Here is a 230686-nt window from a genome sequence, read left to right on the forward strand (position 1 = left end):
CTCGAAACTCGAAACTCGAAACTCGAAACTCGAAACTCGAATGCAGGAATTAAATTAATGAAACAGTATTTAGAATTATGCCAACGCATTGTTGACGAAGGCACTTGGATAGAAAACAAACGCACGGGTAAACGTTGTTTAACGGTTATTAATGCTGAGTTAAATTATAACGTTGGTGATAACGAATTTCCTATGATCACCACGCGTAAGAGTTATTGGAAAGCCGCTATTGCCGAATTGCTTGGTTATATCCGTGGCTATGATAATGCCGCAGATTTTCGTTCTATCGGTTGTAATACATGGAACGCCAATGCCAATGATAACGATGCATGGCTGAACAATCCTCACCGTAAAGGTGAAGACGATATGGGCCGCGTTTACGGCGTACAAGGCCGTAGCTGGGCAAAACCAGATGGTGGTTTTGTTGATCAACTTAAAAAGTTAGTCGACGATCTTTCCAACGGTATTGATGACCGTGGCGAAATCTTATCGTTTTATAACCCTGGTGAATTCCACATGGGTTGCTTACGTCCGTGTATGCACACACACACGTTTTCTTTGTTAGGTGACACTTTGTACTTAACCAGTTACCAACGTTCTTGTGATGTACCACTAGGACTTAATTTTAATCAAGTTCAAGTGTTTGTTTTGTTAGCGTTAATTGCACAAATTACGGGTAACAAAGCAGGGAGAGCGTATCACAAGATAGTGAATGCTCACATTTACGAAGATCAGCTTGAGTTAATGCGTGATGAACAATTAAAACGTAAACCTTTTGCATCACCAAAGTTAATTATTAATCCAAAAATTAAGTCGTTAGAAGACTTAGAAACTTGGGTAACTATGGATGACTTTGAAATAGAAGGTTATGAATGCCACCCTCCAATAGCTTATCCATTTTCGGTTTAAGTTAACGTATTTTTGACCATTCAAAGTATAGGTTTATAGTTTATGCTTTGAATGGAAATGTTTAGTAAAACCACAAGTTACACTTGTGAACCACTTTCTTTTTATCACTCCTTTTCCATACACAGTCCTAATCACTTTCACATCGTGCAATATTTTTAATACATAATTTTTAGTACAGACTTGTGAAACTCAATGTCGTTTTTGTACATATTACAGCCATAAAATTTACATATAGATTTCACATTACTGTAAGAAAAATTCACCCTTATTGTCATATTAAAAAAACATACTGCGTCCGCTTATTAATTTAATTTAAAAAATAATAAATGGGATAACAATGTACGCTTTCACTAATAAATCAGTTTTGAGCATGGCAATTGCCATGGCTATATCAACATCTGCTTATGCAAACGATAACAATAATAAAAACGACAAAGAAAACGAAATTGAAGAAGTTACCGTGGTTGCTAAACCTACTAGTTACGCAAACAATGTAATTGATCCAGCGATGATGGAGCAACAAAGCTCTGTATCGAGTGTTTTATCGGTTATCGATAACTTACCGGGTATCAGCATAAATGAAGGTGATGCATTTGGTGGCGATGATTGGTCAACAACCATCACAATGCGTGGTTTCAGTATTGACGGTAATCAGCAACAATTGGGGATGACCGTAGATGGTGTTCCAAATGGTGGTTCTAACTACGGTGGTGGTGCTAAAGCTAATCGTTATTTAGACAGTGAAAATTTAGAAACGGTTGAAGTTGGACAAGGTACTTCTGATATCAAGTCTGCCTCTTTAGAAGCGCTAGGTGGAACCTTTAACTTTATTAGTAAAGCGCCTAGCTTTGACAAAGGTACTACGTTTGCTTATACATCGGGTAGTAATGACGCTTCACGTTATTATTTCAAACATGAAACGGGTACTATTTTTAATAACACTCAGGCTTATGTGAGCTATTCACAAACAGAAACTAGCCGTTGGGTTGGTTCTGGCAGTAATGGTGGTAAAGATAACCAGCATGGGGAAGTTAAATTTGTCAGTGACTTTGATGAGTTAACGGTAACAGGCCGTTTATCTTACGATGATGTTAGTGAAACTAACTACAACAGCGTCACCATTGAGCAATTTAACCAATCACCAGATTGGGATCAGTTAACATGGAATTGGACAGGTGTTCCACACTATGACCAAATGTTTGCAGAAGGTTGGGGCACATTACGTGAAAATACGTTAGGGTATTTAAAGTTTGAATACGCTCTTTCACCTTTATCTACGTTTACAGTGACGCCTTATTATCATAACAACTCAGGTCGTGGCGATTGGATACCTCCGTACTTAGCATCACCAGTTGATGAATTAGGAAATCCAACAACAGAGGGCGGCACTAATGCAGGTTCTTATGGTTTTACTGACACCAATGGTAATCCACTAGCGCCAAATGCTTTATGTACAGCAACGTTAAGCTGGCCATGGGACTCAGGTACAGGTCTAAACCCAGCTTGTTACCCAGACACGGCAATACCAGTTATGTCTTACCGTCATACCCACTACGAGAAAAATCGTTCGGGCGTTACAGCAAATTATCAATTAAGCATAGGCATGCACGATATCGAAGCGGGTTTATGGTACGAGCAAGCTGAACGTGATGAGTCACGTGATTGGCACAAGGTGATTAACGCCAGTGTAAATCAGCGTTTTGATGATACCCCTTACTGGACGCAGTATAAAAATACATTCAATACCGATACATTTAAATGGTATGCACAAGACTCTATGGCGCTTGGCGACTTTACGCTTAACTTAGGTGTAAAACAGTATCTTGTTGATTTAGATAAATATGATCATTACCAAGGTGCGACAACCGCTGAAGTTAATAGCGACTCAGATGTATTATTAAGTGGTGGTCTTTTATATCAGGCAACTGACTTTATTGAGTTATTTACTAGTTATAGTGAAAATTTCTCTGCTATTAAAGACGGTGTTTTTGAAGCTGACAGTTCAGACCTTTCTGCTATTAAAGCTGAAACCGCTGAAAATATTGATTTAGGTATTCGTTACCAAACAAATGCATTAAAACTTACGGCAACAGCGTACTCAATTACGTTTGATAACCGTATTACCTTTATTGCACCAGGTAGTGATGCTGGTGGTATTGATTACACTATTGGGACTAACGGTACTTACTTAAATGTAGGTGGTATTGAGTCTTCAGGTCTAGAATTATCAGCAAATTATATGGTTACTCCTGCTTGGAGTATGTATACCTCGTATACTAATAACAGCTCTGAATATAAAGGCAACGCTCCTGGCTTTACCGCTGGTGACGCAGTTATCGACTCAGTTGAAGACTTGTTTGTTATCTCTAGCGATTACTACAGCGGTGATTTCCGTCTTGGTTTATCTGCTAAGTACACAGGTGAGCGTGGTGATGTGGATAGCTACACAGTTTTAGACTTCAACACTGGCTACTCTGCTGAAGTAGAGACTGGACCATTTAAGTCTATTGATATCGCTTTTGTAGTTAATAACTTAACAGGTACAAGTTATTTAGCTGGCGGAACGGGTAACGGTTCGACTTACTTCATTGGTGCACCTCGTACGGCTGCACTGACGTTTACTGCGAACTTTTAATAAATAAGTTAATTACTTATTATTTGAATTCAAAAGCAATAAAGCCCATCGCTTAAAAATGATGGGCTTTTCTATTGGAGCTTATTATGAAGATGATCATCAAAGCAGGTTTGTTTATTACTTTACTAATTAATACTTTATTAATTAGTACGCTCGCTATTAGCAAAGAAATAACTGCGTCACAGAATCTAGTACTGGTGACGCTAGATGGCGTGCGTTGGCAGGAGGTGTTTAACGGCGCAGATAAAAATCTAATTGAGGATCCAGATTTTGTTGCTCATCCTGAGCAATTAAAAGCAGAGTTTTGGCATGATAATGCTAAAAAACGTCAACAATTACTGATGCCATTTATTACGCAAGTAATCGCAAAGCAAGGTTCGATAATTGGTAATAGAGCACAAGGCTCTAACATGTCGGTCAGTAACCCGTGGTATTTCTCTTACCCAGGTTATAGCGAAATATTAACAGGAGAAGTGGACGAAAACATAAACAGTAATGCCAAAATCCCTAATCCTAATCAGACAATCTTAGAACGTTTAGAGCTGCAACAAACTAGCTTTAAAAACAAAACGGCTTTGTTTGGCAGCTGGGATGTATTCCCATCAATTGTTAATGCTCAACGTAGTCAGATATATGTAAATGCTGGGTTTATGCCGATAGAAGAAGATTTGTTTTCGGATGCAGCCCTGTTAAATGCAATGCAGGAAGAGATCCCAAGTCCTTGGTATAATGTACGGCTAGACAGTTTTACCTACCGCTTTGCAAAAGCTTATATGTTAGCTAAAAAGCCAAAACTACTAGTGATAAGCCTTGGTGAGACGGATGATTTTGCGCATGATGGCCACTACGATCAATATTTAAAGTCAGCGAAACAAAGTGACGCATTTATTGCGGATTTATGGGAAACCATTCAAACCACACCGGGTTATAAAGATAATACAACCTTGATCATTACCACAGATCATGGACGAGGCAGTCATGCTAATGATTGGCAGCATCATAGTTCAAAACGAGCTTTGGCTAAGTTAGGACTCGACTCAAATAGCTTTCCTGAGGGAATTGTTGGTGCAGAGCATATTTGGCTGGCTGCCATAGGTCCTGCCATCACAGTCCAAGGTTTAGTAAAAACTAAGACTGAGCTGAAACAGGCGCAAATAGCGGCAACGGTTTTAAAAGCACTTGGTCAAAACCCACAACAAATTAATCCTGATATGGCTGAAGCCATTAACGAGATCTTAAAATGAACAAGGTATTAAGCACTTTTATATCTTCGACTTACCGTCAATCTGTAGCTGTTAAATTAACAGCTACATTTATACTTGCTAGTTGTATGTTGAGTACTCTTTTATTAACAACCCCAGCGCTGGCCGCTACAGCCTCGGTGCCATCTAAAATTTTATTTGGTTCTTGTGGACATCAAGATAAAGACATTCCTATTTTTGATGCAATAAACCAAGAGCAGGGCGACTTATTTATATTTTTGGGTGACAACATTTATGGCGACACCAACGATATGCAAGTATTAGCCGACAAATACCAACGTTTAGGCGCTAAACCTGGTTTTAAAACGCTTAAACAACAAACGTCTATTATTGCTATGTGGGACGATCATGACTTTGGGCAAAACGATGCAGGTAAAGAATATCCGCATAAAGAAGCATCACGACAAATCATGCTCGACTTTTGGCAAGAACCTGAAAACTCATTACGTCGTACTCGTGTAGATGGTATTTACACGTCTTATTTTTATGGGGAAGGTAAACAAAAAGTACAAGTGATCATGCCGGACTTACGCTGGAATCGCGATAAGCTTAACTCGGTTTCACAAATTGAATATTACACTAAACGTAAGCTTGCTAACCAAGGGCCATATAGCCCAACAAAAGTTAAAGGCGCATCTATGTTAGGTGATGCTCAGTGGTTGTGGCTTGAAGCTGAACTTAAAAAGCCTGCGGCCATTAAGCTAATTGCATCAAGTTTACAATTACTGCCAGATTTTACCGGTTGGGAGTCTTGGGCTAATTTTCCAGAAGACAGAAGCCGTTTATTTGCCTTAATTAAAAAACATAAAGTGAATGGCGTTATCATTATTAGTGGAGATACTCATTGGGGGGAAATTTCAAATTATAACCAAGATTTAGATTACCCATTAATTGAAATGACCAGCTCAGGTTTAACCGAAAGATGGAAAGAGGTAAGTCCAAATAAACATCGTGTAGGTAATTTTACTCATGAAGTAAATTATGGGGATTTGAGCATAGATTGGCAACAAGCCGACCCTGCTATATCTCTAAGTTTAAAAGGTATTAATGGCGAAGTCATAATGCAAGAACAGTTTAATTTATCGACGATTAGTCCATATAATCAATGACAGTTATTGAATACGTCCTATAAATATAACGGCACGATACTTGTTACGTTTTCTTTAGTGAGGGTATATAAGGCATAGGTAACTTATTTTTTGAGTTGCCTTGCATTTTTTTGTATTCATTCAGCCTTTCCCAAAGGCTGGTTTAGAAACACCTTATGCTGCGTTATTAGGTAATAACCATTATCTTTAATCAATGCTTTGTCTAAAAGCCTTTTTAATTCCAGCTGAATCCAGCACCTTCAAGTGAAACGGAGATAATATAAAGTTCAGTGGCACAGTAATTGCTTTTATTGAATTATAAATAGATAGAGTGAAAAACCTATGATCCGATTATTATTGATACCTTTGTTACTGACTTTAGTGAGTTGCGCAAGTTTTACTGAGCCAACAGCAGACAAGCAAGGGCCTGTAGATAAAGAAGCGTTGACGTTTAAGTCGCAGATGCCAGAAGGTAATTTACATTATTACGTTGAAAAGCTAGCTAGACAATTATTTGACACAACCAATATGTTTGATACTTCTCGGCCAATTATTGTCGGTACATTTTTACCTGCTGAAACATTAGTGGTTAATGATAGTGATAAATTGACGTCGTATGGCATACAAATTCAAGAGAGTTTGTCGACCTTATTAACTCAAGCCGGTTTATACGTTGTTGAATATAAAGCGTTATCAAAAATTAAAATCAGACCTAATTCTGATGTTATGTTATCAAGAGATGCGGATGAATTGGATTCACTAGTCAATGCTGATTTTATGTTAACCGGAACATACATTCAGAGAGAGAGTAGTTTGATTGTGAATGTTCGTTTAATTAACATTTCTAACAAAAAAGTAGTCGCTGCAGCAACGGATTATATTCCCATTAATAGTATGTGGAATCATTCAAAAATCTCAATGAGAAATCAGCAATTACACCGTAGCGAATACTAGGAGCAAGTCATGAATAAGTTATTAATACCATTGTTATTTTCTACTGTATTGTCTGGATGTATGACAATGGGATCACAAGAAGAAGCTAACAACTCAGCAGTCGATCCCCAATCTGTAAATAACGGATCTATTAATGGAATGAATTCTCAAGGTCAAAACTCGAATTCAGCGGTTAACTTTCAAGATAGTTACCGCAACAAATTATTATCGAACATGGGCAATGCTTACCAGCGCCGTGGTAATCGCTCTCAAAGCATTAAAGATGTGAACTATTATGTTCGTGGTTTAATGCAAGAGTTGGTCGGTAACTTACAATATGTAAATGCTTCAACGCCTGTTGCGGTTACAAACTTTGTATTTTTAGATGGTTCGTTTGAAAACTCAGATTTGGTTGGTAAACAATTGTCTGAAAGCTTTATTCATGAAGTTCATAAGTTTGGTATACCGGTTCTTGATTTTAAAACAACGGATTACATCAGAGTCTCTCAAAGTGGCGACTTTGTATTAAGCCGAGACTTCCTAGAGCTAAATAGTGATTTACCAATTCGTTATGTCGTTGCAGGAACCTTAGTAAGGCATTTAGCAGGGTATATGGTTAATGCTCGTATTGTTGGTATTGACTCAAAGGCGGTGGTCGCATCTGCGCAAGGGTTTATCCCAGCTAGCGTGATCAATTCATTAATATCTGGCAGTGTAAATGACGGCATTCCGTTAACTTCGAATTAATTGTAGGGCGTACTATGGCACTTTTAAAATTAAGACAAAGACATATATTGCAACTGCTTTTAGTCAGTACTTTAGCAGCTTGTAGTTCGACCTCTAAAATGTCAGGACGTATGCTTAACTCGAACGATACTATTTGTGTTTCTCAAAGTGGAATGGTTGTAACTTGCGGAGCAATCGTTAACAAAAATATAAGTAACTCAGGATCGAATATCGATACTGATTTGATGAACTCGCATACATTAGAAGCCAGCTCAAACAGTGTGATGCTGGGTGAATACGTTGAACAAATCGCAACTGACTTACTACAAAATATGTTGGTTCCTGTTGATGGCGCCTCTGTTGGTATTACGCCTTTTGTGGAGTTCTCAACAAGCTTGTCCTCTATAAACATGTTAGGCGCTATTTTAGCCGAAGAGTTTATATTTGAATTACAGCGTAATGGCATAATGGTTGTTGATTATAAAGTTCAAGACAGTGTAGAAGTGAAGGGCAGTGGAGACTTTATCTTCTCACGCAATAATACAAAATTAACGCTAAATGGCGTGATGAAATATGTGTTGGTTGGTACGTTAATTTACAATAAACAAGGCATTTGGGTTAACGCTCGGATTGTTGATATTGAATCTAAGAAAGTGGTTTCCTCGGCTAAAAAGCTAGTGCCGTATTTTATTTTAGACAGCATAGTGCCGTTTGATACAAACAAAGCTGTATCAGCTAACTAGGAGTAGTAAATCGTGAATAAAACAAAATTTCTTCTGGTAGCCAGTTCATTAGTATTTGTTGGCTGTAGCTCAAAACCTGTTGAGCCTACTGGTGTTAAATCAACGTCAATGTTGCCTGTTATCTCAAATGAGATGCATCTAAAGAAAACCATAATCAATGATTATAACGCTTATCAACAGGTCAATTATGACACCATTAAATCAAATAATTCGGAAGATCAATTAACCTTATTAAACTCTCAAGTTGAGTATGTTGTAATGGACTTAATCTCTAATTTAGATGAGAGATTAATTGATTCACCTATTATCATTAGACCTGTTTTATTTAATGTCGATGAAGGCTATAAGACTCGTGAAACTGAAATTTTAATAGAGTCTGGATTTGAGCTGACATTAAAACGATTTGGTTTTGACGTGTTCAACGACAGAAACCCTAGAGGTAAGCTAAACGGTAATGAATGTGTGTTAGACATTACGGTTACATCAATTAATGATAAAGTCATTTTGTTATCGACCTTGAAATACCTAGATTCAAATAAAATTAGAGCGGTTAAACAGATATATATTTCTGATTACTTTTTCAAAGATTTTGTTGATGGTATCGAAGTGCGCAATGATGTTGAAAGCGATGAAGAAAAACCAGAACTTCAACTTAATTAATTGATATAAGGTCTTGGAATTTGACGCATGTTAAGTTTCAAGGCTTTTTAATTTCCTAAATCTAGCTAATCCCTTATTACTTTATAATCTCTCCAAAACCAAAACCAAAACCAAAACCAAAACCAAAACCAAAACCCGGCAACTTGTATCTATGTGCTGGCAACTTTTAACCTATCAATTCCTGTTATTTGTTCACGGCTTAAGCTTTTATACTTGGCATAATAAGACTGACTCCCCATTTTTTTATTCAAAAACATTAACGTATATGCATTAAAAACCTACGGTGTGGTTGTATAATAAACTTTATTGGTTGGTTAATTGAGCTTTTTTGCTTTAATCTTGCTTGTTTTTTACTCGGTTGAACTATAAAGCATGATTAATCGGCTCTCAAAATGGAGAATTTTGGTATTTGTTATACCCTTAGTAGATAAGGTTAATAACATTAGAGGTGTTTCTTGATTGGTAGCGCTCCCGAGCTAAATAAGTATATGCAACGCGATGCTGCCATATTGTTATATGGTAATGCAGTTTCTGGCATTTTGGTGAGCATGTTAGCTTCTAGTTTTCTGGTATTTGCATTTCATGATCCCCTTACTGATTCATTTAAACAAATATGGTGGTTAGTAATGACCTCTTTGTTGGTGCTCAGGGGGATTGATGTTATTTGGTGGAAAATTAAATTACAAAATACCAAGTTCGACGGAAAGCGTGCGGTTAATCGGTTTATTGCTGGCGCTAACCCAACTGCGGTTCTGTGGTCGGTGTATTTAGTTTATTTGACGATCTATAACAACGGCATAGAATTGACTACGACTATTATTGTTGTTGCCTCTATGGCCGGTGGTTCTGCGACTGTGTTGGCAGCGCATAAACCTACTGCTATGTTTTATGCTTTTATATTACTGGCTCCAGGCTCAATAGGTTTGTTAGCTTCAGACGAATATGCATTGAGATTACTTGGCATATTGGGGTTTGCTTTTAGTATTGTGATGTTTATTATTTCAAAAAAATCAGCTGAGTTTACCCTTCATACCTTATATTTAAGAAATGAAAATACGGTATTGCTACATCGTATGGAAGAGAAAGTTGAACAACGTACGCGCAAAATTTACGAACTTTCAAACTTAGACCCTCTTACAGGCTTATTTAACCGTACAGCCTTCCTAAATCACTTAAAGTCGGTTATTAACCGTGCTGATAAAACGTTTGCTCTGTTATTTATAGACTTGGATGGGTTTAAAAAGATTAATGATTCAATTGGTCATCAAGCGGGTGATCAAATTTTGAGAAAAACGGCTGAACGTTTAAAACAAAGCGATCTAGATACCCAACTATTATGTCGATGGGGCGGTGATGAATTTCTTATAGCACTTGAAAATACAGGAGAAGCTGAAGCTATTGAAAAATCAGCTAAGTTAATCGCTAGGCTCAGTGAACCACATAATACGGAAAATAGTGTGTTATCTGTAGGTGCGACAATAGGTATCGCTTTATATCCAGAACATGCGGTAACAGAAGATCGCCTTATTCAATCTGCAGATATGGCCATGTACTACCAGAAGAAACAGGCTCCTTCCTCGGTCGGTGTTTTTTCTGGAGAAATGGAAAAACTCTATTTTCATGAATTAAGAATGAAGGATGGGCTGACAAAAGCAATTGAGAAACAACAGTTAAGATTGGTTTATCAGCCTTTAGTATTATCTACAAACCATAAACTTGTATCATTTGAAGCGCTTCTTCGTTGGCAGTTTGATGATGAAAATATTCCACCGGATGTATTTATTCCTATTGCTGAGCAATATGGTTTAATTCACGAAATAGGCGCTTGGGTATTAAAAAATGCCTGTAAGCAAGCAAGCGCTTGGGGTAATGATATTGGCGTATCAGTTTGTGTTAATGTCTCGGTAAGCCAATTAAAAGATGAGTGCTTTATTGCAATAGTTGATGATGCGCTGTTAAGCAGTGGTTTGTCTCCTGAGTTATTACATATAGAAATAACAGAGTCTGTTTTTGAGTCAGATACTAGTTTCTTATCGCATCAAATTAAGAGCATGCAAGCCAGAGGGATAAAAGTGTCGATTGATGACTTTGGTACTGGCTATTCTTCTTTGTCAGTAATGCAGGACTTAGCGGTAAATATAGTGAAAATTGATCGCTCATTTGTCAATAAAATGAACAGTAATGGTTATGCCATTATTTCTGCAATTATGAATATAGCTTCATCGTTAGACTTTTTGGTTGTAGCAGAAGGTGTGGAAACCGAAGAGCAGGCCAACGAACTTTCCTCGCTAGGTGTGCATTTTCTGCAAGGATATTATTTTTCTAAGCCGATGGAGGTGGCAAATATCCCAAACTTCTTAAGCAAAAAGACTGAGGTTAACGAATACTAATATGCATTATCGTTAACCTTATCCGCTATTGGAGAAGTCTAAAGATTAAGGATCTTCAGTAAACTCCAATTCAGCACTAAGGCTTTGTGAGCTGCCGCTAGCGGAACCACCTGGAAACGTTAATGTACCAGCCATATAAACAGTAATTAAACCGTCAGAGCCTGTACTGAAGTCTATATAAGTATCGGGATTTAGATTAGTCGCTTCATCACCTAAATTATTGGTGAGCCTTATTGTAGGCTCCAATATAAAACCATTAACATCTCCAACGGTAGATATTGCTTTGATTTCTATATTGGTATTTGCTGTTGCGGTAATTGTATATATACCAAGCACACCGTCGGATACACATAAGTTAGCTGGCGTAATCTCCCCAGTTATCACATCCATTTCGCAACTGCCGGAACTTGGAACCGTCTCGCCAAAGTTTATGTCTTGTACTACGGTTAATACTTCCCCAGCAGCAAAGCTAAGTTTAGGTAGTAATAAAAGTGAGATGAGTAAAGTTCGTTTAATGTTTAACAAGGAACGCTCCTTTTTTAACGCTATCAGGTAACTTATCGAGTGCATTCCTAGCATTTAGTGGTGAGGTATAATCACCTAAATACAGCTTACAATAAGAATCAGTTTCAACTATGTATAAATGGTCAAGTTTTCTAGTTATCTCTTCAAATGCAGCAGTGTCACATTTCCCGTCTTTTATCACTGCCGATAACTGTATTGAATAGGCTTCCACTTGAATTGAGTAAATGTCTTCGCCTTCTCGATAAATGACGGTAAAACCATCATCAACTAAGGTTTTAGGCATGGTACTCTTATATTCGTCAGCGGCAGCACCGGTGCGGAACTCACCAACAAAGACTTTACAATTAGTTCCTTCAATAATGTAGAACGCATCAGCAAAACCAGATTGTTTCAACTGTGCTACTCTTAATGCACAATATTCCCTGCTATCGTATGCGCCAAACTGAACCGTATAAAATTCATTATGGGCTAATTCTGATGTGTTTTTTACGTGCTCTTCTACATTGATTAATTCGAAATCTGGAACATCAACAAAGTTTGTGCCTGTTTTTATATTAATTAAGTGCTCAGCTGGCAATGAAACTAAACCTAGCTTGTCTAAATAGCCAGGTTCAATTCGTATTTTATATTTACCAGGCCACATTTTCTCTAAAGAATAGCTACTATTAAAATCACTTTTAAATGTTTTCAGCACTTTGTTGTTCATTGTAACTAATTCTAAAGGGATACTAGGAGGCACCGTTTTATCAGATAAGTTAACAATTAAGCCATCTAAATAGGAAGTGTAATTAAACGGTACGTCAAATGAAGTCACACCACCGGCATGAGTATAAAAATACACATCATCATATACAGGCGACAATAAATCTGACTTGGTTTCCCTAGTGTCATAATCGATTTTAAAAGGTCTACCTATACGAGCATTAGGTAAATAAGTGTAACCTCTTCTATTGGTAGGAAGGTCGTCCCAGTAGGTCACAGATCCAAATTTAACACCGCTTAATGCCGAGTCAAACTCATCAAAATTGCCACTTTTATTTCTATCATGATACGCAAATAAATCTAATGTTGATGATTGTGCGGTGTATTCACTTTGTAAATTCACCTCATTTTTATAATAGTCATAATCTAAATTGAACGTGATACCTATGCCGACAGTCCACTTAGTTAAACTTGAATAAGTTATATTATTGGTGAAGTTTATTTTTTTAGTTTTCCAGGCAAAACGATTTATTATTTGATATTGATCGTTTTCATACAGACTTATGTCTAATGAACCGTTCATTTGCGTTAAGGTACGCCAATTGGTATTTAAGTGTGCAGATGTAATACCTGGCTCTTGTATGTCTATTTGATTTAATAAGTAATTAAGGGAGAATCGTGACGTTACTAGAGAGCCAAAGCTTTTAGTAGCACTAAGCTCTCCTTTTATTATTTCTTTATCGGGAACGGTAATAATGTCGGTATGGGTTTTGGTGTAATCAAATTTGTTACTAATGCTAGCCCCCAAAATTGGTGTACCTACAATTAACTGATAATTTTGTATATCATTTTTTTCAGTTGTATATATATTCTCAGTTAAGCTTGATACTCCTGTAATAGTAAAATTATCAAATCGACTAAAATAGTATCCTGTAATTTTATTATTTTCTACTGTATCTGTTTTATTACTCAATGCCGTTAATCGATAACGATCCTGTTGACCGATAGCACCTACTAAATTTATATTGTAGTTATATTCATCAGTGTCATTAAAAGTAGTGCTTATATCTAATAAGGAACTTGGTAGTGATTTAGATAATGATAAAATTACTTGCTCGTCTTTATCACTTGCTATACCAGCATATTCTTGGCTTAAATAGCCTAATCCTAGACTGGTCTTATTCCCCAAACCTATATTTGATTGCATATAGAAGGTAGGAATAAACTCTGAGTTGATATCTGAACTGGAGTTGTTAAAAATAGATTTGGTTTGATCTACATAGTTGACGGTAAAATCGACATTACCTTGTTTTATTATTTGATTACCAACAATAACATCAGAGTTTCTGGTTTCAGTTTCCCCATAAGGGCCATATAATTTCAATGTAAATCTGTTAGTTCCGTAATTTACATCTATATCTTCAAATAATACTCTACCGTCTTCTGTTGCTGTTGTTATGGCTATTAACAACCCGTAGCGATAAAGCTCGACTTCCCAACCAGCTGGTACATTTTCATCTATAATTGCTTTACCGTAATAGTTATTAAAACGTTTATCTATGGTACTAAAACTAAAGCCTAAGCCACTTACCGGGATACCAAATCGGGTTAACGTATTAGATACATCACCAAATGAATAATTATTAAGTACCCCTAAAATCTTTTTATTAGGGCTTACTTGGTCACGCTTAAAATTCAATCGGCCGGCAACATCTTTACTTACTGTATTGGTATTAAGCGTTAAATTGGCTGCATGGTTTAATACGTCCCCATATAAACTTAAGTTAGTATTAAGAGTCGTATCCGAACTATTATTCGCTAAGCCTAAGGCTACCTGGCCTTTTGGCGGTGTGAACAAACGGTATTGATCGTCAACCATGAAATTATAATGGACTGTATCTGTCGGTAAGTAAGCTAACTCTTTTGACTCTCTTAATAGTCTAACTTCAATGGGGAAGGTTAAAGTTTTGTCTTTGGGGGTAATAATTAAAGATAAGATATTATAGTTTATGATTAATTCTGACTGGAGCAGTTTAGATATTAACTTAATATCAAAATAATACCCTTGTTCGGTGTTCGACCAATATGTAGGGCCTGTTATAGACGATGAAACTTGTTGCAAGTTAGTATCAATTTTTATGTCGGCAAACCCGCCATTAAATTGCCTTGTATCAGGATTATAAGTTAAGTCTATTTCCAATAACGATTCAATTAACTGCAGTGGTGCTAATATGCTGCCATCGTTAGTGCGATAAAATTCAGCACTTTGATATAACGTTTTTTCTTTTAATACGATATCAAATATCTCGTAATCTAGTTCTTGTTCATTTACTTGCACTTGCTGTGAAAAGCTTGCAGTAGAAGTAAGTAATAAAACAATAATAGTAATAAACGAAAAAAATCGAAAAAACGTTAACATATCAATTTTAGCCTTTTAAGGTTTAGTAATTTCAATTGATTTGGTTTCAGTCCCACCAAAGTCAGGGTTTTCTTCATACATAAGGGTAAATTTTGTGCTGTCAACGTTTTTGAATTTTAATGTATGTTTAATTGCTTTTGCCTGTATATAAGCTGAGACACTAGATTTTATTGCTACCTGGTTACCCGTTTCATCAAGTAACTTTAACTTACCATAAGTTGAACGCTCACCTTGTTTTAACAAAGTGAAGTTAAGCAACGTATTTTCACCTTCTGTAGTAAATGAAATATCTGAAAAATCTATAACAACAGGTACTTGTTGTTTTCTAATAATTATCGGTATACGGCTTATAAATCTCGGTTCCATTGCTGGGGCGTATTGACCATTACTTCCAGATGTTGAAGTTAATTGCTTCTTTATTGGCTTACATGCAATGGATAAGTAACTATGTAACTCATTGCTTTTTGCTTTTCTGTAACCCCTAGCGATAATTTTTAACTTTTGTGATTGTTGTGCTTTGATATTCACTCGTTTTGGCGACAATCGTACATAAGGTTTAGCACTATTTGAAGCCTGTTGGTTTCCCACTAATTCTGTCAAAGAACCATCTTCTGCGACATTATAATCTACTAACGTTATCTGACAATTTTCTGACGTATCACCACGATTAAGTAAGGTAAAATCTTGTTTATTAGTTTTATTATCAATAAAAATTCGCAAATTAGTAAAACTAACTCCAGCCTCTGCACTTAAAGAAGCCCCTAAAGATATAACTAAAGTTAAACTGATAAGAGTGTTTTTTATTAACATGGGAAAAACCTTTACTGTAATTAATGTAATCTAAATACTAACAGTATTGGAGCAAGTTTTAGGCCGTATTTTAAAAAAAGTTAATATTTTTATGAATTAACTATAGTGGTTTGTTGCGATGTTTTGGATTGGGAGGTTAGACGTTACTATTAAAAATGAAACGTATATATTATTGTGATAAATACAAAAAAACCGAGCTATTTACAGACAGCTCGGTTTTAATTTTACAGTTATTTAATAAGTTAAATAACTACTTATTAATATAGTGCAACAATATCAAAGCTAACATTTTCACCAGTGATGATGTCAGTAGGACTTATAATCGTAGATGTTCCACCTAAATAAAGTACAACAAGGCCATTCCCACCAGTGTTAACTGTTGTTGGTGTGCCAGTTGGTATTTGAACCGACGGATATGAGATGTCATTCGGTGTAGCAATACCGATCGGGTCCCATGATATAGTTGTTGCGGCTCCAGCTTGTAACTCAATGTTAATATCAACATTAACTGCTGTTGTACCACCATCAATAGTGTATACACCAGTTGTTGCTGTGGTACCAGCAGCAATAGGTTGTGTAGGGCAACCGCCACCGTTTCTTACTACATTAACATCATTTGCAGTACCTGTTTCGCCTGATGGACCGACAACGCCATTTACATCATTAAGAAATGTAGGAGTCCATACACAAGTCGAACCGGCCGTGCCAGTTAATACAGCACCTGGATCAAAATTTTCAATCGGTGAGATTATTAGAGCTGGTAATACAGCGAAAGCTACAGTAACAGGAGTTGTTGCTGCATTAGCTGACATTGATGCCGCAACTAATACAGAACCTGCTAATGCTTTTGAAATAATATTCTTTTTCATAATTAATTTCCTAAAATGTTAAAAGTTGCTAGTCATGCTAATTAAACTGTCCATATAATATACAAGTTGAATCCTTAATATAATATAAGGGTATACCTTAAATAATGACTCTACCTAGATTCATTAACTTTATCGGACAGTGTGTATAAATCTTTAATAATTTTTATGACGTAGGCTTAACATTTTGATAATAAGGATTATTTCCCTTTAATTATAATGTCGACACCATCAACAATAGGATATGAACTACGAACTATATAGTTTGGGATACTAAAAGAATGTGCGGCAACAATCTCAGATTGTTTGATATTAATTACCCTTGCATTGATATTTACTGAGTTAGGCGTGTAGTTGATCACACCAGATAAAATATACTCAGATTCTAACTTTCTAAGTTTATCTATCGTTCTAGAAAAAACAAATGCGCCTTTATCCGTTATTTGAACGTCGCTGGCGGTGTACAAATCTTCAACAAAAAAGCCAACCTCTTTTAGCGATATTAATAAAGTATCACTTAATTGATTACCCAGAGGGTTGGTATTATTTAAATTATCGTCCAGCTCAACAAATGAGGTAACTGTCATCAAACCTAATTTGTCTGGATTAACCTGTTTGGTCATTTCAAATGCTAAACGGTCTGCATAAGCTTTTAAGATTTTGCTATCGATTAAATTCACATTTGCATGTTCAGCTTCATCTTCAGTTATAAAGCCATAACCAAATTGTTTGAAGCGGCCAGCATTATGTTCGTTGTGGTAACCCGCAGCCACACAACCAACTAGTAAATGCATAACAATTAATAGTAATAATAACTTCATAGTGAAATCCGAATTTAGAATGTTGAAATTTTGATTTGATATAAGCAATAAATACGCCAGTTATAAAGTAGTTTATTACCAATATTTAACGACTGTATTGATAAGTTAAAACAAATCATTTTCTTTTGAACTGACATCTGATTATAGTGAACTCAGTTTAAACCTATCATAAAGAATAAGGATTATAATGCGAGCAACAAAATACTTACCGATTTTAATATCATCTTTAGCGGTTACTTTTACTGCGAATACCAAAGCCGTTACCGTATCCGAGCATGCGTTACGCTTAGCGCAAGAAACGATCATTGTTGACAGCCATATTGACGTGCCTTACCGAATGCATAAAAAATGGGTAGATGTAACTAAGGCAACAGAGGGAGGGGACTTTGATTACCCTAGAGCTGTTGCTGGTGGTTTAAATGCACCATTTATGTCTATTTATATTCCAGCAACTTACGAAGCTGAAGGCAAAGACTTTGGGGTTCAACTGGCTCACCAGTTAATTGATTCTGTTGAGGCAATTGCCAACCGCGCTGAGGACAAATTTGCCGTTGCGTATTCAACAGCCGATGTTTATAAGCAATTTGAACAAGGTAAGATCTCTTTACCTATGGGCATGGAAAATGGCAGCCCAATAGCCAATAGCTTTGAAAATTTAGCTATGTTCCATAAACGTGGTATTCGTTACGTTACGCTTTCTCATTCATTATCTAACCATATCTCTGATTCTTCTTACGATTTACGTCGTCAATGGCATGGCTTAAGTGACTTTGGTAAAAAGTTAATTCCAGAAATGAATCGAATTGGCATGATGATCGATATTTCTCATGTATCCGATGATGCATTTTACCAAACGTTAGAACTAACTAAAGCCCCTGTTATAGCATCGCACTCTTCTTTACGTAAATTCACTCCAGGGTTTGAGCGTAATATGGATGATGCAATGATTAAAGCTTTGGCTAAAAATGGCGGGGTTATTCAAATCAACTTTGGTTCTAGCTTTGTTTCAGCAGCTCCTAGGGAGTGGCAAGATAAATTAAAAGCTAAGTATGAAGCTGAAAATACCAAAAGAGGTGAAGAAAAAGCCAAGCGTATAGAAAAGCTGTACAAGGATAACAATCCATATCCGTTTGCTAGTTTAGATACGGTGTTGGATCACATAGATCACGTTAAAAACTTAGTTGGCATTGATCATATTGGTATTGGTTCTGACTATGATGGTGTAGGTGATTCATTGCCTCGTGACCTTAAAGATGTATCTTATTACCCGCAGTTGGTACAAGGTTTACTAGACCGAGGTTATTCAGACACTGATATTAAAAAGATATTGTCGGGCAACTTTATGCGAGTCTGGAAAGCGGTTGAGCAGTTAGCACAGTCGCAAAAATAAACTCGTTTAACCCATAATAAAACCTAACTAGCGCGTTTGTCGTATTAATAAGCTGTTAGGTTTTATTTTATCTTGAATGTAACGCACTGATTTAGTTGATTAAAGTGTATATATTTTAATTAACTATTAATAAAACAAGCTTAACCCTAAATACATTCTTAATTTAGGTATTCCCCTATACTGCTTCATTGTTTTTTTATCTATTATGCTTAAGTGCTATCAAATAACTGTGTGTCTTTTATTTTCGCGACTTTTATAGCTACACTTTTTCTAGCCCAACTTTTATAGCCTAATTCTATTTAGAATTTTTTCTAGCAACGTAATGAGAACTTAATTTATGACTTCAATTCATGATTTAGCTAAATGCATATTATTAGATGATGTAAACGACGTGTTTTATCGTAGTTTATGTTTCTCTAATTATGCTCGCACTGAATATGATGCTAAATCAGACATAGAAAAGAAGTTAGATACGGCGTTAGAACAAAGACTGGCTAGACAGCTAAATTGGAGTTCATCAATCTGTAGCTTAGATGCTGCCACTCATAAGTTCAGCCATTTATTAGAATTGATAATGAAAAATCAATTAACTGAAAGCGGCTTAGTGGCTATGTTGGATGATAATTATTGGTTAAAGTCGGCAGTTGAGATTGAACTGGGTCAAGATGTATTTACCTCTGCAATTGAACAAAGTACTTTAGTTACACATTTAGACTCTCAATACATAAACAAACGTTTAGCACATATAGCCTGGCGTTATTTTGCTTCTCAAATGAGTGACCAAAATCAGTACCTATTACAACAAGTTGTTGAACTCTCAGACTCGTTTGCTGAAAAAACCATGGAAAATGCAAGTGAGCGAAATGAATCACTTGATGAAGATATGGCTTATCATTTAACATTTATAAATTCTTACTCTTTTGTTGTATTGCTAAAGTTATTCGATAGAGCAGTACAGTCAGTTAAGCATGACGCATTAAATACCACTGCATTTGAATGTGAACAGCAAAGACTGCTAATAAACCAATACCAGCCTATGGCGATAAGCTTATTAAGCTTTATGGTTTTTGATGAGTTCTTAAAACCTAATGTGCTCGATAATTTGAATTTATCTAGCAGTACTAGCTCTAACTTAATTAATGGCGATAAGGCTTTAGATAGTAAGTCTCAAATTTTTGTGATGTCACGTGGCCAAGTTATTGTTGAACGATTAAATAAAAGTAGTGTTTTAACGGCAAAACAATTAGCTGACTTCACCGCCCAGATGGGCATTAAGTTTGAAGTGAAACAAAATGATTTAGACTTAGATAAGTCTGGCAAACTATGGGCTAAGTTATTATCCAGTATCCCAACACTAGCTTCAGCTTCAGCTGCATAATTGATTATTACTATTTCGTAAGTATTAAGTAAATTGTGTAACTAATTTTACCTGCATATATTTATTCTGTTAGTATTACGGAACTTTTTAGGTCTGTTGAGTCAAATAGACTAATCAATTTTGAGATGTAGCAGTATTTTATGAAACAAATTTTAATTACATTTATCCTTGCCCTTAGTCTTAGTGGTTGTAGTCTTTGGATTTATAAATATGACATAAACCAAGGTAACTACCTTAATCAAGAAGATGTAAACAAACTTCGAATTAGTATGACTAAAGAACAGGTTCAGTTTGTTTTGGGGACGCCTTTAGCTGAAAATCCATTTAAGTCAGACAAGTGGCATTATGTTTATACTAATAAATCTGGCAAAACTGATAAAACCACTCGTAAAGAATTGGTTGTTAGTTTTAATGGTGATTTATTAACGACAGTTAGTGGTGACTTTGAGCAACCAGAAGAGTTTAATAAATCTTTGGATGAGAACTAATAATAAATATTATCAGTTAGCATCATCAAGCATAAAAAAACCCAACTCAGTTTGGGTTTTTTTATAGAATTTTCATCTGGTGAAACGATGGAGCCAGTATCAATTATTTCTTTCTTGGATTTGGCCTACCACCAGTTACTTTATCAGCTCTACCTTCTTCAATCGCTTTTTCAGCTCGGCGTTTTCTCACTTCTTTTGGATCCGCAATCAGGGGGCGATAAATCTCTACCCTGTCACCGTCGTTTACAATATCTTGTAATTTACAGCTACGGTTCCAAATGCCAACTTTATTAACCGTTAGGTCTATTTCTGGATAGGTTTGAGCTATCTTTGAGTTCATAATAACTTGTTCAACCGTATTGCCTTTAGGTACTTCTAAAGACAGTAAGGTTTGTTGATGTGGTAAACCATAAACAAGCTCAACTTTGATATTATTACTCATAAACTTTCTTCGCTCTTTGGGTGAATGCTGAAACCATATTAGCCACTAGATTATTAAAAATACCACCGAATGCTAATTCGATCATCTTAGAGGAAAATTCAAATTCCAAATCTAGTTCTACTTTACAGGCAAATTGATCTAATTCAGTGAATTTCCAAACGCCAGTTAAGTGCTTAAACGGCCCATTAAGTAATTGCATTTTTATTTCTTTATTTGCTGTTAACTCATTTTGGGTGGTAAACCACTTACTAATACCAACCGAGCTGATCAATAACGATCCCTCTACGGTATTTTCATTTATCTGGACGCGTTTGGAATCCGCGCAGTTAGGAATGAATTGAGGGTATAACTCAATGTCATCAACTAATTTGTACATCTGTTCGCAGCTATACATAACTAACGCACTTCGTGATATGTTTGCCATAAATATATGTGTTGTCTAATTTTTTTTGTATTCTAACAAAGTAACTAGAAAAATACGTACAAAAAATGGTTATCAATCGTTATACTGATGCGGAATCTAATTAAGTAAGAATTATGGCCAAAAAAAAACCAAGTACTCCATCGAATTCGATAGCGTTAAATAAAAAAGCGCGACACGATTATATCTTAGAAAAGAAGTTTGAAGCTGGTATTCAATTACAAGGTTGGGAAATTAAAAGTATACGTGAAGGTAAAGTTAATATTACCGACACTTATGTATTTTTAAAAAATGAAGAAGTTTATTTATTAAACGCTGAAATACAACCATTAAACCAAGCGTCATCACATGTTTTATGTGAGCCTACTCGTCAGCGCAAATTATTGTTAAAGAAAAAAGAAATTGCGGAATTGATTGGTGCGGTAGAACGTAAAGGTTACACCTTAGTTGCCACAGGCATGTATTGGCAGCGTAACTGGGTGAAAGTTGCATTCCATCTTGCCAAAGGTAAACATGATCACGATAAACGTACTGATATCAAGGACCGAGATTGGTCTCGTCAGAAAGAACGTTTGATGAAACATTCAACGCGATAACTAAATTTTTTTAAAAATAGTTTGAAATAAAAGTTTAGTTTTGCAGTTCTAATACTAAAGTAACGGAATATATAAATTTTAGGACTTAATCATCGATACTATTTTTATACCGGATCCTATTTCGGAAGTTTATGATAACAATGTATTAATAAAGCAATTGATTGAATTTATTAATACATTGTCAGAAATACAATTTAATGATGGCTTGAATATGAACAGCGGCACTATTGGCGCTCATGTTCGACATGTTGTAGAGCATTATCAAAGCCTCTTACTTGATGCGGATACTATCGATTACGATAACCGTTCTCGTAACACTGCGATTGAAACTCAGCCGGCTATGGCTATCAATTCGTTAAATTCAATCATCTTTGAGTTGCAAAAACTTATCGCAGATAAAGCGGTTGATGTTTTGTGCAGTACAAACACAGCTCCTCAAACAAACCCAACTACAAGTAGCTTACGACGAGAGTTAGTGTTTGTTCATAGTCATACAACGCACCACATGGCCATTATTCGTATTTTAGCGCTTTCAATGATGTTACCTATAAGTATGAACTTTGGTAAAGCTGCGTCTACGCAGAAGTTTGAGCATAATGTGCAGTCTTAATTGGCGTAAGTTTGAATCTCATATTTCTATCGCGTTTAATCGTGATGAATCGGTTGATCGAGCAAAAGCTGAAATCCCTCATTTGTTTAACGATGGCACTGTTAATTTTTTAATGCCTAGAGATCCTGCTGGGAATGGAAGTTGGTTAGCGGTTAATCAATGCGGGTTTGTATTTTTATTGCTTAATGATTACCAAGGGCAATTAAAAAGTACAGAGCACGAGCTGATCTCAAGAGGGTTGTTAATCCGCGGGTTAGCGAGTTGCCGTTCATTACAAGAAATCACTAAGTTTGTGGCAAATATAGACTTAACTAAGTCACAACCGTTTTACCTAGTGATGATAAGCATGGAAAAACAAATTTGCTGGCATTATGACGGGATAAAAACTGAATTAGTTGCAGGTACATTACCAGAACAAATCTATTCGTCAGGGCATGCAGACGCAGAAGAAATTATTAAATTAAGAAAACAGCATGTGTCTTCTTTAAATATAGAGAATGATGATGATTTAATTAAATTACATAAGTCCCATCAGCCGCAGCCAAATAATTCAGTCGACAACTTAGCAGACAATTTAGGCGATTCAATTAATAGTTTAGAACTAGTCGATGATGAGCTGAAAGTAGGGGATTTGAAATACCCTATTTGTATGCATAGGGAAGACGCTAAGACTCAATCATTAACTCATATTATATTAATGGATCATGTAGTCAAAATGAAGTATTGGAATGGTCAGCCATGTTCGACCGACCATTTCTTTTATTCAGGTCTAACTCTGAGTTAAACCGTATTCCTCGCAAAATAGGCAGCGCTAAACACCTTAATGCTTATCCTGCACATCGATTGTAAAATAATTCAATATCATTAAAAGAAGTTGCCATAATCATATGACTATCTACAGCTAAGCCAGTTGTTGTTTCGGTTAGCGTTACTTTCCCCCCAGCTAAGCTGCTAGAGGTTCGAGTAAATGTAATCGATGCATGATCATCAGCCTCAACAGATGTGAAAGACCCTTGACACTCTACTACTTTCCAAGTGTATTCAGGTACTTCGTTAGACCAGCGCAGTTTAGCTGTAAAAGTAACTGAATCTAAGAAGGTATCAGCAGTACCAATAATGGCTAATGACGTAACTACATCACTAAAGTCTTTTGCATTAAACTCATAATTTTGTTCATCACTACAGCTAGTTAAGTTACCCGTTGAAGATATTTGCTGTTCTTCTTCATCGCTAACTGCGGTGGAACATGTGTAATCATCAACCGCGACTATAGTCAGTTCATGATCGCCTGCACGGCTAGGTGAAGCATAAGAAAGTATATATAAGCCATCTTCATAGGTTTTAACTCTGGTGAACGTATCGGCTAGTACATCAGATAATTCATCAAAGTTAGACTCAGTAAATATATTGTTTATAGAGGTGAATTTTGCTAATTCTGCGGTGTCAGTTTCAGTACCAATTGCAATGAAATAGATGTCTTTGTCTTGTGTTGATTCCAACACTTCGTCTTCAGACACTATGCTTGACGTATCATTACCATCGGTGAATACAATTAAACTACCGTAGCTAATTTGCTCTAATGAAATTTCATTCTCCCATAATTCACTGCCTGTTTTTATTGCGCCATTCAAGTTGGTTGAATTACCACCAACCTCAATTGCATCTAAAACAGTCAATAATTCGCTCACGTCTTGGCTTTGCTCTATTAGCGTAGTGACTGAGCTGTCGAAGGTGAGCAAAGAGATGTATTGATTTGTGGTTAACTTAGACTCATTTGTTACTGGGTCAACAAGAACACCTTTAATGGTGTCGATAACTTGTTGTAACTCATCATCATCCAAAGATGCACTGATATCGATAGCAAATACGGTTGTGTATTCGGCATTAAAATCTTTAACTTGTTCGATTTCTAAAAAGGACTCACTTGGAGATATAGATGAACCATCTTCTAACACATTAATAAATTGTAAAAGATTGTCATTCGTCAGGCTATCTAAGGCTAATTCTGTATAGCGGTCTACCAAATGAAAAGCAAAAGTGATCACGGAAGGGTCTTCAACATTAAATGCCAAACCATTTAAATGGTAAGCAGAAAAGTCTGTGCCATTACAATTTATTTCAATGGAATCAACATCAATATTGGATGTACCAGTATTATTAGTAATACTGCAATTTAATTCGTTAGAACTGTTAACAATTGAAACCGAGTAACTTTCTGAGTCAGTTACTCGAGTTTTTGCAGTAAACACGCCATTGTTGGTAAAGACTTCATCAGCACCATTAATGGATAAAGTAATATCACCGCTTAATCCAGAGATTGAACCACCAACACTATATGTGCCTGAGAACTCGTCGTCTGAATCGTCAGAACTACATCCTTGTAATAATGCTGCAACTAGTAATGCGGAGAGTAATTTTTGCATTTTAATACCTTGTTAATTAATAACGTTTTAATTTAAACCTAACTTCTGACGAGCTTTATAATCTTCTTCTCTACGCTTATCAAGAGCTAAACGTCTTTTAGAAATAGTGAGTATACAAGAGTCAGTAACATATGCATCGGGGTTATCTGTAATAACAATAGCGCGTTCGGTTGGACAGAAGTAACCTTTAACATCACCTTCATAATCATTGCCAATGGTTTTAGATATTCTTTCAACCAACTCTTTGAAATTAACATTCTCAACAAAATGGTTCTTGATTATATAGTCGTGTTCTAAGTCCCAAATAACCTCAACACCTTCGCTATTACCAAACACTTCTAATGCCGTTTTTAATGTTTCATTCTCTCTAAAACTTCGGCGCTTCTGTTCACCTTTCCAATTAGGGCTAACCGGTTCAACTAAAAAACGTCGATTTTCTAATTTCTGGCTAACAGATTCTGTTTTCGGAGGTAGTTGAATAGTATATTCATCTAATTGAGTTGCGCCCGGCATAAATGATTGTCTAAACGTAGAGTAAAATTTTGCCACGCCATCAGCCATTTCATGGGTTGTTTTATTTGGGTCTCGAATGATTTCTAATCCCCAATACACAATTGCAACGATAAGGGCTATTAGTGTTGCAGGCAACAATAGCTTCAGCATCAATTTTGATTTTTTTTCTGGCGGTGTATTTGTATCTGGCATAGAAATATCTCGTTTAGAAATTAATATAAAGACTTCGGGCTTTCCGGCGGTCTCGTTTTAAAGCTGCGATGTACCCACATGTATTGCTCTTGGCTTTTTAATAGGGTTTGTTGTAACGACTTACGGTTCAACAAATTTACCAAAATGAATACCAATAAATAAAGTTATATATATCTGCTAATTAATAGTACCTCAGTTACTGAGGGAATTTAATCAGAAGACGAAAAAAAACGGAGGCAAGCTCCGTTTTATTTACTTAGGCGTGAATTAATTCGCTGCTAAACCAGAATTAACCGCTTCAACATCACTACCAGTTAATGAACCAGATGATTGCTTAAGCGTTAACATAGATAGAATATAGTCATAACGAGTATTCGCTAAGTTACGTTTAGCGTTAAATAAGCTTTGCGTGCTATTAAGTACGTCAACAATGGTACGAGTACCAACTTCAAAACCAGCTTGAGTGGCTTTTAAAGCACTTTCAGCTGAAATCACAGACTGCTCTAAAGCTTTTAATGTTGATACTAAGGCAACTACGTCAGAAAATGATGTACGTACTTGTCTAACAACTGAGCGGTGAGTTGCTTCCATATCTTGGCTAGCGTAAACATAGTTAGCTTGAGCTTGTTTAACTGCAGCAGATGTAGCGCCGCCTGAATAAATTGGTACAACTAAATTTAAACCAACAGACGTCGTATTTAGCGCCGGATTGTTGTAGTCGGTGCCGTAAGACGTACCACTATCATCACTATTATTTAAACTAGCCGTTAATTTTAACGTAGGGTAATGGCCTGATTTTGCTCGTTGAATATCATATTTAGTTGCTTCAACTAATAACTCTTTAGCTTTTAACTCAAGGTTATTTTTTTCTGATTGTGTTACCCAATGCTGAATTTTTAATGGTGTTGGCATTGTTGCTTCAAAACGACTTGTATTTAAACCATCAAATTTAGCGTAATAGTTACCAGTAATTTCACGTAATGTTTCTTTTGCTATTTCAATACTGTTTTTACCACGAATTTCTTGAGCGACAGCGCTGTCAAAGTTAGCTTGGGCTTCATGAACATCAGTAATAGCGGTTAAACCAACATTAAAACGTTGTTTAGTTTGTTCTAATTGGCGTTCAATCGCTTTTTTCTCAGCCTGGATGAATTCTAAATTGTCCTGGGCTTTTAATACATTAAAGTAAGCTAAAGTTACTCGGGTAATAAGCGCTTGTTGAGAAAGATCAAATCCAGCTTGTGCTTGGAGTGCTCGTTTTTCAGAAGCATCTAAAGAATACCAAGTACCCATTTCGAAAATAGTTTGAGATAAACTTATGCCATACGATAAAGAGCTTACGTCATCATCATAAGTTGTAGGGTCACTGTAAGTTTCATAATCAGTGTTAGAGTAACCAGCTGTAAAATTAATTGATGGAAGCAAGCTAGAAAATGCAATGCTTTCAGATGCTTTAGCTACATCGTATTGTGCTTTAGCTTTTAATGTTTGAGGGTCATTCTTTACCGCATCTTTATATGCTTCTAACAAGTTTGTCGCTTGAACTTGTAAACTTAATCCCGATATTAGTAATAACAGGGAGGCCGACAAAAAAGATTTTTTCATTTTTATTCCTTAGGCTGAAGCCAAACTTGCAAAAGTCTATATAGTTTAAAATAGGTAACAATTAAAATCATTGTAACGTTTCTAATTGATTTACGTAATGTTTTACTTAGATATAAATAAGGCTAAGTGTAACAGAGTATGTATATAACACGTAATATTAGTGATATCTAATGCAGTGCTTAATGCCCCAGTATTAAATATTAATTAAAATTTATCAGCATAAAGTGAGGACTAAAGTGGCAGAAAACAAGTTTGCATCTCAATTTAATCAAGAAAATGTGGAAATTAAATCTGTAGAGCCTGTATATAATGGATTTTTCAAAATTAACCAATTTACGTTCACCCACGCTTTATTCAATGGTGGACAAAGTGAGGTTGTGAGTCGTGAGATTTTTGAAAGAGGTCATGCGGTTGCGGTTCTTCCTTATGATCCGATACAAAATAAAGTCGTGTTAATTGAGCAAATCAGGATAGGTGCATTAGCGACCAAACAGTCACCTTGGTTATTAGAAGTGGTTGCAGGTATGATTGATAAGCCTGAAGAAACAAGCGAGGTGGCAATACGAGAGGCTCAGGAAGAGGCCGGTTTGACCATAAATAAACTAATTCCGATACTAGATTATTTATCAAGTCCAGGCGGTACCACAGAGAGAGTGTATTTATACTTAGGAATAGTTGATTGTAATAATGCGGCTGGTATATTTGGCCTTGATGAAGAACAGGAAGATATTAAAGCTCATGTATTTGACTATAATGATGCTATCGATTTACTAAACAGTGGTGAATTAGATAACGCGGCAACGGTTATTTGCATGCAGTGGTTAGCGTTAAATAAATCTAAGTTAGACAAGGAATTTGAACTAGATAGAGATGAGGTTTAAAGACAAGTCTAATATAGATTTGATCACAAAATTATGAGTGTTAAATGATAAAACGTCCGCAAAAATATGTGCCTAACTTGCAAAAAATGCAAGCTGTGTGCGCCCGCAATTATGCATTGTTATTAAGATTACTGCCTATGGAGTATGCTCAAGATGCAAGTTGGGATATTAAATGCGATAAGCATCTAGAGTTCCAATTAAAGGTCATTGAAAGAAGTCGTTATACAGATACGCTCAGTATCATTCAATTAACGTCTCATTTACCTAAGTTTATGGTTAGTGAATTTGAGGTTAGAGTTTACCACGATGCTCAAATGGCTGAAGTTATTGGCTTTCAAAAGCATAAGCGATTACGCCAGAACTATCCTTACCCGAATGCCAAACTACACCATAAAGATGAAAAGTATCAGGTTAATAGCTTGTTAAAAGATTGGCTCAACTTAGTCTTCACAAAACAAAATGAACTCACCAATAAAGATGCATTAATGACGCCATCGGTATAATATAGCGCGCTGTTTAAATTATTTAAAAGTGCGTATGAAATACATTCTTTACTTACACGGGTTTCATTCTTCACCAAACTCGCAAAAAGCACTGATTTTTAAGAAATTAATTAATGAGAACTTCGATGGAATTGAAGTTTTAGCGCCTCAGTTAGCAGTCATACCTGATGATGCAGTTGGCCAACTCAACAAGATAATGAAAACTTATGGTGATGATGTTATTGGCATTGTGGGTAGTTCATTAGGTGGTTTTTTAGCAACGTATTTACATAATAAGTTTAAAAAGCCGATTGTTGTTGTTAATCCAGCGGTAAAACCTTTTGAGTTGTTGCATGAATATTTGGGCGAACAAGTACAACCTATCACGGGTGAAAAGTATTGTTTGACTGAACAGCACATGAAGCAACTTGAATCTTTATATCAACAAGAGCTTTATCAGGCTGAAAGTATCTGGCTTTTACAGCAAGAAAAAGATGAAGTTCTGGATTATAAACAAGCGATGGAACGTTATAAAAACTGTAAAATTACATTTGAATTAGGAGGTTGTCATGGCTTTGACGAGTTTGAACGATTCCCTAAAAAAATTGCCGATTTTTTTTGTAATAATTCTGCAATAAAACAGTGCAAGTTAAATTGATTTTGCCTATCACTTAAATTTTCCTTTAAGTTTTAATGCAACATCGTTAATCTCTACAACATCGCATGGAAATTATAGTAATAATTAAATTAATTTATGACCAATAAAACCTATAACGCAGAGTCAATCGAAGTACTTAATGGGCTCGAGCCAGTTCGTCGTCGTCCTGGTATGTACACAGATACAACGAGACCAAATCACTTAGCTCAAGAAGTAATAGATAATAGTGTCGACGAAGCATTAGCCGGCCATGCGTCAAATATTATTGTTATTCTTCATGAAGATAATTCAATTGAAGTACAAGATGATGGTCGTGGTATGCCTGTGGATATTCATCCAGAAGAAGGTATTCCAGGGGTAGAGCTTATCCTGACTAAACTTCATGCCGGTGGTAAATTCTCAAATGATAACTATGAATTCTCAGGTGGTTTACACGGAGTAGGTGTTTCCGTGGTAAATGCACTAACCACGAGAATGGAAATCAAGGTAAAGCGTGATGCGCAAGAATACCTAATAGCATTTGAAAACGGTGACAAAGTACAAGACTTAGAAGTTATAGGTACAGTTGGTCGTCGTAATACAGGTACAAACATACGTTTTTGGCCTGATGCCTCTTATTTTGATACTGCAAAATTCTCTAATTCAAAACTGGTACATAATTTACGAGCTAAAGCTGTTTTATGTCCAGGGTTGAGAATTAAATTTGAAAATAAACAAATTAATGAAAGTCATGAATGGCATTTTGTTGATGGTCTGAAAGATTATTTAATCGACTCAGTTAAAGGTTATGTCACATTACCAGAAGACCCATTTGTGGGTGTGTTTAAAGGTAAAATAGAAGCGGTTGAATGGGCTGTAACTTGGTTGCCAGAAGGTGGTGAACTAGTTGCTGAAAGTTATGTGAACTTGATCCCAACAGCGCAAGGTGGAACACACGTAAACGGACTGCGCCAAGGTTTATTGGAAGCGATGCGTGAGTTTTGCGAATTCAGGAATTTATTGCCACGTGGTATTAAACTGACTCCAGAAGATATTTGGGAACGTTGTTCTTATATCCTGTCTGTTAAGATGCAAGACCCTCAGTTTGCTGGTCAAACAAAAGAACGTTTATCATCACGTCAGTGTGCCAATTTTGTTTCTGGCGCGTTAAAAGACGCTTTTAGTCTTTGGTTAAATACGCATACCGATATATCTGAACAGCTTGCAGAATTGTGTATCTCAAATGCACAAAAACGATTAAAAGCAGCTAAGAAAGTTATTCGTAAAAAAGTGACTCAAGGTCCTGCATTACCGGGTAAATTAACCGACTGTAGTAGCCAAGAAAGCCAAAGAACTGAATTGTTTTTAGTGGAAGGTGACTCAGCTGGTGGCTCGGCAAAACAAGCAAGAGACCGTGAAATTCAAGCGATTATGCCACTTAGAGGTAAAATCCTTAACACTTGGGAAGTAGACTCTGGTCAAGTATTAGCATCGGAAGAAGTTCACAATATTTCAATTGCAATAGGTATGGATCCAGATTCAACCGACTTGTCGCAACTTCGTTATGGCAAGGTTTGTATTTTAGCCGATGCCGACAGCGATGGTTTGCATATTGCTACACTATTATGTGCTTTGTTCATCAAACATTACTACGCGTTAGTCGAAGCCGGGCATGTATATGTTGCTATGCCTCCGTTATATCGCATTGACGTTGGTAAAGATGTTTATTATGCACTTGATGAATCTGAAAAAGACAGTGTGTTAGATCGCATTGTGGCAGAAAAGAAAAAAGGTAAAGTGAACGTACAACGCTTTAAAGGATTGGGTGAAATGAATCCTTTGCAATTACGTGAAACGACTATGGATCCTAATACTCGCCGTTTAGTGCAGTTAACAATAGATGAACTTACTCCAACGATGGAAATGATGGATATGTTGTTAGCTAAGAAACGTTCTGGCGATAGAAAAATATGGTTGGAAAGTAAAGGTAATAAAGCAGAAGTATAACTAGGGGCTGTTTATCTTTCATTTTCTGCAACGCTGGCGGCTATTTGTTGCATCCAGCGAGGCAGAAGACTCGCAAATAGTGGTTCTATTTAAGTGTCTGATAACGAAGTTGGGGTGACAAATAGACCCAGCCCTTCGGGTTGAGGTTAAATTATCCCCACTCTTTGTTATAAACATACTTATTTAATCCATTAAACCTCGATGTTTATGCCGCGATTGGGAATCATTTACCACTCAACGTTGCGTAAAATGAAAGGTAAACAGCCCCTATAAAAACGCTTTATATTTTTACACTCATTAAATCAGAAATTCCACGATGTAGATTAAAGGAATTCTTTTAATCTTTGGAGCTTAACTTTGCGCGCAAATAGCAGGACTAAGATGCAGTCGTCAATATCGACCACAAGCCATTATAATATAAAGGTTGCATGTTTATGCGAAAAAAATAGTTGGGGTACGTTAATTCAAGAGCAGTGTTCGCGCACTGGTATCGAAGATGTTAAATTACTATACAAGGGTTTAAGCTCGCTGGAGCCTGATAATAACTACGATCTGATTATTTTAGATGAAAGTATAGATGAAAACAGATCCGGTAGTGAGGTTGTTGACGGTTTGTTGGCTGCGGGGATCATTAAACCAACAACAGGGGTTATCTTGGTCTGCCAAGACTCTAATAATCACATCCATGATTATGACAATCCTTTATTATTACTCGACTTTTTATCGACGCCGTTTAGTGAAAAAGACGTTATTGTTAAAATAATGAGTCTAGCTAAAGCCATCATATTATTTAAACCAACGTTAACTTTCATCAGTAATGGTAAGTTATCGTTTGCTTATAAAGCACTAAATACCATCCCAAAAGATAATATTTCCATAGATATAATCGAAAAGTTTCTAAAGCTAAAAATCAACTTAACATTTGAAATGGGTAACTTTACTCAGGTCGTATCGATTTGTAGTAAGCCGAATGTGAAAGGTAAACCGTGGAGCCTTTGGCCTAATTTAAAAGCAAATTATGAATTGGGTAACTGGGAATATTGTCATCAATTCTTATCAGAAGAGTCGTTTATCGGATTGCCAGCCGGTTCGATGAAGTTGTTTTGGCAATTAAGAATTTTGTTACAACAGCAAAAATTTGAAGATGCGATTGATGTGATTAACACCTATCCATCAAATGAAATGCCAGCGTCTACGGTTCGTTTAGTTTTCCTTGTTTTTACTTTCGCTCAAAGATTCAAGGAAGCTCAAGAGTTTATTGAACGAAAAATCAGATTGGCAAAACCAAATTCGCTAATTTACGCGAAACTTACTGTCTCCCTTTTCAATATATACCTATATGATTATCTGACCTCTGCGTCTAATGACAAAGCTAAGATATTAGATAAGCTAGAATTACGCTTGAATAGTTTTAGTAAAAAACTGGTGGCGAAAAAATTTAGTACTGAAGTTTCGCTAATAAATATATATTTATTAATTATTAAAGCGGGTACTAAGCCAGATTTAATTAGCAATGCAAAAAATAGATTGGAAGAGGTAAGCAAGTTAAATGACTCTCCTATTATTAAGTGTCAAATTGCTTATGCATGGTACTTAGTTGGTGAGCATAAGAAAGCGTTTGATGCCTTAGTTAGTGTCGATGCAACGTTCGATTCTATGCCTTTAGGTAGTGAACGTTTGATTTTGGGCTTAGTACAAACCCAAATCTTTTATGCTATGTATCACCCAGAGAAAAAGTTTGATGCTTATCACCGTTTCGGAGATAGACATGTGGATAAACAACGCTATAAATTAGCCTGTAAGTCATACGTAAGAGCGTTGCAACTTGAAAATAATGAACACGTGAAGGAAAAGCTACATAAAGCGATGATAGATGCTGACTTACCACATTTATCGGGTCATCAACTCATCCCAGATAACGATAGTTGATCTTTGCTTAGTACGGGTTACAAGATTATAAAAACAAATCCACCAAGTCATTGTAAAACTGAATACCTTTTGCAGTGGTTTGGTATTTCCCATCTGATATTTTAGTTAATAATGTCAGCTCTATTCCTCGGTTTATCTTATCTTCAAGAATACGGGCATCTAGTCCGGTAAGTTGCTGAAAATAATCTAGATAAAATGGTTCTTTTATTCTTAACTTATTCATAAAGTATTCAAAAGGGCGGTCGTCTATTTCAACATCCCACACTTTATTCAAATACGGTTTGGTTAAGTCCATATAACCCTTTGGGTGTTTTACTTTTTCAGTTCGGATTATGTTGTTTTCAGCGACTTGAGTAATTTTGCCATGTGCGCCACAACCAATCCCTAAGTAATCGCCAAAGCGCCAGTAATTTAAATTGTGCTTACACTGATATCCGGCTTTAGAATACGCAGATATTTCATATTGAACGAACCCAGCTTCTTTTAATAACTCATGGCCTTGTTGTTGAATATCCCAAAGGGTTTCATCTTGCGGTAACTTTGGCGGCTGAGAGTAAAACAAAGTATTTGGCTCAATGGTTAATTGATACCAAGATAAATGGGTAGGGTTTAATGCTATGGCCTGTTTTAAATCGGACATAGCGTCTTCTAAGCTTTGATCTGGCAAACCATGCATAAGGTCAATGTTAAAAGTATTAACGCTATTAGCGGCATAAGAGGCGGCTGTTTTGGCCTCATCGTCGTTATGTATTCTGCCTAGCGCTTTAAGTTTGTCTAATTGAAAACTTTGTACACCAATGGATATACGATTAACTCCAGCCTCAGCAAAGCCAGAGAACTTGTTATATTCTAACGTACCAGGATTGGCCTCTAAGGTGATTTCAATATCGTCTTCAAATTCAATACGCTGTTTTACCCCATCTAAGATATTGGCAACGGCTTGTTCTGACAATAAACTTGGCGTACCTCCACCAAAAAAGATTGAGTGTAACTTTCGTCCTTGCACATAAGTTAAGTCTTGGTCTAAATCATCTAATAAATGCGCAACGTATTCAGTTTCTGGTATTTCGCCTTTTTGCGCATGACTATTAAAGTCACAATAAGGGCATTTTTGTACACACCAAGGAATATGAATGTATAAAGATAATGGCGGTAACGCTAATGATATTGGCAAGATTAAAGACCTAACTGTTGAAATTGAGCCATTAATTGTCTTAATGCTTTACCACGGTGACTTAATGAATGTTTTTGATCTGGATTTAATTGAGCTGCGGCAAGGTTTAACTGTGGTTGAAAGAAGACTGGGTCGTAGCCAAATCCGTTCTCACCTTGTCTTTCTGTGCTTATTACGCCATCCCAACTGCCTTGGCAGATAATTGGTGTAGGGTCATCGGCATGGCGCATAAATACCAGTACGCAAACAAAACGAGCTTGGCGTTTACTTTCTTCAATTCCATCCAACTGTGTTAATAGTTTATCTATATTGGTTCCGTCTGTTGCACCTTCGCCGGCAAAGCGAGAAGAGTAAATACCTGGTGCGCCATTTAATGCAGCAACTTCTAATCCTGAGTCGTCCGCTATACAAGGTAAGCCAGTTACCTTAGAGGCATGACGTGCTTTGATAATGGCATTTTCGACAAAGGTAGTGCCAGTTTCTGGAACTTCTTCAACGTTAAATTCGCTTTGCGGAACCACGTTTAAACCCAAAGGCGCTAACATTTCTTTAAGTTCGTTAACTTTACCTTTGTTACCAGAAGCGAGAAGTATGTCTTTCATTATACAGTCCAAAATAGATAGGAATTAAACTGGCGGAATGATAAAGCAGAAAGTCTTAACTTAAAAGGTCTGACTGGGCAACTGGGGAAATCTTTTTGGTCGGCGAGGTTTGTGCAGTCAAGATGAATTTTAGACATAAAAAAAGGCGCATAAAGATGCACCTTTTTTAATACCGTTCTAGTTATGCAAAGTTAGCGTTTGCAAATTCCCAGTTAACTAAAGACCAGAAACCACCAAGGTATTCAGGACGTACGTTACGGTAATCAATATAATAAGCATGTTCCCAAAGATCGACAGTCATAAGCGGTGTAACACCAGCTTCTGTGATTGGAGTACCTGCATTAGAAGTATTAACTATGTCTAAAGAACCGTCAGCTAGTTTAACTAACCAAGTCCAGCTTGAACCAAAGTTGTTCACTGCTTTGTCGTTAAATGCCGCTTGGAATTCAGCAAATGAACCCCATTTTGCATTAATTGCATCAGCAACTGCACCAGTCGCTTCGCCGCCGCCATTAGGGCTCAAAGAGTTCCAGTAGAATGTGTGGTTCCAAATTTGTGCTGCATTGTTAAATACACCACCTTCAGAAGTCTTAATGATCTCTTCTAAAGTTTTACCTTCGAATTCAGTACCACCAATAAGGCCATTAAGTTTTACAACGTAAGTGTTGTGATGTTTACCGTGGTGGAAGTCTAATGTCTCAGATGAAATATGAGGTTCTAAAGCGTCTTTTGCATAAGGTAACGCTGGTAATTCAAATGCCATGATGGTCGTCTCCGTTGGTTTTATATAAGCATAGCTGATAAGATTATAAAACTTGACTATATTACTCAAGTATTAGTTTTACTATATCGCTCAGTTTATTTATAGTTACGCCTTAAATGAGGCTGTTAATCTTTCTTTCAAGGCTAAGTCTTGAAATATTTAACTAGAGCGCATATTTAGACTAAATCTTTTAATGAATTTGAATGCTGCATATTTAAATTCTCTGTATACGCTAGACCAAGAAATGGTATCAAAAATAGTACGTTCTAGGTTAGCTTAATTCATCGCCATACTACCGAGGTTGACATGGAAACCATAGACAAAATTAAACAACAAATCGCTGAAAACTCAATTCTTTTATACATGAAAGGCAGCCCTAAATTACCTTCTTGTGGTTTCTCTTCACAAGCGTCTCAAGCATTAATGCAATGTGGTCAAGAATTCGCTTATGTTGATATTTTACAAAACCCTGATATCCGTGCTGAATTACCAGCTTACGCTGAATGGCCAACATTCCCACAATTGTGGATTGGCGGTGAGTTAGTTGGTGGTTGTGACATCATAATGGAAATGTTCCAAAAAGGTGAGTTACAAGCTTTAATTAATGAAGAAGTAGAGAAGTCTGCATAATTCAGATTGCTACTTTAATTAAATAAAACCAGCTTTTGCTGGTTTTTTTATGACTAATATTTGTCTAATTCTATTTGGATAAGTAAATGGCTTGAACTTTGCATTTAAGCTATGAAAATCCATATTTAATGCACTTTAATTATAAGTATTAGGTTTATGTTAAAAGTCTATTTTAAAAATAAATTCATCCAGAAAGGTCACCTAACTGTTTGTATTTGTTTAATTATATCGTTGGCTATGAGCGCTTGTAGCGACTCATCAAGTGGCTCTGACTCTGCGGCAAACCTTGCCAGTGTTAATGCGGGTGAGGATCAAGTTGTACTAGAAGGCCAGCCAATAACATTAGATGCCACCGTTTACCCTGAGGGGGGAACGGTTGTTTGGGTGCAAATACAAGGTACATTCATTGATGGATTTCCTACAGAAGATGAGTTGCTTGTTGAAATTACGGCTCCAACTTCTCCAACGTCGGAAGATGTTGATTTGGTATTTAAAGCCGAATATACCTCGTTAGATGGTCAGGTGGTTTATGATGAAATTACAATTCAAGTAACAAATGTGGATTATAACCCTATTGCGATTGTTCAGTTTGAAGAAGGCTTAACACCAGCATTTGATACTTATGAAATAGTCACGCTTTCTGGCAGTAACAGTTATGATCAAGATGGCGAAATTCGCCAGTATCAATGGACGCAAATCGACGAGAATGATGAATTAACTTTTATTTCGGATACCGATGAAGTTGAGTTAAAGCTCAAAGCTCCTTTTGTGACTGAACTAACTAACTTTACTTTACAGCTTACCGTAACAGACAACTCAGGGTTACAAGGTAGTAACACGCTAATTGTGCCAGTTGCAGCGTCAAGTAGCGTTATTGCCGCTAATGCAGGCTCGGATCAAATAGTGGATGAGTTTACTCTTGTTACCTTAGATGCATCAGATAGTGCATCGGCGGTTTCAGATGTAACTTGCAGTTGGCAACAATCCCATGGAATTAGCACGACTATTAGCAATGCTGAAAGTTGTATCGCGACTTTTACTGCGCCAGATGTCGATGCAGAAGAAGAACTGATTTTTTCAGTAGAAGTAACAGATTCTCAAGGTGAGCAAGTTTCAAGTGAAGTATTGATAACGGTTAATCCGGTAAATTTAGGGTATTTACATGATACTGGTATTACAGGTTGTTTCAGTAATAGTAAAAAAATAGCCTGTAATGACCCAGATTTCCCAGAGCAAGATGCTGACTCAGGTCGAGATGAAATTAGTACTTTATTAGATAAAATTGGCGATGGACCACGTTCTTTTGATTTTACTAAATTTGATGAAAACGGCGATGAATTATCTAACTCAGCGGTTGTATTTAGTTGCGTTCGCGATAACTTCACTGGTTTGATTTGGGAAGTTAAAGAGGCTCCTAGCATTCCTGAATTTGAGAATTTAAGGGGGGCTGAAAATTATTACAGTATGGACTCAAAGCTTGCTGCATCATCGTCATGCCCTTCAACAAGCAACTGTGGTCAAGAAGAGTTTATAACAAATGTTAATGATGCATTTTTCTGTGGAGGAGCCAACTGGCGATTACCAACGTATTTAGAGCTATTAAATGTGCTCGATTATAATGACGTGAATAGTGAAGATTTATTAGTTTCAGAATTTTTCACTAACACTCCAAATAAAACGGTACTAGGCCACAAATTTTACTGGGTATCTAACGCTAGTGCTGAGGGCGAAACCGATGAAGCGTATTTTGTACTAGATTTAGCAACTGGCGATGATTCGGCACTACATATGTCAAAACCTGCCTATGTTATTTTAGTCAGAAGCGTTGGAGAAGAAGATTAGAGATGATAGTTAAATTAAACAAAAAATTAACAATAATAACTGCCTTTTTAATGATCTTGTCAACACAAGCATTTGCAGTTCAGCAATGTGATGGCAGCTCAGTGACCACAGATGATGAAGATTTTGTTATATCGGAAGATGAGCCCAGTATTGTAACCCATTCAACTACAGGGCTATCTTGGTCTAGATGTCTGGTTGGTCAGGTTTGGAACAACGATGATGAGACATGTGACGGCACAGGAAAACAATTAACCTGGCAAGAGGCTCTTCAGCTATCTACTAGCTATGAATTAGAACAAAAAACTGGGTGGCGTGTGCCAAATATAAAAGAGCTTGCCTCTATTGTTGAACGTAACTGTGTCTCACCATCAGCTAATTTGACTATTTTTGATAATACACCAGCGCAAAGTTTTTGGTCTTCATCGCCTAATACAGCCGCTGGGCAAAGTAATGAAGCCTGGGCTGTCACATTTAGTAATGGCCGACTTGATAGTAAATTGAAACAACAAGATTTCTACGTACGTATGGTTAAATACGCTGAATAGCATTGATCATTAATGGCTTTACCTGCAAAATTAAACGCATTGGAATTCATTCTCTGTAATTGGAATTGACACTTTGCGTTTTCACCTTATTATTCTTGCTTTTTTGGCCTCTATTGGTTCACAACAAGCTAAAGCGGCTGAGTGCCCAATTCAACTGAAAATGGGCTTGCTCATATCTCCTGATCATATCCGCGTGTTAAAAAAAGGTCGTACCCAATTTCAAATAAATAACAATGAACAGTTATTTATTCGTGGTGACGAAATAGAGTTAACACCTGAACAAACCGCTTTAGTCAAAGAGTTCAGTTTGGGACTACGAAAAGAGCTGCCTGAGATTGTCGATATTGCGATGGACAGTATGGAACTTGGCTTTGGTGCATTAAATAAGGTAATAAAAGGCATTGCTGGTACGGACGCGGCGCAGGGAATTGAAGAGCACTTTGCGGTCTTACAACGAAGTTTAATGGGCCGCTTTGCTCGTAGCGGTGATAACTTTTATTTAGCTCCTCAAGGCCTAAATGAACTTAATGATTTCTTTGAAGGTGAACTTTCAAATCAAGTGAAAAGTATTGTTACCAACTCCTTAAGTATTATGTTGGATGCCATGGATGAAGCGTTTAAAAAAAGTGACACTGAAATTGAAGGGAAAACGGTGGGTTTGGGAATTCGAGTTGATTTAATCAGCGCCGAAGTTGAACGCTCGTTAAAATATAATGCAGATAGGTTAGAACAAAAAGCGGATGCCTTTTGTCAGCGCTTTGAAACGTTAGACGCTATTGAAGCTAGATTACAAACGCAATTACCTCGTCTTAGAAATTATGACATTTTAAGTAATGAAACCAATATAAATGAGTCGCATTAGTCCAGAACAAGCAGGGGGGGGGGTCATCCGTTTACCAAGTAATAAAATTATTTGTTAAAAACAGACCATGTCTTGTGTTAATCTCCAAAATATTCCGCTTAGCGTAAATTACCATGAGTTAAATGATAGGAAGTCATGCGAAATCCATATATATATTTTATAACTGCCGTTACTTTGCAGTTCACCAGCTTTGCTATATCAGCCCAAGAACGTTTTGAATTACAAACAAAGACTATTTTTTCAGAGATAGTTAACGACTATAAAACCTTCTACCAAACCGACCGTATGTTAAGAGCTGCAACCGTATTTTCATTAGGTGGTATTATTGCCAATACAAGCTTAGATCCTGAAATTCAAGAATGGCATCAATCTAAAATAAAATCTGACTTTTCCGATGATGTTTCTGGTGTGGCAAAACTGTTTGGCGAAAAAACCATAATGTTACCAGTCACATTAGCTGCAACTGCAATGCAAATGTCATCAACCCACAATGTATTTGGCGAGTGGGGGCAACTTACATTACGTTCTTATATTGTAGGCTCTCCAGCAGTTGGTGTGATGCAGTATGTAACTGGTGGCTCTAGACCTAGAGATGGACGTGAAGCTGATTGGCGACCATTTAATGATGATAACGGGGTTAGCGGACACTCTTATGTAGGAGCGGTGCCTTTTTTAGTTCTAGCTAAAATGAAACAATTAAGCCCAATGCAAAAAAACATGGCCTTATTTGCTTCTGGTTTGTCTGCCTGGTCACGAGTAAATGATGATGCACATTATTTTTCACAAGCATTACTCGGTTGGTACATGGCCTGGGAAGCCGTGGATGCGGTATCGTCTAATGGTGTTAAAGAAAACTGGCTACAAGTAAGCCCGTATACATTTGGTGATGGTGTTGGTGTATCTGTATCAATGTCTTGGTAAAAAATGCACCTGTACACCCGATATGTACAAGTCATAGCTCTCTTTGTGCTACGAGTAAAATAAGTTTAATAGTTGGATTTAGTCGATGTTGGAAGTAAAAAAAATTTGGTTGTATATACAAAAAAACACTCTGCTTAGTCTGAAGCAAAGTACATCCACGTTATTTCATTTTGTATTTTATAGCTTTGCTTTTACTTATTTATTGATAAGTGCCTTCGTATTAAGCTCAGATGCACCGTTAACTTTTAGCGGTATAATTTACGCGTTAACAATCCCCGTCTATTACTATTTGATTTTTGTCGTTTTAACTGTCGTTTTGATACCTATCTTATGGAGTAAAAAGCTAGTTGCTTTGATTTTGCTGCCTAAGTTCTTAATGGATATGATGCTAATTGCTGATTATTTTATTTTTGATATTTACCGTTTTCATATCGATATGTTGTTTATCAATATGTTGCTGCATGACTTTAAAGGTATCGGTATATCTATCTGGCTAGTTTTACTGTCTCTAGTGGTATATTCAATAATCTTTTTAATTAACTTTGTTATTTATAAGAACATTAAACGCTTACCTAAATTACGACTTAAGTGGGTTAATTTAGCCGTGTTTTTGGTTTTTATCATTGGGCAGGGAATTCATATAGTCGGTTATGAATATAAAACGCCTAGCGTAATTCGTTATACGCCATACTTACCTTATTATGCACCATTAACCTCTAGCTCTTTGATGGATAAATTAAAAGCAAAATATCCGAGTGTTTTTCCACAGCAAGATAACAGTGTCAGTGATGGAATTAATTCTATTCTGTCGTCAAGTTCAACCGGTGGTTTATTAAACTACCCAATTAATCCACTGACATGCCCTACACCAGAATTAGACGCCGCATCGCAAGTTAAAAACCTGAAACAAAAGCAAAGCCAACCGAACAAACCAAATGTTTTAATATTTGTAATGGAGAGCTGGCGACAAGATGTTATGGATAAAGATGTAAGTCCTCACATCTTTAACTTAGCTCAGCAGGCAAGCCAATTTAATAATCATTACAGTGGTGGTAGCGTAACGGTAAATGGCTTATTTAGCTTACTGTATGGCCTACATCCAACTTACCGTGATTACATGACGTCGACACCTTATCAAAATCAAAGTTTATTGACTAAAACCCTTGCTCAGCAAGGTTATGATATTGACGTATATACCTCTTCCAACTTAGACCGATTTGCTTTGAAGGCAATGTTCTTCGGTAAAATAAACGATGAGCATTATGTGAACCCATTGAATGAGCAAGTGTATATCAATGATAAGGTTGCCGTTGATGCCTTAATTAAAGACTTAAAAACACCAACCACTAAACCTTGGTTTAAGTTTGTCTTTTTAAGTGCCACTCATCATAACTACCAATATCCAAAGAAACATAAGATATTCACACCTGTTGAGTCTAATCCAGAGGCATTTTTGTTTGATAAACACATGGATGGCAAACCATTATTTAACGACTATAAAAATTCAGTTCATTATTTAGATAGCCTATTTGGTGACGTTTGGTCTGTCATGAAGCAAACCAATATGGTTCAAGATACTTTGACCATAGTGACATCAGATCATGGTGAAGAATTTAACGATGACAATAAAGGTTACTGGGGTCATGGTAGCAATTTCACCAAATACCAAACCGCGGTACCATTAATTGTGAAGAAACCACAGCAGAGTGAACCTGAAAGGGTGACTGAATTAACTGGGCATATTGATATAGTTCCAACTATTTTACAAACCACCATTAACTGTCAAAACCCAACGACTGACTACAGCTCAGGTTTTAACTTATTTGATTTGCCAGAGCAGCGTGAAGGTTTGATTATTAGTAGTTATAAAGATAAAGCTTATTTAATTGATGAACAGATTTATGCCACTGGATTGAATATTCAAAGTTACTCAGTTGAAGATATAAATAAAGAAAATGAGCATTTTAATTATAAAAAGTTAAGCCAGTTAAAAGAGCAAGAATCGAGTTTATTAAATCATTAATAAAGCACGGTTATCGTATTAGTGCTTAAAACCTTACAAATTCTAACCAGTTGAACCGACTATTAACCTATGGGGTCTTGCATCATAGGGCTGATGACGGTATAAACACTGGGTTTGATATAAATCAAAAACGGCCCAGAGAGGCTGTTTAAAAAAATAATAACTATAATCGTTAGGAACATTTATGAATAAACCAGAATATACTGGAACGTGGTTTGGGCAGCCAGGCGGATTGCTTACTTTATTTGCAACCGAAATGTGGGAGCGAATGAGCTACTACGGCATGAGAATGATGTTGGTTCTTTTCATGACTGCATCCCTACAAGACGGTGGTTTAGCCATCACAGTTGCATCTGCTGCTGCTATCTATGGGCTTTACACTGGTGCTGTATATTTTATGGGCTTACCAGGCGGTTGGATTGCTGACCGTTTAATTGGTGGTCAAAAATCAATATGGTACGGCGGCATTATCATTATGTGTGGTCATATCATCTTGGCAATACCAAGTGATACCACGTTTTTCATTGGTCTTATTTTTGTTGTGCTAGGGACTGGTTTATTAAAACCGAATATGAGTTCATTAGTTGGTCAGCTTTATGCTGATAATGACGACCGTCGTGATGCTGGTTTTGCTATCTATTACATGGGTATCAATCTTGGTTCTCTAATTGGTTACGGTATTTGTGGCTCCTTAATGGAAAGTGAGAGTTTTGGTTGGCATTGGGCATTTGGTGCAGCTGCTGTTGGTATGGCACTAGGTTTATTTATTTATAAAAAGACAACACCTCGCTTAAATGGTGTAGGTGCAGAGCCTTCACATCCTATGTCTGATAAAGGCAAAAAAATTAGCTGGATGGTTATTGTTGCTGCTTTAGTCGCATTAGCTGGTGTGACTGCGATGACTTTTGCAGGTTCAATCGTGATTAACCCAGTATCACTTGCTGAATATACAGCCATTGTTTTTACTCTTGTTTTTGTTGTGTATTTTGGCGGCATTTTCTTTTTTGGCAACTTAAATGAAAATGAGAAAAAAGGCATGGGGGCTTTACTGTTAGTTTGTGTAGCTTCAGCTTGTTTCTGGTCTGGTTTTGAGCAGGCTGGTTCTTCGATGAATTTATTTGCGCGTGATTATACTGACCGTATTGTGGGTTCGTTTGAAATTCCAACCGGTTGGTTCCAGTCGTTGAATTCATTTTTCATCATTGCATTATCACCATTTTTTGCCGCATTATGGATTAACTTATCTAAGAAAATGATCAGTCCTTCTTACGGTATAAAAACTGCCGTTGGTTTGATTATTATGGCAACAGGCTTTTTAGTTATGTTTGCGGCATCACAATACGCGGTAGCTGGATTAAAAGTTGCGCCTTATTGGTTAGTTGCTACTTACTTTCTACATACTGTTGGTGAGTTATGTTTAAGCCCAGTCGCGTTAAGTGCAGTAAGTAAATTATCGCCTAAACGTTTCTCAGGTCAGCTAATGGGTGTGTTTGTATTAACGTACTCAATTGGTAACATAATATCTGGTTTATTAGCTGGTAACTATGATCCTAATAACGTAGAACAAATTCCGTCATTGTATTTACAGATAAGCTTATTTAGTATTGGCATCGGTATTGTGATTGTTTTACTTAGCTTTAAAACTAAAGCGTGGGAAAAAGCAGCGGAAGCTAAATAGCTTCTACCTGATCATTAAAGCCCTTTTATTAGGGCTTTTTTGTATATGTGTGAATTCAAATTTAAATATGGTTAATTAATGACACAACAAACAGAAATTTTAGGCTATTCCAAAGGGCTCTTTTTATTGGCTAACACCGATATGTGGGAACGCTTTAGTTATTATGGAATGCGAGCGTTATTAGTATTGTATTTAGTAGCAGCTACCTCCAACAGTGGTATGGGTTGGACGACCACAGCTGCATTGAATTTATATGGTACGTTTACTATGTTGATTTATATAACGCCGCTGTTTGGTACTTGGCTTGCTGATAATATCTTAGGTCAACGTAAGGCGATTATTTACGGTGGTTTTTTATTAACCTTTGGTTATTTCACATTAGCTATTCCTGCTGAATACTTAAATGGTTTTGAAACTCAATTCTTATACATAGGTTTATTTTTAATATTAGCTGGCAACATGTTGTTTAAAGCTAATATGACAGGTTTAGTATCTGGTTTATTTAGTAAAGATGATGAGCGACGAGTCGGTGGGTTTACCATTTTCTATATGGGGATAAATCTAGGTGCTTTTATCTCACCTTTAATTATTGGTTCCATTGGTGAAAAAATCAATTGGCATTACGGCTTTGCTATTGCAGGCATTGGTATGTTGATTGGTCTTACGATGCAAATTGTTTATGCAAAATTGTACTTAGGTGATTTAGGTTTAGAGCCATCAGCCAAAGTCGCAAGGAAAAAGAAAGTATCTACAGATATATCGCCACTAACCAAAGAAGAAAAAGATAGAAGCAAAGTCATCGTATTAATGAGTGTATTCTCTATTATTTTTTGGGTTGGTTTTGCTCAAGCTGGTGGCTTGTTTAACATATACGCCTCAGAATTTACCGACAGAAGCTTTATTGGTTTTGAAGTTCCAGCGACTTGGTTTCAAGCGCTAAATGGTTTATTTCTTATTTTACTCGCGCCTTATGTTGCAAATACTTGGCTTAAATTAGGTAACAAAGAGCCTGGCTCACCGGTTAAATTTGCTATTGCTATGGTATTACTATCACTAGGCTTTTTTGTCATGGTATTGGCTACGTTTACCCAAGGTGGTGACGAAACCGTAAAAGTAAGTATGTTGTTTTTAGTATTTGCTTATTTGTGTCACACCTTAGCTGAGCTTTGTTTGTCACCTATTAGCATGTCTATGATTGGTAAACATGCACCAGCCAAACTATGTGGTTTGTTGATGGTTGTTTGGTTATTTTGTACAGCGTTAGGTAATAAACTAGCGGGGGTTATTGGCTCTATGGTTGGTAACGGCGGACAACAAATAGAAAATGCTTTAGTTATTTTTGGCTCAATCGGCATCGCAGGCTTAGTGACTGCCCTCATTGTTTTTCTATTATCTAACAAATTAATAAAATGGATGCATGGTGCTAACGAGCCGGGCGCTGATGAAGAGCAACGATTAGAACAAGAAGTATCTGTGGTTGCGACTCATGAAGGCATGTAGTTCTGAGGTAAAGAGCCCAGAGGCAAACAACTCAGAGGTAAATAAGCATGCTGTTTAATACAAGTAAGCTTCCTGTGTTTTCAGGTTTGAATTATACCCAACGTATGTTGGCGCTAGAAATGGCAAAAGAGAAGTTACCATTACCTAAAAAAGCGGTATTACATACGATTAAATTTTTGCTTATTGCTCCAGTATTTTTTTTGATTGCTAACGATCAAAGCTGGTCAGTCTTAGCCTGGATATTTTTATTGTTTTTACTTTATCCGTTAGTGACAAAGCCACTTTCAATTTACTTCGTACGTTCATACTTAAGTGAATGTGTGGAGCAAATCAAACAAAGTGATGATAAAACTAGCTAGGTAACAAATAGTTAAATGACTAAATAGTCACTGTAGAATAAAAGTGACAGGCAAAATAAAAGGGCCGTTGCTTATTTCTTGATTATTATTTTAATCAAAAAATAAGCAACGGCCCTTTTTATATGTGAAGCTAAATCAGAGTATAATAAACAGTCGTTTAAATTACTGTTTAATACCTTCAATCAATAGTTCTAATTCGATTTTTCCAACCCAACCCGCTTTAAAGTCGTAATCAGAAACATCAATTGTTGTTGTGCCAGCAAAACCTGCGCGATAACCACCCCACGGATCTTTACCTTCGCCAATTTTAGTTGCATCGATAGTGATGCTATTTGTTACACCATGCAGTGTAAAGTCACCAACAACTTCAACTTTATCTCCGCCTTTGTCAGTTACTTTAGTACTAACGAATTTAGCGGTTGGGAATTCTTCAACGGCTAGGAAGTCGCCGCCTCTTAAGTGCTTGTCACGTTCCGCATGGTTACTATCAATACTAGTTGCATCAATATTTACTGTTATTTTAGTTGCCGCAACGTCTTTTGCATCGTAGCTAAATTTACCGTCAAACTTGTTAAAACGACCGGTTAAAAAACTATAACCTAAGTGGTTTGCTTTAAAGTTAATAAATGCGTGAGCACCTTTTACATCTAATACGTAATCAGCTGCGCTAGCAACTTGGCTTGCTGTTAATGCTAATAAACCAACTAAGGTTAATGATAATTTTTTCATGTTATTTCTCTTTTATTTATGTTGATATTTATAATATGTTTCTAAGTTATATATAATTTTATTTAAATTTTGTAATACGTTTTATCGTTTCATCTTTATCAATGAAGTGATGTTTTAATGCAGCTAGTACATGTAACACCACCATAGCCATAATGGTATAAGCCGCTATTTCGTGTACTTCGCCTGCTAAGTCTTCTTGATTGGCAAAAAGCTCACCCATTGAAGGGACTGTAAATAGGTTAAACAGTTCAATCCCTCTGCCATCAGCAGTCGAGATTAAGTAACCACTGAACATAATCAACAAGAGTAACCCATAAAGTGCCAAATGCGCGAGTTTTGCTAATTTATGTTCAACTTTCTTACCTCCAAGATCTTTTGGCGTTTTGTTACTCAGCTTCCAAATAATCCGTATTAAGGTAAGTGAAAATAAGGTTAAGCCAAATGCTTTATGGTAATAGGGAGCCTCTCTATACCACTCGCTATAATAGTTTAAATCTACCATCCAAAAGCCAAGCGCAAATAAGCTAAAAACCATCACTGCGCTAATCCAATGGATATAAGTGCTAATCAATCCAAATTGTTCATCTGTATTCTTAAGCATAATTAATTATCTCTTTAAGTAACTGAACCAATAATACATTCTATTAAGCGAAATTAAATGCCAAATAATTCGTCTTATCTTTCTATTAAATAGAAAGGTATTAAATTATCCAATTGTTGAATGAATATCAATACTCAACAATATAAATATTATAAATCAGTTGGTTACTATATCTTTTTTTATAGGAAATGAAATTAAATCAGTTGAAACTCGTTCAAATTAAGTTGAGTGTATAAATTACCTAAGATTTGGAAATAGTCTTTGTAATCAATATGCATAAGAGGTCGGTGTATGCTACATACTTCTAATTATTAAACGCTTTTGTAGTAAAACAAACAATGTATTTATTAACACAATTTAACTTACCAATTTAGAAAGAGGCTCTATGACAAATTCAATTAAACTCACCGCAGGCGATGCTTTTCCATTAACGCAAGCGACACTTTTGGATGGCACGGTTGTTAACTTAGGTAAAGCGCACGGTGATGCTGATTGGCAGATGGTTGTGGTGTATAGAGGTAAACACTGTCCTTTGTGCGTACGATACCTAAATTTATTAGAAGAGCACCAAGAAGCATTGAAAGCTATTGGCGTAAGCGTTTCTGCTGTTTCAGGTGACTCAAAAGTACAACTTGAAGAGACAATGGAAAAGTTAACCATCACTTACCCAATTGCTTATGGTTTAACAGAACAACAAATGAAAGCGTTAGGTTTATATATTTCAGCACCGCGTTCTGAACAAGAAACGGATCATAACTTTGCCGAACCTGGATTGTTTGTGATTAACGCGGAAGGTCTTTTACAAGCGGTTAATATATCTAACACGCCATTTTTACGCCCAGAGCTAGATGTTGTGGTAAGAGGTTTAGGTTTTGTTCGTGGTCAAGATGACTATCCAATTCGTGGGACGGTTAGTTATTAACTGAACTTTTTTATCCACAATTATATTCAGTAATAAAACTCCATTGAACAAGGTTCTGTAGAGGTTACTGACTTGCTGAGAATCCCTCACTCGGGGGATTGGAGTTCCGAGTGGATAATGTAGTAACGTTTTATTACTTATACACTTGTAAGCTAAGTCAGATTATCTGTTAAATGACCGCTTAATAACGTTTGATAAATAAACGTGAAATCACCTAAAACCTCAATTTAAACATGTAATTAAGTTTATAATTCAGAATAGAGTAACGGTAAAAGTAATAATTCATTTTTAGTTTACAAGTTTAACTAACTTCATTTAAAGTGGAGGGGAATGTAGTTAAATTTAAACAGGACGAGAGAATGAAACTAACGAAGATAGCACTAACTTTATTACTCAGTACAGGCTTAACAGCCTGTGGTGGCGGTAATGAAAAAAGCAATTCAACGCATACTATTCCAGGTGTAACGTTTGTAGAGTCACTACAAGCGAACCCTGATGAAATCAATATCCCTTATAAAAAATACAAATTAGATAATGGCCTGACTGTTATTGTGCATGAAGATCACTCGGATCCTTTAGTGCATGTCGATGTTACTTACCATGTCGGCTCTGCACGTGAAGAGTTAGGAAAGTCAGGCTTTGCTCATTTCTTTGAACATATGATGTTTCAAGGCTCAGAAAATGTTGCGGATGAAGAGCATTTCAAAATAATTTCAGAAGCGGGTGGTACTTTAAATGGTACAACTAATTCAGATCGCACCAATTATTTTGAAACAGTTCCAGTTAACCAATTAGAAAAAATGTTATGGCTAGAAGCCGATAGAATGGGCTTTTTACTTGATGCTGTAACACAAGAAAAGTTCGAAGTTCAGCGTGAAACTGTTAAAAATGAACGTGGACAACGAATAGATAATCGCCCTTATGGACGTATGAGCGAGAGAGTGTCTCAGGCTTTATATCCAGACGGTCATCCTTATTCATGGCCAGTTATTGGTTTTATGGATGATTTAAATCGTGTAAATGTTAACGACCTTAAAGCCTTCTTTTTAAAATGGTACGGTCCTAATAATGCAACGCTTACTATTGGCGGCGACATCAGTGCTGAAGATGTATTGCCTTTAGTTACAAAATACTTTGCACCTATCCCAGTTGGACCAGAAGTCCCTACAGTGCAAAAAATGCCAGTGAAGCTTACACAGGACCGCTATATTTCAATGGAAGATAAAGTTCATTTACCGCTATTAAGTATGAACTTTCCAACGACGTATGCGCGTTCAGAAGACGAAGCCCCTCTGGATGTATTAGCTGAAATAATAGGCGGAGGTAACAACTCGCTATTGTATAAAAACTTAGTTAAGACGCAACTTGCTGTTCAAGCCAGTATGAATCACCCTTGTAGTGAACTTGCTTGTTCTGTAAGTATTTATGCATTACCTAACCCAACATCAGGCAAAACACTTGCAGATATGGAGAAGGTAGTACGTAACTCATTTGAAGAGTTTGAAAAACGCGGTGTAAAACAAGATGATTTGGATAAGATAAAAGCTAAAATTGAATCACGTTCAATCTTTGGTCTGCAAAGCGTTGCGGGCAAAGTATCACAACTTGCGGCGTCTGAAACCTTCACTGGTAACCCTAACTACATCAAAACAGATATTGCTCGATACAATGCAGTAACTAAAGAAGATGTAATGCGTGTATTTAATCAATACATTAAAGGTAAATCTGCCGTTATCATGAGTGTAGTACCAGAAGGGCAAGCTAAACTAATTGCCGCAGCTGATAATTTTACTCCTAAAACACACGACTTTGGTGGTCCGTCAACAACGTCGGCAGATGACTTAGTCGCGCGTAGAGCCGTAGATACTTTTGATAGAAGTGTTCAGCCTAAAGCAGGTGTTAATCCAGCCGTGGAAGTTCCTACATTATGGAAAAGTAACACTAAAAATGGCATAACTCTGTTAGGCACACAAAGCACAGAAACACCAACGACGGCTATTTTCATCAAAGTACCAGGTGGCTTATATCATGAGTCTGCTGAGAAAGTAGGTTTGTCTTCTTTTACTGCGACATTATTAGGTGAGTCAACAGAAAATTACACAACCGAAGAAATGAGCAATGCGATCGAGAAGCTGGGTAGTAATATCAATATTTACTCAGATAAAACACATACTAATATCTATGTTTCAACGCTTACCAAAAACCTTGATGCAACACTTGATCTCGTAAAAGAAAAACTGTTTAAACCAGCATTTAATAAAGATGATTTTGAGCGTAATAAGCAACAAAGCATACAAAATATTCAACACTCAATGAAAGATGCGGGTTATTTAGCATCAAATGGCTACAACAAGTTACTTTATGGTAATAACATTGCTGGCTTACCAAGTGGCGGGAATGTTCAAAGTGTATCAGCGATTACATTAGATGATGTTAAAGGGTTTTATAAAACCAACTTTAAACCTCAAGGAACTGAAATTATAATTGTTTCAGACTTAGATAAATCAAAAGTAGAGTCTAAGGTGACTGTAACTTTTGCTGATTGGGAAGGTCAAGCACCAAAATTTGCGGTTGACTTTACTGAGCCAAAAGTTGAAACCAATGTTATCTATTTAGTTGATAAACCGGCGGCACCTCAATCTGAGATCAGAATTGGTCGTCGCGATATGGTTGAAGATATTACCGGTGAGTTTTTTAAAGCCAATTTAATGAACTTTGCTTTAGGTGGTACATTTAACAGCCGTATTAATTTAAACCTACGAGAAGACAAAGGCTATACGTACGGAGCTCGTTCACGCTTCTGGGGTGATAAAACATCAGGTGGTTTTACAGCTTCTGCTGCGGTAAGAGCTGATGCTACCGCTGCATCTTTAACAGAGTTCACCAATGAACTAATGAGCTATTCAGAGCAAGGTATCACTGATGAAGAGCTTATGTTTATGCGAAAAGCAATCAACCAAAAAGATGCGCTGAAATATGAAACGCCGAATGCAAAACTTGGCTTTTTAGCACAAATTTTAGAGTATGATTTATCGCCTAGTTTTGTTGATGAACGCAATAAAATTGTGAGCACTATTAGCAAAGAAGAAATTAATAAATTAGCTAAAAAACACTTAAACACTAAAGAGATGGTCTATTTAGTGGTAGGTGATGCTCAGACTCTTCGCCCTGAACTTGAAAAGCTTGGAATGAAGGTTGTTGATTATAAGTTGTAATTAACTACAGTGTTAAAACTAAAAAAAGCAGCTTTTAAGCTGCTTTTTTATTGTCTTAATTAAATGGCCGTTAAGTAGGATTAGAACTAATTTATGAATTTTAGAGAAAACTCTAGAGAAACAGAAATAGAAATAGAAATACTCTAATGAGAAGTGACCAAAACAGATTTATACAATAGGCTTAGTTTTGTTAAATTTAATCATTCTTATCTTTAAACTCACATAAATCCTCAATAATACACGCACCGCATTTAGGTTTTCTGGCAACGCAGATATATCGGCCGTGCAGTATTAACCAGTGGTGAACGTCTACTTTGAATTCGGCAGGGATGACTTTTAGCAGCTTTTCTTCTACGTCTTTTACGTTTTTACCGGGCGCGAGTTTGGTGCGGTTGGATACTCGGTCTATATGTGTGTCTACAGCGATGGTAGGCCAGCCGAATGCGGTATTTAATACAACGTTAGCGGTTTTTCTACCAACGCCTGGTAGCGCTTCTAAGGCGGCTCTATCTTCTGGTACCACAGAGTTATGTAACTCAATTAGCATTTTGCAGGTTTTAATGGTGTTTTCGGCTTTGGTGTTAAACAAACCAATGGTTTTAATATAGGTTTTTAAACCATCTACACCTAAAGCTAAGATAGCTTCTGGTGTATTTGCCACAGGGTAAAGTTTGACGGTTGCTTTGTTAACGCTGACATCTGTAGCTTGTGCCGATAATAAAACAGCGATCAACAATTCAAATGGGCTTGAGAATTCCAACTCGGTTGTCGGGTTTGGGTTGTTATCTCTCAGTCGAGTTAATATTTCTAAACGTTTTGCTTTATTCATCGTAGATTTTTAATCTCTCACCACTTACTCTTTCGAAACTCGAAACTCGAAACTCGAAACTCGAAACTCGAAATTAATTAACCGTTGTTACTCTGGCGCGTTCTACTTTGTTGGCTTTTTTATTTTTTTGATTATCAAGTTGTTTGTTATCAAGATAGTTTTTGCCAGCAATAATAAACCCCATACCGATAAAGGCACCTGGAGGTAAAATAGCCAGTAGGAACTGTTGATCAAACTGAAATATTTGTAACTCTATATCATTAGCCCATTCACCAAATAATAGATGGGCACCGTAGAATAAAGTACCTTGACCAAGGATCTCTCTTACACCACCTAATATTAATAAAATGAACATAAAACCAAGTCCCATCATAAAGCCATCAAAAGCCGCATTTATTGGCGGGTTCTTAGATGCAAACGCTTCAGCTCTGCCAATAATGGCGCAGTTGGTAACTATTAATGGAATGAATATGCCTAAAGATAAATACAAACCATAAGTGTAAGCGTTCATTAACAGCTCTACTATGGTAACAAAAGAGGCAATGATCATAATAAATACAGGGATGCGTATTTCTTTGGTCACCCAATCTTTAACTAGCGATATGGTTAAGTTAGACACAATTAACACTAACATTGTCGCGATACCTAATCCCAACGCATTAATAAATGTATTAGTTACCGCAAGTAACGGACATAAACCTAACAGCTGCACTAGGGCAGGGTTGTTTTTCCATAAACCTTCTTTTGCGATTGTAGACCAATCAACTAACGTAAATGGATTCGGTTTTTTCTCGGTCACTTCACTACTAACATCTTCGTTGGCGTTATGATCGTCAGCAACAATATCTTCTGAGGTAGTTGTATTAGTCATTAGGTACCTCTTTTTTCGGTGTTTCTGACTCATCTACAGCGTCTTTTTCTGAGTCTTCGTCTGATTCTTTATCCGATGCTTTATCTGAGCTTGCACTTGGGGTCTCATCCGAAGATTCTGCTGGTTTGGTAACTGGCTCTTCGTCTTTAGTTTCTACTTTATCCGCTTCTGCTTTGGCTGGTTTAGCTTCATCAGTTGAACTGTCTTCAGCTTTAGGTTTAGCCGCTTCAACTTCAGGCTTAGCAATTTCAACTTTAGCTGCTTTGTCTTCATCTTTAGCGTCTTCAGTTGCTGCTTTTGGCTTAGTGTCAGCAGGCTTAGCAGTGTCACTTGTGCTTTCAGGTTTATTTTCTGTATTAGAGCTTTCAGCTTCAGCTTTAACAGCATCAGGTTTCGCAACATCAGTTTCAGCATCTTCTGCTTTGCTGTCAGCACCAGTGTTTTCTGGAGTAGTAACTTCTGTAGCGGTTGCACCCTCAATTTCTGGCTTAGTGGCTTCAGTGCTAGTGTTTTCTGGAGTCGTACCTTCAGTTTTGCTTTCTGTCTTGCTCTCAGTTTCACCGCTATTAGTAACTGGCGTATCTGTTACTGCTTCAGGAGTAACGATTTCAGGTGCCGTATTTTCAGCTTCTTTAGCTTCAGTTGTCGCTTCCTCTGGAGTTGTCTGTTCAGATGCAGCCTCTTCTGGAATTAGGGCACTGTCTTGCGTTTCTATTTCAGGCTCTATTAGTATTTCTGGTTCGTTAACCGGCTCTACTGGAATTGGTGCAGGCTCACACTGATTTTCTTGAGTAAACAAACTGTTAAAGTTTAGCGTAACGTAAAGAATGGAGTGGCGTAATTGATTGACGACTGCTCTTGGTGTAATTGTGGCGCCGGTAAACTGATCAACATAGCCACTGTCTTTTTTAACAAACCAGTTTTTATCTTGTTCAGAAGTCACGTTCATATTATTAAATGACAATACCCAGTCAGACTTCTCAAGATCAATTTTATCGCCAAGTCCTGGTGTTTCTTGATGTTTTAAAGCTCGTACACCTTGGACTTTACCTTTTTGGTCAACCGCCACCATCATTTTGATTAATCCGTTATAACCTTTAAGCGTTTGAGTTTGGAACACTAACGCGTAAGGCTTATCTTGCATGGTTGCACGATAAATCACATGCTGTTGTTCATCGCCAAAGATATTGTAATCAGTTAAACGGAAGCAGTTTTCAAGTGGATTATTATCAAATTTAGTCGGGACGAGTACTTGGTTAAGTTTATTTAACAAATCTTGTTGGGCTTGTTTTTCTATTACTGGCGCAGTTAATACGTAGGTAATTGAAACCAGCAAAGTACACACAGCAGCAAATGCAGATAACAGCAGTGCATTTTTTTTAGAGGTAAAAATAAGTAAATTCTTGCTCATATTTATCCCTTGGCCTTATGGCCGTAAACTGTCGGTCTCGTGTAATAGTCTATCAATGGCACGGTTAAGTTTGCTAATAGTACAGCAAAGGCAACCCCATCAGGATAACCACCCCATTCACGGATCATAAATATCAACATGCCAATAATTGCACCGTAGATTAAACGACCTCTAACGGTAGTAGACGCAGAAATAGGGTCAGTTGCTATAAAAAATGCCGCAAACATAGTGGCACCAGAAAATAAGGTGATCATAGGTGTTAATGATAAATCAGGCGTAATAGAGTAACTAATTAAGCTTAGGGTAAATAAACTAGCAATGACAGCGAGAGGAATATGCCAGCGAATAATACCTTGTTTGAGTAATAATAAACCGCCAACTAAATAGCCTAGGTTTACCCATTCCCAGCCCGTACCACCATATTCACCGTAAATAGGAGATTTGATGATCTCTGATGCGGTTAAGCCTAAATCTATTTGAGTCTTAAAGTGATCAAGTGGCGTTGCCATGGTAATTCCATCAACGGCTATACGTAATTGATTTACGCTGTAACCATCAAGTGTGAAGCCTGTAAATATAGACGATACACAATCTAAAAAGCTAATGTCGTAAGTCATAACTTGCTGCACTGGTAACCAATTTGTCATCGCGACAGGGAAGGAAATAAGTAAAACGACGTAGCCCGCCATAGCAGGGTTAAACAGGTTAAAACCAAGTCCGCCATATAATTGCTTAACGATTATGATGGCAAAAGATACGCCGATAACGCTTATCCACCAAGGTGCTAACGGTGGGATGCTCAGAGCAATTAATAACCCGGTTAAGATGGCAGAACCGTCAGATAATGTTCTTCTTACTGGCTTCTCTCTTAAACTTAACACTAGCGCTTCTGAGGCTAAAGCAATCAATATACATAACAAAGCTTGTACTACAACGCCCCAACCAAAAATGAAAGTTTGAGCTGCAATACCTGGAATACATGCATAACAAACCATGCGCATAACTTGGTTTGTGGTTAATCCAACTTTACCGTGTGGGGAACTAACAAAAAGATTAGATATAGATTTCATTATTTTTGCTCACTTTGGTCTTTATCTTGTGTTAGCTTTTTAGCTTTTGCTTTAGCAATGGTCGCTGCTATCTTGTCTTTTTTAATCTGCTCAGCAGATTTATCTTCGACGGTTTCGGCCGACTTTGTTTGACTAGGCTCTGTTGTTACGGCTTCAGACTCTGCGGCTTGAGCTAACTTTTTTGCTTTTGCTCTAGCTACTGTGGCGGCAATTTTATCTTTTTTAATCTGCTCGGCAGATTTAGCTTCAACCGTCTCTGTTGTTTCAACAATATTGTCTTTAGGTTCAGTGTTAGCTGTTGTTACTGTTGCGGGGGTTACTTCAGATTTAGATTCAGCTTGAGCTTGAGCTTGTTTCTTTGCTTTAGCGCGAGCAATAGCCGCTGCTACTTTATCTTGTGTGTCTGTTGTTTTAACGTCAGAACTTACTGCTTCACTTTCACCAGCGGATGCTTTTTTCGCTTTAGCACGTGCTAACGCTGCGGCAATTTTATCTTTAGCTCCGCCATCACTTTCTAACGCTTTTTTACGTTTATCCGCTGATTCTTTATGTTTTAATAATCTAGCTTGTTTATCACGCTCAAGTCTAAGTTGACGAGTTTCAAAGCGCTCTTTAGCTTTGTCAGATTTAATCTTGTCTTCTTTTTCTTGTTTAATCTCAACTTTACTAGAACGATAATATTGAACCAGTGGGATTTGGCTTGGACAAACGTATGCACACACACCACATTCAATACAATCGGCTAAGTTATACTCTTCTAGCTTTTCGTGATCTTTAGCTTTGCTATACCACAACATTTGCTGCGGCAATAAGTTAACCGGGCAGGCGTCAGCGCATAAGCTACAACGAATACAAGCTTGCTCAACACCAAATGAAGGCAAGTTATACTCACTTGGCGCTAGAATACAGTTTGTGCTTTTTACTACAGGCATCATGATATCCATGATATTAAAGCCCATCATAGGCCCGCCCATAATCAATCTTTGGTCTTCTTCTGCGACTAAACCACAATGACTTAATAAGTCTGAAATTGGCGCGCCTAATCTGACCCATAAATTTTGCGGACGAGAAATAGACTCGCCAGTAACCGTCACAACTCTGCTTATTAACGCTTTACCGTCGATAACGGCTTCTTTTATCGCAAAACAAGTACCTATGTTTTGCATCACAATACCGATATCTGCTGGTATTGAATTACTTGGTACTTGTTGTCCGGTAATAATTTCAATTAATTGTTTTTCACCACCAGACGGGTATTTGGTCGGTATAACTTTTACATCAATATTTTCTTGATCTGTGACTGCCAGTTTAATTGCTTCAACGGCTTCCGGTTTATTATCTTCAATCGCGATAACCACTAACTCTGGTTGCACCATATGTTGCAGTATATTAATGCCTTGGATGATGTCGGCGGCAAAAGAGCGCATTAATACGTCGTCTGCGGTTATATAAGGTTCGCATTCAACGCCATTGATAATAAGCAGTTTAATGTCTTTATGTGGGTTTGATTTTACATAAGTAGGGAAGGCGGCTCCGCCTAATCCGGCAACACCCATAGATTGTAAGTGCGTTGTTAAAGCTGAAATTTCAGCCTTGTGCCAGTCTTTAATCGGTTTGCTTTTAATTGCAGTGTCTTTATTGTCCGACTCTATGACAACTGTGATCTCAGGTTTTCCTGAAGGATGAGCGGATACATGTGGAATAATTTCTTTAACGACACCTGATGTTGGTGCATGAACCGGAAGACTTAGGCCTTCAATGGCATTTGTTAAAGGTTGTCCTGCTAATACAAGATCTCCAACATTAACCAGCAAGGCGCCTTCATTACCAATATGTTGTTTTATTGGCACGTAATAACAAGGGGAGAGTGGGGCCAAATCAATAGGTGCTGTATTAGACAGTGATTTACGCTCAGGAGGATGTATGCCGCCAGGAATATCCCACAACTTTCCACTTTTCACTTGTTCAATTAAACTTAATTCTGAATGCAAAATAAAACCTGAAATTAATTAATGTTTTTAACTGAGATAGCCAATGTATCCCACTTCCAATTTGTGTCGGTTAGCGGAACCATATCTATACAATCAACTGGGCAAGGTTCAACACACAAGTCACAGCCCGTACATTCATCAATGATCACGGTGTGCATCACTTTAGATGCTCCCATGATTGCATCAACAGGGCAGGCTTGAATACATTTGGTACAACCAATACATTCATCTTCTCTAATAAATGCGACTTTTTTTACATCTTCTTCGCCATGAGCTGAGTCTAACGGTTTCGCATCTACACCCATTAGATCGGCAAGTTGCTTGATGGTTGACTCACCACCTGGTGGACATTTATTAATGTCATCACCATTAGCAATTGCTTGAGCGTATGGTTTACAACCTGGGTATCCACATTGACCACATTGAGTTTGCGGTAATATGCTATCAATTTGCTCTACAAGCGGATCTGCTTTTACTTTAAATTTAACGGATGCAAAACCTAAAATAGCACCAAATACAACAGTTAAAGCGATCAGTGCGCCAAGCGCGAACAATAATATGTACATTTAAACGTTCACCAAACCTGCAAATCCCATAAAGGCTAACGACATTAATCCTGCTGTGATCATAGCAATCGCTGAGCCTTTAAACGGACGAGGTACATCAGCAACCGCTAGACGTTCTCGCATCGAGGCAAATAAGATTAAAACTAAGGAGAAACCAACGGCAGCACCAAAACCATAAACAATAGACTCTAAAAAGTTATGTTCGGCATTTACGTTTAGTAAAGCCACACCTAAAACTGCACAGTTTGTGGTGATTAATGGCAGAAATATGCCTAATAAACGGTATAGTTTTGGACTGGTTTTTTGTACTACCATTTCAGTAAATTGCACAACAACGGCAATCACTAAAATAAAGGCAATAGTACGTAAGAATTCGATACCTAGGGGCTGAAGGATATAGGTGTTTAATAAATAGCTAGACATGGAGGCCAACGTTAATACAAACGTTGTAGCCATAGACATGCCAATAGCGGTCTCGATCTTACTCGATACCCCCATAAATGGACATAAACCTAAAAATTTTACGAGTACAAAGTTATTAACCAGTACCGTACTTACTAATAAAAGAAAATATTCAGTCATTAAATGCAATTAAAATTTATTTTTTTGTATTATCCAGTTTTCCAACGAGATTAACAACACATGATTTATATGGTTATTCTAGTTATGGACAAAATTTCATAATTTACAAAGAGGTACTTGTTACAACAGCTCCTAATAGATAGGGCTATAGAAGAGTAGGGGATATTATAAGTACGAGAAAATAGTTTGAAAATTGTGTAAAAAGCGAGAGGGTGAATACGGCCACTATATTCTAGCGACCAATTAGCTTATTTATAACTAGGCTGCTTTATACAGCCTTAGTGTCTTCTGCTTCAGCTTCTACCTGTGCATTAGCCTGGGCCACTAACGTAGTTGCATCGGTAGTTTCATCATAAAATAAAGTAGCAATACTTAGTTCTGACGATACATTTTCTTCTAAAAAGGACTCTTTAAATTGCTCTGTAATTTGTAATATTAATTGTTCAGACTGCTCAGCTGAATAATTAGGTAAAATTAAACCAAAATCAAAGCCATTTAATTTAAACGCTTGCAGATTAGTATCTTTAGTTAATTGCTCTGAGATGGCAAAACCAATCAATTGTATGTATCGGTCACCCGCTGGGTAACCCAAATTAAAGTTTAAGTGTTGTAATTGTGTGGCACGAATTAATAAAAAATGCCCTGTGTGTAAACCTTGTTTCTCTTTTATCAGACTTTCAAAGTGTTCAATGAACTCAGGTCCGCCAGGTAAGCCTGTTAATTTATCAAGCTTATTACCGTTAGCTGCATTGGCTTGCTCGGCTTGTATTGGTAATGTTTTGGTAGAGTTATTTACTTTAATTAACATATTAATGCCAAGAATTAGACCTGGAGCAAAAAACATAAAATACAGTAAATGAGTAAAAGGGCGGAGGAATTGATCATAAGATGAATGAAATTCAATATGCAGCTCTTCGTTTGACGTAATAAGTGAAGCCGGCTCTGTATAGATAGATAAGCTTTTTAATATAGGCGTGATCAAAGGTGCATTATATTCTGGTTCAATATAGCGATAAAGTACATTGCCGCTATCGTCAGTGATAGTTAAAAACTCTAATTCAACTGCGCCCCTTAGTTGCTTGGATAATAATTTAGCATTATCACCTAAGTTGCTATAGGTAAACTGTTCAACTAATTGGATTTGATTGTGTTGTTTGTTATGTATCAAGTTAGACGCTGTTATTAAAACAACACCAGATAATAGAATACCTAAAAAGATACTTAATGATAAAAATGTAAATATACGTAAGCGTTTTGATTTCATACTAAATAACAAACACCATTTATAGTTGTTGATAAAACTTAAACTAAGTTAATCAAATATAGAAGGGGACATTCGAGTGACTATAAAAGCAGATTTATATCTGGATTGAAAGCGTTCTTTGTAAGAATAGACCGAAAATGAATTTTATGAGCTTTGATGGCTCCCCCTCCTCAACTCAAAAGTGGACCTGTGCAAGTTAAAAAGTACGGTTCGGCGCTCTAGGCTCTAGCGAATAGAAATAATATAAAATAGGGTAGGTGACACAGATATTTACTTTTGGAGTTTAGAGCTAGAATTTTAGAGCTTGGAGTTTAGAACTTGGATTTTTGATGGCTCCCCCTCCCCGACACAAAAGTGGACCTGTGCAAGTTAAAAAGTACAGTTCGGCGCTCTAGCTAATAGAAATAATGTAAATTAGGGTAGGTGACACAGATATTTACTTTTGGAGTTTAGAGCTAGAATTTTAGAACTTGGATTTTTGATGGCTCCCCCTCCCCAACTCAAAAGTGGACCTGTGCAAGTTAAAAAGTACAGTTCGGCGCTCTAGGCTCTAGGCTCTAGCGAATAGCAATAATATAAAATAGGGTAGGTGACACAGATATTTACTTTTGGAGTTTAGAGCTAGAAGTTTGGATTTTTGATGGCTCCCCCTCCCCGACTCGAACGGGGGACCTGCGGATTAACAGTCCGTCGCTCTAACCAGCTGAGCTAAGGGGGAATTATATCAAAAATGTACTGTAGAAAATTGGCTCCCCCTCCCCGACTCGAACGGGGGACCTGCGGATTAACAGTCCGTCGCTCTAACCAGCTGAGCTAAGGGGGAACTATATTCTTGCACTTTGTTATCAAACGTTAAATTGGCTCCCCCTCCCCGACTCGAACGGGGGACCTGCGGATTAACAGTCCGTCGCTCTAACCAGCTGAGCTAAGGGGGAACATATCGTCGTCTGACAACGGGGCGCAATCTTAATTATCGAGTCGGTAACTGTCAACCTATTTTATGCCTTATATTGTACATTTAGGTCTATTTGGCTAGTTCCTAATCAATATTCAATAAAGAACAAATATATATTGCTGTTTTGTGAGAAGTTTGGTTCAAAATTCATGTCCATTTTGGGGCGAAATTTTACAATTCGCTAGGACAATGGTCTGTGGCATTTTATCCACCGAATCTGTGGATAAGTCTGTGTGTGACTTTGTTATATATTGCTACAGGCCACTAGAATCGCGTGTCAATACGGTAAATGTTAAATTCTTCAATTATTTTATAATTCCTTTTATATCAATAACTTGCACTGTTTAAGTGGCGTGTTAATGCACTTTGGTACGAAAAATAATCATAAGCATAGGTTAAAAAAAATTAGCTGTGTACAACGACAGTGCTAATTGGTTGTTTTTCGTTTTAAAACCGCTTAATTATTGATTAATAGTGAATTTATGACAAGTTTGTAATAAAAGGTAAATTAAATAGAAACTTAAGGTGAACAAAAGTGTGAGTTTCATTAGAATAGACTTTTATTTTTTGAGTTTATTTTTATATCTATGTCCTCTTCTGAAAATTTGTTAACAGCACCTATAGGTCCAGTCCTTAAAAAAATGACCAAACAGGTCTTGTTCGGCATGATGATGTTAATGTCATTTAATCTTGTTGATACCTATTTTATCGGATTATTAGGTACGGACTCATTAGCCGCCATTAGTTTTACCTTTCCTGTTACCTTTACCATTATTAGTTTATCCATAGGTTTAGGTATTGGTACCTCAGCGGTTATAGCTAAAGCCAGAGGTGCTAATTTATTAGAGCAGGCCAAAGATGATGGATTAGGGGCATTAATACTGTCGTTTGTCTTAGTCGCGGCCTTAGCCTTTTGTATGTACTCATTCACCGATGAAATTTTTACCTTGTTAGGTGCTAAGGCTGATTTATTACCGTTAATTCATGAGTATATGGATATTTGGTATATAGGTGCCGTATTTTTAATGTCGCCTATGGTGGGGAATTCTATATTAAGAGCGTCGGGAGATGCTAAGACTCCAAGTATTATTATGGCGGTTAGTGGCTTAATTAATGCTATTTTAGATCCTTTACTAATATTTGGTCTCGGGCCATTTCCTGAACTGGGGATGCAAGGTGCTGCAATATCCAGTGTGATTGCTTGGGGGGTTGGATTTTTTGTCGTTATATATGTACTGGCGGTAAAACGTAAATTGATATGGATCCGCTGGATACCATTCACTCAGTTTGTTGCGGTAAGTCGTCGTATATTAAAAATTGGTTTGCCAGCAGCCGGAGCAAATATGCTAACGCCAATAGCAATGGCAGTATTAACGGCTATGATAGCGGTTCATGGTAATGCCGCTGTTGCTGGTTTTGGTGTGGGGACTCGATTAGAGTCTATTGCCAGTATGGTGGTATTAGCGTTATCTATGACCTTACCTCCTTTTATAAGTCAAAACTTTGGGGCCGGTCAGTGGGATAGAGTAGAACAAGCCTATAAGTCTGTGATTAAGTTTGTTCTATTGTGGCAGTTAGCGGTGTACTTATTATTAGCTGCTGTGGCAGGTTATATTGCAATGGCGTTTGGTAAGAATGATCCAGAAGTAATGAATGTTATTAAATTATTCATTTGGACCTTACCGTTAAGTTACGGTTTTCAGGGCATTATTATATTGTCTAATTCATCGCTAAATGCACTGCATAAGCCTATGAAAGCATTATTATTGTCCGTTATTCGTTTGTTTGTATTTTATGTGCCGTTTGCTTATTTAGGTTCGGTTTATTTTGGATTAATTGGTTTATTTATTGGCGCATTAATTGGTAATGTTTTTACTGCATTAATCGCTTATAGGTGGTTTTTAAAAGCATTACCACAATCGGTAGTTGTAGAGGCAAAAGTGTAATTCATGGAAAAAATAAATAAACCGTTTGATTTACATAGTAAATTTGAGCCAAGTGGCGATCAGCCCACAGCAATAAAGCAGTTAGTAGAAGGACTAGACAGTGGTTTAGCCTACCAAACATTATTAGGTGCTACAGGTACAGGTAAAACCTTTACCATGGCGAATATAATAAGCCAAGTAGACCGACCAACCTTGATCATGGCTCACAACAAGACGTTAGCCGCTCAGCTTTATGGTGAAATGAAAGAGTTTTTCCCAAACAATGCGGTTGAATACTTTGTTTCTTATTATGATTATTATCAGCCAGAAGCCTATGTAGCCTCTACGGATACTTTCATAGAAAAAGATGCATCTATTAATGAACATATCGAACAAATGCGTCTTTCTGCCACAAAATCCTTAATGGAACGACGTGACGTTATTATTATTGCGTCTGTATCTGCTATTTATGGTTTGGGTGATCCTGAGTCATATATGAAGATGTTATTGCATCTACGAGTTGGCGATATTGTCGATCATAAACAAATTTTATTACGCTTAGCTGAATTACAATACACTCGTAACGATATTGAATTTCAGCGTGGCTGTTATCGAGTGCGTGGCGATGTTATTGATATATTTCCAGCTGACTCAGACAAATATGCGATTCGAGTTGAATTGTTTGATGAAGAAATTGAGCAATTAACCAGTTTTGATCCATTAACGGGAGCACTTGAGCGTAAAATTACTCGTGCCACTGTCTTTCCAAAAACACACTATGTAACTCCGCGCGAAAAAATAATGGCGGCAATTGACCACATTAAAGTGGAATTAAAAGAGCGTAGAGCACAATTAAAAGATTTAAATAAACTGGTAGAGGAACAGCGTTTAAGCCAACGTACTCTATTTGATATGGAGATGATGCGTGAACTTGGCTATTGCTCGGGTATCGAAAACTACTCTCGTTATCTATCAGACCGTGACCCTGGCGCGCCACCGCCAACCTTAATCGACTATTTCCCATCGGATGGGTTATTGATCATTGATGAATCACACGTTACGGTTTCACAAATTGGTGCCATGTATAAGGGCGACCGTTCGCGTAAAGAAAACTTAGTTGAATATGGTTTTAGGCTACCGTCAGCACTGGATAACAGACCGTTACGTTTCCCTGAGTTTGAACAACTTGCGCCACAAACTATTTACGTTTCTGCTACACCTGGTAATTATGAAATAGAAAAATGTGGAGACGACATTGCCCATCAAGTTATTCGTCCAACCGGGTTATTAGACCCAATTATTGAAGTTCGTCCGATTGAAACTCAAGTTGATGACTTGATGTCAGAAATTCATTTACGGGTTGAGAAAAACGAACGGGTATTAGCCACTACATTAACCAAACGTATGGCTGAAGACTTAGCTGATTATCTGGCTGATCACGGCATTAAAGTAAGATACCTGCATTCCGACATCGACACGGTTGAACGGATTGAGATCATTCGTGACTTACGAGCAGGCAAGTTTGATGTGTTGGTTGGTATTAACTTACTCCGTGAAGGTTTAGATATGCCGGAAGTTTCTTTGGTCGCGATTCTAGATGCTGACAAAGAAGGCTTTTTACGCTCAGAACGTGCGTTAATTCAAACCATAGGTCGTGCGGCCCGTAATATTAACGGTCGAGCGATTTTATATGGCAACCGCATAACTAAGTCGATGAAAAAAGCCATTGATGTAACTAATGAACGCCGTGAAATACAGCATGCTTATAATGTGAAACATGGCATTACGCCACGTGGAGTAGTAAAAAGTATTACCGATATTATGGATGTTGGCGGTGAGAATAAAGCACTTAATGCCGCACAAAAAATCTTAATTAAAGAAGGATTAGCAGAGTACCGTGCTAAATCGCCAGCTGAAATTGCTAAAGAAATAAAAGTGATAGAAGGGCAGATGATGGAACATGCTAAAAACTTAGAGTTTGAAAAAGCCGGTGAGTTAAGAGATAAGGTGATGCAACTGCAACAGCAAATCATTAAGAACTCTTAATACTTTTCATTACGGGAGTTTATAATTACAGAATATAACAACTGAGTTCATATATACCCTGTTTCGATTTTTAATTGACAGGGTATGTAAGCCGCTATTAAACCCACCTTGTCGTTATCCTTTCAATGTAAGTTTAAAATAATGCTTTCATTACATTAAAAGCACAGTATAAATAAAATTCCCTGATAGTTATTTAACCGTTTTTTCAAAACAACGTCTTCTTAACCCCTTATAATTAAAGGACTGGTGGCTAATCCGATCAGTTTGTTTATTGAGACAAATACATATTAACATTATACATTGTGCCGAGATCACGTTTTAAGAGGAAATATTTTACGTGATTATGAGATGACTTCTTCAAAGAAAGAGCATCACAACAGGGTTTTATGGATGAATATTCATAAGTATAAAATGAGACTATGTATGCAAAAAAATAAAAATTCACACAATATAATTAAATCAGTAATGCTGGGGTTGGTAATAACACTGTCTAGCTTTGCACAAGCAGCCGGTGAGGAATATTTAAATTTCGGTTTACATTGGGTTAACGTCGATAATAATGGCAATGAAACTCAAGAGAAAGGTGTCGATCACAATGGCAATATTATTCTTGATGATGCGGATTACTATGACTCATCAAAACCGACTGTAATTTATTTTCATGGTTGGAAAAGCGGCATGGCTGAAGATGGCTATCGCGTAGAAGATTTTTACTTTGATGATGTTGATGCTAATACCGCACAAGCTTGGAAAGACCAAGGCTGGAATGTAGGTATTTATCACTGGGGCCAATTTGCAGATGAGAGCGAATTAAAAGACGCTGAAGCTAAAATTTGGAGCGTTCAAGGTGATAAAGGAATGCGTTATCGTTTAGACGACGGAAGTTATAGTACTGAACAAGCACCTGATCAATCAATAGGACAACTTGCGTTTGAACATATTACAACTGTGTTGGATGATAATACGTCTGGTAATATCCGTCTTGTAGGACACTCTTTAGGTAATCAGCTTGCCGTCGTTGTTGCAAAAAAAATCAATGATAGTGTAAATGATGGGTCTGTATCAGCTTCTTTGATGCCTGGTCGAGTTGATTTACTTGACCCATTCTGGTCGCAAGGTGATAAAAGTTATTTAAGTGGTGATTGGACTGGAAAGCGAGTTCGTACTTACATTGAAGATATGATCTCTAAGCAAAATACAGCTGTTACTTGGTATAAAACATCTGCCATTTTTGATTTATGGATTGGCGACCAAAACACAGATTTAGAAAAGCATGTTGCTTTAATTAATAATCGTTTTTGGTATTTAAGTTCAGTTGCTATTGCTGATAAGCATGTTCATGCTCGTAAATGGTATTTCATGTCTATGGCGTATGACGCACCAGAAGAGGTAACTATTAATTGGTGGGGCAAACGTTCAGAAACCGGTTATGATGCTGCGAGTGCGACCTCTTCTGACAATCATATAAGAACAATGATGAATGATGACGAACAATGGGACCAGGTTGAAGGGCGCTACACTGCAGACCCTTCAGATGACCAGTTTGAAGTTAAAGATTATTAATCCCAAATAATAATAAAAACAAAAAAAGAGGCGAAAGCCTCTTTTTTATTTAAGTACTATTATTCAATCTTGATCAGAGATCAGATTCCCAAAGAATAACGTGTCCTTTTAATTCTTCAATGCGTTCTGCAAACTGTTTATGCAACACATGACGTTTGATTTTTAACGTCGGTGTTAATACATCGTTTTCAGGTGTCCAAGGTTCAGACACGACCACTACAGCACCAACTCTTTCATGGGACTCTAAATGGTTATTCACTGATAGTAGGTTTTCTTTTAAAGACGCAGCCACTTGTTCTCTAGGTAGTGATGATGCACCTTCAGAAAGCTGAACTAAGGCAACAGGCGCGGCCATACCAGAACCTAATACACATAACATCTCAATGTGAGGGTCTTGAGCTAACATCTTCTCAATAGGCACAGGAGAGACAAACTTTCCTTTTGCAGTTTTAAAGTTGTCTTTTACTCGACCTATTATAGTAATGGCACCGGTTTCAGGGTCTATTTGGGCTAAATCGCCGGTTTTGAAAAATCCATCTTCGGTAAACGATTCTTTAGTCGCTTCTTCATTTTTATAATAGCCATCAAACAAGCCACCACTTTTAAATAGCATTTCGCCTTCGTCTGTGGTTTTTATTTCACAACCTGGTAATGCACGACCAATCGTTCCAATAAGTTTTTCTTCAAACGGAAAACAACCAACTGCGTAAATACAGTTTTCTGTCATGCCCCATGCTTCACAGACATTCAAACCTATTTTGTGATACCAATGCAGGATTGAAGGTGAGATAGGTGCAGAGCCACAGGCAAGTAATCTTGCATCTTGTAAGCCTAAACCTTTTTGGATCTTACGTTTAATAAGACTAGATACTAAAGGAACTGATAACAAAAAGTTAAGTTTGCTGTTACCAATTTTATCAATAATGTTTTTCTGGAATAAACTCCACAAACGCGGAACTGAGAAGAAGGCTGTAGGATTTGCATATTTTAAATCTTCGACAAAAAACTCAAGTGACTCAGTGAAGTATAATGTTGTATTAGCGTGATAAGCCACACCTTCAACAAAACAGCGTTCGGTAATATGTGCAAGCGGTAAATAAGACAACATTCTGTCTTTATCAGTCATTTCTAACAAGCTAACAATTTCAGAGTTTGCCCAGTTAAATGCACGATAGCTAATAACCGCGCCTTTAGGGTTACCTGTGCTACCTGAGGTGTAAATAATAGAAATTGTTTCATCTAAGTCAGGCGCGTGTATTGGTAACGCTTGATCGTCAGCAACTAAAGTTTGCAGCTTACGCCAGTCGTACTGACAAGGCATGGTTTCGTAACCCATAGATAAACGAACAACGTCGCCTTTAACGCCTACGTCTGCATCTTGCCATTTATCTAACTTACCAATAAATGCCGCTTTCGCTTCTGAATGTTCTAACACATATTGAATTGTGTCAGGATTAGCAGAAGGGTAAATAGGTACACTTATCATACCTGCGCGCATAATCGCTAAGTCAGCAATTAACCATTCGGCACAATTTTTTGAAAGAATGGCTATTTTATCGCCCTTGGTAAAACCAAGGTGATGTAATGAAGCTGCTATGCTTTCTACTTTATTTTTAACTTCAGACCAAGTATGTGTTTGCACAACTCGATTAACTGGTTGATGTAAAAATACTTTATTTGGCGTTGTTTCAGCCCAATGATCTAACCACTGTAATGGAGTGAACTGGCTTTTATCCATTGATTCCGCCTTTTATATTTATTATTAATTAGTCTGTTGATTGAGATTTTGTATTTAGTATCAATTAGCTTGTTAATTGATACTTTTATTTTTTAGCCTAACGCATTATGAATAAAAAAAATCATTTAGGCTAGGGGCTATTGACCTTTCATTTTCTGCAACGCTGGCGACTATTTGTTGCATCCAGCGAGGCAGAAGACTCGAGAATAGTGGTTCTATTTAAGTGTCTGGCTAAAATTAACAAGAACGAAGTTGGGGTGACAAATAGCCCCAACCCTTCATTTAAGCTTATTTATTTACTTTTAGCTACAAAAAAGCAGAGATGTCATCTCTGCTTTTTGTTATTTAACTTATGAGTAATAAGGATTACATGACTCGCATGCCCGGCTGAGCGCCGTCGTGTGGTTCTAAAATCCAAAGTTCTTTTCCACCAGGACCAGCGGCTAAGATCATGCCTTCAGACATACCAAAGCGCATTTTTCTTGGTTTTAGGTTAGCAACCACAACGGTTAATTTACCTTCTAACTCTTCTGGCGTGTAAGCCGCTTTTATACCTGACAATATTTGACGAGTTTCACCGCCAATATCCAGTTGGAATTTAAGCAGCTTTTCAGCACCTTCAACGTGTTCTGCTTTTATGATTTTAGCAATACGCAAATCAATTTTAGCAAAATCATCAAATTCAATTTCTGCTGCAATTGGATCATCTGCTAATGGGCCTGTTACAACTGGTTTTGTTGCAACCAAATTGTCTTTAGAGTCATCAACCATTTTAGCTACTTTGTCCATGTCTACACGTTGCATTAACGCTTTAAATTTATTGATTTCATGACCGGTTAAGTTGTTATCAACCGAATCCCAAGTTAACTCAGAATTTAAGAAGCTTTCTACTTCTGCAGCCATGTTTGGTAATACTGGTTTTAAATAAACCATTAATATACGGAATAAGTTAATACCCATAGAACAAACATCATGTGTTTGTTGCTGTAGTGCATCATCTTTAACCGTTACCCAAGGGGCTTTGTCATCAATATATTTATTGGCTTTATCAGCAAGCGCCATGATCTCACGAATTGCTTTGGCAAATTCACGGTTTTCATAACATGTTGTAATACTTTCTTTGGCTTGTTGGAATTCAGCGAGTAACTCTGGGTTATCTACATTGTCAGACAATTTGCTGTCGTAACGTTTTTTAACAAAACCGGCACAACGACTGGCAATGTTAACCACTTTACCAATTAGGTCTGAATTTACTTTTTGACCAAAATCATCAAGGTTTAAGTCTAGGTCGGTAATGCCGCTGTTTAACTTAGACGCAAAGTAATAACGTAAATACTCAGGGTTTAAATGATCTAAGAAGGTTCTCGCTTTGATAAATGTGCCACGAGATTTCGACATTTTTTCGCCGTTAACCGTTACAAAACCATGAGCAAAAACATTAGTCGGCTTTCTGAAATTAGCACCTTCTAACATTGCAGGCCAAAATAGGCTGTGGAAGTAGATAATGTCTTTACCAATAAAGTGATAAAGCTCAGTATCTGAACCTTCTTGCCAAAATTCGTCAAAGTTAACGCCGTTTTTACTACATAAGTTTTTGAAACTTGCCATGTAGCCAATAGGTGCGTCTAACCAAACATAAAAATACTTACCTGGCGCATTTGGTATTTCAAAACCAAAGTATGGTGCATCACGACTGATGTCCCATTGTTGTAAACCTTGCTCAAACCATTCTTCTAGCTTGTTGGCCATTTCTGTTTGAATGCTGCCACTGCGTAACCATTGTTTTAACATAGGTTCAAACTTAGGCAGGTCAAAGAAGTAATGCTCTGAGTCTTTCATTACCGGAGTTGCGCCCGAGATTACTGATTTAGGGTTAACGAGATCAGTTGGTGTATAGGTTGCGCCACATTTATCACAGTTATCGCCATTTTGGTCGGCGGTACCGCATTTAGGGCAAGTACCTTTGACGAAACGATCCGGTAAAAACATTTGTTTTTCAGGGTCAAATAACTGACTGATTGAGCGTTTAGCAATAAAGCCAGCGTCATTGAGTTTGTTATAAATCAACGCTGATAATTCTTTGTTTTCATCACAATGTGTACTGTGATAGTTATCAAACTCAATTAAAAAATCATCAAAATCTTGTTTGTGTTCAATGCCAGTCTTAGCAACCATTTCTTCTGGAGTTATGCCTTGCTCTTGAGCTTTAAGCATAATGGGTGTGCCATGTGCGTCATCAGCACAAACGTAATAACATTCGTGACCTTGAGACTTTTGAAAACGCGACCAAATATCGGTTTGAATATATTCAAGTAAGTGACCTAAATGTATCGGACCATTGGCATATGGAAGGGCGCTGGTAATTAAAATTCTGCGATTTGCTTGGTTTGTTGGCATAACTATGAAAAAACCTTTATAAACAAGTTGTTAGATGTACCGATTGTATTAATGAATGACTAATTCATTAATACAATTGGTATTTACATAACGAGTTGGTGTGTTACTTAGTGAACAATTCATCAAAACGCTAGAGTTTAGGCGAGTGATGTTACATAATTTACCGCATATTTGCACCCATCAAGATATAAAGATTAAGCCAATCATGAAATTTACCAATATATTTTCCAAGTCAAAAAGCAAGGCAAAGGCTAAGTTAGGGTCAAACACGGATAAAAACGAATTGAACAGCAGCATTAAAAATAAAGGCCAAGACCAAAACAGTCAAAAACAACAATTACGAAAAGCGTTAAATGATTTATCCCATCCGGTTTTCCCAAATGGAATTTACGGGCAAATAGCCATCGACTTGCAAGGGGATGGTTTTGAAGTGGAATTACCTATTGTATTGGGTAAGTTTGCGCCTGAAATAATCAATTTGTTGCAACAACAGACTGAACTGGCAACACCTATCAAGTTCACTTACAAACCAACAGTGACAAGCAAAGACAAAATTAAAAATATTAAGTTAGTTGTTGCGGTTGCATCAGGTAAAGGTGGGGTTGGTAAGTCAACGGTTACGGCAAATTTAGCGGCTTGTTTAGCACTACAAGGTATAAAGGTTGGTGTGTTAGATGCCGATATTTATGGGCCTTCAGTGCCAATTATGTTTGGTTTAGCGGGCCAGTCTATTACCTCTAAAGACGGTAAAACGATGGAACCGTTTGAGCGTTTTGGGGTTTCGTTAAACTCCATTGGCTTTGTGGTACCAGAAGATAAAGCCACAGTTTGGCGTGGACCAATGGCTTCTAAAGCGTTAATGCAGGTTATTAATGAAACGAACTGGCCAAAGCTCGATATATTGTTAGTGGATATGCCGCCGGGTACTGGCGATATACAATTAACTATGTCAGAAAATATTAAATGTGACGGTGCGTTAATTGTAACAACACCACAAAATGTCGCGTTAGCGGATGCTGAAAAAGGCATAAACATGTTCAATAAAGTTAATACTCCAATATTAGGCTTAGTTGAAAATATGAGTCAATTTGTCTGTGATGGATGTGGTAAAACACATTACCTATTTGGACAAGATGGTGGCCGTAGTTGCGCTGACAAACATAAAGTTTCGTTATTGGCTCAATTACCTTTATTACCAGCGGTAAGGGAAGGGGCAGATAAAGGTACGCCGTATGTACTGAATAAAAATCTAGCCAGCGAAAATGCGGCGTTGGAGTATCACCAATTAGCATTTTCACTTATGATGCAAATATCAAAACAAACTGAGTCGGTAATTACCCTCGGTTAGTTAGCACTTCTGTTAGTTAGAATAGGGAGTTGTCGGTGATAGCTTTCAATGAATACAATACTTAACCTAAATTAGGATAGACAATGCGTCTTTGCGACACCGATATTATTAAATGCCTTAATGATAATAAAATTGCCATATCACCTCGCCCATCTGATGATGCTATTTCTGGCGTCACGGTTGACTTAACCTTAGGTAATAAATTTAGAGTGTTTCAAGAACATTCTGCGCCATATATTGATTTAAGCGGGCCAAAACACGAAACTGAAATCGCGTTAGAGTCGATTATGAGTGATGAAATTATAATCGATGCCGACAAAGCTTTCTTTTTACATCCTGGTGAACTGGCTCTGGCGATGACTCATGAGTCAATAACTTTACCGAGTGATTTGGTTGGTTGGCTAGATGGACGTTCATCTTTAGCACGTTTAGGTTTGATGGTTCATGTTACTGCACATAGAATTGATCCTGGTTGGTCAGGCAACATTGTATTAGAGTTCTATAACAGTGGAAAATTACCTTTAGCATTAAAACCGCAGATGAAAATAGGCGCGCTTAGTTTTGAAACTATGTCCGCTCCTGCAGCTAAACCTTATACTTCAAGAGTTGATGCTAAATATAAAAACCAGGCTGGTGCCGATGGAAGCCGCATTAATCAAGACGGTTAATACCGATTTTATTAATACTTATGCTACGAATTGGTAGTAGATAAGAGGCTTAGTGAGATAATCATTAGGCCTTTTTTATTAGTCACTTTTAACATAAAGAATTGATTGGAATACAAATACTTATTGTAATGTATTTGTTTTTACTTACACTAAATAATTGCACTCGTTTTTTTACTGAACCAAACGGAGTTGGCTATCAAAATGTCTTTAAGCGGAAATAAAGTAATTCAAACTTTAGTGGTGCTCGTTGCGATAATAATTGCAATGTTTGCGATTGAAATACACAGTGAAAAAGTTGACGATGTAGATGGCTTTGCTAATTCAAGCCAACCACTTAAAGATAGGTTTAGAATAAACTATATAGATGATAGCGAAAATCAGTTGTCATTATCTCAAATTGTAAAACTCCCCTCTGGCATGTATGCCGACTCAAATCAGACGTTACATTCTCCTGAGTCACTCATCTTTAGTGTTTGGTATAAAATTACGTTAAAGCACGACAGCGATGTTTTATCCGAACCTTTTAACGTAACGGTGGATAACCCCACACTCGATACCATCACATTTTACCTAATGGATGGTGATAGAATGCTGCAAACTAAGAAGATCGGAGACACAGTTTACTTAAAAAATAACTTTCTTCATGTTATCCCACAAACAAACATACATCACGGTATGCAGCATAACCAAGTGTTATACATCCACATAGAAACCAACGGTGCTAGTGGTACTCCCATTATTATTGAACCAATAGATAAATCTCAGTTGAGAAGCAGTGCTCAATTGATGTTACTTGGATGTTTTATTGGTGTTGTGCTGATCATGATCATCTATAACTTTGTTATGTTCAGAGGTATAGGCGACCCATCATATTTTAATTATATTGGCTATATTGCTTTTGCAGGGTTAGCAATTGGTTTAATTAATGGCTTTGCGTTTTATGTTTTCCCATTTGAAGCCGCCAAGTGGATGAACAAACACTTAATGCTCACCCACTTTACCGGCCTAACATTTGCCTTAACATTTGCTATTTCATTTTTACGTTTTGATAAAATAAAACCTTGGTTTGTTAACTTAGGTATGGTCGCGTCAAAAGTCATCTTAGTGTTTGCTCTCAGCGGTTTGTATTTTACGGAGGCAACGTTAACGCCTTTCTATTTTGCAGCTGTGCTATTTGTTTATATTTACGTACTTAGTTTAATGGCGATGGTTCTTAACGCTCGTTTAATGTGGGTACGTTATTACTTATTGTCTTGGTTACCATTGTTTTTAGGTGTTGGTATCGGGATAGCTGCTTTTAATGGTGGTGTTAGTTATAGCTTTTTAACTAGAAACGCCGCTTTATTAGGCGTGCTGGCAGAGATTTCTATTATGGCAATTGCTTTAATGGATAGATTTAGAGCCAATGAGGTCGATAAAGAGTACCGGATAAATCATGACTCAGTAACCGGGTTACCAAATAAAACCGCGTTAGAGTCAGCGTTGCAAAAATTAATTAATGGTAAAAAATCATTTACCTTAGTTTTATTTGAAATTCCAGAAGCGAATAATCTAATTCCAAGTTTAGGTAAGGAAATTTCGGATGAATTTTTCATTCAGCTATTTAATAACGTGGAAGATTATGCCGATGGCCTGACGTCTGTTTATGAGTTTGAGAATAATCTTGAAAATGAAACGTTTCATTTAGCACGTGTGGGAGATGCTTGTTTTACATTAGTGTTTGTCGGTGACTTATCGGATGACGCTTTATCGTATAACTTTTTAGCCATTCAAGAAGCGGTTTCCACCTTTATTTCAGTCAACCGTGCTGCTATTTCAGTATCTTGCCATGCAGGCGTTGTCAGTTACCCACATGACACTTTAGATAAAGAAAACTTGCTCACTTTGGCATTCCAAGCTTTATTAGGCTCGAAGAAAAATCAACATGGTTGGGCAAGGTATGAGCAGCAGAAGACGGAGAATATCAAAAAACGTTTTGAACTGGCTGCTGAACTGCAAACCGCGATAGATTCAGATGATCTTGAGTTGTTTCATCAACCACAAATAAATATTGAGACCGGTGCAGTGTTCGGCTCTGAGTTATTACTCAGGTGGAACCATAATGAATTAGGTTATGTTTCGCCTGAACGAATTGTTAGTATCGCCGAAGAAACGGGTACTATTAATCACTTAACCGAATGGGTGATCACTCAAGGGTTAAGTCAGCACGCAAAACTCTATAAGTTAGGTTTTGAACATACAATATCCATTAATATTTCCAGTAAAGATTTAACCGATAATGGCCTTGTGGCTCATGTCTTAACCACGGTCGCTGAGAATTTGATACCTCCTGAGTCTGTCGTTTTTGAATTAACGGAGTCGGCGACACTTGATGAACCTGATGCAGCTAAGGCATTGATCACTGAGTTACATCAGCAAGGATTTAAAATTGTTATTGATGATTTTGGAACTGGATATTCAAGTTTGGACTATTTAAGTCAATTACCTTTTTACGCATTGAAAATAGATAGACGTTTTATGAATTTAGATAAATCGCCTAGCAATAGAACCATTACTGAGATGGCGATTATGTTAGGGCGTCGTTTAGGTGTTTCGGTTGTTGCTGAAGGCGTTGAAACTCAAGACGCTGCTGATATATTAAAAACGCTTTCATGTTCTTTAGTACAAGGCTATTTGTACGCCAAACCTATGGCGTTTATTGATTATATGAGATGGTTACAAAAAAAACCTTAGTATCCTATTTCTAAGGGACCTAGGGCGAAATGTAGATGGTATTCATCAATATATAAAACCTAAACTATTGATACTTATTACGTTTGAGCTAGTAGTGATTGCACTATTCTACTGGCTTTTTATAAAGCCAAATGGTATTTTTATCACCCTGTCGGTATGTAGCGCAGCTTGGTAGCGCACTGTCATGGGGGGGCAGGGGTCGAGAGTTCGAATCTCTCCATACCGACCAATCTGAGCTTTATAATGTGATTTTAGGCTTTAAATTAAGGAGTTAGATGTGTTGACAAGGAAGTATGCAGCTGTATTGTTTTTTGCATGTATTTTATCTGTATTGTTTTTATCTGGCTGTGCCAGTACCACAACAAACTCATCTGTCGCTCTTAATCCGCCAATTAGTATGATGTTAAGTCCGCAATATAGAAGTTGTATTGCTAATACTCCTAGCTATTTATTAACGTCTGAAGGTATTGGTCTAACAGAACAAGCCGCTGCAACATCCGCTAGAGCTAGTTTAGTCCAGCAAATAAAAGTTGATGTGAAGGTAGATGACAATTTGCAGTTAAGTAAGTCAGATACCCTTACAACTAATTATCAATTAAATGCCAGTACTCAATCTGCCATCCTGCTTACAAATTCAATCGTCTTATGTAAAGAATTTAATTCTAATCAAGTAAGAGTTTTTGTTGGTTACGACAATCGAAATTTAGACATGAAGCTACAGTCAGTTTTGACAAAGCGGAAAGTTGAATTTCTCTCTCAGTTGAGAGGATCAAGATTATTAATTCATTCAAATGTATTTAAACATCTTGATAGCTCAAAAAATAATAAAAATGACAATCGTCAATTAATAGTTTCTCTTAGTCGAAAAAATGATATTTGGTATTTTAATATTGGAAATGACGTAATTGCATTAACGCCAGAAGAATTGATCAAACTAACGTCATTTGAAAACGTTGGTGAAATATCATTAATAGCTAGAAGTGGACAGATTTATAAAGATAATCGATTAAAAAATGGTGATGTATTTAAGATTAAATATATTGAATCATTAAGTGATAACTCATATTTTTCAATGTTTATCCAGGCCGAAGATGGTTCAGTTTCATTATTATATGAAAACCTTAAATTTCATAATGGTGCGATTGAACTTCCTGAAATCCAAGCATGCATGAGTTATGACGATGACGGTGGTTGCCAATCGCTGTCTGGCATCTCCAAAGATAAACTAATCGCCATTACATCGAATTCACGTATTGATACGTTGCAAATAGAACAAATGCAACATTCGTACAATCAAAATCAAGCCGTTAATCGCTATCAACTTCCTGAGTTGATAGCGTCCTTAAGTGAAGTGGAAAATGTAAATATTACTTCGGCTTTTGTATTTGTAACCCCTTACAATAATTAGAGAAACATATGAATAAATTAATTACTATTTTTACAGGGCTATTGTTGAGCTCTAACGTCTTAGCTAATGAATGTGTATATCTAGAAAATGCATCAGCTGTTGAGCAATATGAAGCTTGCCCTTTAAGTAAAACAGCGGCACTTAATGGTGTTGTTGAATTGATCGCTGAAGGGGATTATGGAAAAGCAAAAGTTTTCCTTACTAAATTACGTAAAGAACATCCTTCGTATAAAGAAGTTGTCGAATTACTAAGCGCGGTAAACAGTATTGTGAAAAATAAAGACAATACGATGGAGTTGGTATCCGTTTTAGCTAAAGTGAAAATGCAATCATTGTTTCAAAGCGTTAAATTAGAACCTTTCAATTACATACTTCCACAGAAAAAAACACTTGAAAAGCGTGAACTACAACGTGGCGAATTTGAAAAAACAGTTACTTTTGAAAATAGAAAAAAAGAAGCTGAGTTAGAAAGACGTAATGAAATAGCTCAGATAAATAACGAATATGAAAAACAAGTCGCTAAATACAATACCGAGTTAAACCAATATAAACAAAAAGCAGATAGAATAATTGAACAGCATAAAGCTGAGGTTAGAAAACACAGCGATAATATACTAATGAATGCATTTTCCCTTGTGATGGGAAAACCTGATGTTGAGCTGCAATCGTATAACCCAGATGATGAAATTTATTATGCTAACCTAACGTTTTCTAACCGAGATGATCATCAGCGTATTGCTTTACATAATATCCCTCCAAAACAAGCACAGGCATTTAAGTCGAATTTTTCCAATAACAAGTCAGTTGATGTAGATATAAAAGAAGAGTTGGGTTACTTAACCATAGCTAACGTTAAAGTTGGAATCGAAACGCTAACGGGTAATCAAGATTTTAACTTTAATTATACAGATCAATTTTATGTCGCTGACACCAAAGCTATCATAATTGATGATGGTGATGCTTTGCTTTCCATGTCTCAATTACAAGAATTAGATATAAATGAATTAACCAGTGCAAGCGAGTCTGAATTAGAAGCCTTACTTAGATCATCACGTAATGCACAAATTGCCTTTAATAACCAAGCTGCAAATTTATCCCAATATGCGATTAACTTAATTTCAAAGATTTCAACAAAAAAGGTACTGAATACACCTAATGCTGTAGCTGTGATTATTGGTAATAGAGATTACAAAGCGTCTAGTCGAGATATTGAAAATGTTGAGTTTGCTATAAACGACGCGACATTAATTAAAGCTTTTGTAAAATCTAGATTGGGCATAGCTGAAAAAGATATTATCTATCAAGAAAATACAACACAGTCTGATCTAAACTCAATTTTTGGCTCAAAAGAATTTGCTGAAGGCAAGTTAGCTAATTACGTCAATGATAAAAATACTAAGGTATTTGTATTTTATTCAGGCCACGGCACTTTAGGGTTGCATGATAAATATTCTTATTTAGTCCCAGTTGGAGCAAACCCTAATAATATCGAATTATCTGGTTACAAATTAGAAACTATGTACGCCAACTTAAGTAAGTTACCAACCGATGATATTACCGTTGTTATAGACGCTTGTTTCTCAGGGCAATCAAATAATACCTCTTTAATAAAAAATGCTTCAGCGGTATTTGGAAAACCTAAAGATAAAGTGGAAGGTAAGTATAACTTTAATATTTTAAGTGCGACTTCATCACAACAAATAGCATCTTGGGACGTCACAAATAAGTTAGGTATTTTCACTAAACATTTTGTTGAAGGTGTAACGGGCGGGGCGGATAAAAATGGTGATAAAAAAGTCACGTTAGCCGAGCTGAAAAAACATCTTAGTTTTTCTGTATCTAAAGAAGCTCGTAGAGAATACGACGGCAGAAAACAAACACCACAAGTAATCGGTCGTGATGACAAAGTTCTTTCTGTTTTATAAACAATATATAAAACAGAAAATTTCAATCGATATTCATTTAGCCATTTAAGTAGTAAATAAAATGATAAATAAAATTTCTCTAAAGCTAGTTTTACCAGTTATGTTACCGATGGCTTTGTTATTCACCTCAGTGAGCGCTTTAGCGAACACAACTCCCGCTTTGAATTATACCGGAGAAAAGGTAATAGAGCAGGTAATAATAGATTCCTCTATTAGTTATTTTGATGCTTTTGTTACAGCTGATGTTAATGGCGATGGTAATTTAGATATATTAACTCTTTCTGATGACATCGTAAGTTGGTACGAAAACGGAAGTGACTGGGAAAAAACGGTTATTATAAGTGATGAGGGACGTGTTGTTGAAAATCTTGCGGTTGGTGATCTGGATGGTGATGGCGACGTTGATATAATAACAACGGCTTCTAATTTTAAGGCCGTATACCTGTATAAAAACGGTTATGATTGGGAGTCTGAACTAATAATTGATGATATATATAATTTAAAAACGCTCAATCTTGCGGATATGGACGGTGATGGTGATTTAGATATAGTTGTAACTGCAGAGGTTAGTGATGATGACCCATACACTTATGAGTATTACAATGTAATAATTTGGTATGAAAATGGTAACCAATGGACTGAGAATATTATTGAGTCTGATGGGTATGAACCTTTAGATGTACTGTTGGCTGATATGGATAATGATGGTGATTTAGATCTAGTTCATTCAACTGATTATTTCTCTAATGGTGTTTATTGGTATGAAAATGGTAACGCATGGAGTAAGCATATCGTTACGTCTTCTGTTCAAGACAAACAAATAATAGCTCTAGATACTGGTGATATTGATAATGATGGTGATTTAGATGTGATTTTGGGCCTTGTCGATGGAGTATATTGGTTCGAAAATGGCAATGCATGGGCTAAAAGTCCAATTGCAATAGATCTAGATAGCTTAGCGAGTTTGGCTGTTGGTGATATAAATGGTGATAATAAAGCAGATGTATTTGGTGCTCATTATTTATATGGAAATTCAAGTAATACTGGGGCCATAAGTTTATATGAAAGCTCAGATTGGTCAGAAACGGTTGTAGCAAATCGCAATGGAATAAGAGGCAAGGATGTCATCGCTACAGATGTAGATAGTGATGGCGATGTTGATTTATTATCAGTTAACTATAAGACTTATTATTACTCTGATCTAACGTTATATAAATTTACAGGTTATGACAGTACGATCCCTGTTTACGTTGATGTTTTAGAAGGGACAACTGATATAACTTTACCTTTAATTGGGTATGATGCTGATGGTGATGCTTTAACTTATTCAGTAAGCGGTGATGATTCAGCATTTTTTAAAGTGAACCAAACTGGAGTTGTAAGTTTTATTTCTGCCCCTGATTATCATTCTTTTTCTGACTCAAATAAAGATAATGTTTTTGAGTTATTACTTGTAGTTAGTGATGGTAAAACATCAAGCTCTAAAGAAATTAAACTTGAAGTTAAATTAGGGCAAGACAGCGATATCGATGGTATTACAGATGCCCAAGAATTACTTGATGGTACAGACCTTTATGATTATGACTCAAAAATTGACACTGATGGTGACGGGGTTCCAGATCGACTTGAGATTTATTATGGCGGCAATATTAATACGCCGGATGCGCTTGATAGTGATAATGACGGAGTCATTGATTATATAGAACGTTTTTATGGCGAGGATGATGCACCAGTTTGGTTGGTCAAAACGGCCAATGGTAATCATTGGGAAGAAAAGACTATAGACTCTCCAGATGACACTTATTCCAGATCAAATCATAATGCGATCGCCGTTGCTGATGTTACAGGTGATGGTGTTAAAGATGTTTTATCTGATGCGTATGAGCGGATAACTATACTCAATGGAGCCAATGACTTCGCTACTTCTGTCGTTGATGCTGATATGAAGGATGTAAATTTCATTACTAGTGCCGATCTAACTAATGATGGAACTTATAATCCAGACATCATTATAACTGAAGAGTATAGCTATTCTTATAGCTCTACTTACAATCATATTTATTGGTATGAGCATGGAACATGGATAAAGAGACCGATTTCTACTTCAGGTGATGTTTATGGTGATCTTAAGTTACAAGATATGGATGGCGATGGTGACTTGGATATTATTGCTTTAACCAAGACTCAAATTGTTTGGTACGAAAATGGAAATACTTGGTTGAAGCATAGTATCATCGATATTGATTTTGAAGTATCTCGATTTGAAGTGGTTGATTTCGACTATGATGGTGACATAGATATTGTTGCTACGGTTGAAGAAGAAAATAATATTGTCTGGTTTGAAAATAGTACAGCGTGGCAAACTAACCTTATAAGTGATTCAATCGAGAATGCAGAAGGATTAGCGGTCAAAGATATTGATGACGATGGTTCTTTAGATATTGTTGTAACATCTAACGATAATTCATTTACGTTGCTTCAAAATATAAATGGCTGGCAGCAAACAACATTATATTCTTTATATGAATCAGATAGTACGACAGATGTTGTAATTGCTGATATGAATAATGATGGTCTATACGATATTATAGGCTCAAGTTCAGGATCTTTAGTTTGGTTTGATGCTGCGGATGATTGGTCTAGAGTCATTATTAATGAAAACACTAATAAGAAAAGAATTATAGTTGCAGATTTAACTGGTGATAATAATAACGATGTTATTGGAAGCGGTACAAGTGAGTTAACTATCAATGTCAATTCAAATATAGCTACACGATATAGATTCGACGTGCCTGATTTAAGTCCTGAAATAAAAATTCCGTTTGTTGCATTTGATATAGATGGACAGAACTTGAGCTACTCTCTTGATGGTGATGATGCTATCCATTTTAATGTAGATAGTGATGGTAATCTTTCTTTTGCATCTCAATTATCTATTGGTACTCCCGTTGACTTTGATGGTGATAATATATTTAATTTTTATATTATAGCCAGTGATGGTTCGAACAAATCTACTGTTTATCTATCGCTAACATTAATCGAGTCGGTCGACACAGACGGTGACGGTATCTTGGACTCTTATGATATAGATGATGACAATGACTTAGTACCAGATGTTGTTGAAATTGAAGAAGGGACTGACCCGCTAGATGCAAACTCATTTTTAGATGAAGATAGAAATGGCGTGCCAGATTTTGTACAAAGAAGTAGTGCGTTATATATTAATTATCAATTCCCACTAGGCCTTACAATCGATGAAGGCGGTTTTGCCGCAGTTGATTTATCAAATGTAACAAGTATTAATGGCCTTGTGTCTATAGATGTTGGCGAAGTACAAGGATTAAATTATAAATTCAGAGATAATGTGCTTTATATTTATGCTGATTACGTTAGTTCAAATCAAACTCTTAATATAGATATCACCTTATCTGATGGTGTGGAAGTCGTAAAACATGTGTTTCCTGTATATGTAATTAATAATCCAACTGACAGTTTGAAAATAGAGCTTATAAGAGAAGCTAAAGCGATAGATGATGGTATTAGGCTACAAGTGGCTGCAAAGAATACTTCTACATATTTAGATTTCAAATGGTATGTCGATGGAGTACTTTTAACATCAGAGAATAGCCAAATATTCACACTGAAAGAACATCACTTTAAAGAAGAGAATGTTGTAGTAAAAGTTGAAGCTTCTGAAGATGGATTTATATCTTCTTATACAGATGGTATAGAATTAAATAGGACTTCATTTTTAGCCGAGCTTGCACAAGCACAAACAGAGCAACTTGAGCCTGAGCTTACAACAAAAAATGTTGCTGGTAGCACAGGTATATTTTCATTGGTATCTGCTATTTCTTTATTATTTTTACGTAGAATAAGAGTGAACGTAGTTAACCCAAGAAAGGTCTTTAGTAAGTCAAAGTTGATTTTAATTATTTTAATGATGCTAGGTATGACAGCGTGCTCTGCTACTACAGATACACAACATCAATTATCACCCCAATTGTCCACGCAAACTCAAACTGTCAATATATCCTTGGACGAAAGTGATCCTCTATATATTGCTAAACAGGAGTATGAAACTGAAAAAGAGCAAGCTAAGCTTGAAAAGCTCAGACGTAAAATAGAGTCAGAAGTGAAAGAACGAAATGAACGAGTTCACATATCGACAATAGGTTTTTAAAGGAAAAGACATGAAGTATATATATCTTTTATTTTTATTTGTGAGCTTTGCTAATTTAGCGGAAAATAATCTAAGTTATAGAGCTAAGTTTACGGTTCTAGAAGTAGATACGGAACTTAACTACCAAGGCCTGACAGATTTATATGTTGGTGATTTTTTAGTGTCTAACACTAATACTAAACCACAAAAAATAACACTGAATGAATCACTATCCGTTTTTGAATTAGGGATGTCATATAATTGGAAATATTTAATTTTAAGCGCTGATTATTCATTTAATATTGCCGGTGATAAGAGACAGAATGGCGAGAATAGTGTATTTGAAAACCCTGTTGATGAATACATATTTGGTGAGGATGCTTTTACTACAAATTCTACATTGCTAGTTCAGGACGTTGATTATCAGTCAGGACAAGCTTCAATTGGTTTTAGTAATGGTAATATGAATGTTTTTGCGGGATATAAAGTAGATACCAAAATAACAACAATGAATGTCAACTCTACGATTGAATTTTTTCAAGCTGTGGGTGGTGAACCTGAGATTCTTACATTAGATAATGTATTAAAAGGACCTTTTGCAGGGGTATCTCTTTTGTATGATATTACAGATAATAGTTACATAGCAGTAAAGCTAGCTGTGACCCAATATGAAAGTGGTCATCTTATGTTATCAAACGATAGCGCTCGCTTTAATGAACCATTAACTGGTAAGGCATTATCTTTCTCTACAAAATGGACTGGTAAACGCTTCTTTGTTGGTTTCCAAAGTAAGTTTTATAAGTCAGACTCAAGTGATGAACTTTCAGTTGAAAGATCTGAAATTGGCTTAGATTTAGGCGTTTACTTTTTATAACCTCCCAGACCAGAATTAAATGGTTTAAACAGGAATATTACTTATAATTCTGTTTAAACCAATCACCTATATCAGTTCAATAACTATTCTATTTTGAAATTGAGCATTTGTATTATCTAAATATTAAACGTGAGAGATAACGTTTAATTTCCATAAAGTTACTAAAAATATTTTCACTTAATTAACTTTAAAATAACCGTTAAAAACACACCCCGCTATATTCGTGGCTTTCACGAATTTTGTCATCGTTACGTAATAAAACTGTCAAGCTAATGTCTTTTTACAGTCACTGTTTTGTCATTTTAAGTCCTTAACCTACACCTCGATAATTAAATTCAATCAAAAACTATAAATGTACTTGGAGTATGTAATGGAACTTAAAGACTTATTCAAACTTTCAGCAGTAACACTAGCATTAACTATGACGGTAGCTTGTAGTGATGACGACGACAAAGTTGAAGATGTTGTTGTTGAAGATACTGTTGAATTAACTCAAATAGAAATTGATCAAGAAACATTAGAAGCTGAGTATTTAGCAGCGAATGGCGTTGCAGCCGATATAGAAATTTTAACAGGTACGCTTACAGCGGACATGACGTTAACAGCAGATAAAATATATGCATTACGCGGTCCTGTTGTTGTCGGTAACGATAATGAAGATAACACCGTGTTGACTATCGACCCAAGTGTTACCATTTTTGGTGAAACTGGCGGCGATTACTTAGTGATTAGCCGTGGTTCTAAAATTGAAGCAAATGGTACTGCTGCAGACCCAATTACTATGACATCAAAATCTGATGTACTTGGTGAAACTGTTGCAGCGGGTCAATGGGGTGGTGTAGTTCTTTTAGGTAATGCTAGTTCAAATAAATGTACTGCAGATGCTGAATGTGCACTTCAAGTTGAAGGTGCTTTTGAAGGTGCGGTATTTGGTGGAACGGACGATGAAGATAACTCAGGTACAATAAACTACCTTGTTGTTAAATATGCTGGATTTGAAATTGCCCCAGATAATGAATTAAATGGTGTTACTTTTGGTGGTGTTGGTTCAGGTACTGAAGTAGATTACCTACAAGTTCATTCAAATGCAGATGATGGAGTTGAGTTCTTTGGTGGAACGGTTAATCTTAAACATTTAGTGTTAACAAATAACTTAGATGACTCAGTAGATTGGGATAATGGTTACCGTGGTAGCATGCAATATGTTCTTGTAAAACATGATGCAACTGGTGAAGCAAATCGTGGTATTGAAGCAGATAACGATGGTTCAACGCCTGGTAAAACACCTATGTCTAACCCAACAATAGCTAATATGACAATTATTGGTGGTTCGTACAAATCTGATGATAAAGACTCTGAAGGTATTTACTTACGCGAAGGTACACAAGGTTCGTTTTATAACGTAGTTGTAACTAACGCTGTTGGTGAGTGTCTAGAAGTTGAAGGTAATTCTGTATCACAAGGTCATTTAGAAGATGGGGGTATTAACTTCCATAGTTCAGTAATCGCATGTGATGAAAACTTTAAAGATGGATCGTATGCTAAAGATGATAAGGGTGATGTAATAGGGTCTCCAACTCATACTCTTGTTGATTTAACAGCATGGTGGACGGCTAGTACAACTAATGAGTTAAATTCTACAGCTGCTGATATGTCTGCAGTATTAAATGGAATATTCACAACCGATACTACAACGCCTACAACACCAGCTGATGCATTCTTTGATGTAACTGACTTCATTGGTGCAGTAGATGCTGATGATGATTGGACAGCTGATTGGACTGTTGGTTTAGAAGACTAATAGTAAATCTTTGCAGTCGATGTACTGCTAAGTTTTAATTAAGTGTTAAAACTAAAAAAACCAGCTAGTTGTAGCTGGTTTTTTTATGCTTGTAATTTAGCATTGAGTTAAATCGTTATATCAACAGTGGTTATATAAAGTTAATAGAAAAGGGGGACATAAAACAAACATAGTTTAGACATCCGTGTGTCATTTAAAGTATTTACACTAATAACATATTAAGTTGCTTGTTAACTTTAATATGTGTTTTTTGTAACCCTGTTGTATTCGACCGCAAATTTAATTTGCGGTTTTTTTTTGCTTATTTAACCATTAGATATAGTGTAAAGGTGAGTCTGTTGAGTAACCAATGCATTAAGAAATAAATTAGAAAAACGGATGTGTGACATCTTTTAGACATAAAAACTGGCTACTCTATTCAGGTATTAAATCTTATAGACATTAATACAATAAATATGTTTTTCATGTGAACATGTTCATTCGCCGTAAATTTTATTTACGGCTTTTTTTTATTTTATTTTTATCAATTTCATTATTAGAGTAATAAGTTTGCTTAAAATTTAGCAGAAAAATCCTTGTCATAAAGTTGTAATGATTGGTTAATGAAACTGTCACATATGACTCCTAATATGTCATCAAAATTATTAATAGATTACTGATGACTCAGGAGTAACCAATGAGCCAATCGTCACCAACATTTACTTTATCAGCAATGACACTAGCTATCGTGTCTTCATTAACGCCAATGTCTTCTTATGCAGTAGAAGATGAAAAATCGTCAGAGACAGAAGATTATATTGAAGAAGTGGTAGCCACAGGTACACGCCTAAAGGGTAGCGCTGCCGCTGTTATTGAAGAGCGACGTAATCAAGCATTTGTTGCTGACATTATGGGCGCTGAGCAAATATCACGTTCTGGTGATGGTGATGCCGCGGCAGCATTACGCCGTGTAACTGGTTTAACCTTAGTTGACGGTAAATTTATTTATGTACGTGGATTAGGTGAGCGTTACTCATCAACTCAGTTGAATGGTGCTGCGGTACCAAGTCCAGACCCTACACGTTCTGTTATACCGTTAGATTTATTTCCAGCTGAAATAATAGAAGGCTTGTCGGTTCAAAAGTCATTTTCACCTTCAATGCCAGCTGCATTTGGTGGTGGTAATGTTGATATTCGTTTAAAGAGTATTCCTGATAGTAGAGTCTTTAACTTTAGTGCCAAACTCGGTGGTAATACTAACAATTTTGATCAGGGTCTAACTACAACAGGTAGTGACACCGACTGGCTGGGACAAGATGATGGCAGTCGAGATGCTCCAGCATCTATTACACAATATTGGGCTGGTATTGGAGAGTCATCAAAGTCACTCGACTATTTATCAGGTTCTCAAAGCTTGGAAGGTTTAGTCGATCTTAATCGTGATTTGACACCGAAAACAGCAAGTATAAACCCGAACGTTGGTTTTGATCTTGCCTTCGGTGACGTGTTTGATTACGGCAATGTCGAGTATGGCTTTTTGACTACACTTGCTTATGATAATGCTTGGCAAGTTGCTGAAGAATATCAGATGGATCAATGGAGTAGTATTGATACAGATGAAGGACGGAAATACACCTTTATACGTGGCTATGACGATATATTAAGCACCAGTCATACAGTTAAAACATCATATATGATCAACTTAGGCGCTAACTATAATAAAGCTCATGAATTAAGCCTAAACTATATAGTATTAAATGATACCGAAGACAAAGCTAAAGACAAATTTGGTATTTCAAATAATGTCTCACCATCAGAAAATAACGCTATTTTGAATGTGAAAGAAACAAGTTATGAAGAGCGGTCATTAACCGCATTACAAGTTAGTGGTCAACATACTTTTACTGACTTGAATCTGCTTGGTTTTGACTGGATTTACTCTGACTCCGAATCAAATCGTTATGCCCCAAGTGGTTTATCAACAAACTACATTATTGCAGATAGAAATAACGATGGTATTTATGACAGTGAAACTGAGTCATCTTTACGCTTGGGTAGTACAGCAGCTCGTTTTAATTTCCAAGACCTAGTTGATGATGTTGAGCATTTCTCATTTAACGCTTCTTTACCAATTTATCTATCTAATTTAGAAATGGAATTTAAAGTCGGAGCTAGTTTTGTAGATAAAACTCGTGAAGCTGATAATCGCCGATTTGATCTTGATACTCGTGCTTTAGCTACAGGTTTTGATTTAACGGGTAATGATATTAATCAAATACTATCTGATGATAAGTTAACTGGGGTAGCTTTATCTCGCTCAGTATTAAATGATACAACGATTGATGGCGATTTATATACAGCGGCACAAAGCATAGACGCTTACTACGCGGAAGCTGATTTCTTTATCAATAATAGATACCGTATCTCAGGGGGCGTTCGTTTTGAGGACTTTAGTCAAACAGCATTACCATATGACCCATTTACAGGTGAAGTGGATTTAACGAAAGATCAAACAAGTATTAGTGATTTAACCTTCACTGACGACGGTATTTATCCAGCATTAGCGTTAACTTATATCTTAAATGATGAAATGCAATTCAGAGCTAGTTTTGGTCAAACGGTTGTACGTCCAGATTTAAGGGAAATTTCTGCTGCAACTTATATCGATCCATTAACAGAATATCCAGTATCAGGTACGCCAGGCTTAAAAACGACAGATATGACCAATATAGACCTTCGTTGGGAATGGTATATGCCAGCAGGCAACAATATATCAGTAGGACTATTCACTAAGTCATTAGATAACCCAATTGAAGCTGTTCAGTCACCAGCTCAAGACGGTCCAGCCCTTATCCGCATGGCTAATGGCGAAGACGGATATGTTAAAGGTATTGAGTTCGAATTTTTGCAAGATTTAAATATCTTAAAAGGTGTATTAGGATCATTTGGCGAGAATTCATTTATATCTGGTAATGTCACATTGAGCGACTCAGAAATCACCCTAGATAGACAGAATATTGTAGACCAAACAGGGGTCTCAACTTCAATAACGAACTTAGAGCGTCGCCTAACTGGCCATTCTGAATACGTTGTTAACATGCAATTGGGTTACGACTCGTCAAACGGTGAGCACTTAGCTACTGTTGTTTATAACGTATTTGGTGAGCGAGTTATCGTTGCCGGCATTGAAGGTTTTGAGGATGCAATGGAACAACCATTTCACTCTTTAGACGTTAACTATACTTACTTTCCTACATTTTCTAGTCAGGTTAAATTCAAGCTGACAAATATATTGGATGAAAAGAAAGAGATCACTTTTGATGATGAACTACTGCGCTCTAGCACCAAAGGTGTTGGCTTTAGCGTGAGTTATAAAGTTGAATTTTAACTTATAACAAAGACAAAGGTTGGGCTCTTATTGCCCAACCGATGTCATATTAACGTCATTAATTATTAACACTATTGTCACCGCTTTATCATGTTTGAGTTATTAAATTTAACTATTACAAACTGATAAGCGATAAATCTATGCAAGTTGGAACAACACACATGAGAGCTAACGTAAATCCGCCACAAGTATCAGAGATACCATTAAAGTCATTTTGTGATGAGGCCGATTTGAATGCAATTAAAGTGCATTTAACTCAGCTGCTGCATAGACCATCAATTACGCCAAATGATGCGGGTTGCCAACAATACTTAAAACGTTTTTTTAAAAATTTAGGTATGACAGTCGATGACTTTGAAGTTGAAGGCGTTAGTAACTTAATTGCAAAAATAGGTAACGGTTCTACACGCATTGCATTTTGTGGTCATACCGACGTTGTGCCCGCACTAAATACAGACTTATGGCACAGTGAGCCGTTTTCTTTGTCAGAGCGAGACGACAGATTATATGGTCGTGGAATTGCCGACATGAAAGGGGCGATAGCCTCTATGCTAACGGCGTTTGAACAAGCGCTACCTAACTTAGATTTAGAAAAATTTAGTTTTTACTTTCTTATCACTAGTGATGAGGAAGGGGATGCTGAATACGGCACCAAAGAAATTATCTCTCGCTTAGCTCAAAGACAAGAGTTACCGCATTACTGCATAGTTGGTGAGCCAGCTAGTCTTGACCAGTCTGGCGATGTATTAAAAATAGGCCGTCGAGGTTCTATTTCGGCAGAAATAACCATTATTGGTAAACACAGTCATGTTGCCTTTCCGCAAAATGCCAAAAATGCATCACATACTGCGGTTGTGATGGGAAAATGGTTAACTCAACAATCTTGGGATCAAGGCAGTGATGATTTCCCAGGTAGCCATTTAGAGATCACTAGCATTCAAACTTGCGACTCTGGCGATAATGTAATTCCAGGTGAATGCAGTTTAAAGTTTAATGTTCGTTACTCTCATAAAGAGACAGAAGCAAACATCAAGCAACGTATTGTTAACGGATTAGTGCAACTAAAACAGTTAGCTAATGACATATCAATTCGCTGGTATCGTTCGTGTGAGCCTTATTACACGTCGGGCGAAACGGCAAACAGTATGAACGACTCAGTGCAGTCCAATATTGAACCTATTCATAGTGAAATAGTAACTGAAGAGCCTTTAACCGCAGAAACATCATTGCCGATAGACATTGATTTAGTTGCTGAGGTTGAACAAGCCATTTTTGATGTGACAAAACGTTTCCCTCGTTTATCAACCGCTGGTGGTACATCAGGCGGACGATTTATTGCAAAAAATGGTTGTCAGGTTATTGAGCTTGGTTTACCAAGTCATACAATTCATCAAGTTAATGAATACGTTACAGAAAAAGATATTCTTGATTTAACTAATCAATACACACAAGTGTTATATCGAGTGGCTGGAAAATAGTAGCTGCTTGATTTTTCATGTCATAATTTTGTCATAAAGTGGTCACAGTCTTTAAATAGACTCTGCACAAATTTTGATGAAATTAAGATTAGTGCACAATGAGAATATCAAGTTTAGTTAAAGTGACATCAGTGGGTATATTAGCCGCCGTCGTACTGATGACACTTTCCACCATTTGGGCTAATGTAAAACTCACTGACTCCGATCTTGTTTACGCAAAATACCGCGCTATTTATCACGCAATTACGGTAAAGCTTTATCGAGATGTGCAAAGTTACTTGGTCACAGGTAATGCAGTAAAGTTAAGCGATGCAGAGAGCCAGGTCGATAGTATTTTACTTGCTCTATCAGCGGCCAATATCGATAAAAGCCTAACCTCAAAATTGACTCTGCAGTTACAAGTATTAAAAACTAAAATGTCTGGAAAATACCGAGCATTAGGTAAATTAAGCGGCAATGAACAAGCGTTATTAGAAAATGCAGAGCGAAATATTCTGGACACTATCGACAGCTTAGTTGCTTATGCACAAGAAGGGGCGCAGAACAACGAAGTCGCGGCAAAACAATACTTAGGTTTATCTGCAAAACTTTTATATCGTGTGTATGACTTAACAAGCACTCGTCAAAGTTTTATTCATTCTCAAAACCCAACCACTAAACAAAACTTAATAGTGAACTTAAATGAAACTAAGCAGTTAGCGGCAAACTTAGCATCACTCCCTTTATTAAATATTTTTGAACAAACAGATGATGATGACTTTTTTGGCAGCGATGATTTATTTGAGGATGAAGATGAAGATCAAACCGACAAAGGGGAAGATTTAATATCTGAGTTACAGAGTTTGTTAAACCGTTATCCAAAGGAGTTAGACAATACTTCAGCAATTATTTTACAGCGTACGTCTTCACTCGGCGAAATTAAAACCGACATTGATGAGCTTGAACTATTAGCAAATGATGTGGAAATAGCGGTGTTTGCCAGCCGAGATCAAACATATTCACAGGTCGCCATGATCATTGCATCTATGTTGGTGTTGTTCTTAATTGGCTCAGCGATGAATTATCTCGTCATGTATAAACTGGTGTTAACGCCATTACGTTATTTACGTGATGCGTTTAATAACCTAGTTACACAAGGTTCTATTGAGCGTATAGATGACAAATCAACCACAGAATTTGGAGAGATAGCCCGTTTTTTCAATCAATTATTAGACAATGCTGAAGCTGATAACGCTCAAAAGTCTAAGCAAATGAATATCGTATCTCAGGCATTAAACTCCCTTGGCAGTGAAACTCAGCAAATTTCTGATGCGACTATTAATACTCAGCAACAAGTTCAGCAATCACAAGAGGTATTGGCTAATTTGTCGCAAATAAATCAACAGTTAAATATGTTAGCAGGCGAAGTACAGGAAAACGCAAACCAAACCCTACAAGCTATGGTCTCTGGTCGTGAAGGTGCCAACCAAATGCAGCAAGCTAACCTAGCAACTGTGAGTAAAATAAATTTAAGTAATAGCACACTGGATGAGTTGGTTGTCAGTGTTGATAAAGTGCAGCAAGTCATGGATGTATTAAAGTCGATAGCTGATCAGACAAATCTACTGGCACTTAATGCAGCTATTGAATCCGCCCGAGCAGGCGATCACGGACGAGGGTTTGCCGTTGTTGCCGATGAAGTAAGAAAGCTGGCAATAAAAACGCAAGACTCTTTACTCGACACTAGCCAAATATTAGAGCAATTAAATAACTATAGCCGTTTGTTGCAAACTAATATTGGTGAAATATCGTTGGCGGCTGAGGAACAAACAAGTTTAGCGGCTAACTTAATCGAGACCACTAACTTAGTTGAGCAGAAGGCAGTTAAGTCATCGGACGTTTCATTACAAACCATGAGTTGTGCCAAAGAACAGCAAAGTGATTTTGAAACCTTTTCAGCATTAATGCAACAGGTTGATCGTACCGTAGAAGAGGCTCACCAGCAGGCTAACTCGGTGCAAGGTTCTGTTGCGCAACAAGGGCAATTAATCTCGCAAACCTTTAGTATAAAGTAACCATTCACTCATTAATTTGGCTCGGAATAAGTCAAATTAATGCATTTATTACATTGTCATTAAACTGACATTTAACCGAAACGGTATTGTCACATTCATCCACTACTATTCCCTCATTAACTTATGGGGTGAACTAATGAAAACTATTTCTAAAACCGGACTTTCTAACAACGGGCTTTCCAAAAAAGCACTATCTAGCGCAGTTGCACTAGTACTTATGAGCGCAAGCTCTCTTCCTGTACACGCAGCAGCAATTCAACAAGTGATTTCAGCAAGCTCAGAAATTACGACTTCAGCGTCACAATCACAGAAAAAAATAGACAAAATTGCAGAGCAAGTACAAGAAAAACTTATGCAGTTTAGAGCTATCGAAAAAGAGACTGCTGGCTTGGACGTATATAACGGCCAAATCCAAAAACAAATTAATAGCCAAATCGACGAGATGGCTCAGTTGAATAAAGACATCGACCAAGTATCAGTTATTGAGCGTCAAATTACGCCTTTAATGTTACGCATGATTGATGGCTTAGAAAGTTTTGTTGAGTTAGATGTGCCGTTTTTACCAACGGAACGCCAGGCGCGTTTAACGTCGTTAAAAACCATGATGGATAAAGCGGATATTGCGGTTTCTGAAAAATTCAGACGCGTAATGGAAGCGTATCAAGTTGAAGTAGATTACGGTCGCAGCATCGAAGCTTATTCTGGTTTATTAGAGTTAGATGGACAAGAACGCGACGTTGACTTTTTACGTATCGGACGCGTAGCACTTATGTATTTAAGTCGTGATGGTTCGTTAATTGGTCGTTGGAACAACGAACAAAAAGCATTTGAGAAACTAAGCCCAGATTATCGTATGCATATTTCTAAAGGTTTACGCATGGCGAAGAAACAATTGGCACCAGACTTATTGACTATGCCAATACCGTCACCTGTTTTGGTTTCATCTAACACGACGCTTTAGTCGCTATTAAGACTCTTGGATTTAAGGTAAAGATAATGAACGCATTTATAAATAAATCACTGATAACGCGCTTAGTAAAAGTGCCAGCGGCAATGTTGTTAGTGCTAGCAACTGCAACACCAAGTTTTGCAGCTGACGAGAAAACTCCATTGGATTTAGACCAATTGTTGTCTCAATTACAAACAGGTAAAGCGCAACAGAACAAAGAAAATAAAACACGTGAACAAGCATTTTTACGTCAACGTGCAGATCAAGATAAAATACTAAATCAAGCAATTAACACGCGTGATAATGCGTTGAAGTTGTCTGAGAGGTTAGAAACTAATTTTGAAAAAAATGAATTCCAATTAGCTGATTTATCAGAAGCGTTAAACAAAAGAATGGGTTCATTAAAAGAACTGTTTGGTGTTTTACAGCAAGTGTCTGGTGATGCAAAAGGCAAAATGCAATCTTCAAATGTATCAGCTCAGTTTCCTGGTCGTGATGTGTTTTTTGAAGAGTTAGCACAAAGCATGGGCGGCAGCTCTAAATTAGCTTCTATCGAACAAATCGAAACCGTGTGGTTTGAGTTACAACGTGAAATGACTGAGCAAGGTAAAGTTGTTCGTTTTAATACCGATGTGGTTGAAGCCAGTGGTAATAAAGTAAACAAAGAAGTTGTTCGTGTTGGTGCATTTGCATTGGTATCTGGTGGTCAGTATTTAGAACTTAATCCTACTACAGGTACGTTGGCTGAACTCGTTCGTCAACCAGCATCTCGTTTTAACGACAGCGCTGAAGATTTACAAGCATCAACAGACTCAATAGTTCCATTTGCTTTAGACCCAACAGGCGGTTCAATCTTAAGCCTATTAGTGCAAGCGCCTAGCATTGAAGAGCGTATTGACCAAGGTGGTACGGTTGGTTACATCATTATCGCGGTTGGTTTAGTTGCATTTTTAATTGCCTTTGAACGCTTTGTTTCACTAGCGCGTATAAACCACAGAGTGAAACGCCAATTAAAAGAAACTGAAGCGAATATAGACAATCCTCTAGGTCGTGTATTGAAAGTAAATCAACAATTCCCTGATGTTGCTTATGAAACCCTTGAGCTTAAATTAAGTGAGTCAATTCTTCGTGAAATGCCACTTATCACTAAAAACCTAACGCTGATTAAGATTGTATCAGTCATTGCACCATTACTTGGTCTATTAGGTACGGTAACCGGCATGATCAATACGTTCCAAGCAATAACACTATTTGGTACTGGTGACCCTAAATTGATGGCTGGTGGTATTTCAACCGCATTGATGACAACGGTTCTAGGTCTAGTTGTTGCGATTCCAACGGTTGTACTTTCAAGCATGTTGAACACTCGTAGTAAAAACATCATGTTGATATTACAAGAGCAAAGCGCAGGTATTATCGCTGAACGCTCTGAACAGCAGTTGGAACGCCGTCAAAATATGAAAGTTGCTAGTAAAAATAATCAAGTAGCGTAAGGGGAATATCATGGTTTTATTCACTGAAACCATAGAGGCTATTCGTGAGTTCATGGACACCGGTGGTGTTGTTCTCACGGCCATTGCCATTATGATTTTCTTAATGTGGCTGTTGATATTAGAGCGTATTTTATACGCGCTAAACGGCCACAAAAACGTAAAAGCAGCACTGATAAAAAGTTGGCAGAGCAGGGCAGAAAGAATGTCCTGGAATGCTGAGCAAATTCGCCAAGCATTTGTAGCAAGAGCTCAAATGCAGTTAAACAAAAACTTAACCTTGATCACAACCTTAGTTGCACTATGTCCTCTTATGGGATTGTTAGGCACGGTAACCGGCATGATTGAAGTATTTGATGTTATGGCAATAAGTGGTAGCGGAAATGCTCGTTCGATGGCCAGTGGCGTTTCTAAAGCGACAATACCGACAATGGCTGGAATGGTTGGAGCCTTGTCAGGTGTATTTGCTAACTCTTGGTTACAACGTAAGTCAAAACGTGAAATTGAATTATTAGAAGATGAGTTAGTGTTAGACATTCAACACTAGTTTCATATCTTAACCGTAATTGAGCACAGATAAGAAAGAAAAGAGAAAATATTATGAGAGCGCCTTTAGCTAGTTTGTTACAAGAAGAAGAGCAAGAAGAGATAAATTTAACGCCTATGTTGGACGTTGTTTTTATCATGTTGATATTTTTCATCGTAACCGCGTCATTTGTAAAAGAAGCGGGTATTGATGTAAATCGCCCAGAAGCTGCAACGGCCGTTAAAAAAGAACGAGCCAGTATCTTAATTGCTATTTCTGACAAAGGTGAGATTTGGATCAATAAGCGTCGAGTAGATGTACGAGCTGTACAAGCTAACGTAGAACGTTTAAAAGCGGAAAACCCTCAAGGTTCAGTTGTTATTCAAGCCGATAAAAAATCGACCACAGAAACCTTAATTAAGGTTATGGATGCTTCTCGGGCTGCTGGTGTGTTTGATGTATCAATTGCTGCCGACGACGGTAACTAAAAAGGCGAATTATTGTGAACTTAGCTGAACAAAAATACCCAATGATACAAAGATATATTATCGCGTTGGCTTTAGCGGCAACGGTTACTCTTGCTTTGTTATATGGCATGCAAGCGTTAATAAAAAACAGTGATAGTGTTTTTACCGACCCAGCCAAAGGCAACGTCTTGGATTTCATCCGATTAAAACAAGATGAAACGGTACAGAAAAAAGAACGTAAACCGAAAAAGCCACCGAAACCACAAACGCCACCACCGCAAATGACTCAACCTCAATTGTCATCGGATACGGCTGTGGCTAATAGTGCGGGTTTTGATTTTAGTGCCAACGTTAATGCCAATACAGCTATTGGTAATGGTTTAGCGCTAGATGCGAGTGACGGTGAATATTTACCAATTGTTAAGGTTGCACCTGTTTATCCTCGTCGAGCTTTACAGCGTGGTATTGAAGGTTATGTGATTGTTGAATTTATGGTTGATAAAACCGGTGCGGTTAAAAATCCAGTTGTTATTGAAGCAAATCCAGAAGGGTTGTTTGATAGGGCGGCTACGGATGCGGCACTTAAATTTAAATACAAACCTCGGGTGGTTAACGGTACTGCAACAGAAGTGACTGGTGTACAAAACCGTATAACTTTTGAAATGGCTAAATAATAACGGCTGCGTTTCAAGTTAAGAAATTTGGATTTAATTATGAAAACATTGTTTATACGTACCACATTAGCTTGTGCTATTACCTTAGCATCTAGTGTGCTAGATATATTGCCAGTAATTGAGATTGCATCAGCGCATGCTGCAGAAACAGGCAAGTCAGAAAAAACACGTAAACGCACACCTGCTTTAGGTGCAAGAGTTTATAGCCAGTTAGCGAGAGCACAAGAAGTTGCCGATGCGGGTGATATTAAAGCCGGCTTGGAAATTTTAGATCAGGTGAAGTCTAAGTCATCCAGTTTAAACAGTTATGAACGCGCTATGTTGCATAACTTTTATGGCTTTATTTATTACAATGATGGCCAAACAGACCTAGCTATAAAATCTTTTGAGCAAGTAGTAGAACAAGATCCTATCCCAGAGTCATTGGAGAAAAGTACCTTATTTTCATTAGCTCAATTGTCTATGGCAAATGGTAATTATGGAAAAACCATTACGTTTTTAGATAAGTGGGACTTAGTTCATCAAGGGACGTCACCAATAAATAACAATGTACTAAGAGCACAAGCATCATACCAATCAAAAGATTATAAAAGTGCAGCTAAATATATAGAAAGTGCGATTGCTCAAGCGGCCGACGAAGAAAAAGCCGCAGAAGAGAACTGGTATGTTTTACAACGTGCTGTTTATTTTGAGTTAAAAGATAATCAAAAAGTCACTGAAATCTTAGAACAAATGGTTCGTTTGTTTAATAAACCTGAATATTGGCTGCAATTAGCGGGTATGTACGGTGAGCTAGAACAAGAAGATAAACAGTTGGCGGTAATGGAAGCTGCTTATCAGCAAGGATTTGTAACACAAAAGTCTGAGTTGATGACCTTGTCGCAAATTTATTACTTTAATGGCCTACCGTATAAAGCGGCGAGTGTATTAAGTAAAGGTATAGAGCAAAACTTGATTGAAAAAAATGCCAAGAACTTGAAGTTTTTAGCACAATCTTGGCAAGGTGCTAAAGAAGCGGATAAAGCTGTTGAAGTACTTAATCAATTAGCCAGTATTACCGAGGATGGGAATGCTGACTTAAATATTGCTGAGATTTATTTACAAAAAGGTAAATCAAAACTGGTTGTGCAGCATGCAATAAAAGCAATCGCTAAAGGTAAATTAACTAACGCAGGTAACGCGTATTTAGCGCTAGGAATGGCTAATGTTAACCTTAAACAGTTTGATGATGCGCTAGAAGCGTTTAAGTCTGCTAAAGAGATTAAAAGCTCACAGCGTATGGCAACACAATGGTTGAAGTTTGTTGAACAAGAACAAAGAAGTGCTGAACAATTAGCGGCATTAAAATAAAACCAACATCAACACTCAGATATATTAGTTAACGTTAAGTTTATTCTTCTGTATACAAATCAAAAAGACAGAATAAACTTAGCTTTAGCTAACTCAAAGCTAACTCAAAGCTAACTCAAAGCTAACTCAAAGCTAACTCAAAGCTAACTCAAAGCTAACTCAAAGCTAACTCAAAGCTAACTCATTCAATAAACTAAATCTTAAAGCTATCCATTGAGCGTTGTAATAAATCACCATTACTTTCTATGTCAGAGAAAATACGTTTCATATTGTCAATTTCTGCCAGCTCATCGTTAGCGGCTTCATTAACTTTGGTGGTATTACTGGCTATTTCAGCAGTTGTAATTGATTGTTGTTCGGCTGCTGTGGCAACTTGAGTTGTTTGTGCTTCAACTTCACGGCTCATGGTTTGCAGCTCATTGGCAATTTGGGTTGCTTCATGGGTTACAGCCATTGAATCTTGTGCTGTTTGTACATTATCGCTAATCGCACTCATTACTTCTTGTGTTGCGGTTTGTAGGCCAACTAGCAAGGTTGAAATCTCAGTTGAATACGCTTGGCTACCTTTAGCTAAGTTACGAACTTCATCGGCTACTACCGCGAATCCTCGCCCTTGTTCTCCGGCTCTAGCAGCCTCAATTGCCGCATTTAACGCGAGTAAGTTAGTTTGATCAGAGATGGAGTTAATATTCACTAATATTTCTGATATCGCATTAACTTGTTGCTCCATGTAACTCGCTTTATCAGAGATTGAATTCATGTTGTCACTAAGTTGAGAAATAGCCGTTTGAGTTTTATTACTTACATCAGCAGTTTGCTGTGCTCTTTTTAACAATTGATCACTTGAGTTTAATGTCTCTGTCGCCGACTTAGCTATTTCTGAGCTCGTTGCGGCCATCTCTTCAACTGCCGTAGCGATACTCTGAGCTAATCCTTGGGTATTTAGAGCACTGTTGTGAACTTCTACACTTGCAGTATTTAAGTCATTACCCAAACGTGTATTCGTACTAATTGAAACCGACAAGCCAAGTAACAAATCTTTAAATGAGGTAATAGTAGCGTGGATCGCATTTGAAATATTACCTAGCTCATCGGAAGAATTGAGGCGTGAATCTAAGGTTAAGTCACTATTTCTAGACATGGCATTTAGCACTGTGGTCAAAGTATCTAATTCATGTTTAAGGCGTTTTATTAACGAAAGGTTAATACCCATTAACGCAAGCAGCGCCGACACAACTAATATTGAAATGACAATTAGGTTGAACATAGCATCGTCAGCTAATTTTTGAGCATGATGATGCGCGGTGACCCACTCTTTGTCTAATAACTTTTTAAACTCGCCAATTTGAACACTTGCAAGTGAAAACCATTCACTTGGTGGTACAAACTGACTTTTATCCAATACATCAGACGATTGTAAAATTCTACTATGTATATTTTTTATTTTTTGAGTGACCGTTGACGACATAATATTGTTAAATTGCTCAACTAAACTAGGGAGTTCACTGTTCTCAATGTAGATTTCGAGTAATTTCATATCCTCGATATAAGATGTTATTTCGGCTTTTTCAGATAGTGACAATTCACCTTTGGATAATATTCCATTTATTAATCCTCGAGCTTGACCTGCACGTTCTTTAAACCTGGCAATGTTTAAAATAACATTGTTGTCTTCTTTTAATATTTGGTCAAAAACTTCAGCCTGTAAAAATTGGATGGTATCAAGAGCCACTTTATTGAGAGAACTGTAATATTGGAATGCTTGAGGTGCATTTTGTTTATTAACTTTTTGACGAGTATCATTTTTTTTCTTTAAAAAATCAGTTAATAAGTGAGTGTATTTTTTTACATTTAGATGTTTGCCCCAATCTTTATCGATGGCTTTTTGCATTATGACTACGGCATTATCAGAAGACTGTCTTTGTGTATCTAGCTTAGATTTATCACTAATGGATTTTGAATTTAAATAACCTGCGGTTAATCCTCTTTCAACAGCATGGTTATGAGCAACTTTTTCAATTGAGTCCATTAATTCAGAAATTTGTTTATCAAGGTTATGACGTTGATAATTCGCTGATATATTACTTATAACCCAAATCATTAAAAATAATAGCGTTGATACACCAATTAATAAGCTAATAATTGATGATTGCATGATAGTAAGTGTCTTCCGTTTACTCGGCATTAATGTGCTCCCTAAAGCTTTTCGATATAACATTATCGACAATATGCAGAAAAATTTTAATATAATTAAACTAACTTAGGCTAAATGTAGTCAGTAACTGAAAATATGCTCTTTTTTCTAAGTCTTTTTAATTACTTAACTCAGATTAACTAAAATAAAATAATAATTGAGGTTATAGCTAGATTAACTGCTCTCTAGCCAGGATAGAACTTTACTTCTAAAGTTAATTCCATCTAATGGTTTTATAATGAAGTCATTCATTCCAGATTGAAGGCAAGCGTCTTTATCACCAGACATAGCACCTGCGGTCATCGCAATAATACTTATTTTACTATTTTCATAACCTGCTTTTCCTTGTCGTATAGCTTCAGTAGCTGCAAATCCATCCATGATTGGCATTTGGCAATCCATTAAAATTAAATCAAAGGAAGTAGATGTGTTATTCAATATATCTAATGCTTCTTGCCCATTACTGGCTGTTGTAATTTCAACAGGAAGTGCCTCCAATAAGCCAGCTGCAACTATCTGATTAATTTCATTGTCATCAACCACCAATATTGAATACTTATTTGGTTGGTCTATTTTCTTAACTGTATTTTCTGCTAGCTTATTGGCTGTGCCTGTATTAAATATTGAGTCGATTATATTTAATAGTTGGTATGGTAAAAGTGGGGTATTGACAAAGAATCCACCTTTATAAATATCAGGGGCAATTAATTCTGATTTTAAGTCTTCTAAAATTATCAGCTGACAATGACTATTTGCATCGCAGAGTTTGTGCCATTTTTCTGCAGAGTTATTAAGCATATGGCTGTCTATAAATAATAAGTCAGGCTCTCTTGTGTTACTAATGTGTTGCTCAGCTTGTTGATTATTAAATAAATAGACTTCAGCTTGCCAACGGCGGAGTTGTTTTAATAGAGGTGCATACTGTTGGCTTTGTTCACTGATCAGTATGATCTTTTTACCTAGTAATTTAGGGCTTAGCAGTGGTGATATTTGATGTTTTATCAATTTGGATTGGATTGAAAATGTAAATGTACTGCCTTTATTGAGAACACTTGTAACATGAATTCTACCACCGAGTAGCTTAACTAATTTTTTGGAAATTGATAAACCTAAACCCGTACCACCGTATTGTTTATCTGTGTTGGCAGAAGCTTGAGTAAAAGGTTGGAATAACTTTTCTTGTTCTTCAGCTGTCATACCAAGACCCGTATCTTGCACTGTGATAACACAGTCGACACGTTCTGGGTTGGTATCATTTATTGTGGTTTTGGCAGTGACTAAAATAGTCCCTTTGTTGGTAAACTTAATGGCATTACCTATCAAATTTACCAGCACTTGTTGGAACCGATAATCATCACTGACCAGTAGTTCATGTTCTATATTGGTCCAATCAAACAGTAAATCTATGTTCTTTTCCATGCAGCGTATCGACATAGTTTCAATGACTGAACTTATTGTTTGGGTTAGGTTAAACTCGTCCAATTCAATATCTAGTTTTCCAGCTTCAATTTTTGATAAATTTAATAAGTCATTTATTAGTACGGATAAATTGGAAATACTACTTTTTGCTAACTTAATATAATTAGTTTGCTTGTCGGTTAAAGGATCTTTATTGATCAACTCTAACATGCCTGAAATCCCATTTAGCGGAGTACGGATCTCATGGCTAATATTAGCGACAAATGCACTTTTAGATTGGCTGGCATCAACGGCTTTTTTGGCTAACAGCTCTAATTCTTGAGTTCGTTGATGTACTTCTTTTTCTAAAGACTCATTATGATTTATGATTTTTTGCTGGTTAACTTTTGACTCCGTGATATCACGAATGAGTGCAGCAACAGATGCTGGTGTATCTGATTTATGATGAATGACAGGGGATAAGTTAACCGATAAAAAGACTGGATTGTCTTTATCGCTATCATTTGTTACTTCATAGGTGACCGGTTGCGTTTTATTTATAATGTTGGAGAGTAGGGCTTCATCTAACAAAAAATCTTTTTTGGTTACGCCTATTATTTCATTAATGTTTTTAGAGTGTGCAAGTTCATCATTGAGGCCAAAAAGATAAGTTGCAGACTCATTCCAACTTAGTATTTTACCTGTTACGTCTAAACCAATAATTGCATCTGAAGAGCCAGAAATAATAGCCTCATAACGAGATTGATGATCGTACAAAGACAATATTTTGTTCAAGTATTTTTGATAGTAAAAAGTGACAAGAGTAACAATAGTGAATAAGGTGATTAATATAAGGATCACAAATTTGCTCTGTTGATCCCATATTTGTCCAAGTCTATTTTCCGACAGCCCACCTATGATATTTAAACTACGAAAGTCTCTAAGAGATAATCGTAATTCTGAGCCGTACATATAATATTTTTGTTGATCAAAGGTTAGTTGATTGATTTTATTATCATTAGGGAGGAGTGCTTGGTTGGTCAATTTGGACCAAATAGCATCAGGTTTATTTAAGTCAAAACCAAAGGTTAATGCCTCTCTGTCTGCGCTAATAAAGTAACCTTGGGTGTTCAATAAATAAAAGTTAAAATCGGACTGTGAAAAGGTATCTTTCATTTGTGTCAGTAAGCTTGTGGCATCTATGTTCAATATTATAAAACCAAAGAACTGATAATCCTGGTCGAAAATGGTATGAGCAACTCGATACGTTGGCCAAAGAGGGTTTTCTAAAACACCGTACTCTCGGTTTAATGATATATCTGAAATATAATCTTCATCAATGTGCAAAGGCTTAATTGCTTTGTAATAGTCGCTCTCTTGTTTACTTTGCAGTAAGGCATCAGGCACAACAATAATTTTATTATCGCGGCGTTCAACTCTAATTAACTCTCGCCCTTGATTTAGTTTTGATATGTATCGTATTTGCCTGATATCTGGATTGTTGACAATAAACGCTGAAAAAATAACTTCTAATCGCCTTTTCCATTGTTCGGTTGTTGTGCCATCAAACGGATCAATATTATTGTTATTTAATGCTCTGGTAATGCCTTTGATGGGTGGTGTGGAGTGCAAAAATGCAATATTACTTTTATTTTGGGCAAAACTTTTATTCATTAACGACACTGACGAATTTGTTGTGGCGGTTAACTTATCTAACCATTCTGTTTTTATTTGTTCTTTAGCATAGTGGCTATATATAACGTAAATCACCAGACAAATTAATGCGAATCCGCCAATAGAGAATAAAAGTAACTTGTTATTCTGAGTGAGTGCGTCGTCGATATCTTTAGTCATGATTATGTCTCATTAGGATTCTTGGTTGCCGACTCCAAAAAAGTCATAAATTCTTTTTTACGTAAAGGTTTACTATACAAATAACCTTGCCCTATACCGCAACCTAATTCCATTAACGCTTGGGCTTGTTCTTCTGTTTCAACCCCCTCAGCAATTAAGGTTAAAGATAAAGATTGTCCTAGTAAAATAATGGTTTTAACAATTTCATAGTCATGTGTATTGTTGAGCATGTCGATAACAAACGACATATCAATTTTCATTATGTCTACATTGAATTTTTTTAAATAAGATAAACTAGAGTAACCAGTACCAAAGTCATCAATAGAGATATTAATACCCAAGCCTTTTAATACTGAGAGCTTAGTTTGAGTTTCATTAATGTCGCCCATTAAAGCCGTTTCTGTAATTTCTAATTCTAAATAATGTGGCGGTAATTGAGTTTGATTTAAGACCTCAATAATTATTGCCTCTAAGTCTGGATCGGCAAACTGAGCCGCTGCGACGTTAACCGAGACAGATATTGGCATTCCTTCTTTCAACCATTTTGCTGCCTGGGTACAAGCCTTTAACAGTACCTGATTACCCAATGGCACAATTAAGCCAGAATCTTCTGCTATTGGAATAAACTCAACAGGTGAAATTAGCTGATTATTTTCATCCACCATACGGACCAATGCTTCAGCGCCCACTATATTCTTAGTTTTAAGGTTAAACTTAGGTTGGTAGACCACAATTAATTCATCATTTTCAATTGCATGGCGTAATTTGAGTTCAAGAGCATGGCGCTGCAATAAACTTTCTTCCAAATCTCCAGAGAAGAAACAGAAACGGTTACGTCCTTCTTGTTTGGCGCTATACATAGCAACGTCCGCATGACGAATTAATTCTTCTGCATCTTTTGCATCATCAGGATAAACACTCACGCCAACACTCGCGGATACATTATAAGGTTTGTCGTCTAGCATGAAAGGTTGGTGCATCGCCGTGACTAAATCTGACGCTAAGCTTAACGCTGCTTCAACGGACTGTATTTCATTCATTAAAATAACAAATTCATCGCCGCCTAATCTTGCTAGTGTAAATGCAGCGGGAAGCAATTGTTGGATCCGTCTTGCCATCTTACATATCAGCTGATCGCCAAGTAGATGGCCAATTGAATCATTTAAATATTTAAAGTTGTCGATATCTAGTAATAAGGTTGCAACTTTATGGTTTTGTCGTGCTGCGGTTTGAATTGCGACGGTTAATCTATCTTGCAGTAAAATTCTATTAGGTAAATCAGTTAATTGATCATAGTTAGCCAAATGACTCATTTTCATCGCTAATGCCATGGCTTCACTAACATCATGGAAAACCATAATAGCGCCTATAATCTCACCTTTTTCATCTCTGATTGGCGCAGCCGAATCTTCAACCGCATAAACTTGATGGGAATGTGATAATAATTCGCTATTTAACGCCATCGCGACCGTTCGTTGTTCACTTAATGCGAGATAAAGCGGGTTTAATAAAGGCTTTTTAGTATCTGCGTCCCGAAGCAACATGACGTCTTCGATTTTTTCTGGTGGCGTGTCTTTAAATCGCCACCCGGTCATTCGTTCTGCAATTGGGTTGATAAAGGTAATGTAACCTTGTGTATCGGTTGCAATAACGGCATCACCAATAGATTGTAATGTGACTCGTAGCCTTTCTTTTTCTGAATGCAGGGCTTGTTTCGCTTTTTTTGCATCGGTTATATCAACAAAAGTGACTAAAGAGCCAACTAAGACGCCTTCATTAAAGGTGGCGGATTGGAAAACACGAAAATGTTGATCTTGTTTATTACTCTGTACAGATACTGTGAACTCAATTGAATTTTTATGTTTAATTTCCGAGTGAGATAATAACCTATGGTAAACCTCTCTAGGCAAGGATTGAGTAACATGCTTGTTATGGCTTGTCTCATTAAAGCCGTCAAACCACTTCCCGGTTAAGTCATTGGAAAAAATATTATTCCAATTTTCATCCCAATAAGTAATTAACACAGGAACTGACTCAACAAGCTGAGTCATTTCTTGTTTGGCTTGTTGTAGGACTCTCGATTGGTTTCTGAGTTTTAATTGATTCATAACCCTTAAACGACAAATTTTAGGGTCAAAAGGTTTATTAATAAAATCAATCGCGCCTTTTTCTAGTGCGAGTTGTTCAGCTTCAGGTTGTTCATTACCGGTTATAAATATAACGGGAATATCTGAGGTCAGAGGATTGTCTTTTAGTATGGTACAGACTTCCCAGCCATCCATTCCGGGCATAGAAATGTCTAATAAGATAAGGTCTGGTTTTAATTCTTCACATAATGCCAGTCCTTCAGGACCATTGGTTGCAAAGTGAATACTTGCTAAGTCAGATAATGAGCTTTGTAAAAATAGAATATTTTGTATCGCGTCATCAATAATTAATACTTTTTGCGGCTGAGAATCTAATGATGTTATAAACATAAATTCTCACTTTTAATATAGGATATTAAATTAAACATCATTACACCCTCCTTGAGTAATACGCATTAAGCAAAATGAAGAAACTATTTCTATCAATAATTATTTTTATTAAGCATAGCCTATTATTTTTAATTGACTATGCTTAATAAAAATAATTTATTTAAATCAAGGGACTAATTAGATATGGAACGTGGAGATATAAAACGGGTAAATATATTAAATAACCCAATACTTATTCGATTTTTAGTTGCTTCTCTTATTATATTTGGCTGTGGTTTATATGTGGCATTGTGGGCTAAAGGCTCTGTAAAAAATAAAAATGACATTAAGTTAAATACGTTAATATCAAAAAAATTAAATGAAATCTCCAATGATATAGTTCTTGGTGTTGGTAAATATGAATATGGGTTACAAGGGCTAAGGGCTGCAGTCAACAGCGTCCAGTTAGATAAGTTTACCTACCGCCATAATTTGGATTACTCTCAAAGTAGACAATATGATATCGAGTTTCCTGGCTCTCGAGGTTTTGGCGTTATTAAAAAAGTAAACAAAAACGATCTAAATTCATTTTTAAAATATGCTGAAAAGGATAGGTCTGGTCCATTTGTATTAAAACAGCTAAATAATCCACAAGACACATTATTCATCATTCAATATATCGAACCGGAAATTAATAACCAACAAGCCGTTGGTTTAGATATCGGCTCAGAGCAAAATAGACGTTCAGCTGCGATTAAAGCGGCAGTTTCAAATACAACACAATTAACCGGGCCAATAACTTTGGTTCAGGCGAATAATAAACAAAATTATGGATTTTTATTATTATTACCTATCAAAAACTCAGTCAATGCGAGCCAAAGTTCAAATGCAAGTATAGATGGTTGGGTGTATGCGCCACTACTAATACATGAAATATTGGATGCAGTATCTGAGCTAAATATTAACTTTCGTATTGATATTTCTGACCTTTATTTAGATCAAGAGATTAACTTTTATAACTCTGACATGGACGCAGATGTTGATAGCGGTACTCGTTTAACCAACATTATTGATATTTATGGACGAAAATGGCAGATAGCGGTTTCTCCAACAGTGCCTTATGTTGAGTCTTTGGCGCTAACAAGCCCTGCAAATGTGTTTTACCAAATCCTTATATTGTCGATTTTATTATCAGTGTTGGTGTTATTTATAGGGCGTAATGTATCAAGACGATTAGATTCCCTGACTCGAAAACTCAGTTATGCGGCTGTAGTAAAAAACACCACAGAAGCGATTGTCGCGGTTGATAAAGACTTTTTGATTCTACATTGGAACACTTCAGCTGAAAGTTTATTTAGCACTTATATTGAGAACCTGGAGCGAAAAAGAGAACCTCTGATTAATTGGTTAAAACCTTATATAACCAAAGACACGTTAGTTAGCTATTTCAAACAAGTCAGTCGTGGCGAAACGATATTAAATAAATCCTTTGAATATAAAACAGACGATGTAACAACGGCTAAACAACTACAAGTTAGCTTCATTCCTTTAATGCAAAATAACGAGTTTTTTGGGGCAACGGTAAGCATCATAGATGTGACTAAACTTGTCCAACTACAGAATGAATTAGAAAATAAAAATGAGCTGTTAGAGCAACAGGTAGTAGAAAAATCAGGCGAAATACAGCGTAAAGCATTATTTCAAACGAGCGTGTTAAATAGTAGCCGTACAGCAATTATTGCTACCGATGTTAATGGCATTATTACTTTATTAAATCAAAGTGCATTAGCCTTGTTGCAATTAGAGGCGTCTACAACGTTAGATAAAACAAACATAACTGAGTTACTTCATTCAAGTCTTTCTGATCACAACAAAAGTATTAAATTTACCGACTGGATTAAAAAGCAGCTAGAGCGTCAGTCTTCTACATTAGTTACGTTTAGTCCTAAAAATGTTGAGTTTGATATTCCGGTTAACTTAACCTCATCTATCATTTTGAATGAACATGGCAATGAAACGGGTTATGTATTTCTAGCCGAAGATATACGTGAAACGTTATCTTTAAAACGACACGTGTCCTTGATTAACAGCGCCTTGGATAACTCTCAAGATGTTTTATTGTGGTTAGACTCAAAAGGTGTTGTTCTGCACTTAAATGAGTTTGCTAATATTCAATTGGGTCATAACACTCGTTCTTTACATGAACAGTCGATAAACCAGATTATGCTATTTGATGACAATGAATCTTGGGATTCAGTTAAATACGATATTAATGATAATAATCGAATTACCTTAGAGCGTTACTATCAACATAGTAATGGCGAAACCATTCCCATGCTTATCTCTTGTTGTAAGTTAGAAATAGACAACGAAATAGTTTATTACCTGGCTGCAAAGAACATCTCTATGCGGTTAAAAGAAGAGACTAAGTTGAAACTGGCTCTATCCAAAGTGGATGCAGCCAGTAAATCAAAAACTACATTTATCTCACAAATGAGTCATGAGCTTAGAACGCCGCTGAATATTACTAGTGGCATGCTGCAAATGTTGGAACTTACTGTGTTGAATGACATTCAGCGCACGAGTGTTGATGGCGCAAAGCAATCCATGAAACATCTGACTTATATAATCGACGACATTATGGACTTAAGTGATGCTGAAAGAGGCTTGTTAAAACTCGACTACAGCGAATTCATCCTTGATGATGTACTAAATGATGTTGGTTTTCAGTTGTCAGCTATGTTGGCGGATAAGCCAGTTGAAGTACACTTTGATATGGACCCAGATGTTCCAATTATGCTGATGGGGGATGTTAAAAAGTTAAGGAAAATCATACTAAGTATTGCTTCCAATGCCGTTAAATTTACACTAAGCGGTGAAGTCGTCATTAATATTAATGCACAAAGAGCGGCTGGCAAAGACGTCACTTTACTTGTTGCTATATCAGACACAGGTATTGGTATTGAAACTGGGCAACTATCGCAAATATTTGAACTGTTTTCTCAATCAGATAACTCGAGTTCTCGTCAATATGGCGGCTTAGGTGTTGGATTAACCATAGCTCATCAATTTGTGCAGTTAATGGGCGGTGATTTAACCGTCGAAAGTGAAATAAATGTCGGTTCTACGTTTAGTTTCCAACTTCCGCTGGTGGAGGTAGAGGCTAGTAGTAAGCTTGTTCCTGCTGAGCTTGCTAAACCGTTAAATATACTGCTGGTCGATGATAATCAAACAGCGTTAAATATATTAGGTAACACGATTAAATTACTTGGTTGGCAAGTTTGTGTCGCCTCCAATGCAGAAGATGCATTTACATTATTTCAACAAGCGATAAAAGATGAACATAGGTTTGATCTTGTATTACTCGACTGGAAAATGCCGAAAACGGATGGTTGGCAGCTTGCTGAAAAAATCAGAAGTATTACACCGATTGAAGAGGTGCCTTTAGTTATAATGGTTTCAGCTACTAGTCGTCAGAAACTTGCCGAAAAAGCGTCAGAGTCTAAGTCTGCACTGAACGGCTTTATTACTAAACCTGTCACTAGGACAATGTTAGTTGACGCTATTTCTGATGCGGTAAGTGCATCTCAACAAAAGCAAATACCACAAGAGATTAAAGTAAAAGGCAAGCCACTAGATGGTAAGTCGATTCTAGTCGTTGAAGACAATCCGACGAATCAATTGATTGCTAAAACATTATTAAAAAGCCAAGGGGCTGAGGTTGTGGTTGCCGAGGGCGGATTAGTTGCTCTTAAGGAGTTAGAACAAAGCTCTTTTGACTTTGTCTTAATGGATATTCAAATGCCAGATTTAGATGGTTACGAGACAACGCGTCGTATTCGAGCGAATGAAAAGTACTTGTCTCTGCCTATCTATGCAATGACGGCAAATGTATCAGACTCAGATAAAGAGTTGTGTTACCAAGCTGGTATGGATGGACATATAGGTAAGCCGTTCCAATTAAACTATGTGGTTGAGCAAATATTAAAAGAGACATCAGGCAGTAGTGCGTTAAAAAGTGCATCTAGCGGTAATAAAAAGTTACATCAGTCTTTAACTGATGACGTAATTCAGTATTGTGAGAATAAACAAATTGATATAAAAACGAGCTTAGCTAGATTTAACTATTTAACCGACTTATATAAACGCTCGTTAGAGTTGTTTGTTGACGACTTAAAAGTTGACCTTGTTACCTTAAGTGCAAAGTCATCTGAGCCATTAGGGCAAGACACTCATATTTTATTCCACACCATGAAAAGCTCGGCTGCGAGCCTTGGTTTTAAAGATTTATATAATATAGCAAAAACGATTGAACAGCAGATTGACGATAATGCTCTAGAGTCAGATGCTTCATTATCCCAGACTCAGCTTAGCTCTGTGGTGAAATTAATGGAGCAAGCGGTTAATGATATTGAAGGATTATTAAATATATTATTAATTGAACCGTTGGAAATTAGTGTTGTTGAGGGTACAGTAGATTTAAAAGAGGGTTTTAATGTTCTGTATCAAGATGTTGCTCAGTTTAATATGAAAGCAATCGACTCATATAAAAATATAGCATCGTCGCTAAATTCGTTATCAAGTTCGTTGTGTGATGAGTTAGTGCAGAACTTAAATAAATTACAATTTACAGAGGCAAAAGTGCAATTAGACGCGCTTAGAAAACTAATAGTGGAAGACTAAATATGGTCAATGTATTAGATAACAATGCTGAGTTAAACTTAAGTCATTCAAAAATATTAATAGTGGACGACCAACCTATTAATATTCAATTGATATATAACATTTTATCTAGCGACTATTCTATTCTGGCTGCAACCAATGGCGACCAAGCTATTGAGGTTTGCCAGAATGATCCCCCAGATCTGGTTTTACTCGACGTTGTTATGCCTAATATGTCTGGTATAGAAACCTGCGTTATTTTAAAACAGAGATTATCCACCGCTGAGATCCCGATTATATTTATTACGTCTTGTGATGAACAAGATGAAGAAAATGATTGCTGGGAAAGTGGGGGCGTTGATTTTATTAGTAAACCCATTAACCCAATCACCCTTAAAAATCGAGTTAAAGCGCACTTATCGCTTAAATATCAAAGAGATATTCTTAATAGTTTAGTTTATAAGGATGACTTGACGACGATTTTTAATCGCCGTTATTTTGATGAACATATTGTTAAAGTAGAAAAAAGTGCGAATAGAGAAAAAGTTGATGCCGCTGTTATTCTGATTGATATCGACCATTTTAAACAGTTCAATAAAATCTATGGCCATATTCGCGGTGATATTACGTTAAAAGAAGTCGCGGATAGTATTCAAGACGCTTTAATGCGACCAAGTGATTTTGTTGCTTATATGGGCTGCGCTCTTTTTGCCGTAGTGTTACCTAACACAACACCTCAAGGCGCGATTGAAGTGGCGATTAGAATTAGAAGAGCGGTATTTGCTTGTAAAATTGCCCACCCAGATTCTAAATATAAATTTATCACTGTAAGCCTAGGCGTATCTACCGTTTTCTTAGCGCAAGATAAGATGGTGCCATTACTTGAAGATGCTGAGCAGTATTTACAGCAAGCAAAGGAAGTAGGCCGCAATATTTGTAAGTATCCTAAGTTAGGCTAACCAGGGTTAGCCTTTCCTATATTACGGTAATCACCTTGCTCGCTCATTTTATCAATTTAATGACTAAAACAGCCCCGACCCATTCGGTAATAGATTTTATGAGATAGTTAGTGGATAAATCACATCTTCGATTTTTATATTTGACTAACTTTCTTTATACTCCCTCCATTAAATCGTTACGCATTCTTTTATTGGATTATCACACATGTCTACAGACTCTATTTCTCAGCGCATTAGCGAACTTGTTACTACATTAAGTGACTACAACTACCAATATTACGTGTTAGACACTCCTACGGTTCCAGACGCTGAATACGACCGTTTATTTCGTGAGTTACAAGCATTAGAAGCGCAATACCCAGATTTGTTAAATCCACAATCACCAACTCAGAAAGTTGGTGGTGCCGCACTAGATAAGTTTGAACAAGTCAGTCATGAAGTGCCTATGTTGTCGTTAGACAATGCCATGGTGGAAGATGAGTTTGTTGCGTTTCATAAACGTATCAACGACCGTTTAAAAACCGATCAAATATTTGAATTTTGCTGTGAGCCTAAACTAGATGGCTTAGCTGTGAGCATTTTATACGAAGACGGAAAGCTGGTACGCGCGGCCACGCGTGGTGATGGCGCGGTTGGTGAAAATATTACTGAAAACGTAAAAACCATTAAAAGCATTCCATTGTCATTGATTGGCAGCAGCGATAACGGCAATTATCCACAACGTGTAGAAATACGTGGTGAAGTCTTTTTATCATTAGATGGTTTTCATGCGTTTAACCAAAAAGCCAAAGAAAATGGCACTAAACCTATGGTTAATCCTCGTAATGGAGCCGCGGGTAGTTTACGTCAATTAGACTCAAAAATTAGCGCAGCAAGACCTTTGGCTTTTTATGCTTATGGTTTGGGCGTGGTATCTGACGAGTTTGAATTAGCCGACACCCATTGTGAACGTTTACAACAAGTTAAATCCTTTGGTCTACCAGTTTGTCCTGAAATTACCGTGGCGAAAGGTATTGAAGGCGTTCTCGACTTTTATAAAAACATAAGCGAAAAGCGTGCATCATTAAATTATGAAATTGATGGCACGGTATTAAAAGTAAATGATATCGACTTACAAGCTGAATTAGGTTTTGTTGCTCGTGCGCCAAGATGGGCAATTGCGTATAAATTCCCAGCCCAAGAAGAATTAACGGTATTAAACGATGTTGAATTTCAAGTTGGCAGAACCGGCGCTATAACGCCTGTTGCTAAAGTTCAGCCTGTTTTTGTTGGTGGCGTTACGGTTTCCAATGCTACCTTGCATAATGCTGAAGAGATTGAACGTTTAGGTATTATGATTGGCGACACCGTTATCATTCGACGCGCGGGTGATGTTATCCCGCAGATAGTCTCGGTTGTATTAGATAAACGTCCTGATGATGCTAGAGTCATCCAATTTCCAACATCTTGTCCTGTATGTGATTCTAAAGTAGAAAAGCTAGAAGGTGAGGCTGTCACTCGTTGTACTGCAGGTTTATTTTGCGGCGCACAACGTAAACAAGCCATTAAACATTTTGCCTCGCGTAAAGCATTCGATGTTGATGGTTTAGGAGATAAAATTGTTGATCAGTTAGTGGATGAGAATTTAATTCAATCACCTGCCGATTTATTTGTGTTAACCCAAGAACAAATCTCAAGTTTGGAGCGTATGGGGCCTAAATCAGCACAAAATTTAGTAACTGCATTAGAAGATTCAAAAGCCACTACATTATCTAAATTCTTATACTCTTTAGGGATAAGAGAAGTGGGAGAGGCTACAGCATTAAACTTAGCCAATCACTTTCAAACGCTTGAGAATATCCAACAAGCTGACTTTGACAGTTTAATTACGGTTTCCGATGTTGGTGCGATTGTGGCAAATCATTTGTTGTCATTTTTTAAAGAATCACACAATATAGATGTTATAAATCAATTAGTTGATAATGGTATAAATTGGCCGTTTATCGAAAAGAAAGCCGAATCAGAGCAACCATTGTTAGGGCTTACTTACGTGTTAACAGGTTCATTAAATGAGATGGGGCGCATAGAAGCTAAAAATGCATTGGTGTCTTTGGGCGCTAAAGTAGCCGGAAGTGTATCCGCTAAAACTGACTTTTTAGTGGCTGGAGAAAAGTCAGGTTCTAAATTAACTAAAGCGCAAGACTTAGGTGTGCCTGTGTTAACCGAGCAAGATATGCTGGAATTATTCAAAAAATATGGAGTTAACGTTTAATGTATTATATTTACGATGTATTGGTAGAAGTTGGTGGTGTAATTCGTCCGTATAGTGATGACATAGCTTTGGCTTTAGTCGCTTCTTTATTGGTTATTGCAGGCGCTGATATTAATAATTACATCAAGAACCTTATAAAATCTGCACACTTTTTGGTGCGTATGAGTATTTTTATTGCTGTATGTACATTTGGCTATGGTGCGTTAACGGTACTGTTAACTAATATAATCACAACGCAATTGGCGGCATTGCCTGCTATGTATTTACCATTAGCTGTTATCGCATGTTTTGCAGCATTAGGTATTTACGCAGAACGTAAACGTCAGCTCTAGTCGTTAAAGCCTACTTTGTCAAAATATGGTCAAAGCGTCAATTTTCAGGCGTTTTTGCTTTTTAAGACTTGCAACTCAGATCTGTAACGTTACAATTGGTTGATAATACAAAATAAATAGTTAGATATTAACCATGACACAAAAGCCATCATCCGTACAAACTATCCTAATTTTGGATGAAAACGAACGCCGTGCTAATTTAATGGCAGGGCTTTTAATTTTTATTGGCGAACAATGTGAAGTGGTTTCAGAGTCTCAGTTTGCCAGTAAATGTATTCCAGAAGATGTGGTGACCTGTTGTGTATTAGGTGCATTATCCAGTGGCGAACATGAAGCACTTGTTAAGTCTCAACCGGGTGTCCCATTTCTGTTATTGGGCGACACACTCAAATATCTATTTGAACAAAAAAATGTATTAGGCATTTTAAGTGAACCTTTCCTTTATCCTGTTATCACTCAACAAATTCGTGACTGCCAAGAATACAAACGATTAATGCCTAGAGCGCCAAATGCGACTCAAGGTAATAAATTCGAAGGTTTGATTGGTAATACCGAACCTATGAACGAAATCCGTTTTTTAATAAACCAAGTTGCAGATAAAGAAGCCAACGTATTAATCCTTGGTGAGTCAGGAACGGGTAAAGAAGTTATCGCAAGAAACGTTCATTTGTTATCTAACCGAGTTGGCGGGCCATTTGTGCCAGTTAACTGTGGTGCTATCCCTGCAGAATTATTAGAAAGTGAATTGTTTGGCCATGAAAAAGGGGCTTTCACTGGAGCAATATCGTCGAGAAAAGGACGGTTTGAATTAGCTCAAGGCGGCACGTTATTTTTAGATGAAATTGGCGATATGCCGCTACAAATGCAAGTTAAATTACTGCGTGTATTACAAGAGCGAACCTATGAAAGGGTTGGTGGTACTAAGGCAATTAAGGCTGACGTACGAGTTGTAGCTGCCACGCACCGCGACTTGGAAGACATGATAGAGGAAGGTAAATTCCGTGAGGATTTATTCTATCGTTTAAATGTATTTCCTATCGAGTCGCCTTCTTTGTGTCAAAGAAGTGATGACCTAGAGTTGTTGGTACAAGAGTTTACAACTCGTTTTGAAGCCGAGCATAAAGCGAGATTCAATTTAACCGACAGAGCACTGGATTCATTAAAACAGCATAAATGGCCTGGCAATGTTCGTGAACTTGGAAACTTAGTCGAACGATTGTTGATCATGTTTCCTAATCAAATGGTTGATGTGCACGACCTACCACAAAGATATTGCTACACAGACGACTCACCATTTATCCCAGAATATCCTGATGAAATTATGGAACGCCAAGCGCTCATTGATATGTTTGCCGATCATGATGATGAAGATGACGATGGCTCTGAAGATTTCACTATGTCGGTGACGACCGTTGCCGATCCTACATCAATGATTTTGCCAACAGAAGGCATAGATTTAAAAGAGTTTTTGTCAGAATTAGAAGTGAATTTAATTGAGCAAGCACTGCAATGTACCGATTATGTGGTTGCTAGAGCTGCTGAACAATTGAACTTAAGACGCACAACCTTAGTTGAAAATGAGAAAGTACGATTTAAATAAAGATGAATAAAATCTAATTTGTTGATTCTAGTTACATTTTTTTTAATTTGAACTATGCTAATAAAAAACTTATGCCATTTGGCATAAAACTTGGGTATTATCACAATATATCCTTATATCTTAACAATTGGAGTAACTGTGATTAGTCGTAAATTAACTGAAAATGATGATGTTATTTCAACGGATATAAAGCATTTAAATGACACGAAAGAAATTGTTCATTCAGTTTCTTATCGTGAGATAAATCAAACTAAAAACTGTCAAGACATCAAAGCAAATTGGATGTTGTTGACCCAGTCTTCATATATGTGTAATTAATTATCACTTCAGTATTTGGCCAATATAAATAATCATGCCAGAAAAAGATTATAAACTTGTCGTTGTACAAGGTGTTAAAGGTGGTGTAGGTAATACCGCAGTAACGGCTAATTTAGCGGTCGCCTTGAGAAAAGTTGGTTTCAACGTTCTGGTATTCGACTTCTGTAAAAGTAACGATCTTCGATTACATTTTGGCATGGGGTTAGATAGAACTGACGGATTACATAAAGGTTTACTAAATGAGGAACCTTGGACTAATTTTGCCTTTGAAGATAGAAATCGTACTACCTTTTTCCCTTTTGGTCATATAGAGCAAGTTGATATACTTCGACTTATTTTTCTGTCCCCCAATTATTTAACTGATATCCTTGATGAAATCGACTTTGAGTCACAAGAAACTATTGTGTTGGTTGATTATCCCTCTTACAACTCGTTAAAAGACACTAAGTGTTTGTCAGGGTATGACCTTAAAATTAATGTAGGTACTTGTGAAGTATCTAGCTATTCTAAATTTTCAGCATCAATAAAATCATTTACTGAGTCAGATATATTTATGTTTAATAGGTATAACCCAGAACGTAAAATTGAATCTGACATTAGAACTTTAATCTCCTCCGAGTTTGATCCGTCTAAGGTTTTAGGTGTCATATTTGAAGATGAATTTATTCACCAAGCATTGGCGCAAAACACCACTATTGTTGACCTTAATGAATATACTAAATCGTCAAAAGATTTTTATCATTTGGCAATGAAACTCAGCTCTATGCTTTTTGCATCTAGCGGAGAGTAACTTTGAATAGTATTTTACGAGTTACCTGGTCTGCTATATCAAACTATCCATTTGAACAATTAGTTAGCTTTTTGTTGCGAGTTCGAAGTGAATTAAAAAAAACACAATGCTCATTGTTTTATAAACCTTTTATTGTATGTGCTTGGTTATTAAGCTGGGCTTTATTAGGCAATAAAGTAAAAAAATACAGCTTAAGTGTTTTCTTTCAACAGGTAAGTGCAAAATATCCCCACGTTAAATTTCATCGTTTTTCTTTCACAGACGTATTAAGGTTCTTAATCCAAACGGTTTACTTACTTTTATTCTTTAGTGAAGAGCAACGAAAAAAACGCCTTATTATCCAGCACAACAATACTAAGATTAATGTCTTTAAAAGCTTTGTGAAATTCATTCGTAAGCAGATTATTGAACCTGGAAGACAATGGGTTGTATCTGCGTTTAGTTTTACTGCAGAGTCAGCTCCTAGCGAGTTCAAAAGTAAGTTGTTAAAAATAAAATGGATAAGAGTTACCTTGACGGCTCTTATGTTAGGGCTGTTCTTCTGGGCGATAGTGGTTCCTTTTGAACCGATAAACCAACTGATATTTTCATTTATTTTATGGATAATTGCTTTGTGGCTAAGGTCTACTCCTGGAAGAGTCGCGACTTTAGTTATGATGTTGCTGTCTATCTTGATGTCTAGTCGCTACATATGGTGGCGTATTACCAGTTCATTGAATATTGATGATGGTATTGGGTTTATCTTAGGACTCGGCTTGCTCGCTGCTGAAATTTACACTTGGCTGGTTTTAGTTTTGGGTTATATGCAAACGGCTTGGCCATTACGCAGACGGATTGTTCAGTTACCGCCAAATTATGACAATTGGCCATCGGTTGATTTGTTCATACCTACTTATAACGAGCCATTAAAAGTAATTATCCCAACCGTTTTTGCGGCGCAAAATATTGATTGGCCAGAAGATAAACTAAATGTCTATGTTTTGGATGATGGCAAAAGAGACAATATAAAAGAGTTTTGTGAACAGAATAAAATTAGTTATTTAACTCGTCCTGATAATTCCTTCGCTAAAGCTGGGAATCTTAATCATGCTTTAACAAAAACCGATAGTGAATTTGTTGCCATTTTTGATTGTGACCACGTTCCTGTTCGTTCATTTTTACAAATGACCATGGGCGGTTTTATTAAGAATAAAAACCTAGCTTTAGTGCAAACGCCTCATCACTTTTTCTCCCCAGATCCGTTTGAACGTAACTTAGATGTATTTAACGAAGAGCCTAATGAAGGCGAATTGTTTTATGGTCAAATTCAAGATGGTAATGACTTATGGAATGCGACTTTTTTCTGTGGCTCTTGTGCTGTATTACGCCGAGCTCCGTTAGAGGAAGTTGGCGGTATTGCGGTTGAGACAGTAACCGAAGATGCCCATACGGCATTAAAGTTACATAGGCTTGGTTATGACTCTTCATACGTTAATTTAAAACAAGCCGCAGGGTTAGCAACAGAAAGTATTTCAGCTCATATCGGCCAACGAATTCGCTGGGCTAGAGGTATGTTGCAAATTTTTAGAGTCGACAATCCTATCTTTGGTAAAGGCTTAAGCTTTATGCAACGTGTGTGTTACAGCAATGCGATGCTACACTTTTTCTATGGTTTACCTCGACTGGTATTTTTAACGGCACCATTAACGTTTTTAATTTTGCACAGCTATATTATCTATGCTCCGGTAGAAACAATATTCTTATACGTGATCCCAGCTATATTTCATGCCAATTTGACGAATAGTCGGCATCAGGGCAAGTACCGTAATACATTTTGGGCTGAACTGTATGAAGCTGTATTAGCTTGGTATATTTTCAGGCCAACATTAATGGCTTTGATCACGCCTAAAAAAGGTAAATTTAATGTTACCGAAAAAGGCGGGATGATTGAAAAAGATTATTTTGATTGGGGAATCGGGCTGCCTTACTTAATACTTATTGCTATCAACCTTTTAGGTATAGGCTTTGGTGTTTGGCGTATTGGTTTTGGCCCTGAGGCTGAAGTCAGTACTGTCTTTATGAATATCGCCTGGACTGTCTATAACCTTATGATCTTAGGTGGCGTTATGGCGATAATTACTGAGTCAAAACAAGTCAGAGTCGCGCACCGAATAGAATACAAATTACCTATGACTGTCTGCAGTAAAAGTGGTTTTATATATGAAGCCATCATGAACGATTACTCAGAAAGTGGCATAGGTATGGAGATCCAATCCGATCAGCATGTCCAGTTTAAGGTTGGTGATACCGTCACTGTGGTATTACGCAGAAATGAAATTGTCCACTCGTTTGAAACAACGGTTAAGTTTGCCTCGAAAAACATTTTGGGTGTGAAATTTAATGACGAATCATTGGACAGTTTAAGAATGCTAATTCAAATTACGTTCTCTCGTGCGGACGCTTGGGAAGTGCACCCAATGAAGCGAGATAAAGAAATAATTAGTAGTCGACTATTGAGTGTTCTGAAAATAGGTGTGAGAGGCTATGTTAGTTTATTTACCTACGTCCATAGCTATATTAAGGAACATTATCCTCAATTACATGATGTTGGTTTGTATTTTTTATCGTTTCTTCCTAAACGACCTCGGCTAACGAATAATTAGCCATTAATTTTAATTTGTAATACTTGGTTTATCATAGAGCCCTAGGTAGAATGCATGATCAAGTATATTTTATATTCTGAGAGTAACGATGGTTAACTCTTATTTTGAGGCAAAATTTCTAATGAAAATAAAACATTGTTTGTTTGTGTTTGTTTGTGGATTAATTTCGTTTAATTCCTTCTCCAGTTCTATTTTTGTTACGACAGATACGGTTGAGCTATTTGCACAGAAAAGTGAAAAATCAATAGGCAATTGGCCTAAAGATATGTTGTTTACTGCGGATGTTGATAGTGATCGATGGTTAGTGATAAATGGCTACTTTTCCTCTGTTGAATGGGTGCCAATTGACACACCGACTTATATTCAGCAATCCAATGATGTGGAATTAACCGCTGATGATGCCAAGCTAACATTAGCTGAGGTTGAAGGGTATATTGCAAGTTTAGGCGTTACTCTTGATTCATCGGATGATCAAGATGCGTTGAGTTTGCAACAATGGCTAGATAAAAACTACTTTGCGCGTTGGGCCAATAGTGTGCATAAACGCCAAATGTTATTACCTCATTTAACTGACGGTGTTGATCAGGGTAAGTCAGAGCAAAAAGAACAAATCAGTTCAACTTTCCGCTTAAGTGACTTAGTTAATAATCAACCGCTGAAATTATATGGTAATAAAAGTACCGTTGATTTTTCTTTTGGTACACGTTTAGACCGTGTAGTAGAGCAAGCCACATTAAATTTAGAGTTTATTTACTCGCCAACTATGGTGACAGGACAGTCACAAGTAAAAATATATTTAAATGATGAAGTTGCCGGTGTATTAACCGTCGATCCTAAAAAGGCGGGCAAAATAGTACAAAAGCAAATTATTCTTCCTAGTTATCGTTTTCGTGAATTTAATAACGTTAAGTTTGAATTGCTTGGTTATTACGAAACGATAGGAGGCCAATGCTTTGACCCTAGTCATTTAGGTATTTGGTTAGAGTTACTATCAACCAGCAAAATCGTTTTAGATGAACATCAACTGCCGCTAAAAAATGATCTGTCATTGCTACCAGCGCCATTTATCGATGCAAGACAAATGTCTAAACAATTAGCGACCTTTATTTTACCTGAGTCGGTTAATACCCAATTTGCCAATGCCGCTAGTAAAATGGCGGGGTGGTTAGGTGTACAAGCAGAATGGCGTGGTAACCAATTTGATGTGTTGTTAAATCAATTACCTAAATCTCACGCTATCGTGTTCGCCACCAATGAGAACAGACCATACTTTTTGAAAGACTATCCTGAAATTAATAAACCAACAGTGGTTATGGCAAATCATCCGCTTTATAAAGATTACAAATTATTATTAGTATTAGGTAAAGATGATGAGCAGTTAATGACTGCCGCAGAAGGTGTGGCAATTGGACATAACAATTTATCTGGTCAAGCCGCTCATATTAATAAAATCAATTACAGTAAAAAATTGTTACCTTATCAAGCGCCATTGTGGGTTAACAATGAACGCCCAATGAAGTTTAGTGAATTTGTAAATGATGAAAGTGAGTTAAAGCGTGAAGGTGCATATTTATCACCAATAAATGTAAACATGCATATACCTGCGGACTTATTTATTTGGGAAACTCGTGGTGTACCTGTTGATTTGAATTATCGTTATACGCCGCCAGGTGTTCCAGAACTTTCAACGTTAAACGTGAAAATTAATAATACCTTAGTGGAGTCATTTAAACTGACTCAAGCTGATGGTATTTGGGAAGGTGGTTCTAGAATTCGCATGCCATTTGCCAAAGAATTATTTAGCATGAATACAGAGCTAATGTTACCGAGTTTTCAACTTGGTATTCAAAACTTAATGGAATTTGAATTCATCTTAAAAGATGACAAATCGGCTTGTTTAAATGAACCGTCAGAGAAGTTTGTACAAATAGACTCTAACTCATCATTAGATTTTAGTGGCTTTGAACATTATGCTGAAATGCCAAATATGTCTTCGTTAGCGTACTCAGGATTACCATATACTCGTATGGCTGACTTGTCAGAAACCTTAGTGATGTTACCAAATAACTTTGCTGAAAAAGAGCTGGAGTTGATGTTAACGCTGTTTGCTCGTTTCTCTGCCATCACAGGTTACCCAGCCACTAAAGCTCAAATAGCAAAAGCGGGTGATCACGATGTTGATATGAATGATAAAGATATTATTTATATCAATTATTTAACAGAAGAAACAAAGACAGAACATAAAGGCTTAAACGCACTTATTGAAAGTAATAATCACAGATTATCGTTAACTCAAAATTTGTTTAAAAATAACAATCAAACAGAAAGACAATTTTTGGATACCGATCAGGATGAAGAATTTGTCTCAATTGAAAATGAGAATTGGGGTAATACCGCTATCATGATGGAATTTGAATCTCCAGTAACAACTGGGCGCTCTGTTTTATCTATTATGTCTTCTCGTAAAAGTGGCCTCGACCTAGTTTCTCAAGTATTCCAAGACCAACAGAAGTTGTATTTATTACGCGGCTCTACGGTTATTTTCCATGAAAATAAGATAGTTCATAATACGGTTGGCAAAAAGTATTACACCGGTGAGTTACCAGTTTGGTCATTAGTGCGTTACCACTTAGCCCAACGACCAACCTTAATGTTAATCATTGTATTATTTGCTGTATTTTTAGTTGCGATGATCGCTTGGCGAGTATTGAGATTTGTCTCTTATAAACGTGTACATGGTGATCATTAATGAAACTCACCGGCTTGTTCTTTAGCACGCTGTCTTGGCTAGCATTAAGTATTTTGCTAGTCACAAGCACTGCGGTAAAGTCGGTGGAAACTGAGGCCGACTGGCCTCTTTGGCAATTTTTTCAAGACCAATTTATTACTGAGTCAGGACGAGTGGTTGACCCTTATGACGGGGATGATATTACCACCTCAGAAGGACAGTCTTATGCGATGTTCTTTGCTTTAGTTAATAATCAACCTGAATTATTTGAACGACTACTCCAGTGGACTGAGCAGAATTTAGCTCAAGGTGATTTAGCGAATAATCTTCCAGCATGGAAGTGGGGTGAAAATGCCTTCGGTATTGGTAATATATTTGATAAGAATTCTGCATCCGACTCAGATTTATGGATTTTATATACACTTCTAGAAGCGAGTCGCTTATGGAATAAGCCAGAATATGGACGACTAGCCGAGCAATTAGCCAATACTATTTTGCAAGGTGAAGTAGCGCTTGTTCCTGAGTTAGGTTACTTCTTATTACCGGCTTCAACCGGTTTTATTAATAAAAACACCAGCATTACACTTAATCCAAGTTATGTGCCCATGCAATTAATGGATTATTTTTATACTCATTTATCTGATGATAGATGGCGTAGCTTGCAACAAACCTCCTTGCTATTAACAATGGAGAGCTCGTTAAGAGGTTTTTCTCCAGATTGGGTCGATTACAACATCGACAAGAAACAATTTGAAAATGCGACGGTTGGTAGCTACAACGCAATACGTGTGTATTTATGGGCGGGAATGCTCTCGCCAGATAGTGATCACTGGCCAATATTAAAACTTCACTTTGCTAAGTCGGTTCAGTTTGTTAATAAGTTAAAGGCGGTGCCTGAGTCAATTAATACTAGTATGTTAGCTTATAACAATCTGGGTAATATTGGTTTTGATATTAGCTTTTTACCTTTAATTACTCGCTTACAATATACTGAACTTGAACAGGTTATGCTGACTAAAATTGAGAATTCAGATTTGTTAACATCCGATAGCTATTATCAAAGTGTATTAGCCTTGTATGGATTAGGTTGGACTGAAAAAAGATTCGAATTTTCAGCTAATGGCCAATTGATTGTAAGTTGGAAAAATGAAAAGTAACTGGACTCATTGGTTCGCCAGCTTAATTTTTTGTAGTGCATTAATCATCACTTTTCCCGTTAAAAGTAATGAACAGGGTATCGTCTACTTACTAGAACAACTGTCATTTCAAATGGGACAGCGTGATTTATTTCAGGCCGAACAAACCTTAATCAAAATAAGTAAAGTCGCCCCAGAAAATTTAGTTTATTTACAAGAAAATATTCGCTTTTTAGCTGAGTCTCAGCGATTCTCACAAGCGCGTATTAAATTATTAAAAATTAAACCTAGAATATCAGAGCGAAATCACAGTGCTTTGTTACAGCTTATTGATATTTATCAGAACAAGCGTAAAGACTTATCCGATGCTCGGCTGTTAAATACACGCCAATTATATCAACAGTCGTTAAATAAATATGACCAGTTATTTGACAAACAAGACCCGCATTATTCCTTGGCATTAGAGTACTGGGATATTTTAACTGAGGTTAGCCCTGATTTAGAACCTACGGTTTTGTATAAGCTTCAACGTCTGAATCAGCAATATCCTGCTAATCCGCGTATAAAATTAGCTTACTTTAAATACTCATTACGCGCGGGTAAAAACAAAAATAACATCTATGACGAGTTATATTTATTAACCTTTAATACGGTATGGCAGTTTGAAGCTAAACGCCTGTGGCAATACGGTTTAATGAATACCGATGTAACACATAATAACCAACAAAATTTTAAGACGTATATTGAAAGATTTCCAGATGATAATAGAGTGGGGTACCACTTTAGAGATGGCAATGCCGCATTAGAGCAGCATAGAATTTCAATGCGAGATCCCGCTTATAGAGCGAAAGTAAAACTACCAAAAATGTTAGAGGACGATGCACCATTAAGTGAGATTGCATTGACTCTTGCTACTGCAAAAACCAAATACGCCGATGATCAAGACGTTATCATTGCAGAGGGGCGTTTTCTATTTAGAAAAAACGATTATGTGGGCGCTAAAGCTGCCTTTAATCGCTGCATCGAATTGTTTGAGCCAACACCGTCGGTCTGTTTATCGTTAATAATAACCACCGATTATTGGGCGTTGATTGAACAAACTGAAACCTATTTAGACTCACAGCAGTTTGACCAAGCAGGTAAGACATTAACTAAGTTATACCAATTTAAAGATGAAAGTAATTATCACATTTTACTCGACGGTAATCGTCAAGTTGGTTTAGGTAATTATGTTAAAGCGGAACAGTTATACCAGTCTTTACTTGCAGTAGAGCCGTTAAGTAGTCAGTTTTTAGTAACTATGATGGAGTTTAAGCTTAACTATAAAGGAAAGTTAAATATGGACACTTGGGTGTCTAATTTAACGTTACAGCAAAAAGATATAATTTTGCCTGAATATAATTCGTTATTAGTTTCACGGATTCGTGACAAGGCTGATGCTGAGCTTGAACAAGGTAATGAGCAAGAAGCTGAGTCTTTATTAAAGTCAGCATTACGTATCGTTCAAATGCATCCCTGGGCAAGTTATGACCTCGCTAAGTTATATATACAACAAGGGGAAGTAGATAAAGCGTTGAGCCTATACAAACCTATATCTAGTAAAGTTGAGGTGAAGTATTCATACAGTTTGATTTTAGCTAGTGTCGACATGTATTACAGTGCGTTAAACGTGCTTCAAAGTATTCCATCAAAGTCCCGAACTAATAACATAAAACAAGATATACAAGACTATAAATTTGAATTGGCAATGGAGAAAGTTGATAGGAGCTTACAGCAAGATAGACTGGCACTATTGACCTCAGCATCAAGCCGATTTAATTCCAATGTGGTTTATATCAGCCGAATCCAGCAGCAAATGTTGAAGTATGGTTTTTTACAGCAAAGTGCTTTATTGGCGAAGTTATTATTAGATTCAAATCAAAAGTCGGACTCACTCAACCGAATTAATGTGTTATTGCAGCTAGCTCAGGTGCAGTTGCTCGCTAAGCAACCGGACAAAGCCGTCAATAATGTTGCCTTGATTTATAAAGAAAGTGGCCGTTCATTTACTAATGAATTAGCGTTGTCGGATTTAACTCTAGAATTACTTGAGGACAATCAACTACCACAAGTTATTCAAAGCCAATTTATCATTATGTTGGATCAACACCTTGTACAACATGATGATGAAGTGGCGGTTTGGAAAAATGATTTACGTTTTGCCGAGTTAACTTCAGATGTGGTCAGAATGTGGCACGCGTTAGATAAATTGATAGAGTTAGAACCTACTGAATCTTACCGTTTTTATCAGTTGTTTAGCTTATTTGAAGAGAATAAACGCCAGTTAAATGTTTCCAATGGCGAGTTTAAATATGAGTACTTAGTGCCATTTATTCAATCGTTCCCATTTGATCCCGTCGGTTATGATGTTGCATTTAGGTTGTATAACCAATTACCTGAATTAGGCGAAAACTCAGGCAGTTTGATGAAGAAAGGTTATTACTCGGCATTGATGGCTGATATTAGTGATTCATCGGATTTTGATACTAGAGTGTTGTCCTCTGTTGATGATTTAGTGCAAAAAACAAATTCTAGTAATTTAAACGCTAACCAAAAACAAAAAATGAATGAATATCTTCAGCTAATGAATTCAGATGGCAATGTTACTTCTATAAACGTTGGTCAAGGTTCTTGGTTGGTTAATCGTTTTCAGTCGGCATTGACTCAAAGAAGCCTGAAAGAAAATAGACGTTTGGAGTTAGGCGTTAAAAAATATGATAAATCTGGCAGTGCTGGTACATCAGAATATGATTTATCTGTTTTAAGCTTAACGTACGCTGCGCCGATGGATAATGCATGGCTCGGTAGCGGTGAATGGTACGTGAAAGTTGAGCCGACGATCATTAAAGCTGGAACGTTAGATACCAATGACTCCGCAACTGATACGTTTGGTTTTAATAAATTGTGTGATAGTCGTTGTGATGACTTGTTATTAAAACAAGAAGAAGTAGGAACTTCCATCGCGATTGGCTTTGAAAACTCATCGGTATCGGCTGATATAGGTACAAAACCAATTGGCTTTAAATTATTTGATTGGGTTGGTGGCGCTGCATACAGTAATAGTCTGTGGAATATTGGTTGGACTCTTGGTGTTAGTAAACGCTCTGTAACTAGTTCATTATTGAGTTTTGCTGGTAGTGAAGACCCTTACACTTCCACCACTTGGGGCGGTACAAGTTTATACAATTTAGGTTTGTCGTTAAGTTACGATCAGGGCGCTGGTTGGGGTATTTGGGCGTTAACGGACGCGGGTAAAATATCAGGCAAACAAGTCAAAGACAATGAAAGAACAAGAGCAATGGGCGGCATCTATTGGGATTGGTTTGAGCGCGATTGGTTAACTGCAAGTGTCGGGTTAAACTTATTTACTTGGCAATATGAAAAAGACTTAAGCGAATTTACTTTTGGGCAGTCTGGTTATTATAGCCCGCAAGAGTATAAGTCTGCCTCATTGCCGTTAAATTTTTATGGGCGTTTAGGTGACTTCACTTATCAAGTGGACCTGTCAGTATCTAAGTCAGAATCTGCTGACGATGATAGTATTTATTATCCACAGCATGCAAATTATCAGCAAGTGTTAGAGCAAATAAGTAATGACAACTTTTTAGGTGGCAAAAGTACGGGTGAAGGATTCTCGGCTGAAGCCATGATTGAATATAAACTCACTAATCATTGGACCTTAGGTACAAATATTACTATCCAAAAGTCAGAGTACTTTTCACCGAACAGTCTTTATTTTTATGTGAAATATTACTTTGAACCTAACTTACAACCAGCAAATCGCCGACCTAACCCTGTCAGCATTTATATGGATTATTAACATGAAGAATATACGGTGGAAACCATTAACAATATTAGTACTCATGTTACCAATTATTCACTCTTGCACCTTTGACAATGAGGCTGGCGACGTAAGTATCCCAGATACACTTACTGACTTTTCGACAACGAACATAACTATCGGTCCAGATTGTGATGCGAGTACGGGTTCTCAAACCATAAGCTTTGCACACCTTGCCGACTTACATGCAAACTTTGCAATGAAAGAAAGAAAATTTGAGAAGTTAAAATACTTTTATCAACAACTCAAAGAGCAAAATCCGTATACCATATTTACTAATGCCGGTGATGATTACGAAAAAGGCTCAGTGACGGAAGTACTATCGTCTGGAAAGTCAGTAAAAGAAGCCATTTTTGCGATGGAATTTGATGTGCGTACCATAGGCAATCATGACTTTGCTTGGGGCACGGCTGAGCTATTAGAATACGTCCAAGACCCTCACGCTAAAGTCCTAGCGTCAAACACAAAGTATATTGCTGATGATGGCGCAACGTTCGCTGCTTATGACTTTGTGCAGGCACAAGTTGGTTGTGTCAATGTAGGTTTTTTTGGCATGGTTTCATTACCATGGAATGAGTTGGATGAAACTTACGACGGTCAATTCTTACCTGAATTAACCAATGACTTTTCTTATCGTGATATTAGCAAAGAGATTATTTTAAACTTTCGCTCTCAAGTCGATATATTAGTATTAGTTAGTCACCTTGGAGTTGTTGAAGATGGCTTTTTAGCCGACTCTATTTTAGGTATAGATCTTATTTTAGGTGGGCATAGCCACACTGGGATAGTTGAAAAAACAGTTGGCGATACGTTATTGATCCAGCCTGAGTTTTTTGCAGACGGTATTAGCCAAATCGATATTGATTTTGATTTAGTAACGCAGACAATCACTAGCATTTCTCATCAAGATCACAATACCAGTGACATGGAAGATTACGATCTTGAGCTTGCTCAAACGTTAGATACTATTGCTGATAAATACGCCAAAGAAAGACACGATATTATCGCTTATGCAGAATTTGATGCAGACAATACATCGTTAGCTAATGTATCGTTAGATGCTATTTATGACGTCATGCGAGCGGATAACGAAACATCAGTAGATATTGTATTGCTAAACCCTAATCTAGTTTGGACGGCATGGGACGCAGGCGGGTTAAGTAAGCAGGACTTTTATAATGCCTACAATGTTGAGCGTCAAAAATCAGACACGCCAGGATTTAATTCTATTTATAGAACCAGTATTACCGGCGCAAATATAAAGAAAATGGTCACTCAACAACCTTTGTGGTTATACAAAGGAGTAACAGAGTTAGACGATGAAACGGCATACACGGTAGCTTTAAATAAAGGCCCAGCGATAAATATCCCTGCATTTTTCACTGACGATATTGAATACGTATCTGAACCTGAATTTTTTGATGAGAATTGGCAAGTATTAAGCGATTATGGCGTTAGGCGTACGGCAGCCTGTGTTTATATCGACAATGATAATACCGTAATAGATTGCATTAAAACTGAGCATGTATTGTTTGACTTTAATTCATCAAGTAATCCGTTAGAGGCGAGTGAAGGTGTAGGTGAAATGACAGCTTATCCATCCTCAAGTTACTCAATAGCAAGCGATGACATTAATACGCCTGCTGCTTATTCAATTGCTGCAGCTAATGACAGTAGTGGGAATGTATTTAACTTTGATGTTTTTACTGAAGACCAAGGCGTTAAATTAAGTCATATTTTAGAACCTAACGGCTATTTAAGCTCAGACAATAAATTATCTTTTTACACACTCGTTTTTGATTTATATGTACCGAGTAGTGAGAATGAATGGTTAGCTATTTTGCAAACTAACTTATTAAATACTGACGATGCTGATTTATTTGTGCATAAAGAAGGGACGGAGTTAGAGATTGGCAGCACTCGTTATTTTAGTGGAATATTATTTAACACCTGGCAACGTATTGCTGTGGTTGTTAATAGTAATGCAGTTGAAGGTAAGACAAACTTGTATATCGACGGCGCTTTAGTTGGCACAATAACCCATGCTGATGAACGATGGGCAATAGAATCAAGCTTTTTAATGTTTGCGGATAACACACCGGAAACAAGCAGTGGATTCATTGATAATATTTTACTAGTCAACAAACCGCTATCCGATGCGGAAGTACAACTGCTTGGCAGCGCAAAGCAAATTATGTCTACCTCCGGTTTACCTATTGGGTTAAATGAATAAATTTATGACGTCTAAATTAAATATCACAGGCTTACCGCCACTTATTAATACTTTAGAGCACGGTAAGCTGTACTGTATTACAGTGCAATCTGCTCGTTGGTTTGACACCTTAATGAGCCATGTTGTTAGTAAACGCAATACACTATTGTCTTTTCGTGATATCGAGGACGATTACCCAAGAGTTGCGGATCGTTTTAAAGATAAAAAAATTGATATTATTACGATTGAGCAAAAGCGATTACAAAAACTGTCGAAAAAACTCACCCGTTTTCTTATCGAATTGTCACAGTTACAAATAAAAGACGGGGCACTTTATATAGATTTGTCAGACTTGTTATTAAGTGAACAGGCTAAAAATGAACAGCTGGTTATTGAGCTTAAACGTTTTGCTAGTCGTCAGAACTTAGCGATTGTTTTACTTTTTAATGAAGGTGATAAAGACTCGGATGTTGAGCAATTTTTATCGCATCAACGTACTGACTTTTACGGAATTATGAAGTTCTCGGGCGGAGTAGAGCCAAGCTCGTTACAAATAGATATCTGGTATATAGATACGGGCTGTGTGGTAAACCAAAACTACCGTGTGCAAAATTTAAATGGCCAATTGGCGTTATCCATTTCTGATAATGTAGATTTAGCGGTTTCCCAATTTCAACAAGCCGATGTCATTGTAGATCAGCACTACAAAGAGCTAGGTCCAAAATTAAATAAATCTTGGACAATTGCTAAAAACCATGATGATTTATTCCGTTTAATAAAAGAGAATCCATCTGCCACTGTCTTAATGCACGCGCTTAAATCCACATCATTAAAAGAATTGGCACAACAAATTTATAAACTGCGACAATTGGCCGGGCAAAACTTAAAAGTTATTATTTTAGAAGTAAATATTAATCTACGCATGACGGAACAAAGTATTCTGCGTTGCTTAGGTGCTAACTTAATTTTACCCAGTAAAATCCACATTAATACACTCACTAATATTATTAGCTCCACAGCAAACTTAGTTTTTGTTGGGGATTTAACCGCTGATTTTTACTCTGTTTATGATGAAGAATCTATGCCGACAAAGTTAGGGTATTTGACCCCTAATGGTTTTACCAACGAATTACAAAAATTGACGGCCAGTAGTGTTAAATATGGCATATCTAGTACTTTAGTTATTTTAGAGATCCCGTCAGGTATTGCAGCCATGGACACCATTAAGTATGCTCAGTTTAACCGAAACGGTGATATATTTACCGTTGTAGATAATGCTATTTATGTTTACTTATATGGCTGTAGAGATGCGGATGTAGACTCTACATTGACCTTTATATTAGGTGCAGAGCCTTTACTTATATTTAGATCGGCACAGCGTTATGTAAAATCTGATGCAATTAAATTACAAACCATTCATCTAAGTGAATACATTCAACGAAATCCGGTGGTTGATTATCTCGATAGAATTACTGAATTTGCTGAACACCGAGAGAAAATGGAAAATATGCGCGCCGATACTATGGACGCATTTGAAATTAATATAGCGATTCCCGCTCAGCTAAAGTTGAAAAATAATGAGCTTTGATAATTTTATAACGATAATTACAGGCATACTGCTTGTTGGTATTATTTTAGGTATTTTCTTGCGTAATCTTTGGCAAAAGTTAATAAGAAGCAGATTATATTATTTAGTAACGCCAAAGCTTATTAAGCAATATGTTGAAGAGAAAAAATAGATATGACCACACCGATTTCTGAACAAAATAAAACATCACCTGTCGCATTTGCCGACTTAGGCGCTTGGAATTTATATTTTTTATTAAAACTTTATCTATTTTATAGCGGGTCTATAGGTTTCCACTTTTTGGAAAATATTGCTTTCTTGCTGTTTTTAATTGCCCCTTTTCGCCATAAGTTTTTATATCAAATTAGACAAGTTATTGTCATCCCAGTTGGTATTGCGCTTTTATATTACGATAGCCGATTACCTAGCTTTGAGAAAACACTAGGTCAGTTAATGAACCTTGCTGATTTTGATATGAGCTACTTAATGGAATTACTAATGCGGTTTGTTAACTTCAAGTTAATTGCCTTGTTAGTTGTAGCTGTATTTAGTTATACCTATTTAAAAAATTGGATTAAGTTCACAAGCATCACTGTCGGTTTGTTTATGTACTTTATTATTCTGCAGTATTATCCAACCGAGTCGGCAACCGCGACGAAAGTTGTTGATAATAATATGCCTATGACGAAAAACAGTCAGACATATAACAATCCAGATGAGCAGTTAAGCCAATTTTATCACCGAGAGTCACAGCGAAAAGTCGACTTTAATGGTGTTGAACTAAACCAACCATTTGAGTTGTTGTTCTTACATGTTTGCTCGTTGTCGTGGGATGACTTGAAAGAAACCGGGTTAGATACGCATGTTTTGTTTGATAAATTTGATGTGATCTTTCAGCAGTTTAATAGCGCGACATCTTACAGTGGCCCAGCTGCTATTCGTATGCTTCGTGCTAGTTGCGGTCAAAAACCTCATTCACAGTTATATTCTGCTGCCGATAGTCAGTGTTATTTATTTAACAACTTAGCTAAGCTTGGTTTTGGTCATAAACTACTAATGAATCACGATGGCAAGTTCGCTAACTTTGAGAAGAACATTAGACAAGATGGCGGCTGGAATGTACCAAATGATTTAAGTGTTACGACACCGCTTATTCAAAAGTCGTTTGACGGTTCACCTATTTACTCAGACCGTTATTTATTTGATCAGTGGTTATCAAATATAGGGTCAACGCCAAATGCAACATTATACAACACGGTAAGTTTGCATGACGGTAATAAAATCATTGGCAATCAATCAAGGTTGAACAGTTTAGAAAGTTTCCATCCACGACTGTTAAGTTTATTAAATGACATCAATTATCTTTTTGAAAAGATAGAGCAGTCTGGCAGGAAAGTCATGGTTGTGTTAGTTCCAGAGCACGGTGCTGGAATTAAAGGTGATAACCTACAATTACCAGGGATGAGAGAGTTTCCTAGTTACAACGTTACACACGTGCCTGTCGGCGTTAGATTATTTGGTGCGACTAAACGCCAGGCTCAAACACTAAATGTAAACTCACCATCAAGTTATTTGGCGATATCTCAACTAGTAGAACAAGTTGTTGAGAAAGATATGTTTGGTGAGCCAACGGCCACTTTAGCTGAGATTGTTAATGCATTGCCTGAAACTGATTTTGTGTCCGAAAATGACAGTGCAACCGTAATACAATTCAAAGGAAGTTATCGAATGAAGATTGATAAAGAAGATTGGATTGAATACGGCAACGATAATTAAGGTTATCGTGGTTCTGGAACAACTCTGTAATTGATAAAATGAGTAACAAAAAATAACGGGCGGTTGCCCGTTATTTTGTGTATGGGGTATAGGGTGGGGGTTGTTATTTTTATCCTCGATACTCGATACTCGATACTCGATACTCGGCACGTTACGTTACCTTTTTGCAACAGCCAAAAAGGCGTCGACTTTTTGTTTTATGTTATTGCTGATTCATCGAATTTAACTGAACTCTGAGGTTTCGCCCCTCGGCGACCATACCTTTTTTCAACAGCCAAAAAAGGTAGGCGAAAAAGACCGCTTCCAAACAAAATCCAATACTTCATTAAATAGTTATTTTTGTTTACAAAAACAGACTGAAAAGTCGTCCCTGACAAACAGTCCTTTCTCAGCATCCATGCTTCGAATTTTATAAAAAATAATATTTAACAAAGTGATTTTGTGATGGAGAGTTAAAAGCAAAAGCAAAAGCAAAAGCAAAAGAACTGCAACTGTGTTTAATAAGATTTTAATATGAATTATGTAAATGGCTCGTTTTCCCCAAACAAAATAGCGATTGTTTATATTTAAATCACCTGCTAAGTTATTGCTCTTATACTAATTATAAGAAATAAAAAGTTTATAAGCGTGATAAATTCGCCTGAGGATAACTTCCTTAAACAGGAATTCGCGCTAATAAGTTGTTAAATTTTAGGGAAGAACATGTACCATTTCCTCGAAGAAGAGAAAGGCAAAGATTGGCTAGATGAATGGGCCTCTATTACAGGGGATTTTGATCAAATCAAAGCCTATACCGATTTAGGTGATGTTTTTTTAGTAAATTCTCAAACTAATGAGATAGGTCTTCTAATGACAATGGCAAATAACTTTCATGAAATGGGGTTTACAGACTGGAATGAGTTCCAAGAAGTTGTAATGAGCAATCCAAATTTTCAAGAAGATGTCGTTCAAAAAAGCTTTATTTATAAAGTTAAAGAGCATTGCGGAGAATTGGGAGATTATGAAGTGTATATTCCTACGCCATATCCTTGTCTTGGCGGTTCTGGTGAGCCTGAGACTCACAAAAAAGGCGATCTATGGGTTTATCTTGCAATATCGTCACAAACATTCGCAAAGATTTAACAAGGCTCAGCAAGCCGACCTGCGGCGGTTTTGCGCGGCGTTAGGCTTACAAGGAATCGTAGTCAATGTTCGATAAAGGTTATCAATTGCTAGTCCAAGAAGGTCACTTAACTATGTCTAGTTTGTTAGGTGGTCTCAACTCGATACGAAACGCAAATATTGATGATGTACATCGAGGGCTATTTTATTCTGGTCTATTTGAGTTAGCCACAGGCTTTGAAAGGCTAATGAAAATAACTATATTTTTAGAGCATAAAATAAATAACCAATTAAAAAACCCTACCAATGACCAACTAAAAAGTTTTGGACATAATATACAAGAGTTACATTCTAATTGTATAAAATTTGCTAAGGGTCATGGATTGAAAACTGTGTCGCCCACTAGTGAGATTCAAGACGTTATTTTAGAGGTTTTATCTAGTTTTGCTAAAGGTTCTAGGTACTACAATCTTGATCAATTAACTTCAGGTAATAAGAATAAAGATCCTATAGAGCAGTGGTTGTCAGTCATTCAATTTCATATATGGGGTCTTAGAAGTGACGTTATTAAAAAATTAGAAACTGAAGCTATTCAAGTTGCAAATGTTGATAATTGGCAACAAAACATTAATGGTGAGTGGATAACAGAATGTGAATTTTATTATCTACTTAAAGCCACAGAAAAATCTAGTTATCATGTGGTTTGGTCAATTGTCAGTATTTTGAAACCATTCTATTATCTATTAAAAGCTCAGACCCATAAGCTTCACAAAATGGAAGATTGCTCATCTACATCCATACCATATATGTATGAATTTTTCCCATTTGTACTTGCAAGTAAAAAAGCCGTATTACGGAAAAAAAATTGGGTTTGGGGTAAGTGAACATAACAAATATGAACTTTCCCCCATCAAATAAGCAATAACATATTTATTATCTGCCGTTAGGTAGTTAATTTGTATCGTCAATCAGCAAAGCTATTTCTTCCATTTTTCCATTCTCCATTCTTATATTTTTCCATCCGGGTACTGACATTATGAATAGAATCATGTCGTTTAGAGTGCGTTTGTTTCTTTATATTTTGCTCATCAAACCTCATAAAAAACCCAAACAAAAGCCATAAAAATCCGCTGTTGAATTTACTGCTAATTACCTTGTAATTCGTCGTTTTTTGCATCAGGTGGAAATCAAGATGTCAAAATTTTGTTACTCCAGTTATTAGTTGTTTTTACTGTGTAACTATATGAAAAGTAACAATTAAAAAGTTGGCATGAAGATTGTCTTAATATATTCGTATTAGACCAAAAAGAGACCGTATTATGTCAGCAAGTATTAGCGCAGTTATCTCAGATAAATCGTTAGTCAATTCTCAACTGAAATTGGCATCGTTTGCTCCGATGATGGAACTAGGTTTTAGCAATAAAAACAAAAGTTCGTTTGGAGCAATTAATCATGCTTATCGTAAAAAGAATACCAGTGATGGTTATGGCCAATCTAATGAATTAACGTTATTACGTAATCGTAATCAAGAGTTAAGCCATTTGGTTGACGTTTTACCTAATGGTGTTGTTGTACTGGATAATAAAGGGCAAGTCTCGCAAGCAAATAAAGTCGCTATCGAATTATTAGGCGTTCCACTTGAGGGCGAAAAATGGCGCTCCATTATCACTCGCTCATTTAAACCAAGAAGTGATGATGGCCATGAAGTATCTTTATACGATGGACGTAGAGTTAAATTAGAAATCATGCCACTTCAGTCTGGTCAGCTGATAGTTATGACGGATTTAACTGAAACTCGTAAGTTACAAGACAGAATTAGTCATCTACAACGCGTATCGGCATTAGGTCGTATGGTTGCAAGTTTGGCACACCAAATTAGAACACCTCTTTCAGCGGCCATGTTATACGCCGCAAATTTAGCTAATTCAAAATTAACCGCTGACAAACGTAAAAACTTTGCCGGTAAGTTGTCATCTCGTTTAGTTGATTTAGAAAAGCAAGTTAACGACATGTTGATGTTTGCCAAAAGTGGCGAAAATCAAGTGCTTGAACAAGTATCCTTACAACAATTATTAACCGCGGTTTATCAGAGTTCAGAAGCCTTTGTGCTCCAAAGTGGTAAATTCAGTGTTGAGTTACCTGAGCCAGATATTTGTATTTTGGCCAATAAAACCAGTTTAGCCAGTGCCATTACTAATCTTGTTCATAATGCAGTGCAAGTGATAGGCAAGGGCGTTGACGTTCATTTAGCCGCAAGACGTATTAGCCATTTACCTAATGAAGTTTGTATATCGGTTGAAGATAACGGACCTGGCATTAAGCCAGAGCAAATGACAAAAATATTTGAACCCTTTTTCACCACACGTTCTCAAGGTACAGGTCTTGGTTTATCCGTAGTAAAAACGGTCGCACAAGCACATCAAGGGCGAGTTGAAGTGATAAATAAAAAAGAGGGTGGTGCAATATTTAATTTGTACCTTCCTATCAAACTAACCAGTGAAGTAGAAGACAATAATAGCGTGTCAGAAACCCCAGCACAGGAGAATGCAGCATGAGCCAATCACAAATATTAGTCGTTGAAGACGACTCAGGTCTTAGAGAAGCGCTTGTTGATACTCTGTCTATTGCAGGTTATGCGGTTGTTGAAGCCGACTCAGCTGAAACTGCGTTAGTGTTATTAAAACAACACGTTATCGATATCATTATTTCTGATGTTCAAATGGGCGGATTAAGCGGACTTGATTTATTAAAGTCAGTGAGAAAACTATATCCAAATACACCATTTTTATTAATGACAGCTTATGCTGCTATTGATCATGCCGTTGAAGCCATGAAATATGGTGCCATTGATTACATGGCAAAACCATTTGCTCCAGAAGTGTTGCTAAATATGGTTGGCCGTTATGCTCCAGTGAAACAGGTTGAAAGACATAAACCTATTGTGGCGGATAAAAAGAGTAAAGAATTATTAAAAGTAGCTGCGAAAGTAGCCGTGTCAGACGCAAGCGTCATGATCACAGGCCCAAGTGGTGCAGGTAAAGAAGTGATGGCTCGTTATATTCACGATCAATCAAATAGATCTGAGCATGATTTTGTTGCCATCAACTGTGCAGCTATCCCTGAGAACATGTTAGAAGCAACCTTATTTGGTTATGAAAAAGGTGCATTCACCGGCGCTATTCAAGCGTGTCCGGGGAAATTTGAGCAAGCCCAACATGGCACCATTTTGTTAGATGAAATAACAGAAATGGATATGAACCTACAAGCTAAATTGTTACGTGTATTACAAGAACGTGAAGTTGAGCGTTTAGGTAGCCGTAAAACCATTAAGTTAGATGTTCGCGTATTAGCAACATCTAACCGGGATTTGATGACAGCAGTACGCGAGGGTAAATTCCGTGAAGATTTATACTATCGCTTAAATGTATTTCCAATTCGTTGGTTGCCTTTAGCCCAGCGAAAAGACGATATAACACCAATCGCCTTCTACTTATTAAGTCGTCATTGCGTAGAGATGGGCCGTGAAATTCCTGACTTTTCTTATGATGCTAAAATGAAGTTACACAATCACTCTTGGCCTGGTAATGTTCGTGAATTAGACAATGTAATTCAGCGTGCATTAATCTTATGTCCGGACAACAAGATTGAAATTGAACATATTTTATTAGAAGAGTTTGCGGTAGATAAAATCTCTGCAGATATTAAAGCGGATTTAATATCTGACAACGCGCCGACTATTGCGACACTTACAGAAACAAACGAGTCGCCTGACTTTAAAATGGAAATCAGAGAGCAGGAAAATCGTATTATTCTTGATGCCTTACAAGCGTGTCGAGGAAAACGAAAAGATGTTGCTGAAAAACTAGGTATTAGTCCAAGAACCCTACGTTACAAACTAGCGAAAATGCGTGACCAGGGAATTGAAGTGCCCGCTTAATTCCCGATAGCTATTTTTCATACTCAGCCCGCAAAATATTGGCCCGAAAAATATTAGCCTTAAAGTATAAAGCTCAGTGATCAATTACTTGATAACACTGAGCTTTGTCGTACCTATCAAAATGGGTAGTCAAATTATTGGCAATGATGAAATCCCGCAAAATAAAAAATAAAACCCTTTAAAAACAACAGGTTAAAAACTGGCATTATACCTGCAAAATCCTATTTAGTTTAAGGCCAAACGCGTCTTTAAAGAGGATTAATTATGAACATTCAAGCAAACAATTTATATTCAGAACTTCAAGGTATGGCTAGTCAAGTTTCAAGCTCTGCTACTAGCATACGCCCAAACATGGAAGTGAATGTCCAACAGGTCAACAACCCATCTTCAGCTCACTTTGGTGAGTTATTAAATAAAGCGATTAATAACGTTAACGACCTCCAGTCTACCGCCGGTGAATTAAAAACCGCAGTGGAAATGGGAGACCGTTCAGTTACATTAGCGGAAGCTGTTATCGCTGGGAATAAAGCGGGCATTGCATTTGAAGCTACGGTTCAAGTTAGAAATAAACTAGTTGAAGCGTACAAACAAATCATGAGTATGCCAGTTTAATTGGTCATCGAATTAACAGTTTAAAATAAAGGTATTTAACGTGGCTGACGAATTATCAACTCAAGTAGCAGATCCAAATAGCAACGACTTATCGTCGGATGTTGTTTCTCTTTCTATGGATGGCATGGATACAGTAGAAGAACAAAAATCTGGCTTCATGAGTGCATTATCAAATGCGGAAGTAATGCGCCAAGGTGCATTAGTTATTGCCTTAACCATCTGTTTAGCAATCGCCATTTTTATTATTATCTGGTCACGTGAACCTGATATGCGACCTCTTGGTAAATTTGAAACTGAAGAATTAATTGAAACACTTGATTATTTAGACTCTCAAAAAATTGAATACATATTAGAACAAAACGTGATCATGGTTGATGGTGACGAATATCAGAACATTAAATTATCACTGGCTCGTGGCGGATTAACCAATAATCCAACCACAGGCTCTGAAATATTAATGCAAGACTCAGGTTTTGGTGTTAGCCAACGTATGGAAACTGAGCGTCTGAAACATGGCCGAGAACAGCAGTTAGCCAGAACCATTGAAGAATTAAATTCGGTATCACGTGCTAGAGTATTATTGGCCATTCCGAAAGAAAATATATTTGCCAGACATTCAAAAAAACCATCAGCGACCGTTGTTATTACTCAAAAAACAGGGCGTATGTTAGCGGAAGAAGAGATTGACTCTATTGTTGATATCATCGCATCTGCAGTGCAAGGCCTTGACCCAGCTAAAGTAACAGTTACAGACCAAAATGGTCGTTTGTTAAACTCAGGTTCTCAAAATTCATTATCTGCTTTATCCAGAAAACAATTTGATATTGAGCGTCAGCGCGAAGAAGAATATAAAAACAAAATTGACTCAATTTTATCGCCTGTGGTTGGTTTAGAAAACTACACAGCACAAGTTGATGTCACTATGGATTTCACGCAAGTTCAAGAAACCCAAAAAACCTATAATCCCGACTTACCCGCAGTACGTAGTGAATTCTTAATCGAAGATAACACTACAGGCAATGGCGCAATAGGTATTCCTGGGGCGTTATCAAATCAGCCGCCACTAGAGTCTGACATTCCTGAAGATGCAACGAATGGGCGTTCTAGAACCAGTAGTGGTCGTAGCCATAAAGAACAAACGCGTAACTATGAACTTGACCAGACGATAAGCCATAAACAAAGCCAGACAGGTGTTGTTCGTCGTATCAGTGTTTCGGTAGCGGTTGACTATACAACGGCAACTGCAGCGGATGGTACCGTTCAAAAAGTACCTCGTACACAACAAGCTTTAGTGAATATGAGACGGTTATTACAAGGTGGTATTGGTTTTGATATGACCCGTGGTGATGTATTAGAAGTGGTTACCATTCCATTTAATAAACCAATGGACTTGGAAGGCACAGATATTCCTTTTTACGAGCAGGCCTGGTTCCAACCACTATTTAAATTATTAGTAGGTATGATTGTTATCATGACATTAATATTAGGACTTGTGCGTCCAATGTTAAGGAAACTAATTAACCCTGAAGATGCAGATCAGTATGAAGAAGATGCGTTAGGTGGTGTAGACTTAGGTGATGCAACATTAGATATGTTAACAACAGAATTTGATGAGTCCGATATAGGTATTGGTGCAGACGGTTCGTTAAAATTACCAGACTTACATGGTGATGAAGACTTATTAAAAGCCGTCAGAGCATTGGTTGCTAATGAACCAGAATTATCGTCTCAAGTAGTTAAAGGGTGGTTATTAGAAGATGAGTGATGTAGCAGTAGTAGAAAATAAAAAACCTGTATTCGATGTAGACAAACTCGAAGGTGTTGAGAAAGCCGCGATATTACTGTTAAGTTTATCGGAAGATGATGCAGCCCAAATATTAAAACATCTTGAACCTAAACAAGTTCAAAAAGTAGGTGTTGCTATGGCGCAGGTCGATGACTTGAGCCAAGATAAAATTGCAGCGGTTCATCGTACCTTTATCGAACAGATTCAAGACTACAGTACTATCGGTTTCCAATCTGAGAATTTCATTAAGAAAGCCTTAACAGCAGCCCTTGGTGAAGAAAAAGCAGCAACCTTACTTGACCAAATTATTTTAGGTGGTGGCGCTAAAGGCTTAGATTCGTTGAAATGGATGGACTCTAAACAAGTTGCCAACATCATACGAAACGAGCATCCACAGATTCAAACTATCGTATTAGCTTACCTAGAACCGGATCAATCCGCTGAAATTTTAGGTCAGTTCCCAGATAAAGTAAGAATCGACTTAACCATGCGTATTGCTAACTTGGAAGAAGTACAGCCAGCTGCATTACAAGAATTAAACGAAATCATGGAGAAACAGTTTGCTGGTCAAGCTGGAGCTCAAGCTGCCAAAATGGGCGGCATGAAAGCGGCTGCAGAAATCATGAACTTCTTGGATACCAATGTAGAAGGACAATTGATGGATGCTATGCGTGAGCATGATGAAGAGATGGCTCAGCAGATCCAAGACTTGATGTTTGTATTCGATAACTTAATTGATGTTGAAGACCGTGGTATTCAAGCGATATTACGTGAAGTACAACAAGACTCATTGATGAGAGCAATCAAAGGTGCAGATGATGGCCTTAAAGATAAAATCCTTAAGAATATGTCTAAACGTGCAGCAGATATGCTTGCCGATGATTTAGAAGCTATGCCTCCAATTCGTATATCTGAAGTGGAAACCGCACAAAAAGAAATTTTGGCGATTGCACGTAGATTAGCAGATGCTGGCGAAATCATGTTGGGCGGCGGTGGCGGTGACGACTTCTTATAATGGAGTCGCATTGTTACAAAATCTTAGTGGCTAAGAACAAGAGATAATATAGTGAACGATAAATTAGGCAAAAAACCAGTAACACCAGATAGAGAACTACTTGAGTTACTTGAAGAGTGGGTTGCGCCCGACGTCACAGAAAGTCAACGGTCTCGTTATACGGGTAAAACCAACTTTATGGGAATACCGTTAGACGAGCTATATAGTAAAGTTATTGCAAAAGAAGAAATTGAAGAAGAAGAGATCCCACCGCTTACCGCTGAAGAAATCCAACAAATTCGCCAGGATGCGTATGACGAAGGTTTTGAATCTGGTAAGAGTGAAGGGTATCAAGCTGGTGAAGCTCAAGGACGTGAAGAAGGCCATGAGATAGGTATTAAAAGTGGACACGAAGAAGGCTATTTAGCAGGCTTAGAACAAGGCCAGGCAGAAATTGATATCAAAGTAGCTCGTCTTACCGATTTAACTCACCAACTTTATCATCCAATTGAAAAAGTAGATGCTGCTGCTGAACAACAGCTATTAAATTTAGTGGTTATGTTAGCCGAGTCAGTTATCCGTCACGAAACCAAAAGCAATAAAGACGCTTTGTTAAGTGTAATACATGAAGCCACGGCTTCCTTGCCATTTAATACTAAATTATCTGAAATTCATATTCACCCAGATGATCTTGAGTTGCTATCTGAAATTTATACCGCAGAAGCCATGATTGAGCAGAAGTGGATAATTAAAGAAGAACCAAGTTATCAACCAGGCGACATTATTGTGATGACGCCTGATTCCTTGATCGACCGTTCGGTTAAACAACGGATAAAACAAACAATAGAACCTTTCATTGAAAAGGCGCTTTTAGATAAAGAACAAAATGATCATGTACCACAAACCACTCGTCACATTCCTCAAGATGATCTAGATAAAGCAAGTCCTGTAGCTAAAACGGCAAAGGACAATAGTAATATTTCTGCAGAGCAGGCAACTGACTCAGATAATACTGCCAATACAATTCCTGAAGATAACGCTGTAAATACACCGGTTACAAAACAACGTTCTCAAGATAGTGAAAGCTAACATGATCAATCAAATGACATTAGAGCAAAAGCTAGAAAAGTATGAAGGCTGGATTAATAATGCCAAGCCTGAAGTGTCTGGACGCTTAACTAAAGTAACCGGATTAACACTTGAAGCGGTTGGTTGCAGTGCGCCGTTAGGTGGACATTGCCGTATTCAAACCTTAAGCGGTGAAGTTGATGCCGAAGTTGTAGGTTTTGAAAACGATAAATTATTCCTTATGCCAATTGATCAAATTGGCGGCATTATGCCCGGTGGCCGTGTAACGGTTTCACATAATACTAATGAGTTACCTTTATCTCTTAAGCTATTAGGGCGAGTGATAGATCCAATGGGTGAACCTTTGGATGGTCTCGGTCCTATTGAAGCCGACGTCAATGCTCAACAAAAAAGTAAACCACTTAATCCATTAGATAGACGCCCAGTAAAAACGGCCATTGATGTTGGTGTAAAAGCAATTAATGGCATCATCAGTATCGGACAAGGTCAACGAATGGGCTTGTTCGCCGGTTCTGGTGTTGGTAAATCTGTACTCCTTGGCATGATGACCAGAGGCACAAGTGCCGACGTTATCGTGGTTGGTTTGATAGGTGAACGTGGTCGAGAAGTAAAAGAATTTATTGACGAAATATTAGGTGAAGAAGGCCGAGAAAAAGCCGTCGTGGTGGCAGCACCTGCCGACATGTCTCCAATACGTCGTTTAAAGGGCTGTGAAACGGCCACTCAAATAGCTGAGTACTTTAGAGATAAAGGACTTAACGTTTTACTGCTTATTGACTCTATTACCCGCTATGCCCAAGCTCAGCGTGAAATCGCATTGGCTGTTGGTGAGCCTCCAGCAACAAAAGGTTACCCTGCATCGGTTTTTGCTAAGTTACCAGCGCTGGTGGAACGAGCCGGTAATGGCGGCGGGAACCAAGGTTCAATTACCGCATTTTATACCGTATTGTCAGAAGGCGATGATATGCAAGACCCTATTGCAGATGCCTCTAGGGCGATTCTCGATGGTCATATCGTATTATCCCGTGACCTAGCTGACTCAGGTCACTACCCGGCCATTGACGTGGCTAAGTCCATTAGTCGTGTTATGCCGCAAGTGGTTAGCCATGAGCATATGCAAATGGCATTAATATTCAAAAAATTACTATCGGCATACGAACAGAATAAAGACTTAATTTCGATTGGAGCTTATGCGCCAGGCAGTAATCCAATTGTTGATAAAGCCATTCAAATGAAGCCTGTTATGGATGCTTATTTGCAACAGACCATGAAAGACATAACGCCATATGATATGTCACTTTCACAATTGCAGCTGTTGACTAAACAGTTGCAGTTACAGAAATAGTAGGGGAGCTGTATACCTTGAAAGTTAATAAGCAATTAGAATTATTACTTAGAATTGAGTCGGAAAAAGAGCAGCGATATGCCACCGATTTACAATCAGCACAGTCATTTTTACAAGCGGGTAAAACTAAGCTAGACCAAGTTCTGAGTTATAAACTAGGTTACTTACAAAAAATGCAATCTATGGGAAGTGATGGCGTTTTAGGCGGCAACTATCAGCACTTTCAACGCTTTATTGTGCAATTGGAAGAAGGCATAAAGAAACAAGTAGACGTGACTGAAACATCCAAACAAATATTAAAACAACGCAAAGATACTTGGTTAGAGCAGAACAAAAGAGTGAAGGCGGTTGAGACCTTAATAGAGAAGAAACGAATTATGATTCAGCAGGTTATGGATAAAGAAGAGCAGTCCATGTCAGATGAATTTGCCTCACAAAAGTTTATTCGAAACAAGATTGCTAACGCTAATCAGTATAACTAAAGAAATATTGGAACAATATTTGAATAACACTAAGCAATAATGAGTTATGTAATAACTCTGTTTCAATAAAAACCGTTTCAATATTAGGTTCGCTCTCAGCGACGGAGATAAAATGCTGCAAAATAATGTACTATTAAATCAGAGTGTTAGTGAGCCTAAGCGCGAACCTGTCGTCAATAAGTCGAGTCAAAATAATACCAACAGTAAATTTGAAGCTGCCATGTCTTACAGTCGTCAGCAGCAGTTAAAAACTGAACAGCGACAAGATGCGGCAAGAAATGATCAACTTCGTCAGCAACAACGTCGCGAACAAGAGCAAGCCAAGTCTCAATCTCAGTCAAGAACTGAATCTGACAGCAAGGTGCAAGCGTCAACTGACAATCAAGTAAACTCGCGTAGTGATACTAATAACAAGAAAAATGAATCGAGCGATGTAAATTCAAAAAATACAGTAGCGAGCAATGACACCAAGGCTACTGACGTTCAGTCAACTGAAGATAGCAATGCAACTCAGTTAGATGCTTCGTCTGGCAGTGAAACCTCGGCTTCTGAAGGCGACGATTCTGAAAACCTAAGCTCTGAAAACCTAAGCTCTGAAATTTTAGCTTCTGAAAGCTCAGCATCTAAAGATTTAGCTTCTGTAAATACGGCTTCTGAACAAACAAAAGAGATAAGCCCTTTATTGCTTAATGTTGGCGATGAGAAAATAAACACTCAAGCCAGTAGTGAAAATGAAGAGGCTGATGATATGTCGTGGTTAGATACTGTGATAAAAATCGTTGTTGATCATAAACAAAAAAATGACACCTCAGCAAATAATGATGTGTCGATTGATTTAGACGCAGAAACAACTGATGAGTCAATGGCGAGTGAAGAACTGGATAATGTTTTACAGAGTTCTGATCCAGAAGCCCTTCAAAAATTATTAGCTGAGCTTACTAGTTTAAAAGGCGAGCAAGCACAAGATGACAGTAAAGTAGAGTTTTCTAATTTATCCAGCTTACTAACGAGCGATGTGATTAATACGGATAAAGAAACTGACGCATTAAGCAGTGACAGTTTAGATTTATTAGGCAGTGAAATAGCAGACGAAGTTGTAGACGAATCAATTACGGATGAAATTGATACACAAGTTTTAGTTGCGAATACGGCCGCGGAAACCAAAAATGTATTACCACAGAGTAATGACTCAGAATTAGCAAGCTCAGACAGTGAACAAAGCCTTGTGGCAGAAGACGGTTCAGATTTAATGTCAGAGAATACACAAATATTTGCGAATTTGGCTGCTCAGCAGGAAACAAAGAATAGCGACACGATTAAGCAGCAGAGTTGGTTAGAGCAAGCGGCAAAAAATAGTAATGTACTTAACTTTGCAAACCCGACATTGCAGGGACTAATAAAAAGTAACAATACTGGTGAAACAGAGCTTAATAAATTTAGCACTGAGCTAAATATAGATGCAGATGGCTTAACCAATGCCAAAGCGGATACAGGTAAAGACGGTGAGAGTAAATTGGATTCTGAAATGAAGTCTCTGCTAGACACAAGAACCGCTGCGCTTATGTCCAGCTCAGTAGACACTAGTAGCCGATTAAATGAGTCGGCTCAAAAGCCAGACTCGGTAGAAATTAATGGCGTGCAGTTAGATAAAACGCTGCAGTTACCAAAGTTAGAGAATTTATCTCAGGCAAAAAATGAAGCTTTATTGCGTGAGAATATCTTGTTTAATAAACAAGAGATGGCTAATCATATGCAACAGCAAATCGGTATGATGCTGTCAAAAAATATGAAGTCGATTGATATACGTTTAGATCCACCTGATTTAGGTACAATGCAAATTAAGCTGACCATGAATAATGATCAGGCTTCGGTGAGCTTTGTTGTCTCTAATCAGCAAGCTAAAGATGCTTTGGATGCCAGTTTACCTCGTTTAAGAGATATGCTTGAACAACAAGGTATGGAATTAGCCGACAGCGATGTGCAGCATGGCAACGCCAAAGGTGAGTCTGAAACGGGTGACTCTGAAAACGGCGGCGCTAACGGAAATGGCACATCAGGTGAAGAGAACCAAGATGAGGCTAATTTGGTGGCTCAAGATAACTTAAACCGGGCGATAAACTCGCCTTGGAATGTCGATTATTACGCGTAGCTTTGTGTTAAATAACGCAAGTGAATGAATAGCCATGCAATTAATTCAGTTTTCGCAGGAAAATGCAGTTAATTGGGCTTAGTTATTGCTTATTGTTGTAATGGCAAATACCATTGAATTATAAGTTAATTAGGTATTACGGAGAAAGAGATGGCTGAAGATAATGATTTAACAATGGAAGATGGTCCTAGCGGCAGTAAAAAAATGATAATTATGATTGCTGCGGTTATTCTAATACTGTTAGCAGTTGCTGGATTTTTTATGTTCTCAAGCAGCAGCGATAGTGCCGATGCTGCTAACGCAGATACTGAAGTTAGCGATAGTCAAAATCAACCAGCTGAAATTGAGCCTGCTAGTACAGGTTCGGCTATGTATGTAACTATGCCAAGACCATTTACGTTTAATGTACCCGGTACAACACGTGATCGCTTAGTTCAAATAAAAGTACAACTTATGGTGCGTGGGGATAATAACCACGAACTTGCTAAACGTCATATACCATTAATCGAAGGAACGTTATTAAAAGCGTTTAGTACGGCGAATGCGGATGATTTAGCCACGGTAGCTGGAAAAGATGCAGTGAAAGCAAAAGCGATAAAAGATGTGCAAAAAGCTGTATTTGCAGTAGCTGGCTCGAAAATTATAGAGGATGTATTGTTTACTGGCTTTGTAATGCAGTAACAATATAACTAAGAGAGTAATATGACTGATCTTCTGTCTCAAGACGAAATTGATGCGCTACTTCATGGTGTGGATGATGTAGAAGAAGAGGAAAATGATGAACCGGGTGGTAAATCCAACACCTTAGATTATGATTTTTCTTCTCAAGACCGTATCGTTCGTGGACGAATGCCTACACTTGAACTTGTTAACGAGCGTTTTGCTCGTCACATGAGGATCAGTTTATTTAATATGATGCGTCGTACGGCTGAAGTATCTATTAATGGCGTACAAATGATCAAGTTTGGTGAATATATACACACCTTATTTGTTCCAACTAGTTTAAACATGGTTCGATTTCGTCCGTTAAAAGGAACGGGATTGATCACCATGGAAGCGAGATTAGTCTTTATTTTAGTGGATAACTTCTTTGGTGGCGATGGTCGATATCACGCTAAAATTGAAGGCCGCGAATTTACACCAACAGAAAGACGTATTATTCAAATGTTGTTAAAACTAATATTTGAAGATTACAAAGAAGCTTGGTCGCCAGTAATGGATGTCTCTTTTGAATATTTAGATTCGGAAGTAAATCCGGCAATGGCAAACATAGTTTCGCCAACAGAAGTAATCGTAATAAGTTCATTCCATATTGAATTGGATGGCGGTGGTGGTGATTTCCACGTAGCCTTACCATATTCGATGTTAGAACCTATCCGCGAATTACTTGACGCTGGTGTTCAAAGTGATAATGAAGATACCGATTACCGTTGGAGTAAGGCACTACGTGATGAAATCATGGATGTTCATGTTGGTTTAAGCACGCAGATGTTGGAAATGGAATTACCTTTGAGCCAAGTTATGGAATTGAAAGATGGTGATATCATTCCAATTGAAATGCCAGAGCATATAACTGTCTTTATTGAAGATTTACCGACATACCGAGCTAAGTTAGGCCGTTGTCGTGATAATATCGCAATTCAGATTGCAGAAAAAATTAAACGTCCAGAATCATCTAAGTCGGAAATGAACGTACTGACCAAAGGTGGCCGTCGTCTGGATGATGACTCAGAACTTCTCGCGTTAGAAGATGATTTAGTATTATAAGGGGTAAATGGCCATGAGTGACGAACAAGATACTATGGACGAATGGGCTGCAGCGTTAGTTGAGTCTGGTGATGATGGCGCTGGTGGTGCAGATGATGTAGTTCCAGCTGAACTTGAAGAATTACAAGATACTAGTGCGACTCTAAACGAAGATGAGTCTAGAAAATTAGAAACTATTTTAGATATCCCTGTTAATATTTCGATGGAAGTAGGGCGTAGTAAAATAAGTATTCGTAATTTACTTCAACTAAATCAAGGTTCTGTAGTAGAGTTAGACCGGGTTGCTGGTGAACCTCTTGATGTATTAGTTAATGGTACATTAATCGCACACGGTGAAGTGGTTGTGGTTAATGACAAATTTGGTATTCGATTAACGGATGTAATAAGTCAAATTGAACGTATTAAAAAATTACGCTAGTCATTTAAAGCGTTATCTATTTGTAGCATCATTAGGTCTAACGACCAATGATGCTTTTTGCTTTTCAGAAAAGCAAACTGAAGTCATTGATACTGGCACTGGACTAAACACTCAAACGGGTAGTTTAGTGTCAATGTTGATGGCCTTGTTGTTTGTGCTTTTTGTGATCTTTGTGATTGCTTGGTTTGCTAAAAAGTTTAATTTAACCCCAGCTTCATCAGAGCATTTTAAATTGGTCAGTAGCATGTCGCTCGGCGGACGTGAACGTATAGTGATCATTGATGTTCAAGGTGAACAGCATGCTATTGGGGTAACAAATCAAAGCGTTAATCACTTGTTTAAGTTAGACAATAAAATAGAAAAACCAACACAAGCATTGACAGATAACAGTTTGGTTAACAAAATAAATAAAGTATTTGGTTATACACCGCCAGCAAAAGCGACTAATAATAAAAGCTCTAACGTAAAGGATGCTAAATAGTGAAATTTATCCTTATTGGAATGGTATTGTTTCTATCTGTATTTACGCCTGATGTATTTGCTGAAGGTGGAGCTTTTTCAGCACTAACCATCACAGACAATCCTGACGGTTCAAAAGATTACAGCGTAACACTGCAAGTACTAGCTATGATGACGGCGCTGAGCTTTATTCCAGCGATTGTTATGTTGATGACGTCATTTACCCGCATTATTGTTGTATTAGCTATTCTTAGACAAGCGATGGGCTTACAACAAACACCAAATAGCCAAATCTTAATTGGTATTTCGTTGTTCTTAACGTTTTTTATTATGGCGCCTGTTTTTGATGAAATTCATCAAACGGCAGTAGAACCCTATTTAAACGAAGATATAACCTCTATCCAAGCTTATGAAATTGGTAAAATACCAATGCGTGAATTTATGTTGGCGCAAACTCGTATTACAGATTTACAAACCTTTGCTGAAATAGCGGGTTACACTGAGCTAAATTCACCGGATGAATTACCAATGTCGGTGATCATTCCATCATTTGTTACATCCGAATTAAAAACCGCATTCCAAATTGGTTTTATGTTTTTTATCCCATTTTTGATTATAGATTTAGTGGTGGCGTCGGTATTAATGGCAATGGGTATGATGATGTTGTCGCCAATGATAGTGTCACTGCCATTTAAACTTATGATGTTTGTATTAGTCGATGGTTGGTCTTTAGTTATGAGTACCTTAGCGAAAAGCTTTGGGTTAGGGACTTAGCTATGAGTCCTGAAATGTTCGTTGATATATTACGTGATGCATTATGGCTAATTATTATTTTGGTCGCTGCAATTGTGGTCCCGAGCTTAATTGTTGGTTTAATCGTTGCGGTATTCCAAGCAGCAACCTCAATCAATGAACAAACGTTAAGCTTCTTGCCACGTCTTATCGTAACTTTATTAGCCGTTATGTTTGCAGGGCACTGGATAACTGGAATGATCATGGATTTCACTATCGAGCTAGTTCAGCGTATTCCCTCAGTGATTGGTTAACAAAGGCCACTTATAATGGAAGTATTGCTGCAGCAACTCATGCAATATCAAGCAGATTTATTACTCCCCTTTACCCGTATCTCAGCCATGATGATGGTAATGGTTGGACTTGGTGCTAGGACGATACCTGGGCCAATAAAATCGGCTTATGCAGTAGCTATTACTATTATGGTCATGCCTATGTTGCCGCCATCTCCATTTACCAATTTATTTTCCTTTGAAATGGTTATTCGCGTTACACAACAAGTCATGATCGGCAGTGCTGTTGGCTTTGTTTCAGTTATATTTCTACAAATTTTTGTTATTGCAGGACAAGCTATTGCTATGCAATCAGGCTTAGGTTTTGCTTCTATGGTTGACCCAGCGAACGGCATGAGTGTTCCAGCCGTTGGTCAATTCTTCTTAGTCTTATCTACTTTATTATTTTGGTCTATTGATGGCCATATCGCTATGATCCAATTGATAGTGCAAAGTTTTACTTTATTACCAATAACCGATGAATGGATTGCCACAGGTAGTTTTTATGATTTAGCGGTATTTGGTGGCTGGATGTTTGCTGCTGCGTTAATTTTATCTATATCGCCATTAGTTGCGATGTTAGTGATTAATTTAAGCTTTGGGATCATGACGCGTGCTGCACCACAATTGAATATATTTTCGATTGGTTTTCCATTTACTATGATGTCTGGTTTAATTGTAATGTGGATCACGATGGAAAGTTTTGTTTTCCACTTTGAAAATAACTGGCAAACGTCACTCGAAATGATGTGTAAAATAATTGGTTGTTAACGGAGCATTAAATGGCTGAAGGTAGCGACGCAGAAAAAACAGAAGACCCCACCGCCAAGCGTCAAGAAGACGCCCGGAAAAAAGGTCAGATAGCTCGCTCTAAAGAACTAGGCACTACTGGTGTTCTGGTTGCTTCTGCTGCTTCGTTGTTGATGTTTGGTAGTGGTTTAGCCATCGCCCTAATGGATGACATGAGGTCTAAATTTGCACTAGACCGTGATGATATCTTTGACCCCAAAAAAATGTTTCAGGCAATGGGGGAGTCTCTTTCTGCGGTATCAATGCCAATGTTTGCCATTTTTGCATTTATTTTATTTGCGGCGTTTGTGGCGAACAGCTTATTAGGTGGTATTAATTTTAGCTGGCAGGCGATGGCACCTAAATTAAATAAAATGTCACCAGCTAAAGGCTTCAAAAGGATGTTTGGTAGCCAAGCATTAGTTGAGTTAGTTAAGTCCATCTTAAAAGTGATTGTGGTGGCCTTTGTTGCCATCATGCTAATTAAAATTTATATCAGAGACATCTTATTTTTAAGCGTTCAAGATTTACCTGGGAATACTCAAGAGGCGACTCTATTGCTCGCTTGGGTGTTTATGGGGTTATGCTGCTCTACTATTGTGATTGCGATAATAGATGTGCCATTTCAAATCTGGAACCACAGCAAACAGCTAAAAATGAGTAAACAAGAAGTTAAGGATGAGTACAAATCAACGGAAGGTAATCCAGAAATAAAAGGGCGTATTAGACAAGTCCAACACGAAATATCTCAACGCCGTATGATGAAAGATGTACCAGACGCTGACGTAGTTGTTACTAATCCAACTCATTATTCAGTTGCTATTAAATATGACATAACAAAATCATCGTCTCCTTATATTGTTGCCAAAGGAGCCGACCTGATGGCGATGCAAATTAGAAAAATTGCCAAAGAGAAAGACGTTCCAATAGTAATCACTCCGCTGTTAACGCGCTCAATCTATTACACAACTGAATTAAATCAAGAGATCCCAGAACAGTTATTTGTCGCTGTTGCTCAAGTTCTTGCCTATGTTTATCAGCTCGATCTGTATAACAAAGGCAAAGGAAGCAAACCAAAAGACTTATCACGAAACTTACCAATTCCTCCCGAGTTAAGACATTAAAGTCGATTTCACCTGAGTTTTTTGTAACCTTAGCGGACGATGTTCAGGTTATAAATTAGCCTTGTTAATACGAGTCAATTCCTTGACCAATAATTTGGCCTGATCTTTGCTCAACTACCTACTAATAAGTAAGTTAAGTGGTAGTTTTAATGGAATTGACCGGAAAGTTTAATCAAGTATTTAAAAAAGATAACCTTAAGCATTTTAGTGGTTTAGGTGCTCCTTTGTTTATTTTGGCTGCCTTGGCAATGGTTATTTTACCTTTGCCAGCACTCATGCTCGATATCTTATTCTCATTCAACATTGCACTTGCTCTGGTTATACTTTTAGTAACTGTATACACCTTAAAACCCCTCGATTTTGGTGCTTTCCCTTCTGTACTTTTAATTGCAACGGTATTACGACTTGCCCTTAATGTGGCCAGTACACGTGTTGTTCTGTTAGAAGGTCATAACGGTGGTGCTGCAGCTGGTCAAGTAATTGAAGCCTTTGGTTCAGTTGTTATCGGCGGTAACTACGCCGTTGGTCTAGTGGTATTTGCGATACTTGTTATTATCAACTTTATGGTTGTTACCAAAGGTGCTGGTCGTATATCAGAAGTTACCGCTCGTTTTACCTTGGATGCCATGCCTGGTAAACAAATGGCGATTGATGCCGATTTGAATGCTGGTTTCTTAACACCAGAACAAGCTAAAGCCCGTCGTGAAGAGATAGGTAAAGAAGCTGACTTCTATGGTTCGATGGATGGTGCGTCTAAATTTGTAAAAGGTGATGCGGTTGCGGGCATCATTATTCTGTTTATTAACATTATCGGTGGATTATTCATCGGTATGATCCAACATGATTTGCAATTTGGTGAAGCCGTTGAAATTTACACAATCTTGACGATTGGTGACGGTCTTGTTGCTCAAATACCTGGTTTATTATTATCAATAGGCACCGCGATTGTTGTTACACGACAAAATACCGACGAAGAAATGGGTACTCAGTTCCATACGCAACTTGGTGTTGAAAAAGTGTTATACGTTGCCGGTGGCGTGTTATTCACTATGGGTATTGTACCTGGTATGCCTCATTTAACTTTCTTAATCTTTGCATGTTTATTACTAGGTGGTGGTTATTTAACGGCTAAGGCAACAAAAGATCTAGCAATTAAGAAAGAAAAAGAAGCAAAAGAGGAAGCTGAAGTTGACCCAGCTGACGCATCAGAAAATAAAGATGTGAGCTGGGATGATGTATCCCATGTAGACACAATAGGTTTAGAAGTTGGTTACCGTTTAATACCTTTGGTTGATAAAAGCCAAGGCGGTGAATTACTTTCTCGCGTGAAAGGGGTTAGGCGCAAGTTAAGTCAAGAGTTTGGCTTCTTAATTCCAGCCGTCCATATACGTGATAATTTAGATTTAGATCCAAATCACTACCGCATTACTTTAATGGGGGTCACCATAGGTGAAGCCGAAATTAGACATGATCGTGACTTAGCGATTAACCCAGGACAAGTATTTGGTAAAGTTGATGGCATAGACACAATAGACCCTGCATTCGGCTTAGAATCAGTTTGGATTGAGTCTAGCTTACGAGATAAAGCTCAGTCATTAGGTTACACCGTTGTAGATGCCGCTACTGTTGTTGCAACCCATATTAGCCAACTGTTAACCAACAATGCTTCACAATTAATGGGCCATGAAGAAACTCAAAACTTATTAGATATGATAGGTAAAAACTATCCTAAATTGGTTGGTGGCCTAGTTCCTGAGATGTTGTCACTCTCTGTAGTGACCAAAGTGTTACAAAACTTATTAAACGAAGGCGTACCTGTTAGAGACATGCGTTCAATCCTACAAACCTTAGTTGAGTACGCTCCTAAGAGCCAAGATTCCGATGTTTTAACCGCTGCTTGTCGTATCGCACTTCGTCGTTTTATCGTTCAAGACGCCACTGGTTCTGCGACTGAAATCCCCGTCATTACTTTGGTTCCTGAATTGGAACAGATGTTGCAACAGTCTATGCAGTCAGCAGGAAATGATGGTGCTGGCATTGAGCCAGGGTTAGCAGAAAGATTACAAAAATCGCTATCTGACGCCCACCGAACTCAAGAGTTATCGGGTGAACCATCAATTTTACTTACGTCCGGAATGCTAAGAAGCGTGTTATCTCGATTCATTAAACACAGCATTCCAGGCATGGTTATCTTGTCTTATCAAGAAATACCAGAAGAGAAACAAATTAAAATAGTCAGTTCAGTTGGCTAATGCCAGATTCTTGACGGAGATTAAAAGTGAAAATTAAACGTTATTATGCAAAAGATATGAGAACCGCTCTTAACCAAGTTAAAGAAGAGTTGGGGCCAGATGCTGTGATCATGTCAAACAAGAAGACTGCTTCAGGTATTGAGATAGTTGCTGCTGTTGATAATGATTCAGTTAATGAGTCAGCACAACAAACAGCAAAACAAATAACTCAGCAACCAAGCCAAGCTATGTCTGCATACAGTGGCGTAATTGAAGAGACCGAAGGCGAGAAAAAAATTGCCTCATCACTTACTGAGTTGTTAAATCGACAAACTCGTACTGGTGAAAAGTCAGCTGCACCGTCAACTAAATCTGAACTTAGTAATCGTCAAAAATCTGAACGAGCAACTCAAGTATTATCTCAACAGGCTGAGTCAGAATTTGAACAATGGTTATCAAAAGCAAGAACAACCGTTGAAGAAACTGATAATCATCATCAACCGTCATTAAGTGCACCATTAGATGAGTCGGATTTAAACGACGAACATCAGGCTAGTGGTTTGCATCAAGATACTCGCAGTAACGTTGTAAAAGCAGATTTTAATACTGAATTATCTTCTCTTAAATCTGAAATGAATTCGATTAAAGAGTTATTGGAACATCAAGTTTCAGAACTTATGTGGCAAGATGTTGAAAGAAAATCACCTTTAAAAGCTATGTTGATCTCTAAGTTAAAAGATATGGGATTGTCAAAAAAGGTATCAGAGCATTTAACTCACTTTTTATCTGATGATTTAGTACAACGAGATGCTTGGCCACATATGTTGAGCTTATTAACTGAGCAGTTAGATACAACAACAAATGAAATAATTACCCGTGGTGGTGTTTATTCGCTTGTTGGACCTACAGGTGTTGGAAAAACGACTACAATTGCTAAGTTAGCCGCAAGATATGCACAAATTCATGGTGCAGATAAAGTTGGTCTTATCTCAACGGATAGCTTTAGAATTGGTGCTTTAGAGCAGTTGGCAACGTATGCGAAAATCTTAGGTTGTCCTTTAAAACAAGCTAAAAATACAGAAGAATTATCAGACGCTATTTATCAATTACGTAACAAGAAATTGATCTTAATTGATACCGCAGGCATGAGCCAACGCGATTTAAAACTGACAGAAAAGTTAAATCATTTGTTGACTAAGTCGCGAGTTAATATTAAAAATTACTTAGTGTTATCAGCAACTTCTCAAATGAGCGTTTTACAAGAGAGTGTTCAACACTTTAAAACAATCCCTCTGTCGGGTTGTATTTTTACAAAAATTGACGAATCTCTTAGTTTAGGAGAGTTAATGAGCGTTGCGATTCATAATCGATTACCAATTGGTTATTTAACAAACGGTCAACGAGTTCCTGAAGATATAAGAGTTGCAAATAGTGAGAAAATCGTGCAAAAAGCTAATCAACTCTTTGAATTAAAACAAAAAGTTAGAAAGAAACATAATAAGGTAGTGCCAAGAGCTGTTGGCATGTATGATTGATAAAACCTGTTCCGATCAGGCTAGTGGCTTGAGATATATGTCTTCAATGAAAAAAACAAAAGTAATAGCAGTAACCGGCGGTAAAGGTGGTGTGGGTAAAACAAGTGTTTCACTTAATACGGCCATTGCCATCGCTCAAACTGGAAAAAGTGTATTAGTATTAGATGCCGATTTAGGTTTAGCTAATTGTGATGTTATGTTGGGATTACGAGTCGATAAAAACTTGTCTCATGTCCTTTCAGGCGAAGCTGAACTTGATGATATTTTGGTTGAAGGACCAGGCGGCGTTAAAATAGTACCTGCTACGTCAGGCTCTATTGATATGGTTGAGTTATCACCTGCACAACATGCTGGTTTAATTCGCGCTTTTAGTGAAATGAAAACACCTGTTGATGTATTCATCGTGGATACGGCTGCTGGTATTTCAGACATGGTACTTTCCTTCTCCCGCGCCTCACAAGAGATTTTAGTCGTAGTGACTGATGAGCCTACATCCATTACAGATGCTTACGCACTTATTAAAATTCTGAACCGTGACCATGGGGTCGCAAAATTTAAGGTGGTTGCCAATATGGTACGTACTTTAAAAGAAGGTCAGAATTTATTTAAAAAGTTAACTTTAGTAACAGATCGATTTTTAGATGTGAACTTAGAATTAACTGCTATTATTCCATTTGATGAAAACTTAAGGAAAGCCGTACGACGCCAAAGAGCGATTGTCGATGCTTTCCCTCGTTCTCCGTCAGCAATAGCATTTAAAACTTTAGCAACTAAAATAGATCATTGGCCTGTGCCAGCACATGCGTCAGGAAATTTAGAGTTCTTTTTAGAGCAATTGGTCAATTAAGAGGTATGATTTGAACAGTAAAGTTGCAGCTGCCTACGAGGCCAAAGAAACCGACATTTCCGATTTATTAGGAAAGCATTCTGTATTGGTTAAACGAATAGCCCATCATTTGGCTGCTCGCTTACCAGATAGCGTTTTGGTCGATGACCTTATCCAAGCAGGAATGATAGGTTTATTAGAAGCCGCTAAAAACTTTGATGGTTCAAAAGGCGCAAGTTTTGAAACTTATGCCGGTATTCGTATTCGAGGATCAATGCTAGACGACATACGTAAAGGTGATTGGACACCTCGTTCGGTACACCGTAATGCACGTATGATTGCAGATAGAATTTCTACATTAGAATCTGATTTAGGTCGAGATGTAAAAGACACTGAAGTGGCAGAATCGTTAGACATATCTCTTGCTCAATACCATGTGATGTTAAAAGAAGCTAATGCTGGTAAAATCATTGGTATTGATGACATGGGTGTAAGCGAAGATGTTATTTCAATTAAAGAAGACTACGAAGCCGACGATACATATGTAGGTGTTGAAAGTAGTTCTTTTAAAAAATCAATTTCTTCGGCAATTAAAAATTTGCCCGAAAGAGAAGCATTGATATTATCATTGTACTATGATGATGAATTAAACTTACGCGAAATTGGGAATGTTTTGAATGTAAGTGAATCTAGAGTTAGTCAAATTCACAGCCAAGCAATGGTGAGATTACGCTCAAGATTAAAAGAATGGTTATAAAAACTTGTAACTTCCTAATTTTAATTAATAATTAATATAACTAATTTACCTCACTGGAGGATGCTTTGGATAAGAACATGAAAATTCTAGTTGTTGATGACTTTTCTACAATGAGAAGAATCATTAAGAACTTACTTCGTGACCTTGGTTTTACCAATGTACAGGAAGCTGACGACGGCAGTACCGCATTGCCGATGTTACAAAATGGACATTTTGATTTTGTAGTAACCGATTGGAATATGCCGGGAATGCAAGGTATTGATCTACTTCGTGAAATTCGAAAAGACGATAACTTAAAGCATATGCCAGTAATGATGGTAACTGCAGAAGCTAAAAAGGAACAAATTGTTGCCGCCGCCCAAGCTGGTGTTAATGGCTACATTGTAAAACCTTTTACAGCTGCTACCCTTAAAGGCAAGTTAGAAAAAATCTTCGAACGTCTAGAGTAATCTTATTTAGGAGTTAAATATGTCGAAAGAGACAACTCCGCAGATCAGTCTAGAAGAGGCTAAAGCGCTTGTTATTGCGCTTGAATCTGGTGATGACCAATCTGCCAATGAAATTCTTATGTCTGCAGCAAGCCCTGAGAATAAAGCATTATTTGCTGAAGTCGGAAAGTTAACGCGTCAATTACATGATTCATTATCTAACTTTCAACTTGATCCTAAAATAGCTAACCTTGCGAGTGATGATATTCCAGACGCAAAAGAAAGGTTAAGTTATGTCATGGATTTGACGGAGAAAGCGGCTAACAAAACAATGGATGCTGTTGATTCAAGCTTACCTTTAGCTGATAAAATTAACACTAGCTTGACTGAGCTAAAACCTGAATGGGATAAACTCATGCAGCGTGAAATTCAGTTAGGTGAATTCAAAACTCTTTGTTACAGCATAAATGACTTTATGGAAGGTGCTGGTAAAGACGCAGCACAAATCCATACTCATATGACAGAAATAATGATGGCCCAAGATTTCCAAGATTTAACCGGGCAAGTTATAAAAAGAGTTATAGAGTTAGTTAAAGATGTAGAAGATAGTTTAATACATTTACTTACTGTTTTTGGTGAGCCAAGTACTAATGTTTCGAATGAGTTAAATAATACTCATGAGAAAGACCAATCGGTCGATAACAATGGTGTTGAGGGTCCAATCATAGATGCAGAGAATCGTGAAGATGCGGTTTCAAATCAAGATGAAGTGGACGACTTGTTGTCAAGTTTAGGCTTTTAGATTAAGGGAGCGGCCGCATGGCTTTGGATGTTGATCAAGAGATATTACAAGATTTCTTAATTGAAGCAGCAGAAATATTAGAATTATTATCTGAAGAGTTAGTTGAACTGGAAAACGATCCAGAAAATGCTGACTTATTAAATTCAATTTTCCGTGGTTTCCACACCGTAAAAGGTGGAGCGGGATTTCTTGCGTTAACAAATTTGGTCGATGCCTGTCATGGTGCCGAGAATGTCTTTGATATTTTAAGGACAGGTAAACGTAAAGTAACAGCTGAATTAATGGATGTTATTTTACAATCTCTTGACACTGTCAATGAGATGTTTGCCCAAGTTCAAGCTGGTGAAGATCCAGAGCCAGCCGATCCTGAATTACTTCATGCACTTCACCGTTACTGCTCACCTGAATCTGAAGATGAAGCGTCAGCAGCAGCACCGACTAGTGCAGCTCCACCTACATCTGGTGATATCGATGGTATATCAGAAGATGAGTTTGAAGCCTTATTAGATGAGCTTCATTCTACTCCAGGTAAATCTGCACCACCTGAAAGTGCAGCACCTGCTAAACCAACAGGAACGCCTGACTTTGGTGCTGGTGATGATATTTCTGATGATGACTTTGAAGCATTGTTAGATGAACTTCACGGTAAAGGCTCATTTAAAATTGAAGGTAAAGCGGAAGAAAAGCCGTCTGAACCTGCTTCACGTCCGCCTCCAAATTTTGGTGGTGATGAAATTAGCGATGATGAATTTGAGTCTTTATTAGACGAGCTTCATGGCAAAGGTTCTTCACCAACCAAAGCAGAAAAACCAAAATCTACACCAGTTAAAAAAGAACCTGAAGCTGCGGCACCTGCTGCCAAGCCTGCTCCTGCACCTAAAAAGGCAGAACCTGCAGCACCAGCTCCAGTTAAAGCTCCACCGAAAGAAAAAGCAGTGCCTCAGGCCGAAACAACGGTACGTGTTGACACTAAACGTTTAGATGAAATCATGAATATGGTCGGCGAGTTAGTGCTTGTTCGTAACCGTCTAGTCAGTTTAGGTGTGAATTTAGGCTCTGATGAAGAAATGACTAAAGCCATTTCTAACTTAGATGTGGTGACTGGTGATTTACAAGGTGCGGTGATGAAAACCCGCATGCAACCAATCAAAAAAGTGTTTGGTCGTTTCCCTCGAGTTGTACGCGACTTGTCTCGAACGCTAAATAAAGAAATAACGTTAGAATTGGTTGGTGAAGAAACCGATTTAGATAAAAACTTAGTAGAGGCGTTAGCCGATCCATTAGTGCATTTAGTTAGGAACTCCGTTGATCATGGTATTGAGATGCCAGATGAACGTGAAAGTGCTGGCAAACCAAGAATGGGAATGGTTCGACTATCAGCTTCACAGCAAGGTGATCATATACTTTTAACCATCGAAGATGATGGTAAAGGAATGGACCCTGAAAAATTAAAACAAATAGCAATTGATAAAGGTGTATTAGACGTAGATTCAGCCGCAAGATTGTCTGATACTGAAGCCTTTAACTTAATTTTTGCTCCAGGATTTTCGACTAAAGCTGAGATTTCAGAAATATCTGGTCGAGGCGTTGGCATGGATGTAGTTAAAACTAAAATCATCCAACTAAATGGTTCTGTTGAAATCCAGTCTGAATTAGGCAAAGGCACAACATTACAAATTAAAGTGCCATTGACGTTAGCTATTTTACCTACCTTAATGGTTGTTGTTGCTGATCTTGTATTTGCACTGCCACTATCAACGGTTAATGAAATAATTCATTTAGATTTAACCAAAACTAATATTATTGATGGTCAACAGACTGTCACGGTTAGAGAAAGAGCCATTCCTTTATTTTATTTAGAAGATTGGTTAATCAAAAATCCAAAAGCAGAATCAAAACGTTCAGAAGGACATGTTGTAGTTATCCAAATAGGTACGCAACAAGTTGGTTTTGTTGTTGATTCATTGATTGGACAAGAAGAAGTGGTTATTAAACCATTAGACGCTATGTTACAAGGTACTCCTGGCATGGCTGGCGCAACAATTACATCTGATGGTGGCATTGCGTTAATCTTCGATGTTCCAAACTTACTAAATCATTACGCTCGTCGTTCTAACTTAAGGCTTAAATAATAATATCAAATGGTTATGAAAGTATTGATAGTAGACGACTCTGCATTTTTTAGACGCAGAGTCGCAGAGATATTAAATGCACATCCTGATTTACAGGTTGTGGGCGATGCTGTTAACGGGAAGGATGCGGTAGAGAAAACTAAATTATTAAGACCTGATGTCGTTACTATGGATATAGAGATGCCTGTCATGGATGGCATCACTTCAGTCCGTCATATAATGAATGAGTGTCCAACACCTATTATTATGTTTTCATCATTAACGCATGATGGGGCTAAAGCGACGTTAGATGCACTGGAAGCTGGTGCATTAGACTTTTTGCCTAAAAAGTTTGAAGACATAGCAAAAGATAAAAAAGAAGGCACTAAAGTTCTACAAGACAGAGTTTGTGCGTTGGGACGACGTTCTAGCATGATGAGACGTTCATCAGCACCAAAACCTGCATCTTTAGATACTTCGACTTCACCAAAACCAGAGACGCCAAAATCGGCAGCGGCTAGTTTATCTAGAACGTCATCTGTAAGAAATGCACAAGCTACAGAATCAAGTTCAGTAAATCGTCCAACGATTAGCCGTTCTAGTGTGGCAAGAAAGTCTTCTGGGAAAAGTTATAAATTATTGGCCATTGGTACCTCAACAGGAGGCCCAGTCGCATTACAAAAAGTATTAACAGGATTCCCTAGTAACTTTAAGTTACCTATTATACTCGTGCAGCATATGCCTGCTGCGTTTACACCTGCTTTTGCTTTAAGACTTAATTCATTATGTAAAATTTCAGTTAAAGAAGCTGAGCATGGTGATGTATTAAAACCTGGAGTAGCTTACTTAGCTCCTGGTGGTAAACAAATGTTGATAGAAGGACGTGGAGCCAACGCGACAATTAAAATACTTGAAGATGACTCTGCCAGAATGACATACAAACCAAGTGTTGATCTGTCTTTTGGTAGTGCCGCAAAAGTATATGGTGGCGATGTTTTAGGTATTATTTTAACAGGAATGGGAGCCGACGGACGTGAAGGCTCTAGAATGTTAAAACAACGTGGTGCCAAAATTTGGGCGCAGGATGAACAAAGTTGTGTTGTCTATGGTATGCCTCAAGCGGTTACTGTTGCAGGTATTTCAGAAGAAAATATAGCATTAGAAGAAATGACTTCATCTATCTTAAAAGAGTTGAATTATGGATAAGCTTGCATTATCCGGCATTATTATCGCACTAGCGGCGGTATTTGGCGGGTATGCGGTTGAAGGTGGCGGTGTTTCTGCTCTGTTTCAACTACCTGCATTTATCATTGTATTTGGCGGCACTTTAGGTGCTGTCATGTTACAAACCCCAAAAGCTGACTTCTACCATAGCATTACTCTATTTCCTCTGATTTGGAAATCTCCCACATACGACTTTAATCTGTATAAACTTAAACTTTGTAAATGGGCTGATATAGCTCGTCAAAAAGGTTTTTTAGCTTTAGAACATCAAGTGCATATTGAAAATGACCCTTTTGTCAAAAAAGCGTTAATGATGTTGATTGATGGTGTTGATAATGATGTGCTCAGAGATTCATTAGAGCTAGAAGCTCAGTTAGAAAGTGAACATAAAAATAGAGCTGCCAATGTATACGAATCGTTTGGCGGTTTTAGTCCAACCATTGGCATCATAGGTGCAGTATTAGGCTTAATCCAAGCGATGGCTAATATAGATGACCCATCGGCTTTAGGACAAGGCATAGCCACTGCATTTGTCGCTACTATTTATGGTGTAGGCAGTGCAAACCTAATATTTATCCCATTTGGTGAAAAAATAAAGGCGCACATAGATGAAGAGCTGTTATACCGAGAAATGATCATCTTAGGGATCATGAGTACCGCTAACGGTGAAAATCCACAGAATATCTCTAGAAAATTAGAAGCATATCAACGAGAGTTTGTATAAGAGTTGTTAATTTATGAGTCGATTAAGACGCGTTAGTGAACTGAATAAACATCCAAGTCAAACACGATGGATGGTTTCTTATGCCGATTATATGACGCTCATGTTTGCTTTATTCGTCGTGCTATATGCAAAGGCAATTGTTAAAGAAGACTCATTTAATGTTTTATCAGAGTCATTTGGTAAAGTGTTCCATATTAGTGGCGATAAAGGCAAAGGCACAACAGGTGATGGTTTATTAACAAATCAAACCTATCAAGCCGAGTTGCTCGATGGTAATAATTTGTTACCAGAGAAAGGACCTGAATTAACACGTGAAAATTTATCTATATCTGAATCGTTAGATAAGAAAGTTGGTAAGCCGCTACAAGCGCTTAAACATGAAATGCAAACTGCATTGCTACAACTTACTGAGAATGGCTTAGCAAAATTTGAATTAGATGATGATTGGCTTACTATTGAGTTAAACTCAGGAATGCTTTTTCCTTCAGGTAGTGCAAGCGCCAGTCCGGCAGCTTCCATTATTTTAAGTCAGATTGCTAAAGTACTTTCTAGCGGAGATAACCTAATTGAAATAAGGGGTTACACGGATAGTTTAGCAATAAATAATGAAATATTTTCGTCAAACTGGCAATTATCGGCTGCACGAGCGGCGTCAGTAACTAATTTATTAGAAAAGTTCGGTATTGCTCAGCAACGATTAGGTATTAAAGCCAACGGCTCAAATAATCCAATTGCCAGTAATGAAACGGTCGATGGTCGAGCCAAAAATAGACGAGTGGTTATTGCTTTGTCTAGGTACGCCTTTGAGTCTAACGAACTGTCAGATAACAAAGCTAAGTTACAACAAGAATTAACAGATAAAGTGACAGAAATGGCATCTGACGAAGATGAGATCCAAGTAATTAAATTACCTCATGGTGGTTTAAGGATCACAACACGAAAAGATCAGAAGCGCTTGCAAGACAACCAAAACCAGTAGGTGGATAAGTTGAAGATCTGGACAATAGCAAACCAAAAAGGCGGTGTCGGGAAAACTACAACCGTAGTTACCTTAGGTGCTATTTTGGCTTTACAGGGGCATAAGGTATTAATGCTTGATACCGACCCTCATGCATCGTTAACTTATTACTTTGGTATTGACTCTGAAGAGCTTCAGCATGGAGTTTATGACGTATTTACTCAATCAGACAGTATGACTGAAGCTGATTGGAAAAAATGTGTTTGGGAAACGCCAGTAGAAAACCTAAGTATTTTACCAGCCACAATGGCGATGGCCACATTAGATGGTGTTTTAAGTAAAAAATCAGGTATGGGCTTAATTGTTAAAAAAGCATTGGCAAAATTTGCTAGTGAGTATGATTACGTCCTGATTGATTGTCCGCCAGTATTAGGTGTGTTAATGGTCAATGCTTTGGCCGCTTGCGATAAAGTATTAATACCGGTACAAACTGAGTGTATGGCGCTAAAAGGCTTAGAACGTATGTATCGTACTATGGAGCTAATGAATACATCACAAACCAAGTCGTATGATATTTGTGTTATTCCTACTATGTATGACAAAAGAACTACGGCATCTATTGCAGCTTACCGAGAGTTACGAGAAACTTACGGCGATAAGGTATGGGAAGGTGTTATTCCTATCGATACCAAATTTAGAACGGCAAGTATGGAAAAATTACCATTGCCTGTCTATGCAAAAGGGGCGCGTGGAACCTTTGCATACTCAGAATTATTGAAAAAATTAAAATCAGAGTGATAGTTGATGTTCGCAAGTGAAAAAATAATGTTGGACTATTTAGGCCAACTATTAAATGAAGAAGATGAAGCGGACTATGCAGTTGGTTCAAGTACAGACTCGACCCAACAAAAGCAAGAATTGAATAAAGTAGAGCCAAGTTACAGTCAGCAAAAAGAAGAATTAGTTCCTATAAAAACGCATTCTCAATTAAGACCAATAACCTCTACAGTGACTAAGTTCAAAGAGTATAAAGAGGAGCCTGAGACAAGGTTGCCTGAACCAAATTCGGTTGAAAAGTTATTACAACAAGTCGACGCTAAACAAGAACTGCAAAAAAATGTTAAAGAAGATACAAAAACTGTCGATTTAGTAGTTACTGAAGTAAAAGTTGAAAGCAAAATAGAGCCCGTTATTGAAAAGCAACCAGAAGTTGCCGCTCAAGAAGTGTTTCCAGATAAACCGTTTCAAGCGTTATTTTTTGAAGTTGCCGGTCTGGTACTTGCTGTTCCATTGCAGGAATTAGGCGGTATTCATAATTTAACTGAGATAAATAGCTTATTTGGTAAACCTAAATGGTTCAAAGGCGTCATGTTAAACCGTGAGAAAAAACTAAATGTAGTTGATTCTGCATTATGGGTTATGCCTGAGAAGTTTGATGCAGAAAAAGCATCATCAATAGATTACAAATACCTAATAACCTTAGGTGATAGTGATTGGGGACTAACCGCTGAAAGGTTAGTTGAAACCGAAATGGTTCACCCTGATTCAGTAAAATGGCGTAATGGGCAAGGAAAAAGACCTTGGTTATTAGGTACTATTAAAGAAAAAATGTGTGCTTTGTTGCATGTAAGCGATTTAATTGCCATGCTTGAACAAGGTGTCAATGCTAGACAAGAATAGTAGGTTTTTAATTAGGAGTTGCTCAGATGAGTGAAGAAAGAGCCCCAGTAAATCATGTAGCCGATGGCAATGATGAAGTATTGCAATGGGTAACGTTTAAGCTAGAGGAAGAAACCTACGGTATAAACGTTATGCAAGTACAAGAAGTATTACGTTACAGCGAGATTGCTCCTGTTCCGGGTGCACCAGATTATGTATTAGGTATTATTAACCTACGTGGTAATGTTGTCACGGTTATTGATACTCGTGCACGATTCGGTTTAATGCCTGGTGATGTAAGTGATAACTCACGTATCGTTATTATCGAATCAGAAAAGCAAGTTATTGGCATAATGGTTGATAGCGTAGCGGAAGTGGTTTATTTAAAATCATCTGAAATTGATAGTGCACCAAATGTTGGTACTGAAGAAAGTGCTAAATTTATTCAAGGTGTTAGTCATCGTAGTGGTGAATTATTAATTTTAGTAGACTTAAATAAATTAATGTCTGATGATGAGTGGGATGAAATATCCGATTTATAATAATCAGATTTTATCGAATGAGGCAGCGTTAGCTGCCTTTTTTAATTAATGTAATTTATTCTATGGTTTTAACATGTACTGGCCTGCAATTAACAGCATCATAATCTTATGTCTTACCGTGATTTGTATTTTAGCATTTAACCAAATTTCACGAAGATTGGCAGATAAACAAACTAACTTAGATTTATTAAAAGTAAAGATTGATGCTCTTAATGAACAAGTGTCGGTTTATGAAAATATTACTAATAGACAGCAGCAACAAATCTCAGAGTTAAGTCGAAATTTAACAACCTGTTTTTCACCTTTGGAAAACTTAGAGAAGCGAATTGAAGAAGTTGCCAGCGTGGTTCAGCTTGTACAATCTGAGATCAATTCTGAATCTACTGAACAAAAGTTATATGGCCGTGCCAAAAAAATGATTGAGATGGGGGCTGATATAAATGAGCTTGTTGCTGAATGTGAAATACCTAGGGCAGAAGCCGAACTTTTAATATCACTGTATAAATCCCAGTAAATTAATGACATAACAAACCTCATATTTATCCGCAATACATATTCACTTAATAAACCATTAAGCTTCTCGCTTAAATACCCCCCTTTATATAGTCAGATAAAAAACTAACTACTTCCTTTGGCACGTTTAGTGCAATCCCAAAACAATAGTAATAATCATGTCGAAATATTGACAGGGGACACCAATGGACAAGTTGTTATATGTATCCATGTCTGGGGCTAAGCAAAACCTAGTTGGCATATCAATGAATGCTAATAATTTGGCTAATGCTCGCACCGTCGGATTTAGATCTGACTTCGAGCAACAACGTTCAATGCAAGCGTTCGGGGAAGGGCATCCTACTCGAGTTTTTGCAATGGAAGAGCGCCCCGGTTCAAAAATGGACAATGGTTCAATCTCTACTACTGGCCGTGATTTAGATATCGCTGTCACAGGTCATGGTTGGTTAGCGGTACAAGACGATCAAGGTGAAGAAGCTTATACCCGCGAAGGTAATTTGCAAATTAACCAGGATGGCATGCTAACAACAGCCAAAGGGACGCCTATTTTAGGCGAAGGCGGCCCAATTATAATCCCTTTACCAATAGAAAAAATTGAAATAGGACCTGACGGAACTATAACCGTGAGACCTCAAGGTGCTCCGGCTAATTTTCTAGAAGTGGTTGACCGTATCAAATTAATAGAACCACCATCAGATGGAGCCTTAACTAAAGGTAATGATGGTCTTTTCCGTTCTAAAGAAGCAATTTTATCAAATGAGCTATGTGGTTTCTGTGAAGCGTCACCAAATGTGCGAATCGTCAGTGGAGCTCTAGAAATGAGTAACGTAAATCCAGTTGATGAAATGGTGCAAATGATATCGCATCAACGTCAGTATGAACTACAAGTGAAAATGATGGCTAAGGCTGAAGAAATAGATAAAACCCAAGAACAATTATTACGAGTTGTATAAAAATTAATTAACTAGGAGGCGACTATGCATCCGGCATTGTGGATAAGTAAAACGGGTTTAGATGCCCAACAAACAGATATTGCTGTTATTTCAAATAACTTAGCGAATGCGAGTACGGTCGGTTTTAAGAAAAGCCGAGCTATATTCGAAGACCTGTTATACCAAAATATTAACCAACCTGGTGGACGTTCTTCTCAAGATACTGAGATGCCAAATGGTTTAATGCTAGGTGCTGGTACAAAAGTCGTTGCCACCCAGAAAAACTTTTCTCAAGGTAACATGACTACCACGGACAATAGCCTAGATTTCATGATCCAAGGTGACGGGTTTTTCGAAATCCAGCGTCCCGATGGCACTATTGCATACAGTCGAAACGGCCAGTTCTCTATTGATGAAAACGGACGTTTAGTGACATCAGGTGCTGGTTTCCCATTACAGCCTGAGGTCAATATCCCTGAAGATGCACAATCGGTAACCATCTCTCAAGAAGGTGAGATATCAGTTCAAATTGCAGGTCAAGGTGAAGGCGTTGTTATTGGTCAGTTAACCATTTCAGACTTTATTAATCCATCTGGTTTAGAACCTATTGGTCAAAACTTATATACCGAAACAGGTGTAAGTGGTGCGCCAAATCAGGGTAATCCAGGTGTAAATGGTTTAGGTCTTATTGTTCAGGGTGCGTTAGAAACATCTAATGTAAACGTGACTGAAGAGTTAGTTAACATGATTGAAAGCCAACGAGTTTACGAAATGAACTCCAAGGTTATTTCAACGGTTGACGAAATGCTTAGCTTTATCACTCAGCAGCTTTAATTGAGTAAGGTAATGATCATGGATAAATTTTTTCAACAATTAAATCTTAGTTCGGCTAACAAGTTTGGCCGTTTTATAACGGCCGTCTCTATGTCAGCTATTTTATCCGCTTGTGCGGTGAATCATGACGTTGAAAAAGAAGACCCGTTTTTTGCACCAATCATGCCTGAAATACCGACAGAAGATGTTGTTTCAACAGGCAGCTTATATCACACCGGTTGGTCAAATGGTTTGTATTCTGACACTAAAGCAAGACGTGTTGGAGATATTATTACCGTATTGTTAATGGAAAATACGCAAGCCTCAAAAACAGCAAAAACTGAAACGAGTAAAGAAACGGATGCTAGTTTATCGCCATTGGTTGGCTTAAACGGTTTAGCGCCGACTATCGGTGGCAATACCCTGCAACTAGGCATTGAGTCCGACGGTAGCTTTAAAGGTGATGCTAAATCAAATCAAAGCAATAGTTTAGATGGCGAAATTACGGTGCATGTTTTAAGAGTGTTACCAAACGGAAACTTGATAATCCGTGGCGAAAAGTGGTTAACACTTAATACCGGACAAGAGTTCATAAGACTTACCGGCATAGTTAGGTCTGAAGATATTGCATCAGACAACACTGTGGAATCGACACGAGTAGCGAATGCTCGTATTTCTTACAGTGGTAAAGGCTCACTAGCTGAAACTCAGGAAACAGGATGGTTATCTGGTTTCTTTATGAGTTCAATGTGGCCGTTTTAGGAATATGAAATGAAAAAAATAATATTAATTTTATGTTCAATAACACTGATTTTTTCACCAATAGCACAATCGGTTCGTATTAAAGATGTGGCTATGGTGCAAGGGATCCGCTCTAACCAATTAGTTGGTTATGGTTTAGTTGTTGGCTTGCCTGGAACGGGGGAGTCGACTCGTTATACCGAGCAAAGCTTTAAAGCCATGCTAGCAAACTTTGGCATTCAATTAGAAAGCGGTTTAAAACCGAAAATCAAGAACGTTGCTGCGGTTGTGGTACATGCTGAGTTACCCGCATTTTCCAAACCAGGGCAAACCATCGATATTACCGTGTCATCAGTAGGTAGTGCGGGAAGTTTACGTGGTGGCACTTTATTACAGACTTTCTTAAAAGGTGCTGATGGCAATGTCTACGCAATTGGACAAGGTTCATTGGTTGTCGGCGGCTTAGGTGTTGAAGGCTTAGATGGTTCTCAGGTTGTAATTAATACACCAACCGTTGGCCGAATCCCCAATGGGGCGTCGGTAGAACGAAGTGTTCCTACTCCGTTTGGTAACGGTGATTACATAACATTTAACTTAAATGAGCCAGACTTTACTTCTGCAAAAAGATTATCGGATACGATAAATAACTTGTTAGGTGCAAATACGGCAAATGCAATGGATGCTGCGTCAATAAGAGTATTAGCGCCGCGGGATATATCGCAACGAGTCTCATATTTGTCCGAACTAGAAAACCTAGAATTTCAACCAGCTGACACTTCAGCCAAGATCATAGTTAACTCTCGTACTGGCACCATAGTAATAGGTAAAAATGTACGGTTAAGGGCTGCGGCAATAACCCATGGCAACTTAACGGTAACCATTGCCGAGAATCAACAAGTTGATCAACCAGAACCATTAACTAATGGTGAAACGGTTGTCACCAATCAAACCATTATTGATGTTGCTCGAGATGACACTAGAGCGTTTGTTTTTGACCCAGGTGTGAGTTTGGATGATCTTGTCCGAGCAATCAATCAGGTTGGAGCAGCTCCAGGGGATTTAATGGCAATTTTAGAAGCTTTAAAACAAGTGGGTGCTATTGACGGTCAATTGATTGTTATTTAACACCTATAAATAGTAATAAATAACTAGAAACAAAAGGGGAATAGTTATGAATTTTGCAAACACACTGGTTACAAACGTAACAGCGAACCAAGATACTAATATGGCCGTTTTAGCCATGTTAGAAATGGATGTTAATCAAGCAGTGCAATATCATGTTTATGAAGTTGCATTTGGCGATAAGATGATATTTTGTTGTCTATCTGGTGGTGTAATTGAAGATAATCAAATTCAATTCACTCCAATTGGTTTAGGTGCTTTTGAAGCAATGACAAATATTAAAACAGAAGTTGAGTTTGAATATTTTGCTGATGAAATCAATAAATCAAATGGTAATATTTCTGATCAAATTGAAGAAATATTCACACGTGTTCCAAACAACGCTCGTGTATGTCTAATTGGAGACATTACTGGCGAATTAAAAGATGAGCTAAGCAAATATTTTAAATTGCTTCACTAATCTAGTGTGATCCCTTCTGATGAAGTTGTCTAATATAGGCAACTTTCATCAGTGGAGTTCATTTGTCACTCCTACTGCGTAATAGTTATAAATCCCATCTAAAAAATTATCTCTAATAAATTCAACATATTAAAATATTGGCTTAGTTTTTGATATATACCCATTAACGATTATTGGGAAGTCAAAAGTTTGTCAAATGAGTAAAATCGGCAATATAAATAACCATCTTGATCTAACTGGATTGCAGGAGTTAAAAGCTCAGGCGACAAAAGATCCTGAAAGTAAAGAAGCGCTAAAAAAAGCGGCGGCTCACTTTGAATCTATCTTTATTGGCATGATGTTAAAATCGATGCGTAAAGCCAATGAGGGATTTGAGCAAGACAACCCTATGAACTCAAATACCACTAAGTTCTTCCGTGATATGTATGACCAACAGCTTTCCACTGACATGGCCGTAAATGGCAGCATGGGGCTTGCTGATATTATTGTTAAACAGCTCAGCAATGACACTGATAATTATAAAGCGGCAAGCACGTTAAGAAATGATGGCGGCATGAGTCGACAAGCTTTTTATAATGACGAAAAACCTCAAGACACGGTAATCCCAAGTAATTCTATAATTAATCCAATCGCTAAACCAACAACTCAGTCAAACTCTATACTGGGTGACTTTAATAGCGTCATAGATAAAAGCTTTTCAGCTATTGGTGCCGAGAAACCAACTGCCGCCGATGCAAATCTTGCTAATTCTCAACAAAAACTACAGAAAGCCGTGGTTAACTTTGATTCACCAGACGAATTTGTTGGCTCTTTATGGCAATTTGCCAAAAAAGCGGCGGCTAAAATCGGTGTTAATCCTGCGGTTATTATTGCCCAGTCTGCACTTGAAACTGGTTGGGGACAGCACATCATTAAAGATAAAGATGGCGAGTCTAGCTTTAACCTTTTCAATGTTAAAGCACACCGAGACTGGGATGGGGAAAAAGCGGCACAGTCAACACTAGAATTTGAAAAAGGCATTGCGGTTAGAAAAACAGAACCATTTAGGGTCTATAGCAACTTCTCTGAAGCATTTGATGATTTTGTGAACTTCTTGAAGAGTAACTCTAGATACGACGAAGCATTAGATAATACCGCTAAGCCGGAACAATTTTTGCAAGAACTACAAAAAGCAGGGTATGCCACGGATCCAAATTATGCAGATAAAATCATTGGTATATTAAATAGCAGCACATTTAAAGATGTTGTTGGCAAAGTTACTCAGTCAAAAAACAATATGGTAGGGGAATAATATGTCTAGTGGGATGTTAAATTCAGGTATAACTGGATTAGCTGCTGCGCAATATCGTTTATCGATTGCCAGTAATAATATTTCCAATGTCGATACTGAGGGATACAGCCGTCAACGAGTTGAGACTGTCTCCACAGTAGGTACTGCATTTAAAACTACCTTACAAGGTAACGGTACCGCAATTTCTGCGATTGAAAGAATTTTTAATGAATACAACTTTGAAGAAGTTTTATTCAATTCATCACAATATGAATATAGTAATACCAGTCTGATTAACTCCTCAAGAATAGATAGCTTATTAGCCGATGCAGATACGGGCATAACCGTAACGTTTGCCTCCATGCTCGATGGCATTAATGGGATAGTAGAAGAGCCAACGCTAATATCGGCTCGTAACGTGTTAATTTCTCAAGCAGAAACTTTGGGTAACCGATTTAACAGTCTATACGAAGAAGTTGCTATTCAGCAGCTTGGTGGGATTAATGATCAGATTGAAACGTCTGTCGCACAAATTAATATGATCACCGAAGAACTTGCTGTTTTAAATTCGAAAATACAAGTTGAAACCGCAACCTCCCCAAATGGCTTTCTACCAAATGATTTATTAGATAAGCGCGATTTATTGCTAAAGGACTTAAGTGAAATAGTTCAAGTTAATGTTGTGGATGTAGGTGACGGTACGGTTAATGTAAGTATAGGTACAGGGGTTACTCTCGTTACTAATGATACTTCTATTCCTTTATCAACCGTACCAAATGAATACGACCCTCAATTAATAGAAATTGGAATATCTGTTAACACGGGTGTCGCAAACAAATCAATCATCACTAATAATTTAGTTGGAGGCTCACTAACTGGGTTAATTGATACTCGAGATAATGTAGTCATACCAACCATTAATGAGTTGGGGAAATTATCGATAGCAATGGCTGATGTGTTTAATAGACAGCAAAGTCTAGGCCGAGACCTAAATGGTGATGCTGGTGAGAATATATTTCTAGATATTAACGACGGTCAAGATGTATTGGAAAGAACGTTAAACTCCTCTAAGAATACAAATGTCTCTACCTTTGAAATATATATCCGTAATACCGAACAACTCTCATCTGAAGAATTTGAGATGGAATATGACGGTACTAATTTAGACGTATTTGATCAAGATGGAAATTTAGTTCAACAGTTTGATGCGACTGATATTGCCGCCATGTCTGCCGGCCAACAATTAATTGTTGGTGATACGGGTATTGCGATGGCTATTGATACAAACAATTTGACTGCGGGTGATTCATTTAAAGTTAGGCCAACGTACTTTGGTGCTAATAACATTGAAGGTATTCTTACCGACCCAGATAAAGTCGCTGTAGCTGATAATCCTTTAGCAATTACCGATGCGAACAATACTAATAACGTTAGTTTTAATTTATATGAAATAACGGGTAATTCAACTACGGTTCCAGGACCGTTACCTGATGACTCCATAAGTATTGAAATAGACGCAACGGGTACAAGTTATCAAGTTTTTGACTCTGCTGGCGCTTTAATTAGTGGTCCATTAGATATAACAGACGATCAAATTATTGATGATCCTGTCACAGGCTTTCGATTTGAACTTGAAGGCACGTTAGCAGGTGGAGAAATCTTTACTATTACTCATGCGGATAACCCAGGTATAGATGAAACTAAAGCATTTGGTCCTGGCGATAACACCAATATCTTAGCTATGTTGTCACTGCAATCTGAAAGAGTTATGGATGGCGGCACAAACAGTTTCTCAGAGTCCTATGCAGAATTAATTACGATTATTGGTGTTGAGACAAGCAGTAGACAAATCTCAACCGACTCATTTAGTACCTTATTATCTAGTTCCGAGCAACGTTTAGCTGGAGTAAGTGGTGTTAATCTCGATGAGGAAGCCGCAAGCTTAATTGAATATCAGCAATCTTACGCAGCCTCGGCCCGTATAATTACGGTAGCTAGAGAAATATTTGACACATTACTTGCAGCTGCAGGGTAAGGATAAGTAGATGACTAGAATCGCAACTGCTAACTCTTTCGCTAGAAGTTTGGCACAACTACAATTAAGACAAAGTAATTTAGACCGTGCTCAAACCGAATTAGCAACGGGTAAACAAATAATTTTACCATCAGATGATCCTACGGGTGCCAACACTATTATACGCTTAAGTAATGAACTTGAGGTTTCTAGTCGCTATATAGACTCGCAAGAGGCCGCAGAACGTTTTAATTTAACCAGTGAAACAGCGGTTGCTAGCATGACAGATGTTATTTGGAAAATTGAAGAGTTAATGCTGGAATCTATTAACGGTACCATGGATGCAAGTAGTTTAGATGCAATTGGAGAAGAGTTAGAACAACGATTGCAACAATTTGATGCGCTTGCCAATACAAAAAATGCCAATGGCGATTATGTATTTTCAGGATTCCAAACAAGTACGCAAACGTATGAAACGGATGAATTTGGTTATCGTCAATATCAAGGCGATGATGGTCAGCGAGAAGTTCTTATAGCAGCAGGTTTTCAGGTTAAAATAAATGACCCTGCTAGTTTATTCCTAGAGAATGCACCTTCTGAACACTCTACATTTATACCCACGGCTAATCCCGCTAATGTTTCAGACTCATCCATTTCTGTAGGTTTAGTTACACGCCCTGCGGAATTTGAAAACTCGACTCATTTAACGCCTTATACTGTTAACTTTATTGCAGGTGCGGGCGCAGGACAAATTCGAGTTGAAGTTTTAGATAGTGGTGGCACACCTGTGCCTATTGAGCCAAATAAAGGTGATTTTTTAGATATTACCCCTGGTGATAAAGTACAATTTAATGGTATTGAATTTTCAACACTAGATAATCCAGTACCTGTTGTTGGTGATTCATTTGAATTTGAAACATCTTCTGACACAACTGTAATGTGGGTAATGCAACAAGCTGTTGATGTTATGGCATACAACAGTACTAATTATAATGCGGCATCCAATGCCGCTAATCCTTCTACGGCAACCATTACCGGCGGTAATATCGTTAATCCTTCAGAGGAACATGAGTTTGATGATTATACGGTAAATATTTTGGCCGGTGGTCTGTATGAAGTGTACGACAGTGCTGGTTCATTGGTCGAAGGACCAAGTGATTATACGGCAGATAATGAAATTAGTTTTAGAGGTATTGAATTTGAAATCGGCGGAACGCCGGCTGCAGGTGATACTTTTCATGTAGATAGACCTGACTCTCAACTTAGAGCTGAGTTAATAGGCTCACTGTTGACAGAATTAAAAGCTGGGTTCACAAACGTAGATAGTACACGTTCATTAATGGGTGCTCGTTTAAATGCTGTGGAACTTGAAATGGATGCGCAATATCGTTTTCAAGAAATAACCACAGGTGCATTAGCAAATGTTGAAGAAATTGATGTGTATGAAGCTGTTTCTAATTTAGAAATGTCAACTACTGGGTTAACCGCTTCACAACAGAGCTTTGCTAAAGTGCAGGGTTTGTCTTTATTTAATTATATATAATCAAACATCTCTATACTAAGTAGAGTTTTGTTGTAAATACAGAACTCTACTTTCAACACTGGCGTCAATTTGCCGCCGCACCTCCCTTTATTGCCGATAAAATATACGTCCTAAAATTATAGTTTTTCATTATTACATAAGGTCATAGCACACCCCCACACTTGCGGTTGCACTCTAAACCCCTTTAAAACATTAGTTTTTATTCAAGATGTTAAGTTTTTTTAATTAGAAAAGTATTTGACTATTAAGTTGGCACGCAAGATGCAATTCGTTTACTGGAGAAAGAACTTTAGCTTTATTTGCTAAGAATGTTCTAAGGAGAAAACAATGGCACTATTTGTAAATACTAACGTTGCGTCAATTAACGGGCAACGTAACTTAATGGGCTCAACAAGCGCCCTTGAAACTTCAATGACTCGACTAGCGTCTGGTCTTAGAATTAACAGCGCAAAAGATGATGCAGCTGGTCTGCAAATTTCTAATCGACTTACATCTCAGATCAATGGTCTTGGTGTGGCTATGCGAAATGCTAATGATGGCATTTCTATGGCTCAGACTGCTGAAGGCGCGATGCAAGAATCGACAAATATCTTACAGCGTATGCGTGATTTATCTATCCAATCGGCGAATGCTACAAACTCAACGGTAGATAGAAAGTCACTGCAAGAAGAAATGACTCAACTTAATAATGAGTTAGACCGAATTGCCAATACAACGACATTCGGTGGACAAAAATTACTAGATGGTTCGTTTGGTGTTCAACAATTCCAAGTTGGCTCGCAAGCAAACGAAACTATAGCAATATCTATAAATTCAGCACAAATTGATGACTTAGGTAGTGCGCGTTACAGCATGGGTGGGACAAATCTTGCCACATCTGCTGCGACCTCTTTAGGTTCAGCTGTTGCTGCCAATAGCCACCCGCTGGCAAATGCGTCAGAGATGTTAACGATAGACGGTATCAATACCGGCCAGGTTACTCTTGCTCAAGATGACTCTGCAGCAGATATATCGTCAAAAATTAATTCGATATTTAACACTACAGGTGTTAATGCGGATGCAAAAACTGCATTACGCTTGAGTGACTTCGACCTTGCAGCTGCTGGAGATGGTATTAGTTTTAGTTTATCAAATGGCGGCACAACCGAAACCATATCATTTACGGCTACTGGTGTAGTAGAAGACGATATGCAAATTATGGTCAATAAAGTAAATGAAAATGCAGCCTCATTAGGCATAGGTGCAGTTTATGATGCCGCAACTAATGCTGTTATTTTGACATCAGAAGCGGGTGACAATATTGGCATTACTGAGTGGGCTGATTCTGGTGGTGCTGATGCAAAAATCACCATTCAAGGTCGTTCGTATGCAGATGACCAAGATGTTGGCGCTCCTGTCACTCTAGATGTGGCCGCTGGTGATTTGGAAGTTACAGTAATGGGTCAGGTACAAATGGACAGTACCATTCTGTTTAATGTTAACTCAAACACAGCGAACAGTGATTTAACTGGTTTAGTTGCAGCTAATGAACTAGCTCAAGCGGTAGAGATATCTATAGACACTATTGATATTACAACGGCTATCGGTGCACAAGATGCCATCGCTATCATTGACGGTGCATTAAGTAAAATTGATAAAAACAGAGCGTCATTGGGTGCAGTTCAAAATCGCTTGGAATCAACAGTTAATAACTTAGCTAACATTGTTGAAAATTCATCCGGTGCAAGGGCTCGTATTCGTGACACTGACTTTGCTGCAGAAACAGCAGAATTGACTCGTAATCAGATCCTTCAACAGGCTGGTACTTCAATTTTGGCTCAAGCAAATCAATTACCACAATCTGCGTTGTCGCTTCTCCAACAATAACGCAAAGGCGGAAACGCCAAAAATTAATATTGTTTTCTCAAATGAAAGCCCTGTTTATACAGGGCTTTTTTGTTATTAAACCGTAAACACGTTGCCGTGTTTGACGGAAAGTTGCCGTTGTTTAATTTACGCAATAGTAACCGAGTGAATTAATAAAAAAAACCTCTTCCAATTTAATTTACAAATCATTAACCTTTTGTTTTTAAAGGGATTAGCCTTCATATTTCTAGTTGTATCTGTTATGGCACATTACTTGTATCAGTGTTAGGTAAGCGAATTAAAGTACTGCCTGGACCTTTTAAGAGTCAGTGCTCGATTTCATGATTTTAGAAATCATACCAAACAGGAGAGTGTGATGGCGTTATTTGTAAATACTAACGTTGCGTCAATTAATGGCCAACGTAATTTAATGGGGTCTTCAAACGACCTTGCAACTTCAATGGAACGTTTGGCTTCTGGTCTTCGCATAAATAGTGCAAAAGATGATGCAGCAGGTTTGCAAATTTCCAATCGTCTAACTTCACAAATCAACGGTTTGACTGTTGCAATAAGAAATGCCAATGATGGTATTTCCATGGCACAAACCGCTGAGGGTGCATTACAAGAGTCAACTAACATACTACAACGTATGCGAGATTTATCTATTCAGGCTGCCAATGCAACCAACTCAACAATAGACCGTAATGCGATCCAAGAAGAGGTTGTTCAGTTAAAATCTGAATTAAACCGTATCGCTGACACTACAACGTTTGGTGGTTCAAAATTAATAGACGGTACATTCGGTAATCAACAATTCCAGGTTGGTGCTCAAGCTAATGAAACCATAGGTGTATCTTTCAATTCAGCGCAAACAGATGACTTAGGTGGCGCTCGATTATCACTCAATGGTACTCAAATGGGGGCAACTTCAGGAGCTCAAGCTAACGCAGCAGATTCTATTACCGGACTCGATCTAGGTACTGCATCTGAAAACTTATTAATTGACGGTGTTAATTCAGCAACCGTAGCTATTGGCCAGTCGGATAGCGCCGCAGCAATGGCCGCAAAAATAAATACCGTATTTAATACTACCGGTGTAAAAGCAGACGCTAGGACTACCACTGTATTAGAAGATTTTCAGAACTTTGATGCCGGCGACAGTATTAGTTTTGATTTTTCCAATGGCGATGAAACTAAAGCATCAACGGCAAGCACGGTAATTTCGTTTACATCAACAGGTGTAGTAACGGATGATATGCAAATATTAGTAAATAAAATTAATGAAGTGGCGTCAAAAACTGGTATAGGTGCAACGTTTAACTCTACTGGAGATACTACCGGAAGCGGACCTGCTGTAAGTTTACTTTCAGAATCTGGGACGGATATTATCATTTCAGGTTTTACAGATGATGATGGTTCAGCGTCAGGTAATGGTGCTACATTTGATGTAATAGGTAGAGATTATAATGATAATAATTTTATTCCTCCGGCTGCAACGCTCGATTCTACCAATGTTAATGCTGACTCTATCGCTGTTCGTGGTCAAATTCAATTAGATAGTACAGTTGCATTTGGTATGACGAGTGAGTTGAGTGATGCAATTCTATCGTCTGGAACCGTAGCGAGTCGTGCTGCTGAAATTTCGATAGATACGATTGATTTAACATCAGTAGAGGGCGCTCAATCTGCAATTAGTTTAATTGATGGTGCGTTAGCTAAAATAGACCGTAACCGTGCGTCATTAGGTGCGGTTCAAAACAGATTAGAGTCTACAATTAATAACTTGTCATCTGTTTCTGAAAGTACTTCTGCAGCTCGTTCAAGGATCCGAGATACGGATTTTGCGGCAGAAACTGCCGAGTTAACTCGTAATCAAATTCTACAACAAGCTGGTACAACAATACTTGCACAGGCTAACCAATTGCCACAAGCCGCATTAAGCCTACTAGGTGGCTAATAGATTAAATAAAAATAGTTAATCTATTGCTTGAGAGGTGGCAGTAAAAATCCGCCTCTCGGCAATTTTTTGTAAAAAAAGTGAAATTTAATTAAAGGAGTAAAATAAAACGCCGATACACCTAGTAACTGAAGAATAATTCAACTGCAAATTGCGGACTAGGGGAATAACATGGCTTTAACAGTAAATTCAAATCCATCATCGATAAATGCTCAAAATAAACTATCTGGCTCTTCTAGTGGTTTATCAACATCAATGCAACGTTTAGCTTCAGGCTTACGTATCAATAGTGCAAAAGATGACGCTGCTGGTCTGCAAATTTCAAATCGATTAACTTCACAAATCAATGGCTTGAACGTTGCTGTTCGAAATGCCAACGATGGTACTTCAATGGCTCAAACGGCTGAGGGTGCATTACAAGAATCAACGACTATCCTACAGCGTATGCGTGACTTGTCTGTTCAATCAGCGAATGCCACGAATACAACGGTTGATAGAAAAGCCCTAAACGAAGAAGTAACTCAGCTTAAAGCTGAATTAAACAGAATCGCAGATACAACGACATTCGGTGGCCAACAACTATTAGATGGTACGTTTGGTAACCAACAATTCCAAGTAGGTGCTGATGCAAACCAAACAATTGGTTTATCAATCAACTCAGCACAAACGGATGATTTAGGTAGTGCACGTGCTAACTTAGATGCGGGTACATTAATGGGTGTGTCTACAGCAGGGGCTGCTGATGCCACTGCCGCTGAAGCATTACTTAATACAACATTAGCTGATACCATGACTATCTCTGGTGTAAACGAAGCAACGGTTCAGTTTAGTAATGATGATAGCTCAGCTGAAATGGCGGCTAAAATCAATGCTGAATTTAACACTACAGGTGTAAAAGCCGATGCTAAAACAACAGCAATGATCACAGCGTTTGTTGGTGGTGAAGTTGATGCTGCTAACGGTACAGCGGATAACGTAAGTTTTACCTTGAGTAATGGCACATCTTCAGAAATTATTTCGTTTACCTCATCAGGTGATGCGAATGACGATATGCAAACGATGATCGCAAAGATCAATGAGAAAGCGTCTGTAACAGGTATCGGTGCATCATATAGCTCAGAAGCACTTGCTGGTACAGCGGGTATCGTATTAACTTCTGAATCGGGTGATAATATAATTATTTCTGATTTAACAGATGACGATGCATCAGCTGCTGGTACTGCCACCTCATTTAATGTAACGGGTGCTGATTATGACGGTACAGCAGATGCGACAAGTAATGCAGTAACATCTGGTGGTACTGCCGACTCGGTAGCGGTTCGTGGTTCAATTCAGCTTGATAGTACTTTATCTTTCTCGTCACAATCATCGTCGGCTGAGACTGGTATTGGTGTAGAAACACGTTCATCAGAGATAAGTATTGATACGCTTGACTTAACCTCAGCGCAAGGGTCACAAGATGCGATTGCGGTAATAGATGGCGCGTTAGCGAAGATTGACAAAAACCGTTCAGTTTTAGGTGCGACGCAAAACCGTTTGGAATCGACAGTGAACAACTTAAGTTCAATTGTTGAGAACTCATCGGCAGCGCGTTCACGAATTCGTGATACAGACTTTACGGTTGAGACAGCTGAGTTGACTAAGAATCAAATCTTACAACAAGCAGGTACATCAATTTTAGCGCAAGCTAACCAATTACCTCAAGCAGCGTTAAGCTTATTAGGTTAATAAGCGATAAATTAATAGCCTAGTAAATACTAGGTGCTATTAATACAAAGTGAATTGTTATAAATAAAACCACTGTCATTGTTAATGACGGTGGTTTTTTAGTTTAATCAGCTGTATACAGTTCCAGACTCGAGAAGTTAACAACTCAAACTTTCATTTTGTCGACTCATACCCGCAATATTAAAAAATGCCAGGTTATCCCTTACACAACTTCTTAAATATAATGTAGCGCTATATAAGTGTAGCGATTCATTTTGCAAGTTAATTGAACGTTCTCAAGCATGGTATCAATGGCGATGACATAAGTTTGCCGCTTGTGGGCAATTATTTGTAATAAAAAGCTAAATTTTATTAAAGTACGGAAATAAAGTGCCGATACATCTAGTAACTGAAGAATAATTCAACTGCAAATTGCGGACTAGGGAAATATCATGGCTTTAACAGTAAATTCAAATCCATCATCGATAAATGCTCAAAATAAACTATCTGGTTCATCGAGCGGTTTGTCGACATCAATGCAACGTTTGGCTTCAGGCTTACGTATCAATAGTGCAAAAGATGACGCTGCTGGTCTGCAAATTTCAAATCGATTAACTTCTCAAATCAATGGCTTGAACGTTGCTGTTCGAAATGCCAACGATGGTACTTCAATGGCTCAAACCGCTGAGGGTGCATTACAAGAATCAACAACTATCCTACAACGTATGCGTGATTTGTCTGTTCAATCAGCGAATGCCACGAATACAACGGTTGATAGAAAAGCCCTAAACGAAGAAGTAACTCAGCTTAAAGCTGAATTAAACAGAATCGCAGATACAACAACATTCGGTGGCCAACAACTATTAGATGGTACGTTTGGTAACCAACAATTCCAAGTAGGTGCTGATGCAAACCAAACAATTGGTTTATCAATCAACTCAGCGCAAACGGATGATTTAGGTAGTGCACGTGCTAACTTAGATGCGGGTACATTAATGGGTGTGTCTACAGCAGGGGCTGCTGATGCCACTGCCGCTGAAGCATTACTTAATACAGCTGCTGCGGATACCATGACTATCTCTGGTGTAAATGAAGCAACGGTTCAGTTTAGTGATGACGATAGTTCTGCTGAAATGGCGGCTAAAATCAATGCTGAATTTAATACAACAGGTGTAAAAGCCGACGCTAAAACCACCGCAATGATCACAGGCTTTGTTGGTGGTGAAGTTGATGCTGCTAACGGTACAGCGGATAACGTAAGCTTTACATTAAGTAACGGAACATCTTCAGAAATTATTTCGTTTACCTCATCAGGTGATGCGAATGACGATATGCAAACGATGATCGCAAAGATCAATGAGAAAGCGTCTGTAACAGGTATCGGTGCATCATATAGCTCAGAAGCACTTGCTGGTACAGCGGGTATCGTATTAACTTCTGAAGCGGGTGATAATATAATTATCTCTGATTTAACAGATGACGATGCATCTGCGGCAGGTACAGCGACAGCATTTGATGTAACGGGTGCAGATTATGACGGTACAGCTGATGCGACAAGTAATACTATAACATCAGGTGGTGCAGCTGACTCGGTAGCAGTTCGTGGTTCAATTCAGCTTGATAGTACGTTATCTTTCTCGTCACAATCATCGTCAACTGATACTGGTCTTGGTGTAGAAACACGTTCATCAGAGATAAGTATTGATACGCTTGACTTAACCTCAGCGCAAGGGTCACAAGATGCGATTGCGGTAATAGATGGCGCGTTAGCGAAGATTGATAAAAATCGTTCAGTTTTAGGTGCGACTCAAAACCGTTTGGAATCGACAGTGAACAACTTAAGTTCAATTGTTGAGAATTCATCGGCAGCGCGTTCACGAATTCGTGATACAGACTTTACCGTTGAGACAGCTGAGTTGACTAAGAATCAAATCTTACAACAAGCTGGTACATCAATCTTAGCGCAAGCTAACCAACTACCTCAAGCAGCGTTAAGCTTACTAGGTTAATAAGCGATAAATTAATAGCCTAGTAAATACTAGGTGCTATTAATACGAAGTGAATCGTTATAAATAAAACCACTGTCATTGTTAATGACGGTGGTTTTTTAGTTTAATCAGCTGTATACAGTTCCAGACTCGAGAAGTTAACAACTCAAACTTTCATTTTGTCGACTCATACCCGCAATATTAAAAAATGCCAGGTTATCTCTCACACAATCTCATAAATTATATTTAATGCTATTAACTTGTAATATTGCTATTTGGCTAAATAAATTTAAGCACTAAAAAATGGTTAGGTCACCAATTCATAGTTACAAGGACACAAGTGAGAAACAGACAATACAGAAGTGTTAAAATTTGACGTTAAGCAGTTATTTGATCCACCAGAAATTAATTTAATTTGTCTGTGTGGATAGATACAAGTACTTGTTTATTTGACATTAAATTATTGTGCATGAGTGCAAGTGACGTAATATTGCCGCTTTTTGGCAATTATTTGTAATAAAAAGCTAAATTTTATTAAAGTGCGGAAGTAAAGTGCCGATATATCTAGTAACTGAATAATAATTCAACCGCAAACTGCGGACTAGGAGAACATCATGGCTTTAACGGTAAATTCAAATCCATCGTCTATAAATGCTCAAAATAAACTATCTGGTTCATCGAGCGGTTTGTCGACATCAATGCAACGTTTGGCTTCAGGCTTACGTATCAATAGTGCAAAAGATGACGCTGCTGGTCTGCAAATTTCAAATCGATTAACTTCTCAAATCAATGGTTTGAACGTTGCGGTTCGAAATGCCAACGATGGTACTTCAATGGCTCAAACCGCTGAGGGTGCATTACAAGAATCAACGACTATCTTACAACGTATGCGTGACTTGTCTGTTCAATCAGCGAATGCCACGAATACAACGGTTGATAGAAAAGCCCTAAATGAAGAAGTAACTCAGCTTAAAGCTGAATTAAACAGAATCGCGGATACAACGACATTCGGTGGCCAACAACTATTAGATGGTACGTTTGGTAACCAACAATTCCAAGTAGGTGCTGACGCAAACCAAACAATTGGTTTATCAATCAACTCAGCACAAACGGATGATTTAGGTAGTGCACGTGCTAACTTAGATGCGGGTTCATTACTGGGGGTTGCTGGTGTAGCAGGGGCTAATTCAGACGCAGCTGTAACTGCTTTAGATACAACAGCCGCTGATACCATGACAATCTCTGGTGTAAATGAAGCAACGGTTCAGTTTAGTATCGGTGATAGTTCTGCTGAAATGGCGGCTAAAATTAATGCAGAATTTAACACTACAGGTGTAAAAGCCGACGCTAAAACAACAGCAATGATCACAGCCTTTGTTGGTGGTGAAGTTGATGTTGCCAACGGCACAGCGGATAATGTTAGCTTTACCTTAAGTAATGGCACATCATCAGAAATCATTTCGTTTACCTCATCAGGTGATGCGAATGATGATATGCAAACGATGATCGCAAAGATCAATGAAAAAGCGTCTGTAACAGGTATCGGTGCATCATATAGCTCTGAAGCGCTTACTGGTACAGCGGGCATCGTATTAACCTCTGAAGCTGGTAATGATATTATTATTTCTGATTTAACCGACGATGCGGCATCAGGTGGTGCTACAGCAACAACATTCAATGTGACGGGTGCAGATTATGATGGTACAGCTGATGCGACAAGCATTGCAGTAACATCAGGTGGTGCAACTGACTCGGTAGCGGTTCGTGGGTCAATTCAGCTTGATAGTACCTTATCTTTCTCGTCGACGTCATCGTCAGTTGAGACAGGTATTGGTGTAGAAACACGTTCATCAGAAATTAGTATTGATACGCTTGACTTAACCTCAGCGCAAGGCTCACAAGATGCGATTGCGGTAATAGATGGCGCGTTAGCGAAGATTGACAAAAACCGTTCAGTTTTAGGTGCGACTCAAAACCGTTTGGAATCGACAGTGAACAACTTAAGTTCAATTGTTGAGAACTCATCGGCAGCGCGTTCACGAATTCGTGATACAGACTTTACGGTTGAGACAGCTGAGTTGACTAAGAATCAAATCTTACAACAAGCTGGTACATCAATTTTAGCGCAAGCTAACCAATTACCTCAAGCAGCGTTAAGCCTATTAGGTTAATAAATTAGTAAGTTAATAAGGTTAAAAACCTAGTAATTGTTGAATTTGAAGCCAGGGTCATTAGTAGTGACGCTGGCTTTTTAGTTTAAAGAGTTGAATAACGTTTATTTATTTTGTAAACAGGTGATGTGTTAAATAAATTTGAACCGTAAATAGGAACATAATAAAGATACATTCATTAGCGTTTAAATGCGTTTTTTTTAAAATCAGTAAAGTATTTAATAAAAAAATATTAGCTAACCAATTGAAAAGCGGCAATAAGTTGCCGTTATGCGGCAATAAGTGTAAAAAAAGATTAAATTTTATTAAAGGGTGGCAAATGCTTGCCGATATAGCTATTGATATAAATATAATTCAACCGCAAATTGCGGACTAGGAGAACATCATGGCTTTAACGGTAAATTCAAATCCATCGTCTATAAATGCTCAAAATAAACTATCTGGTTCATCGAGTGGTTTGTCGACATCAATGCAACGTTTGGCTTCAGGCTTACGTATCAATAGTGCAAAAGATGACGCTGCTGGTCTGCAAATTTCAAATCGATTAACTTCTCAAATCAATGGTTTGAACGTTGCGGTTCGAAATGCCAACGATGGTACTTCAATGGCTCAAACCGCTGAGGGTGCATTACAAGAATCAACAACTATCCTACAACGTATGCGTGATTTGTCTGTTCAATCAGCGAATGCCACGAATACAACGGTTGATAGAAAAGCCCTAAATGAAGAAGTAACTCAGCTTAAAGCTGAATTAAACAGAATCGCGGATACAACGACATTCGGTGGCCAACAACTATTAGATGGTACGTTTGGTAACCAACAATTCCAAGTAGGTGCTGATGCAAACCAAACAATTGGTTTATCAATCAACTCAGCGCAAACGGATGATTTAGGTAGTGCTCGTGCTAACTTAGATGCGGGTTCATTACTGGGGGTTGCTGGTGCTGGGGCAGCGAATTCAGATGCAGCTGTAACTGCTTTAGACACAGCCAATGCCGATACAATGACTATCTCTGGTGTTAATGAAGCGGTTGTGCAATTTGGTATCGGTGATAGTTCTGCTGAAATGGCGGCTAAAATCAATGCTGAATTTAACACTACAGGTGTAAAAGCCGACGCTAAAACAACAGCTATAATTTCAAACTTTGCCGGTGGTGAAGTTGATGCTGCTAACGGTACAGCGGATAATATTAGTTTTAGTTTAAGTAATGGTACATCATCAGAAATTATTTCGTTTACCTCATCAGGTGATGCGAATGATGATATGCAAACGATGATCGCAAAGATCAATGAGAAAGCGTCTGTAACAGGTATCGGTGCATCATATAGCTCATCAGCCCATGACGTAAATGGTACTGGTATTATATTAACCTCTGAAGCGGGTGATGACATTATCATTGGTGACTTAACGGATGATGATGCATCTGCTGTTGGTACAGCCGTATCATTTGATGTAACGGGTGCTGATTATGATGGAACGCAAGATGCCAGTGGTGATACTACAGTAACATCAGGTGGTGCTGACTCGGTAGCGGTTCGTGGTTCAATTCAGCTTGATAGTACGTTATCTTTCTCGTCGACATCATCGTCAACTGAGACAGGTATTGGTGTAGAAACACGTTCATCAGAAATTAGTATTGATACGCTTGACTTAACCTCAGCGCAAGGCTCACAAGATGCGATTGCGGTAATAGATGGCGCGTTAGCGAAGATTGACAAAAACCGTTCAGTTTTAGGTGCGACTCAAAACCGTTTGGAATCGACAGTGAACAACTTAAGTTCAATTGTTGAGAACTCATCGGCAGCGCGTTCACGAATTCGTGATACAGACTTTACGGTTGAGACAGCTGAGTTGACTAAGAATCAAATCTTACAACAAGCTGGTACATCAATTTTAGCGCAAGCTAACCAATTACCTCAAGCAGCGTTAAGCTTATTAGGTTAATAAGTTAGTTGATTAAGGTTAATAGATTAATAGGTTCAATAGCCTAGTAAATGCTAGGTTATATTAATCGTTGAATTTGGAACCAACATCATTTTTAATGATGTTGGTTTTAAAGTTTAGGAGGGTGGTAGAATGAGTGAATTAATTTCTCCAACAGGTTTTACTAATTTAGTCGGGGCTGAATTAGTGAGCAATAAACCTGATAAGCCTCATAATAAAGATGTACAAACAAAACAAAATTCTGAAATTCAGGTTGAACAAAAACAAGTTGAAAAATCGCTTACAGAAGCTCAAGTTGAAAAGCAGTCAGCCGCTAAAGAGTTAGACGACGCAGAAGAGCAAAAAGCAATAGAGAAAGTGGCTTCAAAGTTGCAAGAGTTTGTTAATTTAATAGATAAACAGCTAGAGTTTCGTGTTGATGATGACTCTGGTCGACATGTAGTTACTGTTTCTGATAAATTAAGCGGCGATATTATTCGTCAAATTCCATCAGAAGAAGTATTAAGATTAGCTAGAAATTTATCAGATTTAGCTGATGTAGCAAATAGTTCCGGTAAAATAATCACGACAGAAGTTTAATCGTCACGTTTAATGTTTTTAATTTGAGGTAATCATAATGGCTACGCTAACATCCACAGGCATAGGTTCAGGCTTAGATGTATCATCTATAGTTTCAAGCTTAGTTGCGTCAGAACAAGACCCATATGAAGCTCGAATTACAGAAAAAGAAGAGATCGCAACCGAGAAGATCACCTCTTTAGGTAGCCTTGTCAGTGCCGCTGCAGCATTTCAAGATGCAGCAGAAGCATTAAACTCTGAAGACTTATTTAATGCCAATGCAGTATCAAATAGTGGAAGTGATTTTTCTATATCTGTCGATGCTGATGCAGTGCCTAGTAGTTATTCAATAGAGGTACAATCTTTGGCCCAAGGGCAAAAACTTGCCTCAGACGCGTATGCTGAAGATGAAACCGTAGGTGCAGGTACTCTGACTATTTCAGTCGGTAGTGCTAATATGAATCTTATATTCGATGGTACTGAAACCTTGTCTGATATGCGAGATATGATAAATGATTCTGCTGCTAACCCAGGTTTATACGCTTCAATTATAACCGATGATGCCGGCCAACATTTAATTCTTAATTCTAAAGAAGTGGGCGTTGATAATGCAATTTCAATTACCGCAGCTGATGATGACGGAGACAATACTGATGCGGCTGGTTTATCAGCATTTGTGTTTTCGACTAGTACTATAGATGACTCTGGAGCAACTGCTCAAGTAGGTGCTTTTTCTGCTTCAACTGATTTAGTAGGTGACGGCACCTTAACATTAGATGTAGATGGGACTTCATTTAATACTGTTACAGATGGTTTAACACTAGAAGAACTGCGAGATCAAATTAATACAGATGCTGGTACTGCTGGTGTAAGTATGACTGCATCTATTGTTACAGATAGTGATGGTAAGCAACAGCTACATTTAGATGCGGGTACAGGCAGTACGTTAACGGTAACCGCAGCCGATAGTGATGGTGATAATACTGACGACTCCGGTATTTCAGTATTTTCTTTTGACCCTATTACTGATGCTGCAACAAAAGGCAGTGTGGATGCTACTGTTACGTCTAATATGTCAGAAACTCAAGCTGCGACAGATGCCGTAATAGTCATTGATGGTTCATTGACAGTAACCCAAAGTAGTAATGTTTTTACAGATGCTATTGAAGGTGTGACGATTACCGCAACAACAGTAAATGACCCAGGTGAAAGCAATACAATTGTAATTTCTCAAGATACTTCCAAAGTAGGTGCAGCTCTCGCTACTTTTGCAGCGGCTTATAATACCTTTTTAGAAACAACCCTGTCACTAGGTCGAGTTAATGTCGACTCTGGTATTGTTGGCAGTTTGGTTGGTGACTCATTATTAAGAAACTTAAGCTCTCAAGTCCGTGACGTGTTAAGTAATACAATAGATTCGACTGGTGGTGTTAATAGCCTGATCAGTTTAGGTATGACAACTGGTGATGAAGGTTTGTTAGAAGTAGATGAAACGGTAATGGCACGTGTAGTCGCCGATAACTTTGATGATGTTAGAGCTTTGTTTGTTGGTGATGACAGTATTGTGGGTCAACTAACCGAAACTCTATCTGGGTATACAGGTGGCCAAGGTGTCATTCAGTCTAAAATAGACAGTTATAAAAGCTCGTTAGATAGATTATCTCTTGATAGGGAGTCATTTTCAGAGAAAATGGTAGCCTTAGAATCTCGCTTATTAACTCAGTTTAATGCAATGGATTTATTGGTTGCGAATTTAAATTCAACGGGCGCTTATTTAACAGCTCAATTAGACAACTTACCGGGTGTAGTGAGCAGTAATAATTAATGATTACTTTAGATACATTAAAACAAGACTTTAAATCTGCGCTGGAAAGCGCAGAAGCTGAAAGAATTCAACAAGTGTTAGAATCGTTTGATAAAACCTGCCGATTGTTAATTGAGCAGGAAGACGACGTAAATAATAAAAAAATTATAATTGAAGCCTGCTTACAGCTACAGAAAAACTGGGAATTACAAATAATTCAATTAAAAGCAAAAGTAAAAGGTGAATTGGCCGATATAAGAAATAACGGCAAGAAAATTAAAAAATATCTCACTTCTTATTAAGGTAATTATTTATGCGTAGTGCAATAAAAATGTATACACACATGAATGCGCAAACTCAGTTAACTGATGCTTCGCCGCATAAAGTTATCCAACTTTTAATGGCAGGTGCCATTGATAGGCTGATTAAAGTTTCAGCCATGATGGAAAACAAAAAAGGCGGTTATCACGATACATTATCAAATGCGATTGATATTATATTAGCGTTAAACTGTGCTTTGGATATGGAAAAAGGCGGAGAGATTTCAGAAAATCTCAATTCACTTTACGATTATATGCAACTTCAATTAGTACAAGCTAACATTGAAAGAAATCATAAAAAAGTAGACGAAGTGATCAGCCTAATCAAAACGGTTAAAGACGGTTGGGATCAAATATCAGATCAATAAGTCCTTTACTATTGGTATAAGTATTGTATAAAACAGGCATAAGCCTGTTTTTTTATGGATAAAATAAAAGTGAATTCAGACAAAAAGAATACGTCAATAGAAGAGTTAGAATATGCCATTGTATCTAAAAATTATGTAGATGCTGAAGAATCCCTAACACTATTAATACGTCAGTCAGTGGAGAATAAGATTGAGCTAGTTGTAGCTCCATTTGATAGAACATTGACAAAAGAGCAGAAAGAGCTTGAAAGTTATCAAGTTATTGAAAAATTAGCCGTATTAATTACTATGTGGTTTTCTGATAAGAGTTATAAACCAAGCGACAATACATATGCTTTTATTTGTTTGCAAAAAATGTTCATTAGTAATGTGTTTGCCGCGAGTTCTTATCATTCGACTGATCATATTTTAGCTAACTTAGGTTTAATGGGAAAATCGGAATATACCTCCATCGAGTTACAAATGTTGTTGTTTGTTATAACGAATGAATCATCACTAGAGATCCCTTGGGATGTGATGTTTAAACACTTACCTGAACACTCTATTTTGGCTTACTCAGGCTTAATAAGATCTATTAATGTTCAGCTTAGTGAAAGGGCTCATAATTCGATTGCAAGACTTATTGAAGCCGCCAGTTATGCTCCAGTCGTTAAATCATCAAATGTTGCTAACTTATCACCACTCATCTCAACACTTTTCAATTGTAGTAATCTTAACGGAAAAAATAAATATTTTATAAAACAGTGGGTAGTCAAGTCTTTAAATAAATACATGGAGGACAATCTAGATAAAAAATTAAAATATAAGATAAAAAACGAAGTTAGGACTGTGCCTAATAAAGACAAAGCTAAAATGGTTCTAATCCATGAGCACTATACTGAAAATCATGCAATGTATCGTTGTTGGCATAGCTCATTTAAGGCGTTTTTACATGATTTTAATGTCACAGCTATAGGTTTAAGTTCATGTGTGGATGATGTAGGAAGAAAAGATGCACATCACTTTACAGGAATAGAAGATAAGTATGACGTGGTAGGCTTCATTGAAGCAATATTAAAGGAAAAGCCGGATATCGTTGTATTTGCTTCCATTGGTATGTCAATGTTTGCACCATTTATCGCTACTCAGCGATTAGCACCAATTCAAATAGTTTGTGGTGGCCATCCATCAAGTAGTTATATGGATACAATTGATTATATGCTTTGGGAAGACTTCGTACCAAAATCTGTAATGAAAAAAATCCTTACCGAAAAATTTTTACCTTATAAATCTAATTTTACACCGGCAAGAATGGTTCCTTATTCATTAAATATTTCACCTAAAGACGATACAGTAAAAATCATTATTAATGGTGTAGTACAAAAAATAACCACGGAGCTTGTTGGAATATGTAATCGTTTGATGGAAAAGACTGATAAAAAGTTAGAGTTTCACCTGTTTATGTCTCATCCAAAACAAGACTTAGATTACTTTTCTACAATGTCTATATTACGTAGGTTTATGCCATCTTGTATTGTCCATCCATTTACCAATTATAATGATTACATGAATGTTGTTGGTAATTGTAATTTTGCACTACCCACAATTCCTTTTGGTGGATCAAATAGTAATATAGATTTAATAAGGTTAAGAGTGCCTAAATTATTTATACAGGATGAAAGCGATTTATGTGGTTTAACCGATTACCAGATCTGGAAAAGTGTTGACGTTTTGGATGGATATTGTAGTGATGTTATTGAACTAGAAAAACGAGCTTTAGAATGGATCTTAGATCCTAATTTATTAATTCCAATTAAAGAAAAGTTAGAGTGTACAGAGGTTACTAATTTAATGTTGGATTGCGAGAAGTCGGTTGAATCTGATTTTCGAATTGCAAATGCAATTAAAAGTACATTAAATTAACTTAGGAGATGAAAATGGAAAGTGAAAATTTAGATGATTATTTAATTGCCTATCAAGGGAATAATATTTATGACTTTGATAATAATATTTTATTAAATTTCTATCCCCAAAGAGTGTTATCAATGTTAAATGGGATAAAAACAGGTTCATTATTGGAGTTAGGGTTAGGGCATGGAATAACTACAAATTTATTTACTAAAGCGTTTAAACGACATGTAGTTTTAGATGGCTCCGCAGCCATTATAAATAAGTTTGTAGATGAATATCCAGAGTTCAAAGGAGAGGTTATAGAAACTTATTTTGAAAATTTTGAAACAGACGAAAAGTTCGATGTAATAATCATGGGCTTTATTTTAGAGCACGTTGATGACCCTGTTGCTATTTTAAAAAAATATAAAAAATACTTAAAAACAGAAGGTAGACTATTTATTGCTGTACCTAATGCGGAGGTATTGAATCGTAGGATTGGTATAGAAGCCGGTTTATTAGATGATATTGAATTACTTTCACCACATGATCATATTTTAGGACACAAAAGGTATTACACGGTATCTAGTTTACAAACTGATATCAAATCAGCAGGATATGAAATTTCTACCTTAGAAGGTCTATATTTAAAGCCATTAACAACAAGTCAAATGTTACAGCTAGACTTATCAGACACTATTCTTGATGCTTTATGTAAAGTCGGAAAAAACTATCCAGAGCTTTGTTGTGGGATTTTAGCTGAAGTGCAAGGTAAGTAAGGTGGATTTAACCAAAAAAAATGTCTTAATATTTCCAGCTGGCTCAGAAATAGGAATTGAGGTTTTTAACTCCCTAAAATATACTCATCATTTTGAGTTATTTGGGGCATCAGGGAAGAGTGACCACGCTAGTTACATGTATCGAGAAAGTCACTACTTTGAATCTGATTTTTACATAGACGATGTAAAGTTTGTGGAGCGTTTTAATGAATTACTCACACGTTGGAACATCCAGTTTGTGATCCCAACACATGACTCAATTAGCTATTTTTTAGCAACAGTACGCCATAAAATTAATGCTGAAATAATAACGTCTAGTGAGCAAGCTAATAAAGTAGCTCGGTTTAAAAATATTACATATGATGTATTTAAACAGTATGACTTTTGTCCTAAAGTATTTAACTTTACTCAAGAATTAGACTATCCAGTGTATTTAAAACCCACGGATTCCCAAGGTGGAAAAGGAAACTGTTTAATCCGTAATGAGATTGAGCTATCAAGCTATACAGAACTTGCAGACACTTCTGTATTATGCGAATTTTTACCTGGGAAAGAATATAGTGTCGACTGTTTTACAGACTTCAAAGGAAATTTACTTTTTTCCGGACCTAGAACAAGAAAACGTATTCACATAGGAATATCTTTTCGCTCGGAGTCTGTACCATTAACAGAGGATATTCGTAATATAGCGAATGCAATTAACTCTGAACTTAAACCTAATGGAAGTTGGTTTTTCCAGATAAAACAAGATGTTAACGGTAAGTGGAAGTTATTAGAAGTTGCTACGAGACAAGCGAGCACTATGGCAGTTTATAGAGCTAACGGGATCAATTTTGCTCTTTTATCGTTATTTAATGCTCAAGAAATTCCAACATCAATACTTAATAATAACAATGCTGTTAGTTTAGATCGTTATCTGGGCAACCGTTTTAAACTTGCTGTGGAATACACTAAGATTTATATAGATTTAGATGAGACGTTGATTGCTGATAGCATGGTTAACCCTCAAATTATGGCCTATTTATATCAAGAAAAAAATGCAGGGAAATTCATTGTCTTGATCACTAAACATAAATACAATTTAACTCAGACATTAAATGAATTAGCAATCTCAGAAAAACTATTTGATCAAATTATTCACTTACAAGACTCAGAAAATAAAGTGGATTTCATTAAACCTGACAATGCAATTTTCATCGATAATTACTTCCTTGACCGCTTAAATGTTAGTGAAAAGTTGAAAATACCTGTTTTTGATGTTGATGCTGTTGAATGCTTAATAAAATAAGAAAAATACATGTTTAACTGGAAAAGGTTAGGGAAAGTATTTGTCCCTGATAATTATGATACACCTTTGTGGATGCAGGAATTTGCACAATCTCCTAGTGCTATTTTCTATAAGGGGGTAATTCGTATTTACTTCTGTTCGCGTCCAAAACCAAATAGTGAAAAGTCATATGTTAGTTACATTGGGTATATTGATGTAACAAAAGATGATCCTACTAAAATCATAAAAATTTCACCAAAACCATTAATTGACCTGGGTGATGTGGGTACCTTTGATGAGTTTGGGACTAATCCTGTTAGTGCTATTAAATTGAATGAAAACGAAGTTAACCTTTATTATGCAGGCTGGACTCGATGTGAATCAGTACCAATTAATGGTGCAATTGGCATCGCAACATCTACCGATGGTGGTAACTCTTTTGAGCGATTAGGTGCTGGACCTGTTATCCCTTATTCATTGCAAGAGCCTTTTATGATGGGGAGCCCTAGAGTAAAGCGATTTAATGGGGTGTGGTATTTATTTTATGTTGCAGGGAAAGTTTGGACCGAGTCTGATTCAGGAAAATTAGAGCCTATATATAAAATTAGAGCAGCAAGTTCGGATGATGGTATTAATTGGAATAAATTTAACACAGATTTAATAATTGATAAAATAGGTGAACTTGAATGTCAGGCGTGTCCAGATGTGAGTTTTTTTGATGGTAAATTCCATATGTTTTTTTCATATAGGAATCATACAGAATATAAAAATTCAAAAGGTGGTTACCGGATCGGTTATGCAAGCTCTTCTAATTTATTTAATTGGGAACGGGATGATTCTATAGCCAACTTTGATGTTTCTTCTGTTCGTGATGACTGGGATTCTGAGATGGTTAGTTATCCGAATATTCTGCAGCTTGATGATAGAGTGTTGATGTTTTATCAAGGCAATCAAATGGGGCTTCGTGGTTTTGGCGTTTGTGAGTTAGTGAGAAAAAATGAAGTGGCTTAAAAAAGGTAAAATATTTTCTCCAGTAAATAATATACCGTCACATTGTATGGGCTTTGCTCAAGGTCCTCAAGCTATAGAGCTTGATGATAGAATTCGTGTTTATTTCTCGACTCGAGAATTAGATATCCATAATAAATACTTGAGTCATGTAAGTTATGTTGATTTTGATAAAACCTTTTCTTCTGTATTAAATGTTAACAAAGAAAAGATTTTGTCTTTAGGTACTTCTGGTACATTTGATGAACATGGTATTTTTCCGTTCCACCCTTATAAAATAAACAATAAAATATATGGTTATACAACAGGTTGGAACCGAAAAATGTCAGTTTCAGCTGATGCGAGTATAGGGTTAGTTGTAAGCCAAGATAATGGAGGTAGCTTTGAAAGGTTAGGTGATGGCCCTATACTTGGGGCTAGTTTACATGAACCATTTCTAATTGGAGATCCGTTTGTGTTACAACACAAAAAAGTATTCCATATGTGGTACATATATGGAGTGAAATGGCTAACTAAACCTGATACTTTAGAAAATGAACGTGTATATAAAATTACTCACGCAACATCAGCAGATGGAGTTAATTGGAAACGAGATAGTAGCCCTATTATTGACGATAAAATGTTAGAAGATGAGTGCCAAGCGATGCCGACTATTTTCCAACATAACGGTCAATTTCATATGTATTTTTGTTACCGAAGTGCGTTTGATTTTAGACGAAATAGAGATTGTGGTTATAAGATTGGGTACGCTTATTCTTATAATTTAGTCGACTGGGTTAGAGATGATAGATTATCGGGGATAGAACTATCTATACAAGGGTGGGATTCAGAAATGATGTGTTACCCCAATATTATCACAGTAAATCACAGAGTTTATATGCTCTACAACGGAAATGAGTTTGGTAAGCATGGGTTCGGTGTTGCTGAATTAATAGGATAAAAAAAACAATGTCTAACAGAGATTATAATGTAGAGAGTTCAGATAAAAAAGATGCTAAATATGCATATACATTCGATTATGATGTGCTACATAAGTATATGCATAAAGCGTTTACACCTCATTTTAAATTGCCAGGGAATATCTTAGAGCTAGGCTGTTATGAAGGTCGATTTACAGAGCGTTTGGCTAAGCACTTTAACGATATATCTTGTGTGGAAGCATCGAGTAAATCAATTGAAGTGGCTAAAATTAAAATTCCGCATGCACGGTTCTACCTAAATACTTTTGAGCAAGTCCAGTTGGATAAAAAGTATGAAAATATAGTGATGACTCATGTTCTTGAGCATGTCGATGATCCCGTGGCTATATTAAAAAGAGTTAATGATGAGTGGTTAACAGACGACGGGTATTTCTTTTTAGTTTGCCCCAATGCTAATGCACCTTCTAGACAAATTGCTGTGAAAATGGGAATTATAAGTCATAACTCAGCAGTGACCGCAGCAGAAGAAGAGCATGGACATAGAATTACATACTCACTAGATACATTAGAGAGGGATGCAACTAAAGCTGGGTTAGAGGTTGCTCACCGTAGTGGTATATTTTTCAAGGCGTTAGCGAACTTTCAATGGGATAAGTTATTACAAACGGACATTGTTTCGCCAGAGTATTTAGATGGTTGTTTTAAGTTAGGTCAACAATATCCTGATTTGTGCTCTAGTATCTTTTTATTGTGTAAAAAAGGAAAACGGTAAGTTTTTAATTAAGGTTATCTACTATGAGTAGTAGAATGTTTTTAATATTCAGAGCTCTCAATTTAGCTAAAGTAGCTCAAAGTCTTCGTTTATGATCCTCTTAACTTCTTCATGACTGTTATACATGATCACATCTAATATTGATAAGTGTGATAAAAAAGGTGTTGCGGATTGGCTGTAGCTTTTTAGTATTGGATTTATAAACGTTAGCTTAAGATCATTATTAATAAAGTCTTGTTTGTTATAAAGCTCTAGCCCGCCAATTGGGTTGATGTATTCAATAGTATTTAAAGCTTGGCATAAATTTATGACTTTATCATGAGCTTTAAGCTCTGAGTTATACTTTAGCGACGAGCTAACTACTAAGTTAGTTTGTATATTGAACCATTTTGTAAGTTCAGTAATAGAATTGAATATAAAGTCGAATAGATTGATGTGTGTACAATTGAATATATTAACGACTAATGGCCACACTGTTTCAAAATAAGGTGCATTTTGATAAGTGGATGATATTTTATTTAGTAGTTTATTTTTATCTTTTACCCAACTATTAGCAAGTTCACGTTGATTGACTGGAAGATAATCAGATGCTTTTTTTAATGGTAATGTGAACATAAACTCTTTGCCATTAAGCTGTAAACGATTCCTGTTTATCCATCCTTTTTTTGTATACTCTATATCGTCATAAATAACAAAAGTATCCACCTCATTTAAAAGTTGAAAATAACCAATATAGGGAAAAAAATAGGGCTGCATAATAGCTACTTTCATTAACGCGATATACTCCGTTTAATGACATCTGCAATATTAAAAATATGATTTTCACTCAAATTATGCATCAAAGGCAAGCACAAAATTTTACTTGAGGTGGAGTCACTAACCGGTAAAACTGAAGGTATAGAAGGTTGTAAAAAGTGGTGGTTTTTTGGAAAGAAATAACGACGACTGGAGTAACCTTGTAAAGTCAGTTTTTCATTGGCTTTTAATAAAGCCTCTTCCGTTTCAAACTTTACAGGCATATACATAGGTGGTGTATATACATCTTGTTCATTTGATTGAAAGGTAACTGAGTTAGCTAATGCTGCTTTATACTGCTCAACAGAACGCTCTCTGTTTTCAATAAGCATAGGTAAGTCATCCAAAATACATAACCCCATAGCAGCATGTAGCTCGCTCATTTTTGCATTAATACCCGCTTCTTCTACTACGCCATTTTCACCAATACCAAAATTTATTAAACGCTGTGCTCGCTCGTACTCTTCTTTGGAGTTAAATACGAGAGCGCCGCCTTCAACTGTATGAAACAATTTAGTAGCGTGGAAGCTCATACAGTGGATATCACCGTATTGTAAAACACTCTTACCTTTATACTTTGATAGCATAGATTGAGCTGAGTCATAAATAATTGGGATGTTATGCGCTTTCCCTAGCTTATCAAACGCCTCCATGTCACAAGGCATACCAAATATATTCACTGGTACAATCGCACTAATATCAGAGTCGGTTAGTCGTTGTTCAATAGAGTGAGGGTCTAGGTTCCAACTGTTACGGTCAATATCACTTAAAATAACATTCGCGTTTTGCCACTCTAATGCCGTCGTTGTGGCTGGAAAGGTAAATGGCGTTGAGATTACGTTTTTACCGGATAGATTCTTTATTTTATAAGCTAACTGCAAAGCGGCTGTGCCATTACTAACAAGTAACAAATATTTAACACCAAGGAAGTCTTTAAGTCGGTCGGTTAATTCTTTTAATATAGGACCATCGTTTGTTAGCCATTTAGCATGAAAGGCTTTTTCAACGTAATGCATATATTTATCGAGAGATGGAACATAAGGCTGGGTAACCAAGACTTTTTGCTTGGGAGGTGTTAACGGTAATTGAACTACTTTCGATTGTTGCATAGCACCTCCTTGATATAGGTGTTAAGAGTATATGAGTGAAATGCTATAACTAAAATAGTTTTCATTGTTCCGGATCACTCTGTTATTAACAGAATAATTATAGCTGGATTCTAAATGTAGCCAGTTCTTAACGTGGCCCCAAGGTAAATATAAACACACAGTCTATAACTACTTAATATAGCTACTCAATATAGCTACTCAATATAGCTAGGCAATTAATATACCAGAGTTTTAGCTGTGTATGCACATATAGAGGGGTAGTTAAATCTAATCAATTATAAGATTGCGTAAAGCCGTTTTCCAACTTACGGCCAAACATCCATTTTATGATGAACATCATTAACTAACTGTGCCAATTATTTGTCGTACCTTAGATACCAAGGCCTAATACCAAACACACCAGACACCAAGCCCAGATGCAGCAGTCCAGGTAAAACAGCTCACGTACAGATGCTCAGATATCGCAGCTGGGCGATATTGTCAGTTTTCATGGATATCCACCGAAAAGCGTAAACTTGTATTAATCACCCTTAATATCTATTCCATTAGAATCCGCGAGTGACTGTATTAAATTAATGATGGAAATTACGTGGCAATAATTGCCGCCTTAGTATCCAGGTTTTGGGGGGGAAAGTATAAAATTAAAAATACACAGATACATATTATTCAGCTTTGGTTGTGTAAGCCTTTATGGCTAAAGGGGTGAGGTAATGTAATAAATATATTCTTATGTATCAGTGGGTTATAAATAACATCTGTTTTTATGCAAAAAAAAGCTAAAGAGCGGCAAGATCTTGCCGCTATCGTCAAATGGAATACTATTTTTTGTGGTCATATAATTGTGATTATTAATACCAACACGAGTTCGTTGCAGTTAACGGGATTGTTTCGTAAGAGCAATCTTGCGTTGACTAATATCTACAGTCAACTCTCGTCTGGTTATCGTATTAATTCGGCAGCTGATGATGCAGCGGGCTTGCAGATATCCACTCGTATAACATCACAAGTCAATGGTATGAAAGTTGCTATTAGAAACGCTAATGACAGTGTTTCTATGATGCAGGTGGCAGAAGGTGCCATGCAGGAAGTGACTAACAATTTGCAAAGAATGCGCGAAATTGCACTTCAAGCTGCCAATGCCACTAACGGTGTTGTTGATAGAAAAGCACTGAATGATGAATACTTGGAACTACAAACAGAAATTAACCGGATAAATGAAACGACAACATTTGCAGGCCAACGACTATATGAAACCAATGGTACATCAATCCCTGATGAGTTCGAAAGGGAGATGGTCAGTGGCTTACAAAGTACCTGGTTAGGTGAGTCGGAACAAATAATAGAACAATACTTTGGAATTACCGGCCAGGGAGAACTCAAGTTAGACTTAGAACGTGATGTCGACGACGGCACGTTGGCTTGGGTGAGCAGTGCAACGGTAGGCGGCGTAAAAAGAGTTACCTTAACTGTCGATTTAGCTGAATTTTCTGACATCAATAGTATCCATAATGGATTGGATAAGTACGGTGATGTTAAGTTAGATGAAATTATTTTACATGAAATGGTTCACGCCACTATGGTGTCGACTATGGATGACTTTGATAATTTACCAGCCTGGTTTAAAGAAGGCTCTGCTGAAGTATTGCGCGGTGCAGACGATCAGATTGAAGGAAGTACCAGTGCTGCAGTTCTGGCTGCATTTAATAGCCAAGGTGCTGCCACAACGGTAACGGATCAGTTAGGTGCTTATGGCGGCGGTTTTGTTGCAATGCGCTATATGGAATACACATTAGGCAGTGATGGCTTAAAGGATTTAATGCAAGAATTGGCTGGTGGCGAAACATTCGATAATGCATTAAGTACAGCATCAAATGGTAGCTGGACAAGTGAAGCTGATTTTAGGGCTTCATTAACTGGAGCTGCAAACGACAGTGCTACTTATGGTAGTCGTATGGAAGAGTTCATGGCTGAAGAAATGGACTCAACCAATAAAGACAATGGCGCACTTGGCGGGAAAGATGCTAGTAATGGTTTCATTCGCGAAAATGTGATGACAGGTTACGGTAGTGGCGATCGTAGCGGGACTCGTGGTTTTACAGAAAGTATCATTTTAAATGATAACGACAGTGACCAAACCGATTTTTCAGTAACGTCAAATTGGCTTGATAGTAATCGTGGCGATGTCGCACTGCAAGATTATGAGTTAAATGTTACTAGCGCTGGAGGTCGATTACATACGTTTCAGATTGGTGCTAATGCCAATCAAACTATGCAAGTTAACTTTGGCGCAATTGGCACGACAACCTTAGGGTTAGATAATGTCGACATTGTGAATCGACCACAATTTGCCATTTTTGCACTTGATGATGCAATGAAGATTGTTGATAAACATCGTTCGCTTTTAGGTGCAACACAAAACCGGCTAGAGAGTACGGTTAATAATTTAAATAATGTAGTAGAAAATCAAAGCGCAGCTCGTTCGCGTATTCTTGATACTGATTATGCAACTAAAACTGCAGAGTTAGCTCGGTATCAAATTATGCAGCAAGCCTCTATTGCATTGTTAACTCAAGCTAACCAGTCGCAAGAGTTGGCCTTAGCTTTAATTGGCTAATGGACTTTGTTTAAAAGTCTTAGCTATAACAAATATTTTACTTAATTGTGTTATTGACTCGATTAATCTAGAATCAAAAACTTACTATTCTATGGGGTAGAGCATGAAAATTAATAGCAGCAATACAACGACATCTTTGAATACGTCTTTTTCTAAAGTTAAAGAGCAACAAGAAGAGTCTATGAAACGCCTTGTTACTGGCTTAAAAATAAACTCAGCCAAAGACGATGCCGCAGGTTTACAAATAGCGAATCGCTTGGGCAGCCAATCGTCTGGTATTCAAGTTGCCATGCGTAATGCAAGTGATGCATACAGTTTAGCTTCTGTTGCTGAAGGTGCTTTGTCAGGTATTAATGATGCCGCCATGAGAATCAATGAATTATCACTACGTGCTGCTAATGCCTCAGTAAGTGCAGCAGATAGAGATGCAATTCAACAAGAAATTCTTCAACTACAAGATCAAGTTGGTGATATTCAATCAAATACCACATTTGCTGGGCAATCAATTTTTACTCAATCGAGTAATAGCCAATTTCAAGTTGGTCCTAATGCAAATACGACGATTGGATTAAGCTTTTCGAGTTTGGATGAACAAGTAGATGCGTTAAATGCTATTGATGTTACTACGGTAGCTGGCGCGCAAGCAGCAATAACGTCAACTCAAGAGATTAACGAAAGTATCGGTTCCATGCGTGGTAATATTGGTGCATTCCAAAACCGTATTGAATCAACAATTAGTAATCTAGCTAATACATACGAGCAAACAGAAGCGGCGAAAAGCCGTATTGAAGATACTGACTTTGCTAAAGCAAGTGCTGATAATGTTCAAGCGTCTATTTTGGGACAAGTTAATACTGCAATTCAATCTCAGGCAAATGTGTCTCAAGGTATGGCGTTGAATTTACTAAATTAGCCCATATTACATCTGCATCATTTAATACAAATAATGTATTTGTTATGACCTAGTACTCCAAGTTAATAGATAACAATTAACTTGGGGGACTAGGTTTTTTTATTATGTAAATTTAAGTGGAAATGTTCAGGTGCAGTGGCAGGATTTTGATTTTGAAGGACGGCTAAAAGTCCCGTTAGGCTTTTATCTCGCTGTCGTATATCTATTACGCGGCTTTATTATTTGGGTGATTTCTCTAACTTACTCTGACGACCGCAGCTTATTAATCGGGCTAATCTATTCTAATGTTTCACTATTTAAATTAACTATTTTAACTGGCTTGCCAGCACTGTTTACGTTTTTGCTTTTTTCATTAAAAAAACAAAAAGGGAAAACTTGGTATAAAGCTATCTGGCGAGTACAAAGACGAGTTCTGATAGTTGCATTGCTGTTGGACTTGTTCATCCAGTTTTATACCGTCTCATTCCATATTACTCAGGTCCATTGGATTCAGATGGTATTATTTATATTAGGCAGTTATTTGTTTTGGTATTGGCTGCAATCGCAAAGGCTTAAACGTTTTTTCAAGCATTGGTTGTTATAAAGCGAGAAGGCTGAAAGGCGATAAGCTTAGTTAATAAAAATGAGCCAATAAAAAAGCCCTAACAGAGTAGGGCTTTAAAATAGCAAACTGAAATTATAATCCAGCGTCTGCTTTTAATGCTTCAACTTTATCTGTATTTTCCCAAGGGAACTCAGGACGACCAAAATGTCCGTATGCAGCAGTTGCACGGTAAATAGGACGTTCTAAATCTAACATTTGAATCAAACCATACGGTCTTAAATCAAAATGTCTGCGTACAAGCTCAATTAATTTTTCTTCGCTTAACTTGCTTGTACCAAAAGTTTCAATACTGATTGACGTTGGCTCAGCAACACCAATTGCATAAGATACTTGTAACTCAGCTTTATCCGCTAAACCCGCAGCAACAAGGTTTTTTGCTACATAACGTGCAGCATATGCCGCTGAACGGTCAACTTTTGATGGATCTTTACCAGAGAATGCACCGCCGCCGTGTCTTGCCATACCGCCATAAGTATCAACGATAATTTTACGACCGGTTAAACCACAATCGCCCATTGGGCCACCAATTACAAAACGACCAGTAGGATTAATAAAGAACTTAGTGTCTTTATTTAAGTAGTGAGCTGGTAATGTTGGTTTGATGATGGTTTCCATAACAGCTTCAACTAAGTCATTTTGACTTATGCTGTCACAATGTTGAGTTGATAATACAACTGCGTCGATTCCAACAGGTTTACCATTTTCGTAAGCAAAGGTAACTTGTGATTTTGCATCTGGACGTAACCAAGGCAAAGTACCGTCTTTACGTACTTGCGCTTGACGTTTAACCAAACGGTGAGAATATTCAATTGGAGCAGGCATTAATACGTCAGTTTCATTACATGCGTAACCAAACATTAAACCCTGATCACCTGCGCCTTGATCTTCTAAAGCTGCGCGGTCTACACCTTGATTAATATCAGGTGATTGTTTACCTATGGTATTTAAAATGGCACATGAGTTTGCGTCGAAGCCCATGTCAGAATGCGTGTAGCCAATTTCAGTAACCGTTTTACGAGTTAATTCTTCAATATCAACCCAAGCGGTTGTAGTGATTTCACCACCAACCATAACCATTCCGGTTTTAACGTAAGTCTCACAAGCAACGCGTGCTTTAGGGTCTTGTTCTAATATTGCATCTAGTACAGCATCAGAGATTTGATCTGCAATTTTATCTGGATGTCCTTCAGACACAGATTCAGAGGTAAATAAATGTTTAGCCATTAATAATCTCACTTTGTAAAACGAAACCTGAAATTGATTTTGAGGTTTTAAATGTCGAATAACGCAATTTTAATACATAAACCTAAAAAACACCTAGAACTTTTTGCGTCTAGACGTCTATACGTTTTCATGCTTAAAGTTCAAAGTGTTATAAATTCGTTACAGTTGTCAGATCTTGTAAGAAACAGTTACAAAATAAATGTAACTTTATTTGGAATTATTAGAGCCGATACTTTATAAATGGTCTGCAAAAATAAAAACGTAAACAGGAACTTAACGAATGACGATTATTTCTCGTATCACAACAACAAAGTTTAGTATGACTAAAGCTTTGTTGTCTTCATTGGCGCTATTAACCTTATCCGCATGCTCAAACGATCAACCAGAATCGAATGTGAATTCTAAATTAGCAAGCAGTGCAGCCGAAATTACTTATGTTCGTAACGTAGAGGGCATTGACGAATACACGCTTTCTAACGGAATGAAGGTATTATTTTACCCAGATCCAGCACAGCCAAAAACGTTAGTAAATATTACTTATCGTGTTGGTTCAATCCATGAGAATTATGGTGAAACCGGCATGGCTCATTTGTTAGAGCACATGTTATTTAAAGGCTCTACAAACTATAAAGAAATAGATAAAGAGTTTAATAAACGCGGAATGCGTGTAAATGCTTCAACTTGGTTAGACAGAACTAACTACTTTGAATTGTTTGAATCTAATGAAGAAAATCTAGCTTGGGCATTAGCGATGGAAGCAGACCGTATGGTTAACGCAACTTTCTCTAAAACTGAGTTAGATAGCGAAATGACCGTGGTACGTAACGAAATGGAGCGTGGCGAAAACAGCCCGTTTAGAATGCTAAGCGCTCGTATGAGTTCAATGGCATATTTATGGCACAACTACGCAAACTCAACTATTGGTGCGCGTTCAGATGTAGAAAACTTCCCGTTTTCAAAATTACGTAAGTTTTACGATAAACACTATCGTCCTGATAATGCAGTATTAACGATTGCAGGTCGTTTTGATAAAGACAAAACCTTAGCCATTATCGAAAGTACTTTCGGTATGTTAGCAAAACCGGCAACTGAAATTGAAAAATTATACACAGTTGAGCCGACTCAAGATGGCGAACGTATTATTAACTTACGTCGTACTGGTGAAGTTCCAGTTATCGCTGCTCAATACCATGTACCTTCAGCACTTCATGAAGACACTCCTGCTCTTCAAGTATTAGTTCAATTATTATCTGATAACGCCCGTGGTCGTATGCAGAAAATGCTAGTAGAACCTGGAGTTGCATCAGGAACTGGCGCTTACTCTTACTTAACTAAAGATCCATCTTCATTCACTATTATTGCTCAAGGTTTTAAAGGCAAAGATATTAAAGGAATGGAAACTGCATTATTAGCATTAGCTGAAGACATTAAAACCAAGAAAATATCCGACTCAGAAGTTGAGCAAGCTAAAGTTTCAATTTTAAAAGAAACTGAAGATGGTTTACGTAACGTAACGTCAGTAGGCATGGAATTATCAGAATTCATCGCTATGGGCGATTACCGTTATATATTCTTCTTCCGTGACTTAGTAGAAAAAGTAACAGTAGAAGATGTACAACGTGTTGCAGAGCAGTACTTAGTTGAGAGTAATCGTACTTTAGGTCGTTTTATTCCAACAAAAGAACCGGTAAGAGCCGAGATCACACCAGCTAAAGACATCACTGAAATCCTAGCAACGTATAAAGGACGTGAAGCCATTGAGTCTGGTGAAGTATATGATAATAACGTTGAGAACATTACCGCGCGTTTACAAGAGTTTAACTGGTCTGCTGGTACAACGTTAAGCGTTTACCCTAAGAAGTTACGTGGTGGTGAAGTTAGAATCGAGATGACATTGCCTACCGGCAACGTGGATTCACTTAAAGGCTATGAGCAAGACTTTAAACTGATGGGCGGCTTATTATACAGCGGCAATGCTAAATACTCTAAAGAACAGATAGCATCTAAACTAGATGAGTTAAAAGCGTCTGTAAATATTAGTACTAATACAGTAGGTAATATAAGCGTAAGTATTAAAGCGGTTAAACCACAGTTAGATGCAACGTTAGCGTTTGTACATGAAATGTTAGCGACGCCATTGTTTGAAGAGTCTGAAATTGATATTGACAGAAATGCATCTGTTACTGGTTTAGAGTCAAATAGAAATGAACCTGCGTCAATTGCACTTGCAACACTGAGTGAATCAATAAATGGCCACCCTAAAGGGCATCCTTTAGCATTCAAAACATTAGATCAGCAAATAGCTTCACTAAATAAAGTCACTCGTAAACGTTTACAAAAACTACATAAAGCACATATGTCAGTAGCTAATGGGCATATTGGTGTGGTTGGTGATGTTGATCCTAAAGCGTTATCTACTCAGTTAGAACAACTTTTCTCAGACCTTAAAGGTTCGGCTGATTATGTTGAAATGAAAGATGCGATGAAAGATGTTAAAGGTGTTGATAGCTGGATAGAAACGCCTGATAAAGCAAACTCAACCTTGTTTATTGGACATAGAGTTAAATTAAATAAACAAGACTCGGATTATCATGCAGCGTCAGTTGCTAACGCTATATTCGGTGGTAGTGGCTTTGCTTCTCGATTAATGCAGCGTATCCGTGTTAAAGAAGGGTACAGCTATGGCACGGGTTCAGGCTTGCAACTAGACTTTAATGAACCGTACGGCTTATTTTATATGCGTGCTATTGCAGCGCCTGAAAATATGAAAAAAGTAGTTGTGGCTTATAAAGAAGAAGTAGCAAAAGTAGTGAACGATGGTTTCACTCAAGCTGAAGTGACTGATGCAATTGCTGGTGAAATAAAAAGCTTACGTGTTTCATGGTCTAACGATGGCACAATCGCTGGTTTATTAGCTGACAATCAACAGCTTAACCGTGACTTAACATGGTACACACAGTATGTTGAAAAAATGAATGCGCTAACGTTAGATGAAGTAAATGCAGCATTTAACAAGTACATAGCAACAAAAGAACTTAATATATTTACAGCTGGGGATTTTGCCAAATCAGCTGAAAAATAAGTTTCTTTATTAAGTTAATATATTGATTTAGCTTATAAATTAAATAAAACGCGATGATATTATCATCGCGTTTTTTTGTTTATAAGGGGAATATTTATAAAGTAAGGGCACATAAGGTGTAAAGGCACATAAGATATAAAGCTACATAAGGTATAAAGGTGAGTTAATAGCCAATTGAGCTGCTGTCGCGGCAAACTTGCCGTTTGTCTTGATAAGACTTGCCCAACATCTAACAGTCTGGTTAGATGTTACAAATAATAATAATTGTATAAAGCTCTTTGAAACAAAGGCTTTGTATTAACCTCTTTGTATAAAACACTGGGAACATAATGAAAAATAAAATAACGATTGCTTTGTCATTAGCGCTAATGACAGGATTAACCGCTTGTGGTCAATCAAATGTTGATACAGAAGCCACCCGTAAAATGGAGCAAGCGCAAACTAAAAATACTGTGCTAGCAAAATGGCAGGGGCCTTTCGAAGGAGTACCTGCATTCGATACAGTAAAATTAGACGACTTAAAGCCAGCATTTGATATTGCAATCAGTAATAACCTGGCGGAAATAGACGCAGTTGTTAATAACCCGGAACCTGCAACATTCGAAAATACCATTGTAGAATTAGAACGAGCTGGTTCAGACCTAAACCGAATCTATGCATACTACGGTATTTGGCGTTCAAATAAATCGTCACCAGAGGTACGTGAAGTAGCTAAAGACTTAGGTCCAAAACTTTCTGAGTTTCGTTCAAAAGTAAATCAAAACAAAGGCTTGTTTGAACGTATTAAAGCGGTTTACGAAAGTGAAGAAATGAAAACTTTACGTAAAGACCAACAAAAAATGGTTAAAGAAAGTTATCAAGGTTTTGTTCGCAGCGGTGCATTGTTAAATGATGACGATCAAAAGCGTTATGCTGAAATTAATCTTAAGTTATCAGAAATTCACACTCAATTTGGCAATAACATTTTAGCCGATGAAGAAAACTACGTTACCTATTTAACTAAAGAACAAATTGGTGGGTTACCAGAGTCTGTTGTAACTGCAGCGAAAAATGCGGCGGTTAGTTTAGGCAAAGAAGATCAATATGCTATTACTAATACGCGTTCATCAATGGACCCGTTTTTAACTTACTCAACAGAACGTGAACTGCGTGAGCAAGTTTGGAATACTTATTACAGCCGTGGTGATAACGGCGATGAATTTGACAATAATAAAATCATTGCTGAAATTTTAAAACTACGCCATGAGCGTGTTCAGCTATTAGGCTACGACAATTATGGTCAGTGGCGTTTAGAAAACAGAATGGCTAAAAATCCAGAAAATGCATTTGCATTAATGAATGCGGTTTGGCCTGCTGCGATAGCTCGGGTAGAAGAAGAAGTGGCAGATATGCAAGCCATTGCTGACAAAGAAGGGGCTGATATTACCATTGCACCTTGGGATTATCGTTTTTACGCAGAAAAAGTTCGTAAAGCAAAATACGACTTAGACTCTGATGAAGTTAAACAATATCTACAATTAGATAACTTACGTGAAGCTATGTTTTATGTAGCGGGTGAACTATTCGATTTTAAATTCACACCAGTTGAAGATGGCAGTGTGCCAGTGTTTGATCCTGAAGTTAAAGTTTGGGAAGTCACTAAACTATCTAGCGGTAAGCATGTAGGTGTTTGGTATTTAGACCCTTATGCTCGTAAAGGTAAACGTTCTGGTGCTTGGGCTACAACATACCGTAGTTTCACTAGCTTTGATGGTGTAACAAATGTATTAGCGTCAAATAACTCAAACTTTATTAAAGGTGAAGCAGGTAAGCCAACGTTAATTTCTTGGTCTGACGCAGAAACCTTATTCCATGAATTTGGCCATGCGTTACACTTTTTAGCATCAAATGTTGAATACCCTACCCAAAATGGTGGTGTGCGCGATTACACTGAATTCCAATCTCAACTGTTAGAACGTTGGTTAACCACTGATCCTGTGATTGATAATTACCTTGTTCACAATAAAACAGGCAAACCAATTCCTGCAGATTTAGTTGCTAAAATCAAAAAAGCGGCCACGTTTAATGAAGGTTTTAAAACTACTGAATATTTAGCGTCTGCTATCATCGATTTAAAACTACATACTATGGATCCTAAAAACATAGATATCGACAAGTTTGAACGTGAAACATTAGCTGAAATGAATATGCCAAAAGAAATGGTAATGCGTCACCGTACACCACAATTTGGTCATGTCTTCTCTGGCGAAGGTTATTCAGCGGGTTATTACGGTTACATGTGGGCTGAAGTATTAACCTCTGATGCAGCAGAAGCTTTTGAAGAGTCACCTGGTGGCTACTACGACAAAGCAATGGCGAAAAAGTTAGTTGATCATTTATTTGCTCCACGTAACTCTATTGATCCAGCTGAAGCTTATAAAATGTTTAGAGGCAGAGACGCTAAGGTTGAAGCTTTAATGCGAGACCGTGGATTCCCAATCCCTAAAAAATAATTGAGTAGCTCAATTTAAAGATGAAACAGTAAAGTAAAAGAGCCGACATTTGTCGGCTTTTTTTATGGGTAAATTATAGTTACAAAATTACATTGTTTAATATAGTGAGTGAATGTTTGGACCGTATTTGCATAAGTATTACCTATGAATTTATTGTAATGATGTTTTTGCTTTTACGGCTGGAGCTCAGATTCCCCATTGTTGATATTGGAAAATATACATTTATGTGACTATAGTTTTTTGATTAAAGACAAATTCATTAAATTAAGGCAATGAATGAACTTAAAACAAAGACTCATATTATTAATATCACTCATGTCTATTTTAGTCGCTATTTTGACCAATTTAACAACTTCTTATCAAGCATTTACCAAAATGGAAAGTGATGCCATTGACCAATATAAAGAGAGCTTAACGTCAAAAAGAATACTGGTTACAACTGAAATAGAAGATTACTTTTCTATTATTCAAAAACAGATAGTTGTTATGTCGAGTAACATTTCAACCGTTGAAGCTACTTCAGCGTTTACCGATGCATTTTTTAATTACCCTATTCAGACTAATACTTCAGCGCTTCAATCATATTATGAACAAGACTTTGGTGGCGAATATAATAAACGTGTAGGTAAAAGTGCAAATGTTAATGAGGTTTATTCTGATGTCTCTGATATTGCTCGCTCATTACAAAATACTTACATAGCTGAAAATTCAAATGAACTCGGTGGGAAAGACGGATTAACCTTAGCTAATGATGGTTCTGATTACGATAGTGTTCACCAACGATATCATCCAAGTATTCGGAAATTTCTTCAAGAGTTTGGTTTTTATGATGTGTTTATTGCCGAACCTAAAAATGGTCATATTGTTTATAGTGTATTTAAAGAACTGGACTTTGCTACTAGCCTTAAAAATGGTCCGTTTAATAATACCGGAATTTCTGAGGCATATAACAAGGCATTAACTTTACCAGAGGGCGAAATATACCTAACGGATTTTGCTCCTTATCAACCTTCCTATGAAGCGCCTGCTAGTTTTATGTCTTCACCTATATATGAAAATAATGCACTAATAGGTGTTCTTATATTTCAAATGCCTCTGGATCATATTAATAGCTTAATGGTACAAAAAGAGAAATGGGAAGATGTTGGTTTTGGTAAAAGTGGTGAAATTTATTTAGTTGGTGAAGATTTAACTTTACGTAGTGAAAGCCGATTTTTTATTGAAGATAAGGCATCGTACATAGCGGCGATTAAAAAAGCCGGAATTAGTACTGCGGATATTATAGATAAAACCAATACCAGTATTTTACTGCAACCAGCTGACTCTGTAGGAGCTAAAGCAGCGATAAATGGTACAACGAACTTTGACATTATTAAGGATTATAGAGGTGTTGAGGTATTAAGTGCTTATGCACCTCTTAATATCCATGGCTTAAAATGGGCTATGTTATCGGAGATTGACTTAGAGGAAGCACTACAAGGGGTTAAGCAGCTTGAAGGTGAGATCATTACCTCAACGATTTATGTTGTACTTTTTGTGGCTGTTACTTCGGTAATTATTGCTATTTTGATTGCGAATTCAATTATAAAACCATTAAATTCTCTTGCGAGACGTTTTGCTGATCTGTCACAAGGTGATGCGGATCTAACAAGCCGTGTAAGTAAATCAGGCATCGCGGAAATTGACGAGATAAGCGCTGGATTTAATCAATTTGTCGAGCAATTACATACTGTTATTGGTGGAATTAAAGATGCGGTTAATAGAATCGCAACCAGTGGTACGGAATTAAGTGTCAACGCAGAACAGAATAATGGCGTTATAGCTGAGCAGGGAATTAAATTGCACGAAGTTAATCAGGAACTAAATGAGTTTACTGCTTCGGTAAATCAAATTACGTCTCAAGCTGAAACTGCATTTGAAACAACTGAAAATGCCAAACAGTCAGCTAAAGATAATGTGGACAGATCTAACTTGGCTTCGGAAAATATAAGACAATTGGTTGAACAAATAGACATAGCAGAAAAAACAATAGAAGAGTTGCAGTCAAATGTTCAAGATATTAGTGATGTTTTAGGCGTAATTAATTCTATTGCTGACCAAACCAACTTATTGGCCCTAAACGCAGCAATTGAGGCTGCAAGAGCAGGGGAACACGGTAGAGGTTTTGCTGTCGTTGCTGACGAAGTAAGAACGTTAGCTAAACGAACTCAAGAAAGTACCATTACAATTCAAACTCAAATTGATCATTTAACGAGTTCGACCAATAAGTCAGTCGTATCTATGGAGAAAGCCACAGTCTCAGCTCAAGGTGGTATTCAACTTGTTGAGTTAGTAAGCCAAACGTTAGTGGATTTATCAGAGATTATTCTCAGTTTAGAGAATATGAATGGTGAAATTGTGAAAGAGGGAAATAGCCAAACTCAAAACATAGCCGTTATTAACCAAAACTTGAATGAAATTTCAAATAAAACCGCTCAAATGGAACAAGGTGCTGAGAGTATAAATGGCGTAGCGCTTGAGCTCTCTTTAGTTTCTGAAGATGTTAAAATGAATACGGATAGATTTGTTATTTAATACATTTGTATACAAGTCGATATGAGAGTCACCAAGGTAAGTTATACCTTGGTGACTTTCAGAAGTAATAAGCAAATTAATTAAACAAACTATCACCAAAACTAACACCAACATCTGAACACCAAATACTAATACCATTTAAGTCATCTAATGTTTTATCGGTTGGTAGTTGAACGGTATATGTTTGGTTTACAAAACGAGTTCCAAAAATATTTTCACTTATCGCAAATCCTGCAGGTGGGTGATAATTTTCATCGACACCAGCATAAACCTGAACAATGAGACCACCGCCATCATAGTTAAAGTTTGTGATCTCAATAGTACAGTCATCCACTATGGTTGCTGTGCCACTAACACTATGGCTTAAGGTACTTAACTCACCTGTTTGGCCAACCATCGCATGGCTAGATGCACATTCTCTTAATTGTACTTCCTCGGTAGTCATATCTTCTGAAGCTTCTGAGATTTTATCCTCTGAGTCGGACATGCCATCACTGCAGGCGCTAATTAGACTAATTAACATAAAAATAGAAAAGCTTTTTAAATTCACAAAAACACTCCAAATTTGTAAAGAAATAATAAATTGGTATTAAATAAGTGACACAAAAAGTACTGAAGTAATACCAAGGAAAAACTAGCAAGATGATTAACAGACCGTAACAAGCTAGATTAAATTGCAGCATTACTTAGAATTATTGTGCAGAATTTAATAACTTCATCAAAAAATATTAGGTTATTTCATTTTTATCTTAGTTAATCACTTAGAGTAATTGCTTTCATTGGCGTTTTTAGGTCAAATAGCCCAAAGTACAATTTATTATTATAAAAATATTCAGGACACATGATGACAGCAAAACGAGACTTAGCGAACGCGATTAGAGCATTGAGTATGGATGCGGTACAAAAAGCCAACTCTGGACACCCAGGAGCTCCAATGGGCATGGCTGATATTGCCGAAGTATTATGGAATGATTTTCTAAAACATAATCCTACAAACCCGAGCTGGGCTGACCGCGATCGTTTTGTTTTATCTAATGGTCATGGATCTATGTTGATCTATTCATTACTGCATTTATCGGGCTACGACTTACCGATTGATGAGCTTAAAAACTTCCGCCAATTACATTCAAAAACTCCGGGTCACCCAGAGTATGGTTATACGCCTGGTGTTGAAACAACGACGGGGCCTTTAGGTGCTGGTCTTTCTAATGCGGTTGGTATGGCTATCGCTGAGAAAACGCTTGCGGCACAATTTAACCGTAAGGATCACGATGTAGTTGATCATTTCACTTATTGTTTTGTTGGTGACGGTTGTTTGATGGAAGGTATTTCCCATGAATCAAGTTCATTGGCGGGTACATTAAAGCTAGGTAAATTGATCACGTTTTACGATGACAACGGTATCAGTATTGATGGTGAAGTTGAAGGTTGGTTCACAGAAGATACATCTGCACGTTTTAAAGCGTATGGCTGGCATGTTGTTGAAGCAATAGACGGTCATGATGCAGCAGCGATTAAAGCGGCTATCGAAGAAGCTCAGTCAGTAACTGATAAACCTTCAATGATCATTTGTAAAACCACTATTGGTTTTGGCTCACCAAATAAACAAGGTACGCATAACTGTCATGGTGCACCTCTTGGTGATGATGAAATTAAAGCAACGCGTGAATTATTAAATTGGCCATACGCGCCATTTGAAATTCCTGCTGATGTTTATGCTGGTTGGGATGCAAAAGAAGACGGCATCGAATTAGAAACTGAATGGAATGAAACATTTGTTGCTTATAAGAATGCTCACCCAGAACTGGCTGCTGAATTTGAACGTCGTGTCATTTTAGGTGAATTACCAGAAGATTTTTCTGAAAAAGCGTATGCATACGCACTAGAGTGCCAAGATAAAGGCGAGAAAATCGCATCACGTAAAGCATCACAAAATACCATTGAAACTTTTGGCGCTATGTTGCCTGAATTACTAGGAGGCTCTGCTGACTTAGCTGGTTCAAACCTAACATTGTGGTCTGGTTCTAAAGGCATTCAAGATGATGCCGCCGGCAACTACATATTTTATGGTGTACGCGAATTTGGTATGAGCGGCATTATGAATGGTATTTCATTACACGGTGGTTTCATTAACTACGGTGCAACTTTCTTAATGTTTATGGAATACGCACGTAATGCGGTTCGTATGTCAGCACTTATGGGCATTCAGAACATATTTGTTTATACCCATGATTCAATCGGTCAAGGTGAAGATGGTCCAACACACCAACCAATAGAACAAATTGCTAACTTACGTATGACGCCAAACATGCATACATGGCGTCCAGCTGATGCGACAGAAAGCGCAATAGCTTGGAAGACGGCGGTTGAATATACTGATGGGCCTTCAGCCTTAATATTTTCTCGTCAAGGTTTGCCATCTAATCCTCGAACTGCGGAACAAGTTGCTCAAATAGAGAAGGGCGGTTACGTTCTTGTTGATTGTGAAGGTACACCTGATGTCATTTTAATCGCGACTGGTTCAGAAGTTGAACTTGCGGTTAATTCGCAAAAAGCATTAACAGAACAAGGGATAAAAGCCCGTGTTGTCTCTATGCCTTGTACTAACTTGTTCGACCAACAAGATGAAGAATACAAACAGTCAGTGCTACCAAATACAGTGGTTAAACGTGTTGCAATTGAAGCTGCGCATGTAGATTACTGGGCAAAATACGTAGGTTTCTCTGGCGCAGTTGTTGGCATGAGTACCTTTGGTGAATCAGCACCAGGTAACGTATTGCTAGAATATTTCGGCTTTACTGTCGATAACGTTGTTAAAACAGTAAAAGGTTTATAATCACTAAAATTGATTTAGTTGGTTTTATAAACAGAGAAAGCAGAAACAAAAAAAAGCGGGTATAATACACCCGCTTTTTGCATGTTACATGCTCAGTGCCAAGCCAGTTATGGTGTTGGCATTACAATTACCAATAATGGAAATTCAATGACTCAACAAGCTCGTCCGATTAATGTAGCCATCAATGGTTTTGGTCGTATTGGTCGTAATGTATTACGTGCAGTTTATGAAACCTCCCGTCAGTCGTTAATCAATATTGTGGCGATTAATGAACTTGCGGAGCCTGAAGGCATTGCTCATTTATTAAAGTACGATACCTCCCATGGTAAATTTGGTTTTGACGTTAAATTAGACGCGGATAAAAACTTACTGGTAGAGAATCGAAAAATAGAATTATTGTCAGTCAAAAAATTGGCTGACTTACCATGGCAACGTCTTAATGTTGATGTGGTATTAGACTGTACTGGCGTTTATAAAAACCAAGAAGACGGTCAAGCCCATATAAAATCTGGGGCAAAAAAAGTTATATTCTCGCACCCAGGCGATAACGATATTGATGCTACTATTATTTACGGTATTAATCATTTGTCGCTCACTCAAGACGATAATGTCATTTCCAATGGTTCTTGTACTACAAACTGTATAGTCCCTGTAATAAAAGCATTAGATGATGCCTTTGGTGTCGATAGCGGCACAATTACTACTATTCATTCATCAATGCACGACCAACAAGTGATTGATGCTTATCATCCCGATTTACGCAGAACCCGTGCTGCCAGCCAAAGCATTATTCCGGTAGACACTAAGTTAGCGGCTGGAATTGAACGCATAATGCCGCAATTTGCCGGACGTTTTGAAGCTATAGCTGTCCGTGTTCCAACCATTAATGTTACGGCAATGGACTTAAGTGTTTATGTTAATGTTGACGTGGATATCGCAAAAGTGAATCAGGCGATTAACAAAGCACTCTCCAATGGCTTAAGTGGAATCTTGGCTTACACAGAAGAGCCTTTAGTCTCTGTCGATTTTAATCACGACCCACATTCCGCCATTGTTGACGGTAATCAAACTAGAGTGAGTCATAAGCGACTAATTAAAGTGCTAGCCTGGTGTGACAATGAATGGGGCTTTGCCAACAGAATGATAGATACAACATTAGAATTAAAAAAATACCTAAATTAATAATAAAATTATAAATCGCTAGTTGTATTAGTGTTTATTCAAAAAAATAAAAGGAATGAATATGTCAGTATTAAAAATGGCCGAATTAGACTTACAAGGTAAAACGGTTTTAATTCGTGAAGATCTTAATGTACCGGTTAAAGATGGCGCTGTGACCTCAGCGGTTCGTATTAATTCTGCGTTACCAACAATAAAATTAGCACTAGAGAAAGGCGCTAAAGTTCTTGTTATGTCTCACCTAGGTCGTCCAGTTGAAGGCGAATACGATGACGAGTTTTCATTAGCGCCCGTTGCGACTTATTTAGCGGGTAAATTACCGGTTCCTGTTCGTTTAGAAAAAGACTATTTAAACGGCGTTGAAGCAAAAGCCAGCGAAGTTGTTGTTCTTGAAAACGTTCGTTTTAACGTTGGCGAGAAGAAAAATACTGATGAATTAGCAAAGCAATACGCTGCGTTATGTGATGTATTTGTTATGGATGCATTTGGTACGGCTCACCGTGCGCAAGGTTCTACTCACGGTGTGGCTAAATTTGCTCCTGTCGCGTGTGCAGGCCCATTATTATCAGCAGAGTTAGAAGCATTAGGTAAAGCATTAGATAATCCAGCTAGGCCTTTAGTGGCGGTCGTTGGTGGTTCAAAAGTGTCAACTAAGTTAACGGTTTTAGAGTCGTTATCTAAAATTTGTGATCAGCTTATTGTTGGTGGCGGAATCTCAAATACCTTTGTTGCCGCTCGTGGTTACAACGTAGGTAAATCTTTATATGAAAAAGACTTAATTCCTCAAGCACAAAAATTAATGGCTGACTTAGACATTCCTGAAGTAACAGACGTACGTGTTGGTACTGAGTTTTCAGAAACCGCTGTGGCAACTATTAAACCAGTTGATCAAGTATTGGATAATGAAGAGATCATGGACTTAGGCCCAGACTCAGCACAAGCACTTGCCGATATTTTAAAAGATGCAAAAACCATTTTATGGAATGGCCCTTGTGGAGTATTTGAATTTGATAACTTCTCTAAAGGTACTGAAGTCGTTGCTCAAGCAATTGCCGACAGTGATGCGTTTTCAGTAGCTGGTGGCGGTGATACGTTAGCGGCAATCGACAAATATGGTCTATCGGATAAAATCTCTTACATCTCTACAGGTGGCGGTGCATTCTTAGAGTTTGTAGAAGGTAAAGTATTACCAGCGGTTGAAATTCTAGAGCAACGCGCTAAGTCTTAATTATTATCTGATAAAATGTATAAACAAATAAAAAGCCGTTAATACTCTGAAATACTTCAGGGCATTAACGGCTTTTTTGATTTCAACATAAGCTTTTGTAACTGTCTCTAGTTACTTTTCTAATTACTTTTCCAAGTACTCAGCGAGTGCTTCACTGCCGCCAATGTGTTTACCTTCAACAAAGACTTGAGGAACCGTTTCTTTACCTGTCATCGCTTTTAAGCTGGTTAAACTGGCATCTTTACCTAATTTAATTTCTTCAAAGCTGTAACCTGCATTGGTTAACATTTCTTTTGCCGCTACACAAAATGGGCAGTCAGGTTTAGTGAATAAAGAAATTGCCTGCGGTTTTGCAGCTGTTGGATTTATGTATTCCAACATAGTATCCGCATCAGAAACTTCAAACGGGTCACCTGGCTTTTGCGGCTCTATAAACATTTTTTCAATGACGCCGTTTTTAACTAACATGGAATATCTCCATGAACGCTTACCAAAGCCCACTTGCGACATATCAACTAACATGCCCATTTTGTCGGTGAACTCACCATTACCGTCAGGGAACATAGTAATATTTTGAGCTTCTTGATCTTTAGCCCATGCATTCATCACAAAACTGTCGTTTACCGAAACACAAACAATCTCGTCTACGCCATTTTTATTTAACGTTGCCGCTAATTCGTTATAACGCGGTAAGTGAGTTGAGCTACATGTTGGTGTAAATGCACCTGGTAAAGAGAACACAATAACTGTCTTGTCTTTAAATAACGACTCTGTATTAATTGTTGCCCAATCGTTATCCGCACGAACTGGAATTGTTACATTTGGGATGGTTTGACCTTCATTTGATTTAAACATTCTACTAACCTCTTATTTAGTTTATGTGATTATAGTAAAGCCCCTGAGTAATTTAATAAAGTTGTTAAAATAGATAGTTGTAACATGTAAAAGCGATTAACTTCACTTTTATATATCGAATAACCAAATAGTGACTTTTGTGTCATTAATTTGTAGATTGTTGACTGTATTAAATTTAGCTAAATTAACTGTTGATTTGTGGACGTTTAGATGGCTATATGTGTTAAGTGATTTTTTAGCTAGGTGCATATTATGAGTTTTGATCAAGTTGTAGATAGAACAGGTACGTTTTCTTTTAAGTGGGAACGTTATAAAGGCAAAGATATTTTGCCGCTTTGGGTGGCAGATTCAGAATTCAAATGCGCGCCTGCAATAATAGACGCATTACATAAACGTGTTGAACATGGTGTTTATGGTTATCATTTACCTGTTGAATATCAGCCGGCTAATGATGCGGTGGTTAGATGGTTAAACGACAAACACGACTGGCAAATTAAGCCTGAATGGATTGTTTGGACTCCGGGCGTTGTGCCTGCTTTTAATGTAGCTTGTAAAGCATATTGTGAAGCTGGAGATAAAGTCCTTATCCAAGTACCAAACTACCCACCTATGTTTGCCGCTCCAGGGAATAACGGCTTAGTGCGTGAAGAAATTGGTACTGTGTTAGAAGATGGCCGCTGGACGTTAGACTTCAAACAATTAGAAGCTCAAGCAGCAGATCCAAAAACTAAATTGTTTATTATGTGTAATCCAATGAATCCAGTCGGCACGGTTATGACGGCTGAAGAGTTGGCTAAAGTGGAAGATATCTGCTTAAAACATAATGTAGTGTTGTGCTCTGACGAAATTCATTGTGACTTGATTTTGGATGAAAGCGTAAAGCATATTCCGGCAGGAAAGTTAGCGAACATAGGTTCACAAACGATCACGCTAATGGCAGCGAGTAAAACCTTTAATGTAGCAGGGCTAGGAACGTCATTTGCGATTATTCCAGATGCTAAAGTACGTTCACAGTTTACTAAAGCCTGCGCAGGTATTATGCCTTGGGTTAACTTTATGGGGCTAGTTGCTACCGAAGTGGCGTTTACTCAATGTGATGATTGGCATCAAGCACAGCTAGCATATTTAAGAGGCAACTTAGATTATGTGGTTGAGCAAATAGAGAAGTTAGATGGACTTTCAATAATAAAACCTCAAGCGACGTTCTTAGCTTGGATAGATGCATCAGGCTTGCAAGTAGATAACGTGCATAAATACATGGAGTCAAAAGGAGTAGGGCCGTCACCAGGTAAAGACTTTGGTTGGCCGCAGTTTACTCGAATTAACTTTGGCTGCCCTCGTAGTATGTTAGAGCAAGCATTTGAGCGCTTAAGTAAATAACCGCAAAATCAATGCTAAATAAAAGCCGTACATTGTTACATCACAATTTACGGCTTTTTTGTATCACGGAGAAATGAGTCCAGAAGTACAAGACTGGAAATCCAAGTACGATATAAGTCGGCTACAAAAAAGTAGCGATATCCTCTAACGACTTTTTGACTTGAGCATGATGTGGCACAGTAGCATCGTTGGCAGGGTAACCTGCAATGATCAACATGTACGGGCGATCTTCGTCAGGACGTTGGCATATTTTTGATAAAAAATGCATAGGTTTCGGTGTGTGGGTCAAGGTCACTAAACCTGCATTGTGTAATGCGTTGATTAAAAATCCAGTTGCAATACCAACGGATTCATGGACATAGTAGTTCGTGTTTTTGTCGTCTGCGTTTATCCCGCCTTTTTTCTGACTAAACACGGCAATTAACCAAGGTGCGTGTTCTAAATAAGGTTTGTTTGAGTCTGTGCCTAGCGGTTTTAATGCTTCCAACCATTCTTCGCCAGCTCGGCCTTGATAAAAACCACGTTCATGCTGCTCAGCTTGCTCTCTAACTTGGCGTTTAACGTCACTAGAGTGGATGGCTGTAAAATGCCAGGGCTGATGATTAGCTCCACTTGGCGCGGTTCCAGCGGCTTTAATACAATTCTCTATAATAGCTTGGTCAACGGGACGGTTACTGAAACTACGAATGCTGTGTCTGCGTTTTATATCGAGATAAAACTGTTCAGAGCGTGCTAGCATTTCGTTTGCTGGGTATTCAATATAATCGGTTAGTGGTGTTGAGTCGTGGTCTTGCATTTAAGTACTCCGTGATTTAATCGTTTATAGAATAACGATTTAACCACGGTTGATGCAAGTTAGTATTTGCTCAGAGTGTCAGGGGTAAAGTCATCGGTTGTGATGGTTAACTTTAACGATTCAATTTTATTATCTAACTCTTCGGCTTGTCTGTTTAATGAGCTGATGGTAATTGTATTGTCATCTAAGTTGTATAATTGAAAACAAGCTTTGTAATAGAAGTACATTATTTGAATGGCAACAATGTCGTTTTCCTCTACTGCTGCATTTATCTTTTTATTTTTTCTATGGATCAGATTAAGAACCTGTTTTAAATCCCACACATAAACAACTTCATACATAAAAGGGTGGCTTTTATATTTTGAAAGTAGTGACGCTATGATGATAACGGCAATAACCACACCGGAAAGATTTATCCAGAAATGGGACGTTTCACCATCATTGACCAGATAAATAATTGAGCTTGAAATTGAAAGTGACAAAACTATTAGCGCAATTATGCTGGCGATAATGATCTTGTTTAGGTGTTTTCTGTATTTGGTTTTATCTATATTATGTAGTTTCATATTCTTAGTTTTTACATGTTAGCTATAAGTGATTAGACTTAACTTATCAAAGTGAACTGAGTATACATTAAGCTATCTTGCTAAAGTACTCTAACTGACTTTTTACTTGTATAAGTAAAGTGGCTATATAACACGATGAAAAAACAAGTATTAGCGATAAAGTATTAATATCATTACAATAATTACGTTAAAGTAATGTACCAATAAAAATAGGTTGTGAATTTAAATGAGTATTTGGTTTTCTAATCCACAGTTAAATGAAATTAACTCGTGGAGCAAAGGCACTATGTTGGAGCATCTGGGAATTACAATCACCGACATTGGTGATGATTATATAGAAGGGGTAATGCCTGCTGATCATCGTACCTTTCAACCATTTAAATTGGTTCATGGTGGCGCAAATGTAGTTTTGGCTGAATCGTTAGGTTCGATTGGCGCACAATTAACCATAGACCCAACTCTATTTTATTGTGTAGGCCAAGAAGTAAATGCCAACCATTTACGAGGCGTACGCCAAGGTGAAGTTAGAGGCCGAGCTGAACAAGTTTATAAAGGTAAAACCTCTCAAGTCTGGGAAATTAAATTATTTGATGACCGAAATAAAATGACATGTATTTCAAGATTAACCGTTGCGGTTGTTAAGGTAGTAAAACAATGAAAAATTTAATAGCGGTTTGTTTACTTGTGGTTTCTTTTATTAGTTTATCCACTCAAGCTGCAAACTTTGCAGATAACAGTGATGCTGAAAAAGACAAGGTTAAAACCACTGAAATAAAACCTATGGCTATTTCACCAGAAATGAAAGCTGTGATGGAACGAGGTACTAGCCCGTTAAACAACGGCTTGAATAACAATGGTCAAACAATAAATGTTGTTGATGGATTATCTAGCTCAGAACGTTTTGTAAAATATTTACGTTCAGGCTTTATCCATATCATTCCAAAAGGAATTGACCATATTTTATTTGTACTTGGACTATTTTTATCTACGGTAATATTTAGCAAACTTGTCTGGCAAGTCACCACGTTTACTTTGGCTCATAGTATTAGTTTAGGTTTAGCTGCCTCTGGTATTGTTCAAGTCAGTGCCGACATAGTGGAGCCTTTAATTGCACTGAGTATTGCGTTTGTTGCTTTTGAAAATCTTAGGGATCAAGAAACTGGCACTTCTCGATTAGCGATGGTATTTATCTTTGGCTTATTACATGGATTGGGCTTTGCCTTTGTATTAGCTGAATTTGGTTTACCATCGAACTCTTTCTTAATGTCATTGTTTGCCTTCAATATAGGTGTTGAAGTTGGTCAGTTGGCCGTTTTAGCTGTTGCTGCAGCGCTATTATATTCTTGGAGTAAAAAACCAAGCTATCGACTTTGTGTGCAAATTCCTGGGTCAATATTAATTGGGATCGTTGGATTATATTGGACAGTTGAAAGGGTATTAAATATTTAGGTTGTATTAAATTTAACCAAGGGTTAATGTAGAAGAGTTAATGTAATTACAACGACTTAGCTATCATTTTGTAACAACTAAGTTAATTTCCAACAATAATAATAAAGGAAATAGTATGAACTCTTCAAGCAAAGGTCTAGGATTAGGCACCATTATCATAGTGGTAATAATAATAGGCATAGTTACTTTTATAAGTAAGAATTAATTAGTCTCTAATTTAGCAAGGCATCAATAGTGGATAACAATCATATTATAACCTCTGTCACAGACAGTATATTAACGATAACTATTGCTAGAGAATCAGCAAAAAATGCATTGTCGTTAAACATGTACAGTCAGCTGACCGCTGCGTTACAACAATTAGATGACGATCCTACTATATCCGTTGCGATCATAACCGGTGGTGAAAACTGTTTTACCGCCGGAAATGACTTAAAGGACTTTTTAGCCGGAGGTGCATTAAATGAACAACACCCAACGGTTCAATTTCTTTACCAAATAGCCAGTACTAAGAAGCCTATAATAGCGGCGGTAGCTGGACCTGCTATCGGTATAGGCACAACTATGTTGCTACATTGTGATTTAGTTTATGCCGCAGACAATACAATATTCCAATTACCATTTGCTCAGTTAGGTTTATGCCCTGAAGCCGCCTGCAGTGAAATGTTACCTAGGATCACCGGCCACGTGAAAGCATTTGAAATGGTCGTGTTAGGTGACAGATTTAGCGCTAATGATGCACTAGAAATTGGCTTGATCAATAAAGTTTGCTCCAGCGATACCTTATTATCGCTAGCCGTTGAAACCGCCACAAGAATTACTAAATTACCTGAAAATGCGGTATCTACGAGTAAAAGCTTATTAAAAAGTAATACACAAGAACGTGTGTTAAATACAATTAAAGCTGAATTAACACAATTTGAAATGTTACTAAATTCAGAACAAAGCCAAAAAATCATATCGTCATTCTTTAGTAAAAAATAAAAACACCATATTTACCCGATCAGCTTATTTAACAAACATCCAGGTGTGAGTTATCCTCATTAATGTATTCAGACATACCACTATGTAGACTTTGACTATATAATGTCTAGAAATGTGAAGTTATTGGTTAAAGAAATATGTGTTCAGCCGATACTGATAGCAATTGTATTCATCGCTAGATTGCCAAAAATAGAATGTGTAGCTAATTTTTTTGTCGTTTAGAAATGAACCTTAATGTACTTGTGGAGTTATTAAATAAATGTCCAATTTAAGTTCACTGTCCTACCTCATTGTAGATGACGTTAGCTCGGTAAGAGCATTCTTAAAACAAACATTACTCCATATGGAAGCTTCTGAAATCTATGAGGCATCTTGTGGTGCAGAGGCAATTGAGTCATTTAAGCAAAATATCCCAGACGTGGTGTTTTTAGATATTGAGTTACCAGATGCCGACGGCCAAGAGCTGTTAAAGCAAATTCGCAGCATAAAAAGCAATGCATTTGTGGTGATGGTTTCAGCTCATAGTAATGTTGATAATGTGAAATATTCATTATCACACGGCGCTGCTGGTTTTATTGTTAAACCATTCTCACCGAAAAAGATCAGTACAATTTTGAAGAAGTTCCAAGGATAATTATGAAGTTACAAGATATGCAATCGTGTGCACCAAAAGCATTAAAATTACTAAAGACGATGGCAAATGAAAAACGACTTTATATTTTATGTAATTTACTAGATGGCGAACTATCGGTAAATGATTTGGCGGAACGAGTTGAACTTAGCCAATCGGCTTTATCTCAACACTTGGCAATATTACGAAAAGAACAGTTTGTGCAAACTAGAAAAGAATCTCAAACCGTGTATTACTCGTTACATGGCGAAGACACACAGCAAGTCATGCAACTATTACACAAGCTGTATTCTTAATCCGAGCATACCGCAGGGCTAAAAATCAGACATAAAAAAAGGAACCTAGGTTCCTTTTTTATTAACTATACAAAAGTATCTACATATTTTTTTGTAAGGTTAATTCAGCATCTGCTTTCATCTCAGGCAGACCCAAATTGTCATAAGCTTCAATCATAATCGTTAATGCATCTTTTACCGACGTACTTTGTTGGTAATATTCTAAAACGTATTTACAACGATTTAATGCCGCTACATAAGCAGAACGACGCATGTAATACTCAGCGATAACAATTTCATGATGCGCTAATTTGTCTAATAAAAACATCATACGTTTTTTTGCATCAGGAATGTATTTGCTATCTGGGTATGTATCTACCAGTTTATTAAAGTCGTTAAATGCATCACGAGAAGCAACCATATCTTTATCATCGCTTTCTATTCCAAAGAAGTCTTGAAAGCCATTTAAACCCGTTTCCATGTTTACCAAACCACGCATATAAATAACATAATCTAGTTGAGGGTGGTTGGGATTTAAGTTAATAAAACGGTCAATTGATGGTAGAGCTTCGGCAAATTTGCCAGACTTATAATAAGCAAACATTAAGTCTAATTGGATCTGACGAGACAGTGGTCCAAACGGATAACGTGTTTCTAAATCGCTTAACATAATGATTGCACGGTTATACATTCCATCATTTAGCGATTTTTTAGCTTCAACGTATCTAGCTTTCGGAGAATTGTCTGGAACTCGCTCAAGATCTTCTTCTGGCGAAGAGGTACAGGCTACAAGGCTTACAGACAAAACTGTTAATAAAGACAGTTGGCGAAGGGTGTTAAATTTAAACATTATTTACTACCTGGAGAGTTTTCTTTTCTCGTTATCAAAAAAATCACGTAGAATACGGCTATCGACAGCATTCTAACGTACTCTTCGTTAGCATGCACTTTCAAAATTCAAATTATTTATTATGACAAAACAAACAATTGAACTACAAGCACAAGTAAACGAAGAACAATTTGGCAAACGCTTAGATCAGGTTATTGCTGAATTGTTCCCTGAATATTCACGCAGCAGATTAAAAGAGTGGATCTTAGCCGAAAAAGTTCAAGTTGATGATGAAATAATTTCAAAACCTCGACAAAAAGTGAACGGCGGAGAAGATATTATCATTCATGCTGAATTGGATGTAGAAGTCCATCATCAGCCTGAAGACATCAAATTGGAAATTGTATACGAAGATGACGACATCTTAGTGATCAATAAGCCAATGGGATTAGTGGTACACCCAGGCGCTGGAAATCAGTCAGGCACTATCTTAAATGCATTGTTACACCATTATCCAGAAATAGATAAAGTGCCACGTGCTGGGATAGTTCATCGTCTGGACAAAGATACAACAGGCTTAATGGTGGTTGCTAAAACCGTACCTGCACAAACTCAGTTGGTTGCAGACTTACAAGCTCGTCAAGTGACGCGTGAGTATGAAGCTGTCTGTTTAGGTAGGTTAACTGCCGGCGGTACAGTGGATAAAGCAATCGGGCGTCATCCAACAAAACGAACCAGCATGGCAGTTAATGCGTTTGGTCGTGAGTCGGTTACGCATTACCGAGTTATTAAAAAGTTCAGAGAGCACACTCATATTCGATTAAGACTTGAAACCGGACGTACTCACCAAATAAGGGTACATATGTCACACATTAAACATCCTTTAGCGGGTGATGTTCAATATGGCGGACGAGTTAAGATACCAAAAGGTGCATCACAAGAATTAATCGAAACTATGCGTGGATTTAAACGACAAGCATTGCATGCCGCTATGTTACGTTTTCATCATCCAGTAACAGAAGAAGAAATGAAGTTTGAGGCGCCATTGCCAGACGATATTGTTCATTTGTTAGAGTCTCTTGACCTAGATCTTGAAGTGCATAAAGATGACATGGATTACTGCTAGTTTTCCTTATTTAGCGCCAGAGATTGCAGAAAAATTTGGTGCGATAACGACAACAAGAAAAGAGGGCGTTTCTTTAGCGCCTTTTGGTTCTTTTAATTTAGCCACACATGTTGGTGATAAGTTAACGCATGTGCGCGCTAACCGCGCCATCTTGCGTGATGCTTTAAGTAACGACCAATCTAAAGAATTAGATAAAGGATTACATAAAGAGTCATGTAGCAACAATCAAGAGCACAGCAATACCTACAGCCAACCTGAACCTTATTGGTTAGAACAAACCCACAGTGTCAAAGTGTTAGAATTACCACAGCAATACTTTTACGAATGCGCCACCAACAAAGCCCCAGAAGCGGATGCAAGCTTTACCAGTAAAACACAAACAACCTGTGTAGTGATGACGGCGGATTGTCTACCTTTGTTAATTGTAAACAATGATGCAACAGAAGTGGCAGCCATTCATGCTGGTTGGAAAGGTTTAGCCAATGGCATTATTGAACAAACAATGAATGCAATGAGCAGCTCAAACGAAACGTTACATGTTTGGTTAGGTCCAGCCATAGGTCCTAATGCATTTGAAGTGGGTGAGGATGTTAGGCAAGAGTTTATGCTGCAATCAAATCGTTACTCAACATGTTTTAGCCCTAAACAAGGCCAGCTTACAGAAACTAAACCCGCCGAAGGTAGAAAGTACCTAGCGGATATTTACTCATTAGCCAAAGTGCAGTTAAACGCGTTAGGTGTAAGGTATATTTCCGGTGGCGAATATTGCACTTACTCGCAAAGTGACCTGTTTTTCTCTTATCGTAAAGAGGGACAAACGGGCCGAATGGCATCGTTAATTTGGATAAAGAACTAAACGGCTCCTATAAAAGCTAACGACACTTATAAAAGTAATTATCTATATTCAATTAACCACTTCTTACACTCAACCAAACAACTTCTTATATTAAACAAACATGGTCTTGCTAAAACTACTCTGTTCTTTATTCCCAACTTACAAATATTTATCATTGTTTGTTTTAGAACAAACTTTCTATCAAATAAAACGCATAAACTGTAACTATAACTTAGCTTTGCCATTGAAATTTCGACTTTTGTCCTCAACTTTATAGTTAGAAGCTTATAAGTAAGCTAGGAATTAGCTAAGTAAGATATTAGATAAGCTAGGGACTGTTTATCTTTCATATTTTGAAATCTAGTCTCATTCGTTATTTGTTATCGGGTGAGGAAATACAATAACAATTGTCAAATTATCAGCCATGCTGGATGCCGTTAAAAAACGCCAACATTGCAGAATATGAAAAATAAACAGCCTCTAAAATAATTTAACTCATTAAGGGTATGAATATGCGTTTAGATAGATTAACCAACAAATTTCAGCAAGCCATTGCAGATGCTCAGTCGTTGGCGTTAGGCCGCGATCATCAATACATTGAGCCCGTGCATGTTTTACAGGCCTTATTAAATCAAAAAAATAGCACCATAATGACTATTTTGCATCACTGTCATATTAGTGCACCTGAGCTACGCTCAAAAGTATCAAGAGAACTAGAAAAAATTGCTACCGTCACCGGTGTAGGTGGCGACATTCAACTTGCTCGAGGTACCGCAAGCGCACTTAATTTATGTGACAAATTGGCACAGCAGCGCAAAGACAAATTTATCACCAGCGAAGTATTTTTATTAGCGCTGGTGGATGATGCAGGCGCAGCTGGCAAGATTTTAAAACTACTTGGTTTAACCAAAGAAAAAATTGATGCGGCAATTACATCAGTACGTGGCGGTCAAAAAGTTGAAGACCAAAATGCCGAAGACACAAGACAAGCATTAGAGAAATACACAGTCGATTTAACGGAACGTGCCGAGCAAGGTAAATTAGACCCGGTAATAGGCCGAGACCAAGAAATCCGCCGTACCATACAAGTATTACAACGTAGAACCAAAAACAATCCAGTATTAATTGGTGAGCCTGGTGTTGGTAAAACTGCGATTGTAGAAGGACTAGCTCAACGAATTATTAACGGCGAAGTACCTGAAGGCTTAAAAGACAAACGCGTATTGTCATTGGATTTAGGCGCATTAATCGCGGGTGCTAAATACAAAGGTGAATTTGAAGAACGTCTTAAGTCTGTTCTAAATGAACTAGACAAAGAAGAAGGCCGCGTCATTCTGTTCATAGATGAGATTCATACTATGGTTGGCGCGGGTAAATCTGACGGCGCTATGGATGCAGGCAACATGTTAAAACCTGCGCTTGCTCGCGGTGAATTACATTGTGTTGGCGCAACGACATTAGATGAATATCGTAAATACATTGAAAAAGATGCAGCATTAGAACGTCGTTTCCAAAAAGTACAAGTAGACGAGCCAACCGTAGAAGACACTATTGCCATATTACGTGGCCTTAAAGAACGTTATGAATTACATCACTCGGTAGATATTACTGACCCTGCCATTGTTGCAGCGGCACAGCTTTCTCACCGTTATATAAGTGACCGTCAATTACCTGACAAAGCCATTGATTTAATTGATGAAGCGGGTTCAAGCATTCGTATGCAAATTGACTCAAAACCAGAAGAGCTTGAACAACTAGAACGTAAGATCATCCAGTTAAAACTGGAAGATAACGCACTGTTAAAAGAAACGGATGAAGCGAGTAAAAATCGCTTAATGATCATTCGTGAACAAATCAAAGAGCTTGATAGTAAATACAATGAATTGGATGAAGTGTGGGTTTCTGAAAAAGCCGCATTAACAGGCACCCAAAATATTAAAGAAACTCTTGAACAAGCCAGAATGGACTTAGAGGTAGCTCGCCGTGCTAGCGATTTACAGCGTATGTCAGAGCTACAATATGGCCGTATTCCAGAGCTAGAAAAACAATTGGATTTAGCATCTCAAGTAGATATGCACGGCATGACTTTGTTACGTAACAAAGTAACTGAAACGGAAATAGCTGATGTGTTATCTCGTTGGACAGGCATTCCAGTTAATAAAATGCTTGAAAGCGAACGTGACAAACTTTTACTGTTAGAAGCGCAATTGCATAAAAAAGTAGTTGGTCAGTCAGAAGCTGTAGTGGCCGTAGCTAATGCAATTCGCCGTTCACGTGCAGGATTATCAGATCCTAACCGACCAAATGGCTCATTCTTATTCTTAGGCCCAACAGGGGTTGGTAAAACAGAATTGACCAAAGCCTTGGCTAACTTCTTGTTTGACTCTGAAGATTCAATGGTACGCATTGATATGTCTGAGTTTATGGAAAAACATTCGGTGGCTCGTTTAATTGGTGCGCCTCCAGGTTATGTTGGTTATGAAGAGGGCGGCTACTTAACCGAAGCTGTACGTCGTAAACCATATTCAGTTATTTTGTTAGATGAAGTTGAAAAAGCGCATCCAGATGTATTTAATATTCTATTACAGGTATTAGATGAAGGTCGCTTAACCGACGGTCAAGGCCGTACGGTCGACTTTAAAAATACTGTGATCATCATGACATCGAACTTAGGTTCAGACATGATCCAAAGCATGTACGTAAACGACTCAGACAATAACTACCAGCAAATGAAAGCGGCAGTCATGGAAGTGGTTGGTAAACACTTTAGACCTGAATTTATTAATAGGATTGATGACACAGTTGTGTTCCATCCACTTAATAAAGCAGAAATAAAAGAGATAGCCGTTATTCAATTAGCAGGATTACGCAAACGCTTGGCTGAACAAGACGTAGAGTTGGAACTAACAGACGCCGCGCTTGATAAAATTGCTGACGCAGGTTTTGACCCAGTATATGGCGCAAGACCTTTAAAACGCGCAATCCAAATGTACATTGAAAACAAACTAGCTCAAGAGCTATTGGGTGGCAATATCAAGCCAAAAGATAAAGTGGTTATGGACTTGGTGGATGATGAGTTTGTGATTGTTAGATGATTTTGGGCTTTAGGGCTTTAGGGCTTTAGGGCTTTAGGGCTTTAAAGCTGGAAGGAAAAAAAAGCAGTCTTTAGTTTAATGCTCAATATCGAGTGTTAAATTGGGGCTGCTTTTTTGTTGATTAATTTGTTAATAAAACGGGTCAGGGCTGTATGCTCCCCACAATTAAAGAAGAAGGTAGGAGATAGTTAACTTAATCAACCAAACGATTTTTCTTCAGCATCTGTTGTTTTAATTGACTGTTTTCAAAACCTAATCGAGTCATGACTTCTTCCGATATATCAATCACATCACCTACGCCGATAACATTCCACAAACGCTCTTCTATTTCTTTGGCTCTATGAAGTGCGTAATCACCAACATAGGCTAACTCTTTGGCAATGTAGTTCATGTCGGGTCTACCGGTGCGAGAGATAAACACTCTATAAGCAAAGAATATATCGGTTTTAATTGCTGAGTCGATAAAGCTGGTTAGCTTTTCCGTGGTCATAAATTGGTCGTCGTATTGCGCCATAAATGCACGAATTTCG

At 37.4% G+C, this 230686-nt stretch carries 176 protein-coding genes, 4 tRNA genes and 2 pseudogenes (1 of these 182 only partly in view); 142 read left to right on the plus strand and 40 right to left on the minus strand.

Annotated features, from left to right (window positions below; genetic code table 11):
* Nucleotides 1-57: 57 nt before the first annotated feature.
* From BTO11_RS08355 to BTO11_RS08395, 9 genes are all read left to right on the plus strand, one after another.
* On the plus strand, nucleotides 58-909 hold the full coding sequence (locus BTO11_RS08355; RefSeq protein WP_105052180.1) for a thymidylate synthase: 852 nt from the start codon (nucleotides 58-60) through the stop codon (nucleotides 907-909).
* A gap of 337 nt (nucleotides 910-1246) precedes the next feature.
* On the plus strand, nucleotides 1247-3544 hold the full coding sequence (locus BTO11_RS08360) for a TonB-dependent receptor domain-containing protein (RefSeq protein WP_105052181.1): 2298 nt from the start codon (nucleotides 1247-1249) through the stop codon (nucleotides 3542-3544).
* An 86-nt stretch (nucleotides 3545-3630) separates the two neighbouring features.
* A complete protein-coding gene (locus BTO11_RS08365; RefSeq protein ID WP_105052182.1) occupies nucleotides 3631-4788 on the plus strand; it encodes an alkaline phosphatase family protein in 1158 nt (385 codons plus the stop codon).
* An 86-nt stretch (nucleotides 4789-4874) separates the two neighbouring features.
* Complete coding sequence (locus BTO11_RS08370) at nucleotides 4875-5915, plus strand: alkaline phosphatase D family protein (RefSeq protein ID WP_105053706.1); 1041 nt, start codon at nucleotides 4875-4877, stop codon at nucleotides 5913-5915.
* Between the two features lie 321 nt (nucleotides 5916-6236).
* Nucleotides 6237-6848: a FlgO family outer membrane protein gene (locus tag BTO11_RS08375; protein WP_229793316.1), complete on the plus strand. Its 612-nt coding sequence runs from the start codon at nucleotides 6237-6239 to the stop codon at nucleotides 6846-6848.
* 9 nt (nucleotides 6849-6857) lie between these two features.
* Nucleotides 6858-7574 (plus strand): FlgO family outer membrane protein, encoded by a 717-nt coding sequence (locus BTO11_RS08380; protein WP_229793315.1) that lies wholly within the window; start codon nucleotides 6858-6860, stop codon nucleotides 7572-7574.
* Between the two features lie 14 nt (nucleotides 7575-7588).
* On the plus strand, nucleotides 7589-8296 hold the full coding sequence (locus BTO11_RS08385; protein ID WP_105052183.1) for a FlgO family outer membrane protein: 708 nt from the start codon (nucleotides 7589-7591) through the stop codon (nucleotides 8294-8296).
* Nucleotides 8297-8308: 12 nt separating this feature from the next.
* A complete protein-coding gene (locus BTO11_RS08390; RefSeq protein ID WP_105052184.1) occupies nucleotides 8309-8956 on the plus strand; it encodes a hypothetical protein in 648 nt (215 codons plus the stop codon).
* Between the two features lie 455 nt (nucleotides 8957-9411).
* Nucleotides 9412-11346 carry a putative bifunctional diguanylate cyclase/phosphodiesterase gene (locus BTO11_RS08395; protein ID WP_229793314.1) on the plus strand — a complete coding sequence of 645 codons (1935 nt, stop codon included), beginning with the start codon at nucleotides 9412-9414 and terminating at the stop codon, nucleotides 11344-11346.
* Between the two features lie 45 nt (nucleotides 11347-11391).
* On the opposite strand, the gene BTO11_RS08400 is transcribed toward BTO11_RS08395, so the two are convergent.
* From BTO11_RS08400 to BTO11_RS08420, 5 genes are all read right to left on the minus strand, one after another.
* Nucleotides 11392-11871, minus strand: coding sequence for a hypothetical protein (locus tag BTO11_RS08400; RefSeq protein WP_105052185.1), 480 nt, complete (start codon nucleotides 11869-11871; stop codon nucleotides 11392-11394).
* On the minus strand, nucleotides 11858-14992 hold the full coding sequence (locus BTO11_RS08405) for an SPOR domain-containing protein (RefSeq protein ID WP_105052186.1): 3135 nt from the start codon (nucleotides 14990-14992) through the stop codon (nucleotides 11858-11860). The genes BTO11_RS08400 and BTO11_RS08405 overlap by 14 nt, the downstream gene beginning before the upstream one ends.
* A gap of 15 nt (nucleotides 14993-15007) precedes the next feature.
* Nucleotides 15008-15802, minus strand: coding sequence for a fimbrial biogenesis chaperone (locus tag BTO11_RS08410; RefSeq protein WP_105052187.1), 795 nt, complete (start codon nucleotides 15800-15802; stop codon nucleotides 15008-15010).
* Nucleotides 15803-16059: 257 nt separating this feature from the next.
* On the minus strand, nucleotides 16060-16671 hold the full coding sequence (locus tag BTO11_RS08415; protein WP_105052188.1) for a hypothetical protein: 612 nt from the start codon (nucleotides 16669-16671) through the stop codon (nucleotides 16060-16062).
* Nucleotides 16672-16868: 197 nt separating this feature from the next.
* Nucleotides 16869-17489, minus strand: a complete 621-nt coding sequence (locus BTO11_RS08420) for a FlgO family outer membrane protein (RefSeq protein ID WP_105052189.1) — start codon at nucleotides 17487-17489, stop codon at nucleotides 16869-16871.
* Between the two features lie 187 nt (nucleotides 17490-17676).
* Between BTO11_RS08420 and BTO11_RS08425 the strand changes: the two genes are divergently transcribed.
* The 3 genes from BTO11_RS08425 (at nucleotide 17677) to BTO11_RS08435 (ending at nucleotide 20745) form a co-directional block, all read left to right on the plus strand.
* Nucleotides 17677-18879 carry a dipeptidase gene (locus tag BTO11_RS08425; protein ID WP_105052190.1) on the plus strand — a complete coding sequence of 401 codons (1203 nt, stop codon included), beginning with the start codon at nucleotides 17677-17679 and terminating at the stop codon, nucleotides 18877-18879.
* Nucleotides 18880-19216: 337 nt separating this feature from the next.
* On the plus strand, nucleotides 19217-20257 hold the full coding sequence (locus BTO11_RS08430) for a hypothetical protein (RefSeq protein WP_105052191.1): 1041 nt from the start codon (nucleotides 19217-19219) through the stop codon (nucleotides 20255-20257).
* 140 nt (nucleotides 20258-20397) lie between these two features.
* On the plus strand, nucleotides 20398-20745 hold the full coding sequence (locus tag BTO11_RS08435) for an outer membrane protein assembly factor BamE (protein ID WP_105052192.1): 348 nt from the start codon (nucleotides 20398-20400) through the stop codon (nucleotides 20743-20745).
* A 103-nt stretch (nucleotides 20746-20848) separates the two neighbouring features.
* Here the strand turns inward: BTO11_RS08435 and BTO11_RS08440 are convergent, their stop codons facing one another.
* Both BTO11_RS08440 and BTO11_RS08445 read right to left on the minus strand, forming a co-directional pair.
* Nucleotides 20849-21187 (minus strand): RnfH family protein, encoded by a 339-nt coding sequence (locus BTO11_RS08440; protein ID WP_105052193.1) that lies wholly within the window; start codon nucleotides 21185-21187, stop codon nucleotides 20849-20851.
* On the minus strand, nucleotides 21180-21611 hold the full coding sequence (locus tag BTO11_RS08445) for a type II toxin-antitoxin system RatA family toxin (RefSeq protein WP_105052194.1): 432 nt from the start codon (nucleotides 21609-21611) through the stop codon (nucleotides 21180-21182). The genes BTO11_RS08440 and BTO11_RS08445 overlap by 8 nt, the downstream gene beginning before the upstream one ends.
* A gap of 113 nt (nucleotides 21612-21724) precedes the next feature.
* Between BTO11_RS08445 and smpB the strand changes: the two genes are divergently transcribed.
* From smpB to BTO11_RS08460, 3 genes are all read left to right on the plus strand, one after another.
* Nucleotides 21725-22204: an SsrA-binding protein SmpB gene (gene smpB, locus BTO11_RS08450; protein WP_105052195.1), complete on the plus strand. Its 480-nt coding sequence runs from the start codon at nucleotides 21725-21727 to the stop codon at nucleotides 22202-22204.
* Between the two features lie 157 nt (nucleotides 22205-22361).
* Nucleotides 22362-22814, plus strand: coding sequence for a hypothetical protein (locus BTO11_RS08455; RefSeq protein WP_181135874.1), 453 nt, complete (start codon nucleotides 22362-22364; stop codon nucleotides 22812-22814).
* Nucleotides 22801-23598: an NRDE family protein gene (locus tag BTO11_RS08460; protein ID WP_105052197.1), complete on the plus strand. Its 798-nt coding sequence runs from the start codon at nucleotides 22801-22803 to the stop codon at nucleotides 23596-23598. The genes BTO11_RS08455 and BTO11_RS08460 overlap by 14 nt, the downstream gene beginning before the upstream one ends.
* A gap of 43 nt (nucleotides 23599-23641) precedes the next feature.
* On the opposite strand, the gene BTO11_RS08465 is transcribed toward BTO11_RS08460, so the two are convergent.
* The 3 genes from BTO11_RS08465 to tolC form a co-directional block, all read right to left on the minus strand.
* Nucleotides 23642-25237 (minus strand): vWA domain-containing protein, encoded by a 1596-nt coding sequence (locus tag BTO11_RS08465; RefSeq protein WP_105052198.1) that lies wholly within the window; start codon nucleotides 25235-25237, stop codon nucleotides 23642-23644.
* A 27-nt stretch (nucleotides 25238-25264) separates the two neighbouring features.
* On the minus strand, nucleotides 25265-25942 hold the full coding sequence (locus tag BTO11_RS08470; RefSeq protein WP_105052199.1) for a TcpQ domain-containing protein: 678 nt from the start codon (nucleotides 25940-25942) through the stop codon (nucleotides 25265-25267).
* 267 nt (nucleotides 25943-26209) lie between these two features.
* Entirely contained in the window at nucleotides 26210-27547 is a 1338-nt protein-coding gene (tolC, locus tag BTO11_RS08475; RefSeq protein ID WP_105052200.1) for an outer membrane channel protein TolC, read from the minus strand.
* 236 nt (nucleotides 27548-27783) lie between these two features.
* Between tolC and nudF the strand changes: the two genes are divergently transcribed.
* From nudF to BTO11_RS08500, 5 genes are all read left to right on the plus strand, one after another.
* Nucleotides 27784-28428 carry an ADP-ribose diphosphatase gene (gene nudF / locus BTO11_RS08480; protein ID WP_105052201.1) on the plus strand — a complete coding sequence of 215 codons (645 nt, stop codon included), beginning with the start codon at nucleotides 27784-27786 and terminating at the stop codon, nucleotides 28426-28428.
* Between the two features lie 44 nt (nucleotides 28429-28472).
* Nucleotides 28473-28931 carry a DUF1249 domain-containing protein gene (locus tag BTO11_RS08485; RefSeq protein WP_105052202.1) on the plus strand — a complete coding sequence of 153 codons (459 nt, stop codon included), beginning with the start codon at nucleotides 28473-28475 and terminating at the stop codon, nucleotides 28929-28931.
* A gap of 34 nt (nucleotides 28932-28965) precedes the next feature.
* The gene (locus tag BTO11_RS08490; protein ID WP_105052203.1) at nucleotides 28966-29568 is read left to right on the plus strand and encodes a YqiA/YcfP family alpha/beta fold hydrolase; all 603 of its coding nucleotides are present in this window, start codon (nucleotides 28966-28968) and stop codon (nucleotides 29566-29568) included.
* A 96-nt stretch (nucleotides 29569-29664) separates the two neighbouring features.
* Nucleotides 29665-31554 (plus strand): DNA topoisomerase IV subunit B, encoded by a 1890-nt coding sequence (parE, locus tag BTO11_RS08495; RefSeq protein ID WP_105052204.1) that lies wholly within the window; start codon nucleotides 29665-29667, stop codon nucleotides 31552-31554.
* A 381-nt stretch (nucleotides 31555-31935) separates the two neighbouring features.
* A complete protein-coding gene (locus BTO11_RS08500) occupies nucleotides 31936-33483 on the plus strand; it encodes a hypothetical protein (RefSeq protein WP_105052205.1) in 1548 nt (515 codons plus the stop codon).
* 25 nt (nucleotides 33484-33508) lie between these two features.
* Here the strand turns inward: BTO11_RS08500 and hemW are convergent, their stop codons facing one another.
* From hemW to BTO11_RS08515, 3 genes are all read right to left on the minus strand, one after another.
* Nucleotides 33509-34651 (minus strand): radical SAM family heme chaperone HemW, encoded by a 1143-nt coding sequence (gene hemW, locus BTO11_RS08505; RefSeq protein WP_105053710.1) that lies wholly within the window; start codon nucleotides 34649-34651, stop codon nucleotides 33509-33511.
* A gap of 8 nt (nucleotides 34652-34659) precedes the next feature.
* The gene (locus tag BTO11_RS08510; RefSeq protein WP_146105517.1) at nucleotides 34660-35262 is read right to left on the minus strand and encodes an XTP/dITP diphosphatase; all 603 of its coding nucleotides are present in this window, start codon (nucleotides 35260-35262) and stop codon (nucleotides 34660-34662) included.
* Nucleotides 35263-35440: 178 nt separating this feature from the next.
* Nucleotides 35441-36022 carry a Fe-Mn family superoxide dismutase gene (locus BTO11_RS08515; RefSeq protein WP_105052207.1) on the minus strand — a complete coding sequence of 194 codons (582 nt, stop codon included), beginning with the start codon at nucleotides 36020-36022 and terminating at the stop codon, nucleotides 35441-35443.
* A gap of 306 nt (nucleotides 36023-36328) precedes the next feature.
* Here BTO11_RS08515 and grxD point away from each other — a divergent pair, with 306 nt between their 5' ends.
* The 9 genes from grxD (at nucleotide 36329) to BTO11_RS08560 (ending at nucleotide 46382) form a co-directional block, all read left to right on the plus strand.
* Nucleotides 36329-36652, plus strand: coding sequence for a Grx4 family monothiol glutaredoxin (grxD, locus tag BTO11_RS08520; protein ID WP_105052208.1), 324 nt, complete (start codon nucleotides 36329-36331; stop codon nucleotides 36650-36652).
* Between the two features lie 156 nt (nucleotides 36653-36808).
* Complete coding sequence (locus tag BTO11_RS08525) at nucleotides 36809-38494, plus strand: Lcl C-terminal domain-containing protein (protein ID WP_105052209.1); 1686 nt, start codon at nucleotides 36809-36811, stop codon at nucleotides 38492-38494.
* 2 nt (nucleotides 38495-38496) lie between these two features.
* A complete protein-coding gene (locus BTO11_RS08530) occupies nucleotides 38497-39039 on the plus strand; it encodes an Lcl C-terminal domain-containing protein (protein ID WP_105052210.1) in 543 nt (180 codons plus the stop codon).
* Nucleotides 39040-39112: 73 nt separating this feature from the next.
* Entirely contained in the window at nucleotides 39113-39901 is a 789-nt protein-coding gene (locus BTO11_RS08535) for a DUF2884 family protein (RefSeq protein WP_105052211.1), read from the plus strand.
* A gap of 135 nt (nucleotides 39902-40036) precedes the next feature.
* The gene (locus BTO11_RS08540) at nucleotides 40037-40822 is read left to right on the plus strand and encodes a phosphatase PAP2 family protein (RefSeq protein ID WP_105052212.1); all 786 of its coding nucleotides are present in this window, start codon (nucleotides 40037-40039) and stop codon (nucleotides 40820-40822) included.
* Between the two features lie 85 nt (nucleotides 40823-40907).
* A complete protein-coding gene (locus tag BTO11_RS08545) occupies nucleotides 40908-42845 on the plus strand; it encodes a sulfatase-like hydrolase/transferase (protein WP_105052213.1) in 1938 nt (645 codons plus the stop codon).
* Between the two features lie 184 nt (nucleotides 42846-43029).
* Nucleotides 43030-44523, plus strand: a complete 1494-nt coding sequence (locus tag BTO11_RS08550) for a peptide MFS transporter (protein WP_105052214.1) — start codon at nucleotides 43030-43032, stop codon at nucleotides 44521-44523.
* A 78-nt stretch (nucleotides 44524-44601) separates the two neighbouring features.
* Nucleotides 44602-46023, plus strand: coding sequence for a peptide MFS transporter (locus BTO11_RS08555; RefSeq protein ID WP_105052215.1), 1422 nt, complete (start codon nucleotides 44602-44604; stop codon nucleotides 46021-46023).
* A 47-nt stretch (nucleotides 46024-46070) separates the two neighbouring features.
* On the plus strand, nucleotides 46071-46382 hold the full coding sequence (locus tag BTO11_RS08560) for a DUF6170 family protein (RefSeq protein WP_105052216.1): 312 nt from the start codon (nucleotides 46071-46073) through the stop codon (nucleotides 46380-46382).
* A 162-nt stretch (nucleotides 46383-46544) separates the two neighbouring features.
* Here BTO11_RS08560 and BTO11_RS08565 read toward each other — a convergent pair whose 3' ends face one another.
* Both BTO11_RS08565 and BTO11_RS08570 read right to left on the minus strand, forming a co-directional pair.
* Nucleotides 46545-47111, minus strand: coding sequence for a YceI family protein (locus BTO11_RS08565; protein ID WP_105052217.1), 567 nt, complete (start codon nucleotides 47109-47111; stop codon nucleotides 46545-46547).
* A gap of 58 nt (nucleotides 47112-47169) precedes the next feature.
* Entirely contained in the window at nucleotides 47170-47712 is a 543-nt protein-coding gene (locus BTO11_RS08570; protein WP_105052218.1) for a cytochrome b, read from the minus strand.
* A gap of 385 nt (nucleotides 47713-48097) precedes the next feature.
* Between BTO11_RS08570 and BTO11_RS08575 the strand changes: the two genes are divergently transcribed.
* Together BTO11_RS08575 and BTO11_RS08580 are read left to right on the plus strand one after the other, a co-directional pair.
* Nucleotides 48098-48634 carry a redoxin domain-containing protein gene (locus BTO11_RS08575; RefSeq protein WP_105052219.1) on the plus strand — a complete coding sequence of 179 codons (537 nt, stop codon included), beginning with the start codon at nucleotides 48098-48100 and terminating at the stop codon, nucleotides 48632-48634.
* 359 nt (nucleotides 48635-48993) lie between these two features.
* On the plus strand, nucleotides 48994-51849 hold the full coding sequence (locus BTO11_RS08580; RefSeq protein WP_105052220.1) for a M16 family metallopeptidase: 2856 nt from the start codon (nucleotides 48994-48996) through the stop codon (nucleotides 51847-51849).
* A gap of 196 nt (nucleotides 51850-52045) precedes the next feature.
* On the opposite strand, the gene nth is transcribed toward BTO11_RS08580, so the two are convergent.
* The 11 genes from nth to BTO11_RS08635 all read right to left on the minus strand — a co-directional run bounded on the left by nth (nucleotide 52046) and on the right by BTO11_RS08635 (nucleotide 61368).
* Nucleotides 52046-52678: an endonuclease III gene (gene nth / locus BTO11_RS08585; protein WP_105052221.1), complete on the minus strand. Its 633-nt coding sequence runs from the start codon at nucleotides 52676-52678 to the stop codon at nucleotides 52046-52048.
* A 73-nt stretch (nucleotides 52679-52751) separates the two neighbouring features.
* Entirely contained in the window at nucleotides 52752-53549 is a 798-nt protein-coding gene (locus tag BTO11_RS08590; protein ID WP_105052222.1) for an electron transport complex subunit E, read from the minus strand.
* The gene (gene rsxG, locus BTO11_RS08595; protein ID WP_105052223.1) at nucleotides 53542-54960 is read right to left on the minus strand and encodes an electron transport complex subunit RsxG; all 1419 of its coding nucleotides are present in this window, start codon (nucleotides 54958-54960) and stop codon (nucleotides 53542-53544) included. Before rsxG ends, BTO11_RS08590 begins: the two co-directional genes overlap by 8 nt.
* 2 nt (nucleotides 54961-54962) lie before the next feature.
* Entirely contained in the window at nucleotides 54963-56030 is a 1068-nt protein-coding gene (rsxD, locus tag BTO11_RS08600; RefSeq protein ID WP_105052224.1) for an electron transport complex subunit RsxD, read from the minus strand.
* Nucleotides 56030-58021 (minus strand): electron transport complex subunit RsxC, encoded by a 1992-nt coding sequence (gene rsxC, locus BTO11_RS08605; protein ID WP_229793313.1) that lies wholly within the window; start codon nucleotides 58019-58021, stop codon nucleotides 56030-56032. Before rsxC ends, rsxD begins: the two co-directional genes overlap by 1 nt.
* A gap of 14 nt (nucleotides 58022-58035) precedes the next feature.
* Nucleotides 58036-58587, minus strand: coding sequence for an electron transport complex subunit RsxB (gene rsxB, locus BTO11_RS08610; protein WP_105052226.1), 552 nt, complete (start codon nucleotides 58585-58587; stop codon nucleotides 58036-58038).
* Nucleotides 58588-59169: an electron transport complex subunit RsxA gene (gene rsxA, locus BTO11_RS08615; protein WP_105052227.1), complete on the minus strand. Its 582-nt coding sequence runs from the start codon at nucleotides 59167-59169 to the stop codon at nucleotides 58588-58590.
* A 268-nt stretch (nucleotides 59170-59437) separates the two neighbouring features.
* The gene (locus BTO11_RS08620) at nucleotides 59438-60433 is read right to left on the minus strand and encodes a diguanylate cyclase domain-containing protein (RefSeq protein ID WP_105052228.1); all 996 of its coding nucleotides are present in this window, start codon (nucleotides 60431-60433) and stop codon (nucleotides 59438-59440) included.
* Nucleotides 60434-61074: 641 nt separating this feature from the next.
* Nucleotides 61075-61151: transfer RNA gene (locus tag BTO11_RS08625), tRNA-Asn, on the minus strand.
* A 28-nt stretch (nucleotides 61152-61179) separates the two neighbouring features.
* Nucleotides 61180-61256, minus strand: a tRNA-Asn gene (locus BTO11_RS08630).
* Nucleotides 61257-61291: 35 nt separating this feature from the next.
* Nucleotides 61292-61368 (minus strand) — tRNA-Asn (locus tag BTO11_RS08635).
* 661 nt (nucleotides 61369-62029) lie between these two features.
* Between BTO11_RS08635 and BTO11_RS08640 the strand changes: the two genes are divergently transcribed.
* The 3 genes from BTO11_RS08640 (at nucleotide 62030) to BTO11_RS08650 (ending at nucleotide 66922) form a co-directional block, all read left to right on the plus strand.
* A complete protein-coding gene (locus BTO11_RS08640; RefSeq protein ID WP_425319639.1) occupies nucleotides 62030-63334 on the plus strand; it encodes an MATE family efflux transporter in 1305 nt (434 codons plus the stop codon).
* Nucleotides 63335-63346: 12 nt separating this feature from the next.
* Complete coding sequence (gene uvrB, locus BTO11_RS08645; protein ID WP_105053711.1) at nucleotides 63347-65359, plus strand: excinuclease ABC subunit UvrB; 2013 nt, start codon at nucleotides 63347-63349, stop codon at nucleotides 65357-65359.
* 423 nt (nucleotides 65360-65782) lie between these two features.
* Nucleotides 65783-66922 (plus strand): hypothetical protein, encoded by a 1140-nt coding sequence (locus tag BTO11_RS08650; protein ID WP_219846463.1) that lies wholly within the window; start codon nucleotides 65783-65785, stop codon nucleotides 66920-66922.
* Nucleotides 66923-66995: 73 nt separating this feature from the next.
* On the opposite strand, the gene BTO11_RS08655 is transcribed toward BTO11_RS08650, so the two are convergent.
* Both BTO11_RS08655 and metG read right to left on the minus strand, forming a co-directional pair.
* Nucleotides 66996-68660 carry an AMP-binding protein gene (locus BTO11_RS08655; RefSeq protein WP_105052230.1) on the minus strand — a complete coding sequence of 555 codons (1665 nt, stop codon included), beginning with the start codon at nucleotides 68658-68660 and terminating at the stop codon, nucleotides 66996-66998.
* A gap of 366 nt (nucleotides 68661-69026) precedes the next feature.
* Nucleotides 69027-71057 (minus strand): methionine--tRNA ligase, encoded by a 2031-nt coding sequence (gene metG, locus BTO11_RS08660; protein ID WP_105052231.1) that lies wholly within the window; start codon nucleotides 71055-71057, stop codon nucleotides 69027-69029.
* A 100-nt stretch (nucleotides 71058-71157) separates the two neighbouring features.
* On the opposite strand from metG, the gene BTO11_RS08665 reads away from it, so the two are divergent.
* The 18 genes from BTO11_RS08665 (at nucleotide 71158) to BTO11_RS08750 (ending at nucleotide 98331) form a co-directional block, all read left to right on the plus strand.
* On the plus strand, nucleotides 71158-72405 hold the full coding sequence (locus BTO11_RS08665; protein ID WP_181135875.1) for a P-loop NTPase: 1248 nt from the start codon (nucleotides 71158-71160) through the stop codon (nucleotides 72403-72405).
* An 83-nt stretch (nucleotides 72406-72488) separates the two neighbouring features.
* Complete coding sequence (gene dcd, locus BTO11_RS08670) at nucleotides 72489-73073, plus strand: dCTP deaminase (RefSeq protein ID WP_105052233.1); 585 nt, start codon at nucleotides 72489-72491, stop codon at nucleotides 73071-73073.
* Nucleotides 73074-73274: 201 nt separating this feature from the next.
* Nucleotides 73275-75806: an EAL domain-containing protein gene (locus BTO11_RS08675; RefSeq protein WP_105052234.1), complete on the plus strand. Its 2532-nt coding sequence runs from the start codon at nucleotides 73275-73277 to the stop codon at nucleotides 75804-75806.
* A 152-nt stretch (nucleotides 75807-75958) separates the two neighbouring features.
* Nucleotides 75959-76035, plus strand: a tRNA-Pro gene (locus BTO11_RS08680).
* A 48-nt stretch (nucleotides 76036-76083) separates the two neighbouring features.
* The gene (locus tag BTO11_RS08685; RefSeq protein WP_105052235.1) at nucleotides 76084-77214 is read left to right on the plus strand and encodes a hypothetical protein; all 1131 of its coding nucleotides are present in this window, start codon (nucleotides 76084-76086) and stop codon (nucleotides 77212-77214) included.
* An 8-nt stretch (nucleotides 77215-77222) separates the two neighbouring features.
* The gene (locus tag BTO11_RS08690; RefSeq protein WP_105052236.1) at nucleotides 77223-79139 is read left to right on the plus strand and encodes a caspase family protein; all 1917 of its coding nucleotides are present in this window, start codon (nucleotides 77223-77225) and stop codon (nucleotides 79137-79139) included.
* Nucleotides 79140-79200: 61 nt separating this feature from the next.
* Nucleotides 79201-83322 (plus strand): FG-GAP repeat domain-containing protein, encoded by a 4122-nt coding sequence (locus BTO11_RS08695; protein WP_105052237.1) that lies wholly within the window; start codon nucleotides 79201-79203, stop codon nucleotides 83320-83322.
* Between the two features lie 10 nt (nucleotides 83323-83332).
* Nucleotides 83333-84175: a hypothetical protein gene (locus tag BTO11_RS08700; protein WP_105052238.1), complete on the plus strand. Its 843-nt coding sequence runs from the start codon at nucleotides 83333-83335 to the stop codon at nucleotides 84173-84175.
* Nucleotides 84176-84545: 370 nt separating this feature from the next.
* Nucleotides 84546-85976: a hypothetical protein gene (locus BTO11_RS08705; protein WP_105052239.1), complete on the plus strand. Its 1431-nt coding sequence runs from the start codon at nucleotides 84546-84548 to the stop codon at nucleotides 85974-85976.
* Nucleotides 85977-86652: 676 nt separating this feature from the next.
* Entirely contained in the window at nucleotides 86653-89343 is a 2691-nt protein-coding gene (locus tag BTO11_RS08710) for a TonB-dependent receptor domain-containing protein (RefSeq protein ID WP_105052240.1), read from the plus strand.
* A 161-nt stretch (nucleotides 89344-89504) separates the two neighbouring features.
* Nucleotides 89505-90821, plus strand: coding sequence for a succinyl-diaminopimelate desuccinylase (dapE, locus tag BTO11_RS08715; protein ID WP_181135876.1), 1317 nt, complete (start codon nucleotides 89505-89507; stop codon nucleotides 90819-90821).
* A gap of 98 nt (nucleotides 90822-90919) precedes the next feature.
* Nucleotides 90920-92875, plus strand: coding sequence for a methyl-accepting chemotaxis protein (locus tag BTO11_RS08720; RefSeq protein WP_105052242.1), 1956 nt, complete (start codon nucleotides 90920-90922; stop codon nucleotides 92873-92875).
* Between the two features lie 136 nt (nucleotides 92876-93011).
* Complete coding sequence (locus BTO11_RS08725; RefSeq protein ID WP_105052243.1) at nucleotides 93012-93836, plus strand: DUF3450 domain-containing protein; 825 nt, start codon at nucleotides 93012-93014, stop codon at nucleotides 93834-93836.
* Nucleotides 93837-93928: 92 nt separating this feature from the next.
* Nucleotides 93929-95317 carry a MotA/TolQ/ExbB proton channel family protein gene (locus BTO11_RS08730; protein WP_229793327.1) on the plus strand — a complete coding sequence of 463 codons (1389 nt, stop codon included), beginning with the start codon at nucleotides 93929-93931 and terminating at the stop codon, nucleotides 95315-95317.
* 10 nt (nucleotides 95318-95327) lie between these two features.
* Nucleotides 95328-95861 carry a MotA/TolQ/ExbB proton channel family protein gene (locus BTO11_RS08735; protein ID WP_105052245.1) on the plus strand — a complete coding sequence of 178 codons (534 nt, stop codon included), beginning with the start codon at nucleotides 95328-95330 and terminating at the stop codon, nucleotides 95859-95861.
* A 53-nt stretch (nucleotides 95862-95914) separates the two neighbouring features.
* Complete coding sequence (locus tag BTO11_RS08740; protein ID WP_105052246.1) at nucleotides 95915-96328, plus strand: ExbD/TolR family protein; 414 nt, start codon at nucleotides 95915-95917, stop codon at nucleotides 96326-96328.
* A gap of 41 nt (nucleotides 96329-96369) precedes the next feature.
* On the plus strand, nucleotides 96370-96981 hold the full coding sequence (locus BTO11_RS08745; protein ID WP_181135956.1) for an energy transducer TonB: 612 nt from the start codon (nucleotides 96370-96372) through the stop codon (nucleotides 96979-96981).
* Between the two features lie 39 nt (nucleotides 96982-97020).
* Complete coding sequence (locus BTO11_RS08750; RefSeq protein ID WP_105052247.1) at nucleotides 97021-98331, plus strand: tetratricopeptide repeat protein; 1311 nt, start codon at nucleotides 97021-97023, stop codon at nucleotides 98329-98331.
* Nucleotides 98332-98524: 193 nt separating this feature from the next.
* Here the strand turns inward: BTO11_RS08750 and BTO11_RS08755 are convergent, their stop codons facing one another.
* The 3 genes from BTO11_RS08755 to BTO11_RS08765 form a co-directional block, all read right to left on the minus strand.
* The gene (locus BTO11_RS08755) at nucleotides 98525-100486 is read right to left on the minus strand and encodes a methyl-accepting chemotaxis protein (protein ID WP_181135877.1); all 1962 of its coding nucleotides are present in this window, start codon (nucleotides 100484-100486) and stop codon (nucleotides 98525-98527) included.
* Nucleotides 100487-100699: 213 nt separating this feature from the next.
* A complete protein-coding gene (locus BTO11_RS08760) occupies nucleotides 100700-103777 on the minus strand; it encodes an ATP-binding protein (protein ID WP_105052249.1) in 3078 nt (1025 codons plus the stop codon).
* Nucleotides 103778-103779: 2 nt separating this feature from the next.
* Nucleotides 103780-106254: an EAL domain-containing protein gene (locus BTO11_RS08765; protein WP_105052250.1), complete on the minus strand. Its 2475-nt coding sequence runs from the start codon at nucleotides 106252-106254 to the stop codon at nucleotides 103780-103782.
* A 183-nt stretch (nucleotides 106255-106437) separates the two neighbouring features.
* Between BTO11_RS08765 and BTO11_RS08770 the strand changes: the two genes are divergently transcribed.
* From BTO11_RS08770 to BTO11_RS09125, 72 genes and pseudogenes are all read left to right on the plus strand, one after another.
* The gene (locus BTO11_RS08770) at nucleotides 106438-110916 is read left to right on the plus strand and encodes a response regulator (RefSeq protein WP_105052251.1); all 4479 of its coding nucleotides are present in this window, start codon (nucleotides 106438-106440) and stop codon (nucleotides 110914-110916) included.
* Nucleotides 110917-110918: 2 nt separating this feature from the next.
* Complete coding sequence (locus BTO11_RS08775) at nucleotides 110919-111854, plus strand: diguanylate cyclase (RefSeq protein ID WP_105052252.1); 936 nt, start codon at nucleotides 110919-110921, stop codon at nucleotides 111852-111854.
* A gap of 205 nt (nucleotides 111855-112059) precedes the next feature.
* Complete coding sequence (gene ligA / locus BTO11_RS08780; protein WP_105052253.1) at nucleotides 112060-114105, plus strand: NAD-dependent DNA ligase LigA; 2046 nt, start codon at nucleotides 112060-112062, stop codon at nucleotides 114103-114105.
* Nucleotides 114105-114437 carry a DUF3392 family protein gene (locus BTO11_RS08785; RefSeq protein WP_105052254.1) on the plus strand — a complete coding sequence of 111 codons (333 nt, stop codon included), beginning with the start codon at nucleotides 114105-114107 and terminating at the stop codon, nucleotides 114435-114437. The genes ligA and BTO11_RS08785 overlap by 1 nt, the downstream gene beginning before the upstream one ends.
* Nucleotides 114438-114570: 133 nt before the next feature.
* Nucleotides 114571-116047 (plus strand): annotated as a pseudogene (locus tag BTO11_RS08790) (sigma-54 dependent transcriptional regulator).
* Between the two features lie 128 nt (nucleotides 116048-116175).
* Nucleotides 116176-116355 carry a hypothetical protein gene (locus tag BTO11_RS08795; protein WP_146105473.1) on the plus strand — a complete coding sequence of 60 codons (180 nt, stop codon included), beginning with the start codon at nucleotides 116176-116178 and terminating at the stop codon, nucleotides 116353-116355.
* A gap of 34 nt (nucleotides 116356-116389) precedes the next feature.
* A complete protein-coding gene (locus tag BTO11_RS08800) occupies nucleotides 116390-117145 on the plus strand; it encodes a cellulose synthase operon protein YhjQ/BcsQ (protein WP_105052256.1) in 756 nt (251 codons plus the stop codon).
* Between the two features lie 2 nt (nucleotides 117146-117147).
* Nucleotides 117148-119787, plus strand: a complete 2640-nt coding sequence (gene bcsA / locus BTO11_RS08805; protein ID WP_105052257.1) for a UDP-forming cellulose synthase catalytic subunit — start codon at nucleotides 117148-117150, stop codon at nucleotides 119785-119787.
* Nucleotides 119788-119908: 121 nt separating this feature from the next.
* Entirely contained in the window at nucleotides 119909-122536 is a 2628-nt protein-coding gene (gene bcsB / locus BTO11_RS08810) for a cellulose biosynthesis cyclic di-GMP-binding regulatory protein BcsB (protein ID WP_181135878.1), read from the plus strand.
* Nucleotides 122536-123672, plus strand: a complete 1137-nt coding sequence (gene bcsZ, locus BTO11_RS08815; protein WP_105052259.1) for a cellulose synthase complex periplasmic endoglucanase BcsZ — start codon at nucleotides 122536-122538, stop codon at nucleotides 123670-123672. The genes bcsB and bcsZ overlap by 1 nt, the downstream gene beginning before the upstream one ends.
* On the plus strand, nucleotides 123662-127510 hold the full coding sequence (locus BTO11_RS08820) for a cellulose synthase subunit BcsC-related outer membrane protein (RefSeq protein WP_105052260.1): 3849 nt from the start codon (nucleotides 123662-123664) through the stop codon (nucleotides 127508-127510). The genes bcsZ and BTO11_RS08820 overlap by 11 nt, the downstream gene beginning before the upstream one ends.
* Nucleotide 127511: 1 nt before the next feature.
* A complete protein-coding gene (locus BTO11_RS08825; protein ID WP_105052261.1) occupies nucleotides 127512-129764 on the plus strand; it encodes a metallophosphoesterase in 2253 nt (750 codons plus the stop codon).
* A 4-nt stretch (nucleotides 129765-129768) separates the two neighbouring features.
* Complete coding sequence (locus BTO11_RS08830; protein ID WP_181135879.1) at nucleotides 129769-131331, plus strand: BcsE family c-di-GMP-binding protein; 1563 nt, start codon at nucleotides 129769-129771, stop codon at nucleotides 131329-131331.
* A gap of 153 nt (nucleotides 131332-131484) precedes the next feature.
* Nucleotides 131485-133086 (plus strand): cellulose biosynthesis protein BcsG, encoded by a 1602-nt coding sequence (bcsG, locus tag BTO11_RS08835; protein ID WP_105052263.1) that lies wholly within the window; start codon nucleotides 131485-131487, stop codon nucleotides 133084-133086.
* Nucleotides 133087-133788: 702 nt separating this feature from the next.
* Entirely contained in the window at nucleotides 133789-134208 is a 420-nt protein-coding gene (locus BTO11_RS08840; protein WP_105052264.1) for a T6SS immunity protein Tdi1 domain-containing protein, read from the plus strand.
* A 65-nt stretch (nucleotides 134209-134273) separates the two neighbouring features.
* Nucleotides 134274-135071, plus strand: coding sequence for a hypothetical protein (locus BTO11_RS08845; protein ID WP_105052265.1), 798 nt, complete (start codon nucleotides 134274-134276; stop codon nucleotides 135069-135071).
* Between the two features lie 435 nt (nucleotides 135072-135506).
* A complete protein-coding gene (locus BTO11_RS08855; RefSeq protein ID WP_229793312.1) occupies nucleotides 135507-136742 on the plus strand; it encodes a sensor histidine kinase in 1236 nt (411 codons plus the stop codon).
* Nucleotides 136739-138124 (plus strand): sigma-54-dependent transcriptional regulator, encoded by a 1386-nt coding sequence (locus BTO11_RS08860; protein WP_105052267.1) that lies wholly within the window; start codon nucleotides 136739-136741, stop codon nucleotides 138122-138124. Before BTO11_RS08855 ends, BTO11_RS08860 begins: the two co-directional genes overlap by 4 nt.
* A gap of 264 nt (nucleotides 138125-138388) precedes the next feature.
* Nucleotides 138389-138736 carry a flagellar hook-basal body complex protein FliE gene (fliE, locus tag BTO11_RS08865; RefSeq protein ID WP_105052268.1) on the plus strand — a complete coding sequence of 116 codons (348 nt, stop codon included), beginning with the start codon at nucleotides 138389-138391 and terminating at the stop codon, nucleotides 138734-138736.
* Nucleotides 138737-138851: 115 nt separating this feature from the next.
* Nucleotides 138852-140501 carry a flagellar basal-body MS-ring/collar protein FliF gene (gene fliF, locus BTO11_RS08870; protein WP_105053715.1) on the plus strand — a complete coding sequence of 550 codons (1650 nt, stop codon included), beginning with the start codon at nucleotides 138852-138854 and terminating at the stop codon, nucleotides 140499-140501.
* Nucleotides 140494-141537 carry a flagellar motor switch protein FliG gene (fliG, locus tag BTO11_RS08875; protein ID WP_105052269.1) on the plus strand — a complete coding sequence of 348 codons (1044 nt, stop codon included), beginning with the start codon at nucleotides 140494-140496 and terminating at the stop codon, nucleotides 141535-141537. Before fliF ends, fliG begins: the two co-directional genes overlap by 8 nt.
* Nucleotides 141538-141588: 51 nt before the next feature.
* Nucleotides 141589-142605, plus strand: a complete 1017-nt coding sequence (locus BTO11_RS08880) for a flagellar assembly protein FliH (protein ID WP_105052270.1) — start codon at nucleotides 141589-141591, stop codon at nucleotides 142603-142605.
* Nucleotide 142606: 1 nt separating this feature from the next.
* Nucleotides 142607-143950 carry a flagellar protein export ATPase FliI gene (fliI, locus tag BTO11_RS08885; protein WP_105052271.1) on the plus strand — a complete coding sequence of 448 codons (1344 nt, stop codon included), beginning with the start codon at nucleotides 142607-142609 and terminating at the stop codon, nucleotides 143948-143950.
* Nucleotides 143951-143967: 17 nt separating this feature from the next.
* The gene (gene fliJ / locus BTO11_RS08890) at nucleotides 143968-144432 is read left to right on the plus strand and encodes a flagellar export protein FliJ (RefSeq protein ID WP_181135880.1); all 465 of its coding nucleotides are present in this window, start codon (nucleotides 143968-143970) and stop codon (nucleotides 144430-144432) included.
* 112 nt (nucleotides 144433-144544) lie between these two features.
* Nucleotides 144545-146581 (plus strand): flagellar hook-length control protein FliK, encoded by a 2037-nt coding sequence (locus BTO11_RS08895; protein WP_105052273.1) that lies wholly within the window; start codon nucleotides 144545-144547, stop codon nucleotides 146579-146581.
* Between the two features lie 150 nt (nucleotides 146582-146731).
* On the plus strand, nucleotides 146732-147262 hold the full coding sequence (gene fliL / locus BTO11_RS08900; protein WP_105052274.1) for a flagellar basal body-associated protein FliL: 531 nt from the start codon (nucleotides 146732-146734) through the stop codon (nucleotides 147260-147262).
* 21 nt (nucleotides 147263-147283) lie between these two features.
* Complete coding sequence (fliM, locus tag BTO11_RS08905; protein WP_105052275.1) at nucleotides 147284-148348, plus strand: flagellar motor switch protein FliM; 1065 nt, start codon at nucleotides 147284-147286, stop codon at nucleotides 148346-148348.
* 13 nt (nucleotides 148349-148361) lie between these two features.
* Nucleotides 148362-148766 carry a flagellar motor switch protein FliN gene (gene fliN, locus BTO11_RS08910; protein WP_105053716.1) on the plus strand — a complete coding sequence of 135 codons (405 nt, stop codon included), beginning with the start codon at nucleotides 148362-148364 and terminating at the stop codon, nucleotides 148764-148766.
* Nucleotides 148741-149247: a flagellar biosynthetic protein FliO gene (gene fliO / locus BTO11_RS08915; protein WP_105052276.1), complete on the plus strand. Its 507-nt coding sequence runs from the start codon at nucleotides 148741-148743 to the stop codon at nucleotides 149245-149247. Before fliN ends, fliO begins: the two co-directional genes overlap by 26 nt.
* Entirely contained in the window at nucleotides 149244-149999 is a 756-nt protein-coding gene (fliP, locus tag BTO11_RS08920) for a flagellar type III secretion system pore protein FliP (protein WP_105052277.1), read from the plus strand. Before fliO ends, fliP begins: the two co-directional genes overlap by 4 nt.
* A gap of 2 nt (nucleotides 150000-150001) precedes the next feature.
* Nucleotides 150002-150271 (plus strand): flagellar biosynthesis protein FliQ, encoded by a 270-nt coding sequence (gene fliQ / locus BTO11_RS08925; RefSeq protein ID WP_105052278.1) that lies wholly within the window; start codon nucleotides 150002-150004, stop codon nucleotides 150269-150271.
* Between the two features lie 15 nt (nucleotides 150272-150286).
* Nucleotides 150287-151060 carry a flagellar biosynthetic protein FliR gene (gene fliR / locus BTO11_RS08930; RefSeq protein ID WP_105052279.1) on the plus strand — a complete coding sequence of 258 codons (774 nt, stop codon included), beginning with the start codon at nucleotides 150287-150289 and terminating at the stop codon, nucleotides 151058-151060.
* A gap of 11 nt (nucleotides 151061-151071) precedes the next feature.
* Complete coding sequence (gene flhB, locus BTO11_RS08935; protein ID WP_105052280.1) at nucleotides 151072-152202, plus strand: flagellar biosynthesis protein FlhB; 1131 nt, start codon at nucleotides 151072-151074, stop codon at nucleotides 152200-152202.
* 149 nt (nucleotides 152203-152351) lie between these two features.
* Nucleotides 152352-154454 carry a flagellar biosynthesis protein FlhA gene (gene flhA, locus BTO11_RS08940; RefSeq protein WP_105052281.1) on the plus strand — a complete coding sequence of 701 codons (2103 nt, stop codon included), beginning with the start codon at nucleotides 152352-152354 and terminating at the stop codon, nucleotides 154452-154454.
* A 26-nt stretch (nucleotides 154455-154480) separates the two neighbouring features.
* Entirely contained in the window at nucleotides 154481-155968 is a 1488-nt protein-coding gene (gene flhF / locus BTO11_RS08945; protein WP_105052282.1) for a flagellar biosynthesis GTPase FlhF, read from the plus strand.
* On the plus strand, nucleotides 155961-156815 hold the full coding sequence (locus BTO11_RS08950; RefSeq protein WP_105052283.1) for a MinD/ParA family protein: 855 nt from the start codon (nucleotides 155961-155963) through the stop codon (nucleotides 156813-156815). The genes flhF and BTO11_RS08950 overlap by 8 nt, the downstream gene beginning before the upstream one ends.
* Before the next feature lie 10 nt (nucleotides 156816-156825).
* Nucleotides 156826-157551 carry an RNA polymerase sigma factor FliA gene (locus tag BTO11_RS08955; RefSeq protein ID WP_105052284.1) on the plus strand — a complete coding sequence of 242 codons (726 nt, stop codon included), beginning with the start codon at nucleotides 156826-156828 and terminating at the stop codon, nucleotides 157549-157551.
* Between the two features lie 65 nt (nucleotides 157552-157616).
* The gene (gene cheY / locus BTO11_RS08960) at nucleotides 157617-158000 is read left to right on the plus strand and encodes a chemotaxis response regulator CheY (protein ID WP_105052285.1); all 384 of its coding nucleotides are present in this window, start codon (nucleotides 157617-157619) and stop codon (nucleotides 157998-158000) included.
* A gap of 19 nt (nucleotides 158001-158019) precedes the next feature.
* Nucleotides 158020-158781: a protein phosphatase CheZ gene (locus tag BTO11_RS08965; RefSeq protein ID WP_105052286.1), complete on the plus strand. Its 762-nt coding sequence runs from the start codon at nucleotides 158020-158022 to the stop codon at nucleotides 158779-158781.
* Nucleotides 158782-158798: 17 nt separating this feature from the next.
* Entirely contained in the window at nucleotides 158799-160913 is a 2115-nt protein-coding gene (locus BTO11_RS08970; protein ID WP_105052287.1) for a chemotaxis protein CheA, read from the plus strand.
* Nucleotides 160914-160922: 9 nt separating this feature from the next.
* Nucleotides 160923-162098 (plus strand): protein-glutamate methylesterase/protein-glutamine glutaminase, encoded by a 1176-nt coding sequence (locus BTO11_RS08975; protein WP_105052288.1) that lies wholly within the window; start codon nucleotides 160923-160925, stop codon nucleotides 162096-162098.
* Nucleotides 162091-162840, plus strand: a complete 750-nt coding sequence (locus BTO11_RS08980) for a flagellar motor protein (protein ID WP_105052289.1) — start codon at nucleotides 162091-162093, stop codon at nucleotides 162838-162840. Before BTO11_RS08975 ends, BTO11_RS08980 begins: the two co-directional genes overlap by 8 nt.
* A gap of 13 nt (nucleotides 162841-162853) precedes the next feature.
* Nucleotides 162854-163819 carry an OmpA family protein gene (locus tag BTO11_RS08985; RefSeq protein WP_105052290.1) on the plus strand — a complete coding sequence of 322 codons (966 nt, stop codon included), beginning with the start codon at nucleotides 162854-162856 and terminating at the stop codon, nucleotides 163817-163819.
* A 9-nt stretch (nucleotides 163820-163828) separates the two neighbouring features.
* Nucleotides 163829-164596 (plus strand): ParA family protein, encoded by a 768-nt coding sequence (locus BTO11_RS08990; RefSeq protein ID WP_105052291.1) that lies wholly within the window; start codon nucleotides 163829-163831, stop codon nucleotides 164594-164596.
* 27 nt (nucleotides 164597-164623) lie between these two features.
* Nucleotides 164624-165478, plus strand: a complete 855-nt coding sequence (locus BTO11_RS08995) for a chemotaxis protein CheW (protein WP_105053717.1) — start codon at nucleotides 164624-164626, stop codon at nucleotides 165476-165478.
* Between the two features lie 26 nt (nucleotides 165479-165504).
* Nucleotides 165505-165999: a chemotaxis protein CheW gene (locus BTO11_RS09000; RefSeq protein ID WP_105052292.1), complete on the plus strand. Its 495-nt coding sequence runs from the start codon at nucleotides 165505-165507 to the stop codon at nucleotides 165997-165999.
* A 73-nt stretch (nucleotides 166000-166072) separates the two neighbouring features.
* Nucleotides 166073-166513, plus strand: coding sequence for a DUF2802 domain-containing protein (locus BTO11_RS09005; RefSeq protein ID WP_105052293.1), 441 nt, complete (start codon nucleotides 166073-166075; stop codon nucleotides 166511-166513).
* Between the two features lie 184 nt (nucleotides 166514-166697).
* Nucleotides 166698-167465, plus strand: a complete 768-nt coding sequence (flgF, locus tag BTO11_RS09010) for a flagellar basal-body rod protein FlgF (protein WP_105052294.1) — start codon at nucleotides 166698-166700, stop codon at nucleotides 167463-167465.
* A 24-nt stretch (nucleotides 167466-167489) separates the two neighbouring features.
* Nucleotides 167490-168278: a flagellar basal-body rod protein FlgG gene (gene flgG, locus BTO11_RS09015; RefSeq protein ID WP_105052295.1), complete on the plus strand. Its 789-nt coding sequence runs from the start codon at nucleotides 167490-167492 to the stop codon at nucleotides 168276-168278.
* A gap of 18 nt (nucleotides 168279-168296) precedes the next feature.
* Nucleotides 168297-169019, plus strand: coding sequence for a flagellar basal body L-ring protein FlgH (gene flgH, locus BTO11_RS09020; protein WP_105052296.1), 723 nt, complete (start codon nucleotides 168297-168299; stop codon nucleotides 169017-169019).
* Nucleotides 169020-169028: 9 nt separating this feature from the next.
* A complete protein-coding gene (locus BTO11_RS09025) occupies nucleotides 169029-170123 on the plus strand; it encodes a flagellar basal body P-ring protein FlgI (protein WP_105052297.1) in 1095 nt (364 codons plus the stop codon).
* 46 nt (nucleotides 170124-170169) lie between these two features.
* A complete protein-coding gene (locus BTO11_RS09030; RefSeq protein WP_105052298.1) occupies nucleotides 170170-170580 on the plus strand; it encodes a hypothetical protein in 411 nt (136 codons plus the stop codon).
* Nucleotides 170581-170776: 196 nt separating this feature from the next.
* A complete protein-coding gene (flgJ, locus tag BTO11_RS09035; RefSeq protein ID WP_105052299.1) occupies nucleotides 170777-171871 on the plus strand; it encodes a flagellar assembly peptidoglycan hydrolase FlgJ in 1095 nt (364 codons plus the stop codon).
* A 1-nt stretch (nucleotide 171872) separates the two neighbouring features.
* On the plus strand, nucleotides 171873-173885 hold the full coding sequence (gene flgK / locus BTO11_RS09040; protein WP_105052300.1) for a flagellar hook-associated protein FlgK: 2013 nt from the start codon (nucleotides 171873-171875) through the stop codon (nucleotides 173883-173885).
* A 10-nt stretch (nucleotides 173886-173895) separates the two neighbouring features.
* A complete protein-coding gene (gene flgL / locus BTO11_RS09045; protein ID WP_105052301.1) occupies nucleotides 173896-175407 on the plus strand; it encodes a flagellar hook-associated protein FlgL in 1512 nt (503 codons plus the stop codon).
* A gap of 327 nt (nucleotides 175408-175734) precedes the next feature.
* Entirely contained in the window at nucleotides 175735-177273 is a 1539-nt protein-coding gene (locus tag BTO11_RS09050; RefSeq protein WP_105052302.1) for a flagellin, read from the plus strand.
* 409 nt (nucleotides 177274-177682) lie between these two features.
* Nucleotides 177683-177991, plus strand: a pseudogene (locus BTO11_RS16700) (flagellin N-terminal helical domain-containing protein); the annotation flags it as partial.
* 837 nt (nucleotides 177992-178828) lie between these two features.
* Nucleotides 178829-179209: a flagellin gene (locus BTO11_RS16705; RefSeq protein ID WP_425319646.1), complete on the plus strand. Its 381-nt coding sequence runs from the start codon at nucleotides 178829-178831 to the stop codon at nucleotides 179207-179209.
* Nucleotides 179210-179380: 171 nt separating this feature from the next.
* The gene (locus BTO11_RS16675) at nucleotides 179381-180937 is read left to right on the plus strand and encodes a flagellin N-terminal helical domain-containing protein (protein ID WP_105052304.1); all 1557 of its coding nucleotides are present in this window, start codon (nucleotides 179381-179383) and stop codon (nucleotides 180935-180937) included.
* A 431-nt stretch (nucleotides 180938-181368) separates the two neighbouring features.
* On the plus strand, nucleotides 181369-182925 hold the full coding sequence (locus BTO11_RS09065) for a flagellin N-terminal helical domain-containing protein (protein ID WP_105052305.1): 1557 nt from the start codon (nucleotides 181369-181371) through the stop codon (nucleotides 182923-182925).
* Between the two features lie 593 nt (nucleotides 182926-183518).
* Nucleotides 183519-185075 carry a flagellin N-terminal helical domain-containing protein gene (locus BTO11_RS09070; RefSeq protein WP_105052306.1) on the plus strand — a complete coding sequence of 519 codons (1557 nt, stop codon included), beginning with the start codon at nucleotides 183519-183521 and terminating at the stop codon, nucleotides 185073-185075.
* Between the two features lie 385 nt (nucleotides 185076-185460).
* A complete protein-coding gene (locus tag BTO11_RS09075) occupies nucleotides 185461-187020 on the plus strand; it encodes a flagellin N-terminal helical domain-containing protein (protein WP_105052307.1) in 1560 nt (519 codons plus the stop codon).
* A gap of 132 nt (nucleotides 187021-187152) precedes the next feature.
* Nucleotides 187153-187599, plus strand: a complete 447-nt coding sequence (locus BTO11_RS09080) for a flagellar protein FlaG (RefSeq protein WP_105052308.1) — start codon at nucleotides 187153-187155, stop codon at nucleotides 187597-187599.
* A gap of 37 nt (nucleotides 187600-187636) precedes the next feature.
* Nucleotides 187637-189403, plus strand: a complete 1767-nt coding sequence (gene fliD / locus BTO11_RS09085; protein ID WP_105052309.1) for a flagellar filament capping protein FliD — start codon at nucleotides 187637-187639, stop codon at nucleotides 189401-189403.
* Entirely contained in the window at nucleotides 189403-189684 is a 282-nt protein-coding gene (locus BTO11_RS09090) for a hypothetical protein (protein ID WP_105052310.1), read from the plus strand. The genes fliD and BTO11_RS09090 overlap by 1 nt, the downstream gene beginning before the upstream one ends.
* Nucleotides 189685-189695: 11 nt before the next feature.
* Nucleotides 189696-190070, plus strand: a complete 375-nt coding sequence (fliS, locus tag BTO11_RS09095) for a flagellar export chaperone FliS (protein ID WP_105052311.1) — start codon at nucleotides 189696-189698, stop codon at nucleotides 190068-190070.
* Nucleotides 190071-190124: 54 nt separating this feature from the next.
* Nucleotides 190125-191972: a hypothetical protein gene (locus BTO11_RS09100; protein ID WP_105052312.1), complete on the plus strand. Its 1848-nt coding sequence runs from the start codon at nucleotides 190125-190127 to the stop codon at nucleotides 191970-191972.
* Nucleotides 191973-191986: 14 nt separating this feature from the next.
* Nucleotides 191987-192718: a class I SAM-dependent methyltransferase gene (locus tag BTO11_RS09105; protein ID WP_105052313.1), complete on the plus strand. Its 732-nt coding sequence runs from the start codon at nucleotides 191987-191989 to the stop codon at nucleotides 192716-192718.
* Between the two features lies 1 nt (nucleotide 192719).
* Nucleotides 192720-194006, plus strand: a complete 1287-nt coding sequence (locus BTO11_RS09110) for an ATP-grasp domain-containing protein (RefSeq protein ID WP_105052314.1) — start codon at nucleotides 192720-192722, stop codon at nucleotides 194004-194006.
* A gap of 9 nt (nucleotides 194007-194015) precedes the next feature.
* On the plus strand, nucleotides 194016-194996 hold the full coding sequence (locus BTO11_RS09115) for a glycoside hydrolase family protein (RefSeq protein ID WP_105052315.1): 981 nt from the start codon (nucleotides 194016-194018) through the stop codon (nucleotides 194994-194996).
* Nucleotides 194983-195933: a glycoside hydrolase family protein gene (locus BTO11_RS09120; RefSeq protein WP_105052316.1), complete on the plus strand. Its 951-nt coding sequence runs from the start codon at nucleotides 194983-194985 to the stop codon at nucleotides 195931-195933. Before BTO11_RS09115 ends, BTO11_RS09120 begins: the two co-directional genes overlap by 14 nt.
* Before the next feature lie 8 nt (nucleotides 195934-195941).
* Nucleotides 195942-196685, plus strand: a complete 744-nt coding sequence (locus BTO11_RS09125; RefSeq protein ID WP_105052317.1) for a class I SAM-dependent methyltransferase — start codon at nucleotides 195942-195944, stop codon at nucleotides 196683-196685.
* A 66-nt stretch (nucleotides 196686-196751) separates the two neighbouring features.
* Here BTO11_RS09125 and BTO11_RS09130 read toward each other — a convergent pair whose 3' ends face one another.
* Together BTO11_RS09130 and BTO11_RS09135 are read right to left on the minus strand one after the other, a co-directional pair.
* Nucleotides 196752-197456 (minus strand): WbqC family protein, encoded by a 705-nt coding sequence (locus BTO11_RS09130; protein ID WP_105052318.1) that lies wholly within the window; start codon nucleotides 197454-197456, stop codon nucleotides 196752-196754.
* Nucleotides 197456-198589 (minus strand): DegT/DnrJ/EryC1/StrS family aminotransferase, encoded by a 1134-nt coding sequence (locus BTO11_RS09135; protein WP_105052319.1) that lies wholly within the window; start codon nucleotides 198587-198589, stop codon nucleotides 197456-197458. The genes BTO11_RS09130 and BTO11_RS09135 overlap by 1 nt, the downstream gene beginning before the upstream one ends.
* Before the next feature lie 763 nt (nucleotides 198590-199352).
* Here BTO11_RS09135 and BTO11_RS09140 point away from each other — a divergent pair.
* The 3 genes from BTO11_RS09140 to BTO11_RS16710 all read left to right on the plus strand — a co-directional run bounded on the left by BTO11_RS09140 (nucleotide 199353) and on the right by BTO11_RS16710 (nucleotide 202699).
* Nucleotides 199353-201203 (plus strand): flagellinolysin, encoded by a 1851-nt coding sequence (locus BTO11_RS09140; protein WP_105052320.1) that lies wholly within the window; start codon nucleotides 199353-199355, stop codon nucleotides 201201-201203.
* A gap of 103 nt (nucleotides 201204-201306) precedes the next feature.
* Nucleotides 201307-202116 carry a flagellin N-terminal helical domain-containing protein gene (locus tag BTO11_RS09145; protein WP_105052321.1) on the plus strand — a complete coding sequence of 270 codons (810 nt, stop codon included), beginning with the start codon at nucleotides 201307-201309 and terminating at the stop codon, nucleotides 202114-202116.
* Nucleotides 202117-202246: 130 nt separating this feature from the next.
* Nucleotides 202247-202699 carry a DUF2919 family protein gene (locus tag BTO11_RS16710; protein WP_105052322.1) on the plus strand — a complete coding sequence of 151 codons (453 nt, stop codon included), beginning with the start codon at nucleotides 202247-202249 and terminating at the stop codon, nucleotides 202697-202699.
* A gap of 93 nt (nucleotides 202700-202792) precedes the next feature.
* Here BTO11_RS16710 and metK read toward each other — a convergent pair whose 3' ends face one another.
* Nucleotides 202793-203944, minus strand: coding sequence for a methionine adenosyltransferase (gene metK / locus BTO11_RS09155; protein WP_105052323.1), 1152 nt, complete (start codon nucleotides 203942-203944; stop codon nucleotides 202793-202795).
* A 280-nt stretch (nucleotides 203945-204224) separates the two neighbouring features.
* Between metK and BTO11_RS09160 the strand changes: the two genes are divergently transcribed.
* The 3 genes from BTO11_RS09160 to BTO11_RS09170 all read left to right on the plus strand — a co-directional run bounded on the left by BTO11_RS09160 (nucleotide 204225) and on the right by BTO11_RS09170 (nucleotide 212092).
* On the plus strand, nucleotides 204225-207026 hold the full coding sequence (locus BTO11_RS09160) for a M16 family metallopeptidase (protein ID WP_105052324.1): 2802 nt from the start codon (nucleotides 204225-204227) through the stop codon (nucleotides 207024-207026).
* 368 nt (nucleotides 207027-207394) lie between these two features.
* On the plus strand, nucleotides 207395-209518 hold the full coding sequence (locus tag BTO11_RS09165) for a M3 family metallopeptidase (protein WP_373295191.1): 2124 nt from the start codon (nucleotides 207395-207397) through the stop codon (nucleotides 209516-209518).
* Nucleotides 209519-209794: 276 nt separating this feature from the next.
* Nucleotides 209795-212092, plus strand: coding sequence for a methyl-accepting chemotaxis protein (locus BTO11_RS09170; protein ID WP_105052326.1), 2298 nt, complete (start codon nucleotides 209795-209797; stop codon nucleotides 212090-212092).
* Between the two features lie 76 nt (nucleotides 212093-212168).
* Here the strand turns inward: BTO11_RS09170 and BTO11_RS09175 are convergent, their stop codons facing one another.
* Complete coding sequence (locus BTO11_RS09175; protein ID WP_105052327.1) at nucleotides 212169-212642, minus strand: DM13 domain-containing protein; 474 nt, start codon at nucleotides 212640-212642, stop codon at nucleotides 212169-212171.
* 294 nt (nucleotides 212643-212936) lie between these two features.
* Here BTO11_RS09175 and tkt point away from each other — a divergent pair, with 294 nt between their 5' ends.
* From tkt to BTO11_RS09190, 3 genes are all read left to right on the plus strand, one after another.
* Nucleotides 212937-214928 (plus strand): transketolase, encoded by a 1992-nt coding sequence (gene tkt, locus BTO11_RS09180; RefSeq protein ID WP_105052328.1) that lies wholly within the window; start codon nucleotides 212937-212939, stop codon nucleotides 214926-214928.
* A gap of 147 nt (nucleotides 214929-215075) precedes the next feature.
* Nucleotides 215076-216110, plus strand: coding sequence for an erythrose-4-phosphate dehydrogenase (epd, locus tag BTO11_RS09185; protein WP_105053718.1), 1035 nt, complete (start codon nucleotides 215076-215078; stop codon nucleotides 216108-216110).
* Between the two features lie 61 nt (nucleotides 216111-216171).
* On the plus strand, nucleotides 216172-217335 hold the full coding sequence (locus BTO11_RS09190) for a phosphoglycerate kinase (protein ID WP_105052329.1): 1164 nt from the start codon (nucleotides 216172-216174) through the stop codon (nucleotides 217333-217335).
* A gap of 123 nt (nucleotides 217336-217458) precedes the next feature.
* On the opposite strand, the gene BTO11_RS09195 is transcribed toward BTO11_RS09190, so the two are convergent.
* Nucleotides 217459-218190, minus strand: a complete 732-nt coding sequence (locus BTO11_RS09195) for a glutathione peroxidase (protein WP_105052330.1) — start codon at nucleotides 218188-218190, stop codon at nucleotides 217459-217461.
* A 252-nt stretch (nucleotides 218191-218442) separates the two neighbouring features.
* Between BTO11_RS09195 and BTO11_RS09200 the strand changes: the two genes are divergently transcribed.
* Nucleotides 218443-219570, plus strand: coding sequence for a MalY/PatB family protein (locus BTO11_RS09200; protein WP_105052331.1), 1128 nt, complete (start codon nucleotides 218443-218445; stop codon nucleotides 219568-219570).
* 121 nt (nucleotides 219571-219691) lie between these two features.
* Here the strand turns inward: BTO11_RS09200 and BTO11_RS09205 are convergent, their stop codons facing one another.
* Together BTO11_RS09205 and BTO11_RS09210 are read right to left on the minus strand one after the other, a co-directional pair.
* Nucleotides 219692-220366, minus strand: a complete 675-nt coding sequence (locus BTO11_RS09205; RefSeq protein ID WP_105052332.1) for a nitroreductase family protein — start codon at nucleotides 220364-220366, stop codon at nucleotides 219692-219694.
* Between the two features lie 59 nt (nucleotides 220367-220425).
* The gene (locus BTO11_RS09210) at nucleotides 220426-220932 is read right to left on the minus strand and encodes a DUF3087 family protein (protein ID WP_105052333.1); all 507 of its coding nucleotides are present in this window, start codon (nucleotides 220930-220932) and stop codon (nucleotides 220426-220428) included.
* 226 nt (nucleotides 220933-221158) lie between these two features.
* On the opposite strand from BTO11_RS09210, the gene BTO11_RS09215 reads away from it, so the two are divergent.
* The 5 genes from BTO11_RS09215 to BTO11_RS09235 all read left to right on the plus strand — a co-directional run bounded on the left by BTO11_RS09215 (nucleotide 221159) and on the right by BTO11_RS09235 (nucleotide 224292).
* Nucleotides 221159-221590, plus strand: coding sequence for a hotdog fold thioesterase (locus BTO11_RS09215; protein WP_105052334.1), 432 nt, complete (start codon nucleotides 221159-221161; stop codon nucleotides 221588-221590).
* Nucleotides 221587-222381, plus strand: coding sequence for a HupE/UreJ family protein (locus tag BTO11_RS09220; RefSeq protein WP_105052335.1), 795 nt, complete (start codon nucleotides 221587-221589; stop codon nucleotides 222379-222381). Before BTO11_RS09215 ends, BTO11_RS09220 begins: the two co-directional genes overlap by 4 nt.
* A 234-nt stretch (nucleotides 222382-222615) precedes the next feature.
* Complete coding sequence (locus tag BTO11_RS09225) at nucleotides 222616-223365, plus strand: enoyl-CoA hydratase-related protein (RefSeq protein ID WP_105052336.1); 750 nt, start codon at nucleotides 222616-222618, stop codon at nucleotides 223363-223365.
* Between the two features lie 259 nt (nucleotides 223366-223624).
* Nucleotides 223625-223999: a response regulator gene (locus BTO11_RS09230; protein ID WP_105052337.1), complete on the plus strand. Its 375-nt coding sequence runs from the start codon at nucleotides 223625-223627 to the stop codon at nucleotides 223997-223999.
* Between the two features lie 2 nt (nucleotides 224000-224001).
* Nucleotides 224002-224292 carry an ArsR/SmtB family transcription factor gene (locus BTO11_RS09235; RefSeq protein ID WP_105052338.1) on the plus strand — a complete coding sequence of 97 codons (291 nt, stop codon included), beginning with the start codon at nucleotides 224002-224004 and terminating at the stop codon, nucleotides 224290-224292.
* Nucleotides 224293-224371: 79 nt separating this feature from the next.
* Here the strand turns inward: BTO11_RS09235 and BTO11_RS09240 are convergent, their stop codons facing one another.
* Nucleotides 224372-225121: an outer membrane protein assembly factor BamD gene (locus tag BTO11_RS09240; RefSeq protein ID WP_105052339.1), complete on the minus strand. Its 750-nt coding sequence runs from the start codon at nucleotides 225119-225121 to the stop codon at nucleotides 224372-224374.
* 121 nt (nucleotides 225122-225242) lie between these two features.
* Between BTO11_RS09240 and rluD the strand changes: the two genes are divergently transcribed.
* The 3 genes from rluD to clpB all read left to right on the plus strand — a co-directional run bounded on the left by rluD (nucleotide 225243) and on the right by clpB (nucleotide 230156).
* Nucleotides 225243-226226 (plus strand): 23S rRNA pseudouridine(1911/1915/1917) synthase RluD, encoded by a 984-nt coding sequence (gene rluD / locus BTO11_RS09245; protein WP_105052340.1) that lies wholly within the window; start codon nucleotides 225243-225245, stop codon nucleotides 226224-226226.
* Nucleotides 226207-227082, plus strand: a complete 876-nt coding sequence (gene pgeF / locus BTO11_RS09250) for a peptidoglycan editing factor PgeF (protein ID WP_105052341.1) — start codon at nucleotides 226207-226209, stop codon at nucleotides 227080-227082. Before rluD ends, pgeF begins: the two co-directional genes overlap by 20 nt.
* A gap of 491 nt (nucleotides 227083-227573) precedes the next feature.
* Nucleotides 227574-230156: an ATP-dependent chaperone ClpB gene (gene clpB, locus BTO11_RS09255; protein ID WP_105052342.1), complete on the plus strand. Its 2583-nt coding sequence runs from the start codon at nucleotides 227574-227576 to the stop codon at nucleotides 230154-230156.
* 193 nt (nucleotides 230157-230349) lie between these two features.
* Here the strand turns inward: clpB and BTO11_RS09260 are convergent, their stop codons facing one another.
* Nucleotides 230350-230686, minus strand: the 3' end of a protein-coding gene (locus BTO11_RS09260) for a PilZ domain-containing protein (protein WP_105052343.1). The gene runs 2198 nt beyond the window's last position; the window shows 337 of its 2535 coding nt (coding positions 2199-2535); its start codon lies off the right edge, out of view — the gene reads right to left on this strand; the stop codon is at nucleotides 230350-230352.

This window comes from Psychrosphaera saromensis (assembly GCF_002954545.1).
In the GTDB taxonomy this organism is placed as follows: Bacteria; Pseudomonadota; Gammaproteobacteria; order Enterobacterales; family Alteromonadaceae; genus Psychrosphaera; species Psychrosphaera saromensis.

Excerpts from the sequence above, each read along its gene's own strand:
- BTO11_RS08355 (WP_105052180.1), top strand. The coding sequence starts at position 58 with ATGAAACAGTATTTAGAATTATGCCAACGCATTGTTGACGAAGGCACT.
- BTO11_RS08360 (WP_105052181.1), top strand. The coding sequence starts at position 1,247 with ATGTACGCTTTCACTAATAAATCAGTTTTGAGCATGGCAATTGCCATG.
- BTO11_RS08365 (WP_105052182.1), top strand. The coding sequence starts at position 3,631 with ATGAAGATGATCATCAAAGCAGGTTTGTTTATTACTTTACTAATTAAT.
- BTO11_RS08370 (WP_105053706.1), top strand. The coding sequence starts at position 4,875 with ATGTTGAGTACTCTTTTATTAACAACCCCAGCGCTGGCCGCTACAGCC.
- BTO11_RS08375 (WP_229793316.1), top strand. The coding sequence starts at position 6,237 with ATGATCCGATTATTATTGATACCTTTGTTACTGACTTTAGTGAGTTGC.
- BTO11_RS08380 (WP_229793315.1), top strand. The coding sequence starts at position 6,858 with ATGAATAAGTTATTAATACCATTGTTATTTTCTACTGTATTGTCTGGA.
- BTO11_RS08385 (WP_105052183.1), top strand. The coding sequence starts at position 7,589 with ATGGCACTTTTAAAATTAAGACAAAGACATATATTGCAACTGCTTTTA.
- BTO11_RS08405 (WP_105052186.1), bottom strand. The coding sequence starts at position 14,992 with ATGTTAACGTTTTTTCGATTTTTTTCGTTTATTACTATTATTGTTTTA.
- BTO11_RS08410 (WP_105052187.1), bottom strand. The coding sequence starts at position 15,802 with ATGTTAATAAAAAACACTCTTATCAGTTTAACTTTAGTTATATCTTTA.
- BTO11_RS08415 (WP_105052188.1), bottom strand. The coding sequence starts at position 16,671 with ATGAAAAAGAATATTATTTCAAAAGCATTAGCAGGTTCTGTATTAGTT.
- BTO11_RS08420 (WP_105052189.1), bottom strand. The coding sequence starts at position 17,489 with ATGAAGTTATTATTACTATTAATTGTTATGCATTTACTAGTTGGTTGT.
- BTO11_RS08425 (WP_105052190.1), top strand. The coding sequence starts at position 17,677 with ATGCGAGCAACAAAATACTTACCGATTTTAATATCATCTTTAGCGGTT.
- BTO11_RS08430 (WP_105052191.1), top strand. The coding sequence starts at position 19,217 with ATGACTTCAATTCATGATTTAGCTAAATGCATATTATTAGATGATGTA.
- BTO11_RS08435 (WP_105052192.1), top strand. The coding sequence starts at position 20,398 with ATGAAACAAATTTTAATTACATTTATCCTTGCCCTTAGTCTTAGTGGT.
- BTO11_RS08440 (WP_105052193.1), bottom strand. The coding sequence starts at position 21,187 with ATGAGTAATAATATCAAAGTTGAGCTTGTTTATGGTTTACCACATCAA.
- BTO11_RS08445 (WP_105052194.1), bottom strand. The coding sequence starts at position 21,611 with ATGGCAAACATATCACGAAGTGCGTTAGTTATGTATAGCTGCGAACAG.
- smpB (WP_105052195.1), top strand. The coding sequence starts at position 21,725 with ATGGCCAAAAAAAAACCAAGTACTCCATCGAATTCGATAGCGTTAAAT.
- BTO11_RS08460 (WP_105052197.1), top strand. The coding sequence starts at position 22,801 with ATGTGCAGTCTTAATTGGCGTAAGTTTGAATCTCATATTTCTATCGCG.
- BTO11_RS08465 (WP_105052198.1), bottom strand. The coding sequence starts at position 25,237 with ATGCAAAAATTACTCTCCGCATTACTAGTTGCAGCATTATTACAAGGA.
- BTO11_RS08470 (WP_105052199.1), bottom strand. The coding sequence starts at position 25,942 with ATGCCAGATACAAATACACCGCCAGAAAAAAAATCAAAATTGATGCTG.
- tolC (WP_105052200.1), bottom strand. The coding sequence starts at position 27,547 with ATGAAAAAATCTTTTTTGTCGGCCTCCCTGTTATTACTAATATCGGGA.
- BTO11_RS08485 (WP_105052202.1), top strand. The coding sequence starts at position 28,473 with ATGATAAAACGTCCGCAAAAATATGTGCCTAACTTGCAAAAAATGCAA.
- BTO11_RS08490 (WP_105052203.1), top strand. The coding sequence starts at position 28,966 with ATGAAATACATTCTTTACTTACACGGGTTTCATTCTTCACCAAACTCG.
- parE (WP_105052204.1), top strand. The coding sequence starts at position 29,665 with ATGACCAATAAAACCTATAACGCAGAGTCAATCGAAGTACTTAATGGG.
- BTO11_RS08500 (WP_105052205.1), top strand. The coding sequence starts at position 31,936 with ATGCAGTCGTCAATATCGACCACAAGCCATTATAATATAAAGGTTGCA.
- BTO11_RS08515 (WP_105052207.1), bottom strand. The coding sequence starts at position 36,022 with ATGGCATTTGAATTACCAGCGTTACCTTATGCAAAAGACGCTTTAGAA.
- grxD (WP_105052208.1), top strand. The coding sequence starts at position 36,329 with ATGGAAACCATAGACAAAATTAAACAACAAATCGCTGAAAACTCAATT.
- BTO11_RS08525 (WP_105052209.1), top strand. The coding sequence starts at position 36,809 with ATGTTAAAAGTCTATTTTAAAAATAAATTCATCCAGAAAGGTCACCTA.
- BTO11_RS08530 (WP_105052210.1), top strand. The coding sequence starts at position 38,497 with ATGATAGTTAAATTAAACAAAAAATTAACAATAATAACTGCCTTTTTA.
- BTO11_RS08540 (WP_105052212.1), top strand. The coding sequence starts at position 40,037 with ATGCGAAATCCATATATATATTTTATAACTGCCGTTACTTTGCAGTTC.
- BTO11_RS08545 (WP_105052213.1), top strand. The coding sequence starts at position 40,908 with ATGTTGGAAGTAAAAAAAATTTGGTTGTATATACAAAAAAACACTCTG.
- BTO11_RS08550 (WP_105052214.1), top strand. The coding sequence starts at position 43,030 with ATGAATAAACCAGAATATACTGGAACGTGGTTTGGGCAGCCAGGCGGA.
- BTO11_RS08555 (WP_105052215.1), top strand. The coding sequence starts at position 44,602 with ATGACACAACAAACAGAAATTTTAGGCTATTCCAAAGGGCTCTTTTTA.
- BTO11_RS08560 (WP_105052216.1), top strand. The coding sequence starts at position 46,071 with ATGCTGTTTAATACAAGTAAGCTTCCTGTGTTTTCAGGTTTGAATTAT.
- BTO11_RS08565 (WP_105052217.1), bottom strand. The coding sequence starts at position 47,111 with ATGAAAAAATTATCATTAACCTTAGTTGGTTTATTAGCATTAACAGCA.
- BTO11_RS08570 (WP_105052218.1), bottom strand. The coding sequence starts at position 47,712 with ATGCTTAAGAATACAGATGAACAATTTGGATTGATTAGCACTTATATC.
- BTO11_RS08575 (WP_105052219.1), top strand. The coding sequence starts at position 48,098 with ATGACAAATTCAATTAAACTCACCGCAGGCGATGCTTTTCCATTAACG.
- BTO11_RS08580 (WP_105052220.1), top strand. The coding sequence starts at position 48,994 with ATGAAACTAACGAAGATAGCACTAACTTTATTACTCAGTACAGGCTTA.
- nth (WP_105052221.1), bottom strand. The coding sequence starts at position 52,678 with ATGAATAAAGCAAAACGTTTAGAAATATTAACTCGACTGAGAGATAAC.
- BTO11_RS08590 (WP_105052222.1), bottom strand. The coding sequence starts at position 53,549 with ATGACTAATACAACTACCTCAGAAGATATTGTTGCTGACGATCATAAC.
- rsxG (WP_105052223.1), bottom strand. The coding sequence starts at position 54,960 with ATGAGCAAGAATTTACTTATTTTTACCTCTAAAAAAAATGCACTGCTG.
- rsxD (WP_105052224.1), bottom strand. The coding sequence starts at position 56,030 with ATGAAATCTATATCTAATCTTTTTGTTAGTTCCCCACACGGTAAAGTT.
- rsxB (WP_105052226.1), bottom strand. The coding sequence starts at position 58,587 with ATGTACATATTATTGTTCGCGCTTGGCGCACTGATCGCTTTAACTGTT.
- rsxA (WP_105052227.1), bottom strand. The coding sequence starts at position 59,169 with ATGACTGAATATTTTCTTTTATTAGTAAGTACGGTACTGGTTAATAAC.
- BTO11_RS08620 (WP_105052228.1), bottom strand. The coding sequence starts at position 60,433 with ATGAAATCAAAACGCTTACGTATATTTACATTTTTATCATTAAGTATC.
- BTO11_RS08640 (WP_425319639.1), top strand. The coding sequence starts at position 62,030 with ATGACCAAACAGGTCTTGTTCGGCATGATGATGTTAATGTCATTTAAT.
- BTO11_RS08650 (WP_219846463.1), top strand. The coding sequence starts at position 65,783 with ATGCAAAAAAATAAAAATTCACACAATATAATTAAATCAGTAATGCTG.
- BTO11_RS08655 (WP_105052230.1), bottom strand. The coding sequence starts at position 68,660 with ATGGATAAAAGCCAGTTCACTCCATTACAGTGGTTAGATCATTGGGCT.
- metG (WP_105052231.1), bottom strand. The coding sequence starts at position 71,057 with ATGCCAACAAACCAAGCAAATCGCAGAATTTTAATTACCAGCGCCCTT.
- dcd (WP_105052233.1), top strand. The coding sequence starts at position 72,489 with ATGCGTCTTTGCGACACCGATATTATTAAATGCCTTAATGATAATAAA.
- BTO11_RS08675 (WP_105052234.1), top strand. The coding sequence starts at position 73,275 with ATGTCTTTAAGCGGAAATAAAGTAATTCAAACTTTAGTGGTGCTCGTT.
- BTO11_RS08690 (WP_105052236.1), top strand. The coding sequence starts at position 77,223 with ATGAATAAATTAATTACTATTTTTACAGGGCTATTGTTGAGCTCTAAC.
- BTO11_RS08695 (WP_105052237.1), top strand. The coding sequence starts at position 79,201 with ATGATAAATAAAATTTCTCTAAAGCTAGTTTTACCAGTTATGTTACCG.
- BTO11_RS08700 (WP_105052238.1), top strand. The coding sequence starts at position 83,333 with ATGAAGTATATATATCTTTTATTTTTATTTGTGAGCTTTGCTAATTTA.
- BTO11_RS08705 (WP_105052239.1), top strand. The coding sequence starts at position 84,546 with ATGGAACTTAAAGACTTATTCAAACTTTCAGCAGTAACACTAGCATTA.
- BTO11_RS08710 (WP_105052240.1), top strand. The coding sequence starts at position 86,653 with ATGAGCCAATCGTCACCAACATTTACTTTATCAGCAATGACACTAGCT.
- dapE (WP_181135876.1), top strand. The coding sequence starts at position 89,505 with ATGAGAGCTAACGTAAATCCGCCACAAGTATCAGAGATACCATTAAAG.
- BTO11_RS08720 (WP_105052242.1), top strand. The coding sequence starts at position 90,920 with ATGAGAATATCAAGTTTAGTTAAAGTGACATCAGTGGGTATATTAGCC.
- BTO11_RS08725 (WP_105052243.1), top strand. The coding sequence starts at position 93,012 with ATGAAAACTATTTCTAAAACCGGACTTTCTAACAACGGGCTTTCCAAA.
- BTO11_RS08730 (WP_229793327.1), top strand. The coding sequence starts at position 93,929 with ATGTTGTTAGTGCTAGCAACTGCAACACCAAGTTTTGCAGCTGACGAG.
- BTO11_RS08735 (WP_105052245.1), top strand. The coding sequence starts at position 95,328 with ATGGTTTTATTCACTGAAACCATAGAGGCTATTCGTGAGTTCATGGAC.
- BTO11_RS08740 (WP_105052246.1), top strand. The coding sequence starts at position 95,915 with ATGAGAGCGCCTTTAGCTAGTTTGTTACAAGAAGAAGAGCAAGAAGAG.
- BTO11_RS08745 (WP_181135956.1), top strand. The coding sequence starts at position 96,370 with ATGATACAAAGATATATTATCGCGTTGGCTTTAGCGGCAACGGTTACT.
- BTO11_RS08750 (WP_105052247.1), top strand. The coding sequence starts at position 97,021 with ATGAAAACATTGTTTATACGTACCACATTAGCTTGTGCTATTACCTTA.
- BTO11_RS08755 (WP_181135877.1), bottom strand. The coding sequence starts at position 100,486 with ATGCAATCATCAATTATTAGCTTATTAATTGGTGTATCAACGCTATTA.
- BTO11_RS08760 (WP_105052249.1), bottom strand. The coding sequence starts at position 103,777 with ATGACTAAAGATATCGACGACGCACTCACTCAGAATAACAAGTTACTT.
- BTO11_RS08765 (WP_105052250.1), bottom strand. The coding sequence starts at position 106,254 with ATGTTTATAACATCATTAGATTCTCAGCCGCAAAAAGTATTAATTATT.
- BTO11_RS08770 (WP_105052251.1), top strand. The coding sequence starts at position 106,438 with ATGGAACGTGGAGATATAAAACGGGTAAATATATTAAATAACCCAATA.
- BTO11_RS08775 (WP_105052252.1), top strand. The coding sequence starts at position 110,919 with ATGGTCAATGTATTAGATAACAATGCTGAGTTAAACTTAAGTCATTCA.
- ligA (WP_105052253.1), top strand. The coding sequence starts at position 112,060 with ATGTCTACAGACTCTATTTCTCAGCGCATTAGCGAACTTGTTACTACA.
- BTO11_RS08785 (WP_105052254.1), top strand. The coding sequence starts at position 114,105 with ATGTATTATATTTACGATGTATTGGTAGAAGTTGGTGGTGTAATTCGT.
- BTO11_RS08800 (WP_105052256.1), top strand. The coding sequence starts at position 116,390 with ATGCCAGAAAAAGATTATAAACTTGTCGTTGTACAAGGTGTTAAAGGT.
- bcsB (WP_181135878.1), top strand. The coding sequence starts at position 119,909 with ATGAAAATAAAACATTGTTTGTTTGTGTTTGTTTGTGGATTAATTTCG.
- bcsZ (WP_105052259.1), top strand. The coding sequence starts at position 122,536 with ATGAAACTCACCGGCTTGTTCTTTAGCACGCTGTCTTGGCTAGCATTA.
- BTO11_RS08820 (WP_105052260.1), top strand. The coding sequence starts at position 123,662 with ATGAAAAGTAACTGGACTCATTGGTTCGCCAGCTTAATTTTTTGTAGT.
- BTO11_RS08825 (WP_105052261.1), top strand. The coding sequence starts at position 127,512 with ATGAAGAATATACGGTGGAAACCATTAACAATATTAGTACTCATGTTA.
- BTO11_RS08830 (WP_181135879.1), top strand. The coding sequence starts at position 129,769 with ATGACGTCTAAATTAAATATCACAGGCTTACCGCCACTTATTAATACT.
- bcsG (WP_105052263.1), top strand. The coding sequence starts at position 131,485 with ATGACCACACCGATTTCTGAACAAAATAAAACATCACCTGTCGCATTT.
- BTO11_RS08840 (WP_105052264.1), top strand. The coding sequence starts at position 133,789 with ATGTACCATTTCCTCGAAGAAGAGAAAGGCAAAGATTGGCTAGATGAA.
- BTO11_RS08845 (WP_105052265.1), top strand. The coding sequence starts at position 134,274 with ATGTTCGATAAAGGTTATCAATTGCTAGTCCAAGAAGGTCACTTAACT.
- BTO11_RS08855 (WP_229793312.1), top strand. The coding sequence starts at position 135,507 with ATGTCAGCAAGTATTAGCGCAGTTATCTCAGATAAATCGTTAGTCAAT.
- BTO11_RS08860 (WP_105052267.1), top strand. The coding sequence starts at position 136,739 with ATGAGCCAATCACAAATATTAGTCGTTGAAGACGACTCAGGTCTTAGA.
- fliE (WP_105052268.1), top strand. The coding sequence starts at position 138,389 with ATGAACATTCAAGCAAACAATTTATATTCAGAACTTCAAGGTATGGCT.
- fliF (WP_105053715.1), top strand. The coding sequence starts at position 138,852 with ATGGATGGCATGGATACAGTAGAAGAACAAAAATCTGGCTTCATGAGT.
- fliG (WP_105052269.1), top strand. The coding sequence starts at position 140,494 with ATGAGTGATGTAGCAGTAGTAGAAAATAAAAAACCTGTATTCGATGTA.
- fliI (WP_105052271.1), top strand. The coding sequence starts at position 142,607 with ATGATCAATCAAATGACATTAGAGCAAAAGCTAGAAAAGTATGAAGGC.
- BTO11_RS08895 (WP_105052273.1), top strand. The coding sequence starts at position 144,545 with ATGCTGCAAAATAATGTACTATTAAATCAGAGTGTTAGTGAGCCTAAG.
- fliL (WP_105052274.1), top strand. The coding sequence starts at position 146,732 with ATGGCTGAAGATAATGATTTAACAATGGAAGATGGTCCTAGCGGCAGT.
- fliM (WP_105052275.1), top strand. The coding sequence starts at position 147,284 with ATGACTGATCTTCTGTCTCAAGACGAAATTGATGCGCTACTTCATGGT.
- fliN (WP_105053716.1), top strand. The coding sequence starts at position 148,362 with ATGAGTGACGAACAAGATACTATGGACGAATGGGCTGCAGCGTTAGTT.
- fliQ (WP_105052278.1), top strand. The coding sequence starts at position 150,002 with ATGAGTCCTGAAATGTTCGTTGATATATTACGTGATGCATTATGGCTA.
- fliR (WP_105052279.1), top strand. The coding sequence starts at position 150,287 with ATGGAAGTATTGCTGCAGCAACTCATGCAATATCAAGCAGATTTATTA.
- flhB (WP_105052280.1), top strand. The coding sequence starts at position 151,072 with ATGGCTGAAGGTAGCGACGCAGAAAAAACAGAAGACCCCACCGCCAAG.
- flhA (WP_105052281.1), top strand. The coding sequence starts at position 152,352 with ATGGAATTGACCGGAAAGTTTAATCAAGTATTTAAAAAAGATAACCTT.
- BTO11_RS08950 (WP_105052283.1), top strand. The coding sequence starts at position 155,961 with ATGATTGATAAAACCTGTTCCGATCAGGCTAGTGGCTTGAGATATATG.
- BTO11_RS08965 (WP_105052286.1), top strand. The coding sequence starts at position 158,020 with ATGTCGAAAGAGACAACTCCGCAGATCAGTCTAGAAGAGGCTAAAGCG.
- BTO11_RS08970 (WP_105052287.1), top strand. The coding sequence starts at position 158,799 with ATGGCTTTGGATGTTGATCAAGAGATATTACAAGATTTCTTAATTGAA.
- BTO11_RS08975 (WP_105052288.1), top strand. The coding sequence starts at position 160,923 with ATGGTTATGAAAGTATTGATAGTAGACGACTCTGCATTTTTTAGACGC.
- BTO11_RS08980 (WP_105052289.1), top strand. The coding sequence starts at position 162,091 with ATGGATAAGCTTGCATTATCCGGCATTATTATCGCACTAGCGGCGGTA.
- BTO11_RS08985 (WP_105052290.1), top strand. The coding sequence starts at position 162,854 with ATGAGTCGATTAAGACGCGTTAGTGAACTGAATAAACATCCAAGTCAA.
- BTO11_RS08995 (WP_105053717.1), top strand. The coding sequence starts at position 164,624 with ATGTTGGACTATTTAGGCCAACTATTAAATGAAGAAGATGAAGCGGAC.
- BTO11_RS09000 (WP_105052292.1), top strand. The coding sequence starts at position 165,505 with ATGAGTGAAGAAAGAGCCCCAGTAAATCATGTAGCCGATGGCAATGAT.
- BTO11_RS09005 (WP_105052293.1), top strand. The coding sequence starts at position 166,073 with ATGTACTGGCCTGCAATTAACAGCATCATAATCTTATGTCTTACCGTG.
- flgF (WP_105052294.1), top strand. The coding sequence starts at position 166,698 with ATGGACAAGTTGTTATATGTATCCATGTCTGGGGCTAAGCAAAACCTA.
- flgG (WP_105052295.1), top strand. The coding sequence starts at position 167,490 with ATGCATCCGGCATTGTGGATAAGTAAAACGGGTTTAGATGCCCAACAA.
- flgH (WP_105052296.1), top strand. The coding sequence starts at position 168,297 with ATGGATAAATTTTTTCAACAATTAAATCTTAGTTCGGCTAACAAGTTT.
- BTO11_RS09025 (WP_105052297.1), top strand. The coding sequence starts at position 169,029 with ATGAAAAAAATAATATTAATTTTATGTTCAATAACACTGATTTTTTCA.
- BTO11_RS09030 (WP_105052298.1), top strand. The coding sequence starts at position 170,170 with ATGAATTTTGCAAACACACTGGTTACAAACGTAACAGCGAACCAAGAT.
- flgJ (WP_105052299.1), top strand. The coding sequence starts at position 170,777 with ATGAGTAAAATCGGCAATATAAATAACCATCTTGATCTAACTGGATTG.
- flgK (WP_105052300.1), top strand. The coding sequence starts at position 171,873 with ATGTCTAGTGGGATGTTAAATTCAGGTATAACTGGATTAGCTGCTGCG.
- flgL (WP_105052301.1), top strand. The coding sequence starts at position 173,896 with ATGACTAGAATCGCAACTGCTAACTCTTTCGCTAGAAGTTTGGCACAA.
- BTO11_RS09050 (WP_105052302.1), top strand. The coding sequence starts at position 175,735 with ATGGCACTATTTGTAAATACTAACGTTGCGTCAATTAACGGGCAACGT.
- BTO11_RS16705 (WP_425319646.1), top strand. The coding sequence starts at position 178,829 with ATGACGAGTGAGTTGAGTGATGCAATTCTATCGTCTGGAACCGTAGCG.
- BTO11_RS16675 (WP_105052304.1), top strand. The coding sequence starts at position 179,381 with ATGGCTTTAACAGTAAATTCAAATCCATCATCGATAAATGCTCAAAAT.
- BTO11_RS09065 (WP_105052305.1), top strand. The coding sequence starts at position 181,369 with ATGGCTTTAACAGTAAATTCAAATCCATCATCGATAAATGCTCAAAAT.
- BTO11_RS09070 (WP_105052306.1), top strand. The coding sequence starts at position 183,519 with ATGGCTTTAACGGTAAATTCAAATCCATCGTCTATAAATGCTCAAAAT.
- BTO11_RS09075 (WP_105052307.1), top strand. The coding sequence starts at position 185,461 with ATGGCTTTAACGGTAAATTCAAATCCATCGTCTATAAATGCTCAAAAT.
- BTO11_RS09080 (WP_105052308.1), top strand. The coding sequence starts at position 187,153 with ATGAGTGAATTAATTTCTCCAACAGGTTTTACTAATTTAGTCGGGGCT.
- fliD (WP_105052309.1), top strand. The coding sequence starts at position 187,637 with ATGGCTACGCTAACATCCACAGGCATAGGTTCAGGCTTAGATGTATCA.
- BTO11_RS09090 (WP_105052310.1), top strand. The coding sequence starts at position 189,403 with ATGATTACTTTAGATACATTAAAACAAGACTTTAAATCTGCGCTGGAA.
- fliS (WP_105052311.1), top strand. The coding sequence starts at position 189,696 with ATGCGTAGTGCAATAAAAATGTATACACACATGAATGCGCAAACTCAG.
- BTO11_RS09100 (WP_105052312.1), top strand. The coding sequence starts at position 190,125 with ATGGATAAAATAAAAGTGAATTCAGACAAAAAGAATACGTCAATAGAA.
- BTO11_RS09105 (WP_105052313.1), top strand. The coding sequence starts at position 191,987 with ATGGAAAGTGAAAATTTAGATGATTATTTAATTGCCTATCAAGGGAAT.
- BTO11_RS09115 (WP_105052315.1), top strand. The coding sequence starts at position 194,016 with ATGTTTAACTGGAAAAGGTTAGGGAAAGTATTTGTCCCTGATAATTAT.
- BTO11_RS09120 (WP_105052316.1), top strand. The coding sequence starts at position 194,983 with ATGAAGTGGCTTAAAAAAGGTAAAATATTTTCTCCAGTAAATAATATA.
- BTO11_RS09125 (WP_105052317.1), top strand. The coding sequence starts at position 195,942 with ATGTCTAACAGAGATTATAATGTAGAGAGTTCAGATAAAAAAGATGCT.
- BTO11_RS09130 (WP_105052318.1), bottom strand. The coding sequence starts at position 197,456 with ATGAAAGTAGCTATTATGCAGCCCTATTTTTTTCCCTATATTGGTTAT.
- BTO11_RS09135 (WP_105052319.1), bottom strand. The coding sequence starts at position 198,589 with ATGCAACAATCGAAAGTAGTTCAATTACCGTTAACACCTCCCAAGCAA.
- BTO11_RS09140 (WP_105052320.1), top strand. The coding sequence starts at position 199,353 with ATGCAAAAAAAAGCTAAAGAGCGGCAAGATCTTGCCGCTATCGTCAAA.
- BTO11_RS09145 (WP_105052321.1), top strand. The coding sequence starts at position 201,307 with ATGAAAATTAATAGCAGCAATACAACGACATCTTTGAATACGTCTTTT.
- metK (WP_105052323.1), bottom strand. The coding sequence starts at position 203,944 with ATGGCTAAACATTTATTTACCTCTGAATCTGTGTCTGAAGGACATCCA.
- BTO11_RS09160 (WP_105052324.1), top strand. The coding sequence starts at position 204,225 with ATGACGATTATTTCTCGTATCACAACAACAAAGTTTAGTATGACTAAA.
- BTO11_RS09165 (WP_373295191.1), top strand. The coding sequence starts at position 207,395 with ATGACAGGATTAACCGCTTGTGGTCAATCAAATGTTGATACAGAAGCC.
- BTO11_RS09170 (WP_105052326.1), top strand. The coding sequence starts at position 209,795 with ATGAACTTAAAACAAAGACTCATATTATTAATATCACTCATGTCTATT.
- tkt (WP_105052328.1), top strand. The coding sequence starts at position 212,937 with ATGACAGCAAAACGAGACTTAGCGAACGCGATTAGAGCATTGAGTATG.
- epd (WP_105053718.1), top strand. The coding sequence starts at position 215,076 with ATGACTCAACAAGCTCGTCCGATTAATGTAGCCATCAATGGTTTTGGT.
- BTO11_RS09190 (WP_105052329.1), top strand. The coding sequence starts at position 216,172 with ATGTCAGTATTAAAAATGGCCGAATTAGACTTACAAGGTAAAACGGTT.
- BTO11_RS09195 (WP_105052330.1), bottom strand. The coding sequence starts at position 218,190 with ATGTTTAAATCAAATGAAGGTCAAACCATCCCAAATGTAACAATTCCA.
- BTO11_RS09200 (WP_105052331.1), top strand. The coding sequence starts at position 218,443 with ATGAGTTTTGATCAAGTTGTAGATAGAACAGGTACGTTTTCTTTTAAG.
- BTO11_RS09205 (WP_105052332.1), bottom strand. The coding sequence starts at position 220,366 with ATGCAAGACCACGACTCAACACCACTAACCGATTATATTGAATACCCA.
- BTO11_RS09210 (WP_105052333.1), bottom strand. The coding sequence starts at position 220,932 with ATGAAACTACATAATATAGATAAAACCAAATACAGAAAACACCTAAAC.
- BTO11_RS09215 (WP_105052334.1), top strand. The coding sequence starts at position 221,159 with ATGAGTATTTGGTTTTCTAATCCACAGTTAAATGAAATTAACTCGTGG.
- BTO11_RS09220 (WP_105052335.1), top strand. The coding sequence starts at position 221,587 with ATGAAAAATTTAATAGCGGTTTGTTTACTTGTGGTTTCTTTTATTAGT.
- BTO11_RS09230 (WP_105052337.1), top strand. The coding sequence starts at position 223,625 with ATGTCCAATTTAAGTTCACTGTCCTACCTCATTGTAGATGACGTTAGC.
- BTO11_RS09235 (WP_105052338.1), top strand. The coding sequence starts at position 224,002 with ATGAAGTTACAAGATATGCAATCGTGTGCACCAAAAGCATTAAAATTA.
- BTO11_RS09240 (WP_105052339.1), bottom strand. The coding sequence starts at position 225,121 with ATGTTTAAATTTAACACCCTTCGCCAACTGTCTTTATTAACAGTTTTG.
- rluD (WP_105052340.1), top strand. The coding sequence starts at position 225,243 with ATGACAAAACAAACAATTGAACTACAAGCACAAGTAAACGAAGAACAA.
- pgeF (WP_105052341.1), top strand. The coding sequence starts at position 226,207 with ATGACATGGATTACTGCTAGTTTTCCTTATTTAGCGCCAGAGATTGCA.
- clpB (WP_105052342.1), top strand. The coding sequence starts at position 227,574 with ATGCGTTTAGATAGATTAACCAACAAATTTCAGCAAGCCATTGCAGAT.